At 74.6% G+C, this 222,249-nt stretch carries 210 protein-coding genes, 2 pseudogenes and 3 riboswitches (1 of these 215 cut by a window edge); of the genes and pseudogenes, 101 read left to right on the top strand and 111 right to left on the bottom strand.

What is annotated here, in order from left to right; translation table 11 throughout:
- Positions 1-84: 84 nt before the first annotated feature.
- From BKA00_RS09110 to BKA00_RS09085, 6 genes are all read left to right on the top strand, one after another.
- A complete protein-coding gene (locus BKA00_RS09110; protein ID WP_185024502.1) occupies positions 85-870 on the top strand; it encodes an RNA ligase family protein in 786 nt (261 codons plus the stop codon).
- Complete coding sequence (locus BKA00_RS09105; protein WP_185024501.1) at positions 857-1,981, top strand: AAA family ATPase; 1,125 nt, start codon at positions 857-859, stop codon at positions 1,979-1,981. The genes BKA00_RS09110 and BKA00_RS09105 overlap by 14 nt, the downstream gene beginning before the upstream one ends.
- A gap of 132 nt (positions 1,982-2,113) precedes the next feature.
- Positions 2,114-2,602, top strand: coding sequence for a phage holin family protein (locus BKA00_RS09100; RefSeq protein ID WP_185024500.1), 489 nt, complete (start codon positions 2,114-2,116; stop codon positions 2,600-2,602).
- Positions 2,599-3,012 (top strand): DUF3618 domain-containing protein, encoded by a 414-nt coding sequence (locus tag BKA00_RS09095; protein ID WP_185024499.1) that lies wholly within the window; start codon positions 2,599-2,601, stop codon positions 3,010-3,012. The genes BKA00_RS09100 and BKA00_RS09095 overlap by 4 nt, the downstream gene beginning before the upstream one ends.
- A 19-nt stretch (positions 3,013-3,031) precedes the next feature.
- Positions 3,032-4,036 carry a YihY/virulence factor BrkB family protein gene (locus tag BKA00_RS09090; protein WP_185024498.1) on the top strand — a complete coding sequence of 335 codons (1,005 nt, stop codon included), beginning with the start codon at positions 3,032-3,034 and terminating at the stop codon, positions 4,034-4,036.
- 79 nt (positions 4,037-4,115) lie between these two features.
- Positions 4,116-4,685, top strand: a complete 570-nt coding sequence (locus BKA00_RS09085) for a GNAT family N-acetyltransferase (protein ID WP_185024497.1) — start codon at positions 4,116-4,118, stop codon at positions 4,683-4,685.
- 15 nt (positions 4,686-4,700) lie between these two features.
- On the opposite strand, the gene BKA00_RS09080 is transcribed toward BKA00_RS09085, so the two are convergent.
- On the bottom strand, positions 4,701-5,663 hold the full coding sequence (locus tag BKA00_RS09080) for a helix-turn-helix transcriptional regulator (RefSeq protein WP_230299097.1): 963 nt from the start codon (positions 5,661-5,663) through the stop codon (positions 4,701-4,703).
- Between the two features lie 81 nt (positions 5,664-5,744).
- Here BKA00_RS09080 and BKA00_RS09075 point away from each other — a divergent pair, with 81 nt between their 5' ends.
- Positions 5,745-6,509, top strand: a complete 765-nt coding sequence (locus tag BKA00_RS09075; protein WP_185024496.1) for an alpha/beta fold hydrolase — start codon at positions 5,745-5,747, stop codon at positions 6,507-6,509.
- Between the two features lie 130 nt (positions 6,510-6,639).
- Positions 6,640-7,680: an alpha/beta hydrolase gene (locus BKA00_RS09070; RefSeq protein WP_221493076.1), complete on the top strand. Its 1,041-nt coding sequence runs from the start codon at positions 6,640-6,642 to the stop codon at positions 7,678-7,680.
- Between the two features lie 103 nt (positions 7,681-7,783).
- On the opposite strand, the gene BKA00_RS09065 is transcribed toward BKA00_RS09070, so the two are convergent.
- The 3 genes from BKA00_RS09065 to BKA00_RS09055 all read right to left on the bottom strand — a co-directional run bounded on the left by BKA00_RS09065 (position 7,784) and on the right by BKA00_RS09055 (position 14,284).
- Positions 7,784-9,622 (bottom strand): glycoside hydrolase family 3 protein, encoded by a 1,839-nt coding sequence (locus BKA00_RS09065; RefSeq protein ID WP_185024495.1) that lies wholly within the window; start codon positions 9,620-9,622, stop codon positions 7,784-7,786.
- A gap of 131 nt (positions 9,623-9,753) precedes the next feature.
- Positions 9,754-10,965, bottom strand: coding sequence for an AI-2E family transporter (locus tag BKA00_RS09060; RefSeq protein WP_185024494.1), 1,212 nt, complete (start codon positions 10,963-10,965; stop codon positions 9,754-9,756).
- Between the two features lie 121 nt (positions 10,966-11,086).
- A complete protein-coding gene (locus tag BKA00_RS09055) occupies positions 11,087-14,284 on the bottom strand; it encodes a DUF4132 domain-containing protein (protein WP_185024493.1) in 3,198 nt (1,065 codons plus the stop codon).
- Positions 14,285-14,409: 125 nt separating this feature from the next.
- Here BKA00_RS09055 and BKA00_RS09050 point away from each other — a divergent pair, with 125 nt between their 5' ends.
- Positions 14,410-14,928, top strand: coding sequence for a MarR family winged helix-turn-helix transcriptional regulator (locus BKA00_RS09050; RefSeq protein WP_185024492.1), 519 nt, complete (start codon positions 14,410-14,412; stop codon positions 14,926-14,928).
- A gap of 6 nt (positions 14,929-14,934) precedes the next feature.
- Here the strand turns inward: BKA00_RS09050 and BKA00_RS09045 are convergent, their stop codons facing one another.
- Complete coding sequence (locus tag BKA00_RS09045) at positions 14,935-15,528, bottom strand: TetR/AcrR family transcriptional regulator (protein WP_185024491.1); 594 nt, start codon at positions 15,526-15,528, stop codon at positions 14,935-14,937.
- Between the two features lie 116 nt (positions 15,529-15,644).
- Between BKA00_RS09045 and BKA00_RS09040 the strand changes: the two genes are divergently transcribed.
- Positions 15,645-16,463, top strand: coding sequence for an SDR family NAD(P)-dependent oxidoreductase (locus tag BKA00_RS09040; protein WP_185024490.1), 819 nt, complete (start codon positions 15,645-15,647; stop codon positions 16,461-16,463).
- 39 nt (positions 16,464-16,502) lie between these two features.
- A pseudogene (locus BKA00_RS09035) lies at positions 16,503-18,136 on the top strand (TlrC/CarA/OleB/SrmB family ABC-F type ribosomal protection protein).
- Here BKA00_RS09035 and BKA00_RS09030 read toward each other — a convergent pair.
- Positions 18,122-18,685, bottom strand: coding sequence for a TetR/AcrR family transcriptional regulator (locus BKA00_RS09030; RefSeq protein ID WP_185024489.1), 564 nt, complete (start codon positions 18,683-18,685; stop codon positions 18,122-18,124). The pseudogene BKA00_RS09035 and the gene BKA00_RS09030 sit on opposite strands and share 15 nt — an antisense overlap.
- Before the next feature lie 101 nt (positions 18,686-18,786).
- Between BKA00_RS09030 and BKA00_RS09025 the strand changes: the two genes are divergently transcribed.
- Positions 18,787-19,200: a nuclear transport factor 2 family protein gene (locus BKA00_RS09025; protein ID WP_185024488.1), complete on the top strand. Its 414-nt coding sequence runs from the start codon at positions 18,787-18,789 to the stop codon at positions 19,198-19,200.
- Between the two features lie 122 nt (positions 19,201-19,322).
- Here BKA00_RS09025 and BKA00_RS09020 read toward each other — a convergent pair whose 3' ends face one another.
- On the bottom strand, positions 19,323-20,213 hold the full coding sequence (locus tag BKA00_RS09020; RefSeq protein ID WP_185024487.1) for an aldo/keto reductase family oxidoreductase: 891 nt from the start codon (positions 20,211-20,213) through the stop codon (positions 19,323-19,325).
- Between the two features lie 319 nt (positions 20,214-20,532).
- Between BKA00_RS09020 and BKA00_RS40335 the strand changes: the two genes are divergently transcribed.
- Positions 20,533-20,787, top strand: a complete 255-nt coding sequence (locus BKA00_RS40335; protein ID WP_338072106.1) for a winged helix-turn-helix transcriptional regulator — start codon at positions 20,533-20,535, stop codon at positions 20,785-20,787.
- Positions 20,788-20,945: 158 nt separating this feature from the next.
- A complete protein-coding gene (locus BKA00_RS09010; protein WP_185024485.1) occupies positions 20,946-21,440 on the top strand; it encodes a DinB family protein in 495 nt (164 codons plus the stop codon).
- Positions 21,441-21,561: 121 nt separating this feature from the next.
- Here the strand turns inward: BKA00_RS09010 and BKA00_RS09005 are convergent, their stop codons facing one another.
- A complete protein-coding gene (locus tag BKA00_RS09005) occupies positions 21,562-21,813 on the bottom strand; it encodes a hypothetical protein (protein WP_185024484.1) in 252 nt (83 codons plus the stop codon).
- Between the two features lie 152 nt (positions 21,814-21,965).
- Between BKA00_RS09005 and BKA00_RS09000 the strand changes: the two genes are divergently transcribed.
- Genes BKA00_RS09000 through BKA00_RS08990 form a run of 3 tightly spaced genes read left to right on the top strand, consistent with a single transcriptional unit; the run spans position 21,966 to position 24,135 of the window.
- Positions 21,966-22,559: a TetR/AcrR family transcriptional regulator gene (locus BKA00_RS09000; protein ID WP_185024483.1), complete on the top strand. Its 594-nt coding sequence runs from the start codon at positions 21,966-21,968 to the stop codon at positions 22,557-22,559.
- 16 nt (positions 22,560-22,575) lie between these two features.
- Positions 22,576-23,613 carry an NADP-dependent oxidoreductase gene (locus BKA00_RS08995; RefSeq protein ID WP_185024482.1) on the top strand — a complete coding sequence of 346 codons (1,038 nt, stop codon included), beginning with the start codon at positions 22,576-22,578 and terminating at the stop codon, positions 23,611-23,613.
- Positions 23,614-24,135, top strand: coding sequence for a DinB family protein (locus BKA00_RS08990; protein WP_185024481.1), 522 nt, complete (start codon positions 23,614-23,616; stop codon positions 24,133-24,135).
- A gap of 222 nt (positions 24,136-24,357) precedes the next feature.
- Here the strand turns inward: BKA00_RS08990 and BKA00_RS08985 are convergent, their stop codons facing one another.
- The 4 genes from BKA00_RS08985 to BKA00_RS08970 form a co-directional block, all read right to left on the bottom strand.
- On the bottom strand, positions 24,358-24,597 hold the full coding sequence (locus BKA00_RS08985; protein ID WP_185024480.1) for a hypothetical protein: 240 nt from the start codon (positions 24,595-24,597) through the stop codon (positions 24,358-24,360).
- A 65-nt stretch (positions 24,598-24,662) separates the two neighbouring features.
- On the bottom strand, positions 24,663-25,880 hold the full coding sequence (locus tag BKA00_RS08980) for a helix-turn-helix domain-containing protein (RefSeq protein WP_185024479.1): 1,218 nt from the start codon (positions 25,878-25,880) through the stop codon (positions 24,663-24,665).
- Between the two features lie 66 nt (positions 25,881-25,946).
- Complete coding sequence (locus BKA00_RS08975) at positions 25,947-26,216, bottom strand: helix-hairpin-helix domain-containing protein (RefSeq protein ID WP_185024478.1); 270 nt, start codon at positions 26,214-26,216, stop codon at positions 25,947-25,949.
- 47 nt (positions 26,217-26,263) lie between these two features.
- Positions 26,264-27,124, bottom strand: coding sequence for a sigma-70 family RNA polymerase sigma factor (locus BKA00_RS08970; RefSeq protein WP_185024477.1), 861 nt, complete (start codon positions 27,122-27,124; stop codon positions 26,264-26,266).
- A 69-nt stretch (positions 27,125-27,193) separates the two neighbouring features.
- Here BKA00_RS08970 and BKA00_RS08965 point away from each other — a divergent pair, with 69 nt between their 5' ends.
- On the top strand, positions 27,194-28,336 hold the full coding sequence (locus tag BKA00_RS08965; RefSeq protein WP_185024476.1) for an oxidoreductase: 1,143 nt from the start codon (positions 27,194-27,196) through the stop codon (positions 28,334-28,336).
- Here the strand turns inward: BKA00_RS08965 and BKA00_RS08960 are convergent.
- The 3 genes from BKA00_RS08960 to BKA00_RS08950 all read right to left on the bottom strand — a co-directional run bounded on the left by BKA00_RS08960 (position 28,333) and on the right by BKA00_RS08950 (position 29,966).
- A complete protein-coding gene (locus BKA00_RS08960; RefSeq protein WP_185024475.1) occupies positions 28,333-28,707 on the bottom strand; it encodes a YybH family protein in 375 nt (124 codons plus the stop codon). The two genes, BKA00_RS08965 and BKA00_RS08960, sit on opposite strands and share 4 nt — an antisense overlap.
- Before the next feature lie 102 nt (positions 28,708-28,809).
- Positions 28,810-29,187 carry a VOC family protein gene (locus BKA00_RS08955; RefSeq protein ID WP_185024474.1) on the bottom strand — a complete coding sequence of 126 codons (378 nt, stop codon included), beginning with the start codon at positions 29,185-29,187 and terminating at the stop codon, positions 28,810-28,812.
- Positions 29,184-29,966 (bottom strand): arsenate reductase/protein-tyrosine-phosphatase family protein, encoded by a 783-nt coding sequence (locus BKA00_RS08950; protein WP_185024473.1) that lies wholly within the window; start codon positions 29,964-29,966, stop codon positions 29,184-29,186. The genes BKA00_RS08955 and BKA00_RS08950 overlap by 4 nt, the downstream gene beginning before the upstream one ends.
- A 52-nt stretch (positions 29,967-30,018) precedes the next feature.
- On the opposite strand from BKA00_RS08950, the gene BKA00_RS08945 reads away from it, so the two are divergent.
- Together BKA00_RS08945 and BKA00_RS08940 are read left to right on the top strand one after the other, a co-directional pair.
- Complete coding sequence (locus tag BKA00_RS08945) at positions 30,019-31,371, top strand: APC family permease (protein ID WP_185024472.1); 1,353 nt, start codon at positions 30,019-30,021, stop codon at positions 31,369-31,371.
- Entirely contained in the window at positions 31,368-31,823 is a 456-nt protein-coding gene (locus BKA00_RS08940; protein ID WP_185024471.1) for an acyl-CoA thioesterase, read from the top strand. Before BKA00_RS08945 ends, BKA00_RS08940 begins: the two co-directional genes overlap by 4 nt.
- Positions 31,824-31,969: 146 nt before the next feature.
- Here the strand turns inward: BKA00_RS08940 and BKA00_RS08935 are convergent, their stop codons facing one another.
- From BKA00_RS08935 to BKA00_RS08925, 3 genes are all read right to left on the bottom strand, one after another.
- The gene (locus BKA00_RS08935) at positions 31,970-32,188 is read right to left on the bottom strand and encodes a hypothetical protein (RefSeq protein WP_185024470.1); all 219 of its coding nucleotides are present in this window, start codon (positions 32,186-32,188) and stop codon (positions 31,970-31,972) included.
- A gap of 63 nt (positions 32,189-32,251) precedes the next feature.
- Entirely contained in the window at positions 32,252-33,598 is a 1,347-nt protein-coding gene (locus BKA00_RS08930; RefSeq protein ID WP_185024469.1) for a VWA domain-containing protein, read from the bottom strand.
- A 55-nt stretch (positions 33,599-33,653) separates the two neighbouring features.
- Positions 33,654-34,379 carry a TetR/AcrR family transcriptional regulator gene (locus BKA00_RS08925; RefSeq protein WP_185024468.1) on the bottom strand — a complete coding sequence of 242 codons (726 nt, stop codon included), beginning with the start codon at positions 34,377-34,379 and terminating at the stop codon, positions 33,654-33,656.
- A gap of 94 nt (positions 34,380-34,473) precedes the next feature.
- Between BKA00_RS08925 and BKA00_RS08920 the strand changes: the two genes are divergently transcribed.
- Both BKA00_RS08920 and BKA00_RS08915 read left to right on the top strand, forming a co-directional pair.
- Complete coding sequence (locus tag BKA00_RS08920) at positions 34,474-35,421, top strand: ATP-binding cassette domain-containing protein (RefSeq protein ID WP_185024467.1); 948 nt, start codon at positions 34,474-34,476, stop codon at positions 35,419-35,421.
- Between the two features lie 18 nt (positions 35,422-35,439).
- Positions 35,440-36,264 carry an ABC transporter permease gene (locus BKA00_RS08915; protein ID WP_185024466.1) on the top strand — a complete coding sequence of 275 codons (825 nt, stop codon included), beginning with the start codon at positions 35,440-35,442 and terminating at the stop codon, positions 36,262-36,264.
- A 10-nt stretch (positions 36,265-36,274) separates the two neighbouring features.
- Here the strand turns inward: BKA00_RS08915 and BKA00_RS08910 are convergent, their stop codons facing one another.
- Positions 36,275-37,318 carry an EamA family transporter gene (locus BKA00_RS08910; protein WP_185024465.1) on the bottom strand — a complete coding sequence of 348 codons (1,044 nt, stop codon included), beginning with the start codon at positions 37,316-37,318 and terminating at the stop codon, positions 36,275-36,277.
- A 153-nt stretch (positions 37,319-37,471) separates the two neighbouring features.
- Here BKA00_RS08910 and BKA00_RS08905 point away from each other — a divergent pair, with 153 nt between their 5' ends.
- Both BKA00_RS08905 and BKA00_RS38200 read left to right on the top strand, forming a co-directional pair.
- On the top strand, positions 37,472-40,342 hold the full coding sequence (locus BKA00_RS08905) for a hypothetical protein (RefSeq protein ID WP_185024464.1): 2,871 nt from the start codon (positions 37,472-37,474) through the stop codon (positions 40,340-40,342).
- 140 nt (positions 40,343-40,482) lie between these two features.
- Positions 40,483-41,604, top strand: a complete 1,122-nt coding sequence (locus tag BKA00_RS38200; RefSeq protein ID WP_221493073.1) for a helix-turn-helix transcriptional regulator — start codon at positions 40,483-40,485, stop codon at positions 41,602-41,604.
- Positions 41,605-41,652: 48 nt separating this feature from the next.
- Here BKA00_RS38200 and BKA00_RS08890 read toward each other — a convergent pair whose 3' ends face one another.
- Positions 41,653-42,093: an ATP-binding protein gene (locus BKA00_RS08890; RefSeq protein WP_185024462.1), complete on the bottom strand. Its 441-nt coding sequence runs from the start codon at positions 42,091-42,093 to the stop codon at positions 41,653-41,655.
- A 620-nt stretch (positions 42,094-42,713) separates the two neighbouring features.
- On the opposite strand from BKA00_RS08890, the gene BKA00_RS08885 reads away from it, so the two are divergent.
- Both BKA00_RS08885 and BKA00_RS08880 read left to right on the top strand, forming a co-directional pair.
- Entirely contained in the window at positions 42,714-43,607 is an 894-nt protein-coding gene (locus BKA00_RS08885; protein WP_185024461.1) for a metalloregulator ArsR/SmtB family transcription factor, read from the top strand.
- Complete coding sequence (locus BKA00_RS08880) at positions 43,604-44,203, top strand: dihydrofolate reductase family protein (RefSeq protein WP_185024460.1); 600 nt, start codon at positions 43,604-43,606, stop codon at positions 44,201-44,203. Before BKA00_RS08885 ends, BKA00_RS08880 begins: the two co-directional genes overlap by 4 nt.
- Positions 44,204-44,337: 134 nt before the next feature.
- On the opposite strand, the gene BKA00_RS08875 is transcribed toward BKA00_RS08880, so the two are convergent.
- Together BKA00_RS08875 and BKA00_RS08870 are read right to left on the bottom strand one after the other, a co-directional pair.
- Positions 44,338-44,538 carry a DUF3040 domain-containing protein gene (locus tag BKA00_RS08875; protein WP_185024459.1) on the bottom strand — a complete coding sequence of 67 codons (201 nt, stop codon included), beginning with the start codon at positions 44,536-44,538 and terminating at the stop codon, positions 44,338-44,340.
- Positions 44,539-44,595: 57 nt separating this feature from the next.
- Entirely contained in the window at positions 44,596-46,182 is a 1,587-nt protein-coding gene (locus BKA00_RS08870) for a glycoside hydrolase family 10-like protein (protein ID WP_230299098.1), read from the bottom strand.
- A gap of 193 nt (positions 46,183-46,375) precedes the next feature.
- Here BKA00_RS08870 and BKA00_RS08865 point away from each other — a divergent pair, with 193 nt between their 5' ends.
- On the top strand, positions 46,376-47,365 hold the full coding sequence (locus BKA00_RS08865; protein ID WP_185024457.1) for an LAGLIDADG family homing endonuclease: 990 nt from the start codon (positions 46,376-46,378) through the stop codon (positions 47,363-47,365).
- Here BKA00_RS08865 and BKA00_RS08860 read toward each other — a convergent pair.
- Entirely contained in the window at positions 47,320-48,138 is an 819-nt protein-coding gene (locus tag BKA00_RS08860) for an NAD(P)H-dependent oxidoreductase (protein WP_185024456.1), read from the bottom strand. The two genes, BKA00_RS08865 and BKA00_RS08860, sit on opposite strands and share 46 nt — an antisense overlap.
- Positions 48,139-48,249: 111 nt before the next feature.
- Here BKA00_RS08860 and BKA00_RS08855 point away from each other — a divergent pair, with 111 nt between their 5' ends.
- From BKA00_RS08855 to BKA00_RS08835, 5 genes are all read left to right on the top strand, one after another.
- Complete coding sequence (locus BKA00_RS08855; RefSeq protein WP_221493072.1) at positions 48,250-49,224, top strand: GlxA family transcriptional regulator; 975 nt, start codon at positions 48,250-48,252, stop codon at positions 49,222-49,224.
- A gap of 87 nt (positions 49,225-49,311) precedes the next feature.
- On the top strand, positions 49,312-50,028 hold the full coding sequence (locus tag BKA00_RS08850; RefSeq protein WP_185024454.1) for a spermidine synthase family protein: 717 nt from the start codon (positions 49,312-49,314) through the stop codon (positions 50,026-50,028).
- Between the two features lie 105 nt (positions 50,029-50,133).
- On the top strand, positions 50,134-50,721 hold the full coding sequence (locus BKA00_RS08845) for a biotin transporter BioY (protein ID WP_185024453.1): 588 nt from the start codon (positions 50,134-50,136) through the stop codon (positions 50,719-50,721).
- A gap of 147 nt (positions 50,722-50,868) precedes the next feature.
- A complete protein-coding gene (locus BKA00_RS08840) occupies positions 50,869-52,158 on the top strand; it encodes an isochorismate synthase (protein ID WP_185024452.1) in 1,290 nt (429 codons plus the stop codon).
- A gap of 43 nt (positions 52,159-52,201) precedes the next feature.
- Entirely contained in the window at positions 52,202-53,287 is a 1,086-nt protein-coding gene (locus BKA00_RS08835; protein ID WP_185024451.1) for a helix-turn-helix transcriptional regulator, read from the top strand.
- Positions 53,288-53,782: 495 nt separating this feature from the next.
- Here the strand turns inward: BKA00_RS08835 and BKA00_RS08830 are convergent, their stop codons facing one another.
- From BKA00_RS08830 to BKA00_RS08820, 3 genes are all read right to left on the bottom strand, one after another.
- Positions 53,783-54,958 (bottom strand): serine hydrolase domain-containing protein, encoded by a 1,176-nt coding sequence (locus BKA00_RS08830; protein ID WP_221493070.1) that lies wholly within the window; start codon positions 54,956-54,958, stop codon positions 53,783-53,785.
- Positions 54,959-55,033: 75 nt separating this feature from the next.
- On the bottom strand, positions 55,034-55,849 hold the full coding sequence (locus tag BKA00_RS08825) for an Fpg/Nei family DNA glycosylase (RefSeq protein ID WP_185024450.1): 816 nt from the start codon (positions 55,847-55,849) through the stop codon (positions 55,034-55,036).
- 21 nt (positions 55,850-55,870) lie between these two features.
- Positions 55,871-56,902: a fatty acid desaturase family protein gene (locus BKA00_RS08820; RefSeq protein ID WP_185024449.1), complete on the bottom strand. Its 1,032-nt coding sequence runs from the start codon at positions 56,900-56,902 to the stop codon at positions 55,871-55,873.
- Between the two features lie 230 nt (positions 56,903-57,132).
- On the opposite strand from BKA00_RS08820, the gene BKA00_RS08815 reads away from it, so the two are divergent.
- Positions 57,133-57,921 (top strand): tyrosine-protein phosphatase, encoded by a 789-nt coding sequence (locus BKA00_RS08815; RefSeq protein ID WP_185024448.1) that lies wholly within the window; start codon positions 57,133-57,135, stop codon positions 57,919-57,921.
- A gap of 132 nt (positions 57,922-58,053) precedes the next feature.
- Here BKA00_RS08815 and menD read toward each other — a convergent pair whose 3' ends face one another.
- The 3 genes from menD to BKA00_RS08800 form a co-directional block, all read right to left on the bottom strand.
- Positions 58,054-59,721, bottom strand: a complete 1,668-nt coding sequence (menD, locus tag BKA00_RS08810; RefSeq protein WP_185024447.1) for a 2-succinyl-5-enolpyruvyl-6-hydroxy-3-cyclohexene-1-carboxylic-acid synthase — start codon at positions 59,719-59,721, stop codon at positions 58,054-58,056.
- Positions 59,718-60,647, bottom strand: coding sequence for an o-succinylbenzoate synthase (locus BKA00_RS08805; RefSeq protein ID WP_221493720.1), 930 nt, complete (start codon positions 60,645-60,647; stop codon positions 59,718-59,720). The genes menD and BKA00_RS08805 overlap by 4 nt, the downstream gene beginning before the upstream one ends.
- 86 nt (positions 60,648-60,733) lie before the next feature.
- Entirely contained in the window at positions 60,734-61,633 is a 900-nt protein-coding gene (locus BKA00_RS08800; RefSeq protein WP_185024445.1) for a 1,4-dihydroxy-2-naphthoyl-CoA synthase, read from the bottom strand.
- Between the two features lie 113 nt (positions 61,634-61,746).
- Between BKA00_RS08800 and BKA00_RS08795 the strand changes: the two genes are divergently transcribed.
- From BKA00_RS08795 to BKA00_RS08785, 3 genes are all read left to right on the top strand, one after another.
- Entirely contained in the window at positions 61,747-62,910 is a 1,164-nt protein-coding gene (locus BKA00_RS08795; protein ID WP_185024444.1) for an AMP-binding protein, read from the top strand.
- Between the two features lie 55 nt (positions 62,911-62,965).
- On the top strand, positions 62,966-64,006 hold the full coding sequence (locus BKA00_RS08790; protein WP_185024443.1) for a cation diffusion facilitator family transporter: 1,041 nt from the start codon (positions 62,966-62,968) through the stop codon (positions 64,004-64,006).
- Between the two features lie 254 nt (positions 64,007-64,260).
- A complete protein-coding gene (locus BKA00_RS08785; protein WP_230299099.1) occupies positions 64,261-65,616 on the top strand; it encodes an RNA polymerase sigma factor in 1,356 nt (451 codons plus the stop codon).
- 76 nt (positions 65,617-65,692) lie between these two features.
- Here BKA00_RS08785 and BKA00_RS08780 read toward each other — a convergent pair whose 3' ends face one another.
- From BKA00_RS08780 to BKA00_RS08760, 5 genes are all read right to left on the bottom strand, one after another.
- The gene (locus BKA00_RS08780; RefSeq protein WP_230299100.1) at positions 65,693-66,895 is read right to left on the bottom strand and encodes an esterase-like activity of phytase family protein; all 1,203 of its coding nucleotides are present in this window, start codon (positions 66,893-66,895) and stop codon (positions 65,693-65,695) included.
- Positions 66,896-67,534: 639 nt separating this feature from the next.
- The gene (locus tag BKA00_RS08775; RefSeq protein ID WP_185024441.1) at positions 67,535-68,407 is read right to left on the bottom strand and encodes a sirohydrochlorin chelatase; all 873 of its coding nucleotides are present in this window, start codon (positions 68,405-68,407) and stop codon (positions 67,535-67,537) included.
- Entirely contained in the window at positions 68,400-69,614 is a 1,215-nt protein-coding gene (locus tag BKA00_RS08770) for a uroporphyrinogen-III synthase (protein WP_185024440.1), read from the bottom strand. Before BKA00_RS08770 ends, BKA00_RS08775 begins: the two co-directional genes overlap by 8 nt.
- A complete protein-coding gene (nirD, locus tag BKA00_RS08765) occupies positions 69,598-69,990 on the bottom strand; it encodes a nitrite reductase small subunit NirD (protein ID WP_185024439.1) in 393 nt (130 codons plus the stop codon). Before nirD ends, BKA00_RS08770 begins: the two co-directional genes overlap by 17 nt.
- Positions 69,991-70,091: 101 nt before the next feature.
- Positions 70,092-72,197, bottom strand: a complete 2,106-nt coding sequence (locus tag BKA00_RS08760; protein ID WP_185024438.1) for a molybdopterin oxidoreductase family protein — start codon at positions 72,195-72,197, stop codon at positions 70,092-70,094.
- A gap of 290 nt (positions 72,198-72,487) precedes the next feature.
- On the opposite strand from BKA00_RS08760, the gene BKA00_RS08755 reads away from it, so the two are divergent.
- Positions 72,488-72,982, top strand: a complete 495-nt coding sequence (locus BKA00_RS08755; protein WP_185024437.1) for an NUDIX domain-containing protein — start codon at positions 72,488-72,490, stop codon at positions 72,980-72,982.
- 47 nt (positions 72,983-73,029) lie between these two features.
- Here BKA00_RS08755 and BKA00_RS08750 read toward each other — a convergent pair whose 3' ends face one another.
- Positions 73,030-73,278 carry a hypothetical protein gene (locus BKA00_RS08750; RefSeq protein ID WP_185024436.1) on the bottom strand — a complete coding sequence of 83 codons (249 nt, stop codon included), beginning with the start codon at positions 73,276-73,278 and terminating at the stop codon, positions 73,030-73,032.
- 191 nt (positions 73,279-73,469) lie between these two features.
- On the opposite strand from BKA00_RS08750, the gene BKA00_RS08745 reads away from it, so the two are divergent.
- Positions 73,470-74,843: a nitrate/nitrite transporter gene (locus BKA00_RS08745; RefSeq protein WP_185024435.1), complete on the top strand. Its 1,374-nt coding sequence runs from the start codon at positions 73,470-73,472 to the stop codon at positions 74,841-74,843.
- On the opposite strand, the gene BKA00_RS08740 is transcribed toward BKA00_RS08745, so the two are convergent.
- A complete protein-coding gene (locus BKA00_RS08740) occupies positions 74,791-75,516 on the bottom strand; it encodes a maleylpyruvate isomerase N-terminal domain-containing protein (RefSeq protein ID WP_185024434.1) in 726 nt (241 codons plus the stop codon). The two genes, BKA00_RS08745 and BKA00_RS08740, sit on opposite strands and share 53 nt — an antisense overlap.
- Positions 75,517-75,680: 164 nt before the next feature.
- Entirely contained in the window at positions 75,681-76,097 is a 417-nt protein-coding gene (locus BKA00_RS08735) for a plectin (RefSeq protein ID WP_185024433.1), read from the bottom strand.
- A gap of 117 nt (positions 76,098-76,214) precedes the next feature.
- On the opposite strand from BKA00_RS08735, the gene BKA00_RS08730 reads away from it, so the two are divergent.
- Positions 76,215-76,805, top strand: coding sequence for a TetR/AcrR family transcriptional regulator C-terminal domain-containing protein (locus BKA00_RS08730; RefSeq protein WP_185024432.1), 591 nt, complete (start codon positions 76,215-76,217; stop codon positions 76,803-76,805).
- A 266-nt stretch (positions 76,806-77,071) separates the two neighbouring features.
- Positions 77,072-77,275 (top strand): DUF5999 family protein, encoded by a 204-nt coding sequence (locus BKA00_RS08725; protein WP_141575683.1) that lies wholly within the window; start codon positions 77,072-77,074, stop codon positions 77,273-77,275.
- A gap of 97 nt (positions 77,276-77,372) precedes the next feature.
- Here the strand turns inward: BKA00_RS08725 and BKA00_RS08720 are convergent, their stop codons facing one another.
- Positions 77,373-77,990 carry an alpha/beta hydrolase family protein gene (locus tag BKA00_RS08720; protein ID WP_185024431.1) on the bottom strand — a complete coding sequence of 206 codons (618 nt, stop codon included), beginning with the start codon at positions 77,988-77,990 and terminating at the stop codon, positions 77,373-77,375.
- A 51-nt stretch (positions 77,991-78,041) separates the two neighbouring features.
- Between BKA00_RS08720 and BKA00_RS08715 the strand changes: the two genes are divergently transcribed.
- Complete coding sequence (locus tag BKA00_RS08715) at positions 78,042-78,467, top strand: PPOX class F420-dependent oxidoreductase (protein ID WP_185024430.1); 426 nt, start codon at positions 78,042-78,044, stop codon at positions 78,465-78,467.
- Here the strand turns inward: BKA00_RS08715 and BKA00_RS08710 are convergent.
- Both BKA00_RS08710 and gcvP read right to left on the bottom strand, forming a co-directional pair.
- Positions 78,464-79,573 carry a tetratricopeptide repeat protein gene (locus tag BKA00_RS08710; protein ID WP_185024429.1) on the bottom strand — a complete coding sequence of 370 codons (1,110 nt, stop codon included), beginning with the start codon at positions 79,571-79,573 and terminating at the stop codon, positions 78,464-78,466. The two genes, BKA00_RS08715 and BKA00_RS08710, sit on opposite strands and share 4 nt — an antisense overlap.
- Positions 79,574-80,189: 616 nt before the next feature.
- The gene (gene gcvP, locus BKA00_RS08705) at positions 80,190-83,060 is read right to left on the bottom strand and encodes an aminomethyl-transferring glycine dehydrogenase (protein WP_185024428.1); all 2,871 of its coding nucleotides are present in this window, start codon (positions 83,058-83,060) and stop codon (positions 80,190-80,192) included.
- 57 nt (positions 83,061-83,117) lie between these two features.
- Positions 83,118-83,229: riboswitch (glycine riboswitch) on the bottom strand.
- Positions 83,230-83,324: riboswitch (glycine riboswitch) on the bottom strand.
- A 271-nt stretch (positions 83,325-83,595) separates the two neighbouring features.
- On the opposite strand from gcvP, the gene BKA00_RS08700 reads away from it, so the two are divergent.
- Positions 83,596-86,070 (top strand): lysylphosphatidylglycerol synthase transmembrane domain-containing protein, encoded by a 2,475-nt coding sequence (locus tag BKA00_RS08700; RefSeq protein WP_230299101.1) that lies wholly within the window; start codon positions 83,596-83,598, stop codon positions 86,068-86,070.
- A gap of 9 nt (positions 86,071-86,079) precedes the next feature.
- Here BKA00_RS08700 and BKA00_RS08695 read toward each other — a convergent pair whose 3' ends face one another.
- The 8 genes from BKA00_RS08695 to BKA00_RS08660 form a co-directional block, all read right to left on the bottom strand.
- Positions 86,080-86,685, bottom strand: coding sequence for a MerR family transcriptional regulator (locus BKA00_RS08695; RefSeq protein ID WP_185024426.1), 606 nt, complete (start codon positions 86,683-86,685; stop codon positions 86,080-86,082).
- Positions 86,686-87,002: 317 nt separating this feature from the next.
- Positions 87,003-87,473 (bottom strand): bifunctional nuclease family protein, encoded by a 471-nt coding sequence (locus BKA00_RS08690; protein ID WP_067886188.1) that lies wholly within the window; start codon positions 87,471-87,473, stop codon positions 87,003-87,005.
- 142 nt (positions 87,474-87,615) lie between these two features.
- The gene (gene ftsR / locus BKA00_RS08685) at positions 87,616-88,347 is read right to left on the bottom strand and encodes a transcriptional regulator FtsR (RefSeq protein ID WP_221493069.1); all 732 of its coding nucleotides are present in this window, start codon (positions 88,345-88,347) and stop codon (positions 87,616-87,618) included.
- Positions 88,348-88,384: 37 nt separating this feature from the next.
- A complete protein-coding gene (locus tag BKA00_RS08680) occupies positions 88,385-88,915 on the bottom strand; it encodes an FHA domain-containing protein (protein ID WP_089315636.1) in 531 nt (176 codons plus the stop codon).
- A gap of 306 nt (positions 88,916-89,221) precedes the next feature.
- Positions 89,222-89,893, bottom strand: coding sequence for a DUF881 domain-containing protein (locus tag BKA00_RS08675; RefSeq protein ID WP_185024424.1), 672 nt, complete (start codon positions 89,891-89,893; stop codon positions 89,222-89,224).
- Positions 89,894-90,036: 143 nt separating this feature from the next.
- Positions 90,037-90,369: a small basic family protein gene (locus BKA00_RS08670; RefSeq protein WP_179834833.1), complete on the bottom strand. Its 333-nt coding sequence runs from the start codon at positions 90,367-90,369 to the stop codon at positions 90,037-90,039.
- 22 nt (positions 90,370-90,391) lie between these two features.
- Positions 90,392-91,312 (bottom strand): DUF881 domain-containing protein, encoded by a 921-nt coding sequence (locus BKA00_RS08665; protein ID WP_185024423.1) that lies wholly within the window; start codon positions 91,310-91,312, stop codon positions 90,392-90,394.
- Between the two features lie 72 nt (positions 91,313-91,384).
- Positions 91,385-92,020: a LysE family translocator gene (locus BKA00_RS08660; protein WP_185024422.1), complete on the bottom strand. Its 636-nt coding sequence runs from the start codon at positions 92,018-92,020 to the stop codon at positions 91,385-91,387.
- A gap of 92 nt (positions 92,021-92,112) precedes the next feature.
- On the opposite strand from BKA00_RS08660, the gene BKA00_RS08655 reads away from it, so the two are divergent.
- The 3 genes from BKA00_RS08655 to BKA00_RS08645 all read left to right on the top strand — a co-directional run bounded on the left by BKA00_RS08655 (position 92,113) and on the right by BKA00_RS08645 (position 96,667).
- Positions 92,113-93,453: an aminotransferase-like domain-containing protein gene (locus tag BKA00_RS08655; protein ID WP_185024421.1), complete on the top strand. Its 1,341-nt coding sequence runs from the start codon at positions 92,113-92,115 to the stop codon at positions 93,451-93,453.
- A gap of 72 nt (positions 93,454-93,525) precedes the next feature.
- Positions 93,526-95,145: an ABC transporter ATP-binding protein/permease gene (locus BKA00_RS08650; protein WP_185024420.1), complete on the top strand. Its 1,620-nt coding sequence runs from the start codon at positions 93,526-93,528 to the stop codon at positions 95,143-95,145.
- 109 nt (positions 95,146-95,254) lie between these two features.
- The gene (locus BKA00_RS08645) at positions 95,255-96,667 is read left to right on the top strand and encodes an aminotransferase class V-fold PLP-dependent enzyme (RefSeq protein WP_230299102.1); all 1,413 of its coding nucleotides are present in this window, start codon (positions 95,255-95,257) and stop codon (positions 96,665-96,667) included.
- Between the two features lie 6 nt (positions 96,668-96,673).
- Here BKA00_RS08645 and BKA00_RS08640 read toward each other — a convergent pair whose 3' ends face one another.
- The 3 genes from BKA00_RS08640 to BKA00_RS08630 form a co-directional block, all read right to left on the bottom strand.
- Positions 96,674-99,172 carry a mannose-1-phosphate guanyltransferase gene (locus BKA00_RS08640; RefSeq protein ID WP_185024419.1) on the bottom strand — a complete coding sequence of 833 codons (2,499 nt, stop codon included), beginning with the start codon at positions 99,170-99,172 and terminating at the stop codon, positions 96,674-96,676.
- Positions 99,169-99,873, bottom strand: coding sequence for a cardiolipin synthase ClsA (gene clsA / locus BKA00_RS08635; protein ID WP_185024418.1), 705 nt, complete (start codon positions 99,871-99,873; stop codon positions 99,169-99,171). The genes BKA00_RS08640 and clsA overlap by 4 nt, the downstream gene beginning before the upstream one ends.
- Before the next feature lie 133 nt (positions 99,874-100,006).
- Positions 100,007-101,173 carry a sensor histidine kinase gene (locus BKA00_RS08630; protein ID WP_185024417.1) on the bottom strand — a complete coding sequence of 389 codons (1,167 nt, stop codon included), beginning with the start codon at positions 101,171-101,173 and terminating at the stop codon, positions 100,007-100,009.
- A 218-nt stretch (positions 101,174-101,391) separates the two neighbouring features.
- Between BKA00_RS08630 and BKA00_RS08625 the strand changes: the two genes are divergently transcribed.
- The 3 genes from BKA00_RS08625 to BKA00_RS08615 all read left to right on the top strand — a co-directional run bounded on the left by BKA00_RS08625 (position 101,392) and on the right by BKA00_RS08615 (position 105,072).
- On the top strand, positions 101,392-102,390 hold the full coding sequence (locus BKA00_RS08625) for a hypothetical protein (RefSeq protein ID WP_185024416.1): 999 nt from the start codon (positions 101,392-101,394) through the stop codon (positions 102,388-102,390).
- 49 nt (positions 102,391-102,439) lie between these two features.
- A riboswitch (TPP riboswitch) is annotated at positions 102,440-102,553 on the top strand.
- Positions 102,549-104,291 carry a phosphomethylpyrimidine synthase ThiC gene (thiC, locus tag BKA00_RS08620; RefSeq protein ID WP_185024415.1) on the top strand — a complete coding sequence of 581 codons (1,743 nt, stop codon included), beginning with the start codon at positions 102,549-102,551 and terminating at the stop codon, positions 104,289-104,291. It overlaps the preceding riboswitch by 5 nt.
- 199 nt (positions 104,292-104,490) lie before the next feature.
- Positions 104,491-105,072: a TetR/AcrR family transcriptional regulator gene (locus BKA00_RS08615; RefSeq protein ID WP_230299103.1), complete on the top strand. Its 582-nt coding sequence runs from the start codon at positions 104,491-104,493 to the stop codon at positions 105,070-105,072.
- A gap of 6 nt (positions 105,073-105,078) precedes the next feature.
- Here the strand turns inward: BKA00_RS08615 and BKA00_RS08610 are convergent, their stop codons facing one another.
- The 3 genes from BKA00_RS08610 to BKA00_RS08600 all read right to left on the bottom strand — a co-directional run bounded on the left by BKA00_RS08610 (position 105,079) and on the right by BKA00_RS08600 (position 107,436).
- Entirely contained in the window at positions 105,079-105,915 is an 837-nt protein-coding gene (locus tag BKA00_RS08610; protein ID WP_185024414.1) for a metallophosphoesterase family protein, read from the bottom strand.
- Between the two features lie 150 nt (positions 105,916-106,065).
- On the bottom strand, positions 106,066-106,569 hold the full coding sequence (locus tag BKA00_RS08605) for an anthrone oxygenase family protein (protein ID WP_185024413.1): 504 nt from the start codon (positions 106,567-106,569) through the stop codon (positions 106,066-106,068).
- A gap of 18 nt (positions 106,570-106,587) precedes the next feature.
- Entirely contained in the window at positions 106,588-107,436 is an 849-nt protein-coding gene (locus tag BKA00_RS08600; RefSeq protein ID WP_185024412.1) for an NAD(P)H-binding protein, read from the bottom strand.
- Between the two features lie 82 nt (positions 107,437-107,518).
- Between BKA00_RS08600 and BKA00_RS08595 the strand changes: the two genes are divergently transcribed.
- Entirely contained in the window at positions 107,519-108,460 is a 942-nt protein-coding gene (locus tag BKA00_RS08595; protein ID WP_185024411.1) for an AraC family transcriptional regulator, read from the top strand.
- Between the two features lie 24 nt (positions 108,461-108,484).
- On the opposite strand, the gene BKA00_RS08590 is transcribed toward BKA00_RS08595, so the two are convergent.
- Positions 108,485-109,816: a hypothetical protein gene (locus tag BKA00_RS08590; RefSeq protein ID WP_185024410.1), complete on the bottom strand. Its 1,332-nt coding sequence runs from the start codon at positions 109,814-109,816 to the stop codon at positions 108,485-108,487.
- Between the two features lie 194 nt (positions 109,817-110,010).
- On the opposite strand from BKA00_RS08590, the gene BKA00_RS08585 reads away from it, so the two are divergent.
- From BKA00_RS08585 to BKA00_RS08560, 6 genes are all read left to right on the top strand, one after another.
- The gene (locus BKA00_RS08585; RefSeq protein ID WP_230299104.1) at positions 110,011-110,742 is read left to right on the top strand and encodes a GntR family transcriptional regulator; all 732 of its coding nucleotides are present in this window, start codon (positions 110,011-110,013) and stop codon (positions 110,740-110,742) included.
- Between the two features lie 101 nt (positions 110,743-110,843).
- Positions 110,844-112,277 (top strand): PTS ascorbate transporter subunit IIC, encoded by a 1,434-nt coding sequence (locus BKA00_RS08580; RefSeq protein WP_185024409.1) that lies wholly within the window; start codon positions 110,844-110,846, stop codon positions 112,275-112,277.
- A gap of 68 nt (positions 112,278-112,345) precedes the next feature.
- Entirely contained in the window at positions 112,346-112,648 is a 303-nt protein-coding gene (locus tag BKA00_RS08575) for a PTS sugar transporter subunit IIB (protein ID WP_185024408.1), read from the top strand.
- Positions 112,645-113,127 (top strand): PTS sugar transporter subunit IIA, encoded by a 483-nt coding sequence (locus tag BKA00_RS08570; protein WP_185024407.1) that lies wholly within the window; start codon positions 112,645-112,647, stop codon positions 113,125-113,127. Before BKA00_RS08575 ends, BKA00_RS08570 begins: the two co-directional genes overlap by 4 nt.
- Positions 113,120-113,863: a sugar isomerase domain-containing protein gene (locus BKA00_RS08565; protein ID WP_185024406.1), complete on the top strand. Its 744-nt coding sequence runs from the start codon at positions 113,120-113,122 to the stop codon at positions 113,861-113,863. The genes BKA00_RS08570 and BKA00_RS08565 overlap by 8 nt, the downstream gene beginning before the upstream one ends.
- 109 nt (positions 113,864-113,972) lie before the next feature.
- Entirely contained in the window at positions 113,973-114,230 is a 258-nt protein-coding gene (locus BKA00_RS08560; RefSeq protein WP_185024405.1) for an EF-hand domain-containing protein, read from the top strand.
- Between the two features lie 66 nt (positions 114,231-114,296).
- Here the strand turns inward: BKA00_RS08560 and pgi are convergent, their stop codons facing one another.
- On the bottom strand, positions 114,297-115,925 hold the full coding sequence (gene pgi / locus BKA00_RS08555; protein WP_185024404.1) for a glucose-6-phosphate isomerase: 1,629 nt from the start codon (positions 115,923-115,925) through the stop codon (positions 114,297-114,299).
- A 258-nt stretch (positions 115,926-116,183) separates the two neighbouring features.
- Here pgi and BKA00_RS08550 point away from each other — a divergent pair, with 258 nt between their 5' ends.
- Positions 116,184-117,203: a beta-propeller fold lactonase family protein gene (locus tag BKA00_RS08550; protein WP_230299105.1), complete on the top strand. Its 1,020-nt coding sequence runs from the start codon at positions 116,184-116,186 to the stop codon at positions 117,201-117,203.
- An 84-nt stretch (positions 117,204-117,287) separates the two neighbouring features.
- Positions 117,288-118,667, top strand: a complete 1,380-nt coding sequence (locus BKA00_RS08545; protein WP_185024402.1) for an NADP-dependent succinic semialdehyde dehydrogenase — start codon at positions 117,288-117,290, stop codon at positions 118,665-118,667.
- A gap of 50 nt (positions 118,668-118,717) precedes the next feature.
- On the opposite strand, the gene BKA00_RS08540 is transcribed toward BKA00_RS08545, so the two are convergent.
- The 8 genes from BKA00_RS08540 to BKA00_RS08505 all read right to left on the bottom strand — a co-directional run bounded on the left by BKA00_RS08540 (position 118,718) and on the right by BKA00_RS08505 (position 127,227).
- Complete coding sequence (locus BKA00_RS08540) at positions 118,718-120,118, bottom strand: aldehyde dehydrogenase (NADP(+)) (protein WP_185024401.1); 1,401 nt, start codon at positions 120,116-120,118, stop codon at positions 118,718-118,720.
- Positions 120,115-121,614: an amino acid permease gene (locus tag BKA00_RS08535; protein WP_230299106.1), complete on the bottom strand. Its 1,500-nt coding sequence runs from the start codon at positions 121,612-121,614 to the stop codon at positions 120,115-120,117. The genes BKA00_RS08540 and BKA00_RS08535 overlap by 4 nt, the downstream gene beginning before the upstream one ends.
- A gap of 98 nt (positions 121,615-121,712) precedes the next feature.
- Positions 121,713-122,714 (bottom strand): proline racemase family protein, encoded by a 1,002-nt coding sequence (locus tag BKA00_RS08530; protein ID WP_185024400.1) that lies wholly within the window; start codon positions 122,712-122,714, stop codon positions 121,713-121,715.
- Entirely contained in the window at positions 122,714-123,643 is a 930-nt protein-coding gene (locus BKA00_RS08525; protein ID WP_185024399.1) for a dihydrodipicolinate synthase family protein, read from the bottom strand. Before BKA00_RS08525 ends, BKA00_RS08530 begins: the two co-directional genes overlap by 1 nt.
- Positions 123,640-125,064 (bottom strand): FAD/NAD(P)-dependent oxidoreductase, encoded by a 1,425-nt coding sequence (locus BKA00_RS08520; protein ID WP_185024398.1) that lies wholly within the window; start codon positions 125,062-125,064, stop codon positions 123,640-123,642. Before BKA00_RS08520 ends, BKA00_RS08525 begins: the two co-directional genes overlap by 4 nt.
- A complete protein-coding gene (locus tag BKA00_RS08515; RefSeq protein WP_185024397.1) occupies positions 125,061-125,369 on the bottom strand; it encodes a (2Fe-2S)-binding protein in 309 nt (102 codons plus the stop codon). The genes BKA00_RS08520 and BKA00_RS08515 overlap by 4 nt, the downstream gene beginning before the upstream one ends.
- On the bottom strand, positions 125,366-126,526 hold the full coding sequence (locus BKA00_RS08510) for an NAD(P)/FAD-dependent oxidoreductase (RefSeq protein WP_185024396.1): 1,161 nt from the start codon (positions 126,524-126,526) through the stop codon (positions 125,366-125,368). Before BKA00_RS08510 ends, BKA00_RS08515 begins: the two co-directional genes overlap by 4 nt.
- An 89-nt stretch (positions 126,527-126,615) precedes the next feature.
- Entirely contained in the window at positions 126,616-127,227 is a 612-nt protein-coding gene (locus BKA00_RS08505) for a helix-turn-helix domain-containing protein (protein ID WP_185024395.1), read from the bottom strand.
- A gap of 271 nt (positions 127,228-127,498) precedes the next feature.
- Here BKA00_RS08505 and BKA00_RS08500 point away from each other — a divergent pair, with 271 nt between their 5' ends.
- The 4 genes from BKA00_RS08500 to BKA00_RS08485 are packed head-to-tail and all read left to right on the top strand — an operon-like array spanning position 127,499 to position 132,100.
- Positions 127,499-128,704: a branched-chain amino acid ABC transporter substrate-binding protein gene (locus BKA00_RS08500; protein ID WP_185024394.1), complete on the top strand. Its 1,206-nt coding sequence runs from the start codon at positions 127,499-127,501 to the stop codon at positions 128,702-128,704.
- A gap of 11 nt (positions 128,705-128,715) precedes the next feature.
- On the top strand, positions 128,716-129,615 hold the full coding sequence (locus BKA00_RS08495; protein WP_185024393.1) for a branched-chain amino acid ABC transporter permease: 900 nt from the start codon (positions 128,716-128,718) through the stop codon (positions 129,613-129,615).
- Positions 129,612-131,369 carry a branched-chain amino acid ABC transporter ATP-binding protein/permease gene (locus tag BKA00_RS38725; RefSeq protein WP_185024392.1) on the top strand — a complete coding sequence of 586 codons (1,758 nt, stop codon included), beginning with the start codon at positions 129,612-129,614 and terminating at the stop codon, positions 131,367-131,369. The genes BKA00_RS08495 and BKA00_RS38725 overlap by 4 nt, the downstream gene beginning before the upstream one ends.
- Positions 131,366-132,100 carry an ABC transporter ATP-binding protein gene (locus tag BKA00_RS08485; protein ID WP_185024391.1) on the top strand — a complete coding sequence of 245 codons (735 nt, stop codon included), beginning with the start codon at positions 131,366-131,368 and terminating at the stop codon, positions 132,098-132,100. Before BKA00_RS38725 ends, BKA00_RS08485 begins: the two co-directional genes overlap by 4 nt.
- Here BKA00_RS08485 and BKA00_RS08480 read toward each other — a convergent pair.
- Complete coding sequence (locus BKA00_RS08480; protein ID WP_185024390.1) at positions 132,084-134,216, bottom strand: thiamine pyrophosphate-dependent enzyme; 2,133 nt, start codon at positions 134,214-134,216, stop codon at positions 132,084-132,086. The genes BKA00_RS08485 and BKA00_RS08480 overlap by 17 nt on opposite strands.
- A 213-nt stretch (positions 134,217-134,429) precedes the next feature.
- Here BKA00_RS08480 and BKA00_RS08475 point away from each other — a divergent pair, with 213 nt between their 5' ends.
- From BKA00_RS08475 to BKA00_RS08465, 3 genes and pseudogenes are all read left to right on the top strand, one after another.
- Positions 134,430-135,968 carry an aldehyde dehydrogenase family protein gene (locus tag BKA00_RS08475; RefSeq protein WP_185024389.1) on the top strand — a complete coding sequence of 513 codons (1,539 nt, stop codon included), beginning with the start codon at positions 134,430-134,432 and terminating at the stop codon, positions 135,966-135,968.
- Positions 135,851-137,146: pseudogene (locus BKA00_RS38720) on the top strand (NAD(P)/FAD-dependent oxidoreductase). The gene BKA00_RS08475 and the pseudogene BKA00_RS38720 overlap by 118 nt, the downstream one beginning before the upstream one ends.
- Positions 137,139-138,314, top strand: a complete 1,176-nt coding sequence (locus BKA00_RS08465; RefSeq protein WP_185024388.1) for a Glu/Leu/Phe/Val family dehydrogenase — start codon at positions 137,139-137,141, stop codon at positions 138,312-138,314. Before BKA00_RS38720 ends, BKA00_RS08465 begins: the two are co-directional and overlap by 8 nt.
- On the opposite strand, the gene BKA00_RS08460 is transcribed toward BKA00_RS08465, so the two are convergent.
- Both BKA00_RS08460 and paaZ read right to left on the bottom strand, forming a co-directional pair.
- Complete coding sequence (locus BKA00_RS08460; protein WP_185024387.1) at positions 138,259-139,185, bottom strand: LysR family transcriptional regulator; 927 nt, start codon at positions 139,183-139,185, stop codon at positions 138,259-138,261. The two genes, BKA00_RS08465 and BKA00_RS08460, sit on opposite strands and share 56 nt — an antisense overlap.
- Before the next feature lie 96 nt (positions 139,186-139,281).
- Positions 139,282-141,339, bottom strand: a complete 2,058-nt coding sequence (paaZ, locus tag BKA00_RS08455) for a phenylacetic acid degradation bifunctional protein PaaZ (protein ID WP_185024386.1) — start codon at positions 141,337-141,339, stop codon at positions 139,282-139,284.
- Positions 141,340-141,554: 215 nt separating this feature from the next.
- Here paaZ and BKA00_RS08450 point away from each other — a divergent pair, with 215 nt between their 5' ends.
- From BKA00_RS08450 to BKA00_RS40330, 4 genes are all read left to right on the top strand, one after another.
- Entirely contained in the window at positions 141,555-141,707 is a 153-nt protein-coding gene (locus BKA00_RS08450) for a hypothetical protein (RefSeq protein ID WP_185024385.1), read from the top strand.
- A 196-nt stretch (positions 141,708-141,903) separates the two neighbouring features.
- The gene (gene mgrA / locus BKA00_RS08445) at positions 141,904-142,929 is read left to right on the top strand and encodes an L-glyceraldehyde 3-phosphate reductase (RefSeq protein WP_185024384.1); all 1,026 of its coding nucleotides are present in this window, start codon (positions 141,904-141,906) and stop codon (positions 142,927-142,929) included.
- Between the two features lie 72 nt (positions 142,930-143,001).
- Entirely contained in the window at positions 143,002-143,445 is a 444-nt protein-coding gene (locus BKA00_RS08440) for a YbhB/YbcL family Raf kinase inhibitor-like protein (protein ID WP_230299107.1), read from the top strand.
- Between the two features lie 3 nt (positions 143,446-143,448).
- Positions 143,449-143,814 (top strand): DUF6343 family protein, encoded by a 366-nt coding sequence (locus tag BKA00_RS40330; protein ID WP_221493067.1) that lies wholly within the window; start codon positions 143,449-143,451, stop codon positions 143,812-143,814.
- Positions 143,815-143,874: 60 nt separating this feature from the next.
- Here BKA00_RS40330 and BKA00_RS08430 read toward each other — a convergent pair whose 3' ends face one another.
- Positions 143,875-144,768, bottom strand: a complete 894-nt coding sequence (locus BKA00_RS08430) for a helix-turn-helix transcriptional regulator (RefSeq protein WP_185024382.1) — start codon at positions 144,766-144,768, stop codon at positions 143,875-143,877.
- 108 nt (positions 144,769-144,876) lie between these two features.
- On the opposite strand from BKA00_RS08430, the gene BKA00_RS08425 reads away from it, so the two are divergent.
- Positions 144,877-146,316, top strand: a complete 1,440-nt coding sequence (locus BKA00_RS08425) for an MFS transporter (RefSeq protein WP_185024381.1) — start codon at positions 144,877-144,879, stop codon at positions 146,314-146,316.
- Positions 146,317-146,319: 3 nt separating this feature from the next.
- Here the strand turns inward: BKA00_RS08425 and BKA00_RS08420 are convergent, their stop codons facing one another.
- The 3 genes from BKA00_RS08420 to BKA00_RS08410 form a co-directional block, all read right to left on the bottom strand.
- The gene (locus BKA00_RS08420) at positions 146,320-146,676 is read right to left on the bottom strand and encodes a flavodoxin family protein (protein WP_185024380.1); all 357 of its coding nucleotides are present in this window, start codon (positions 146,674-146,676) and stop codon (positions 146,320-146,322) included.
- Positions 146,677-146,745: 69 nt separating this feature from the next.
- On the bottom strand, positions 146,746-147,573 hold the full coding sequence (locus tag BKA00_RS08415) for a glycosyltransferase family 2 protein (RefSeq protein ID WP_185024379.1): 828 nt from the start codon (positions 147,571-147,573) through the stop codon (positions 146,746-146,748).
- An 11-nt stretch (positions 147,574-147,584) separates the two neighbouring features.
- Positions 147,585-148,472, bottom strand: a complete 888-nt coding sequence (locus BKA00_RS08410) for a glycosyltransferase family 2 protein (RefSeq protein WP_185024378.1) — start codon at positions 148,470-148,472, stop codon at positions 147,585-147,587.
- A gap of 227 nt (positions 148,473-148,699) precedes the next feature.
- Here BKA00_RS08410 and BKA00_RS08405 point away from each other — a divergent pair, with 227 nt between their 5' ends.
- From BKA00_RS08405 to BKA00_RS08360, 10 genes are read left to right on the top strand one after another with little or no spacing between them, the layout of a single operon-like run.
- Positions 148,700-150,340, top strand: a complete 1,641-nt coding sequence (locus BKA00_RS08405) for a carbamoyltransferase family protein (protein ID WP_185024377.1) — start codon at positions 148,700-148,702, stop codon at positions 150,338-150,340.
- Positions 150,337-151,854, top strand: a complete 1,518-nt coding sequence (locus BKA00_RS08400) for an HAD-IIIA family hydrolase (RefSeq protein WP_185024376.1) — start codon at positions 150,337-150,339, stop codon at positions 151,852-151,854. The genes BKA00_RS08405 and BKA00_RS08400 overlap by 4 nt, the downstream gene beginning before the upstream one ends.
- Positions 151,851-152,879, top strand: coding sequence for a glycosyltransferase family 9 protein (locus BKA00_RS08395; RefSeq protein ID WP_185024375.1), 1,029 nt, complete (start codon positions 151,851-151,853; stop codon positions 152,877-152,879). The genes BKA00_RS08400 and BKA00_RS08395 overlap by 4 nt, the downstream gene beginning before the upstream one ends.
- A complete protein-coding gene (locus BKA00_RS08390) occupies positions 152,876-153,871 on the top strand; it encodes a glycosyltransferase (RefSeq protein WP_185024374.1) in 996 nt (331 codons plus the stop codon). The genes BKA00_RS08395 and BKA00_RS08390 overlap by 4 nt, the downstream gene beginning before the upstream one ends.
- Positions 153,868-155,100, top strand: coding sequence for a glycosyltransferase (locus BKA00_RS08385; RefSeq protein ID WP_185024373.1), 1,233 nt, complete (start codon positions 153,868-153,870; stop codon positions 155,098-155,100). The genes BKA00_RS08390 and BKA00_RS08385 overlap by 4 nt, the downstream gene beginning before the upstream one ends.
- Entirely contained in the window at positions 155,100-155,705 is a 606-nt protein-coding gene (locus BKA00_RS08380) for a D-sedoheptulose-7-phosphate isomerase (RefSeq protein WP_185024372.1), read from the top strand. Before BKA00_RS08385 ends, BKA00_RS08380 begins: the two co-directional genes overlap by 1 nt.
- 36 nt (positions 155,706-155,741) lie before the next feature.
- On the top strand, positions 155,742-157,139 hold the full coding sequence (locus BKA00_RS08375; RefSeq protein ID WP_185024371.1) for a PfkB family carbohydrate kinase: 1,398 nt from the start codon (positions 155,742-155,744) through the stop codon (positions 157,137-157,139).
- On the top strand, positions 157,136-157,813 hold the full coding sequence (locus BKA00_RS08370) for an SDR family oxidoreductase (protein WP_185024370.1): 678 nt from the start codon (positions 157,136-157,138) through the stop codon (positions 157,811-157,813). The genes BKA00_RS08375 and BKA00_RS08370 overlap by 4 nt, the downstream gene beginning before the upstream one ends.
- Positions 157,804-158,757, top strand: a complete 954-nt coding sequence (locus BKA00_RS08365; protein ID WP_230299108.1) for a glycosyltransferase family 9 protein — start codon at positions 157,804-157,806, stop codon at positions 158,755-158,757. Before BKA00_RS08370 ends, BKA00_RS08365 begins: the two co-directional genes overlap by 10 nt.
- A 10-nt stretch (positions 158,758-158,767) precedes the next feature.
- The gene (locus tag BKA00_RS08360) at positions 158,768-159,724 is read left to right on the top strand and encodes an NAD-dependent epimerase/dehydratase family protein (RefSeq protein WP_185024369.1); all 957 of its coding nucleotides are present in this window, start codon (positions 158,768-158,770) and stop codon (positions 159,722-159,724) included.
- Between the two features lie 15 nt (positions 159,725-159,739).
- Here the strand turns inward: BKA00_RS08360 and BKA00_RS08355 are convergent, their stop codons facing one another.
- The 3 genes from BKA00_RS08355 to BKA00_RS08345 form a co-directional block, all read right to left on the bottom strand.
- The gene (locus tag BKA00_RS08355) at positions 159,740-160,660 is read right to left on the bottom strand and encodes a polysaccharide pyruvyl transferase family protein (RefSeq protein ID WP_185024368.1); all 921 of its coding nucleotides are present in this window, start codon (positions 160,658-160,660) and stop codon (positions 159,740-159,742) included.
- 265 nt (positions 160,661-160,925) lie between these two features.
- Positions 160,926-161,288 (bottom strand): fluoride efflux transporter FluC, encoded by a 363-nt coding sequence (locus BKA00_RS08350; protein WP_185024367.1) that lies wholly within the window; start codon positions 161,286-161,288, stop codon positions 160,926-160,928.
- A complete protein-coding gene (locus BKA00_RS08345; RefSeq protein WP_185024366.1) occupies positions 161,285-161,800 on the bottom strand; it encodes a fluoride efflux transporter FluC in 516 nt (171 codons plus the stop codon). The genes BKA00_RS08350 and BKA00_RS08345 overlap by 4 nt, the downstream gene beginning before the upstream one ends.
- A gap of 220 nt (positions 161,801-162,020) precedes the next feature.
- On the opposite strand from BKA00_RS08345, the gene BKA00_RS08340 reads away from it, so the two are divergent.
- Complete coding sequence (locus BKA00_RS08340; RefSeq protein WP_185024365.1) at positions 162,021-162,809, top strand: SigB/SigF/SigG family RNA polymerase sigma factor; 789 nt, start codon at positions 162,021-162,023, stop codon at positions 162,807-162,809.
- Between the two features lie 18 nt (positions 162,810-162,827).
- On the opposite strand, the gene BKA00_RS08335 is transcribed toward BKA00_RS08340, so the two are convergent.
- The 5 genes from BKA00_RS08335 to BKA00_RS08315 form a co-directional block, all read right to left on the bottom strand.
- On the bottom strand, positions 162,828-163,691 hold the full coding sequence (locus BKA00_RS08335; protein ID WP_185024364.1) for a S1 family peptidase: 864 nt from the start codon (positions 163,689-163,691) through the stop codon (positions 162,828-162,830).
- Positions 163,692-163,815: 124 nt separating this feature from the next.
- Positions 163,816-165,333 (bottom strand): glycerol kinase GlpK, encoded by a 1,518-nt coding sequence (glpK, locus tag BKA00_RS08330; RefSeq protein WP_185024363.1) that lies wholly within the window; start codon positions 165,331-165,333, stop codon positions 163,816-163,818.
- Between the two features lie 34 nt (positions 165,334-165,367).
- A complete protein-coding gene (locus BKA00_RS08325; protein WP_230299189.1) occupies positions 165,368-166,210 on the bottom strand; it encodes an MIP/aquaporin family protein in 843 nt (280 codons plus the stop codon).
- A gap of 83 nt (positions 166,211-166,293) precedes the next feature.
- On the bottom strand, positions 166,294-167,973 hold the full coding sequence (locus BKA00_RS08320; RefSeq protein WP_185024362.1) for a thiamine pyrophosphate-binding protein: 1,680 nt from the start codon (positions 167,971-167,973) through the stop codon (positions 166,294-166,296).
- Entirely contained in the window at positions 167,970-168,743 is a 774-nt protein-coding gene (locus BKA00_RS08315; protein WP_185024361.1) for a cyclase family protein, read from the bottom strand. Before BKA00_RS08315 ends, BKA00_RS08320 begins: the two co-directional genes overlap by 4 nt.
- A 220-nt stretch (positions 168,744-168,963) precedes the next feature.
- Here BKA00_RS08315 and BKA00_RS08310 point away from each other — a divergent pair, with 220 nt between their 5' ends.
- Together BKA00_RS08310 and BKA00_RS08305 are read left to right on the top strand one after the other, a co-directional pair.
- On the top strand, positions 168,964-170,118 hold the full coding sequence (locus BKA00_RS08310; protein ID WP_185024360.1) for a serine hydrolase domain-containing protein: 1,155 nt from the start codon (positions 168,964-168,966) through the stop codon (positions 170,116-170,118).
- 80 nt (positions 170,119-170,198) lie between these two features.
- Complete coding sequence (locus BKA00_RS08305; RefSeq protein WP_185024359.1) at positions 170,199-171,044, top strand: siderophore-interacting protein; 846 nt, start codon at positions 170,199-170,201, stop codon at positions 171,042-171,044.
- Between the two features lie 25 nt (positions 171,045-171,069).
- Here the strand turns inward: BKA00_RS08305 and BKA00_RS08300 are convergent, their stop codons facing one another.
- Together BKA00_RS08300 and BKA00_RS08295 are read right to left on the bottom strand one after the other, a co-directional pair.
- Positions 171,070-172,428 carry an ABC1 kinase family protein gene (locus tag BKA00_RS08300; protein ID WP_185024358.1) on the bottom strand — a complete coding sequence of 453 codons (1,359 nt, stop codon included), beginning with the start codon at positions 172,426-172,428 and terminating at the stop codon, positions 171,070-171,072.
- Positions 172,429-172,510: 82 nt separating this feature from the next.
- Positions 172,511-173,173: a QsdR family transcriptional regulator gene (locus BKA00_RS08295; RefSeq protein WP_185024357.1), complete on the bottom strand. Its 663-nt coding sequence runs from the start codon at positions 173,171-173,173 to the stop codon at positions 172,511-172,513.
- Positions 173,174-173,263: 90 nt separating this feature from the next.
- Here BKA00_RS08295 and BKA00_RS08290 point away from each other — a divergent pair, with 90 nt between their 5' ends.
- Together BKA00_RS08290 and cphA are read left to right on the top strand one after the other, a co-directional pair.
- A complete protein-coding gene (locus tag BKA00_RS08290; protein ID WP_185024356.1) occupies positions 173,264-174,097 on the top strand; it encodes a cyanophycinase in 834 nt (277 codons plus the stop codon).
- Positions 174,098-174,099: 2 nt separating this feature from the next.
- On the top strand, positions 174,100-176,739 hold the full coding sequence (cphA, locus tag BKA00_RS08285; protein WP_185024355.1) for a cyanophycin synthetase: 2,640 nt from the start codon (positions 174,100-174,102) through the stop codon (positions 176,737-176,739).
- Here cphA and BKA00_RS08280 read toward each other — a convergent pair.
- From BKA00_RS08280 to BKA00_RS08225, 13 genes are all read right to left on the bottom strand, one after another.
- Positions 176,736-177,521: a phosphatase PAP2 family protein gene (locus BKA00_RS08280; protein ID WP_230299188.1), complete on the bottom strand. Its 786-nt coding sequence runs from the start codon at positions 177,519-177,521 to the stop codon at positions 176,736-176,738. The two genes, cphA and BKA00_RS08280, sit on opposite strands and share 4 nt — an antisense overlap.
- A 268-nt stretch (positions 177,522-177,789) precedes the next feature.
- The gene (locus BKA00_RS08275) at positions 177,790-178,947 is read right to left on the bottom strand and encodes a 4-hydroxybenzoate 3-monooxygenase (RefSeq protein ID WP_185024354.1); all 1,158 of its coding nucleotides are present in this window, start codon (positions 178,945-178,947) and stop codon (positions 177,790-177,792) included.
- 54 nt (positions 178,948-179,001) lie between these two features.
- The gene (locus BKA00_RS08270) at positions 179,002-179,814 is read right to left on the bottom strand and encodes an IclR family transcriptional regulator (protein WP_230299187.1); all 813 of its coding nucleotides are present in this window, start codon (positions 179,812-179,814) and stop codon (positions 179,002-179,004) included.
- A 27-nt stretch (positions 179,815-179,841) separates the two neighbouring features.
- Complete coding sequence (pcaC, locus tag BKA00_RS40325) at positions 179,842-180,231, bottom strand: 4-carboxymuconolactone decarboxylase (RefSeq protein WP_221493065.1); 390 nt, start codon at positions 180,229-180,231, stop codon at positions 179,842-179,844.
- Positions 180,228-181,001 carry a 3-oxoadipate enol-lactonase gene (pcaD, locus tag BKA00_RS38710; RefSeq protein ID WP_338072105.1) on the bottom strand — a complete coding sequence of 258 codons (774 nt, stop codon included), beginning with the start codon at positions 180,999-181,001 and terminating at the stop codon, positions 180,228-180,230. Before pcaD ends, pcaC begins: the two co-directional genes overlap by 4 nt.
- Positions 180,998-182,218 carry a 3-carboxy-cis,cis-muconate cycloisomerase gene (gene pcaB, locus BKA00_RS08260; protein WP_185024353.1) on the bottom strand — a complete coding sequence of 407 codons (1,221 nt, stop codon included), beginning with the start codon at positions 182,216-182,218 and terminating at the stop codon, positions 180,998-181,000. The genes pcaD and pcaB overlap by 4 nt, the downstream gene beginning before the upstream one ends.
- Complete coding sequence (gene pcaG, locus BKA00_RS08255) at positions 182,208-182,771, bottom strand: protocatechuate 3,4-dioxygenase subunit alpha (protein ID WP_185024352.1); 564 nt, start codon at positions 182,769-182,771, stop codon at positions 182,208-182,210. Before pcaG ends, pcaB begins: the two co-directional genes overlap by 11 nt.
- Positions 182,768-183,436 carry a protocatechuate 3,4-dioxygenase subunit beta gene (gene pcaH, locus BKA00_RS08250; RefSeq protein ID WP_185024351.1) on the bottom strand — a complete coding sequence of 223 codons (669 nt, stop codon included), beginning with the start codon at positions 183,434-183,436 and terminating at the stop codon, positions 182,768-182,770. Before pcaH ends, pcaG begins: the two co-directional genes overlap by 4 nt.
- Positions 183,433-184,101, bottom strand: coding sequence for a CoA transferase subunit B (locus tag BKA00_RS08245; protein ID WP_185024350.1), 669 nt, complete (start codon positions 184,099-184,101; stop codon positions 183,433-183,435). Before BKA00_RS08245 ends, pcaH begins: the two co-directional genes overlap by 4 nt.
- On the bottom strand, positions 184,101-184,868 hold the full coding sequence (locus BKA00_RS08240; protein WP_185024349.1) for a CoA transferase subunit A: 768 nt from the start codon (positions 184,866-184,868) through the stop codon (positions 184,101-184,103). The genes BKA00_RS08245 and BKA00_RS08240 overlap by 1 nt, the downstream gene beginning before the upstream one ends.
- A gap of 120 nt (positions 184,869-184,988) precedes the next feature.
- Positions 184,989-185,975 carry a sigma-70 family RNA polymerase sigma factor gene (locus tag BKA00_RS08235; protein WP_185024348.1) on the bottom strand — a complete coding sequence of 329 codons (987 nt, stop codon included), beginning with the start codon at positions 185,973-185,975 and terminating at the stop codon, positions 184,989-184,991.
- A 111-nt stretch (positions 185,976-186,086) separates the two neighbouring features.
- A complete protein-coding gene (locus BKA00_RS08230) occupies positions 186,087-187,172 on the bottom strand; it encodes a zinc-dependent alcohol dehydrogenase family protein (protein ID WP_185024347.1) in 1,086 nt (361 codons plus the stop codon).
- Entirely contained in the window at positions 187,172-187,669 is a 498-nt protein-coding gene (locus BKA00_RS08225) for an XdhC family protein (RefSeq protein ID WP_185024346.1), read from the bottom strand. The genes BKA00_RS08230 and BKA00_RS08225 overlap by 1 nt, the downstream gene beginning before the upstream one ends.
- Before the next feature lie 157 nt (positions 187,670-187,826).
- On the opposite strand from BKA00_RS08225, the gene BKA00_RS08220 reads away from it, so the two are divergent.
- Genes BKA00_RS08220 through BKA00_RS08210 form a run of 3 tightly spaced genes read left to right on the top strand, consistent with a single transcriptional unit; the run spans position 187,827 to position 189,904 of the window.
- Positions 187,827-188,381, top strand: a complete 555-nt coding sequence (locus tag BKA00_RS08220) for a universal stress protein (RefSeq protein WP_185024345.1) — start codon at positions 187,827-187,829, stop codon at positions 188,379-188,381.
- A 27-nt stretch (positions 188,382-188,408) separates the two neighbouring features.
- Entirely contained in the window at positions 188,409-189,050 is a 642-nt protein-coding gene (locus tag BKA00_RS08215) for an adenylate kinase family protein (RefSeq protein ID WP_185024344.1), read from the top strand.
- Positions 189,047-189,904, top strand: coding sequence for a 1-aminocyclopropane-1-carboxylate deaminase/D-cysteine desulfhydrase (locus BKA00_RS08210; protein WP_185024343.1), 858 nt, complete (start codon positions 189,047-189,049; stop codon positions 189,902-189,904). Before BKA00_RS08215 ends, BKA00_RS08210 begins: the two co-directional genes overlap by 4 nt.
- A 56-nt stretch (positions 189,905-189,960) precedes the next feature.
- On the opposite strand, the gene BKA00_RS08205 is transcribed toward BKA00_RS08210, so the two are convergent.
- From BKA00_RS08205 to BKA00_RS08195, 3 genes are all read right to left on the bottom strand, one after another.
- On the bottom strand, positions 189,961-191,034 hold the full coding sequence (locus BKA00_RS08205; protein WP_185024342.1) for an acyl-CoA dehydrogenase family protein: 1,074 nt from the start codon (positions 191,032-191,034) through the stop codon (positions 189,961-189,963).
- Positions 191,031-192,224, bottom strand: coding sequence for an acyl-CoA dehydrogenase family protein (locus BKA00_RS08200; protein WP_230299186.1), 1,194 nt, complete (start codon positions 192,222-192,224; stop codon positions 191,031-191,033). Before BKA00_RS08200 ends, BKA00_RS08205 begins: the two co-directional genes overlap by 4 nt.
- 153 nt (positions 192,225-192,377) lie before the next feature.
- Positions 192,378-192,776, bottom strand: coding sequence for a nuclear transport factor 2 family protein (locus tag BKA00_RS08195; protein WP_185024340.1), 399 nt, complete (start codon positions 192,774-192,776; stop codon positions 192,378-192,380).
- Between the two features lie 81 nt (positions 192,777-192,857).
- Here BKA00_RS08195 and BKA00_RS08190 point away from each other — a divergent pair, with 81 nt between their 5' ends.
- Positions 192,858-193,451, top strand: a complete 594-nt coding sequence (locus BKA00_RS08190; RefSeq protein WP_185024339.1) for a TetR/AcrR family transcriptional regulator — start codon at positions 192,858-192,860, stop codon at positions 193,449-193,451.
- Positions 193,452-193,460: 9 nt separating this feature from the next.
- Here the strand turns inward: BKA00_RS08190 and BKA00_RS08185 are convergent, their stop codons facing one another.
- Positions 193,461-195,482 carry a HelD family protein gene (locus tag BKA00_RS08185; RefSeq protein WP_185024338.1) on the bottom strand — a complete coding sequence of 674 codons (2,022 nt, stop codon included), beginning with the start codon at positions 195,480-195,482 and terminating at the stop codon, positions 193,461-193,463.
- Positions 195,483-195,636: 154 nt separating this feature from the next.
- Here BKA00_RS08185 and BKA00_RS08180 point away from each other — a divergent pair, with 154 nt between their 5' ends.
- Positions 195,637-196,440 (top strand): SDR family NAD(P)-dependent oxidoreductase, encoded by an 804-nt coding sequence (locus BKA00_RS08180; RefSeq protein WP_185024337.1) that lies wholly within the window; start codon positions 195,637-195,639, stop codon positions 196,438-196,440.
- A 111-nt stretch (positions 196,441-196,551) separates the two neighbouring features.
- Positions 196,552-197,397: an ATP-binding cassette domain-containing protein gene (locus tag BKA00_RS08175; protein ID WP_185024336.1), complete on the top strand. Its 846-nt coding sequence runs from the start codon at positions 196,552-196,554 to the stop codon at positions 197,395-197,397.
- On the opposite strand, the gene BKA00_RS08170 is transcribed toward BKA00_RS08175, so the two are convergent.
- Complete coding sequence (locus BKA00_RS08170; RefSeq protein WP_221493064.1) at positions 197,330-197,575, bottom strand: hypothetical protein; 246 nt, start codon at positions 197,573-197,575, stop codon at positions 197,330-197,332. The genes BKA00_RS08175 and BKA00_RS08170 overlap by 68 nt on opposite strands.
- A 218-nt stretch (positions 197,576-197,793) precedes the next feature.
- Here BKA00_RS08170 and BKA00_RS08165 point away from each other — a divergent pair, with 218 nt between their 5' ends.
- Both BKA00_RS08165 and BKA00_RS08160 read left to right on the top strand, forming a co-directional pair.
- Complete coding sequence (locus BKA00_RS08165; RefSeq protein WP_185024335.1) at positions 197,794-199,026, top strand: ROK family transcriptional regulator; 1,233 nt, start codon at positions 197,794-197,796, stop codon at positions 199,024-199,026.
- A 25-nt stretch (positions 199,027-199,051) separates the two neighbouring features.
- On the top strand, positions 199,052-199,645 hold the full coding sequence (locus tag BKA00_RS08160) for a TetR/AcrR family transcriptional regulator (RefSeq protein WP_185024334.1): 594 nt from the start codon (positions 199,052-199,054) through the stop codon (positions 199,643-199,645).
- A gap of 3 nt (positions 199,646-199,648) precedes the next feature.
- Here BKA00_RS08160 and BKA00_RS08155 read toward each other — a convergent pair whose 3' ends face one another.
- The gene (locus tag BKA00_RS08155) at positions 199,649-201,079 is read right to left on the bottom strand and encodes an aldehyde dehydrogenase family protein (protein ID WP_221493063.1); all 1,431 of its coding nucleotides are present in this window, start codon (positions 201,077-201,079) and stop codon (positions 199,649-199,651) included.
- Positions 201,080-201,211: 132 nt separating this feature from the next.
- Between BKA00_RS08155 and BKA00_RS08150 the strand changes: the two genes are divergently transcribed.
- Entirely contained in the window at positions 201,212-202,393 is a 1,182-nt protein-coding gene (locus tag BKA00_RS08150) for an acyl-CoA dehydrogenase family protein (protein WP_185024333.1), read from the top strand.
- 34 nt (positions 202,394-202,427) lie between these two features.
- Here the strand turns inward: BKA00_RS08150 and BKA00_RS08145 are convergent, their stop codons facing one another.
- From BKA00_RS08145 to BKA00_RS08135, 3 genes are read right to left on the bottom strand one after another with little or no spacing between them, the layout of a single operon-like run.
- Positions 202,428-203,219 carry an enoyl-CoA hydratase/isomerase family protein gene (locus BKA00_RS08145; RefSeq protein WP_185024332.1) on the bottom strand — a complete coding sequence of 264 codons (792 nt, stop codon included), beginning with the start codon at positions 203,217-203,219 and terminating at the stop codon, positions 202,428-202,430.
- Positions 203,216-204,205 (bottom strand): alpha/beta hydrolase, encoded by a 990-nt coding sequence (locus BKA00_RS08140; protein ID WP_230299185.1) that lies wholly within the window; start codon positions 204,203-204,205, stop codon positions 203,216-203,218. The genes BKA00_RS08145 and BKA00_RS08140 overlap by 4 nt, the downstream gene beginning before the upstream one ends.
- A 54-nt stretch (positions 204,206-204,259) precedes the next feature.
- On the bottom strand, positions 204,260-205,009 hold the full coding sequence (locus BKA00_RS08135; protein ID WP_185024331.1) for a gamma-glutamyl-gamma-aminobutyrate hydrolase family protein: 750 nt from the start codon (positions 205,007-205,009) through the stop codon (positions 204,260-204,262).
- A gap of 609 nt (positions 205,010-205,618) precedes the next feature.
- Here BKA00_RS08135 and BKA00_RS08130 point away from each other — a divergent pair.
- A complete protein-coding gene (locus tag BKA00_RS08130; RefSeq protein WP_230299184.1) occupies positions 205,619-206,674 on the top strand; it encodes a globin domain-containing protein in 1,056 nt (351 codons plus the stop codon).
- A 6-nt stretch (positions 206,675-206,680) separates the two neighbouring features.
- Here the strand turns inward: BKA00_RS08130 and BKA00_RS08125 are convergent, their stop codons facing one another.
- From BKA00_RS08125 to thyX, 3 genes are all read right to left on the bottom strand, one after another.
- Complete coding sequence (locus tag BKA00_RS08125) at positions 206,681-207,481, bottom strand: helix-turn-helix domain-containing protein (RefSeq protein WP_185033895.1); 801 nt, start codon at positions 207,479-207,481, stop codon at positions 206,681-206,683.
- Between the two features lie 85 nt (positions 207,482-207,566).
- The gene (locus BKA00_RS08120; protein WP_185024329.1) at positions 207,567-208,289 is read right to left on the bottom strand and encodes a dienelactone hydrolase family protein; all 723 of its coding nucleotides are present in this window, start codon (positions 208,287-208,289) and stop codon (positions 207,567-207,569) included.
- A 60-nt stretch (positions 208,290-208,349) separates the two neighbouring features.
- Complete coding sequence (gene thyX / locus BKA00_RS08115; protein WP_185024328.1) at positions 208,350-209,147, bottom strand: FAD-dependent thymidylate synthase; 798 nt, start codon at positions 209,145-209,147, stop codon at positions 208,350-208,352.
- Between the two features lie 161 nt (positions 209,148-209,308).
- On the opposite strand from thyX, the gene BKA00_RS08110 reads away from it, so the two are divergent.
- Positions 209,309-211,420 (top strand): molybdopterin-containing oxidoreductase family protein, encoded by a 2,112-nt coding sequence (locus tag BKA00_RS08110; protein WP_185024327.1) that lies wholly within the window; start codon positions 209,309-209,311, stop codon positions 211,418-211,420.
- A gap of 118 nt (positions 211,421-211,538) precedes the next feature.
- A complete protein-coding gene (locus BKA00_RS08105; protein WP_185024326.1) occupies positions 211,539-212,450 on the top strand; it encodes a DUF1266 domain-containing protein in 912 nt (303 codons plus the stop codon).
- Positions 212,451-212,459: 9 nt separating this feature from the next.
- Here the strand turns inward: BKA00_RS08105 and add are convergent, their stop codons facing one another.
- On the bottom strand, positions 212,460-213,485 hold the full coding sequence (gene add / locus BKA00_RS08100) for an adenosine deaminase (protein WP_230299183.1): 1,026 nt from the start codon (positions 213,483-213,485) through the stop codon (positions 212,460-212,462).
- A 100-nt stretch (positions 213,486-213,585) separates the two neighbouring features.
- Between add and BKA00_RS08095 the strand changes: the two genes are divergently transcribed.
- Positions 213,586-214,572 (top strand): helix-turn-helix transcriptional regulator, encoded by a 987-nt coding sequence (locus BKA00_RS08095; RefSeq protein ID WP_230299182.1) that lies wholly within the window; start codon positions 213,586-213,588, stop codon positions 214,570-214,572.
- Here BKA00_RS08095 and BKA00_RS08090 read toward each other — a convergent pair.
- The 4 genes from BKA00_RS08090 to BKA00_RS08075 form a co-directional block, all read right to left on the bottom strand.
- Positions 214,569-214,967: a ChaB family protein gene (locus BKA00_RS08090; protein WP_221493061.1), complete on the bottom strand. Its 399-nt coding sequence runs from the start codon at positions 214,965-214,967 to the stop codon at positions 214,569-214,571. The genes BKA00_RS08095 and BKA00_RS08090 overlap by 4 nt on opposite strands.
- Before the next feature lie 81 nt (positions 214,968-215,048).
- Positions 215,049-215,966: an SDR family oxidoreductase gene (locus tag BKA00_RS08085; RefSeq protein ID WP_185024323.1), complete on the bottom strand. Its 918-nt coding sequence runs from the start codon at positions 215,964-215,966 to the stop codon at positions 215,049-215,051.
- A 69-nt stretch (positions 215,967-216,035) separates the two neighbouring features.
- Positions 216,036-216,182: a GPGG-motif small membrane protein gene (locus tag BKA00_RS08080; RefSeq protein ID WP_165959128.1), complete on the bottom strand. Its 147-nt coding sequence runs from the start codon at positions 216,180-216,182 to the stop codon at positions 216,036-216,038.
- A 147-nt stretch (positions 216,183-216,329) separates the two neighbouring features.
- Positions 216,330-218,492 carry an anthranilate synthase component I gene (locus BKA00_RS08075; RefSeq protein WP_185024322.1) on the bottom strand — a complete coding sequence of 721 codons (2,163 nt, stop codon included), beginning with the start codon at positions 218,490-218,492 and terminating at the stop codon, positions 216,330-216,332.
- A gap of 334 nt (positions 218,493-218,826) precedes the next feature.
- Between BKA00_RS08075 and BKA00_RS08070 the strand changes: the two genes are divergently transcribed.
- The 4 genes from BKA00_RS08070 to BKA00_RS08055 form a co-directional block, all read left to right on the top strand.
- Positions 218,827-219,078 (top strand): DUF3311 domain-containing protein, encoded by a 252-nt coding sequence (locus BKA00_RS08070; RefSeq protein WP_185024321.1) that lies wholly within the window; start codon positions 218,827-218,829, stop codon positions 219,076-219,078.
- 4 nt (positions 219,079-219,082) lie between these two features.
- Positions 219,083-220,693, top strand: a complete 1,611-nt coding sequence (mctP, locus tag BKA00_RS08065; protein ID WP_185024320.1) for a monocarboxylate uptake permease MctP — start codon at positions 219,083-219,085, stop codon at positions 220,691-220,693.
- Between the two features lie 256 nt (positions 220,694-220,949).
- Positions 220,950-222,050, top strand: coding sequence for an exonuclease/endonuclease/phosphatase family protein (locus tag BKA00_RS08060; protein ID WP_185024319.1), 1,101 nt, complete (start codon positions 220,950-220,952; stop codon positions 222,048-222,050).
- On the top strand, positions 222,047-222,249 hold the beginning of the coding sequence (locus BKA00_RS08055; protein WP_185024318.1) for a DUF6772 family protein. 748 nt of this gene lie beyond the right edge of the window; 203 of the gene's 951 nt are visible here — the first part of the coding sequence; the start codon lies at positions 222,047-222,049; its stop codon lies beyond the right edge, outside the window. Before BKA00_RS08060 ends, BKA00_RS08055 begins: the two co-directional genes overlap by 4 nt.

The following is a 222,249-nucleotide window of genomic DNA, read 5'->3' as shown; positions in this document are numbered from 1 at the left end:
GCTCGCCGGGGCGGCCTCGTCCCGGCCCGCTGACCGACCGAAAACCGGTTGGCAGGACCGGCGGTCCGGCCCTAGAACGGTCGCATGCTGCACAAGTACCCCCGGACCCGGCACATCGCGGGCTCCCGGCTCCAACCGGGCGACCACGATCTGGCCGCCGTGCCGTTCCGGGCGATCGCCGGGCGGTACCTGGTGGTGGAGGAGAAGCTCGACGGCGCCAACGCCGGCATCAGCTTCTCCTCTGGCGGCGAGCTGCGGCTGCAGAGCCGCGGCCACTTCCTGACGGGCGGGCCGCGCGAGCGCCAGTTCGGGCCGCTCAAGGCTTGGGCGGCGTCGGTCCAGCACGTCCTGCGCGAGCGCTTGCAGGACCGGTACGTCCTGTACGGGGAATGGCTGTACGCCAAGCACACCGTCTTCTACGACGCGCTCCCCCACTACTTCTGCGAGTTCGACGTCCTCGACCAGACCGACGGGACGTTCCTGTCGACCGAGCGGCGCCGCGAGCTGCTCGCCGGGACGCCTGTGGTGTCGGTGCCCGTCCTGCACGAGGGCCCGCTGCCGGACGTGGCCGCGCTGACGGGGCTGGCCGGCCCTTCCACCTGCCGCACCCCGCGGTGGCGGGACGCGCTGCGCGCGGCGGCCGAGGCCGGAGGCGCCGACCCCGGCCGCGTCGCCGAGGAGACCGACGCCTCCGAGGAGATGGAGGGCCTCTACATCAAGGTGGAGGAGGGTGGGAAGACGGTGGACCGCTACAAGTGGGTCCGGCCGAGCTTCCTGACCGCGATCCTCGATTCGGGCACCCACTGGCAGGAGCGGCCGATCGTCGCCAACGGCCTGGCCGACCCGGAGGTGCTGTATGCAGGTGTTTGAGGAGATGTGCCCGGCGCCGCCGCACTGGACCGTCCCGTGGGAGCGCATCCGGGACGCCTTCGCCTGGGTGCGCTCCATGGCGGGCGTCCCGCAGGACGCCGTCTACCACGGTGAAGGCGACGTCGAGACCCACACCCGGATGGCGTGCGAGGCGCTGGCGGCGCTGCCGCAGTGGCGCGCCCGCCCGCCCCGGGAGAGGGTCCGCCTGTTCACCGCCGTGCTGATGCACGACATCGCCAAACCGCACTGCACCGCCCTGGACGACGACGGCCGCATCACCGCGCGGGGCCACTCCCGCCGCGGCGACCTGATGGTGCGGCGCATCCTGTGGGAACTGGGCGCACCGGTCGCCTGGCGCGAGCACGTGGCGGCGCTGATCCGCCACCACCAGGTGCCGTTCTGGGCCCTGGAGCGCCCCGACCTGCGACAGATCGCGTTCCGCGTCAGCCTGCTGGCCCGCAACGACGACCTGGTCCTGCTGGCCTCGGCCGACATCCTCGGCCGGATCTGCCCGGACACCGAGGAACTGCTGGACAACGTCGCCCTGTACGGGGAGTACTGCGCCGAGCAGGACTGCCTGGACCGGCCGCGCGCCTTCCCCTCCGACCACGCGCGTTTCTGGTACTTCCGCAAGCCCGACCGCGACCCCGGCTACGCCGCCTACGACGACACGCGCTGCACCGTGACCGTCCTGTCGGGGCTGCCCGGGGTCGGCAAGGACCACTGGATCGCCGCGCACCGTCCGGACGTGCCCGTGGTCAGCCTCGACCGGCTCCGCGCCGAGATGCGCGTCGACCCGGCCGGCGACCAGCGCGCCGTGGCGGCCGCGGCCCACGAGCAGGCCCGCGAGCACCTGCGCGCCGGGCGGTCGTTCGTGTGGAACGCGACCAACGTGTCCCGGCAGCAGCGCGACCTGTGCACCGGCCTCGTCGCCGGGTACCGGGGCCGGGTCGAGGTCGTCGCGCTGGAGGCACCGCCGCGGGTGCTGCGCGACCGCAACCGGGCGCGCCCCTCGCCCGTCCCGGACGCGGTGATCGACCGGCTCGTGCGCCGGTGGGAGACCCCCGACCCGACCGAGGCGCACCGGGTCGACTGGCTCAGCACGGCCTGACCCGCCCGGCGGAGGCGCCCGGCCCGCGCGGGCCCCGTCCCGTCACCGAGTGTCGGGCTACCGCCACGTTTAGCCCATGCGCACGGGGAACGCCCTTTTCCAGACTTCGAAACATGGAGGGGGCCTGGAGGCATGAGCATCGTGCGGCAGCAACACGACGGCGACGGCCAGGCCGGGACGACGGGCGTGCACCGGCAGGACGTCGGACGCGCACCGGAGTTCCGCGCCGAGCACCACGAGGCGGGCACGGGCGAGCTGGTCCGGCAGGCCGCACAGCAGGTCTCGGACCTGATGCGCGCCGAGTTGCGCCTGGCCGTCGCCGAGCTGAAGGACAAGGGCCGCCACGCCGGCACCGGCGCCGGCCTGTTCGGCGGTGCCGGGCTGGTGGCGCTCTACGGGGTGGGGGTGCTGCTGGCGGCGGTGGTGGCCGCGATCGCGGTGGCGCTGCCGGTGTGGGCGGCCGCCCTGATCGTCGGCGCGGTCCTGCTGGCGGTGGCGGGCGTGCTGGCGCTGATGGGCCGGGCGCAGACCAGGCGGGCCACTCCGGCCAAGCCCGAGCAGGCCATGGACGAGGCCAAGCTGACCGTGGCCGAACTGAAGGAGAGGGCGACGCACCGATGACGATGCAGGGCAAGCACGGCGCCGAGGCGGGCACCGAGGAACTGCGTCAGGAGGTCGACCGGGCCCGGCACGAGCTCGGTGAGACGGTGGAGCAGCTCGCGGCCAAGGCCGACGTGAAGGCCATGGCGCGGGAGAAGGTCGGGCAGGCGCGCGACAGGGCGCGCGACACGGCGGCGTCCGCGTGGGAGGCCGCGAGCTCGGAGGAGGGCAAGGCGAAGGCGCGCCAGGGCGGCGTCGTCATCGCGTCGGCCGGGGCGGTCGCGCTGGGCGCGGTCTGGCTGCGCCGTCACCGGACGTCGCGGTCCAAGCCCCAGCTGCGGTGGGGACGCGGCCGCAAGGCGCCGGTGCAGGTGCGGATGCGCACCGGGCAGAAGCGCGCCGTCACGGTCCGCCGCACCGGCCGCCGCTGAGCGGCCGGGAGAGGAACACATGAGCAAACGGCCCGAAGCGCCCACCGACCTGCCCGCACGGTCGTGGTGGCAGACGCTCAAGCGCACCCTCGGCGAGTTTCAGAAGGACAACCTCTCTGACTGGGCCGCCGCGCTCACCTACTACTCCATCTTGTCGATCTTCCCGGCGATCCTGGTGGTGGTGTCACTGGTGGGCCTGGCCGGCCAGTCGGCCACCGACAACCTGGTCCAGAACGTCGGGAGCCTGGCGCCGGGCGCCGTCCGTGACCTGCTCGTCAGCTCGATCAGGCAGCTCGAGGGCGGCGCCGGAGGAGCGGGCGTCGTCGCGGTGCTGAGCCTCGCGGCCGCCGTGTGGTCGGCGTCGGGCTACGTCGGGGCGTTCATGCGCGCCTCCAACGCCGTCTACGACGTCCCCGAGGGCCGCCCCTTCTGGAAGACGGTGCCGCTGCGCATCGGGGTCACGCTGCTGACGCTGGTGCTGCTGTCGGCGTCGGTGATCGCGGTGGTGGTGTCCGGGCCGCTGGCGCGCAAGGCCGGCGACATGCTCGGGGTCGGCTCCCAGGCGGTCACCGTCTGGAGCATCGCCAAGTGGCCGATCCTGGTGGTGATGATCGGTTTCCTGTTCTCGCTGCTGTACTGGGCCTCCCCGAACGCCAAGCGCGGTTTCCGCTGGGTCACGCCGGGCAGCGCGCTGGCGATCCTGCTGTGGCTGGCGGCCTCCGGGCTGTTCGCGGTGTACGTGGCGAACTTCGCCTCCTACAACAAGACCTACGGCAGCCTCGCGGCGATCATCATCTTCCTGGTGTGGCTGTGGATCACGAACCTGGCGATCCTGCTGGGCGCCGAACTGGACGCCGAACTCGAACGCAGCCGTGCGATCGCCGCCGGGCGGCCGCCCAAGGAGGAGCCGTACGTGGAGTTCCGCGACACCCGCGCGTTCGACGAGGAGGAGCGCCGCGAGAACGGTGTCGAGGAGGGCTCCCAGGAGGGCGCCGAGGACGAGCACGGGGCGCACCGGTTGTAGACGCGGGGCGGCGGGACGGCGCGTGTTACCGGGGAATTACGGGTCGCACAAGACCGAATCCCCTGAATAGGATCATCGTATGCTCCGTCCCGCCTACCCGATCGAGACCGAGCGGCTGACCCTGCGGCCGTTCCGCGAGGCCGACCTGGAGGGTCTGTACGCCTACCAGTCCCTGCCCGAGGTCGCGCGTTTCCTGTACTGGGAACCCCGCTCCCTGGAGGAGTCGCGGTCGTTCCTGAAGCAGAAGATGAGCGCCTCCACCGTGGAGAAGGAGGGCGACTGGCTGGTCCTGGCGGTGGAGTGGCGCGAGACCGGCGAGCTGATCGGCGAGGTCAACCTCCAGTGGCGCAGCCGGGAGCACCGGCAGGGCGAGATCGGCTACATCTTCAACCCCTCCTACCACGGCAAGGGGTTCGCCACCGAGGCCGCGGAGGTGGTGCTGCGGCTGGGCTTCGAGGGGCTGGACCTGCACCGCGTATGCGGGCGGCTGGACGGCCGCAACGCCGCGTCCGCCCGCGTTCTGGAGCGCCTCGGGATGCGCCGCGAGGCGCACCTGGTGCAGAACGAGATCGTCAAGGGCGAGTGGAGCGACGAGGTCGTCTACGCGATGCTCCGCCACGAGTGGGCCGCCCGCTCCGGCAGGTCCTGACGGCGCGGGCCGCGGTCACCGTTCCGCCTGCTCCCGCAGGGACCGCGCCAGGTCGCGGACGTGGCCGCGCAGCTCGTCGGGCCGCCGGACGGCGAACGGGAAGCCCAGCCCGGCCAGCATCCGCGCCATCCCGTCCAGGCGTTCGGCGCGCGTGGTCATCACCACTCCCCCGGCGGCCTCGGTCAGCGTCGCCGTCGTGGCGGGGATCCGGCGCCGCGCCTCGCCGAGGGTCGTCTCCAGCAGCACCTCGACCTCGTGGGCATAGGGCACGCGCGCCAGTGACCGGGTGACGTGCTGGACGGGGTCTAGGTCGGCGGGGGTCTCGAAGCGGGCGGTGCCGGGCTCGGCGGCGGCGACGCGGTCGACGCGGAAGGTGCGGATCTCCCCGCTGCGGTGGTCGTGGCCCGTGACGTACCAGCGTCCGGAGTGGAAGACCAGGCCGTAGGGGTCCAGGTCGCGCTCGGTCTCGGCGCCCTGCCAGGACCGGTAGCGCATCCGGACGCGGCGCCTCTCCCGCGCCGCCGCCGCGAGGGTCAGGACCGCGCCGGTGTCGGGCGCGGCGGAGTCCCGAGCGGCGAGGGTGAACCCGAGCGTGTCCCGCAGCGCCTGGACGCGGTCGCGCAGAGCGGCGGGCAGGACGCGCTCCACCTTGGCCAGTGCGCTCTCGGTGGCCTGCCCTGGCAGGCCCATCCGCCGTCCGGCCAGCAGCCCCAGCACCACGGCGGTCGCCTCGTCGTCGGTGAGCATCAGCGGCGGCAGCTTGTAGCCGGGCATGAGCCGGTAGCCGCCGTACCGTCCGCGCTCGGCGACGACCGGGACGCCCAGGTCGTCCAGGCGGGCGGCGTAGCGGCGGACGGTCCGCTCGTCCACGCCGAGCCGCCGCGCCAGTTCCGTCCCGCTCATGCGGGGGTTGGCCTGAAGCAGCTCCAGCATGGCCAGGACGCGGGTCGTCGGATGGGACGGCGCGGGATGTGGCACGGGTCACTCGCTTAATCCGGGCGGATCTTGTCCGGTATCGACCCTAGCGTGGGATCACATCCACCGAGAGGACGGCTGAACATGGCAGCTGGCAAGGCGGCGTTCGTACTGGTCCCGGGGCACTGGCTCGGCGCCTGGGCATGGGACGAGGTGGCGGCGGACCTGCGGGCCGCGGGCCACGAGGTGCGCGCGGTGACGCCGGCCGGGCAGGCCGAGCGGGCCGCCGAAGCCGCGCCCGGGACCGACGTCGGCGGGCAGGTCGACGACCTGGTGCGGCTCATCGAGGACGACGACCTGACCGGAGTCGTGCTCGTCGCGCACAGCGGCGCGAACATGGCGGTCACCGGTGCCGCCGACCGGATCCCCGGGCGCATCGCCCGGATCGTCTACGTCGACACCGGCCCCATGCCGTCCGGTCTGGCCGGCATCGACTTCCACGACCCCGCCTCGCGCGCGGAACTGGAGAAGGCCGTCGCCGAGCACGGCGACGGCTGGAAGCTCCCGGTGCCGGCGTTCGACCCGGACCAGGATCCGGCCAACCTCGCGGGCCTGACCGGCGAGCACCTGGCCGCGATGCGCGAGCGCGGGACGCCCCAGCCGTTCGGCACCGTGACGCAGGCGCTCACCCGCCCCGATCCGGTGCCGGCCACGCCCCGCACGCTCATCGCCTCCACGATCCCGCTGGCCGCGGTCAAGCAGATGGGCGAGGGCGGCCACCCGGTCTTCTCCATGATGACCGGGCCCGGCTGGACCTACCACGAGCTGCCGACCGGGCACTGGCCGATGTTCTCCCGGCCCCGCGACCTGGCCGCGCTGCTGGCCGGGGCCGCCGCCGACGGGGCCTGAATCACTCACTTCTCCACAGCCGCGCCGAGAAATCTTGTAACCCGCCCGCGTAGATCATTTCGGCTGCGGCGAGGACACTCTGCGGAAGTCGCGCGGCCGCGGGGGTCGGGCCTGATCCGCGAGGTGAGCCTTGCACACGACACCGACCGTCCGCCGCCGTCCGCACCGGGTGACCTGGCGGCGCTCGCTGGCCTCCGGGGCGATCACCGCCGTCCTGGCGGCCGGCCTCGGCGCGGTCGGCACCGGTCCCGCCCAGGCGCTCGCGGGGCCGGTCAGGGCGGACGACGGGGCGCGCATCACCGCCGAGAAGAAGATCGCCTCCCACGAGGTCGACATCGCCATCGACTCCCCCGCCCTGGGCAAGGCCGTCAAGACCCGCATCCTGCTGCCGAAGAACTGGACGCGGAACGCGACGGCGACGTGGCCGGTGCTGTACGCCTACCACGGCGGCCAGGACGACTACACCTCCTGGACGCGCAACACCGACATCGAGGCGTGGGCGGCCAAGTACAACGTCATCGTCGTCATGCCGGAGGGCGACAACGGCTCCTACACCGACTGGTACAACTACGGCAAGGGCGGGACGCCCAAGTGGGAGACCTTCCACACCGCCGAGGTGCGCCAGCTGATCGAGCGCAACTACCACGCGGGCGCGCTGCGCGCGGTGATCGGCAACTCCTCCGGCGGCGCCGGCGCGATGTCCTACGCGGCCCGGCACCCGGGGATGTTCAAGTACGCGGCGTCGCTGAGCGGGATCCTGTCGATGCGCTCGATCGGGATGCCGGCGCTGCTGATGTTCACCAACGCGGGCAACGGCCAGGACCCGTTCGCGATCTGGGGCGTCCCGTGGTCCGACGACGCCAACTGGGCGGCGCACGACCCGTACTCGCTGGCGCCCAAGCTGCGCGGCACGGGCCTGTTCTTCTCCGCGGGCACGACCGGCCGCCCCGGCCCCGGCGACCCCGACGTGGCGCCGTGGGACATCGGCCTGCTCAGCGAGATCGCGGTCGGCGCGAACAACAAGGACTTCCAGAAGCGCCTGGACCAGCTGAACATCCCCTACACCGCCCACATCTACGGCGACGGCCGGCACAACTGGCCGGCGTGGGTGCGTGAGGCGGGCGCGGTGTGGCCGACGCTGATGAAGTCGATCGGCGCGCGCAGGGTGTGACGCGCGCGGCCGCGTCCCTTCGTACGGGTCCGGCCCGGTTCCGGTGCGGCTGCGGCTGCCGTCCCGGGACCGGGCCGCCGTGCGTGCGGCCCGGTCCGGCGGGTCAGTAGCCCAGGCCGTGCCCGAACGGGTAGAGGACGGTGCCCGGCTCGTCGCGGGCGGGGATGGCGACGGGCAGCCGCCCGCGCGGGTCCAGCTCGCCGAACAGGACCTTGGCGGCCGACTTCAGCGCCTCGGCGGTGTAGGAGTAGGTCGCCAGGTAGGTGGTCGTCTCGGGGAACCAGGCGATGTCGTAGGGGTCGCGGACGGCGACGACGACGACCGGTCTGCCGGTGGCGAGGAGCGCCCTGACGAGGTTCGCCTGCCCGGGCCCGTTGTGGCCGGGCTCCTGCTTGACGTCCCAGGCGCGGTTGGTGACGGCGACGACCAGGTCCTGGTCCCGGGCGGCGGCCACGGCCTCGTCGATCTGGGCCTGGCCGGGGCTGATGCCGGTCTGCCGGATGGTCGTGACGGCGCCGCGGCGGGCGATCTCGGTGCCGAGGGACGCGGTGGTGGACACGCCCCATCCGGTGACCAGGACCTTGCGGGAGCCGGGGCGCAGGGGCAGGGTCCCGGCGCGGTTCTCGACCAGGGTGGTGGTGCGGTCGGCGGCGCGCTGCGCGGCGGCCAGGTGCGCGGGCGTCCCGACGACCTGGCCGATCTTCGACTCGTCGGCGTAGGGGTCGCGGAACAGGCCGCGCCGCTGCTTGAGCTCCAGGACCCGGTAGACCGACTCGTCGATGCGCTCCTCGGTCAGCTCGCCGGACCTGACGGCGTTGACGACGGCGGCGAGCTGGCGGGGGAACACGCCGTTGCCCTGCGCGTCGGCGGGCGGCTTCAGCAGGACGTCCACGCCGGCCTTGAGGGCCAGGACGGGGATGTTCTCGTCGCCGTACTTGTCGCGGACGCCCTGCATGTCCAGTGCGTCGGTCACGACGACGCCGCGGTAGTGGAGGCGGTCGCGCAGGATGCCGGTGAGGATGGGCCGCGAGAGCGTGGCGGGGTCGCCCGAGGGGTCCAGCGACGGCACGACGATGTGCGCGGTCATGATGGAGTCGACACGCTGCCTGATCGCGGCGCGGAACGGGGGCAGGTCCAGGCGCTCCCATTCGGCGCGGGTGTGGTCGATGTGCGGGACGCCGGTGTGGCTGTCGGTGGTGGTGTCGCCGTGCCCCGGGAAGTGCTTGACGGTCGGGGTGACTCCCCCGGCCCGGTAGCCGCCGATCTGCGCGGTCACCATGTCCGACACCAGGGCGGGGTCGGAGCCGAAGGACCGGACGCCGATGACGGGGTTGGCGGGGTTGACGTTGACGTCGGCGTCGGGCGCGTAGTCCTGGTTGACGCCGACGGCGCGCAGTTCGCTCCCGGTGATGCGGGCGAGCGCGCGGGCGTCGCCGGTGCTGCGCCCGGCGGCCAGGGCCATGCTGCCGGGCGACTGCGTCGCGGGCGGCTGGACGCGGGCGACGATGCCGCCCTCCTGGTCGATGGCGATCGTGGCGGGGACGCGCAGCGGCTGCGCCGCCGCGGCGCGCTGGATGCCGTTGGAGAACGCGGCGAGCTGCCGCGGGTCGGTGACGTTGTCGCCGTAGTAGATGAAGCCGCCGGGGTGGTAGCGGGCCATGACCTGCGCGGCGTTGTCGACCCCGTACAGCCTGCGGTTGGCGGCGACGTCGGCCGGTTCGGCCGTGGTGGCGCTCTTGCCGTAGACCTGAAGGACGAACAGCTGCGCGGCCTTGTCCTGCAGCGACATCGACCGCAGGATCCGCATCAGCCGCGGATCCTTGCCGGCGTGCGGCGCGGCCCGCGCGGCGGACGCGTCCACGCCGCCGAGGCCGGTCACCGCGAGTGCCCCGGCCGCGAGGCCGGCGAGCCACCGGCGGCGGCGCGTGCGGGGACGGTACATGACGGCTCCCTCCCGCCCCCGAGCTGGCTGATGATCAAGGTTCCCTCCGGCACGGTAACCGCGGCGGGCGGCTCCCGTCCACGGCAATGCTCGACGATCCGCCCCGGGTCCGTCCCCGATCCGGTAAAGCGTCAGCGCCGCAGCCACCGCCACCAGCGGCCGGGGGGCGGGTCCGGCTTGGTCAGGGGATGCTCCTCCACCTCGTAGCGGCGCACGTACGCACTGGCGAAGGCCTGGAGGCTGGCGCCGAGCGGGATCGCCAGGAGGATCCCGACGGGTCCGGCGACGGCGGCGCCGGCCAGGATGAGCCCGAACGCCACCGCCGGGTGCGTGTCCAGGGTCCGGGCGGTGATGCGCGGCTGCAGCAGGTAGTTCTCCAGTTGCTGGTAGGCGATGATGAACAGCAGGATCCACAGGGCCGTGCTGGGCGACTTGGTCAGGGCGATGAGCACCGGCACGGCGCCGGCCAGGTAGGTGCCGACGGCGGGGATGAACTGCGAGATTACGCCCACCCACAGCGCCAGGGCCGCCGCGTACGGGACGCCCAGCCCGGCCATGGCGGCGTAGTGGGCGATGCCGGAGATGAGGGCGAGCAGTCCCCGGGAGTAGATGTAGCCGCCGGTCTTGTCGACGGCGATCTCCCAGGCGCGCAGGACCTCGTGCTGGCGCCGCGGCGGAAGCAGGGAGCAGACCGTCCGGCGGAACCGGGGGCCCTCGGCGGACAGGTAGAAGGTGAACAGCAGGACGCCGAGGGTGTTGAAGACGACGCCGAACGCGGTCGTGCCGAACCCCCACACGTTCCCGGCGAGGTCCGCCAGGTGCCGTGAAAGCGCGTCGGTGACGGTGGGGAGCCGCTGGAAGACGGTGCGCTGCGACAGGTGGGTCCCGAACGTGGCGTTCACCCATCCGACGAAGCGGCGGACGTACTCGGGGAATCCGCTGATCAGGTGGTTGGCCTGGGCTGCGAGCAGCGACCCGATGCCGCCGAGGAACCCGGCGATGAGCAGCCCCACGATCACGAACATCGCCGCGGTCGCCACGCCGCGCCGCCAGCCGCGCGCGGCGAGCCAGTTCACCGCCGGCTCGATCGCGAAGGCCAGGAACAGCGAGATCAGCAGGAGGAGCAGCAGTCCGCGCAGCCGCTCCAGCAGCCACAGGCACGCCAGGAACGCCAGCACGCTCGCGCCCGCGAGCGCGAACGCCCTGGGCAGCCACGGCGGCATCTGGTGCGGCCGCCGCGCGGCGGGCTCGGCGTCGTGCTCGTCGGCGGGGGCTCTGGGAGGGACGGCGGCCGGTTCGCGGGCGGGCGTGGCGCCGGGCGGCTCGCCGGGCGTCTGCGGCATTCCTGCACGTTAACGGCGTCCGGTCGGGCATTCCGGGTGTCCCGCACCGCGGCAGGGGCAAGCTTTGCCGGGATTTCAGCCCCGCCCCGGCCGGCCCGTGCGCGTTCGACCCGGTGCGACCTCACCCTTCGGTTACCGCGGTCAGTTCGGCGAGCAGTTCGCTCGCCTGGAGGGCGTCGAGGGTGCCGGTCACGTGGGCGCCGATCGTGACGATCTGGTCGGGGTCGCGGTGGCCGATCGCGACCCCGGGCTCGAAGCCGAGCCAGGCGGTGGCGCCGCCGGGCAGCGTGCGCGACATCCCGCCGACGATGCCCGCGTCGGCGGGCATCTCGTGTTCCCAGCCGTCGCTCTCCAGGCGCAGCAGCCGCCCGAGCGGGACCTTGGCGCCGTCGAACCGGGCCAGTCTGCCGGTCCGGCGTTCGTCGTCGGTGAGGGCGTGCACGGGACGGTCCAGCTGCGGGAACGGCTGGGCGATCTCGTAGTCGGCGAACACCTGCGCCCAGGCGGCCAGGCCGCGCGCGTCCAGGTCGAGGCGGTGCGCGACGCGGACCCGGGCGGTTCCGTCCAGGACGAGGGCGTCGTCGGCGGAGTCGGCGAGTGTTCCGTCCTCGGCGACCCGGAAGGCCGTGCCGTCGCCGGTGAGCCACACCAGCCGCCGGACGATGTGGCGCAGCAGCGGGTGGCCGGCGAGGAGCCGCTGGAAGTCGGAGAAGGTCCAGGAGCGCCGCTGGATCATGGCGGCCTCCAGCCTGCGCACCTGCCCGGCCGCCACGGCGCGCGCGTCCTTGCGCAGCGCCGCGAAGCGCTTGTGGGCGGCGGGCGCCAGGTCGGGGTCGTCTTTCGCGCCCGGTCTGGGCAGGGTCTTGCGCGGCCTGCCGGTGCCGTCCAGGACGTAGGGCCGCAGTTGCTCGTCGAAGCCGACGGTGAAGCGGCGGGGGCCGTAGTCCAGGACGAGGGTGCCGGCGGCGTCGAGCCCGAGGTCGGGCGCGAGGCGGTCGGCCAGTTCGTCATCGGTGAGGCCGAGCTCGTCGGCGATCTGGTCGATCTTCTGGCGGGCCCGCTCCTTGAGGGTCTTGAACCGCAGTCTCTGGGAGATGCCGTGCAGGTGCAGGAGGGCGACGTCGGTGCCGATCTCGGCGAGGACGTCCAGGCCCGCGGCGGCGTTCTTGTGGCGGCTCTGGCCGGGCCACGCGCGGATCAGCGGGGTGAGGCGGCGGGCGGCCTCGTCGCCGCCGAGCAGGCCGAGCTGGGTGAGCGCCCAGCCGTCCCTGGGCGGGTGGCCGACCACCTCCCACCGTTCGAACACCGCCCAGGAGAAGGCGGCGAGCGACTCGGGGTCGCAGGCGCGCTCGACCTCGGCGAGGTCGGGGCGCCCGCCGTCGGGGGCCTCCAGCGCGAGCGTGCGCAGCAGGTCGCGGGTCGCGGCGGCCGGCAGCGCCCGGTCGCGCCGGGCGGTCAGGACCTGCGGGAGCAGCGCCGGGTCGGCCCAGCCGCCGATCGCCGGGGGGCGCGGCGGTACGAGGTCGAGCGCGTCGGCGGTCATCAGGTCCGCGATCGCGGCGGCGGCGCGGGCGCCGTGGACGCGGGCCGCCTCGACGACGGCGTCCGCGCCCTCGTTCCCGGCGATGTGCAGGAGCGCCAGCTGCGCCGCGCGGCGCTCCCCTCCGGCCGGGCCGAGCGCCGCGGGGACGAGCTGCAGGGCGGCGGCGATCCGGTGGCGGGCGAACCAGGCGTGCGCGATGGGCCGCGCCGACTTCAGACGCAGCGCCCAGTCCGCCATGAGGGCGGCGATGGCGGGGGTGAGGAAGGGCAGCAGGATCTCGCCGTCGGAGGCGGGGGCGTCCGCGGCGGTCTTGACCAGCAGTGGGGCGGCATCCAGTTCGTAGCGGGCCGCGATCTGCTTCTTGTTCCAGGTGAGGGGCGGGTCGCCGGCGGCCCACTCGGCGAACAGGGGCCGCACCAGTTCCTCGGGGCCCTCGGTGAACAGCTCCAGCGTCTGCCAGTAGGCCAGCCGCCCCGCCTTGTGGTCGTGGATCCTGGCGGCCCACTCGTCCCGGTCCCGCCACCGGCCGGACGCGGACCATGCCTCGCGTTCGCCGCGCGCCCAGCGGACGGCGTCGACGTCGGGCGGCGCCAGCCCGTCGATCACCACGGTCCGGCGTTCGCGGCGAGGGCGGCGCCAGGGCGGGTTCACCAGGCACGCGGGCAGCTCCCGCGCCGGGGCGTCGGGGACGCGCGCCCGGCGCGCCTTCCCTTCGCCCAGCTCGGGATGGGTGAGCAGGTGCTCCTCCAGCAGTCCGGCGGCGACCGCGGCGGCCTTGCCGGTGCCCGCCGCCGCGCCGCTCAGCAGCCGCGCGGCTCGCACGGGGAACCGTTCCGCCGCCGCCGCCAGCGCGGGCCTGACGCGGTCCTGGTGGGCGCGGTCCGCCAGGGCCTGGAACGCCTCGTCGGTGGGCAGGACCGCCAGCGCCTCGGCGGTGTTCTTGCGGGCCTTGGCGTTGGAAGCGGTGTCGTAGGCGTCGGCCAGCAGCGGGGCGAGCGCCGCGCCGACGCCGTCCACGGCGGTGGCCACCAGTTCGTCGCTCGCCGCGAGCCACTCCAGGGGCCCGAGGCGGGGGAGCTGCGCCGGGGAGGCGACGGAGCACCACAACATCCAGGTGAACTCGGACCCCGGCGTCCCGCCGGACTCGGCCAGCGATGCGTCGACCCAGTCCTGGCGGGTGGGCGCGAGGTAGGCGGTGACGCGCCGGAGCAGCGGCGTGCCGCGGCATTCTCCGAGCCGCGCGACGGCCCGCTCGTACTCGTCGTCGTCCGCGGAGGCGAGAACGGCGCGCATCCGCGCCAGCGACTTCCGGATCACCCACCACTGGCCGTAATGCTGCTGCGGGTCCCGCGGCCGGATCCACGCCTCCATCCGAACGCCGTGCTCGACCCACCGCCGGGCGGGCTCGGCCTCGACGATGCCCGCGACGGCGGCGGCGGCGAACGCGGCCCCGCGCCCGGCGCACCACGCGTCCACGAGCCAGGTGTAAGGATCCTCCTGCCAGGATTCCTCGCGGAAGGCGATCTGCCCGACGACCGCGGCGCCGAGCGGGTCGTCCTCGCCGCCCAGATACCGCCGGGCCGCCTGGACGAGGGCCGGGTCGCTCCGGGGGGCGCCGAGCACGTCCTCGACGTCGGCCGATTGCGCGCGGATCTTCTCGGCGAGCGCGTCGCCGGCCGACGGGTCGAGCCTGAGCGCGGTGCCGGGCTCCCCGCCCCGCCGCGGATGCAGCCGGCGCCGCCACGACGCCGGAATGATCATCGTCTCCTCGTCCATGGCGCCTCACCGTAGGACCCGGCTCCGACAGAGCGCCGTGCACGGCCCGGGGCCGCAGGTCCTGGTCGGGCGCCTCACGTGACGGACCGGCACTGCTTCAAACTCGAAGCAACTACGATGGCGCCATGACCGAAGAAGAGCCCCCTCCGCCGCTCGATCCCGCCGAACTCGGCGCCTACTTCGCGCTGATCGAGGTGAGCAGCCTGCTGCGCCACACGGTCGAGCAGCAGCTGCGCGACGCCGGCGACCTCAGCTACGTCCAGTTCCAGCTGCTGGCCACCCTCGGGGACGCGGCGGACGGCAGCCGGCGCATGACCGAGCTGGCGGACGGCGTCGTGTACAGCCGCAGCGGCCTGACCTACCAGGTGGGCCTGCTGGAGAAGGCCGGGCTCGTCACGCGCGGCCCGTCCGAGGAGGACGACCGGGGCGTGACGGTGACCATCACCGACGCGGGACGGGACGTGCTCGCCCAGGTGTTCCCCGGCCACATCGACGTCCTGCGGCGGCTCTTCCTCGAACCGCTCGCTCGCGAGGATGTCGAGGACCTCGCCCGCGTCCTCACCGTCGTCCGCGATCACATGCGCTCCATCCCGCCCCGGTCGGCGAAGCCGCGCCGGAGGAGCACCGCGCGCCGGAGGACCTGACGACGGTCAGGGGGCGAAGGCGCGGAGGGCGGCGTCGACGAGCGCGTCGGCGTACTCGGGGGTGAGCGGCCCCGAGCGGTGCAGCCAGCGCTGGTAGAGCGGGGCGTACAGCACCTCCAGGACCAGGCCGAGGTCGGCGTCCGCGCGCAGCTGGCCCGCCCGCTGGGCGTTGCGCAGCCGTTCCTTCTTGGCCTGGTCGAGGGGGCCGGCCAGCTTCTCGCGGTACAGGGCGGCCAGCTCGGGGTCCTCGATGATCTGCGTGTTGAGCGCCCGGAGGGGCGCCTCGAACGCCGGGTCGCCGAACTCGGCGACCGTCGCCCGCATGACGGTCTTCAGATCGGCCTCGATGTCGCCGGTGTCGGGGAGCCGGACGCCCTCCTCCCCCTCGCTCAGGGCCAGGAACCCGTCGAAGACCACCGCGCCCTTGGACGGCCACCAGCGGTAGATGGTCTGCTTGCCGACGCCCGCCCGCGCGGCGATGGCCTCGATCGTCACCTTGGGGTACCCGACTTCGGAGACGAGCTCGCGCGCGGCGGCCAGAACGGCCTGCCGGGACCGCTCGCTGCGCCGCGCGGGATTCGGTGTTCTGGGGCTGGACACGGCCGGGAGTATACCCGAGACGAGACGAGACGATCCGTCTTGACGAAAGGCCGACGCACCCTCATACTCCCTAAGACGAGACGAACCGTCTCGTCTCTTGTGAGTGAGGAGTGCGCATGACCGCACGCGTATGGTTCATCACCGGTGCGTCGAGGGGCCTGGGCAGGGCCTTCGCCGAGGCGGCGCTCGACGCCGGGGACCGTGTCGTGGCGGCCGCGCGCGACCTCGCCCCCCTCGACGGCCTCGCCGCCCGCCACCCGGGCCGTCTCGAACTGCTGACGCTGGACGTCCGCGACCGCGCCGCCGTCCGGACGGTGGTGGACCAGGCCGCGGCGGCGTTCGGGCGGCTGGACGTCGTGGTGAACAACGCCGGCGCCTTCCTGTACGGCATGGTGGAGGAGGCCACCGAGGAGCAGATCCGCGCCCAGTTCGACGTCAACTTCTTCGGCGCGGTCTGGGTCGCGCAGGCCGTGGTGCCGCACCTGCGCAGGCAGGGCTCCGGCCACATCCTGCAGGTCACCACGATGGGGACGGGCGGCGGGGTCGCGTCCGCCGGGTTCTACGCGGCGAGCAAGAGCGCGCTCGACTCGCTGAGCCAGGCGCTGGCGATGGAGGTGGCGCCCTTCGGGATCAAGGTGACGATCGTGCAGCCCGGCGGGTACGGCACGGAGCTGTTCACGCGGGGCACGACGGCGACCCGGCCGCTCCCGGAGTACGAGCCGCTGCGCGCCCGGCTGGCCGAGATGTGGGGCGAGGACGCCGGCCCCGACCCGAGCACCGCCGCCCCGGTGGTCATGGAGCTCGCCGGCCTGGACGACCCGCCGCTGCGGCTGATCGTCGGCGCCGCCTCCTACGACATGGTCCAGCAGATGGACCGGGCGCGCACCGAGGAGTACCGGGCCTGGGAGCACCTCAGCCGCAAGGCCCCGGGCTGACCCGAGCACACGTCCGACCTGGCAGAAGGAGGTGGCGCTCTGCGCGCCCCTGCCCAACTCGCACTCAACCAGATCACCAAGCGCTACGGAACCCGCGCCGTCCTGGACCGGGTCTCGCTCACCGTCAGGCCGGGCGAGCGGCTCGGCGTGATCGGCGACAACGGGTCCGGGAAGTCCACGCTGCTCAAGCTCATGGCGGGTGCCGAGCTCCCGGACGACGGCGAGGTCGTGGCCGTCGCGCCCGGCGGGGTCGGTTACCTGCCGCAGTCGCTCGCGCTGCCGCCGGACGCCACCGTCGCCGACGCCGTCGACCTGGCGATGGCGGACCTGCGCGACCTCCAAGCCCGGATGCGCGCCGCCGAACGCTCGCTCGGCTCGGCGGGCGCGCCTGACCCGGCGGACCTGGACGCCTATGCGGAACTGGTCGCGGAGTTCGAGGCGCGTGGCGGCTACGAGGCCGACCACCGCGTGGAGCTCGCGCTGCACGGGCTCGGGCTGCCCGGGCTCGACCGGAGCCGCCCGCTGGGCACGCTCTCCGGCGGCGAGCGCTCCAGGCTCGCCCTCGCCGCCACGCTGGCGTCCTCCCCCGAGCTCCTGCTGCTCGACGAGCCGACCAACGACCTGGACGACCAGGCCGTGGACTGGCTCGAACGGCGCCTGCGCGCCCACCGGGGCACGGTCGTGGCGATCACGCACGACCGGACGTTCCTGGACCGGGTGACCACCGCCGTCGTCGAGGTGGACGGCGGGCAGGTGCGCCGCTACGGCGACGGGTACGCCGGCTTCCTCGCAGCCAAGGCCGCCGAACGCGCCGCGCTGGCGAGGGCCCACGAGGAATGGAGGACGGAGCTGGACCGCCATGCCGCGCTGGTGGCCGCCAACGCGGGCCGGCTCGCCACGATCCCGCGCAAGGTGGCCAAGGCGGGCATGGGCACCGGCGCCTGGCGGGCGCGCTCGCGCACCCACGGGGCCGCCGGGCGCGTCCGGCAGTCCCGGCAGCGGCTGCGGTGGCTCCTCGACCACCCCGCGGCCCCGCCCCCCGAGCCGCTGCGCTTCACCGCCGTCCCCGCCGCCGCGGGCGCCGCCGGGGAGGAGGTGGCCGCGCTCGACGGCGTGGTGGTGCCGGGACGGCTCCGCCTGGAGTCCCTGACCGTCCGCGCCGGTGAGCGGCTCCTCGTCACCGGCCCGAACGGAGCCGGCAAGACCACCCTGATGCGGGTCCTCTCCGGAGAACTGCGCCCGGACGCGGGCGAGGTGCGCCGGTCCGGGCGGGTCGGGTTCCTCCGGCAGGACGGACCGGTCGGCGCGGGGCATCGCACCGTGTTGCAGGCCTATGCGCACGGACGTCCGGGCAGTCCCGACGAGACGCGGACGCCCTGCTGTCCTTGGGCCTGTTCCGGTCGTCGGACTTGGGCCTCCGCCTCGGGGAGCTGTCCCCTGGGCAGCGGCGCCGGGTCGAGCTGGCGCGGCTGGTGAGCGAGCCTGTGGACCTGATCCTGCTCGACGAGCCGACCAACCACCTGTCGCCCATGCTCACGGAGCAGCTGGAGGAGGCGCTGGCGTCCTACCAGGGGGCGCTGGTGGTGGTCACGCACGACCGGCGCCTGCGCGCCGCGTTCACCGGTGCCCGCCTCGAACTGGCCGGAGGGCGGAGGGTGTCACCGGCCGGTTAGGCCGTGCCGGACGATCGCGAGCAGGCGGCGGACCCGGGCGGCGTCGGTGCAGGAGGTGGCGATGGCGTGGGCGAGCGTCAGCACCTCGGTCACGGCGAGGTCCCCGCGGACCGCGCCCTCCCGCTGCGCTCGCGTCAGGAGCGTCTCCGCGGCGGAGGTCAGGGCGGCGTGCCAGCGCGCGAACAGCTCGGTGCGCCGCGCGTCGTCGCCGCCCGCGCCGGCGAAGGCCGGGGCCCGTCCGGTCGCGACCTGGACGGCGAAGGCCTCCAGCCAGGTGTGGAGCGCCTCCCCGGCGTCGGCCTCCGCCGACAGCGCGGCCCCCCGGTCGCACAGCGCGGCGACCTCGTCGGCGTAGACGGCGGCGAGCAGGTCGTCGCGCGTCGGGAAGTGCCGGTAGAGGGTCGCGTTGCCGACGCCCGCGCGCTTGGCGATCTCGTCCAGGGGCGCGCCGGGGCCCCGCTCCTCGAACAGCTCCCCGGCGGCCGCGGTGAGCAGCCGCGCGTTGCGCTCGGCGTCGGCGCGGCGCGCCCGGCCGGAGGCGGCGGTCATCGCGGCTCCCTGGTTGTCGAACGGGGATGTCCCCGGTTAGCCTAGCGGGGCCACTAAACGGGGACGTCCCCGTTTTGTCCGGCCGGGACCGAGGAGGAGCGATGGCGTTCACCGCCGACGACCGCACCACGATCACCCAGTTGATCTCCATGCACGGCCACCTGTGCGACAGCGGGGACCTGGACCGGCTGGAGGATCTGTTCACCCCCGACGTCGTCTACGACGTCTCCGACTTCGGGCAGGAGCCCCTGCGCGGGGTGGCGGCCTGCGTAGCCGCCGCGCGTGCGCTGGGCGAGCTCAACCCCGTCGGGCACCACGTCACCAACATCGTCCTCGCCGAGCCGGAGGCCGCGGGCGACCGCGTGCAAGCGCGCTCCAAGGGGCTCGGCGTCAACGCCGACGGCACCGTCGGCAGCGTGACCTACGAGGACACCGTCGTCCGCACGCCGCAGGGCTGGCGGATCAGCCACCGGACGGTCCGCGCGCACCGCACTCCCCTGGGCGGCCGCCTGTGACGCGCCGGCGGGCCACGACCGCCGCGGCGATCGGCCCTCCCGGGGGAACAGGACCTCCACGACGGCAATGGGGATGAGCGCGATCCCCCGCCGTCCTTGCATCGGGTGGGTGACGGTCCGGCTCAGTTGGCGGAAGTCGACCCGACGCCGATGTCGTCCAGCTTGGACAGGTCCTCATCAGAGAGGGAGAGGCCCGCGCCGGCGATGTTCTCGCGCAGGTGTGCCGTCGACGACGTCCCGGGGATGAGCAGGATGTTCGGTGATCGCCGCAGCAGCCAGGCCAGTGCGACGGACATCGGTGTCGTCTCCAGTCGGGCGGCGACCGCCGAGAGCGCCGAGGACTGGAGCGGAGTGAAGCCTCCGAGGGGGAAGAAGGGCACGTACGCGACGCCGTCGGCGGCGAGCCGGTCGATGAGCGTGTCGTCGTGGCGGTGGGCGAGGTTGTACATGTTCTGCACGCACACGATCGGCGCGATGCTCCGCGCCTCGGCGACCTGCTCCTCGGTGGCGTTGCTGACCCCGAGTTGGCGGATGAGGCCCGCCCGCTGGAGTTCGACGAGCGCCCCGAAGGCCTCGGCGAGCGAGCCGGGCCGGGGGCCTTCGGCGTCGCCGAGCCGGAGGTTGACCACGTCGAGTACGTCGAGCCTGAGGGACCTGAGGTTGTCGTGGACCTGGCGGCGCAGCTCTTCGGGCCGCCGGGCGGGAGGCCAGCCGCCCTGCTCGTCGCGGGTCGCGCCCACCTTTGTCACGATGTGCAGCGCCTCGGGATAGGGGTGCAGAGCCTCGCGGATCAACTCGTTGGTGACCCGCGGCCCGTAGGCGTCGCTGGTGTCGATGTGGGTGATCCCGAGGTCGGCCGCTTCACGCAGAACCGCCAGGGCGCCCTCGCGGTCGGTGGGCGGCCCCATGACCCACGGGCCGGCCAGTCGCATGGCGCCGTAACCGAACCGGGTGACGGCCAGGTCACCGAGAGGCCAGGTGCCGCCGGGAAGGGTGAGGGAGGGTGTGCTCATGTCGATGCCTTTCGTGCACGTGGAGCGGCGCCTGCCGCCTCCTCACGACAGCATCGGAGAGGAACTCTCCAGCGGGAAGTAGGTACTTTGAAGTGCGTAACCCACCCATCGGCGAGAAGGGCGATCAGTGACGACGATGAGGGCGGCCCAGAAGAGGGCGCAGGCCAAGGTGGAGTACAACGCGTTCCTGGCGGGGTGCCCCAGCCGGAAGTTGCTCGACCGGATCTCGGACAAGTGGGTCGTCCTGATCCTGTGTGCGCTGGGTGGCGACAGCGGCCCTGGCCGGCCCGACGGAGAACACTCAGACGTTCCGAAAGCGATGCGTTACTCCGAGATCTCTCGTCACGTGGCCGGGGTCAGCCAGAAGATGCTGACCCAGACGCTGCGGTCGCTGGAGCGCGATGGTCTGCTCACCCGTACCGTCACGCCGACCGTCCCCGTCACCGTCTCCTACGAACTGACCGACCTCGGCCTCTCGCTCCACCACATGACGCGCGGGCTCAGAGCATGGGCGCAGACGCACATGACCCAGGTCCTCGCCAACCGCGAGGGCTACGACACTCCCCCATCCTGACGGCCGCCTCTCCTCGTCGGCACCGCACGCGCTCGGCGCGCCGTCCGGTCCTGCTCTTTTGCCGGAACCGCAAGCTTCCGTGCCGTATCGCGGCGCACCTGCCGAAACTGGTGGCAGGCCCACCGCGGGCCTGCCACCCGGCGAAGAGGGAGACCACCGTGCCCAGCACCACGCGCCGCGCCCGCCGCCGCGACACCCCGCCGCCCCGCACCGGAGGCGGCGAGGCCGAGACCCTGCGCGGCTTCCTCGACTACCTGCGGACCTCCGTCGCCGCGAAGGTCGAGGGCGCGCCCGAGCCGCAGGTGCGGGCGGCCGCGGTGCCCTCGGGCACGAACCTGCTCGGCCTGCTCAACCACCTGACCTTCGTCGAACGGTCGATGTTCCTCGGAGAGGAGGTCGCCGACTGGCAGGCGACGTTCCATGCCGCGGCCTCGGACGGCGTGGAGGAGGTCGTGGCCCGCTACCGGGAGGCGGTCGAGCGTGCGAACGAGGTGCTCGACGGCTGCGCCGATCTCGGCGCGCCCGTCCCCCGGCCGGGACGTCCCGCGCCCAGCGTCCGCTGGGCGCTGGCCCACATGATCGAGGAGACCGGCCGGCACGCGGGCCACGCCGACATCCTTCGCGAGCAGATCGACGGCGCGACCGGGCGCTGACGTGCCGCCGGCGTCATCGCGCCAGGGTTCGCCTCACAACGACGGCCCGGAGACGCTCAGCATCCCCGTCCACACGCGGTCTGTTTCGATGCAGCGCCGTGCCGGAGCCGTGGATCGCGACCTACTCGGCCGCTGTCCGCTCCCGAACTGACAGCCACTCACGCCAGCAATCCTCAGGCGAGATGTCGGGGTACCCCCGGGCCCCCTCAAGGCCGCTCGCGATGCTGAGCGGGACGGTCATGCACACCGCGTCGTCGCGGATGGCGAGCACCTCCGCTTCCGTCAGCGGCGCGTTCTTCTCCTGCTCAGCCGCGCGCAGGAGCACCACGAGGGCCGGCATGAAGACGGTGCGAAGAGGTTCGTCGCGGGACATCTGTTCTCCAGATCGGTCAGGTCGCGTCTCAGGCATGCCCCCGGCGCAGCAGCTCGTCTCACGCGCAGCAACGGTAGCCCTGCGGTCGGGGCGGGCACACCGTGAACTCAAATACGGCAATGTATCCGGATACCGTCATGTATCTTGGTGGCATGGCACGGGAGACGCGCGCCGAGCGCCGGCAGCGCACGCGTGAGGAGCTGGTGGCGTCGGCGATGCGGTTGTTCGCCGAGCGCGGCGTCGCCTCGACCTCGGTCGAGGCGATCGCGGAGACGGCCGGGTACAGCCGAGGCGCCTACCACAGCAACTTCGAGACCAGGGAGGAGATCCTCGACGCCGTCGTCGCCCAGGTGGTCGGGACTCTGGGGCCGGAACTGGTCGCCGTGCTGCGCGGTGAGGGCGGTGTCCTGGACCGGCTCGCGGCCTATGTCCGCGAGTTCCTCCAGTACTGCGCGCGGCGGCCGGTGGAGACGCGCGCCCTGGTCGCGGTCGTCGCGCACCGCGCCGCGGCGGCGGCCGACGTCTACGACGAGCTCGTGGCGGCGTCGCTCACCGACGTCGTCGCGCTGCTGGAGGAGGGGCAGCGCACCGGCGAGCTGCGCCGCTTCGACCTCGTCATGATGGCGTCGATGTTCCGCCGCACCCTCGACGCCGAAGGGCTTCGGGTCGCGCACGGCGCTCCCGTGGACGCGGTCAGCGACGAGCTGGTCGCCACGTTCTGCCGAGCGACGCGCTCGGCCCCCTGATCGAGAGGCTGAAGTCATGCCCGTGCGGACATTCCGCGAGATGGTGCTCCGTGAACGTCCCGCCGGTGGCATCACCCCTGGCACGTTCGCTGAGCGGCGCAGCCCCATGCCGGTACTCGACGACGGCGAGGCCCTGGTCGAGGTCGTCTGGCTGGGCATCGACGCCACTCAGCGCACGTGGCTCAACCCTGACGCCACCTATATCGCCCCGGTCGGGATCGGCGAGGTGATGCGCGGCAGCGGCGTCGGGCGTGTGGTGGCCTCCCGGAACCCGGCGCTGCCGGAAGGGCAGTGGGTCTACGGCGTCCTGGGGTGGCGGGAGTACGTCGTGGCGCGCGAGGGGGGCCTGTTCGGGGTCAACCCGGTGCCGGAGGGCATCGATCCGCGCCACATGCTCACCGTCTTCGGCGTGAGCGGGCTGACGGCGTTCGTCGGGATGACCGCTGTCCTGGACGTCACCGAGAAGGACACCGTGCTGGTCACCGGCGCGGCGGGCAGCGTCGGTTCCCTGGCCGGTCAGATGGCGCGGCTTCTCGGCGCGCGGGTGATCGGCACCGCCGGCTCGGCCGAGAAGGTCGCCTGGGTGAGGGACGTCGCGAAGTTCGACGCCTGTGTCGACTACCGCGCCGACAATGTCCCGGACGCGTTGCGCGAGTTCGCGCCCGACGGGCTCACCGCCGTCTTCGACAACGTGGGCGGCACGCTGCTGGAGAACGCGCTCGACCGGCTCGCTCTCCATGCGCGCATCGCGCTGTGCGGGTCGATCTCGTCCGGGTACACGGCCGCGGGTTACGGCGCGGGCCCCGCCAACTACATGCAGCTCGCGTTCCGGCGGGCGCGCATGGAGGGGTTCGTGTTCCTCGACCATCAAGCCCTTTTCCCCCAAGCGCTCTCTCGTCTCGCCGGCTGGGTGTCGGCGGGCGACCTGCGCTGGGCCGAGGACGTCATCGACGGCCTCCCCAATGCCCCCGCCGCGTTGCAGCGCCTCTTCGACGGCGCCAACCTCGGCAAGCAGTTGGTCAGGGTGAACGCGGCCGAACCGAAGGCGGACTGAATGAGCGAAGTCAAGGACGTACTCCAGCAGCAGCTCGCCACCGCGTGGGCACTGCTCGACTACCACGTGCAGCAGTGGCGCGATGACGACCTGTTCTGGGAACCGGCCCCGTCGCACTGGACCATGCACCAGGTCGAGGGCGGCTGGGCTCCGGACTTCGCCGACGTGGAGCCCACTCCCGTCCCGGCCCCCACGGTCGCCTGGCTGACCTGGCACATCGGCTGGTGGTGGTCCACGGCACTCGCTCATCTGCAGCAGACCGACGTCCCCGCGCGCGAAGACGTCGGCTGGCCGGGCACCTGCGCCTCGATCACCGAATGGCTGGGAGAGATCCACGAGGCATGGCGGACGGCGCTGTCGGCCACCGACCGCCTCGACGACCGATCGGCCTTCCCCTGGCCGGAGGAGGCAGGCCGCACCGTCGCCGACATGTGCGCGTGGGTGAACGTCGAGCTCACGAAGAACGTCGCCGAGATCGGCCAGCTCCTGATCCTTCGGCGTGCGGCACCGGCCGGCAGTTGAGGGCCGCGAGGAGGTGGGCGACGTGCTCGTTGAGGGTGGCCTGGTCGGCCGCCTCGATGAGTAAGGCGCCGTGGGGTGCGGAGGGCCAGGGCACCAGGGCCCACCAGCGGCCTGTCGCCCTGCCGTACCAGGTGACGACGCGGGAGCGGCGCGGTGTGGGCAGGGCACTCCCCCGGTGACCGGAGGTCATGCCCGTCCAGTCGAGAGGCCCGGCCGCCGTGTTCATGGCGCGACCGTCCGCAGGACGTGGACGATGCGGTCTGCCGCACCGACGATGTCGTCGGCGGGTCCGGCTTCCTGGCCCCACGTCCACCAGAATGCGCGCCCGTCACAGGTGATGGCGTCGGTGAGGCGGGGCGCGTCCGGGTTGGTGACCGTGAGGGCCCCGGCGCGCAGGGCCGTCCGCCATCCGCGCGCGTCGAGTTCGGCAGCAAGCCACCCAAGTGCGTTCGTCGCATCCATGACCACAGAAAGTAAGTGACATGAAACCCTGTGTGTTCACCCGTGTGAACTCGTCTTGCGGTGGGTCAGTGGAGCAGGCCCATGCGGGCGGCCATGCCGCGCAGTTCGCGCCCCTGGGAAGCGACGCGGGCCTGTTCCAGCATGACGGCGATCGACTCGCGGATCTTGGGGTCGTTGCGGAATCTCTGGGGTGCCGCCTCCTCGCTGCGTTCGAACCATCCGATCGCTTCGTCTCTGTGACGTGGATCGCGCGCCATGCCGCGTCCCACGTCGGCGAGGAAACACGTCTTGCGACCTGGGTGGGCTTCGAGCTTGCGCACGTCGACCGCGCCTGCGAGTTCGGCTATCTCCCGGCCGCCCTTGCCCGCCTCGACACCGACCGTGATGTACCAGATGGCGACGTTGGTGCGGCCGAACGCCTGCCAGTTGCCCTCAAGGTCGTCGGGGACGTGGCCGGACAGGGCGCGCGCCTCCCGTAGCCAGTGCTCGGCGGACTGGAGGTCCCTGCTCGCGGCCGATGCCAGCGCGGCGTTGAGGGTGAGCATGCCGAGCACTTGCCTGCCCGCCTGATCCTTGACGTGGGGTTCGAGGCGGTTCGCCGCGCGCTCGGCCATTCCCTTCACCCGGTGCCAGTTGCTTGCGTTCGGGCGCACGAGTGAGAAGGCGGCCTTGCCGCGCGCGATGGGGTCGTCCAGCAGGACGGCGGTCTCGTCGGCGCGCATCGCCGCGACATGACCCAGGTCGGGGTGCCTCAGGGCCCTGGCCATACCCGCGGCGCACATGTACGCCTCGACGAGCGTCTCCAGAGCAAGGCGCTGCGTGGGTTCGTCGGCCGACTCGCTGACGTGCCAGTGCAGTTCATCGATCAGGTCGGGGAGGGCCTCCCCCACCCCGACGTAGTCGTATCTGCGGCGGTGCTGCTCGATGGGGCCGTTCATCAGCGCAGCGAGGGCGGGGACCGGCCGTGCCCGCTCGACGGCCGGTCCCTGGTGGAAGCCGTTGGTCTCCAGGGCCGTGCGTAGTGCCGGGATGTAGGTGTGCGGCCGGGATTGAACCGGGTCGGGGCCGAGGTGGGGGCCGCCGACGAGGTCGGTTTCGGAGACGCGGAGGGCGTCGGCGAGGGCGGCGATGTGGGAGCGGCGGTCGAGGCTGCGCTGCCCGCGTTCGGCCATGGACAGGAAGGATTTGGATAAGCCCGCCTGCCCGGCGAGCTGGTCGAGGGTCATGCCGCGCCAGCGGCGCAGGGCGCGCAGTCGGGCGCCGATGGTGGTCTCCTGGTGCATCGCCGCACCTCCTCGTGAGGCTCCCGACCTCCAGGCTACGGCCCGCCACCGGCGTGCGGTGGTGTTTCAGGGGCGGGTGCCGGCGAGCAGGCGTTTGCGGTCGGGGGTGTAGTGCCACCAGGGGCGGGCGGGCTTTCCTTCGGCCTGGTCGACGGCGGACATGACGGTGTCGAGCAGGCAGGGGTCGAGGCGGCGGCCGTGGGCGGCCGACATCCGCTCGTAGAGCTCGACGGGGTCCTGGCCTCGGAGTTGGGCGATGGCGGTGACGCCGATGCGGTCGAAGTAGGCGGCGACGGCCGGTCCCACGTTGGCCAGTTCGGACAGTTCGCTGCTCATGGGCCCACCGTAGGCACGGCGGGGCGGGGCGGTCTTGTTGGAATCGGTCAGGGGACGGCGAGGTCGAGGGCGGTGAGCCGGGCGGGGTCGGCGATCATCTCGTAGGCGGTGACGCGGCCGTCGTGGACGGTGACGGCGAGGGCGAGCAGGAGTCGGCCGTGGGGGGCGACGACGGCGCCGAGCGTCCCGTCGACGAGGGCGGGTGCGGCGTATGCGGCGCGGCGGCCGAACAGCCGCATCTCGCGGGCTACGGGGCCGGCGCCGCGCAGGACGGCGGGGCGGCCGGGGGTGAGGGCGGCGTGGTCGGCACGGCGGACGACGTCGGGGGCCAGCACGGCGAGGAGGGCGTCGAGGTCGCCGCTGCGGGCGGCGGCGAGGAACGCCTCGACGACGCGGCGCTGTTCGGCGCGTTCGGGTGACGGTGGGGCGGCGGCGCCGCGGACGCGCTGGCGGGCGCGGCTGGCGAGTTTCTTGGCGGTGGCCGGGGTGCGCTCGACGATGGGGGCGATCTGGTCGAACGGGACGGCGAACACGTCGTGCAGGACGAGGGCGACGCGTTCGGCGGGGCCGAGGGTGTCCAGGACGACGAGCATGGCGCGGCCGACCGATTCGATGAGGACGGTCTCGGTCTCGGGGTCGCCGTCGTCGGGCTGGACGGGCGAGTGCCATCCGTAGGGCTCCTCGCGCCGGGAGGTGCGGGCGCGGAGCATGTCGAGGCAGATGCGGGCCACGACGGTGCGCAGCCAGGCCTCCAGGTCGTCGATCCCGGCGGGGCCGTGGCGGGTGAGCCGCAGCCAGGCCTCCTGGACGGCGTCGTCGGTCTCGCCGGGGTTGCCGAGCATCCGGTAGGCCACCGCGCGCAGGTTCGCGCGGTGCGCCTCGAAATGTTCGGCGAGCTGGTCGTGCATCGGTCACCTTTCCTTGCCGTGGTCCGTCTGCTTCGTGGAATCCGGGAGACGACGACGGCGGGGAGACAGATGATCCGACATGACGAGGGTAGCGAGCCGGGCGGGCAGCCGCTGCTGCGGCCGGTGGCGCTCGGGGACCTGGAGCTGCCGAACCGGGTGGTGATGGCCCCGTTGACGCGGGCGCGGGCGTCGGTGCCCGGTCTCGAGCCGACGGACCTGCACGCCGTCCACTACGGGCAGCGCGCCACGGCCGGGCTGATCGTCGCCGAGGGCGCGTGGGTCGGCGAGGGGGCGATCGGGTTCCCCGGCGTCCCCGGTATCTACCGGGAGCGGCAGGTGGAGGGGTGGCGCCGCGTCACCGGTCTCGTCCACGCGCTGGGCGGGCGGATCGTGCTGCAGTTGTGGCACGCGGGCGCCCATTCCCATCCCGTCCACCGGGGCGGGGCGCGGCCCGCGGGGCCGTCGGCGGTCGATCCGGGCGAGGTGTGCTGGACGGCGGCGGGCCCCAGGGCGACGGTGACGCCCCGGGAGATGTCGCGCGCGGAGATCGAGGAGACGGTCGCCGGGTACGGGGCGGCGTCCGCGCGGGCGCGGCGGGCGGGGTTCGACGGGGTGGAGGTCGCCGCGAACGGCACGTTCCTGATCGCGCAGTTCCTGAACCCGCGCCTGAACCGCCGCGCCGACGGCTACGGCGCCGATCGGGGCCGCCTGCTGCTGGAGGTCGTGGACGCGGTGGCGGCGGAGTGGGACGGCCGCCGCGCCGGGGTGAGGCTGTCGCCGTACTGGACGGTGCGCGACACCTCCCCCGGCGCGCGCCGCGCCGACTATCCCTACACCGCCGGCGAGGCGGCGCTCGCCGCCTACGACGCCGTGGTGGCGGAGCTGAGCACCCGTCCCCTGGCCTACCTGCATCTGCGCGGGCGGGCCCTGCCGGGGCCGGGGGCGGTGCCGGACTTCGACGAGTTCGCCCGCTACCGCAAGCTGTTCGGCGGGGCCCTGGTCGCCAATCACGGGTTCGGGCGGGAGTCGGGGAACGCGGTGGTCGAGGCGGGGATCGCCGACGCGGTGTCGTTCGGGCGGCCGTTCATCGCCAATCCCGATCTGGTCGCCCGGTTCGCGCTGGGCCTCGCCGTGGCGGGCGTTGACGAGAGCACCCGCTACGGCGGCGGCGCGCGCGGCTACGTCGACTATCCGGTCTGGGCGGGGTCCTAGGCGCCGGGTCCGGGGGGTGTGACGAACTCGGGCTGGTCCAGGACGCGCAGCCAGCTGCCGTCGGGCTGGCGGCGGACGACCTGCGCGCGGGCGCCCGCCCCGTCCCTGGGCGGGGTGGAGGTGAGGGCGAGGTCGCCGCTGATCAGGGTGGGCAGCGGCTCCTCGGGCGTGAAGCGGGGGCCCGCGGCCAGGACCTTCTCCCACAGTTCGCGGATGGCCTGGCGCCCCACGGTCTGGGAGCCGGGCGGGTAGGCCAGTACCGCGTCCTCCTCGTAGAGGGCGGCGACGCCGGCCGCGTCGCCGGCGTTGGAGCGTTCGACGAACAGGCGGGTGATGTCCTCCGGCCGCATGGCCTTCGCGTACTGCGTCATGGCTTCCCCCCGGGGTCGCTGGTGCTGTCTGCCACCTCCCATGGTGGTCCCCCATGGGCGAGAAGTCCAAGAGATGCTTCTTCTACGATCTAGAAGTGTCGCTTATGCGGGTTGGAAGAGTTCGACCAGGTTCCCGGCGGGGTCGGCGATCAGGATCTGGCGGCCGCCGGGGCCGGTGACCAGGTCGCTGCGGAAGGTCAGGCCAGCGCCGCGCAGCCGGGAGATCTCGGCGTCGAGGTCATCGACGCGCAGGTGAATGCGGTTGCCTCCGGGGACGGCGGCGTCCGCGGGGGTGGCGCGGGCGCCCGAGCTGGCCGGTCCCGACAGCAGGAGGCGCAGCGGGCCTCGCACGACGTCGGCGAACGCGGGCGCCGCGTCGTGGTTGAGGGTGAAGCCGAGGTGGGCGGTGTAGAAGTCGACGGCGGCCTGGACGTCGTCGACGAGGTAGCGGACGCCTGCGTGCGTTCCGGGTCCGGTCATGGGTTCTCCTCCGTCATCTGCGCGGGCTTCGGTGTCTGGGCGAGGAGGGGCAGCAGGTGGCGCACGCGCGCGTCGAGGTCGGCCGCCACCCGGTGGAAGGCCGCGGGGCCGTCCGGCGCCGCGGCCGGGTCGGGGGTGCTCCAGTGGGCGTGCCGCGCGTCGCCGAGGTCGGGGAAGGTTTCGCGGGCCTTGTCGCAGAGGGTGATGACGCGGTCGAAGCGGCGGCGCAGGGCGTCCAGGGGGCGGGGCCGCCGCGCGGAGATGTCGATGCCGTACCGCTCGCGCAGGACCTGGACGGCGCCGGGGTGCATCTCGGTCTTGGGGCGGGTGCCGGCGCTGGCGGCGGTGACGCGGCCGCCGGTGTGGTGGCGCAGCAGGGCTTCGGCGATCGGTGAGCGCGCGCTGTTGCCCGTGCACACGAACAGCACCGCCGGGGCCGCCGGGTGCTGCGGACCGTCCGGCGGGAGAGGTGGCGCGGGCGTGCACAGCAGTGCGGGGTGCAGGGCGGTTCCGGCTTCGGCGAGGGCGCGGGCGCAGCGATTTAGGTCGAGGCGATAGTAGGTGTCGCGGCCGTCGTGGCTGCTGCGGACGGCGGTGACCAGGCCGCCGTCGCGCAGCAGCCGCAGGTGGTAGGAGACGAGGTTCTGCGGCGCGGCGGACAGCCCGGTGAGCTCGCGGACGCGCAGGTCGCCGTCGGCGAGCGCGGTCAGCAGCCGCCAGCGCAGCGGGTGGGCGGCCAGTCGCACGAACGCCGGGGCGGCTTGACTCGGTGACGCCATGCCCGGACGATACATCAAATGAGTTTGATGGAATAGCGGGTGGGGGTGGGCGATGGCGTTCCGGCGCCGGAACCGGGGCGGGCCTTCGGCGGCCGCGCCCGGGACGGCCGGGCCCGGGGCGGGCGCGGAGCCCGCCGGGGGCGACCGGCTGGCGCGGCGGCTGGGCACCGGGGACGCGGTGCTGATCGGGCTCGGGTCGATGGTCGGGGCGGGGGTGTTCGCCGTGTTCGGGCCCGCGGCGCGGGTGGCGGGCACGGGGCTGCTGGTGGGGCTGGTGGTCGCGGCGGTGGTCGCGTACTGCAACGCGGTCGCCTCGGCGCAGCTGGCGGCGGTGTATCCGACGTCCGGCGGCACCTACGTGTACGGCCGCGAGCGCCTGGGCCCGTGGTGGGGGTTCGCGGCGGGCTGGGGGTTCGTGGTCGGCAAGACGGCCTCGTGCGCGGCGATGGCGCTGACCTTCGCCTCCTATGCGGTGCCGGGTCCGGAGTGGGTCCGCCGCGCGGTCGCGGTGGCGGCGGTGGTGGCGCTGGCGTCGTTGAACTACCGGGGCGTGACCAGGACGGCGCTGCTGACGCGGGTGCTGGTGGTGGCCAGCCTGGCGGCGCTGGCCGTGGTGGTGGCGGGGATAGCGGCGGGCGGGCATGCGAGTACGGCGAACCTGGGCGGGTGGGCGGCGGTGGGCGAGGGCGGCGTGTACGGCGTCCTGCAGGCCGCGGGGCTGCTGTTCTTCGCCTTCGCCGGTTACGCCCGTATCGCGACGATGGGCGAGGAGGTCCGGGACCCGGCGCGCACGATTCCCCGGGCGATCCCGGTGGCGCTGTTCGTCGCGGTGGCGGTGTACCTGGCGGTGGGGGCGGCGGCGCTGCTGGCGGCGGGTCCGGGGGTTCTGGCGAACGCGGCCGCGCCGCTGGCGGCCGCGGTGCGGGCGGCGGGGGCCGGGGGGCTGGCGCCGGTGGTGCGGGCGGGCGCGGCGCTGGCGTCGCTGGGCGCGCTGCTGGCGCTGATCGCGGGGATCGGCCGGACGGCGCTGGCCATGGCGCGCAACCGCGATCTGCCGGGGTGGCTGGCGGCCGTGCATCCCCGGCACCGGGTGCCGCACCACGCCGAGGTCGCGGTGGCGGCCGTGGTGTGCGCCCTGGTGGCGGCGGCGGACCTGCGGGGGGTGATCGGGTTCTCCTCGTTCGGCGTGCTGGTGTACTACGCGGTGGCCAACGCGAGCGCGTTCACCCAGCCGGCGGCCGACCGCCGCTGGCCGCGGGCGCTCAACGTGCTCGGCGCCGCGGGGTGCGTGGTGCTGGTGGCGGCGCTGCCGTGGACGTCGGTGCTGGCGGGGGCGGCGATGTTCGCCGCGGGGCTGGGCGGCCGGTGGCTGGTGCTTCGGCGGCGTGCACAATGCCGGGTATGAGTGAGGTTTTCGCGCATCGGTTGCGGGTCCGGTACAGCGAGTGCGATCAGCAGGGCGTGGTGTTCAACGGCCACTACCTGTTCTTCTACGACGTGGCGCTGACGGAGATGTGGCGGGCGCTGTTCGGCGACTGGGCGCGGATGGTGGAGCAGGGCTACGACCTGGTGGTGGCCGAGGCGCGGATCCGGTTCCGGGAGGGCGCTCGGTTCGACGATGTGCTGGAGGTGTCGATGCCGGTGGCGCGGCTGGGGACGACGAGCATGATCGTGCGGCCGGTGTTCCGGGTGGCGGGGCGGCTCATCGCCGACGGGGAGGTGCGGCACGTGTTCATCGACCCGGCGTCGAAGGCCAAGAAGGAGATGCCGCCGCAGGTGAGGTCGGTTCTGGAGCCTTACCTGGACGGATCGGCGGGACAGGCGGCCGGCGCCTCGTCAGCTCCACAATCGCCTTGACGATGTATCGAGCATCGCGCGTTTTCCCGGATTTGGAATCGGGTTTCGGCCTGACGCGCCCGGCACAGTTCCCGCGGTTCTGATTCAACCGGGCGCCGCGCCCCGGGGGCAACCCCTTTTTCTCAGGAAACGCCCCCTGGAGGGTGTCAGCGGGCGAACAGGGACGCGTAGGCGGTGCGGTCGCCGTCGGTGACGATCTGCCTGGCCAGGTGGGGCCGGTGACGGTGGACAGCCGCAGGTCGAGGGAGCGCTACTCCTCTGTATAGAGGGACGATGGCCACGCCGGTGTCGGCGACGCGGGTCAGTTTGAGGCCGGTGCGGGGCGGCACGAAGCCGGGGCGGGCGGGCCCGGAGATCGGGACCATGGTGAGCGCGCCGGCCCGCTGGGGGGTGCCGAGGCGGTGTCCGGCGAGGCTGAGGTGGCCGGTTCAGGCGGCGATGCGGGCGGTGAGGGTGTCGGCCTGCCGGTCGAGGGCGTCCAGGCGGTCGTGCAGGGCGGCGCGCAGCCAGGGGGCGCCGGCGTCGCAGTGCCCGAACATCCAGGGCAGCAGTTCGGCGAAGTCGTCCTGGTGCCAGAAGCCGCGCTGCGGCAGGGACGGGGCGGGACGGCGCAGGGTCAGGTCGTCGCTGTCGGTGAACTGGGAGTGGCAGAACACCACGGGTGTGGTGACGCCGGCGTGCGGCAGGCTCGTTATGACTCTGGCCAGGTCGCCGGGGAAGACGTTCTCGTAGCCGTCGGAGACGACGGCGACCAGGTCGGGTTCGGTGCCCAGGGCGTCCAGGACGCCGGTGGCGAGGTCGGTGGCGCCGCGCGGGGCGCTTTCGTCGCCGCCGGTCTCGATGACCTCCAGGCGGGCGCACACCTGTGCCAGGACCATGCGCAGCGCGGCGGCCTGGGACAGGACGGCCCATTCGCGGTCGCCGTAGCCGCGCATGGAGGCCGAGGTGTCCAGGACCAGGGCGAGGGTGCCGGTGAAGCGGGGGAACGCCGCGGCGGCGGCGCCGACGTAGCGGCCGAGGGCGGTGTGGAGGTCTTCGGCGGGCCCGCCCCGGTACAGGTGGACGAGGGTGGCGGCGATGTCGCCGCGGTTGGTGGCGGTGATGGTGGCGGGCCGCCGGCGGACGACGTCGACGGGCAGCACGGGCCTGTCCACCGCGGCTGTTCCGTCCGCCGCGTTTCCCCCGGTGGTGTGGCCGGGGTCGTAGAGGGCGCGGACGCGGTCGTGCGCGGCGGCGGGGTCGGTGAGGAAGCGCAGCAGGCGCCGCTGGAGGTACTCCGAGGCGGTGTCGCCGCCGGCGATGCGGCCGGCGCAGCCGCGGGCGGTGGCGGTGCCGAGGGCGTGCTCGAAGCAGTCGCGCAGGGCGGGGCGGCGCGCGGCGATGAGGGCGTCGGCGGCGGGGTGCTCCAGGACGAACCGCAGCGCGGCGCGGGTGGTGTGCTTGTGGTTGGCGCGCAGCCGCCGCAGGGCGAGCAGGACGGTGATGACGTGGGCGGGCGGCAGGCCCAGGGTCAGGACGCGGGCGACGCGGGCCTGCACGGCGCGGGCGCCGTCGTCCAGGCCGGCCTGGGAGGCGGCCAGGATCTGCAGCAGCACGCGGGCGCGCTGCCAGGGCCGCACGCCGGGGGCCAGGCCGAGCAGGGCGTAGCCCTCGGGGTCGCCGGTGTGCGCGGCGCGGTGCAGGTCCGCGTCGTCCCAGCGCAGGTGGGCGCCCCGGGGCAGGGTCAGGGCGGTGTCGTGGTGGTGCAGGTGGGCAAGGAGCGTGGGGGTGTCCATGGTTGTCGGCCTCCGCAACCCTGGAGTCTAGGAATGATCTGCGGTGGGTCGACACTCATTTTCCGGTGGCCGGGGCCTGGCCGCCGGGGCCGGGCGCCGGGTCGGGGGGCGCGGGGGCGGGTGCGGCGGCGTAGCGGCCGAGGCCGTGTTCGAGCAGGTCGAAGGCGCGGGCGGCGGCGGCGTAGACGTCCTCGGCCATCTCCTGCAGGGTCTCCCCCGCGCTCTTGCGGTCGGCGATCTGCTCGACGAGCGTGTTCTGCACGGCGAAGATCATCGCGGCGGCGGCGCGGGGGGCGATGTCGTCGGGGCCGGCGCCGGTGGCCTCGGCGAGCAGGTCGGCGAGGCGGTCCTGGGCCCGGCGGCCGATCTCGCGCTGGCGGGCCATGAGGGCGGGGCTGTCGCGGACGGTGCGGGTCCAGACCTCCGAGCCCTCGTGGAAGGCGGTCTGGTAGGCGCGGGCGTCCAGGCCCTCGAAGAAGCGGCGGCGGAACAGCGCCACGGCGCCCTCGCCGGGGCGGCGGTCGCGGAAGTCGCGCCCGGCGGCCTCGATGACCTCGTCCTGCCGGTCGAAGAACAGGTCTTCCTTGGTCCGGAAGTAGTTGAAGACGGTGTTGACCGACACGTCGGCGGTGCGGGCGACGTCGGCGATGGTGACGTTGTCGAACCCGCGGGTCATGAACAGGCCGGTGGCGATGTCGGCGATGCGGCGCCGCGTCTCGCGCTTCTTGCGTTCCCGCAGCCCCAGTTCCGGCTCGGCGCCGGGGACGTGGTCCTCACCCATGCACGGAAATATACCTTCCCTGGTGTCACTGAAAATTTGGAGTGACTGCAAATTTGGGGTTACGCTAGCGGCCGGCGCTTCCAAGGAGGTCATCGTGATCGAGGCACGCGGGCTCGCCCGCACCTTCACCGGCGGGCACGGGACGGTCGAGGCCGTCCGCGGGGTGGACCTGTCGGTCGCGCCCGGCGAGGTCGTCGGGTTCCTCGGACCCAACGGGGCCGGCAAGACCACCACGCTGCGGATGCTGACGACGCTGCTGGCGCCGTCCGCGGGGACCGCGACCGTCGCGGGGCACGACCTGCGCGCCGACCCGGCGGCGGTGCGGCGCCGCATCGGCCACGTCGCGCAGGGCGGCGGCACCGACCCGGGCGTCCCGGTCGCCGAGGAGCTGGACCTGCAGGCCCGCCTGTACGGGGTGCGCGACCGGTCCGCGCGGACAGCGGAGCTGTGCGCGCACCTGGACCTGAAGGGCCTGGAGCGGCGTCCGGCGGGGTCGCTGTCGGGCGGGCAGCGCCGCCGGCTGGACATCGCGCTCGGGCTGGTGCACCGTCCGCCGCTGCTTTTCCTGGACGAGCCGACCACGGGCCTGGACCCGCAGAGCCGCGGCAACCTGTGGGACCACATCCGCGCGATGCGCGACAGGGACGGCGCGACGGTGTTCCTGACCACGCACTACCTGGACGAGGCCGACGCGCTGTGCGACCGGCTGCTGATCATCGACCGGGGCCGCATCGTCGCCGAGGGCACGCCCGCCGAGCTCAAGCGCCGCGTCGCCGGTGACGTGGTCACGGTGGAGCTGGCCGAGGCCGCCGGCGTCGAGGGCGCCCGCAGGGCGCTGGCGGCGCATCCGGCCGTCCGCGAGGCCGCCGTGTCCGGCGGGACGCTGCGGCTCACCGTCGAGGACGGCGAGAAGGCCCTGATGTCCCTGATCCGCGCGCTGGACGGCGCGGGCGTCGAGCTGGCGGCGCTGAACCTGGCCCGTCCGACGCTGGACGACGTGTTCTTCACCGTCACCGGCCGCTCGCTGCGCGACGCGGCCTGAACCCGAGGAGTCTCCCCCATGCCTGGTGAACAGAGTGCTTCCGCCGGACCGGCCGCGTCGCCGGGGCGGGTCGCGTCCGTCGCGCGGGTCGCGTCCGACACCCGCCTGATCTTCCTGCGGTACATGCGGCAGACGCTGCGCAGCAAGGTCGCGGTGGTGTTCGGCGCGGTGCAGCCGCTGCTGTACCTGGTGCTGTTCGGGCCGCTGCTGTCGGACCTGGTCGACGTGCGCGGGTTCGGCGCGGGCTCCGCCTGGCAGGTGTTCGTGCCGGGGGTGCTGATCCAGCTGGCGCTGTTCGGTGCCGGGTTCGCGGGGTTCGGGCTGATCGCGGACCTGCGGTCGGGAGTGGTGGACCGGCTGCGGGTCACCCCGGCCAGCCGGACCGCGCTGCTGCTGGGGCGGGTCCTGCGCGACACCGTCGTGGTCGCGTTCCAGAGCGCGGTGGTGGTGGCGGTCGGGCTGGCGCTGGGGCTGCGGGCACCGGTGGGCGGGATCGCGGTCGGGCTGGCGCTGGTGGTGGCGCTGGCGGTGAGCGTGGCGTCCCTGTCCTACGTGGTGGCGCTGCGCACGCGCAGCGAGGACGCGTTCGCGCCGATCCTGACGTCGGTGACGCTGCCGCTGATGCTGCTGTCGGGGATCCTGCTGCCGATGAGCCTGGCGCCGGGGTGGCTGGACGCGGTGTCGCGGTTCACGCCGTTCCGGTACATGGTGGACGCGGCGCGGGCGGCGTTCCTGGGCGACTACGCGACGGCGGCGGTCGCGGAGGGGGCGCTGGTGGCGGTCGCGCTGCTGGTGGCGTCGGTGGCGCTGGGCGCCCGCCGGTTCCGCCGCGAGAACGCCTGACCGGGCGCGGTCACCGGGGCAGGGCGGCGGTGCGGTGCCGCGGGCCCGTCCCGCCGCCGGTGCCGCCGCCCGACCCGTTGCCCTGCGCGGCGTCCGGCGGGCGGTCCGCGGGGGCGGCGGCGTGCAGGACCTCGGGGTGGGCGACGGTGGCGCGCTGGGCGATGTAGGCGCCGGCCAGCACGATCACGCCGCCGGTCAGCTGCGCGGCGGTGAGGCGCTCCCCGAGGGCGGCCCAGGCGATGAGGGCGGCGGCGACGGCCTCGGTGTAGCAGATGGCGCCGCCGACCTGCGCCGACAGGCGCTGGAGCCCGGCGACGCCGGTGAGGTAGGCGAGGACGGTGCTGACCAGGCCGATCACGGCGACCAGCACCCATCCGGGCGCGGCGTGCCCGCCGACGGGCACCTCGGCGGGCAGCACCTGCCAGGGCAGCGTCCACGGCGCGGCCAGGGCGGTGAGGGCGACGGCGGCGACGACGCTGCCGGCGGAGGCGATGGCGACGGGGTCGACCTGGCCCGCCAGGCGGTCGACGATGAGGAAGTAGCTGGCCTGGCAGGCGGCGGCGCCGAGCCCGGCGGCCAGGCCGACCGGGTCCAGCGACAGCCCCGTCCACACCTGGACGACCAGGGCGAGGCCGGCCATGGCGATCGCGACGCCGGCGGCGGCGGTGCGGTGGACGGGGGCGCGGCGCACCAGCCGCAGCCACGCCAGCACGATGACCGGGCCGCTGAACTCCAGCAGGATCGCCACCCCGACCGGCAGGCGGGAGGCGGCCACGAAGTAGAACGCCTGGCAGCCGGCGACGCCGGTCAGGCCGTAGAGGGCCAGGGCGGGCAGGTGGGGCCGCAGGCCGCGGACGGCGGCCCGTCCCCGCAGCACGAACGGCAGCGGCGCCAGGACCAGCGCGGCGACCGCGATGCGCAGCCACACCGCCTGCAGGGGGCCGAGCCCGGCCTCGATGAGGGCCTTGCCGAACGGCCCGGACGCGCCGAAGCACACCGAGGACAGCAGCGCCAGGGCCAGGCCCTGGGCGCGGGTCCGCGTGGCGCCGTCCATCCTCACCCCCCGGGGTCGTGCGGTGTGCCGCCGAGCCCGCTCCCGGCGGGCTAATGAGCATCCTGCCATAACGCTCCTTACACGTCGATGGTGGGATACCGGCCAATCCAGGCGATGCCGGACGTGACGCCCGCGGCCACTACTATTCGCCGGATGAGCTGGCAGTCGGCCGGGGCGGGGCCCGGCGGAACCGGAGGCGGCCCGGGCGGCGACCTGTTCGCCTCGGTCGAGGGCAACGTGCGCGAGCTGGTGGCCTCACCGTGGTGGCACAGCGCGCAGCCGGCCGACCGGGCGGCGCAGATCGCCGCGCGGATGCTGTGGGGCGCCGGCGAGTGGTGGCTGTACGGCGCCTGGGGGCGCTGGTACCGCTGCGGCCTGGACGGCACCTGGCACCCCTGCCCGCCCCCCGCGCAGTCCGAGGACCGCCGCGTCGCCGTCCCCGCGCCCCAGGGCGCCGGGACGCCGCCCGTCCCGCCGCAGCTGTTCCCCACCGGCCCGGACCTGTCGGCCGGGCGCGTGGCGCCGCTGGGGTTCCTCGGGCCAGTCCCCGACACCGCCGTCGTCGCCCGCATCTCCCAGGCCCTGACCACCGCGCTGGCGGTGAACCCGCAGCAGTTCGCCCAGCGCGACCCGATGTTCCAGCCGGGCACGCCCAGCACCGTCGCCGCCGCGTGGGGCGCGCTGCTGTGGTGCGCGGGCTCCCCGGTGGTGCTGACCGAGCACCCGCTGATCGAGTCGTTCATCCCGTTCCTGACCACCTCCGCCGACCAGCTGCACTGGATGATGCCGCCGGACTTCGCCACCCTGGCCGGCTACTACGTCCACCGGCTCGGCGCCGGCGACGGCGGCGGCGCCGCGCACATCGCCCGCGTCATGTACGAGGTCGCCGCCGGGCTGCAGGCCGACCCCCGGTTCCGCCCCGGCGCCGACGCGCTGGCCGCGGTGACCGCGGCGTCCCTGCGCATGGTCAACCAGGACATGGCCACCGTCCGGTACGGGCCCGAGGCGATCCTGCAGGAGTGGCGGCGCCGCTGCCCCGCCGAGTTCGCCACCCCGATGGTCCGCGACACCGCGCCCGGGGAGTACCTGCGCCTGGCCCTGTACGACCTGCAGGAGATCGTCGCCGGGCTGAGCGGGCCGCGCCCGGCCGCGGCGGGCCGCAGCCACGACGAGGTCCGCCGCGCCGGGATCGCGGTGCTGGCCGCCGACCTGCAGGCCGCGCCGGGCGCGTTGCCGGCGGTGCAGCACTGGCTGGACGCCGACAGCGCCCGCACGCTGCAGGCGGTGCTGACCGACCCGGCCCACCCGCTGCGGTCGCTGTGGCCGCGCGACGGGCGCCTGCCCGACGCGCTGCGCGGCGAGGACCCCGACGCCCTGGCCGCGCTGCTGGCCACCAGCTACACCCTCGGGTTGACGTGGTGCCGGCTGGCGCAGGTGCCGCCGCCGTCGACGGGGTTCGCGGTGCCGCAGGCGGTCGCGGCGGAGCTGACCTCCCCGGCCATGCACACCCCGCCCTCCACCGACGAGCTGTCGGCGTGGGACATCATCAAGGCCGCCCGCGCCCACATGGCCGCCGAGCGCGCCGCCGCCGGCGCCGACCTGCCGGTCGCGCCGGTGCCCGAGCCGGCGCAGGAGGCCCCGGGCCCGCCGCCGGCGGTGGCGCCCGCCCCGCCCCCGGCCGCCCCGCCGGTCCCGGCGCCCGCCCCGCCCGCCGCGCCCGAACCGCCGGCCCCGTCCTCGCTGGAACCGCCCTTCCGGTACGTGCCGCCGCCCCCGCCCGGGTCGCCGCCGGAGCCGGGCTCCCACGAGCACGGCCTGCCCGAGCAGTCCCACGGCGAGCAGCGCGGCCACGACTCCGTCCCGCCGCCGCCCGTCCCGCCGCCCGTTCCGCCGCCCTCGCCGGACCCGTTCGCGTCCGACGCGCCGCCGCCGCGGATCGCGCCTCCCCCGCCTCCCCCGGCGCCCGCCCCCGCGCGGGAGCAGGCTCCCGAGCCGCCGCCGGAGCGGGAGCCGGTCCCGGAGCCGGTGTGGCCGTCGGAACCGCACCAGACGCAGCTGGACACCGACGCGTTCCGCACCCAGCTCGATCCGGGCCCGGCCTGGCCCGGCGCGGACGCGCCACCGCCACCGCCGCCCCACGCGGACCTGCCGGCCCCCTCCCTGCCGCCTCCCCCGGCGCCGGTCCCCGAGCCGCCGCCCCCGCTGCGGCCCGCGCCCGCCGCCGAGCCGGCCCCGCAGGTCGCCGAGGCCTACGGGATCCGGTTTTTGTGCGGCGCCGACGACATCGAACGCGTCATCACCGAGGTGCGGCGGCGCGGCAAGTGGGCGCGGCGGCTGCGCGGCCAGGAGGTGTCGAGCGCGTCGGCGCCGGCGCTGCTGCTCATCGGCGCGCCCTCCAGCGGGCAGCGGCGGCTGGCGCGGATGACGGCCCGCGCGCTGGCGGAGGTGGAGGCCTCCAGCGGCGAGGTCCACGCCGTCCACGCCGAGGACCTGCGCGAGCACGGCCCCGACGGGCTGCGCGCGGCACTGGAGGAGCACGCCGGGCACGTCCTGCTGCTGGACGGCCTGGACGGGCTGATCCTGGACGAGTCGCAGGGCCCCGCCTACGCCTCGGTGCTGTACCGGACGCGGCTGGAGGGCGTGAACGACACGGCGCTGCTGGGCACCTGCGAGCCCGACCGCGTCGGGGAGCTGTCGGCGGCGTCGCCGGAGCTGGTGACCGACATGCGGGCGGTGCGGCTGCCGGACCTGTCGGGCGCGCAGGCGCGCGCGGCGCTGGTGCGGCTGCTGGCCGAGGAGCGCAGCCTGCGCCTGGGCTCGGACGCGTGGGCGGTGGTGCACCGCGAGGTGGGTTCGCTGCGCCCGCGGGGCCGGCTGACCGGGGCGCGGCTCGTGGAGGCCTACCTGGACCGCGCCGCGACGCGGCATCTGGGCAGCGCGGAGGCCACGCAGGCGATCGGCAGCGCGCTGTCGCTGGCGGCGGCCGACTTCGAGGGCCTGGCGGTGGAGCTGTCGGGCCGCTGACCCCCGCCCCGGGCTCACCGCCCGGCGGCGGGATCCCGCGGCGCCGCGGGTCCGGCGCGGGGCCCGAAACCCCGCGCCGGTAAGGGTTCTCAGCCCCCGTGGAAGGGTGATTCGCGGGCGGGCGCGGTCACGATGGGGGCGTGGATCGCGTAGACCGGCTGCTGGCGCTCGTCGCGGAGCTGCGGGCGGCCTCGCCCGACCCGCTGGACCCGGCGGCGCTGGCGGCGCGTCTGGGGGTCAGCGAGCGGACCGTCCGCCGCGACGTGGAGCTGCTGACGCACGGCGGGCTGCCGGTGCGGGCCCGCAGGGGCCGCGGGTACGCGCTGCCCGCGCCCGCGGCGCGCGAGCCGCTGAGCGAGGTGGGGTCGCTGATGGGCCCGGTGCACGACACGCTCGCCGAGGCGGTCCGCGCCCGGCGGGTCGTGCGGCTGGCCTACACCGACCGGGCGGGCGCGCGCAGCTTCCGGGACGTGGAGGCGCACGGCCTGGTCGTGGCCCCCTACGGGGAGTACCTGGTGGGGTGGTGCCGCATGCGCGACGGGCCGCGGATGTTCCGCCTCGACCGGATCGGTGCGGCGGTGCTGTCGGGGCGGGGCGCCGAGGTGCGGGACCTGGACGACCTGCTGGCGGCTCTGCGGGTGCCGGTGCCGCGCCCGGCGGCCGGGCCGCGGGGCCCGGCGGGCGCGGCGGGCGCGGCCCGGGCGCGGGCGTGGACGCTGGACCGGCTGGAGTTCGTGCGGTCGCGGCTGCGGGACGCGGCCGCGCAGGCCCGCGGCGGCGGCGCGGGCGCGGCGGCGCTGCGGGGCGTGCTGGGGCATCTGGCGGAGTGGACGCGGTGGCAGGCGGCCGCGATCCGGTCGGCGGCGACGGGCGAGGAGCCGGTGCTGGAGGGCCGCCCGCCGCCGTTCCCGCCGGCGTTCGGGCGGGACCTGACCTACGACGCGCGGGAGCGGATGATCCAGGACGCGATGGCGCTGCGGTCGCTGGGCGATCTGGCGCGCGATCTGCGGCAGGTGCTGGAGGCGGTGGCGCACTGGGCGGCCGACTGCGATGACGCGCTGTGGGAGGGCGAGCTGCCCGACCCGCGCCCCTACGGGCCGCCGGGGCCGCCGCGCCCGCTGGCCGACCTGCTGGCGGGCTGGCGGGGCCCGCTCGCCCACATCGAGTGGCATCTGGACCGGCTCACCGACGAGCCGCCACTGCCGCCCGCGGGCCGGGAGGAGGACGTGTGGGTGGTGGACCGCTGCCCCCTGCAGGCCTGATCCCCGCGCGCCGGTGCGGGCCCGCCGGTTTCGGCCGGGCCGGGGGACTCAGCCGGTCGGGGTGTCGGCGGTGAGGGCGGGGGCGTCCAGGGGGTCCAGGTCGCGGGTGAACCAGACGGCCTTGCCCGGCGGCGCGGGCCGGGTCCCGAACTCGGTGGCCAGGGAGGCGACCAGGAGCAGGCCGCGGCCGGCCTCGGACCACTCCAGGACGGGCGGCGGCCCGGCGGGCGCGCCGGGCGCGCGGGGGTCGCCGTCGCCGACCTCGCCGGTGAGGCGGACCCCGGCCCGGGTGGCCTCCAGGCGCAGGGCCAGCCGGACGGGCCCGGTGCCGTGCACGACGGCGTTGGCGACGAGCTCGTCCACGATGAGGACGACGTCGTCGACGTCGGCGGGGCCGGTGACGCGCCAGCGGCGCAGCGACCGGCGGGTGAGCGCGCGGGCCTGCGCGGCGGCGCCGGGGCCGGGGGCCAGATCCCAGGCCGCCTCCACACCGCCGTCCCCGTTTTCGCCGTTCCTGGTTCGGTGGCCCGCAGGCCTGGTGGTGCCCGTCCCCGTGGTGCGCACTGCCGCGTCTCCTCGTCTGTGCCGGTCCGGCCGCCGGTCGGTGTGCGGTCGGTGCGGGCCTTCGGCGCGGCGACCTGCCGGTCTCCCCCTATTCCCCGCATCGACTCATATTCGTGGACGCTTCTCCCGGCGGGGCGGTGCACGGCCGCAGGCGACCCTCACCGCGGGGTGAGGTGAACTTCACGTGCGGGGTGGCGGTGGAGGAGGCACTGACGCGGAGCCGCTAGAGTGGGGGCGTCGGTGTGGCATGTGTCCCCCGGGCTCTACCTGATGCCTTCGGGGAATACCGCCGGTCCCATGCGGTCCGGGCTGGAGCTTCGTTGTGCCTTTCGCCGTGAGGCGACCACCACACCGGCTTGACGCCAAGGCCCCGGCGGGTTGAACCCGCCGGGGCCTTGGCGCTTTCGCGCCTCCCGCCAGCGCCCTCCCCCGGCCCCTTCTGCGAGCCGTCTCAGCGCCCCCTTCTCACCAGCGCCCCCTCCCGGCGTCGTCCGCCTCCAAATATTCCTTGACAAGAATATTCGTTGTGGGGAATTATTCGCGCTATGGAGGACATTCTCAGCGCGCTGGCCGATCCGGTCCGGTGGCGGCTTGTGGCCCTGCTGGCCGAGCGGCCGCGCCCGGTCGGCGTCCTGGCGCAGCTCGCCGGCGCGCGCCAGCCGCAGACGACCAAACACCTGCAGACGCTGGAGCGCGCCGGCGTCGTCACCTCCCAGCGGGCCGGGCAGCGCCGCGTCTACGCGCTGCGGCCCGGTCCCCTGCGGGACCTGGCGGCGGCGCTCGGCGGCCTCGCCGACCACGCGGACCGGGCCGGCGGCGCGCGGGAGACCTTCGACCGCTACGGGGCCGGCCTCGTAGCGGAGCGGCTGGCCGCGCGGGAGGCGGGGTGGGCCGACGGCCGCACGTTCACCTTCGCCCGGTCGCTGCCGCGGGGCACCGAGCAGGTCTGGCGCCACCTCACCGAGCCGTCGCTGCTGGCGGACTGGTGGGCGCCGCAGGACCTGCGGGTGTCCGCGCTGGTCTTCGAGGCGCGGCCGGGCGGCAGGGTCGTGCTGGAGTACCGCGACGCCGAGGACGCCGGCGGGGCGGACGCGGTCGCCGGGCGCGCCGAGGGCGTGGTCGAGGAGGTGCGCCCGGGCGAGCGCCTGTCCTACCGGTCCTCCCCGGTGCTGCCGGACGGGGAGCGGGCCTTCACCGCCCACGTCGATCTCGTTCTGCGCCCCGAGGGCGCCGGCACCGGCCTGGACGCCCGGGTCCGGCTCACCGGCAGCACGGTCGAGTCCGCGGACTTCGTCGCGGGCATCGAGATCGGCTTCGGGCAGAGCCTGGACAAGCTCGCGGCGGTCCTCGCCGCGGACTCCGCGCACGGCGCGGGGCACGACAACGAGCACGACGCGGCAACCGACTCCGAACACGATGATTCAAGGAGCACGAAATGACCGGCACTGCCGACCGCAGGGTGACCGCGAACCTGGCCCTGACCCTGGACGGGCGCTACCACGGCCCCGGCGGCCCCAGCGACTTCGGGATGTTCGTTCCGTATGTGACCAGCGAGGTGGCCCGGGAGCACCTCACCCGCATCCACCAGGGCGCCACGACGGCGCTGCTCGGCAGGGTCAACGCCGAAGGGTTCATGGGCTTCTGGCCGGCGGTCGCCGGGGACGCGGACGCCGACCCGCGTGACCGCGGCTACGCCGAGTGGCTGGTCGACACGGAGAAGGTGGTGCTGTCCACCACTCTGTCCGAGGCGCCGTGGGAACGCACCCGGGTGGTGAACGCGCCCGCCGCGGACGTCGTCGCGGAGCTGCGGTCCGAGGGCGGGGGCGACATCCTGGTCAACAGCAGTCCCAGCGTCATCAAGCCGCTGCTGGCCGCCGACCTGGTCGACCGGCTGTACCTGATGATCCTGCCGGAGATCGCCGGGGGCGGGGGGCGGCTGTTCGAGGACGGCCTGCCGTCCACCAGGTGGGCGCTCGGCCGCCGGGAGACCGGCGAGCTGGGCGAGATGGCCGTGGTCTACGACCGCGTCCGCTGACCCGGCCGTGCCGCCGTCCGGCGGTGCCGGGACGGCCGCGGCGGTGCGCTCGAGGCGCCGCCGCGGCCGTCTCGCGGTCGCCGAGGGCCGGTTCCGGCGGGGAGCGGGAGCAGGCGGGGGCGGGCGGGCTGCGTCTAGAGGATCGCGGCGGCGATTCCGGCGCCGATCGCGGCCAGGACGATGATGACGGCGGCCGCGGCGAGGACGATCGTGCGGGCGCGGCGGGCGCGGGGGGTGCCGAGGCGGGCGAGGCGCTGGGCCAGCCGCGGGTCGTCCTCCTTCAGGCGGACCTCGATCTGGCCGAGGATCCGCTGCTCCTCCATCGACAGCGCCATGCTTCATACCTCCGGGGGGTGGTCAGGTGTGAGTTTCCTCCCCACAGAGCATGATCATTATCCCTCGGGGGCGGTGGCCGTTGCGCCGCGTCCGGGCGGGCTCTCGTGGTGGAGGCGGTCCAGGGCGGTGACGGAGTAGGTGTAGGAGCGTCCGGGCTTGGCGGTGGGGTCGATGATGCCGCCGCCGCGGACGTCGGCGATGAGGCGGCGGGGGTCGACGGGCGCGCAGCCGGGCCTGGCGCCCTCGGCGCGGTAGACGGCGTAGGAGGCGGCGCCCTGCGAGGCGCGCCAGGTGACCTTCACGCCCTTGCCGTCCTTGCCGGCGGCGGGGGCGGCGGCGGTGCCCTGGACGGGCGGGGGCGCCTGCCCGCCGCGCCTGGCGGGGACGGGCGGGACGGCGGGGCGGGTGTAGTGGTCGGCGCGGAGGCGGGCGGCGAATCCGCGCCGGTTGGCGGCGATGTCGGAGGCGCTGAAGAACACGTCGCCGCCGATCTGCGGGTATCTGGCGTTCAGGGTGAGGTGGCGCGACAGTTCGGCGGGTTTGCGCCAGGCGGCGTCCTCGCCGACGCGGTAGGCGGCCTGCCCGATGGTCAGCTGGACGCCGGTGCCCTTGACCTGGCGGGCCCACCAGGGGGCGAGTTCGGCGTAGTCGGCGCGGGCGTCGCCGATGGGCCAGTACAGCTGGGGGGTGACGTAGTCGAGCCATCCCCGTTTGATCCATTTGCGGGTGTCGGCGTAGATGTCGTCGTAGCTCTGCAGGGCGGCGGTGGCCGATCCGTCGGGGTCGCTGCTCTTGTTGCGCCACACGCCGAAGGGGCTGACGCCGAACCGGACCCAGGGTTTGGCGGCGTGGATGCGGCCCGACAGCGACTCCACGAGGGTGTCGACGTTGCGGCGGCGCCAGTCGGCGCGTTTCATGCCGTCGCCGTAGGCCTTGTAGGCGGCGTCGTCGGGGAAGTCGCCGTCCTCGGGGTAGGGGTAGAAGTAGTCGTCGAAGTGGACGGCGTCGATGTCGTACTTGGTGACGACGTCCATGACGGCGTTGGTCGCCAGGTCGCGGACCTGCGGCAGGCCGGGGTCGTACCACAGGCCCTTGCCGTACTTGCGGACCCAGTCGGGGTGCTTGCGGGCGGGGCTCTTGGGCGACAGCTTCTTCAGGTCGTCGTGGCGGGACACGCGGTAGGGGTTGAACCAGGCGTGGAACTCCAGGTTGCGGGCGTGCGCCTCCTTGACCATGAAGGCCAGGACGTCGTAGCCGGGGTCCTTGCCCTGGGTGCCGGTGAGCCACTGCGACCACGGCTCGTAGGGGGAGTCGTAGAACGCGTCGGAGTTCGGGCGGATCTGGACGAACACCGCGTTCATGTTCATCGCGGCGGCGGTGTCGAGGAGGCGGGTGAACTGCTCGCGCTGGTCGGCGGCGGAGGCGCCGGGGTCCCGCGGCCAGTCGGTGTTGCCGACGCTGGCGATCCACATGCCGCGCAGCTGGCGCCCCGCGGCGCCGTCGGGGGCGGGGACGCCGGGGCACTCGGCCTTGGCCCCCGGGGGGACGGGCCCGTCCTCGCGCCCGCTCGTGCCGCCGAAGGCGGTGATGCCGCAGGCGGCGAGCGCGCCCGCCGACGCTCCCGCCGTCAACGCCGCCGCCACTTGCCGGGTCCTGGATCGCCATGCCATAGCGGCCCATTGTTACGCACGCGCCGGGATGCCACGCACGAAACGCCGCCGCCCGTGTGATCCCTCACCGTCCCGTTTCGCCTGATCCCCGCATTGCGATCTTCGAACACGCGTTCCATACTCTGCGTGACGTTACGGCTCACGAGCGTGATGAAGGGGGCATCGCATGCCGGAATCGCCTACCGACAGGACGACATCCCGCGCGGCTGTGCGGGTGAACGCCGGATTCGCCGGGGACACTCCGATCCTGATGGCGGACGGGCGCCTGAAGCGCTTGGGAGAGATCCGCTCCGCGGACCGCGTCTACGGGTCGCACATGGCCGGTCGCTACCGTCGGTACCTTCTCACTCACGTCGTCGAGCATCGGAGAAGAGTCGGGCGCGCGTTCCTGGTGACTCTGGAGGACGGGACCCGGCTTACGGTCGGCATCGACCAGCGCCTGCTCAGCGAGCGGGGCTGGAAGCACGTCACGGGAGCCGAACGGGGATCCCTCAGACGGCCGCACCTCACCGTGAACAACGGCCTGATGGGAATCGGCCGCTTCGCCTCACCTCCCGAGATTGATGAGGATTACCGGCGAGGTTACCTGTGCGGGATGATACGAGGGGACGGACAACTGGGGCATTATCCGCCGGGCGCCCCGGGCCGGCCCTATGCCGTGGTGCATCGCTTTCGCCTTGCATTGGCAGACGGCGAGGCGCTGGAGCGAAGCCGCCGCTACCTCTCCGCTTTCGGAGTCCCCACTCGCGAGTTCGTCTTCTCGGAGGCGACGGAAGCACGGCGGAAGATGCACGCCGTACGCGCTCAGAGCGCCTCGGCGGTCGGGGCTGTCGAGGAGCTCGTCCGGTGGCCGGCGGCGACGCCGTCAGAAGGATGGCGGAAAGGTTTCCTGGCCGGTGTCTTCGATGCAGAGGGGTCCTGCAGCCAGGGCATCTTGAGGATCTCAAACTCCGATCCGGACATCCTGAACATGATTACCGACTGCCTGCTCCATTTCGGTTTCGGGATGGTGCGTGAAGCTCCGCGCACCCATGTACGCGATTGTCACTGCCGCGGGGAATGTGGTGACCGACGGGGTCATATCCGCTGCCTGAACGAGAGGCAGGGCGGTCAGGCTGCGCCGGATGTCGGTTCGTTGTCGCGCCCGATCGCCTGATCGGAAGGGCGGCGGCGGTGGATGGAGAGGTCGGTGCGGCCGGGGGCCAGGGCGGGGCGCAGGGTGAGGTCGTCGGTGTAGTCACCGCCGCGCTCGCTCCGGTAGGCGATGGGATCGGCGGTGGGCAGGGCGCGCAGGCGGGCGTCCAGCGCGGCGGCGGCCGCGGCCTGGTCGGCGGGGGCGGCGCGGTCGGCGCCGGCGACGACCAGGGGCGGCAGGACGTCCATGCCGGTGTAGAACAGCGTGCCGTGCAGGAGGGGGAACAGGAGGTCCTCGGCGGCGCCGTGCACGCCGCGGGGGCCCAGGCTGGAGGAGCGGGCGCCGGCGGTAGTGACGACCAGGGCGCGGCGCCCGGCCAGGCCGCCGTCGCCGTAGCGCAGGGTGCGGCCGTCGCCGTCGGTGACGCCGAACGCGAAGCCCTGGACGAACACGCGGTCGAACCAGCCCTTCAGGATGGCGGGCATCCCGTACCACCACAGGGGGAACTGCACGACCAGCGCGTCCGCCCAGGAGAGCTTGCCGTGTTCGGCGCGGATGTCGGGGGCCAGGGCTCCGGAGGCGTGGGCGCGTTCGGCCGCGGCGCCGACGAGGAGGCGGTCGGCGGGGTCGTGACCGAAGTCGGCGGGGCCGACCAGGGGGTTCCAGCCCATCGCGTACAGGTCGGAGTGGCGGACGCTGTGGCCCTCGCGGCGCAGGGTCGCGGCGCCGTGGTCGTGCAGCGCGCCGTTGAGGGAGCGGCCATCGGGGTGGGCGAAGACCCAGAGGACGTTCACGGAGCTGTCTTCCTTCCCGGTGTGCCGGTGTTGCCGGTCTGGTCCGATGCTGCCGGGTCGGCGCAGGCGGGGGCGAGTGGCCGGTCGGCCATGGTGTGCAAGGATCGGGCCATGGGAGGCGGGGTCCACCGGGTGGCGGTGCTGGTGCGCGAGGGCGTGCTGCCGATGGAGCTGGGCATCGTCCACCAGCTGTTCGGGCAGGCGCGGTCGGCGGACGGCGCGCCGCTGTACGAGGTGGTGTCGTGCGGGGTGGAGCCCGGGGCGGTGCGGGCGGACGCCGACTTCGCGGTGGCGGTGCGGCACGGGCTGGAGGCGCTGGAGGCCGCGGACACGGTGGTCGTGCCGGCGTCGCACCTGCTGGACGAGACCCGTCCCGGGGAGGGGCCGGTGCCCGCGGCGCTGGCGGCGGCCGCGGGGCGGGGCGCGCGGGTGGCGTCGGTGTGCACGGGCGCGTTCGTGCTGGCGGCGGCGGGGCTGCTGGAGGGGCGGCGCGCCACGACGCACTGGCTGTCGTGCGGGCGGCTCGCGGCGATGTTCCCGGCGGTCCGGGTGGACGCGGCGGTGCTGTTCGTCGACGAGGGCGCGGTGCTGACCTCGGCGGGCGAGGCGGCGGGCATCGACCTGTGCCTGCACATGATCCGCGGTGATCACGGTGCGGCGGTGGCGGGGGACGTGGCGCGCCGCACGGTGGTGCCGCCGCACCGCGAGGGCGGGCAGGCGCAGTTCACGGCGCTGCCGGTGCCGCCCGAGGGGACGTCCTCGACGAGCGCGGCGCGGGCGTGGGCGCTGGAGCGGCTGGACCGGCCGGTGACCTTGGCGCAGCTGGCGGCGCGGGCGTCGATGAGCGTGCGGACGTTCACGCGCCGGTTCCGGCAGGAGACGGGGGTGTCGCCGCAGGTGTGGCTGACGGCGCAGCGGGTCCAGGCGGCGCGGCGGCTGCTGGAGGAGACCGACCTGCCGGTGGAGCGGATCGCCGAGCGGGCGGGGTTCGGGACGGCGGCGTCGCTGCGCGCGCACCTGCACGCGGCGATCGGGGTGTCGCCCTCGTCCTACCGCGCGACGTTCCGCGGCCCGGGCGGCGCCTGAGCGGTCAGGCGCGCCCCCCGGCCGCCCCGGCCCCGCGCCGGGCACCGTCCGTCCGGACCCGGCCTCCGCGGCGGCTAGGGTGCGGTCATGGGATCGGCTGCGCACACGCGCGAGGAGCCGGCGCGGGCGCCGGCCGAGGTGGTCGAGCGCGCCGCCGGCCTGGGCGGCGAACTGGTGCTGCGCCGGGCGGGCGGGGACTACGAGATCATCAGCAACGGCGTGTTCCTGATGGACACCCGCAACGGCGAGTCCGAGCGGCTGCTGGTCCGCGCCGCCCTCGACGCGGCCGCGCCGGGCCCCGGCGGGCCGGCGCGGGTCCTCATCGGCGGCCTGGGCGTCGGGTTCTCCCTCGTCGAGGCCCTCACCGGCGGCGGCGTGGAGCACGTCACCGTCGTCGAGCGCGAGCCCGCCGTCATCGCCTGGCACGCCACCGCGCTGCGGCCCTGGTCCCGGGGCGCGCTGGAGGACCCCCGCGTCACCGTCGAACGCGCCGACCTGCTCGACTACGTCACCGCCCCCGGCACGGGCCGCTTCGACGCGGTGTGCCTGGACATCGACAACGGCCCCGACTGGACCGTCACCCCCGGCAACGCCCGCCTGTACGCGGCCACGGGCCTGGACGCCCTCGCGGAACTGCTGACGCCGCGCGGCGTGCTCGCGGTGTGGAGCGCGGGCGCCGCCCCGGCGTTCGAGGCGCTGCTGCGGGACCGGTTCGGCTCCGTGGAGGCCAGGCCCGTCCCGGTGCCGCGCGGCGAGCCCGACGTGGTCTACCTCGCCCGCGGCCCGCGCGCCGCCCTCGGCTGAGGGGCGGCGACAAAGCGGAGGCGCCGGTTTCTGTAGGCCGCGGCGTCCACTCCGGAAAGGCAGTTCGCTAGGTTTCGGCCTGACACAACCGTTTTGGGAGGATCTGTGGCTACTGCCCACGCAACCCGGCGGCGCCCCGCCGTCCTGGGCGACCTGCTGCCCGGCTCACTGGCCCGCGACGCCGCGCTCGTCATCGGCGCCGCCGCCTTCGTCGGCCTCGCCGCGCAGATCGCGGTCCCGCTGCCCGGCACCCCCGTCCCGGTGACCGGGCAGACCTTCGCCGTCCTGCTCACCGGCGCCGCCCTCGGCTTCGGCCGCGCCGGCCTCGGCATGCTGGTCTACCTGCTCGCCGGAATGGCCGGCGTCCCCTGGTTCACCGACGGCACCTCCGGCGCCGGATTCCCCACCCTCGGCTACGTCATCGGATTCGTCGCCGCCGCCGCCGTCGTCGGACGCCTCGCCCAGCTCGGCGGCGACCGCACCCCGCTGCGCACCATCGGCACCATGCTCACCGGAACCGCCATCATGTACGCCGCCGGCGTCCCCTACCTGATGGCCGCCCTGCACGTCGACCTCGCCAAGGCGCTCGACCTGGGCGTCACCCCGTTCCTGGCCGGCGACGCGCTGAAGGTCCTGCTGGCCGCCGGACTGCTGCCCGCCGCCTGGAAGCTCACCGGCGCCGCCCGCCGCTGACCCCCGCGCACCGCCCCGTTCGCCCCCTCCCCGCATGAGGACGGGACGGACGGGGCATACGCGCAACCAGGCCGCTGTGGCGCACACCTCACCCCACCGCCACCCCGCCCGTTTGAACAGGTTCAAATCTGGCGTACAGTGGCTCACGTGAAGCTCGCCGTGACAGCACCGGACCGACTCACCGTCCGCACCGTCCCGATCCCCGACCCGGGCGACCTCATCGCGCGGCTTCCGCACCCCTCCGCGCTCGCCTGGATCCGCCACGGCCAAGGAATCGTCGGCTGGGGCGAAGCCGCCCGCCTCACCCTCCCCGGCGGCCACGACCGCTTCGACGCCGCCGCCCGCATGCTCCGCGACCTGTTCGACGCCGCCGCCGTCGACGACACCGTCAACGTCCCCGGCTCCGGACCCGTCGCCTTCGGCACCTTCGGCTTCGACCCCAAATCCCCCGACTCCACCCTCATCATCCCCCGCCGCGTCCTCGGCCGCCGCGACGGCCACGCCTGGCTCACCACCATCGGCGACGACACCGACCCCCTCACCCTCGCCAACCCGCCCCAGGCACCCACCGGCCTGCGCTGGAGCGACGGCGCCCTCCCCGAACACGCCTGGAAGCACGCCGTCGCCACCGCCGTCGACCGCATCCGCCGCGGCCACCTCCGGCCCGACACCGCCCCACCCCCGCCCCGCCCCGCCGACAACACCGGCCACCTCGGCAAAGTCGTCCTCGCCCGCGACCTCACCGTCCGCGCCGACACCCCCATCGACGCCCGCGTCCTCCTCCAGCGCCTCGCCGCCCGCTACCCCGGCTGCTACACCTTCTCCTGCGCCGGCATGGTCGGCGCCACCCCCGAACTCCTCATCCGCCGCACCGGCGGCGACATCGAATCGCTCGTCCTCGCCGGCACCACCGCCCGCGGCGACACCCCCGCCGACGACCAGGCCCGCGCCGCCCGCCTCTTCACCTCCCCCAAGGACCGCGAAGAGCACCGCTACGCCGCCGAAATGGTCCGCGACGCCCTCACCCCCCTCTGCGCCCACCTCACCGTCCCCGACGAACCCGAACTCCTCACCCTCCCCAACGTCCTGCACCTCGCCTCCCCCCTGCGCGGACGCCTGGCCGCCGACCGCTCCGTCCTCGACGTCGTCGCCGCCCTGCACCCCACCCCCGCCGTCTGCGGCACCCCCACCGACACCGCCATGGACCTCATCCGCGAACTCGAGGGCATGGACCGCGGCCGCTACGCCGGCCCCGTCGGCTGGATCGACGCCCGCGGCGACGGCGAATGGGGCATCGCCCTACGCTGCGCCGAGATCGACGGCACCCGCGCCCGCCTGTTCGCCGGCTGCGGCATCGTCGCCGACTCCGACCCCGACGCCGAACTCGCCGAAGCCCGCGCCAAGTTCCGCCCCATGCAGTACGCCCTGCACGGCTGACCCCCCAGCACCACCGACCGCCCCCCACCGGCACACTGGACCCATGCGCGCGAGCCGGCTGCTGTCCCTCCTGCTGCTCCTGCAGACCAGGGAACGCATGACCGCCCGCCAACTCGCCGCCGAACTGGAAGTGTCCGTCCGCACCGTCTACCGCGACGTCGAATCCCTCAGCGCCGCCGGCGTCCCCGTCTACGCCGACCGCGGCCCCGACGGCGGCTACCGCCTCCTCAACGGCTACCGCACCCGCCTCACCGGCCTCACCGCCACCGAAGCCGAATCCCTCACCCTGTCCGCCCTGCCCGGCCCCGCCTCCCAGCTCGGCCTCGGCGACGTCCTGGCCGCCGAACTCAAACTCATGGCCGCCCTGCCACCCGACCTGCGCACCCGCGCCTCCCGCATCCGCGAACGCTTCCACCTCGACGCCCCCGGCTGGTTCCGCACCCCCGACGACGTCCCCCACCTGCACGCCATCGCCGACGCCGTCTGGAACCAGCACCGCATCGAGGTGCTCTACCGCCGCTGGCGCCGCCCCCAGCAGGTCACCCGCCACCTGGAACCCCTCGGCGTCGTCCTCAAGGCGGGCTCCTGGTACCTCATCGCCCGCCCCGCCCCCAGCGACCCGCCCGACACCGGCACCGCCGACAGCGACACCGCCGGCGACGCACCCGACGGCATCGCGCGCGACCCCCGCACCTACCGCGTCTCACGCGTCCTGACCCTGCGCGCCCTCCCCGGCCACTTCGACCGCCCCCACGGATTCGACCTCGCCGCCTTCTGGGCCGCCTACGCCGAACGCTTCGAAGCCGACGCCTACCGCGAGCACGCCACCGTCAAACTCTCCCCCGACGGCCTCACCCGCTCCCAGATCCTCCTCCCGCCCACCATGGCCCGCGCCGCCCTCGACACCGCCACCCCACCCGGCCCCGACGGCTGGATCCACGCCACCCTCCCCATCGAATCCGTCCGCCACGCCCACGTCGAATTCCTCAAACTCGGCGCCGACGTCGAGGTCATCGACCCCCCGCACCTCCGCGACATGATCGCCGACACCGCCCGCGCCCTCGCCGCCCGCTACACCCCCGACCACACCCGCCCCACCATCGGACGCGAAGACCCGCGAGGAGGCTGAGCGCAGGAACCACCGCCAGCCAGCCGATCCTCGTCTCCTGTTACCTTCTCCCGCCGGCACTCGTCATGGGTGTGACGACCGAACACCAACGGTCGCCGCACCAACGAGTGAATCGAGGACAGGATGCTGACCAACATCATGTACGTGACGGTCCACGTCACCGATCAGGACCGCGCGCTGAGGTTCTCCACCGACGGGCTCGGCCGACGGGCTCGGCCTGCGGAAGCGGATCGACTTCCCGGGGCCCGACGGGCGCTTCCTCACCGTCGGCGTCCCCGACACCCCGGTGCAGATCATCCTGTGGCCGCATCCGGCGGCCGCCGGACAGCCGGGCGAAGCCGCATGTCCTGGCGTCCCGACGGAACACCTCTCTCCGTCATCGCCTTCACCGTCACCCGAGGCCGGATCACCGGCATGTGCGAGTCATCCCGGGCCGACCGACCAAGCTCCGCGAGCGCCTCCGCAAGGTCTCCGCGCACCACCCGCGCGCCACGCTCACGAAGCGCCGGAACCCCCGGCGCACAGCGCATGGTCGATCAGGGCACTGGCCGCGTCCTCCTGCTCCAGGACGTGCTCCAGCGAATCACCCCGCGCCTCCGACATCGACACCACCGCGCTCCGCCGCCCGTCACCCGTCACACCGTTCAACGTGATGTAACCGCCGTCCCCGCCCTCATGCCCCCAGTACGACCCGCCACAGCTCAAAGGACGCTCGACCAGACCCAGCCCGTACCGGCCGCCCGGCCACATCCGCTCAACCTCAGCACTCACCGGAACGGTCCGCTTCATCTCCGCCAACTGCCGCGCCGGCAGCAGACGCCCCGAAAGCAGCGCACGGAACAGACGATTCTCATCCCGCGTCGTCGTCACCCACGAAAGGTTCCCGTAGTCCACCGTCACCTGATCGGTGACATCCACCCGCGAACCCGGACCGAAGAACTGGTAAGCCCTGGCATGCGGCCGGGGCAGCGTCGGCGACGTGCCGAGCCACCGCGTCCGGTCGAGACCCACCGGACGCACAACACGGTCCCTGATCTCCTCGTGAGCGCCCCGCCCCGTCACCTTCTGCACGACCATGCCCAGCAGCACATACCCGGTGTTGGAATACGCCCAGCCCTCCCCAGGCGGGAAGTCCGGCGCATGAGCCATCGCCCGCGCCACCAGTTCCTCAGGCTCGTGGACGTCATAGCGCTGCCGGTAGTACTCCCCCGGCGTGGTGTACCCAGGAAGATCATCGTGGATTCCGCCGGTGTGCTGAAGCAGCTGACGCAGAATGATCCGGCCGCCGTCGTTGCCGTTCCCCCGCACGACCCCCGGCAGCCAGCGCTCGACGCTGTCGTCCAGAGATAGCCTGCCCTCGGCCACCAACTGCAACACCACGACGGCCACCAGCGTCTTGGACGTGCTCGCCATACGGAAAAAGCCCTCAGAAGGAACCGGACGCCCCGTGCCCAGCTCCGCCGTCCCACTGACCACGACCGACCGCCGGCCGTCAGCCGCGACCACCCGGGCCTGCACGCCACTGACCCCCAGAGCGCGGACCGCCTCGACGTCCCGGCGCAAACCCTCCACAGAACCGGCAGGACGCGCCGCGGCCGGAGCCACATCAGCGGCGAGCAGGGCGGCGACACCCATCGCCACAGTGAGGCGCTTTCGCAGAGTCGAAACCATGCCCGAACGCTAGAACCGCCACCCGACCACGCACGATCAGGCGAACCCCAAGATCCAAAGGGGGGCTGTCCCCCCTCACACCGCCGACGGCTGGCACCCCGGACACCAGAACAGATTCCGCCCCGCCACCTCCACCGTCGCCACCGCCGTCCCGCACACCAGACACGGCAGCCCCGCCCGCCGGTACACGTACACCTCCCTGCCATGACCGTCCACCCGCGGCGCACGACCCATCGCCTCCGGCATGTGCTCCGGCCGCACCGTGTCGATCCGCCCCGCACGCACCCCCGCCGCCATCAACCCCACCAGGTCGTCCCACAGCGCCGCCCACTGCCGCGCACCCAGCCGCCGCCCCGGCAACCGCGGATCGATCCCCTGCCGGAACAGCACCTCCGCCCGGTAGATGTTCCCCGGCCCCGCCACCACCGACTGATCCATCAGCAGCACCGCGATCGGCGCCCGCGCCCGGCCGATCCGCCGCCACGCCAACTCCGGATCGGCGTCCCCGCGCAACGGATCCGGCCCCAGCCGATCACGCAGCAGCTTCACCTCACCCGGAGCGAGTAGCTCGCAGGTATTAGGTCCCCGAAGATCCGCGTACCGCCCGCCGCCCTCCAGCCGGAGCCGCACCAACCCCACCGGAGCCGGCGCCGGCCCCTCCCCGAACGCGTAGCGGCCGTAGATGCCCAGATGCACATGCAGCGTCCGATCATCGTCGAACCCCAGAAGCAGATGCTTGCCGTGCGCGTCCGCCACCGACAGCACCCGCCCGTCCAGCCACCGCGCCCCCTCGGCGAACCGCCCCTGCGGACTCGTGGCGGAAACGGCGAGGCCGCCGAACATCCGCTGATGTTCGGCGGCCAGACGGTGGATCGTGTGTCCCTCGGGCATGGCCCGGAGCATAGCCCCGCCCTAGCGCAGCGGCTCCCCGACCTCCCGCATGTGCCCCAGCGCCAACCGGTACGACTCCACCAGCCCCGTCTCCGTGTACGGCAACCCCACCGCCGCGCAGTGCTCGCGCACCAGCGGCCGCAGCCGCCGCAGGCTGCACCGCGGCACCCCCGGGAACAGGTGATGCTCGATCTGGTAGTTCAGACCGCCCATCAGCCAGTCCGTCACCACACCGCCCCGCACGTTCCGCGACGTCAGAACCTGCCGCCGCAGATGCCCCCACCGCTCCCCCGGCTCCGGCATCGCCATCCCCTTGTGGTTCGGCGCGAACACCGCACCCAAGTGCACCCCGAACACCGCGTGCTGAACGGCCACCAACGCCAGCGCCTGCCCCACCGGCAGCAACGCGAACGCCAGCCCCAGGAACGCCACCGCATGGACGACCAGCAGGCCGCCCTCCAGCACCTGGTCCCGCCGCGAACGCCCACGCAAGAACAGCAGGCTCCCCAGCTTCAGGTTCACGCCCTCCAGCGTCAGCAGCGGGAAGAACAACGCGGCCTGGTGCCGCGCCACCCACCGCAGAACGCCCCGCTTGCCTTTTGCCTGCTCACTGGTCCACGCCAGCACACCCTCCCCCACATCGGGGTCCTTGCCGACATGGTTCGGATTGGCGTGATGCCGGTTGTGCTTGTCGCTCCACCACCCGTGCCCCATCCCCAGCAGAAGGTTCCCCAGCAGCAGCCCCAGCCACCGGTTCGCCCGAGCGCTCGACGCGATCTGCCGGTGCCCCGCGTCATGCCCGAGGAACGCGGCCCGCGCCGACAGCACGGCCAGCGGTATCCCCAGCAGGACCGTCCACCAGGCGTCCCCCGCCCACGCGACCGCCCCCCACACCGCCGCGGTCGCCGCCAGGTTCAACCCGATGGCCCGCGCGTAGTAGCCGCGCCGCCGGTCCAGCAGCCCGCTCTCGCGGACGCGCCGTGCCAGCGGCGCGAAATCACTCCCGGCCGACCTTTCGGACGGCCGGGACGGAGCGGACAGGGTCGCGGGCATGGAGACTCCATTCAGCAGGGGACGGAACATCGCGCGGAACGCAGGGAAGAAGACTCCTCGAAAGCTACGCAGCGTGAGGTCGTCCGGTCACCCCGCTGCGGAGCCATTCACCGTCTGGCTCCCAGGTCCCGGTACCCCCCCCGGCGCACTCATTCGACAAGTTGATCACCCGCGGGACGTCGGGCCCTGCCCCCGAGCCCGCCCCTGGTCTCCATATAGGGTCACAAGTCATGGAAGATGACTCCCGGTGGATCGAACTGGACGGTGCCGTCAACGCCCGCGACCTCGGCGGCCTCCCCACGGCCGACGGCCGCACCACCCGGCTCGGGCGCGTCCTGCGCTCCGACAACCTCCAGGACCTCTCGGTCGCCGACCTCCGGATCCTCCTCGACGACTACGCCCTCAAGAACGTCATCGACCTGCGCAGCGACGCCGAAGTGCGCCTCGAAGGGCCCGGCCCGCTCACCCGCGTGCCGTCCGTGACCATCCACCAGCTCTCACTGTTCGCCGAGGGCGGCCGCCACACCGACGTCGCCGCCGACGTCTCCAAAGCCCTCCCCTGGCAGGAGCGCCCGTCCGACGGCCCCGAACAGGACCGCTCGACCGGCCACTACCTCGGCTACCTCGCCGACCGCGGCGACTCCGTCGTCGCCGCCCTGCGCGTCATGACCCGCACCGACGGGGCCGCGCTGGTCCACTGCGCCGCCGGCAAGGACCGCACCGGAGTCGTGTGCGCCCTCGCCCTCGACGTCGCCGGCGTCACCCGCGAGGCGATCGTCGCCGACTACGCCCAGACCGGCGAACGCCTCGAAGCGGTCCTGGCCCGGCTCCGCGCCAGCGACACCTACGCCGCCGACCTCGACTCCCGTCCGGCCGACACCCACCAGCCCCACGCAGCGATCATGGAGAAGTTCCTTGCCCGCGTCGACGAGGAGCACGGCGGAACCATCGGCTGGCTCGCCGGACACGGCTGGACCACCGAAGACACCGACACCCTCCGCGAGCGTCTCCTCGGCTGAGGTCAGTTCTCCGGTCGTGTGCTGTTCCTGTTTCTGAGAAATTGGATGAACGCCACACCCGACGCCTTTACATTGTAATTTTAACATTGAACTAAAGGGGACTGGCGGAGCGCCGTACGGGTGTTGCCCGGGTCAGGCCAGCAGGTCGCGGACGGCCGCCTGGGCGGCCTTGCGGAGGTCGGCGTGCAGGGCCGCGTTCGCTTCCCTGTCGGTGCGGGCCTCGACGATCCGCAGCCCCTCCCCCGCCAGCGTCTTCGGCAGGTCCGCCGCCGCGGCGAGCCGCCGGTACGGGACGCCGTGCGCGGCGGCGACCGCCTCCAGGTCGACCTGGTGCGGGGTCCCGAAGACCCGCTCGAACGGGCCGCGCAGCGCCGCCTGCGGCAGCAGCGAGAAGATCCCGCCGCCCTGGTTGTTCACCACCACGATCGCCAGGTCGGGGCGCCGCTCCCGCGGCCCCAGGATCAGTCCGTTCTGGTCGTGCAGGAACGCCAGGTCGCCGAGCAGGGCGTAGGAGCGGCCGCTGTGCACCAGCGCCGCGCCCATCGCCGTCGACACCAGCCCGTCGATGCCGCTGGCGCCCCGGTTGGCCATGATCCGGATGCCGCGCCGCGGCCGCATCACCTGGTCCAGGTCGCGGATCGGCATGCTCGCCGCCGTGAACAGCAGCGACCCGCCCGGAAGCGCCGCGACCATGTCGCGGGCCAGCCGCGGCTCGCTCACCTCCGGGACGGCGTCCAGGACGGCGTCCACCGCCGCGGCCGCGGCCCGGTCGGCGGCCCGCCACGACTTCAGCCACGCGTCGTCGCCCGACACCACCGGGATCTCGACCTCGGGCGCCACCTGCGTCGCCGAGCGGACCGGGTCCGGCCAGTGCGCCAGGTCCGGCGCCAGGACGATGTGCTCCTCCGCGCGGCGCAGCAGCGACAGCAGCGGACGCGACAGACCCGGCTTGCCGAGCGTCACCACCACCTCGGGACGGTGCCGCTCCACGAACTCCGGGACGCCCAGCAGGAAATGGTGCGCCGACAGCGCGTGGTCGCCGTAGCGGGCGTTGCCGTTCGGCTCGGCCAGCACCGGCCAGCCGGCCATCGACGCCGCCGCCACGTACCGCTTGACGTTCACCGCGCCGTCCCCGACCACCAGGACGCCGCGCCGCGTCGGCGGGACGTGCAGCACCGACCCGGGCGTCGCCGGGCGCACCTTCGTCCACGCGCCGGTCGCGTCCCCGTCCAGGGGCTCGCACCACGTCTCGTCGCCGTCGGGGATCAGCGGCTCCCGGAACGCCGCGTTCAGGTGCACCGGCCCGGGGACGGGCGCCTGCGCCAGCCCCCACGCGCGGCTCACCAGCGACCGCCAGTACGCCACCATGCCCGGACGGTTCTCCGGGACGCCGATCTCGGCGCTCCACCGCACCGCCGTCCCGTACAGCTTCACCTGGTCGATCGTCTGGTTCGCGCCCGTGGCGCGCAGCTCCGGCGGCCGGTCCGCCGTGATCACGATGAGCGGGACGCCGGACTCGTGCGCCTCCACCACCGCAGGGTGGAAGTTCGCCGCCGCCGTGCCCGACGTGCACACCAGCGCGACCGGGCGCCCCGACCGCTTCGCCATGCCCAGCCCGAGGAACGACGCCGACCGCTCGTCGATCCGCACGTGCAGCCTGAGGCCGCCCGCCTCCTCGGCCGCGTGCAGCGCCAGCGCCAGCGGCGCCGACCGCGAGCCCGGCGCCAGCACCACGTCGGTCATCCCGCACCGCTGCAGCTCGTCGACCAGGACGCTCGCCAGCGCGGTCGCGGGGTTCACGGCGCCACCTCCACCACCGCCGGGCCGTCCAGATGGGTCTGCGCCGCCAGCGCCCGTGCCTGCCAGGGCCCCGCGGGCTCCTCCCAGCGGCGCAGCGCCTCCTCGTCCACCGCCGGCCGGCGCACCTCGATCTCCCCCGCGACCGGACGCAGCGGATCGCTCACGACGTCGCCCTCCAGCAGCGACAGCGTCCCCAGCCCGCACGCGTAGCGCAGCTCCGGCAGCGCGGCCGCCAGCGCCACCCCCGCCGCCAGCCCCACCGACGTCTCCACCGCGCTCGACACCACGACCGGCAGCCCGCACGCCTCCGCGACCCGCAGCGACGCAGCGACCCCGCCGAGGGGCTGCGCCTTCAGCACCGCCACGTCGGCGGCGCCCGCCGCGCGCACCTTCAGCGGGTCCTCGGCGCGGCGGATCGACTCGTCGGCCGCGATCGGCACGTCCACGCGCCGGCGCACCGCCGCCAGCTCCTCCAGCGTCGCGCAGGGCTGCTCGGCGTACTCCAGCTCCCACCGGTCCAGCGACCGGATCATCCGGGCGGCGCGGTCGACGTCCCAGCCGCCGTTGGCGTCGATGCGGACCCGGCCCTCCGGGCCGATCGCCGCGCGGACGGCCTCCACCCGGGCCAGGTCGTCGGCGTCGGTCTGCCCGCGCTCGGCGACCTTCACCTTCGCGGTGCGGCAGCCGGCCTCGCGCGTCATCTCGAAGGCCCGCTCCGGGCCGACCGCCGGGATCGTCGCGTTCACCGGGATCCGGTCGCGGACGGGCGCCGGCCAGCCGTCCCACGCGGCCTCGCGGGCCGCGGCCAGCCAGCGGGCGCACTCGGCCGGACCGTACTCGGCGAACGGCGAGAACTCCCCCCAGCCGGCGGGACCCCGCAGCAGGGCGCCCTCCCGCCGCGTCACGCCACGGAACCGCGTCCGCATCGGGATGGAGTACACCCGCACCCGCCGACCCCCTGACCTGCCCGTCGAATCACGGCATTTCCGGATCACACCGTGCGCTCGAACCCCTAGTAGTACCACGGGAAACGCGACCAATCGGGATCGCGCTTCTCCAGGAACGAGTCCCGCCCCTCGGCGGCCTCGTCGGTGCCGTAGGCCAGGCGCGTCGCCTCCCCGGCGAACACCTGCTGCCCCACGAGACCGTCGTCGACGAGGTTGAAGGCGTACTTCAGCATCCGCTGCGCCGTGGGGCTCTTGCCGTTGACCTTCCGCGCCCACTCCAGCGCCGTCGCCTCCAGCTCCGCATGCGGAACGACGGCGTTCACCATGCCCATCCGGTGCGCGGCCTCGGCGTCGTAGGCGTCGCCCAGAAAGAAGATCTCCCGGGCGAACTTCTGCCCCACCTGCCGCGCCAGGTACGCCGACCCGAAGCCGCCGTCGAAGCTCGCCACGTCCGCGTCGGTCTGCTTGAACCGCGCGTGCTCGCGGCTGGCCAGGGTCAGGTCGCACACCACGTGCAGGCTGTGCCCGCCCCCGGCCGCCCAGCCCGGGACCACGCAGATGACGACCTTGCCCATGAACCTGATCAGCCGCTGCACCTCCAGGATGTGCAGCCGCCCCGCCCGCGCCGGGTCGATAGTGTCCGACGTCTCGCCCTCGGCGTACCGGTAGCCGTCCCTGCCGCGGATCCGCTGGTCCCCGCCCGAGCAGAACGCCCAGCCGCCGTCCCGCGGCGACGGCCCGTTGCCCGTCAGCAGCACGCACCCGATGTCGCTGGACATCCGCGCGTGGTCCAGCGCACGGTACAGCTCGTCCACCGTGTGGGGACGGAACGCGTTGCGCACCTCCGGGCGGTTGAACGCCACCCGCACCGTCCCGTGGTCGACGGCCCGGTGGTAGGTGATGTCGGTGAAGCCGAACCCCTCGACCTCTCTCCAGGCGTCCGCGTCGAACAACTCCGAGACCATGTCTTCCTCTCCGTCGGGCGACCGCGCCGCGGCCGGGGGCGCGGCGCTCGGGCACCATTCAACCGGCCCCGCGTTTGAACGCGTTCAGCGGGGTCGTCTACGCTGATGAGATCATGGATCGCCCGCTGCACGCCGTCGTCCTGCCGCCCGGCCCCCGCCTGCTGGACGTCCTCGCCCGCGCCCTCGACGGCGGCCCCGCGATCTGCCCCCTGCCGCCGGACCTGCCCGGTCCCGCGCTGCGCGGCCTCCTGGACGCCCTGGCCCCGGACGCGATCGAGACCGCCGGCGGCGTCGCCGCGCACTCCCCCGGCGGCGGGCACCCGCCCGTCGACGCCGGCACGGCCGTGCTGATCGCCACGTCCGGCTCCACCGGCGCCCCCAAGTTCGTCGAGCTGACGGCCGGCGCGCTGCGCCACTCCGCCGCCGGCACCCTCGCCCGCATCGACGCCGGGCCCGCCGACCGGTGGCTGTGCTGCCTGCCCACCAGCCACATCTCCGGCGTCCAGGTCCTCGTCCGCTCCCTCGTCGCCGGCACCGACCCCGTCATCGCCCCCCGCTTCGACGCCGCCGCCGTCGCGGCCGCCGAGGGGTTCCACGTCTCGCTCGTCCCCACGCAGTTGCGCCGGCTGCTGGACGCCGGCGCCGACCTGTCGCGGCACGGCGCGATCGTGCTCGGCGGCGCCGCCGCCTCCCCCGGCCTGCTGGCCGAGGCGCGCGGCCGCGGCGCCCGCGTGTTCACCACCTACGGGATGAGCGAGACCTGCGGCGGCTGCGTCTACGACGGCACGCCCCTGGACGGCATGCGCGTCGCGCTCGGCGACGACGGCCGGATCCGCCTCGCCGGCCCCGCGCTGTTCACCGGCTACCGGCTGCGGCCCGACCTGACCGCCGCGGCCCGGGACGGCGACTGGTTCCTCACCCAGGACCTCGGCGCGATCGAGGACGGCCGGCTGCGCGTCCGCGGCCGCGTCGACGACGTGATCAACACCGGCGGGGAGAAGGTCGTCGCGGGCGAGATCGCCACCGTGCTGTCGCGGCACCCGAAGGTCCGCGACGTCGTCGTGGTCGGCCGCCCCGACCCCGAGTGGGGCGAGCGGGTCACCGCCGTCGTCGTCCCCGCCGGGTCCGGCCTGCCGGAGCTGACCGAGCTCCGCGCCCTCGTCCGCGAGACCATGCCCGCCTATGCGGCGCCGCGCGAACTGCAACTGGTGGAGGCGATCCCGCTGCTGGCGTCCGGCAAGCCCGACAGGGCCCGCCTGCGCGCCTGCGCGCCCTGACGGCGGCCGCTGTCAGGGCGCATGGCACTGTGGCCCCTGGGGCAGAGGACGGGTCATGGCAGCACGCAGCGGGGGGCAGCGGACCGAGGAGCGGCGGGACGGCGACGGCGCCCACGACGAGAGCCTCCTGACCGTCGCCCTCGCGTTCGCCGCCAACCTCGGCATCGCCGTCGCCAAGGTCGTCGCCGCGCTGATCACCGGGTCGGCGTCGATGGCGGCGGAGGCCGCGCACTCGATCGCCGACACCTTCAACGAGGTGCTGCTGCTGGTGGGGCTGCGCCGCAGCGGACGCCCCGCCGACCGCCGCCACCCGCTCGGCTACGGCAAGGAGCGCTACATCTGGACCCTGCTCGTCGCCGTGGCGATCTTCGGGATGGGTGCGCTGTTCTCCTACTACCAGGGGATCGAGACGCTCACCGGGCACCGTGCGGCCGGCGAGTCCGGCCCGATCGTCGGGTACGCCGTGCTCGCGGTGGCGTTCGTGCTGGAGGCGGTCTCGTGGCAGCAGGCCGTCCGGCAGGTCCGGGCCGCCGCGCGCGAGGAGGACCTGCCGCTGCGCGACTACATCCGCCGCACCGACGAGCCCACCTCGATCAGCGTCCTGCTGGAGGACTCGGCGGCCCTCGTCGGCCTGCTCATCGCGTTCGGCGGGCTGGGCCTGCACCAGCTCACCGGGTCGGCGGCCTGGGACGGCGTGGGCTCCCTGCTCATCGGCGTCCTGCTGACCGCCGTCGCGCTCGTGCTCGGCCGGATCAACCTCAACCTGCTGATCGGCTCGCAGGCCGACCCCCGGATCGTCGCCGACGTGCGCGCGCGCCTCGGCCGGGCGGACGAGGTGGAGTGGGTCGTGTACATCGTCACCGTGACCTTCGGCGCCGACCGCGTGCTGGTCTGCGCCCGCCTCGACTTCCGCGACTCCCTCACCGCCGCCGAGGTCGAGCGCGCCTGCGTCCGGATGGCGCACGAGCTGCGCGGCGCGCACGAGGAGATCGACGAGGTGTTCCTCGAACCGGTCCCCCGCGACGACCCTGAGCTGCGCGAACGCGTCATCGCGCGTTATGGTCGGACATTGAGGCCTAGAGATTCGGGTGCGTAGTGGGCTTTCTCACGTCGCCACCGCCGGGGGCCTTTACGAAGTAAGGTCAAACTGGATCGGTTCGGGCAGTGTGAAACCGCTGGCCGTGGGCACCACGACCGTCTGGATCGCTCCTCCACGATCCCCCGCGGAGCGCCGCCCGGCGACGAGGCCGGGAACAACAGGCCCGTCCTGGGACGTTCCGTTAAGTGCGTGCGCCACGAGCGAACACAATCCGCGCCGCACTCACACACCGAAGGGAGGGGGGTGTCCCCATGCCGCGAAGCGCCGTCGAGACCCCGCTCACGGAGTCGCCGAGCCCCGCGCTCAACGACCTCCTGAAGCGTGGCCGCGCCCACGGGCGCCTCTCGCTCGACGAGGTGAGGGGGGCCTTCGAGACCGCCGGGATCAGCCCGGCCCAGGGCCGCTCCATCCTGCGCGAGCTGTCCGAGGCCGGCATCAGCCTGGCGGGCGAACCCGACGCCGTCCGCACGAGGGCCGCGGCCGCCGACCACGCCGGCGGGGAGACCGCCCAGGACGCCCCCGGCACCGCGGGCCCCGCCAGGAAGCGCGCCGCCCGCAGGGGCACCGCCAAGAGCACCGCGAAGGCGGCCGGCGCGGCGCAGCGGCCCGGCGGCCAGCGCGACGCCTCCGTCGACGAGGGGTTCGACGTCACCGAGGTCGAGGCCGAGGAGACCTCCGCGGACCTGGACGACCAGTCGACCACGATGGGCGACTCCGTCCACACCTACCTCAAGGCCATCGGGCGCCGCCAGCTCCTCACCGCCGAGCAGGAGGTCGACCTCGCCAAGCGCATCGAGGCGGGCCTGTACGCCGAGCACAAGCTGGAGAGCGAGGACCTCTCCCCCGCCATGCGCGCCGACCTGGAGTGGGTCGCCGCCGACGGCCGCCGCGCCAAGGCCCACATGCTGGAGGCCAACCTCCGGCTCGTGGTGTCGGTCGCCAAGAAGTACTCCGACCGCGGCCTGTCGCTGCTGGACGTCGTCCAGGAGGGCAACCTCGGCCTGATCCGCGCCGTGGAGAAGTTCGACTACTCCAAGGGTTACAAGTTCTCCACCTACGCGATGTGGTGGATCCGGCAGGCGATCCAGCGCGGCTTCGCCGACTCGGCCCGCACGATCCGGCTCCCCGTCCACGTCCTGGAGATGCTCAGCAAGCTGAGCCGCGTCGAGCGCGACATGCACCAGCGCCTCGGCCGCGAGCCCACCCCCGAGGAGCTGGCCGCCGAGCTGGACAAGAGCCCCGAGCAGGTCCGCGAGCTGCTGCGCACCAGCCGCCAGCCGATCAGCCTGGACTCCACCATCGGCGAGGACGGCGAGACCCGCATCGGCGACCTCATCGAGGACACCGACAGCCCCGAGGCGTCCGAGCTGGTGGACCGCCAGCTCATGGCCGACCAGCTGCGCCGCACCCTCGACATCCTGTCCCCGCGCGAAGCCAAGATCATGGCGATGCGGTTCGGGCTGTACGACGGGACGCCGCGCACGCTGGACGAGATCGGCAAGGCCCTCGGCCTGACCCGCGAGCGGATCCGGCAGCTGGAGAAGGAGTCGCTGTCCAAGCTGCGGCACCCCAGCAACGCCCGCCCGCTGCTGGACTTCGCCGTCTGACCCGGCGCCCGGCACGGCACGCGATGGGCCCGCGGGACCGGCACGGTCCCGCGGGCCCTCGCGCGTCGAGCGGCGGTCAGCAGCCCCGGACGGCGAACGCCAGGAACTGGGTGGCCTCACGCTGGTCGAAGTTGTCGTCGGAGCCCGCCACCAGCGTGCACTCCCCCGACCTCAGGCGCGGCCCCCACGCCAGCGACTCCAGGTTCTGCACGGGCGCCGCGTAGCGGCCGAGGTCGGCGACGAGGTGCTTGCGCACCGGACGGAACCGGCCGCCCTGGGCGAGCCGGTCGCGGCGCAGCACGTCCGTGGCGCCGCGCAGGTCGAACTCGTACAGTCGGACCTTGTACCCGACGCCCTCCAGCCAGGACCGCTCCAGCGCCAGGAACCGGTGGCCGCCGGCGGCGAGGATCTCCGAGACGCCGCTGTCGGCGTCGCCCGTGGGCGGCTTCGGCGCGGCCGGGAGGCGGTCGACGGGGTAGGCGTACTGGGCCGTCACGCGCCCGGCCCGGTCCCACAGGGTGAGGCGGGCCATGGCGCCGTGCCGGACGGTCGGCGGCTCCCCGTCCTCGTAGCGGGGGCCCTCGGCCATCGCGGCGATGCCGTGCGGGGTGAGCGCCAGCGCCTCGAAGCCCGCGTTGCGGCGCGGCCCCCGGTGCTCGGCGGTCAGCCGCAGCGACGGCGGGAGGGGCAGCTCCCCGGCGTACCGGCCGTCCCGCCCGGCCCACCGCAGCGACATCGGCGCCAGGGGAATCCCCTCGTGCGTCTCGTCCGGGCGGTCTCCCTCGTTGCCCCACAGGACCCGCCGGGACCGGGGGTCGAAGCGGATCGTCTCGGGGTCGACCGACCCGGGCTTGCCGAATCCGGGGTAGGGGCGGCCGTCCCGGTCCCGCAGCGTGGACACCCCGGTGATCCGGACCCCGGTGAACGCGCCGGTGGCGGGGTCGATGTCCACGCGGCCGGTGTAGAACCGGGCCGGGTCGTAGCGCCACCGGTCGTCGGAGACCAGGTACCAGGTCCCCGTGCGCGGGTCGCGGTCGATGCCCGACAGCCCGCCGACCGTCGTCCCCTCGAACTTCGCCATGTGCGGCAGGCGCCGCTCCCCGAGGAACCGCGTGATCCTCAGCCCCGGCGCCGCGGCCGCCGGCCGGGCCCCGTCCGCGGCCTGGGCGCGGACCGGTCCGTCCACGGTCGAGGCGGCCGCCACCGCCGCCAGGACGGCGGCCGTCGCCGCCGTCCCGCGCCATATCGTCCTGTACCCGTTCACTTTGTCCGCCGTCACCCTTCGCATCCGACCGAGTGCGCTGTGTCGCGCACGCGGTCAGTATCCTTCATCACGGCGGGTGACGGCGGCGTTTCTCAGTCGGCGCGGCGGAACTCCAGGATGGCCACGCCCATCAGCCCCGTGCCCATGACCAGCAGCCACACCACCGGCTGGACGAGCCCGGACACCATGACCGGTAGAGCTCGCCGCCACCGGGTGCGAGGAACCGGCCACCAAGCACGGCCTCGATTTTCCTCTCTGCCCGATCCGCAGACCGCCGCGCCTGCTCGATCGAGTCCTTCGACCGGTTGTACGACAGCATCGCGACCACGAGCGCGGCGATACCTGTCACCGCCGCTACCGCCGCGACGCGACCCAATCCGCAGCATCCATGCCGTTCCTCCCCTTGTCGCCTGATGCCGGACGCACCCGTCCACCACCATCCAGTTGATGGACGTGGCGACCATCTTCAGTTCGTTGCTTCCGCAGTTCGCACGAACTGTGCAGCACCTCGCCAACACGCTGGACCGCAAAGCAACTGCCCCCGCATGGCGAGCGCTCAAAATACGTGATTGAGGCAACGACACCGACACCATTCGGGCATCGCCACCTACTTGCCGCTGCACCTAAATACAGGACGGTCTCTACTGTTTCCCGTCATCGCGATGGGAAGTCACCAAAGGAGAGACCATGCACAAGTGTGCTCGCACGGCACTCACCAGCGCTGCCTTCGGCATCGGCGGGGCGCTCTTCGGAGTCCTCGTCATGGCCTCGGCCCTCGGCGCCTGGGCCGCAGACCTGCCGGACCGTGAGCGGCAGCGCGGCCTCGTCGTAGCGGCGCAGCACCAGGCGGGCGGCCGCGCCGTGCGCGCCGAGCGGCGCGGCGACCGCGTCGGCGCCGCAGGCCCGCATCCGGTCGTGGAACCGGCCGGGCGCCAGCAGGTAGGACGCCACGGCGATCCGGCGGGCGCCACCCCGGCGCAGCCCCGCGACGACCTCGTCCAGCGGCGGGCCGCCCGCCGCGACGAAGCCGTGCGGGACGGGCCGCCCGAGCCGCCGCGCCAGCAGCCGGGCGGCCGCGCGCACGTCGGCGGCGCCCGCCGGGTCCGCGGACCCCGCCGCGCCGAGGACGACGGCGTCCCGGCGGTGCGGCGGGATCCCGTCCACCTCCGCCAGCCGGGCGGCCAGCGCCCCGGCCAGCAGCGCGTCCGGGCCGAGCGGCCGGGACGCCACCGACCCCGGCAGCAGGCGCTCCGCCCGGCCGGGGACGTCGACCAGCGCGTGGTACCCGCGCGCCAGCAGCAGCGGGACCACGACCACCGGCCCGCCGCGCAGGGCATCGGCCGCCTCCTCCAGCGACGGCGCGGACAGCTCGCCGTACGCCTCGGCCACCCGCAGGCCCGGGCGCATCGCCCGCACCCGGTCCAGCAGCGCCCGCACAACCGCGGGCCCCGCCGGGTCCCGGGTGCCGTGCGCCACCGCCAGCAGCGCGGGCGCCCCGGCCGGCGGCGCGGCTCCGGTCTCAGCCACCGGCGCCCGCCGGGAGCCGGTCGGCGACCCGCGGGTCGCACGCCAGCCGGTAGCCGCGCTTGACGACGGTCTCGACGATGCCGGGCCGGCCGAGGCCGCGCCGCAGCCGCGCCACCGCCATCTCCACCGCGTGCTCGTCGGCCTGGGGGCGGGCGTCCCGGGGCCGCGCCTCCCGCGCCCACCCGTCCCTGATGCCGGGCGCGACGGCCAGGCGGCCCGGCAGCACCCCGCACAGCTCCGCCCGCGACACCACGTGCCCGGGACGCCGCGCGAGGGCCCGCAGGATCGCCATGGGCGCGGGCGCGATGGGTCTCAGCTGGCCGTCCAGGACGACGGCGTGCCCGCGCAGCTCCAGCGAGAAGCCCCGCACCGACAGCCGCCGGGACCGCCGCCGGGGCAGGTCGGCGACCAGCGCCCGCACCAGCGCGCCGAGCCGGGCGCGTTCGGGCTGGACCGTCGGGACGCCGCGGCCCGTGAGCGCCTGCGCGGTGACCGGCCCGACGCACGCCGCCACGACATGGGTGCGCATGGCCTCCAGCAGGGCCTCCTCCAGGTCGTCCTCGGCGGCGACGGCGAGCGTCGCGGCGACCGCCGGGGCGCTGGTGAACGTGATCGCGTCGATGGTGCCCGCGACCGCCTGCCCGACGAGGCGGCGCAGCTGCGTGGAGTCCTCGGACCGCGACCAGCGGTACACCGGGATCTCGATCACCTCGGCGCCGGCCGCGCGCAGCGCCGCTATCAGCTCCGGCTGGCGCTCCCCGTACAGCTGCACGGCCACGCGCGCCCCGGCCGGCTTCCGGTCCAGCAGGTGCCGGATCACCTCGGCGCACTCCTCCGAGTCCGGCGACCAGCGCTCCTGCAGGCCCTCGGACCGGATCGCGCCGCGCGCCTTCGGGCCCCGCGCCAGGATGTCGGTGTCGGCCAGTCGGGAGATGAGCGCGTCGCGCATGCCGTGCCCGTCGGCCGCCTCCAGCCACGCCCGGAACCCGATCCCGGTCGTGACCACGACGTGGTCGAGGGGCCCGGCGAGGCACGCCCGGGTGGCCGCCAGCAGCTCGGCGTCGTCGGCGAGCGGGACCAGGCGGATGGCGGGCGCCAGCACGACCCTCGCCCCGCGCCGCTCCAGCAGCGTCGCGAGCTCCTCGTGGCGCCGGGCCGCGGTCACGCCGACGGCGAACCCGGCCAGCGGCTCACTGCCGGTGCTCATCGGTGAGCGCCACCTCCACCCGGTCCCCGGAGCGGCGGACCGGGAAGGTCGGCAGCGCCACGCGCGGGTCGTCCAGGCACGCCCCGGTCCGGAGGTCGAACACCTGCTTGTACATGGGGGACGCGACGGTCGGCGCCTCGTCCCGGGTACCGAGGATGCCCCGCGACAGCACGTAGGCGCCGCTGAACGGGTCGAGGTTCGACAGCGCGTACAGGCGGCCGTCGAAGGTCCGGAAGATCGCCACCTGCGTGCCCTCCACCATCGCGCAGGCGCCCCGCTCGGGGGTCAGGCCGGCGTAGGAGCAGATGTCGAACCAGCGGGCCGCGGGCCGGCCCGCCCGCTCCCTGACGATCGTCGCTTCGGGTGTCGTGGTCATCGCGCGGCAACCTCCTGGCGGGGAACTGTCCGATGGTCCGATACTCGGAAGGGGCGGTTTCACGACTGGGTCCCTTTTGTCACCGCCGTGTTAAAAGGGGCTCACCGTGCGCCGGGGGCGCCGTCCCCCTCGGCGGGCAGGGGCCGCAGGCGGACGGCGCACACCTTGAACTCCGGCATCCGCGACACGGGGTCCAGCGCCGGGTTGGTGAGCAGGTTCGCGCGGCCCTCCCCCGCCCAGTGGAACGGAATGAAGACGGTGTCGTCGCGGATCGCGCCGGTCAGGCGCGCGGTCACGGTCGCCGCGCCCCGGCGGCTCTCCACCCGCACGCCGGCGCCGTCCTCGATGCCGAGGCGCCCGGCCAGATCGGGGTGCAGCTCGACGAACGGCCCCGGCGCGGCCTCCGCCAGCGCCCGGACGCGCCGGGTCTGCGCGCCCGACTGGTACTGCGCGAGGACGCGCCCGGTGGTCAGGTAGACGGGGTAGTCGGCGTCGACGTCCTCGGCGGCGCCGCTGTGCTCGACGGGGACGAAGCGGGCCCGCCCGTCCGGGGTGGGGAAGCGGTCCAGGTAGGGCCTCGGCGTGCCGGGGTGGTCCGGCGACGGGCAGGGCCAGAACACCCCGCCCTCGGCCTCGATCCGCTCGTAGGTGATGCCGGAGTAGTCGGCGGCGCCGCCCGCGCTCGCGCGGCGCAGCTCCCCGAACACCGCCCGCGGGTCGGTGCTCCACTCCCCCGGCGCGTCGAGCCGCTCGGCGAGCGCGGCGAGGATCTCCAGGTCGGTGCGCACCCCGTCCGGCGGGCGGACGGCGCGGCGGCGCCGCAGCACCCGGCCCTCCAGGTTCGTCATCGTCCCCGACTCCTCGGCCCACTGCGCGGACGGCAGGACCACGTCGGCGAGCCGCGCGGTCTCCGACGGCACGAAGTCGGCCACCACCAGCAGGTCGAGCGCGCCGAGCCGCTCCTGCACGGCCGCGGCGCGGGGCGCCGACACCACCGGGTTCGATCCGAACAGCAGCAGCGCCTTCGGGCCGTCATCCGTGCCGAGCGCCGTGAGCAGCTCGTAGGCCGACCGCCCCGGCCCCGGAAGGTCGCCGGGGTCGACGCCCCAGACCGCGGCGACGTGCGCGCGGGCCCGCGGGTCGTCGATCCGGCGGTAGCCGGGGAGCTGGTCGGCCTTCTGGCCGTGCTCGCGCCCGCCCTGCCCGTTGCCCTGCCCGGTCAGGCACCCGTACCCGGAGCCCTCGCGCCCCGGCAGCCCGAGCGCGAGGGCCAGGTTGACGAAGGAGCTGACGGTGTCGGTACCGCGCGCGTGCTGCTCCGATCCCCGCGCCGTGAGGACGTGGGCGCGGGCGGCGCGGGCCAGCAGCAGGACGGCCTCGCGCATCAGCGGCACCGGCACCCCGGTGATGCGCTCGGCGCGGTCGGGCCAGTAGGCGTTGGCGACCGTCCGGACGGCGTCGAACCCGGTGGTGCGGGCCGCGATGTACTCCTCGTCGGCCAGGCCCTCGGCGAGCGCCAGGTGCAGCAGCCCGTTGGCGAGCGCGATGTCGGTCCCCGGCGTCGGCTGCAGGTGCAGGTCGGCCTGGCGGGCGGTGGCGGTGCGGCGCGGGTCCACGACGATCAGGGCGCCGCCGCCCTCGCGCATCCGCGCCAGGTGCCGCATGAACGGCGGCATCGTCTCGGCCGGGTTGCCGCCCGCGAGCAGGACCGCGCCGGACGCCGCCAGGTCGGTGACCGGGCCGGGCAGGCCGCGGTCCATCCCGAACGCCCGCCCGGACGCCGCGGCGGCCGACGACATGCAGAACCGCCCGTTGTAGTCGATCTGGGAGGTGCCGAGCGCGATCCGCGCGAACTTTCCGAGCTGGTACGCCTTCTCGTTGGTCAGCCCGCCGCCGCCGAACACCGCGACGGCGTCCGGGCCGTGCAGCCCGCGCAGCCGCCCGAGCTCGGCGGTGATCCGGTCGAGGGCCTCGTCCCAGCCGCACGGCTCCAGCGGCGCGTTCCGGTCCCGGCGCATCAGCGGCGCCGTCAGCCGGTCGGGGACGGTGAGCAGCTCGGCCGCCGTCCAGCCCTTCTGGCAGAGCCCCCCGCCGTTGGCCGGCACGTCGTCGCGCGGCGCCACGCTCAGGGGCTCCGAGCCGCCGTCGCGCAGGGTCATGCCGCACTGCAGGGCGCAGTACGGGCAGTGCGTGGGTGTCTCGGCCATCCGCCGAGACTCGGCGTGCCCGGTTTCACCGCCGAGTCCCGCGCGTGACCTCGGCGTTAAATGCCGTTCACCCCGTGCGCCCGGCGATGTCAAGGAGTCGGGCGCCCGGGACCGCGACACGCCTTGACGAACGCGTGTCAAGCGTTGTCGAACCCTGTCATGGCCTATTCGTTGCCTTTTGCCCGGTTGCCGAACGGATTCGCGGTACCCCGGCGATCTCGCGGACGGATGCGGCCACCGCCCCGCAACGGCCGGAACCGGTCCGGGTTGATCACGCTTAACCTCGGAGCATGCCCGACCTTGCCTACTACGCCTCCCTGCCGCGGGCCCGCGGCGCCGCGGCGGCCCTGCTGCTGGACGACCTGGGGCGGGTGCTGCTGGTCAAGCCCACCTACAGCGAGGGCTGGTTCCTGCCGGGCGGGGTGATCGAGGCCGACGAGTCCCCGCTGTCGGCGTGCGTGCGCGAATGCGAGGAGGAGCTCGGCCTGGTCCCCCGCCTGCACGGCCTGGCCTGCGTCGACTGGGGCTCGCCGCGCGACGACGGCGTCGACGCGGTCAACGTCTTCGTGTTCGGCGGCACCATCACCGGCGCGGAGATCGCGGCGATCCGGCTGCCGGCCGAGGAGCTGTCCGACCACATCCTCGTGGCGCCGGAGAAGGTCCCCGAACTCGCGCCGCCGCACGTGTCGCGCCGGATGGAGCCGAGCCTGCGGGCCATGGCCGCCGGCAGCGCCGTCTACCTGGAGGACGGCCGCGAGCAGGCGTTCGGGACCGCCCGCGCCTGAACCCGGACGGTGCACCGGCGCCGCGCCGCACCCGCCCGCGGCGCGGTCTACACCGACACGGCGTCCTGGATCGTGCGGGCGCGTTCCGGCTCGGCGGCGTGGGCGCAGTGTGCGCAGCAGTAGAAGTGCCCGCCCACGTCCACGCCGTGCCCCATGATGCGGCACTGGCAGTGCTCGCAGATCGGCGCCATCTTGGTGATCGCGCACTCGAACGAGTCGAACGTGTGCACCTGGCCCTGCGCGTGCACCTCGAACGCCATCGCGTAGTCGTTCCCGCAGACCTCGCAGGTTCCCATCGTCGCCTCTCCGTTCCCCCGCCGCCTCGCCCTCGGGTGCCTACCCCGGCGCGCCCGGGTCTACCCCGCACCTCACAGCGGGCGGGACACGCTGTGCAGCGGAGTTATCACTGCCGTATGACCGGTCACACACGCGCGAAACCCCGGATTCCTACGGTCGGGCCGTCCGAACGACCCGAGGAGACCCGCTGATGACCGCCACGACCGAAGCCGCGCGCGCCGAGCGCCCCCATCCGCTGAAGGGCCGGTGGATCGACGACTGGCGCCCCGAGGACCCCGCCTTCTGGGCCGCCGGAGGCTCCCGGACCGCCCGCCGCAACCTCATGTTCTCGATCTTCTCCGAGCACATCGGGTTCTCGGTGTGGACGCTGTGGTCGGTGCTGGTGCTGTTCCTCGGCCCCGCCTACGGCGTCGACCCGGCCGGGAAGTTCACCCTCACCGCCGTCCCGGCGCTCATCGGGTCGGCGCTGCGCATCCCCTACACCCTCGCCGTCGCCCGGTTCGGCGGCCGCAACTGGACGATCTTCAGCGCCGCGCTGCTGCTCGTCCCGGCGGTCCTGGCCGCGGTCCTCATCGAGCCCGGCGTCTCGTTCACCACGCTGCTGGTCCTCGCGGCCGTCGCGGGCGTCGGCGGCGGCAACTTCGCCTCCTCGATGGCCAACATCAACGCGTTCTACCCGCAGCGGCTCAAGGGCTGGGCGCTCGGGATCAACGCGGGCGGCGGCAACCTCGGCGTCGCCGTCGTCCAGCTCGTCGGGCTGGCCGTCCTCGCCACCGCGGGCAAGGACCACCCTGGCCTGGTCGCGGGCGTCTACATCCCCTTCATCGTCCTCGCCGCCCTCGGCGCCGCGCTCGCCATGGACAACCTCGCGCACGCCCGCAACGACGGGCGCGCCATGCGGGACGTCTGCCGGGACGGCCACACCTGGATCATGTCGGTGCTCTACATCGGCACCTTCGGGTCGTTCATCGGGTTCGGCTTCGCGTTCGGGCAGGTCCTGCAGGTGCAGTTCGGGGCCGAGTTCGACACCCCGATCAAGGCCGCCTACCTGACGTTCCTCGGCCCCGCGCTCGGGTCGCTGATCCGCCCCGCCGGCGGGTGGCTCGCCGACCGGCTCGGCGGCGCGAAGGTCACCTTCTGGACCTTCGTGGCGATGGCCGTCTCGGCGGTCCTCGTCCTCACCGCCTCCCGGCTGGGGTCGCTCGCGCTGTTCCTCACCGGATTCGTGCTGCTGTTCGCCTTCAGCGGCCTCGGCAACGGCTCCACCTACAAGATGATCCCGGCGATCTTCAGGGCGAAGGCGCACGCCGGCGCCGCGGGCGGCGGGGACCCGGCCGCCGCCGAGCACGAGGCCCGCCGCCTGTCCGGCGCGCTGATCGGCATCGCGGGCGCCGTCGGCGCGTTCGGCGGCGTCCTGGTCAACATCGCGTTCCGGCAGTCGTTCCTGACCTACGGCACGGGCGACGGCGCCTACGCCGCGTTCATCGCCTTCTACGCCGTGTGCTGCGCGCTCACCTGGCTGGTCTACCTGCGGGCCCGCCCGGGGAGGCCGGCGGGCGTCTGAGGGCGGACTGCCGGCCCGGACGGCGACGCCGCGCCCGGCCGGGCCCCTCCCCGGGGTCCGGCCACCGCGGCGAGCGGCCCGAGGATCGCAGCACCGCCTCCCACGGGTCCCCCGGCTCCAGCGGCAGGTGCGGGACGCCCCAGTGCCACGCCGGCACCAGCAGGTCGGGGTCGCGCGGCCGGTAGTCGGAGCCGGTCGCGCGGGCCATGTCCCAGGCGTGCAGGTGCCACTCCACGCACGCCGCGCCCGCGTGGTCGCCGACCGTGTACTTGGTGCCCCGGTAGATCAGATGCGTCCGGTCCCACATGTCCGGCATCAGGTCGGCGTACGCACCCGCCGACACCCCGAACGCCAGGATCCGCTCAGGGCCGGGCTCGGGCGGCAGCACCGCGAGCTCGGCCGCGTTCTGCCGCGCCTGCTGCCTGATCAGCACCGCCGTGGCCGCGTCCTGCGCGAACAGCTTCGCCAGCCGGCTGTCGGGCGCGTCCTGGAGGTACTCCAGGAAGTTCTCCGCGACGCACCGCAGATGCCCCGCCAGGTCGATCAGCTGCCAGTCGGCGCAGGGAGTCGGCACGTCCCAGTCCGCGACGGTGTCCGCCAGGGCGATGATCGCCTTCACCCCGTCCTGGTAGGACTCCAGTACGCGGCACCGGTCCGGCGGCGTGCGCTCCACGTGACATCCCCCAACGTCCAGAGCACCCTGTGCCCTCCGCGCCGGGACGCGCGAGCGCGATCAGCGGCGCGAGCGCCCCCGGCGTTCCCCGGAGAGGGCAGACTCTCAAAGTTCGGTGGCCCGTGCCACCCGGTGACGCCGTGTCGCCCCGCGTCCGCGACGGCTCACACGCGCGCCGCGGGCCGCGTCCTGAAGCTCAGCCGGTGCGCCTCGCGCGCCGTGCGCAGGCGGTCGACCTCGTCCGTCCACGGGCGGACCGCCGGGCGCGCCTTGGCCTTGCGGTAGGCGATCTCGGCGGCGCGGCGCGTCTTGGCGTCCTGCGCCTCCGTCGAGTACACCTTCGGGCCCATCGCGACCCGCTCGGCCGCCTCGGCGGCGGCGAGCACGGCCGTCATCGCCCGGTCGAACGCCGCCGTCAGCTCCCCCAGCCGCGGCTCGGCGGCGCCGGCCGCCTGCGCGTCCCGCAGCGCCCGCTCCGCGTCGCCCGCCGCCGCGAGCCGGTCGTCGTACTCGGCGGCCAGCCGCTGGTCGGCCTCGTACGGCTCCGCGACTTCCTTGCTCACCCGGCGGCCCAGTGGCATGGCGGTACTCCCTCGACGGTCGTGCAGTGTTCGATCGGGGTAAGCGTACGCGGGGTCCCGGCGTGTTGCGGAGGCGGACACCCAGCTTCGGCCCTTTACGTAGTAAGGTCTGTCCTCATGGTCAGGCAGCCCAGCATCAACGCCCAGAACCGCACCCCGCTGTCCACCGAGCGGATCATCGAGGCGGCCCTGCACATCGTGGACGGTCAGGGACTCGGCCGCCTCACCATGCGCCGGCTCGGCGACGCGCTGGAGGTCGAGGCGATGGCGATCTACCACCACCTCCCCCGCGGCAAGGAGCAGCTGCTGGACGGCCTGGTCGCGCACGTCGCGGCGGCCCCGGCGGACGCGTCGGCCCCCGGACGCTGGCAGGACGTCCTGCGGGCGTGGGCGGACGGCTACCGCGGGCGCCTGCTGGCCCACGCGGGCGTCCTCCCCCTGGTCGTCACGCGCCGCAACCCGGCCGCGCTCGCCGCCACCCTCGCGTCGCTGCGGGAGGTGCTGCGCCGGGGCGGGGTCGCCGAGGACGCCGCGGCCGTCGCCGCCCACACCCTGCTCGGCTACGTGATCGGCCACGCGGCCCTGGAGGTGCGCGGCACCGCCGACGACGGCGCCGCCGCCCGGATCGCCTCCGGCGAGGACGGCGCGGTCGACTGGGACGCCCGCTTCCGCGCGGGCCTCGGGGTCGTCCTCGGCGGCGTGCGCTAGGACCGGCCCGCGGGGCCCGCTCCCCACCGAACATCGGTCCGGTTTCAGGCTCCGGCGGCGTGTCGTTCTTCGTCCGTTATCGCGCGGGAGGCACGCTACTGCGTGGCGCCCCGGGAGTGGGAGGGATCACACCCGTCCGGTACTCCGGTACCAATGGACAACCGTCCCAACGGGCTATGGCCGGTGCGGGCGAACCACTCCACACTTGGGTGCGTCAGAACAGGAAAGCACCACGACCGACCAGTAGTTGAGACCGGAGGCACGCCATGTGCCCGCACCAGCCGCCTTGTCCCTCCCACGACGCACCCGACCGCGACGCCGCCCGCACGCTGGCCTCGCACCCCGAACAGGGGTGGAGCCTGCTGTGCAACGGGGTCGTGCTGTTCGAGGACACCGGTGAGCTGCTGCCCGACGGGGGAGTCATCGCGCCGCACCGGCCGACGGACGCGCAGGCCACGTCCGCCGCTTGAGCGGTCTCCACGGGGGACTAGTTCAAACGGGTGATCATCCTCGGGGGCACGCCCGCCCACCACCGGCCTCTGGGCCCGCACCGGGCCCGGAGCGATCTTACCGCCGGCCCGTCCGCACCGGACGGGCCGCCCACCGCTTCAACCACGGCTCCACCGCCCGGCCGACCGCCGCGGGGTCCCTGCCGAGGTCGTGCCGCTCGCCCGGCAGGACCTCGACCCGCGCCGCGTCCGCCGGGCCGGGCACGCCGAACGGGTCCCGGTCGCCGTTGACGACGACGACCTCGACTCCCGCCGACCGCAACTCCTCCACCCGGGTCTTCTCCGGCCTGCCCGGCGGGTGCAGCGGGAACGCCAGCGCCACCACTCCGGCCGCCCCGGCGGCCGCCGCGGTCCGGCACGCCACCCGCGCCCCGTTGCTGCGGCCGCCCTGAACCAGCGGGACGTCCCCGAACCGCTTGCGCAGGGCCGCGACGACCTCCAGCCACGCCTCGTCCTGCTTGGCCGCCGGACCGGGCGCCCGCCGCCCGGCGAGCCGGAACGGCTGCGTCACCCGCGCGACGGCGCCGCCGAGCCGCAGCGCCTCGGCGCGCACCGCCAGCAGGTCGGCCGCCTCCACTCCCCCGTTCGACCCGTGCGTCAGCACCAGCAGGAACACCGGGTCGTTCACCTCGTCCAGCACCACCTCGGCGGGCCCGTGCGCCGTCACGACCTTCATGTGACTCACCGTAGTGGCAGCCGTGAACCGGCCGTGCGGCAGACTGGCCCCATGGAGACGATGACCGACAGCGAATGGCGCGCGTTCGTCATGGAGGGCACCCGCACCGGCAAGGCCGCCGTCACCCGCAAGGACGGCACGCCGCACGTGACGCCGATCTGGTTCGTCCTCGACGGCGACGACCTGCTGTTCAACACGGGACACCACAGCGTCAAGGGCCGCGTCCTCGCCCGCGATCCGCGCGTCTCGGTCTGCGTCGACGACCAGACGCCGCCGTACTCGTACGTGCTGATCCAGGCCCGGGCCTCCCTCGTCGAGGACCTCGACGAGATCCTGCGCTGGGCGACGGTCATCGGCGGCCGCTACATGGGCGCCGACCGGGCGGAGGAGTTCGGGCGGCGCAACGCCGTCCCCACCGAGTACCTCGTCCGCGCCCGCATCACCAAGGTGATCGCCGAGCGCGCGATCGCCGGCTAGCCCTCGGTCCAGTCCGGGACGGCCGAGCCCGTCGCCAGGCGGAACCGCTCTGCGAAGCTCTCGTGCAGCAGCGGCCCCCACGTGTACCCGCCGGGCACCCGGACCGCCTTGCCGAGGGTCTCGCGGGCGTCGCCCGTCCGGCGTTCGGCGTACCGGACGGCGAGCAGCGCGTACATGTGGTCGAGGGCGCCGAACGCCTCGCCGGCGAGGGCGGGGAGCGTCCCGTCCGACACGGCGTGCTCGACGACCGGCTCCCACCACAGGTCGCCGTCGTCGTCGGCGTCGCCGAAGTCGCGGCGCAGCCGCGCCCGCACCTGCCCCGCGGTGCCGGGCTCGGCGAGCCCCCGCCGCCACACCTCGCCCGCCTCGGCGCCCCGGCCGCGCAGCGGCAGCGTCCGCGCCAGCAGTTCGGTGGCCAGCGGCCCGACCTCCGGGTCGGCCGGCTCCTCCCCCAGCGCCGCGCCGAACGCGCCGATCGCCTGGTCGAGGTAGGAGATGCCGAGCGCGACGGCGAGCCGCCCGTACGCGTAGGGGGCGGCGCCCCGGTCGATCAGCTTGAGCCCGGCGGTCAGGACCCGCTGGGCCCGGGCGGGCTCGTCGCGCTCCAGCAGCCGCTGGGCCAGGTCGTGCGCGGCGGGCGGCCCGTACTCGGCGTCCCCGGTCGCGATCACCGCCTCCCAGTGGTCGCGGGCGGTGTCGAAGTCGCCGGCGTCGTCGGCGATTCGGGCGAGCGCCAGATGGGCGGGCGGCAGGTAGGCGGGGTTGCCGAAGTCGACCACGACCCGCCACGCCGGCGCCGCCCGCTCGTGCTCGCCCGCGCGCTCGTGGGTGAGCGCCAGGTGGTAGGCGGCGCGCGGCCCGTACTCGGGGTCGGCGGTGGCGATCGCCGCCCGGTCGGCCTCCCTGGCGCGCTCCACGTGCCCGGCGTCGTCCAGGACGACCGCCAGCCCCAGCGCCGCCCGCGCCCGGAAGGGGGTGTCGCCCAGCGCGAGCACCTTCTCGAACAGCAGTGCGGCCCTCTCGGCCTCACCGCTCTCGGCGAGGCCGCGGGCCTCCTCGCACAGTCGCGCCGCGTCGTCGGATACCGCGTCCGGAGACTCGATCATCGCTCTTCTGCCCTCTGGGGGTCGGGGTCCGCAAAGAGCGTAGCGATCCACCCCCTCCCCCGTCCCGCGGCGACACCCGGAAACCCCGCCAAGATCACAAATCCACCGCCGGCCCCCGGGCGCGACCGCCCCCGCAGCCACCCCCTGACGCCGAAGGCAGACCCGACCGAAGCAAGACCCGAAGGTGGCCGCCGAAACAACAGCCCGCCGACCCAGCCATCACAGCACGCGACAAGAGGGGCGCGCACAAGGCCGCACGCGAACTCAAGCCGCCAGACTCCGATCGCACAGCAGACCACGGCACCAGACGCGAACGGCGCCCAGCCGACCCCCAGCCACCAGCGACCCCGGCCACCGCGATCGCGTCCAAAGGCAAGCCCGCGCTAGCGAAACCCAACCGCGCAGCGACGCCGGCAACGGACGCGAACGGTGCCCAGCCGACGCCCCAGCCACCAGCGACCCCGGCCACTGCGATCGCGTCCGAAGGCAGGTTCGAGCTTGCGAGAACCTGATCGCGCAGCGAGCCGCAAGGCGAGTCGGAGCGATGCCAGCGATCGCACGTGTGGTTGTGGGTCAGGCGCCCCCGGGCGCCTGACCCACAACCACACAATCCAACTCAGTCCTCGAACGCCTCGGGGGGCGGGCAGGAGCAGACGAGGTTGCGGTCGCCGTAGGCCTGGTCGATGCGGCGGACGGGCGGCCAGTACTTGTTCTCCCGCAGGGACGGGAGGGGGTAGGCGGCCTCCTCGCGGGTGTAGGCGTGCTTCCAGTCGTCGGAGACGAGGCAGGCGGCGGTGTGGGGGGCGTTCTTGAGCGGGTTGTCCTCGGCGTCGTAGCCGCCGTCGGCGACGCGCTGGATCTCCCGGCGGATCTCGATCATGGCGTCGCAGAACCGGTCGAGCTCGGCGAGGTCCTCGGACTCGGTGGGCTCGATCATCAGGGTGCCGGCGACGGGGAACGACAGGGTCGGGGCGTGGAAGCCGTAGTCGATGAGGCGCTTGGCGACGTCCTCGGCGGTGATCCCCGTCTCCTTGGTGATCTTGCGGAGGTCGGCGATGCACTCGTGCGCGACGAGGCCCTCGCGGCCGGTGTAGAGGATCGGGTAGTGCGGGGCGAGGCGGGCGGCGAGGTAGTTCGCGCCGATGATCGCGCCCTCGGTGGCGGCGCGCAGCCCGTCCGGGCCCATCATCGCGATGTAGGCCCAGGAGATCGGCAGGATGCCGGCCGAGCCCCACGGGGCGGCGGAGATGGGGCCGACGCCCGTGCCGGGGCCGGCCTCCTCGCGCATCGGGTGGTTGGGCAGGAACGGCGCCAGGTGCTCGCGGACGCCGATCGGCCCGACGCCGGGGCCGCCGCCGCCGTGCGGGATGCAGAACGTCTTGTGCAGGTTGAGGTGGGAGACGTCCGAGCCGAACTCGCCGGGGCGGGCCAGGCCGACGAGCGCGTTGAGGTTGGCGCCGTCGACGTAGACCTGGCCGCCGGCCTCGTGCACGGCCGCGCACACCTCGGTGATCGTCTCCTCGAAGACACCGTGCGTGGACGGGTAGGTGACCATGATCGCCGCCAGCCGCCCGCCGTGCTGGGCGAGCTTGGCGCGCAGGTCGCCGAGGTCGATGTTGCCGCCCTCGTCGCACGTGACGACGACGACCCGCATCCCGGCCATGACGGCGCTGGCGGCGTTGGTGCCGTGCGCCGAGGAGGGGATCAGGCAGACGTCGCGGTGCTCCTCGCCGCGGGAGGCGTGGTAGCCGCGGATGGCCAGCAGGCCGGCGAGCTCGCCCTGGGAGCCGGCGTTCGGCTGGACGGAGACCTTCGCGTACCCGGTGATCTCGGCGAGGAAGCCCTCCAGCTCGCCGATCAGCTCGACGTAGCCGGCGGCCTGGTCGAGCGGCGCGAACGGGTGGATGTCGGCGAACTGCGGCCAGGTGATCGGCTCCATCTCGGCGGTGGCGTTGAGCTTCATCGTGCAGGAGCCGAGCGGGATCATGGAGCGGTCGAGCGCGATGTCCTTGTCCTGGAGCCTGCGCAGGTAGCGCAGCATCGCGGTCTCGGAGCGGTGCGCGTGGAAGACGGGGTGGGTCAGGTAGGGGCTCTCGCGGCGCAGCGCGTCCGGGAACGCCTCGGGGACCTCGTCGGCCGCGGCCGCGCCGAAGGCCTCCAGCACGGCCGTGACGTGCGCGGGGAGCGTCGTCTCGTCGCAGGCGACCGCGACGCGGTCGGGCCCGTCGGGGCGCAGGTTGATCCCGCGCTCGCGGGCCGCCGCGACGACCTCGGCGGCGCGGCCGGGCACGCGGGCCAGGACGGTGTCGAAGAACGAGCCGTGCACGACCTCGACACCGCCGGCGCGCAGCCCCGCGGCGATCTCGGCGGCCCGGCGGTGGGTCCGCTGCGCGATCGCGGCGAGGCCCTCGGGGCCGTGGTAGACGGCGTACATGCTCGCCATCACGGCGAGCAGGACCTGGGCGGTGCAGATGTTGCTGGTGGCCTTCTCGCGGCGGATGTGCTGCTCGCGGGTCTGCAGCGCCAGCCGGTAGGCGGTGGCGCCGTCCGCGTCGACGGACACGCCGACGAGCCGCCCGGGGAGCTGGCGCTGGATGCCCTCGGCGACCGCCATGTAGCCGGCGTGCGGTCCGCCGAACCCGTAGGGGACGCCGAACCGCTGCGCGGAGCCCACCGCGATGTCGGCGCCGGACTCGCCCGGCGGGCGCAGCAGCGTCAGCGCCAGCAGGTCGGCGGCCACGACGGCCTTGGCGCCGCGCTCGTGGGCCTGCGCGATGACGGGCTCGAGGTCGCGGACGGCGCCGGACGCGCCCGGGTACTGGAGCAGCACGCCGAAGAAGTCGCCGTCGGGCAGGCCGCGGGACAGGTCGGCGATGACGACCTCGATGCCGAGCGGGATCGCGCGGGTCCGGACGACCTCGATCGTCTGCGGGAGGGCGTCGATGTCGATGAGGAACTTCCCGGGCTCCTTGCGCCTGGAGACGCGGTGCGCGAGGGCCATGGCCTCGGCGGCGGCGGTGCCCTCGTCCAGCATGGAGGCGTTCGCGACGGGCAGCCCGGTGAGGTCGCCCACCATCGTCTGGAAGTTCAGCAGGGCTTCGAGGCGTCCCTGCGAGATCTCCGGCTGGTAGGGGGTGTAGGCCGTGTACCAGCCCGGGTTCTCCAGCACGTTCCGCATGACCACGCCGGGGGTGGTCGTCCCGTGGTAGCCGAGCCCGATCATGGACGTCAGGACGGTGTTGCGGGACGCGATCTCGCGGAGCCGGTCCAGCGCGGCGGTCTCGCTCAGCGCGGGCGGCAGGTCCAGCGGCCGGGACGTGCGGATCGCGGCGGGGACCGCGTGGTCGATCAGCGCCTCGGCGCCGGAGTAGCCGATTGCGGCCAGCATCCTCGCCTGGTCGTCCGGTGAGGGGCCGACGTGCCGGTCGGCGAACGCCGACCGGGGATGCTGCGGCGCGGCCACAGGGGCGAAGAACTGGGCGGTCATGGAGGGCCTCCTGGCTGCTGCGGTCGCTCAGGTCCGCCGCCGGCGCGGGCCGGCGGCCTCTCCCCCTCTGTCATCGGCACCTGAGAGCTTCACCCGCGCGGCGGGGTTTCCCCTTCGGTGAGCCGTCCCTCCCCGCGCGCGGGGACCGACGCCTGCTTTCCAGAGGTGCCTCGCCCGTGCGGTCCTTTTGCCTGAGAGGTTCCGGGGAGGTTGCCCCTTCGGCGCCCCACGCTGGCGGCGTGGGGTCTCTCCCGCACAGGGTTGACGGCATGTCCTAGGTCGAACCCTACCCAAAGGCGCGTCCGCGGCGTCGTTCCGGTCCGCCGCAAGGGGCCGCGTCCTCCGGCGCGGGCGCTCTACCGGCGAGTACCATGTGCTGACTCACCTGGGGCGCGACCGTCCCGGGCCGCACGGGGGCGGGGAGATGAGGCTGCGGGATGGACGCGCGTCCCGGCGGCGGCCCCGCGACTCGACGGCGCGCCGCCGGGTCTGGGACGCTGATCACGATGGCGGATGGTCAGGGCGGCGGTACGGCGTGACACAGACCCGCGACGGAGCGGTGCGCCCGGCGCAGGGCGCGGCCGCAGGCGCGCCCGTCGACGAGCCCGCCCAGCCGTACCGGATCCGCCGGCCCTCCGACGCCATCCGGTTCGCGGCCTCGGTGGTGGGACTGGCGGCGGTGATGCTGCTGGTGTCGATCGCGCAGCAGACGACCCACGGCCTGCAGACCGACATCGCGCAGGGCACCGCGCACGCGCCGCGGCTGCTGCTGACGCTGGCGACGCTGGTGTCCAGCTTCGGGGTGCTGGCCGTGCCGATCGCGTTCGCGATCGAGCGGCTGTTCCACAAGGACGGCGTGCGCGTGGCGATCGCGCTGCTGGCCGCGATGATCGCGTTCGGGATCACGGTGGGCCTGGACGACCTGGTGGTGCGGGCCGCGCCGGGCGGCGTGCTCGACTCGCTGATCTGGGGCGGCACCGAGACCGCGCCGGTGCACACCGACATCGCCCCGGTGATCGCGTTCGTCAGCGCGGTCGGGATGGCGGGCCGCGCCCGCTGGCAGGCCGCGACCTGGACCATGATCGGGCTGGCGGCGCTGACGGGGCTGACCGCGTCCTACGCCTCCGTCGCCGCGCTGGCGGCCACCTACCTGCTGGGCCGCGCCATCGGCCACGGCACCCTCTACGCCGTCGGGACGCCGAACCCGCGCCCGTCGGGGACGGCGGTGGTGGCCGCGTTGGAACGCCTGGGGCTGAACCCGCGGCGGGGGGCGCGCCTGGACGGCACGCACGACGCCGACGAGACCCGCCGCTACGGCGTCGCCCTCGCCTCCTGCCCGCAGGACGGGTACGGTGCCCGGCTCCCGGCGGGCCGGGGGCCGCACGGCGACTGGGACGTGGAGGTCCGCGTCCTGGACCGCGACCAGCAGACCGCCGGGCTGCTCTACCGCGTCTGGCGGCTGCTGCGCCTGCGCGGCGCCACGACGGGGCGGACGCTGCGGTCGCTGCGCCGGTCCCTGGAGCTGGAGTCGCTCATGGCGTACGCGGTGGACGCCGCCGGCGCCCGGACGCCTCGGCTCGTCGGCACGTGCGAGGTCGGCACCGAGGCGGCGCTGCTGGCCTACGAGCACGTCCCGGGGCGCAGGCTCGGAGACGTCCCCGACGGGGAGGTCACCGACGAGCTGCTGGCGGACGTGTGGCGGCAGTTCCGGGCCCTTCAGGCGGGGCGGCTCGCGCACCGGCGGCTGGAGGACGAGGCGGTCCTGGTCGGCGACGACGGCCTCGCCTACCTGACCGACCTGCGGTCCGGGGAGACGGCGGCCGGCGACCTGGCGCTGCGCCTGGACCTCGCGCAGCTGCTCACGACGCTGGCGCTGCGCGCGGGGCCGGAGCGGGCGGTGCGGACGGCGGCGCCGGTGCTGGGCGAGGAGGCTCTCGGCGGCGCGGTGCCGCTGCTCCAGCGGGTGGCGCTGTCGCGGGCGACCCGCACCGCGCTGCGGCGCCACAAGGACCTGCTGACCCGCATCCGGGAGCAGATCGTCCGGCTGAAGCCCGAGACGGAGGCGCCTCCGGCCAAGCTGGAGCGGTTCCGGCCCCGGACCATCGTCAGCATCGTGGCGCTGTCGGTCGCGGCGTACATCGTCATCCCGCAGGTGACGAGCCTGGACATCGGCCGCCTGGCGGCCACGGCGAGCTGGCACTGGGTGGCGGCGGCGCTGGGGGCGGCGGCGCTCACCTACGTCGCCGCCGCGTTCATGCTGATGGGGTTCGTCCCCGAGCGGCTGCCGCTGTGGCGGACGGTCCTGGTGCAGCTGGCCGCGTCGTTCGTGAAGCTGGTCGCGCCGGCGGCCGTGGGCGGCGTCGCCGTCAACACGCGCTACCTGCAGCGCTCGGGCGTCCGGCCCGCCCTGGCCGTCGCGAGCGTGGGCGCGTCCCAGCTCGTGGGGATGGTCACCCACATCCTGCTGCTGGTGCTGTTCGGGTTCCTGACCGGCTCGACGGCGAAGGCGACGCAGGATCTGGCCCCGTCCCGGACGATCGTCCTGGCGGTGCTGGGGCTGGGGCTGCTCGCTGCGCTCGCGCTGACGGTGCCGCGGGTGCGGCGGGTGGTCGCCTCGCGGCTCAGGGCCATGTTCTCGGGCGTGGTGCCGCGCCTGGTGGACGTTCTGCAGTCGCCGAGGAAGCTGTCCACCGGGATGGGCGGAACCCTGCTGCTGACGCTGGCGTTCACGCTGTGCCTGGACGCCTCCATCCGGGCGTTCGGCGGGTCGCTGCCGTGGACGACGGTGGTGCTGGTGTTCCTCACCGCGAACGCGGTGGGGTCCGCGGCGCCGACGCCGGGCGGGCTCGGCGCCGTCGAGGGCGCGCTCACGCTGGCGTTGACGATCTCGGGGCTGACGGCCGAGACGGCGACGTCGGCGGTGCTGCTCTACCGGCTCCTGACGCTGTGGCTGCCGGTCCTGCCCGGATGGGGGGCGTTCGCCTTCCTGCAGCGCAAGGAGGCGCTCTGAGGCGCGGCCTCAGCCGGTGCGGCGGGCGCGCCGCCGGTCGGCCAGTTCGTCGTGGTGGTGCCCGGCGGGGTCCTCGTCGCCGGTGGAGGCGCGTTCAGCGGGCAGCTCCGCCAGACTGCCCTCCACCTCCTGCCACACCCGCCCGAGCGCGATGCCGAACACGCCCTGGCCGCCCTGGAGGAGGTCGACGACCTCGTCGGGCGAGGTGCACTCGTAGACGCTGACGCCGTCGCTCATCAGGGTGATCTGGGCGAGGTCCTGGACGCCGCGGTCGCGCAGGTGGGACACGGCCGTGCGTATCTGCTGCAGCGAGACGCCGGTGTCCAGGAGCCGCTTGACGACCTTCAGGACGAGGACGTCGCGGAAGCTGTACAGCCGCTGGCTGCCGGACCCCTGCGCCGACCGCACGCTGGGCTCCACCAGCTTCGTGCGGGCCCAGTAGTCGAGCTGGCGGTAGGTGATCCCCGCCGCGGCGCACGCCGTCGGGCCGCGGTAGCCGACATCCTCCGGCGGCACCGACACCTGGGTGTCGAAGAGCAGGCCCTGCTCTCCGGCACGGCGGGACGCCACGCGCCTGTCGGGGGTCGCCTTGCCCTCGCCGCTGCTCACCGCCACGCGGACCTCCGGCTTCTATCATCCCGCAGCGGTTCGTCAAGGGGGTTTGACGAATTACACCACGGGTGTTCCACCAGCACGGTAGGTGCCGGTCAGGGTGTGGTCAACGTTCATCGTCGGCGCGTCGCATGCCCGGATGAACCGGCTTCACGTGGGCAAACTGCGCACCTTCGCCACCCACGCAGTCCATACCCCGATGGTTCCCCCGCAAAAACCGCCAGGTCCGGCGCAATGGGCGACCATTCGCCCCATGGCATGAACTCGCACTCCAGAGTGACATACGGCACAGCAATCACCCACTCCGGGGTGCGGGAAGGCTATCCGGCGCGGCCGAAGTCCTCCGGGGAGATCGTGTCGAGGAACTCGCGGAACTTCTCGACCTCGTCCTCCTGCTCGTCGGGGATGGCGACGCCGGCCTCCTCCAGGACGTCCTCGCTGGCGAAGATCGTCGCACCCGTGCGCAGGGCGAGGGCGATGGAGTCGGACGGGCGCGCGCTCACCTCGACGCCGTTGGAGAAGACGAGGTCGGCGAAGAAGATCCCTTCGCGCAGCGCCGTGATGTTGACCGTGCGGAGCTGGACGCTCAGGGCGTCCAGCACGTCGCGGAAGAGGTCGTGGGTGAGGGGCCGGGCGGGCAGCACCCCCTGCTGGGCGAAGGCGATCGCGGTCGCCTCCACCGCCCCGATCCAGATGGGCAGGTAGCGATCGCCCTCCGTCTCCTTCAACAGGACGATCGGCTGATTGGAGGGCATCTCGACCCGGACGCCGACGACCTCCATCTGCTTCACTGCGGCTCCCTGCTGGTTCTCGCTGTCTCGATCACCACGTGCAGCGGATCGATTCCTGACCGAACCATGTAGCCAACGTACACCCAGGCTCGGACAGCTCGCGGCGCGCGGGGTACGGCAAAATCCTCCACCGGCCGCGTGATCAGTGGTCGAGGCTCTCGCGCAGACCCGCGCCGACCAGCGCGGCGTGCAGCCGGACCGACAGCGCGGCGATCTCCCGCGCGGTCTCGGCGGCCTGTTCGTGCGCGCCGCTGCTGCGGCGGCGCAGCTGCGGCGCGACCATCTGCTCGATCAGGCCGACCTGCCGGTCGGCGGCGGCCTTGACGGCGCGCAGGTGCCGGACCTCGAAGCCGAACTCTCCGAGCGCGGCGGCCACGCGCGCGATGTTCAGCGCCTCGCCCTCGTAGTGCGCGCCGATCCGGCGGACCAGGCCGTACTCCTCCAGGCGGGCGAGGAGGGCCTCGTCGATCCCGGCGCCGTCCAGCAGCTGGCGGCGGGTGAGCCGCACGGCGGGCTCCGGCGCGGTGGTGTCGGCGGCCACGAGCGTGCGGGGGCGCCGCCGGTCCGGCTCGGCGGGGCCGGGCCGGCGCGCGCCGGGCGGCGGGACGCTCTCGCCGCGGTCGCGCGCCTCCAGGTGCTGCCGGATGACGCGCAGCGGCAGGTAGTGGTCGCGCTGCGCGGTGAGGACGTACCGCAGGCGCTCGACGTCGGCCTCGCCGAACTTGCGGTAGCCGGAGGGGCTGCGCTCCGGCTCGACGAGCCCCTCGGACTCCAGAAAGCGGATCTTGGAGATGGTGATGTCGGGGAACTCAGGTCTGAGCAGCCCGAGGACGTCCCCGATGGTCATCGGGGACCGGGCCGGCTCCGCGCTCAAGGGCCCTCCCATCGTTCGCCGCGACCTCGCCGCTCCGTCAGCCGTGGGCCGGGTTGGTCAGGAACACCAGCCGGAACTTGCCGATCTGGACCTCGTCGCCGCCCGACAGCCCGGCCTGGTCGATCCGCTGCCGGTTGACGTAGGTGCCGTTGAGGCTGCCGGTGTCGCGGACGGAGAACACCCCGCCCTGCCGGGCGAACTCGGCGTGCCGGCGGGAGACGGTGACGTCGTCCAGGAAGATGTCGCTTTCGGGGTGGCGCCCCGCGGACGTGCGGTCCTTGTCGAGCAGGAAGCGGCTGCCGGCGTTGGGCCCCCGCTTGACGACGAGCAGCGCGGTACCCGGCGGGAGCGCCTCCATCGCCATCTGGTCGGGCCCGGCCGGCTCCTCGGCGCCGGCGTCGGTGTCCAGCGCCTCGAATCCCCCGATGGAGATCGTGGACGTGGACTCGCCCGGCGACTCGCGGGGAGGCGGCGGCGCGGAACTCCTCAGCGGAGTGCCGCAGTTCGAGCAGAAGCGGGCATCATCCGGGTTGGCGTGACCGCACTGCGTGCAGTAGACGCTCGGCATCGATCGGCTCGGCCTCCTACCATCGGCGTGCCGCCCGCGCCCGCCCGCCTCAGCGGGGGCCGCCTGCGCCACGCGCATCCATCACCCAACCCACGCCGGGGATCCGCCCCGGCAACGGTCCAACTCACCGCCCGCTCACGCGACGGTCGCCGCAACTTACGCGGGTATCACCCGAGGGGTCAACCGGAACGGTGAACCGGCCGCACCAAACTACATTCGCCGATGATCGCAGGTCCATGACGCCGCGCGGACCGACGCGATCGCGGCGTCCCGGCCCGGTGTCCGGTCTACCGTCCCCCGTCCCCTCTAGGGAGACCGTACCGCGCCGACGGCCACCTTCGCGCGCCGGGTGATCAGTACGCGGGCCCCGGCGCCCTCCAGCGTGCGGACGAGGCCCCCCGGGATGTTGAGCGCCGTCGTCATCGTGTGCGGGTCGCCGATGGCCAGGAACCGGTACGGGGCGGTGAGGAGCCTGCCGTCCGCGCGGACGCCGTCGCGGTCGTCCAGGAAGTGGGTGTCGACGCCGACGCGCACGTCTCCGACCTGGATGACCTCGGCGCCCGCGTCGCGGAGCTCCTCCAGGGCGTCCAGCAGGTTCAGGGCCTTCACGCCGCGGCCGGGGTCGTCGATGCGCAGTTCGATCCCGGGGCCCTCGGCGGGGAGGGTGCCCGCCAGCAGGCCGTAGGTGGTCGCCCGCTCGCGCGCCTCCTCCAGGGCCGTCCCGCCCTCGGCGTCGCGCTCCAGCCCGGCCTTCGTCTCCTCCAGGTCCCGCAGGTCGCCCCTCAGCCGTTCGGAGCGCTGGCCCAGGTCCGCGAGGATGCCGACGAGTTCGTCCTGCCGCGCGGTGGCGAACGTGGTGTCGCGCTCGGTCGAGCGCACCTGGGCGGCGACCGCGAACCCCAGCACGAGGCACAGCAGCCCGCCGACGAGCTGTCCGGGGCTGATCCGCGGGCGCAGCAGCTGGGCGAGGGCGCGCATGCCTCCGGGCGCCGGCGGGACGCGCTCGTCCTCAGCACCCCGTTCTTCCTCAGCACCCCGCTCTTCCCCGGGACCCCGCTCTTCCTCCCGGGCCCGCCCGTCCTCCGGTGCTGCCTCGTCGCGCCGCGTGGCCTCGCCGCCGCTCACGCGCCGAACAGCTTCCGCCGGATGGCCGCCGCGTTGGAGAAGATCCGGATGCCGAGGACGACCACGACGCCGGTGGACAGCTGCGATCCGACGCCGAGCTTGTCCCCGAGGAAGACGATCAGCGCGGCGATGACGGTGTTGCTGACGAAGGAGACCGTGAAGACCTTCTCGTCGAAGATCCCCTCCAGCCGGGCCCGGACGCCGCCGAACATGGCGTCGAGCGCCGCCACGATCGCGATCGGGAGGTAGGGCTGGAGCCAGAGCGGGACGTCCGGCTGGATCAGGAAGCCCAGCGTGACGCCGACCACGAGCCCGATCAGCGCGATCATCCCCGGGCCACCCCTCCCCCGCTCACCGGCCGCCCCCCTCGCCGGGGACGGCGTACCGCAGCCGGGCGGCGCCCCCGGCGGGCAGCCGCACCTCGTCCGAGCGGCGCGTGCCGTACCTGATCCCGAACCGGTCGCGCAGCGCCGCGAGCCGCCGGTCCGCGGGCGAGCCGGCGAAGGCGGCCCGCAGCCGCCCGGGGTCGCCGAGCGCCGTGACCTCGTAGGGCCCGCCGAGCGGCCGGTAGTCGACCATGATCGCCTCGCCGGCGGCGCGGATCGCGGTGGTCGGGGTGAGCCGCCGGCCGTTGACGCCGATGGCCCGCGCGCCCGCCGCCCACAGCCCGTTCACCAGGACCTGGAGATCCTGATCATAGACCCGGGCGTCGGCGGCGCGGCCCGGTGCGCCCCGGGCGCCGCGCGGGGCGTCGTCCAGGGTGACCACGAGGCCCTCGCCCTCGACCGGGACGGCGGCCGCCGCGGCGCCCGCCGCGGCCACCTCCCGCCGGACGCGGCGGCCCTCGGCGCTGCGGGCGAGCGCGCCGGCCCTGCGCCGCTCGGTGTCGGCCCGCAGCCGGTCGAGCCGGTGCTGCAGGGCGTCGGCCTCGGACGTGCGGGCGTGGATCTGGTCGACGAGCCCGGAGTGCCGCTCGGCGGCGACCGGCTCGCTGCGGTGCACCTCGACGCCGGCGACGGCGGCCAGGGCTCCGGTGAGGGCGAGCACGAGCGGCACGCCCGCGCCCCGGAGCCGGCCCGGCCGGCTCCCGGCCCCGCCGGAGGCGGCCCGGCGCGCCGCGGCCTCGGCGTAGCCCGGGTCGAGGCGCCTGCCCGCGAACAGGTCGGCGAGCAGGGACATGGAGGCGTCGGGGCGCCGGCCCGGCGGCCGCTCCCGGCCCTCGGGCCGCCCGTCCGGCTCCCGGCCGGCGGGCTCGTCCTCGCGTGCGGTCACCGGCCCATCATGGCAAGGTCCGGTGCCACGGCGCGGGCCGCGTCCCCGGCGGGCGGCGCTGGGCCGGCCGGGTCAGGCGGTCGCGGGGCGCAGGCCGATGTGGACGGCGAGGGCCGCCAGCACCGAGCCCATCAGGTAGCGCTGGGCGCGCCGCCAGCCGGGCCTGCGCGCGAGGAAGGCCGCGATGGTGCCGGCGCCGAGCACGATGAGGGCGTTGACGGTGACGGCGATCACGATCTGGACGGCGCCCAGCAGCAGGATCTGGCCGGCGACGTGGCCGCGTTCGGGGTCGGCGAACTGCGGGAGCAGCGACACGTACAGGACGGCGATCTTGGGGTTGAGCAGGTTGGTGACCAGCCCCATGGCGAACAGCCGGCGCGGCGGGTCGGCGGGCAGGTCCGCGGGCTCGAAGGCGGTGGCGCCGCCCGGCCGCAGCGTCCGCCACGCCAGCCACAGCAGGTAGCAGGCGCCGGCCAGCTTGATCGCCGTGTAGAGCGGCGGCACGAGCGTGAAGACCGTGGTGAGGCCCGCGGTGGCGGCCGCGACGTAGACGAGGAAGCCCGCGGCGACGCCGCAGAGCGAGATCATCCCGGCGCGGCGGCCCTGCGTCACCGACCGCGACACCAGGTAGATCATGTTGGGCCCCGGGGTGAGGACGAGGCCGAGGGCGAACAGGGCGATGGCCGCGACGGCCCCGTACGAGATCATTGCGCTCCAGACGACTCGAAGTTCTCCAAGAGTAGAAGTCGAGCCTTCTCGGTGCAATAGCAGAATTGCGCTCGGTGCAATATGGTGGACGCATGGACGATTTCCGGCGGGTCGCGGACGAGCTGGCCGCCGACATCGCGGCGGGACGGCTGCGCCCGGGCGAGCGGCTGCCGCCGCAGCGCGCCTTCGCCCGCCGCCGCGGCATCGCGGGCTCCACGGCGAACCGCGTGTACCGGGAGCTGGCCAGGCGCGGCCTGGTGGTGGGCGAGGTCGGACGCGGGACCTTCGTCCGCGCGGCCGAGCGCCCGCCGGGGCCCGCGCTCACCGAGCCCGCCGCGGCGCGCGTCGACCTGGAGCTGAACCATCCCGTGCCCCCCGGGCTGGGCGCCCTGCTCGCCGAGGGGCTGGAGCGCGTGCGCCGCCCGGACGTCCTGGCCGCCGCGCTCGGGCCGGCGGGGGTCGCGGGGACCGCCGCCGCCCGCGAGGCCGCGGCGGAGCTGCTGGCCTCGCCCGGCCTGCGGCCCGACCCCTCCGAGGTGCTGTTCGCCGGGAACGGCCGGCAGGCCGTCGCGGGCGCCGTGGCGGCGCTCGTGCCCGCGGGCGGCCGGCTCGGCGTCGAGGCGCTCACCTATCCGGTGATCAAGGGGATCGCGGCCCGGCTCGGCGTGACGCCGGTCCCGGTCGCGATGGACGGGCACGGGCTGCGCCCGGACGCGCTCGCCGAGGCCCATCGCGCCGCCCCGCTCGCCGCCGTCTACGTCCAGCCGACGCTGCACAACCCCAGCGGGACCACGATGCCGCGGGAGCGCCGCGCCGAGCTGGCCGGCGCGCTGGAGCGCCTCGGCCTGCACGCCGTGGAGGACCGGGTCTGGGCGTTCCTTCCGGGCGGCGGGCCGGAGCCGCTGGCGGCGCACGCCCCGCATCGCACCGTGCTCGTCGACAGCCTCTCCAAGCGCCTCGCGCCCGGCCTGAGCCTCGGCTTCGCCGTGCCGCCCGCCGCGCTCGCCGGGCGCCTCGCCGCCGCGCTGCGCTCCGGCGCCTGGGGCCCGCAGGGGTTCGCGCTGGAGGCGGCGGCGGGCTGGATCGCGGACGGGACGGTCGAGAGGGTCGTGCGCGCCAAGCGCGCCGACGCCGCGTCCCGCCAGCGGATCGCGGCCCGGTGCCTGGAGGGGGCGGCCGTCCGGTCCGACCCCTGCTCGTACTTCTGCTGGTGGGAGCTGCCCCAGCGGTGGCGGGCCGAGACGTTCGTGGCGGCGGCCGCCCGGCGCGGCATCGCCGTCACCCCGGCCGCCGCCTTCGTCGTGGGCGGCGCCGCGGCCCCGCGCGCCGTCCGCCTCGGCCTGGCCTCTCCGCCGCCGGACGTCCTCGCCCGCGCCCTGCGGACGCTCGCCGGGATCGCCGCCGGGGACCCCGACGACGACGCCCCCGACTGACCGGATCCGGCGGCTGGACGCGCACCGGAAGATCGTTCATCGTCGTGGTGGGGTCGCCCGGCGGGAGGACAGATGATCGAGGTCCGCGAGGTGGGGCAGCGAGCGGCCGGGGGACGGCGGACGCTGCGGGAGGTGTCGCTGTCGATCGGCGCCGGGGAGCTGGTGGCGATCATCGGCGGCAGCGGGGCGGGCAAGACCACCCTGCTGGACGCCATCGCGGGCGTCCGGCCGCCCGCCGAGGGCGAGGTCAGGTACGACGGCGGCGCGGCCGCCCCGGCCGCGGGCTCGCTGGGCTACGTCCCGCAGGACGACATCGTCCACCTGGAGATGCCGCTGCGGCGCACCCTGCGGTACGCGGCGGGGCTGAGGCTGCCCGCGGGGACGCCTGCCGAGCACGCCGAGCGAGCCGTGGACGGCGTCCTGGAGTCGCTCGCGCTGACCGATCTGGCCGGGCAGCGCGTCGGGTCGCTGAGCGGCGGCGAGCGCAAGCGGGCCAGCATCGCGGTCGAGATGCTGACGCGGCCGCGCGTGTTCTTCCTGGACGAGCCCACCTCCGGCCTCGACCCGGCGACCTCGGCCGACCTGATGCGGCTGCTGCGCGGGCTCGCGGACTCGGGGACGACGGTGGTCATCACCACGCACCATCCGCCGGACGTCCTGGTGTGCGACCGGGTGGCCGTCCTCGCCCAGGACGGGCGGCTGGTCTTCTACGGCGAACCGGATGAGGCGCGCGAGCGGTTCCGGGCGGACCGGATCGAGGACATCTACCTCCGGCTGGCCGAAGGGGCGCCGCAGGAGTGGACGGGCCGGTTCGGCGCGCGGAGGCGCGGGGCGGCACCGGAGGCGGGGACCGGCTGGGAGACCGGCCCGTCGGTCGGCGCGTTCCGGCAGTGGGCGCTGCTCACCCGGCGCAGCCTGGACCTGCTCACCCGCAACCGGCTCACCCTCGCGGTGCTCGTCGGGTCGCCGCTCATGGTGCTGGCGATGTTCGCCGTCCTGTTCCGCCCGGGGGCGTTCTCGCCGGAGTCCCCCAGCCCCGCGGCGACGGTGATGATCCTGTTCTGGATCGCCTTCGGCGGGTTCTTCTTCGGCCTGACGTACGGGCTGCTGCAGATCTGCAACGAGCTGCCCGTGCTGCGGCGGGAGCGGCTCACCGGGCTGCGGATCGCGCCCTACGTGCTGGCGAAGGCGACCGTCCTGCTGCCGCTGCTGGCCGCGGTGGACGCGCTGATGCTCGGCGTCCTGCGGGCCCTGGACCGGCTGCCCGCGATGGGATGGGGCACGTACGGGGAGCTGTTCACCACGCTGCTGCTGTGCTCGCTGGCGGCGCTGGCGCTGGGCCTGCTCGTGTCGGCGGCGGTCACCGACCCTGCCCAGGCCACGATGGCTCTGCCGATGCTCTGCTTCCCGCAGGTGCTGTTCGTGGGCGCGATCCTGCCCGTCCCGGTGATGGCAGCGCCTGGACGGTGGCTCAGTTGCGCCATGTCCAACCGGTGGGCCTTCGAGGGGCTCGGGCACAGCCTCGGAGTGGAGCGGCTCTGGGCGAGCGGGCGCTCGCCGCTGGGGCCGCCCCTGCTCGCCTCCTACGGCGACACTTTCTCGCGGTCGCCGGCCGTGGACTGGGCACTGCTCGGCGGGTTCACGGTGCTGTTCCTCGCGGGGACCTGCCTGGTCCTCACCCGAAGGACATGAAACCCCTTCCCCATAGGCCATTTAAGGACACCACGGCGCTCTTGCATCACCTCCGGCGATTCCGTGACCGTTTAGTGAGGGATGCGGCTTTTGCACACGGGGGTGCATTTTGAGCGTTTCGCCCGGTTATGACGTCGACCTCATGTCCGGCTACGCGGAGACGCGGCCGCTGGACGAGCTGCGGGCCGCCGAGTACGCCTACCTGGACGGGCAGACGTACCTGGACTACACGGGCTCGGGGGTCGCCGCCGCCGCGCAGATCCGCGCGCACGCCGAGCGACTGGCGGGGCGCTGCTACGGCAACCCGCACTCGGAGAACCCCACCTCCAGCGCCTCCACGGCCCTCGTCGAGCGGGCGCGGCGGGCGGTCCTGGCGTTCTTCAACGCCTCCCCCGAGGAGTACGCGGTGGTGTTCACGCACAACGCCACCGGCGCGTGCCGCCTCGTCGGGGAGGCCTACCCGTTCGAGCGGGGCGGCCGGCTCGTCCTCACCGGCGACAACCACAACTCGGTGAACGGGATCAGGGAGTTCGCCAGAGCGCGCGGCGCCGAGGTCGCCCACGTGCCCGTCCGCGGGCCCGACCTGAGGGTCCGCGAGGCCGACCTCGCCGCGGCGCTGGGTGGCGCCGGCGGCCTGCTGGCCTTTCCCGCGCAGAGCAACTTCAGCGGCGTCCGGCACCCGCTGGGCTGGGTCGACCTCGCCCACGCGCACGGCTTCGACGTGCTGCTGGACGCGGCCGCTTTCGCGCCCTCCGGCCGCCTCGACCTGAGCCGGGTCCGGCCCGACTTCGTCCCCGTGAGCTGGTACAAGGTGTTCGGGTACCCGACCGGCGTGGGCAGCCTGGTCGCCCGCCGGGAGGCGCTGGCCCGGCTGCGCCGCCCGTGGTTCGCCGGCGGGACCATCCGGGCGGTCAGCGCGCTCGGCGGCTGGCACGTGCTCGCGCCCGACGAGACCGCGTTCGAGGACGGCACCCTGAACTTCCTGTCCATCCCGGACGTGGAGTTCGGCATCCGCTGGATCGGCGACATCGGCATGGACCTCGTCCAGCGCCGCGTCGGGTGCCTGACGTCGCTGCTCCTGCGCCGCCTCGCGGACCTGCGCCACGCCGACGGCTCACCGCTGGTCCGGGTGTACGGCCCGGAGGGCGCCGACGGGCGCGGCGGCACCGTCGCGTTCAACGTGCTCGACCGCCGCGGCGCGGTCGTGGACGAGCGGATCGTGGCCCGCGACACCGCCGCCGCGGGCATCTCGATCCGGACCGGCTGCTTCTGCAACCCCGGCGCCGGCGAGGGCGCCTTCGAGATCTCCGAGCAGGCCCTGCGCCGGACCGCCCACCTGCGGATGCGGACCCTCGACGACTACCTGGGCGTGCTCGGGCTGCCGAGCGGCGGCGCGGTCAGGGCGTCCCTCGGCCTCGTGTCGAACATCGCCGACGTGGAGCACCTCATCGCGTTCCTCGGCGCCCGCTACGCCGACCGGGACCCCGACCGGACCGGTCTCAGGCCCCGCGAGCGCTGCTGAGGCCGCTCAGGAGCCCGCGCGCTCGACCACGGCGGCCCACTCCGCCAGCAGCGCCTGGGCGGCGTCGGCGTCCGGCCCCTCGGCCCACAGGTGCGTCACCGCCTCCGCGGGATCGGGCAGCACGAGGACCCAGCGGCCGTCGCCCTCCACCACGCGCACGCCGTCGGTGGTGTCGAGCGTCCGGTTCCCCGCCGCCTCCACGACGCGGCGCATGACGCTGCCCTTGGCCGCCCACGGCGTCGGGACCGAGCGGCGCAGCAGGTGCGCGTCGGGGATGCGGCGGTCGATCTGCGACAGCGTCAGCCGCGTCCGCGCGACCAGGCCGACCAGCCGGACGAACGCCGCGATCCCGTCCACGGTGCCGCTGAACTCGGGCATCAGGAACCCGCCGCGCCCGTCCCCCGCGAAGACCACGCTCGGCTGCGCGGCCGCCTTGGTCAGCACGTCCTGGGACGTGGAGGTCCACTCGACCTGCACGCCGTGGAACCGGCACACTTGCTCGGCGACCCGCGTCGTCGTCACCGGCAGCGCCACCTTGCCGCCCCGCCGCTCGGCCGCGACGAGGTCCAGCATCACCAGCAGGGCGCGGTCGTCGCCGACCAGCTCGCCGTTCTCGTCCACCAGGGAGATCCGCTCCCCGACCGGGTCGAACCGGACGCCGAACGCGGCCCGCGAGGAGGACACCAGCTCGCCGAGCCGCTCCAGGTCGCGCATCCGCTCGGCGAGCGTCTCGGTCGGGTTGGCCTCGTCCAGCCCGGCGTTGCGGGTGAGGACCTCCACGCCGACCTTGCCGAGCAGGTTCGGCAGCACCAGCGAGGCCACCCCGCCCGCGCAGTCCAGGACGATCTTCAGTCCGGCCTCGCGGACGCCGCGGATGTCGACGCGGCGCAACAGGTCGCGGGTGTAGGTCTCCACGACGCGCGGCGGATAGGTCAGCTCGGCGATCTCGCCGGGGAACGCGCGGCGGTACTCCTGCCGGCCGAAGACGCGCTCCAGCTTGCGCTGCGCGCCCTGGGACAGGTCGGCGCCGTCCGCGTCCAGGAAGAGGATGTCGACGCCCTGCGGGTCGCCGAGGGTGGTGCGGATGTAGATCCCGCCGACGCTGTCCTCGCGGCCGGTCTCGAACCGGGCGACGGTCAGCGGCGTCGCCTCCAGGTCCTGGACGTTGATGGCGCTGGCGGTGAGAGCGCTGTTCACCGCGCGTTTCAGGGTGCGGGCCGCGCGGGAGACGTCCCGTCCGGTGACGACGGTCGTGCCCTTCTTCAGGGTCGTCGCGTAGGCGGAGGCGAGCCGCACCGCCAGCTCGGGGGTGATCTCCACGTTGACGAGCCCGGAGATCCCCCGCGGCCCGAACAGGTTGCGCTGCCCCCGCGACTCCCAGATCACGCTGGTGTTGACGACGGCGCCGGCCTCGATGGTCTTGAACGGGTAGACCTTCACGCCGCTGGACACGTACGCCTCGGCCTCGATGACGCACTCGTCCCCGATGACGGCGCCCTCCTCCACGCGGGCGCCCGCCATGATGTCGGTGTTCTTCCCGACGACGCAGCCCCGCAGGTTCGTGGACGGCGCGACGAACACGTTGTCGTGGACTATCGCGCGGTGCAGGAAGGCGCCCTCCTTGACGACGACGTTGCTGCCGAGCACGGTGAACTCGCGCAGCTCGACGCCCGCCTCCACCTTCGCGTAGTCGCCGATGTAGAGGGGACCCTTGAGAACGGCCTCGGCGTCCACCTCCGCGCCCTCGGCGACCCACACTCCCGGCGACATCTCGAAGCCGTCCAGGTCGATGCCGACCTGCCCGGAGAGCATGTCCGCCTGCGCCTTCAGGTAGCTCTCGTGGGTGCCGACGTCCTCCCAGTAGCAGTCGGCCACGTACCCGAACAGGCGGGCGCCCTCGGCGAGCAGCTTCGGGAAGACGTCCCCGGACCAGTCGACCGGCTCGCCCTCCGCGACGTGCTCCAGGACCTCCGGCTCCATCACGTAGATGCCGGTGTTGACGGTGTCGGAGAACACCTGGCCCCAGGTGGGCTTCTCCAGGAACCGCTGCACGCGTCCCGCGTCGTCCACGATGATGATCCCGAACTCCAGGGGGTTCGGGACGCGCTTGAGGCCGATGGTGACGAGGGCGTCGTTCTCCTCGTGGAACCGCACCATGTCGGTCAGGTCGATGTCGGTGAGCGCGTCCCCCGAGATCACCAGGAAGCGGTCGTCGCGCAGCGCCTCCTCCGCGTTCTTGACGCTGCCGGCGGTGCCGAGCGGGACCTCCTCGGTCGCGTAGCTCAGCGACATGCCGAGCTCCTCGCCGTCGCCGAAGTAGTTGCGGATCAGCGCGGCCAGGAACTGGACGGTGACGACGGTCTCGCCGAACCCGTGCCTCTTCAGCAGCCGCAGCACGTGCTCCATGATCGGCCGGTTGACGAGCGGCAGCAGGGGCTTCGGCTGGTTGGCGGTCATCGGACGCAGCCGCGTCCCCTCGCCTCCCGCCATCACGACGGCCTTCATCGGGGGGTCTCAGCTCCCTTCGGGTCGCCGGTCGCCGGCGGTTCCGCGCCCGGATCCTCGGCGGGCCCCGGACCGCCCTCCCCGGGCGCCCCGCCCGGGGAGGAGGGCGGGGACGGTGAGCCGCGGCCGGCCAGCACCAGCTGCCGCGTCTGCACCCAGTAGAGGACGGCCGCCCACCAGTACAGGGCCGTCCCCCAGCCGGCGAAGGCCCATCCGACGACCCGCGCCGCGGTGCCCGCGCCGCCGTCGTGGTCGCCGAGCAGCAGCAGCGGGAACGCGTACAGCAGGCACATCGTCGCCGCCTTGCCGATGAAGTGCACGGGCAGCGTGCCGCCGTAGCCGAGCCGCCGCACGATCGGCGCGATCGGCAGGATCGACACCTCGCGGGCGACGAGCGCGAGCACCAGCCACAGCGGGATGATGTCGCGGATGGTGAGCCCGACGAGCGTGGCGAGGATGTAGAGGCGGTCGGCGGCCGGGTCGAGGACCATGCCGAGCCTGCTCGTCTGGTTGAACGCCCGCGCGAGCTTCCCGTCCAGCCAGTCCGACAGGCCCGCGAACACCAGCAGGCCGAGCGCCCACCAGTCCGCCTCGACGAGGACGAGCCACAGGAACAGCGGGACGCCCAGGAGCCGGGCGAGGCTCAGGATGTTGGGCACCGTGAAGATCCGGTCCTGCGGGGCCTCCTGCAAAGTGCTCACCGACGCGTCGCCTCCCCTGGTCCCCTTGATCCTGACCCTATCCGTAAGGGGAGGAAAGCCCCCCGGCGGCGTCGGGGTCGGAGTCGGGAGGGTCCCGGCGAACGGGCGCTACCGGATGCGGCGGGGGGGCGCGTCACGCCCGGCGCGGCGCGACGGCGTCCTCGAGCGGGAGGACGGCGGTGACGACGAACCCGCCGGACTCGCCCGGCCCCGCGTCGAGCGTCCCGCCCACGCTGCGCGCCCGCTCGATCATTCCGAGGATCCCGAACCCCCCGGGCGGGCCGCCGGACGGGCCCCGGCCGTCGTCGGCGACCCGGACGACGAGCCGCCCGCCGTCGCGCGCCAGGCTCACCGTCGCGCGCTTCGCGGCGGCGTGCTTGACAACGTTGGTCAGGGCCTCCTGGACGATCCGGTACGCGGCGACCCCCGTCTCCGGGGGCGGTGTCCCGACGTCCCCGTCCCGCAGGTCGACGTCGATCCCGCCGCCGCGCGCCGCCCGCACGAGGCCGGCGACGGCGTGCAGTCCCGGCAGCGTCTCGGGGGCGCCGACGTCGGTGCCGCGCAGGACCTGGAGCGTGCCGCGCAGCTCGACGCGCGCGTCCCGGCACGTCGAGGCGATGGAGGCGAGCGCGTCGGCCAGCTCCTCCCGGTCGAGCGGCCGGTCCCCGCGCACGAGGTGGGCCGCGGCGCCGGCCCGCACGCCGATCAGGGTGATGCTGTGCGCGAGCAGGTCGTGCAGGTCGCGGGCGATCCGCAGGCGCTCCTCGGCGACCCGCCGGCGCGCCTCCTCCTCCCGCGTGCGCTCGGCCCGCTCGGCCCGCTCGGTGATCGTCGCGAGCCGCGCCCGGTGCACCCGCCACACCTGGACGGCGATGACGACCGACACCACGGCCTCGATGACCGCGATCTGCTCGCGCAGGGATCCGCCGCCCGCCCGCATCGCCATGCCGACCACGCAGACGGCGAGCAGGGACGCGGCGACGCCGAGCACGATCCGCACCCGGCGCCCGAGCACCGCGTAGGCGAACAGCGCGATCACCTCGGCGGGCACCAGCGCGTGGTGCTGGTACTGCGCCAGGTGGTAGGGCAGCACCAGGGCGACCAGCGCCACCAGGCCGGGGGCCGGCCACCGCCGGATCACCGCGAGCGGGACGTGCGCCGCCACCAGCAGCAGGGCGCCGGGCGCGTCCAGCCCCCGCACGCCCGGCCACAGCACGGCGGCCGCGGCCGCCGCTCCCGCCAGCGCCGACGCCGCCAGGGCGTCCTTCACCGTCGCGTCGACCCGGGGCACCCTCAGCACGCGCCCATTCTCCCCCACTCAGGCGATCTTCGCGCGCCGGCCCGCGCCCCGCGCGCACGCCCCGCACGAATGATCCTTCCGGTGGGCCGTGCGCGGCCGGAGGCCCGCCTTATAGTGCTGCATACCCCGTCACGAAGGGCCGACAGTTGTCCGTCCCCCCGCCTGCTGTCCCCCCGCCTGCCGCCCCTCAGCCCCCCTCCTCCCGGCCCGGACTCCGGATGACGCTCGGGGCGCGGGCCTACCGATGGCCGCTCCGCCTCCTGGCCGCCGCGCCGGCGGCCGCCGCGGTCCTCGTGCTCGCGACCCGCACCCGGACGCTCGACCCGGAGAGCGCCCGCCGGACCCTGCTGCTCTGCGGCGGCGGCTGCCTGGTCGCCGCCCTGGCCGCCGTCCTCTGGGCTGCCCGCCTCCACCGGACCCGCCTCGTCGTGACCATCGGCGAGGACGGGGTGACCCTCCGCCGCGGCGGGCGGGAGGCGGCCGTCCCGGCCGGAGCCGTGGAGGCGGTGGGGATCCGGTGGCCCGTCGACGACCCGGTCTGGACGCTCTGGCTCGACCCGGGGCGGGCGCCGGGCGTCGAGGCCGTCGCCGAGGTCGACGGGAGGGCGGTGACCCTGCTCAGGGGCCGATCGCTGCCGTCCGGATGGCTCCCGGCCGTCCGGACCGCGACCGCGGACCGCCTGGGCGCCGCCTGGCGGGTCGTCGACGACGAGGGACGGGAGGTGCCGCCGCCCGCGGCGGGCGCCCTCGGCCGGGCCCGCCACATCGTCGTGGACGGCAGGGGCCGCTACCGCGACCGGCGCGGCGGCGCCGTCCTCGCCGTGGCGTGCCGCCGGCGCGGCGGGCGGACCACCGTGCTGCGCGACCCCCACGCCGCCGTGCTGCTGACGGTCCGGGGCCCGTCCCGGCTGCCGGGCCGCGACCGCGTGCGCGTCCTCGGCGCGGACGGCAGCCCCCTCGGATTCGTGCGCGGCCTGCGCGAGCCGTCCTTCCACACCGCCGGCGGGATCCTCCTCGGCAGCACCCGCGCGACCGGCGACGGCCGCGTCGTCACCGGCGTCGACGGCCGCCGCTCGGCCGCCCTGCGGGCCGGCGGCGACGACGGGTCCCGGGTGGAATTGGAGCGGTCGCCGTCCGCCCCGGACCCCCTCCGGACCCTGGTCCTGGCGCTGCCCGTCGCGCTCCCCGCGCGGGACCTCCGCGCGGGCGCGTTCTAACCCACGGGCGGCGGTTGCGGCAACCGGGGCCGCCCGGGTTAACGTCGTGGCGACAGATCGCGGGGGCCCGGCGAACCGGGCTGAGATAGCGGCTGGGACGGCCGCTGACCGCATGAACCTGACCGGGTAATGCCGGCGTAGGGAGAGATCGAGTCGTCATGACCGAACCTGTGGTTCCAGCTGCCCGCAAGACCTACCTCCAGGGCTCGCGCCCGGACATCCGGGTCCCGATGCGGGAGGTGCCGCTGACCAACGGCGACGTCGTCGTCCTGTACGACACGTCCGGGCCGTACACCGATCCAGAGCAGGAGACCGACGTGCGCGGGGGGCTGCCGCCCCTGCGGGAGACCTGGATCGCCGAGCGCGGCGACACCGCCCCCTACGAGGGGCGGGCGGTACGCCCAGAGGACGACGGGAGGCGGTCGTCGCCCCCCGCCCTCCCCGGCGCCGGCGGCGTGGGCGCCCTGCCGCGGCGGCCGCGGCGCGCCACCGGCGGCGCGGTGACGCAGCGCGCCTACGCGCGGCGCGGGGAGATCACGCCGGAGATGGAGTTCGCCGCGCTGCGCGAGGGCGTGGCGCCGGAGTTCGTCCGGGACGAGCTGGCCGCCGGGCGCGCGGTGCTGCCCGCCAACGTCAACCATCCCGAGATCGAGCCGATGGTCATCGGACGGAACTTCCTCGTCAAGGTCAACGCCAACATCGGCAACTCGGCCGTCGCGTCCTCGATCGAGGACGAGGTCGAGAAGATGACCTGGGCGACCCGCTGGGGCGCCGACACGATCATGGACCTGTCGACGGGCCGCGACATCCACACCACGCGCGAGTGGATCCTGCGCAACTCGCCCGTGCCGGTCGGGACCGTCCCGCTGTACCAGGCGGTCGAGAAGGTCGGCGGCGACCCGGCGGAGCTCACCTACGAGGTCTTCCGCGACACCGTGATCGAGCAGGCGGAGCAGGGCGTGGACTACATGACCGTCCACGCCGGGGTGCTGCTGTCCTACGTGCCGCTGACGGCGCGGCGCAAGACGGGGATCGTGTCGCGGGGCGGGTCGATCATGGCGGCCTGGTGCCTGGCGCACCACGAGGAGAACTTCCTCTACACCCGCTTCGAGGAGCTGTGCGAGATCTTCGCCGCCTACGACGTGACCTGGTCGCTCGGGGACGGCCTGCGCCCCGGCTCCGTCGCGGACGCCAACGACGAGGCCCAGTTCGCCGAGCTGCGCACCCAGGGAGAGCTGACGCGGATCGCGGCGCGGTTCGGCAACCAGGTGATGAACGAGGGGCCCGGCCACGTCCCGATGCACAAGATCAAGGAGAACGTGGACCTGCAGCAGGAGTGGTGCGACGGGGCGCCCTTCTACACGCTCGGCCCGCTGACCACCGACATCGCGCCCGGCTACGACCACATCACCTCGGCGATCGGCGCCGCGATGATCGGCTGGCACGGCACCGCGATGCTCTGCTACGTCACGCCGAAGGAGCACCTCGGGCTGCCCGACCGCGAGGACGTCAAGGCCGGCATGATCGCCTACAAGATCGCGGCCCACGCCGCGGACCTCGCCAAGGGGCATCCGGGCGCGCAGGCGTGGGACGACGCGCTGTCGGAGGCGCGGTTCGACTTCCGCTGGGAGGACCAGTTCAACCTCTCCCTGGACCCCGGCACCGCCCGCGCCTTCCATGACGCGACGCTCCCGGCGGCGCCGGCCAAGACCGCGCACTTCTGCTCGATGTGCGGCCCGCACTTCTGCTCCATGAAGATCACGCGGGACGTGCGGCGGTTCGCGGCCGAGCGCGGCCTCGCCGACGCGGACGCCCTCTCCGCCGGGATGCGGGAGAAGGCGGAGGAGTTCAGGGCCGGCGGCGGCCGCCTGAACCTCCCGGTGTCGCCCGCCGACGCCTGACCCGCGCCGCCGGGCGGGTCGGCGGGAAACGCGGCCGGGCCCGCCGCGCACGGTGCGCGGCGGGCCCGGCGGCGTCCGGGGGCATCTCGGCGCAGGTCGGGGCATCGGCGCGGATAGGATTGAGGGACCGTTCCAAACGCCGCGGATCCTCCCGATCGCCGCAGGCCCGTTCCACCCCCGGGAAGGATCGACGACCCAGGTGACCAGCGACGACATGGCGAAGACGCGCCCGGTGCGGGCCGACGTGCGGCGCAACCGCGCGCGGCTGCTCGCCGCGGCGCGGGAGACCTTCCAGCGTCAGGGGGCGGGCGCCTCGCTCGAGGGCGTCGCGCGGCTCGCGGGCGTCGGCATCGGCACGCTCTACCGCCACTTCCCCACCCGCCAGGACCTCCTGGAGGCTCTGCTCGCCGACGTGTACGCCGGGCTGGCGGCGGCCGCCCGCGACCTGCTGGACTCCCCGTCGCCCGGCGAGGCCCTGCTGGCGTGGCTGCGGACGTTCGTCTCGGAGATCACCGCCTTCCCGGGCATGGCGGCCTCGGCGATGGTGTCGCTGCGCGACCCCCGCCTCGACCCCTCCGGCTCCCGCGCGGCGATGTCGGAGGCGGGCGAGGCGCTGCTCGTCCGCGCGCAGCGCGCCGGGGAGGCGCCCGCCGGCGCGCCGTTCGCCGACGTGCTGAGGCTGGCGGGCGCGATCGCCACGGTCGCCGAACGGGACCCGGACGCCGCGTCCCGGCTGCTGTCGCTCGCCGCGGCCGGCGTGGCGCCGGGCGCGGCCCGCTAGGGCCGGTCAGTCCGTCTCGGGCGCGGGCAGGACGCGGCGGGGGCCGCGCGGCGCGTCGGCCCGCCGGCGCCACTCGCGCGGGTAGCCGACCGACACCTCGATGTGCGGGACGCCGCCGGTCCAGATCGTCCGGGGAATGTGCAGGTGCCCGTAGACGACGGACACCGCGCCGAACCGGCTGTGCCAGTCGGCGGTGCGCTCGGTGCCGCACCACTGGGCGAACTCGGGGTACCAGAGGACGCGGGTGGGTTCGCGGACGAGCGGCCAGTGGTTCACGAGCACGGTCCGCGTGCCCGGCTCCAGGGCGGACAGGCGCCGCTCGGTGTAGGCGATCCTGGCGTCGCACCAGGCGTCCCGCCCGGGGTACGGGTCGGGATGCAGGTAGACCTCGTCGGTGCACACGACGCCGGCCTCGTGCGCGGCTTCGAGAGCCTCCTCCTTGCTGGACGTGCCGTCCGGGCGGAACGTGTAGTCGTACAGGATGAACAGCGGCGCCACGGTGACGGCGCCGTCCGGACCGTCCCAGGCGGGGTAGGGGTCCTCGGGGGTCAGCACGCCGAGGCCGCGGCACATCTCGACGAGCCGGCGGTAGCGTGCCTCACCGCGCAGTTGCACGGGGTCGCCCTTGACGGTCCACAGCTCGTGGTTGCCGGGCACCCACAGCACGGTGGCGAAGCGTTCGGCGAGCGTGCGCAGCGTCCACTCGACGTCCGCGAAGCGCTCGGCGACGTCGCCCGCGACGATCAGCCAGTCGTCCTCGGACGAGGGCCTCAGGCCCTCGACGAAGGCGCGGTTCTCCGGAAACCCCACATGCAGGTCGCTGATCGCGTAGACGCCGCCCATCCAGCGATCGTAAGCCCCGGCCCCCGCGCGGGCCGCGCCTCCGCGGGCGACCGCGCCCCCGCTTGCGTCTCCATGCGAGAAACCGTCCCCGGAAGCGCGGAAAAGGGTCCGTGCTCCTTTCCGGAGCACGGACCCCGCCGGTCCGCCGGATCAGTTGTTCTTGCCCCAGACGTAGACGCCCAGGCCCATGGCGAGGAGGCTCGCCCAGCTGAACACGGCGCGGACGGTGTTCCACGCCGTCCAGCGGCCGGAGTAGTCCGACCAGATCTTCGCCGCCTCGGCCGCGTCCTTCGGGATCGTGACACCGTCCAGGTCGGTGTTCATCGGGATGTTCACCACGAAGCTCGGCAGGAGCGCGCCCGCGAAGTACAGGGCCGCCGCGGCGAAGAAGAGCAGCGCCGCCGACTTCTGGTCGAGGGTGAGCAGCAGCACCCCCGCCGCGGCCGCCAGCACCGGGACCAGGAGGAACATCGCCACGAAGACCGGGTTCTGGATCCTCTGGTTGATGCCCTGCATGGCATCGATCGCCGAGGCGGGCCGCGCCGCGTTCAGTCCGGGCATGACGCCGGTGGAGAAGCCGAAGAACGTTCCGGCCATCCCGGCCGCCATGATGATGGACAGGGTCGCCGAGACGCCCGCGAGGGAGAATTTCATGTCGTCCAGTCCTCAGTGTCAGTGGTTCCAGATGCCGCTGGCGGCGGCTTCGCGCGCAAACTCGGAGAAGTCGCGCGGGGGGCGGCCGAGGGCCCGCTCGACGCCGTCGGCGGGCCGGGCGTTGCGTCCGTCCAGCACGGTCGTGAACAGGTAGGTCAGCAGGCCGACGACCTCCTCGGGCACGCCGTGCTCCCGCAGGGCCGCGGCGTAGTCGTCCGCGCCCACGGGCACGAAGGCGATCTCGCGTCCGGCGGCGCGGCCGATCTCGGCGACCGCCTCGGCGAACGTGAGCGCCCGGGGCCCGGTGACCTCGTACACCTCGCCGGCGTGGCCGTCCCGGGTGAGCGCCTCGACCGCGACGTCCGCGATGTCGTCGGCGTCCACGAACGGTTCCGGAACCTCGCCCGCCGGGAGGACGACCTCGCCGGCCCGCACGGGGTCGAGCAGGTAGTCCTCGCTGAAGTTCTGCGCGAACCAGCTCGCCCGCACGACCGTCCAGGCCAGGCCCGACGCCTGGACGATCCGCTCGCAGTCCCGCGCCTCGGGCTCGCCCCGCCCCGAGAGCAGGACCACGCGCCGCACGCCCGCGTCCACCGCCGCGTCCGTGAACGCGCGGATGGCGCCGGGAGCGCCGGGCGCGGCCAGGTCCGGGTAGTAGGAGAGGTAGACGTTCTCGACGTTGCGCAGGACGGGCGCCCAGGTGGACTCGTCCTCCCACTCGAAGGGCGGCGAGGCCGACCGCGAGCCCATCCGGACGGGGACGTCCAGGGCCTCCAGCCGCTCGACGACGCGGCGGCCGGTCTTGCCGGTCCCGCCGAGGACGAGGGTGAGGCCGCTTTCGATGATGCCGTGTTCGCTGTTCGTCATGCCCTGAAGTCAACAGGCAGACGGTTCCGGCCACCATCGTTGAGAAGCTCGCCCGCATACGCCAGCGTCTACGCTGGCCTCCATGGACGCTCTGACCGAACTCCTCGACGGTCCGCGCGCGCGGGGGGCGTTCATGCTGCGCTCGACCCTCGCCCCGCCCTGGTCGCTCCGAATCCAGGACGAGGCGCCGCTGACCCTGCTCTCCATGGTCAGGGACGAGGCGTGGCTGATCCCCGACAGGGGCGATCCGCAGCGCGTCGGCCCCGGCGACATGGTCGTCTTCCGCGGCCCGGACGCCTACACCGTCAGCGACGACCCGGCGACCGCGCCGCAGATCGTCATCCATCCCGGGCAGCGCTGCACCACCCCGGACGGCACGAGCCTGTCGGAGGCCATGGACCTCGGCGTCCGCGCCTGGGGCAACGACCCGGACGGGCCGGCGGTCATGCTGGTGGGCACCTACCAGATGCGCGGCGCCGTCACGCGGCGGCTGCTGGCCGCGCTGCCCCCGATGGCGGTCGTCCGCGGCGACACGTGGAGGTCGCCGCTCGTCGACGTGCTCCAGGAGGAGATCGGCAAGGACGAGCCCGGCCAGGACGTCGTCCTCGACCGGCTTCTCGACCTGCTGCTCATCGCGACGCTGCGCGCCTGGTTCTCCCGCCCGGACGCCGCCGCCCCCGGCTGGTACCGGGCCCACGGCGACCCGGTCGTCGGCCCCGCGATGCGGCTCCTGCACGACGACCTGGCGCATCCCTGGACGGTCGCGGACCTCGCGGCCCGGGTCGGGGTGTCGCGCGCGGCGCTCGCGCAGCGGTTCGCGAAGCTGATCGGCGAACCGCCCATGGCCTACCTCACCGGCGTCCGCCTCGCGCAGGCCGCCGACCTGCTGCGCGAGACGGAGGCGACGCTGGATGCCGTGGCCCGCAGGGTCGGCTACGGCAACGCCTTCGCGCTGAGCACGGCCTTCAAGCGCGTGCACGGCGTCAGCCCGCAGGAGTACCGCGCGGGGGCGGCGACCGCCTGACCGGCGGCCACCGGCCCCGGCGGGCTACCGTGGAACGTACAGGCGGATGTCGTCCACCTGCGCCGATCCCTCGTAGAAGTTCATGTGCGGGTCACCGATCATGAACCTGTCCGGGTAGGCGGAGCCGGCCGGCCAGGTGTCGCGGTCGACGAGGGTGCCGCCCGGTCCCGTCCAGGTCCAGTCGGCGTTGAACCGGCCGTCGTACTCGCCCGGCTTCTGGTTGTAGTGCCAGATCGGCTCGCCGTCCTGGACGAACGAGCGCGTGTAGCGCAGGGTCGTCCTGCCCACGTGCGCGAAGACCCCGGACATCTCCATCGTGTAGGCGCCGCCGCGCCGCTCCACGGCGAACGTGTACGGCTCGTCCGGCAGCAGCTCGGGTTTCAGGTCGACGGTCGAGACGATGGCGCCGCCCTTGCGCAGCCCGCACCCGCTCTCCATCAGGTACTCGGTGCCCGGCATGGTCGGGTAGCGGCGGTCGTCGGTCATGAAGATCGCGTTGACGCCGTTGCCCGTCCCGGCGGAGTACGGCTCGTACTGCCCGGTGGCCGGGTTGCAGTACAGCAGGCCCTTCCCGGTGTACTTGTAGCGGTTGTAGCCGTCCATGGCGACCTTGCGATGGCCGTGGACGAACACGTTGTTGTGCGGCGCCACCTGCCGGTAGTCCATGATCGACATGTAGTAGAAGCCGTTGGAGTCGGTGCGGACGTCGGCCCACTCGCACTCGGGCCGCGTGTAGTCGCCGCCGGACGCCCACGGGAAGTTGGTCTTGCAGCCCTCCGGCGAGTAGCCGTTGATCCGGCCGTCCGGATAGTCCCAGGACCCGTTCCTCCGGCCGCCGAAGTCCAGCCCGCGCAGCGTCATCTCCACCCGGTACTCGGCGGGCAGGTCGCGGGTCGAGCGGATGACGACGCCCGCCTGGTGGGCCGGCTCGTCCAGCCGCGCCACGCCCTTGCGGGAGGTGAGCGTGGGCGGCGCGTCCGGCCGGCCGTCGCCGTCGGCGTCGCGGGCGGCCAGCTCGGCGGTGAGCCAGCCGCGCCTCCCGAACGTGAACGACTTGCGGTAGGTCTTCATCTCGGCGAGCCGCGTCCGGAACGCCGGGCCGCCCATCGTGTCGAAGTAGGCGCCGTCGTTGTCGTAGATGTCGACGTTGTACGGGCTGGACGGGCCGTCGCCGTCCGGCCTCCAGGGGGCCTTCGCGTCGTCGATGTGCCGGTCGAACGGCTCGGAGGCCACCAGCCTCCAGCCGTCCCTGGCCCCCGGCCCGCCCGCCTCCGCCTGGGCCGGCGCCGCGCCGAGCGCCGCCGGCATGACCATCGGCAGGGCCAGCGCCACGGCGCCGCGCACGAGCTTCCTCATCTGGCCGCCTTCCTCGCCGCGCGGGCGCGGCGTTGACACGGTCGGGATCGGCACCGTCTGCCGACCTGCCGAGACCGTAGTCCGGGCCCCACGGCCATGACCACGGCAAACATCGCCAAAGTGGTATTGACCAGTCGCCATAATGGGACATACCGTGTGCGACGACAGGAACCGCTTCAAAGGAGGTGACAGGCGTGCCATCCGCCGGTGAGCCCCGATCCGCGAGCACGAAACGGCAGGCGGTGCGCCGGGAGCTGCTCGCGATGCTGGACGGCCTGGACGTCGGGGACGCGCTGCCGTCCGAGCGGCGGCTGGCCGAGGAGCTCGGCGTCTCGCGGCCGACGCTGCGCCAGGCCATCGACGGGCTCGTGACCGAGGGCCTGCTCGACCGGCGGCACGGCAGCGGGACCTACGTGGCCGAACCCCGGATCGCCGTGTCCCTGACCATGACCTCGTTCACCGAGGACATGATCAGGCGCGGGATGAAGCCGGGCGGCAGGGTGCTGTCGTTCCGCACCGAGACCGCGGGGGCGCGGATCGGCCGCCGCCTGGCCCTGTCGCCCGTCGAAGAGGTATTTACCATTCGGCGGCTCCGGCTGGCCGACGAGGCCCCCATGGCCATCGAGACCCTCTACCTGCCGCGGGCGCTGATGCCGGGCCTGCGGCGGAGCGACCTGGAAGGGCGGTCGTTCTACGACCTGCTCCGGGGCAGCGGCGTCGTCATCGCCTCGGGCACCGAGACCATCGAGCCGACCGTCACCACCGCCGAGGAGGCCGCCGAGCTCGGCGTCCCGGTGCACATGCCGGCCTTCCTGTTCGAGCGGATCACCAGGGACGCGGGCGGCCGGCCGCTGGAGTACGTCCGGTCCCTCTACCGGGGCGACCGGTACCGGCTGGAACTGGACCTGCGACCACCGAACCACTGACCGCACGCCCGGGCGCCGCGTCCCGGGCGCACGATCGTCCGTCCGCGCTGACGGGGGCGACAGCGCACCACCCATCCCCCGAGATGTGAGGCGAGTTCACCATGGACGTCATCAAGGACATCCTCACCTTCCTGGCCGACAACGTGTTCGGCCAGGTGCCCATCCTCATCGGGCTCATCACGCTGGCGGGCCTGCTCCTGCAGCGCAAGCGGTTCGAGGACGTCTTCGCCGGGGCGCTGCGCGCCACGATCGGCGTGGTCATCCTGTTCATCGGCATCGAGGTCTTCACCGGCGGGCTCACGAGCTTCCAGACCGTGCTCGCCAGCGCGATGGGGACCACGCCGCCGAAGGCCGACAACACCCTCGCCGACTTCCTCGCCGACCAGGGCGGGACGATCGCGCTGGTGATCACGGTCGCGTTCCTGGCGCACGTGCTGGTCGTGCGGCTCTTCCCCGCGGCCCGCTACCTGTACCTGACCGGCCACCTGATGTTCTGGATCAGCACGGTCACGGTCGCCTCCCTGGTGACGATCGCGCCCGGCGCCGACCAGCTCACGCTCGTGCTCTGCGGGGCCGGGTTCGTCGCCGCGTACTGGACGCTGCAGCCGCTGTGGATGCGGCCGCTGATGCGCCGCGTCATGCCGGACGACCGGTTCGGGTTCGCGCACACCAGCTCGCTCGCCTGCCTGATCACCGGCTACGCGGCCCGCCCGCTCGGCAGCCGCGACAAGCACGACACCGAGAAGCTGAAGCTGCCGCGGCAACTGTCGTTCTTCAAGGACGTCAACGTCAGCACCGCGCTGATCATCACTGTGATCATGCTGGTCGGGGTCGCGTTCGCCGACCACGGCGTGGTGACCAAGGCCGCGGCCGAGATGGACGACAAGCTGTCGCCGTGGGTGTGGGCGGTCCTGGTGGGCCTGCGCTTCGCGGGCGGCATCGCGATCCTGCTGTTCGGCGTCCGGATGTTCCTCGGCGAGATCGTCCCGGCGTTCAAGGGGTTCAGCGACCGCGTCATCCCGGGCACGCGCCCCGCGCTGGACGCGCCCACCGTGTTCCCCGTCGCGCCGACCGCCGTCATGGTCGGGTTCGTCTCGTCGACCGTGGTGTTCCTGGTCTGCCTCGGCGTGTTCGCCGGCGCCGGGTGGTTCACCCTCGCCCCGCCCATGATCATGCTGTTCTTCGTGGGCGGCGCGGCGGCCCTGTTCGGCAACGTCGTGGCGGGCTGGCGCGGCGCCGTCCTCGGCGGCGTCGTCACCGGGCTGACCCTCGCCGTCGGGCAGGCCGTCACCTGGGGCCTGTACGAGCGGACCGCGCCCGAGCTGGCGACGCTCGCCGACCCCGACTGGTACGCGATCGGCTGGCTGCTGAAGGCCGCGGACCCGGTCGTCGGCGGCAACTCGGTCTGGCTCGTCCCCGCCGTCGCGGTCGGCGCGATGATCACTACCCTGCTGCTCCTCGGCCGCGCCGAGAAGCGCCGGGCGGCGGACGAGGAGGAGGCGGCGCCGGAGAGCGCGGCCCCCGCGGAGGCCTGACGGACCACGCAGGGCCCGGCGGAGACCCGCGCGGGCCCGACCCGTCCCTACGAGGAGAGAAGGACGACATGGCACTGGACCGGCAACTGGAGATCCTCGCGGTCTGCGGCGTCGGCATGGGCTCCAGCCTGATGCTCAAGATGACCGCCGAGGACGCGCTGCGCTCGCTCGGCGTGGACGCCCGGGTGGAGAACACCGACGTGTCCACGGCGCGCGGGATGTCGCCCGACGTGGTGATCGGCCAGGGCATGCACACCGGCGAGATCGCCGACCTGGCCCCCGTGGTGATCACCATCAGCGACTTCCTGGACAAGGAGGGCCTGGAGGCCCAGCTCAGGGAGCGCCTCACCGAGCAGGGGTGGCTGTCGTGACGGCCCGCTCCGAGGGGGCGGCCACCGGCGCCGCCGCGCCGGGCGCGATCGTGGCCGCGGCCGACGGGGCGACCGCGGGCGACTGGCGGGACGCCGTCCGCGCGGCGGCCTCCGCGCTGGTCGCCGCGGGCGCGGCGGGCGAGGGCTACCCGGAGGCGTGCGTCCGGGTGGTGGAGGAGAACGGCCCCTACATCGTGCTGACCAAGGGGCTCGCGCTCGTCCACGCCCGCCCCGAGGAGGGCGGCCTGGCCGTCGGCGTCGGCGTGACCCGGCTGGCCGCGCCGGTCGAGTTCGGCCATCCCGACAACGACCCGGTCGACCTGCTGCTGGCGTTCTGCACCCCCGACCCCGACGCGCACGTCGGCACCCTGTCCGGGCTGGCGCGCGCGCTGTCCGGCGGGCTCGCCGACCGCCTGCGCGCCGCGTCCGGCGAGGACGACCTGGCCCGCATCCTGAAGGAGGCTCTGCCGAATGCCTGACGCGGCGCCCCCGGGGTTCCCCGCAAGGGTGCGCACCCTGCTCGACGACCTCGACTCGGCCTCGGGCGGGGCGGCCGGCGACGCGGCCGCCCTGCTCCTCGACGCGATCGAGGCCGGCGGGATCGTGCACGTCGCCGGGGCCGGGCACTCCCTGGCGATGGTGTGCGAGACGTTCTACCGGGCCGGGGGCCTCGCCGCCGTCCGCCCGATCTGGGACCCCGCCGTCTTCCCGCTCGACCACGCGCTGCGCAGCACCCGCGCCGAGCGGCGGGACGGGGTGGGGCGCGCCGTGGTCGAGAAGGCCGCGCCCGCCCCGCCCGACGTGGCGGTGGTGTTCTCCACCAGCGGCCGCAACCCCTATCCCGTGGAGGTCGCGCGGGAGTGCGAGGCGCGGGGCGTGCCGGTCGTCGCGGTGACGTCGGCGCGGGCGGCGCGGGGCGCGGCGGCGCGGACCGACACGACCCTCGCCGACCACGCGGCCATCGTGCTCGACACCTGCGTCCCGCCCGGGGACGTGCTGCATCCGGCGGGCGCGCCGCGCACCGCGGCGGTCTCCACCGTCCTCGCCGCGTACGCGTGGGCGCGGGTGCTCGCCGACCTCGACGACCTGGCGGCGGCGCGCGGCTCGGAGCCGCCGCGCTGGACGAGCGCGAACGTCCCCGGCGGCGACGAGGTGAACGCCGCGCTGCTGGAGCGCTACCGCCACCGCGTCCCCGAACTGACGGGCGAGGGCTGACGGAGGGCTGACGGGAACCGGGAGTCTTCCTGCGGCGTTTCACCTAGGGCCGGCCCACACCCGTTGTGACATGATGCGGGGTTAACTTCGGACCGGAACGAGGAGCGAGATGACGACGAGACCGACCGGGGACGACCTGCTTGCCGTGTTCACGCGCGCGGACCTCGGCGGCGACGAGAAGCTCGACCTGATGGAGTTCACGCTCGTCCTGGAGGAGCTGGGGCTGTCCTGGACGCGGGCCGAGACGCAGGACAGGTTCGAGAGGGCGGACAGCAACCTCGACGGGTTCATCTCCTACGGCGAGTTCCGCGCCGTCCTGGAGTCCCAGGGCTGGGTCGAGGGACCCGTGCCCGGCGCGCGCGCCTGACCGCGAAGAGAAGGGCCCGCCGGGTGACCGGCGGGCCCTTCCGCGCGTCTCAGGCCTGCCGGGACGTCACACGCTCCGGCCGCGCAGCTCGCGGTACCGGCGCACGAGCGCGCCGGTGGAGGGGTCGGGCGCCTCGGACGGCGGCTCCTGCGAGGTGAGCGCCGGGGCGAGGTCCATCGCCATGACCTTGCCGAGCTCGACGCCCCACTGGTCGAAGGAGTCGATGCCCCAGACCGTCCCCTCGACGAAGACGATGTGCTCGTAGAGCGCCACGAGGGAGCCGAGGGTCTTCGGGGTGAGCTTGGGCGCGAGGATGGTGCTGCTCGGCCGGTTGCCCGGCATGACCTTGTGCGGGACGACCGCCGCGGGGGTGCCGTCGGCGGCGATCTCCTCGGCGGTCTTGCCGAACGCGAGCGCCGAGGTCTGCGCGAGCATGTTCGCGGTGAGCAGGTCGTGCATCCCCTCGCGGTCCTCGAACGGCTCGGCGAAGCCGATGAAGTCGGCGGGCACGAGCCGGGTGCCCTGGTGCAGCAGCTGGTAGAAGGCGTGCTGGCCGTTCGTGCCGGGCTCGCCCCAGAAGATCGCGCCGGTCTGCGCGATGACCGGCGCGCCGTCGGCCCGCACCGACTTGCCGTTGGACTCCATCGTGAGCTGCTGCAGGTAGGCGGGGAACCGCGACAGCCGCTGGCTGTAGGGCAGGACGGCCCGCGTCTGCGCGCCGAAGAAGTCGGTGTACCAGACGCCGAGCAGCCCCATCAGCACCGGCATGTTCGCCTCGAAGGGCGCGCTCCGGAAGTGCTCGTCCACCTCCCGGAACCCGGCGAGCATCTCGCGGAACGCCTCGCCGCCGATCGCGATCATCAACGACAGGCCGATGGCGCCGTCGAAGGAGTAGCGCCCGCCCACCCAGTCCCAGAACCCGAACATGTTGGCGGTGTCGATGCCGAAATCGGCGACCCGCTCGGCGTTGGTCGACACGGCGACGAAATGGCGGGAGACGGCGTCGTCGCCGAGCCGCTCGGTGAGCCACCCCCGCGCGACCTTGGCGTTGGTGAGGGTCTCCAGCGTCCCGAACGTCTTGGAGCTGACGACGAACAGCGTCTGCTCGGGGTCGAGGCCGGCGAGCTTGCCGAGGATGTCGGCCGGGTCGATGTTGGAGACGAACCGGCAGGAGACACCCGCGTCGGCGAAGTCGTGCAGCGCCTCGTAGGCCATGGCCGGGCCGAGGTCGGAACCGCCGATGCCGATGTTGACGACGGTCGTGATGCGCTTGCCGGTGGAGCCCGTCCACTCCCCCGACCGGACGCGGCCGGCGAAGTCCGCCATCTTGTCCAGGACGGCGTGCACGTCGGCCGCGACGTCCTGCCCGTCCACCGTCAGGGCCTCTCCGGGAGGCAGCCGCAGCGCGGTGTGGAGGACGGCGCGGTCCTCGCTGACGTTGATGTGCTCCCCGCCGAACATCGCCTCGATCCTGGCGCGCAGGCCCGCCCGCTCGGCGAGCGCCGCGAGCAGCGTCAGGGTCTCGCCGGTGACGCGGTGCTTGGAGTAGTCCAGGAACAGGTCCCCCGCGGTCACGGTCATCCGCTCGGCGCGCCCCGGGTCCTCCGCGAAGAGCTCGCGCAGGTGCCGCCCGGCGATCGCCGCCTGGTGCTCGGCCAGCGCGGTCCATTCGGGCGACTCGGTGATATCTGCCATTGCCTCTCTCATCTCCTCGTGGGGGCGGGGGCTTACCCCCGCGGGCGGGCGCCGAACGTCCCCCGGGCACCGCGCCGCTCCCACGGCGATCATAGATTCGACCGCGCGTGACCGTATCAGGGCCGTCGCCGCGCGCGCAGCGATCCGCGGGCGCGCGGGGCCGCGCCCACCGCACCGGGGCCGGGGGCGATCATGATCGGGTTAGGCTCGCCCTCGGCCGCCGAGGACGGGCGGATCGCGTTTCGAGGGGAGTGCCGGGTGGGCGAGCGGGCGTTCTGGGTGGGCACCTACACCGGCGCGGCCGGCGGGGGCGCCGGGATCTACCGGGTCGCGCGGCGGGCCGACGGGACGCTGCGGGCGGCCGAGCTCGCGGTTGAGGCGGCGTGCCCGTCGTACCTGGCCGTCCATCCCACCAAGGACGTGCTCTACGCGGTCCGGGAGGAGGACCGCGGCGGGATCGCGGCGTATGAGGCCGCCGGTCCGCGGCTGCGGGAGATCGGGGCGCGGGAGGCGGGGGCGCTGCCCTGCCACCTGTCCGTGTCGCCGGACGGCGGGCGCCTCCTCGTCGCCGACTACGGGTCCGGGACGGTCCGGGCGTATCCGCTGGGCCCCGACGGCGGGCTCGCCGGGGATCCGGACGTCGTGGACGGGCACGGCGGCGGGCCTAGGGCCGACCGGCAGGAGGGCCCGCACGCCCACATGACCGTCCACGCCCCCGACGGGACGATCCTGACGACCGACCTGGGCGCGGACCTCGTGCGGTCCTTCCGCATCGAGGGCGGCGGCCTGCGGCTCGCCGGGGAGACGGCCCTTCCGGCCGGGTGCGGGCCGCGGCACCTGGCCGTCCATCCGAGCGGGCACGTGCACGTGCTGGCGGAGCTCGCCGCGTCCGTCCTCGTCCTGAGGCCGGCCGGCGGGTACGCGGGACTGGAGGTCGTGGCGGAGTCGCCCGCGACGGCCGGGCCGGCGGGCGGCTCCGCCCAGGGCGCGGCGATCAAGCTCGGCGACGGCGGCCGGTACGTCTACACCTCCATGCGCGGCACCGACGTGGTGACCGCCCACCGGGTGCTGGACGGCGGCGCGGCGCTGGAGCCGGTCGCCGACGTCCCCTCCGGCGGGCACTGGCCGCGCGACCTGCAGGTGGACGGCGAGTGGATGCACGTGGCGAACGAGCGCAGCGACGCGGTCGCGACCTTCCGGATCGGTCCGGACGGCGTCCCGGCGCCGGCGGGGCCGCCCCTGCGCGTCCCCTCGCCGGTGTGCGTGATCCCCGGCTGAGCACCGGTCCGCGCGGGCGTTTCCTGCGGGCCGCCTCGGGCACGTCCCGGGTGAACGAGCCCGACACCCAGGGAGCATCCGGACATGACGACGATCGCCACGACCAACCCCGCGACGGGCGAGGTCGAGAAGACCTTCGACGCGCTGACGGACGAGGAGGTCGACCGGCGCGTCGCGCGGGCGGCGGACGCGTTCGCCTCCTACCGCACGGTCCCCCTGGAGCGGCGGGCGGAGTGGATGAACGCCGCGGCGGACGTCCTCGACCGGGAGGCCGACCAGATCGGCGCCATGCTCACCACGGAGATGGGCAAGACGCACAAGGCGGCGGTGGCGGAGGCGCGCAAGTGCGCGAAGGCGTGCCGGTACTACGCCGAGCACGCGGCGGAGTTCCTGGCCGACCGGCGCCCCGCCGACCCGGCGGACGTGAACGCGCGGGACGCCTACGTCCGCTACCAGCCGCTCGGGCCCGTGCTGGCGGTCATGCCGTGGAACTTCCCGCTCTGGCAGGTGATCCGCTTCGCGGCCCCCGGCCTGATGGCGGGCAACGTCGGGCTGCTGAAGCACTCCTCGAACGTCCCGCAGACCGCGCTGTTCCTGGAGGACCTGTTCCGCCGCGCCGGGTTCCCCGAGGGCGCGTTCCAGACGCTGCTGATCGGCTCGGCGAAGGTCGAGCGGGTGCTGCGCGACCCGCGGGTGAAGGCCGCGACGCTCACCGGCAGCGAGCCCGCGGGGCGGTCGGTCGCCGCCATCGCCGGGGACGAGATCAAGCCGACCGTGCTGGAGCTCGGCGGCAGCGACCCGTTCGTGGTGATGCCGTCCGCCGACCTCGGGGCCGCGGCGCGCACGGCGGCGGAGTCCCGCTGCCTCAACAACGGGCAGAGCTGCATCTCGGCGAAGCGCTTCATCGTCGACACCGGCTGCGCCGACGAGTTCGAGCGGCTGTTCGTCGAGCGGATGCGCGCGAAGCGGGTGGGCGACCCGATGGACGAGGCCACCGACGTCGGCCCCCTCGTCAGCGAGCAGGGCCGCGCCGAGGTCGAGGAGCTCGTCGCCGACGCGGTCGGCAAGGGCGCGAGCGTGCTGTGCGGCGGCGAACGCCCGGACGGGCCCGGCTGGTACTACCCGCCGACGGTGGTCTCCGGGGTGACGCCCGAGATGCGGATGTACCACGAGGAGGTCTTCGCGCCGGTCGCGTCGCTGCTGCGCGTGCGCGGGGTGTCGGAGGCCGTCGAGGTCGCGAACGCGACGGGCTTCGGGCTCGGCTCGAACGCCTGGACGCGCGACGACGGCGAGCGGGAGCGGTTCGTGAACGAGCTGGACGCCGGGCAGGTCTTCGTCAACGGGATGACGACGTCCTACCCCGAGCTGCCGTTCGGCGGCGTGAAGCGCTCCGGGTACGGGCGCGAGCTGTCGGCGGACGGCATGCGCGCGTTCTGCAACGCCAAGACCGTCTGGGTGGGCTGACCGCCCGCCGCACGCCCCGGTCCGCCGCGCGCGGCGGACCGGGGACGGTCTCACCGGACGGCCTGCGGGACCTTCCACGGGTTGTCGTCGCGCAGCGGCGGCGGAAGCAGGTCCTGCGGCCAGCCCTGGTAGGCGACGGGCCGCAGGAACCGCTCCATCGCGGCCGTGCCGACCGAGGTGGTGGAGGGCGCCGTCGTGGCCGGGTACGGCCCGCCGTGCTGCATCGCGTGCGTGACGGACACGCCGGTGGGCCACTGGTTCCACAGGACGCGGCCGCTGCGGCCCGCGAGCACCGCCGCGAGCGCGGCCAGGTCGCCCGTCTCCTCCGGCTCGGCGTGCAGCGACGCGGTGAGCTGGCCGGGAAGGGCCGCCACGACCCCGGCGAGGTCGGCGAGGCGCTCGTAGGCGACGACGAGGCCGAGGGGACCGAAGCACTCCTGCGACGCGGCGTCGACATCGGCCTGGAACGCCGCCAGGTCCATGGTCAGCAGGCGCGGGGTCAGCGCCTCCGCCCGGTCCGGCCAGACCAGGCGCCGCACTCCCGGCCTGGCGCCCAGCGCGCCCGCCGCCGCCAGGTAACCGGAGCTGATCCGCTCGTTGAGCATCGGCGCGCCGGCGGACCCGCGCAGACGCGCCGCGATGCCCTCCGCGAGCCCGGCGGGCGCGAACAGCAGGCCGGGGTTCGTGCAGAACTGGCCGGCGCCCAGCGTGAGGGACGCCGCGTACCCCTCGGCGATCTCCTCGGCGCGGGCCGCGGCCGCGCCTGGTGTCACCACGGACGGGTTCACGCTGCCCATCTCGCCGTAGAACGGGATCGGGACCGGACGCTCCGCCGCGATCCTCGCGAGGGCGAGGCCGCCCCGCTGGGAGCCGGTGAACGCGGCGGCGGCGACGCCGGGATGCCGCAGGGCCTCGACTCCGGCCTCCTCGCCCTCGATCAGGGCGAACACGCCGTCCGGGAGCCCCGCTCCCGCGACCGCCTCGGCCGTCCGGCGCGAGAGCCGGGGGTGGCCCGGGTGCGCCTTGACCACGACGGGGCAGCCCGCCGCCCACGCCGACGCGGTGTCGCCGCCGGCGACGCTGAAGGCGAAGGGGAAGTTGCTCGCCGCGAACACCAGGACCGGGCCGACGGCCGTCCGGTACCGGCGCAGGTCCGGGCGGGGGCCGGTGGGCCAGCCCGGGTCGGGCCGGTCGATGCGGGCGTCGTGGAAGGCGCCCTCCAGGACCTGCTCGGCGAACAGCCTCAGCTGGAACGTGGTGCGGGTCAGCTCGCCGTTCAGGCGCGTTCCGCCGAGGCGGCTCTCCTCGTCGGCGAGGGCGACCAGCTCGCCGCGGGCGCCCTCCAGCGCGTCCGCGACCGCCTCCAGGTAGGCGGCGCGTTCGGCCGGCGGCGACGCGGCCCAGCCTGGTGCGGCGGCGGCCGCCGCGGACACGGCCTGGTCCGGTGTCATGTGGTGCTCCCTTCGTCCTCGGGGTTCGGGGCGGTGCGGGCGGTCCGCGGCGCCCGGTTCTCCACCGAGTTGCGGTACCCGTACAGCGCGTAGACGACCAGGCCGAGCACCATCCACACCGCGAACCGGACCCAGGTGATCCAGTCGAGGTTGGCGATCAGCCAGATCGAGAAGGCGATGCCGATGAGCGGCACCACCGGCACCCAGGGGGTGCGGAACGAGCGCGGCAGGTCGGGGCGGGTGCGGCGCATCACCATGACGGCGATCGCGACGACGATGAACGCCATCAGGATGCCGATGTTGGTGAGGTCGGCCGCCTCCTTGATGGGCAGCAGGCCCGCGATGACCGCCGAGCCGAGCCCGACGAGCCAGATCACGCGGGTCGGGACCTGCCGCCGCGGGTGGTTGCGGGCGAAGTAGGCGGGCAGCAGGCCGTCCCGGCTCATCGAGAACCAGACGCGGGTCACCGCCAGCATGTTCGCGAGCGCGGAGGTGGTGATGCCGACGACGGCGCCGACCGCGACGACCGTGCCGAGGCCGGTCAGGCCGACCGAGGCGAGCGCGCTGGAGAACGGGCTCTTGACGTCGATGTGCCGGTAGTCCTGCATGCCGAGCAGGACGATGCAGACCAGCAGGTAGATGACCGCGGCGATGGCCAGCGAGATGACGATCGCCTTCGGCAGCACCTTCTTGGCCTCGGCGCTCTCCTCCGCCGCCGCGCTCATGGCGTCGTAACCGTACACGGCGAAGAAGGTGGTGGCGGCCCCGGCGACGGCGCCGCCGATGCCGAACGGCAGGAACGGGCTGAAGTTGCCGGCCGAGATGTGGAACGCTCCCGCGACGATGACCAGCGCGACGATGGCGAGCTTGACCACGACGAGGATCGTCTCGAACCGCGCGGACTCCTTCGTCCCGCGCGACAGCACGAACGCCAGCAGCAGGCACAGCAGCGCCGCGAACAGGTCGACCTTGTGGCCCGCGCCGGTGCCGGGCGCGCCGAGCGCCCAGTCCGGGATGTCGAGGCCGACCTGGTCGAGGATGTAGGACAGGTAGCCGGAGATCGCGATCGCGACGACGGCGACGATCGCGGTGTACTCCAGCAGCAGGTCCCAGCCGATCGCCCAGCCGATCGCCTCGCCGAGCGCGGCGTAGGAGTAGGTGTAGGCGGAGCCGGCCTTCGGGATGGTGCCGGCGAACTCGGCGTAGCAGAGCGCGGCGGCGGCGCTGGCGATGATGGCGATCAGGAAGGAGATCATCACGCCGGGCCCGGCGTCGTCGTGGGCGACGACGCCGGCGAGCGAGAACACGCCCGCGCCGACGAGCCCGCCGAGGCTGAGCGCGACGAGCTGCCACAGCCCCATGGTGCGGCGGAGGCCCCCGGGGGTCTCCTCCTCCGAGGTGTCGACGGGTTTCAGGCGGAAGACGCCGGCCCGGGTGAACAGCGCGGACCCGCCCTGGCCCCGCGGTGGTCGTGTTTTAGGCATGGCTTGGGACATGGAGGTCCCTCCCGACTGGTGCAGGGGAATACCAATGTGGGTGTGATGCGGCGGTCAGGGCCGCCGAGAAGGGCTCGGGAAGAGCCGGCCGGTCCTTCCTAGAGGACGAAGCCCTCGGGGAAGGGATCGGCGGGGTCGAGCAGGTAGGTGGCGGTGCCGGTGATCCAGGCCCGCCCGGTGAACTCGGGGATCACCGCGGGCAGGCCGCCGGCATCGGCGGTGCCGACCAGGCGCCCGGTGAACCGGGTGCCGATGAACGACTCGTTGACGAACTCGGTGTGCAGCGGCAGCTCGCCCCGGGCGTGCAGCTGCGCCATGCGGGCGGAGGTGCCGGTGCCGCACGGCGACCGGTCGAACCAGCCCGGATGGATGGCCATCGCGTTGCGGGAGCGCCCGGCGTCCGACCCGGGCGCGAGGAACTGGACGTGCTTGCAGCCTCCGATCAGCGGGTCGGCCGGGTGGACGGGCCGGTCGGTCTCGTTGATCGCCTCCATGATCGCCAGCCCGGCGCGGAGGATGTCCTGCTTGCGGGCCCGGTCGAACGGCAGCCCGAGCGGTTCGAGCTCGGTGATGGCGTAGAAGTTGCCGCCGTAGGCCATGTCGTAGCGGACGTCCCCGAGCCCCGGCACCGACACCACCGCGTCCCGCCGGAGCGCGAACGAGGCGACGTTGCGGAGCGTGACGTGCTCGGCGGCGCCGTCGCGGACCGCGACGCGGGCCTCGACGAGCCCCGCCGGGGTGTCCAGCCGCACGATCGTCTCCGGCTCGGTCACCTCCACCATCCCGGTCTCGACCAGGACGGTAGCGACGCCGATGGTGCCGTGCCCGCACATCGGCAGGAACCCGCTGACCTCGATGTAGACGACGCCCCAGTCGGCGTCCGGCCGGGTCGGCGGCTGGAGCAGGGCGCCGCTCATCGCGGGGTGGCCGCGCGGCTCGTCCATCAGGAAGCGGCGCAGCCCGTCCAGGTGCCGCACGGCGTGGCGGCGCCGCTCGGCCATCGTCGCGCCCGGGATGGGCGCGACGCCGCCGGTGACGACGCGCGTCGGCATCCCCTCGGTGTGGGAGTCGACCGCGCTGATCGACCGGGCCGAGCGCATCAGGCGGCCCGCCGCCGCGCGAGGGCCTCGATCGCGCGGTCCATGTCGGCGGTGACGGCGGCGCGGTGCCCGGGCACGAGCGGGCCGCGCGGCGGGCGGCAGGGGCCGCCGTACCGGCCGACCTGCTCCATACCGAGCTTGATCGCCTGGACGAACTCGGTGCGCGAGTCCCAGCGGAACGCGGCGACGAGCGGCTCGTACAGGGCGCGGGCCTCCTCCAGCTTCCCGGCGGTGGCCAGCTCGTACAGCAGCGCCGACTCGGCCGGGAAGACGTTGGGGAAGCCCGCGAACCATCCGGTCGCGCCCATCAGCAGCGCCTCGAGGGTGACGTCGTCGGCGCCGGCGACGACCTCCAGGCCCGGGGCCCTCTCCCGGATCTCCAGGACGCGGCGGACGTCGCCGGAGAACTCCTTGACCGCCACGACGCCGTCGATCTGGGCGATCTCGGCGAGCAGGTCCGGGGTGAGGTCGACCTTGGTGTCGATGGGGTTGTTGTAGACCATGACCGGCAGGCCGACGGACGCGACGGCCTCGAAGTGCGCGATGATCTCGCCGCGGTTGGCCCGGTACATCGTGGGCGGCAGGCACAGCACGCCGTCGGCGCCGTCCTCGGCGGCGATCTGCGCCCAGTGCCGGGCCTGGTGGGAGCCGGGGCCGTGCACGCCGACCACGACGACGCCGTCCCGGCCGACCGCCTCCACCGCGGTGCGGGCGACGCGGCGGCGCTCGTCGTCGGTCAGCGAGGAGTACTCGCCGAGGGAGCCGTTCGGGCCGACGCCGCGGCAGCCGCTGTCGACGAGCCAGCGGCAGTGCTCGGCGTAGCGGTCGTGGTCGACGGCGAGCCCGGCGGGGGCGGCGGCGTCCTCGCGGTAGGGCAGGGCCGTCGCCACGATGACGCCGCCGAGGCTCTGGAGCTTGCTGTCGCTCATCGGGCGCTCTCTTTCTTGTCGGGTGTGTCAACTGGAGGGTTCGCGAGCTCGCCGAGCCGGATGGGCTGGGCGACGGGCCGGCGGTGGGGGTCGCCCCCGGCCGCCCGGTCGCGGAGCAGTTCGGCGACCGTGGGGCCGCAGACGCGGGCCTGGCAGGGGCCGAGGCCGGCGCGGGTGCCGAGCCTGACGGCGCGGGCGGAGCCGGCGGCCTCGCCGTCCGCGGCGCGCAGGAGGGTCCCGTAGGCGGTCTCCTCGCACCGGCAGACGATCGTGTCGGGGCGCAGCCAGCCGGGCCACGCGGCGCCGACGGGGTGCGCGGCGGCGAGCCGGTCGGCGAACGCGCGCCCCCGGTCGCGGCGCCGGCGCAGGGCGGCGGCCGCGCGGTCGCCGGGGTCCCCTCCCCCGGCGGCCCAGCCGGCGAGCAGCCCCTCGGTGCGGGCGGCGGGCGCCCCGGCGATGCCGGTGATCTCGCCGGCCGCGTAGACGCCGGGGACGCTGGTGCGCTGGTGCCCGTCGACCTCGGTGAAGGCGCCGCCGCGCAGCCGGCAGCCCGCGGCGACGGGCAGTTCGAGCTGGGGGCTGAAGCCGTGGGTGACGCAGAGCGCGTCCACCGCGACGGTGCGCTCGGTTCCGGGCACGACCGACCAGTCGTGGCGGAGCCGCGCCGTGACCGCCTCTTCGACGCGCCCGTCGCCCCGGGCCTCGATCACGGCGCGGCCCGTCCGGTACGGGACGCGGTGCCGGGCCAGCAGCGCCGCGTACCCCGCCAGCTCCCCGGCCTTGCCCGCCTGCGGCGCCAGCTCCCACGGGCGCGCGGCCCAGCCGCGCGCCACGGTGGCGGCGGGGTTGGCCTCCAGCACCGCGAGGACGGTGCCGCCGGCCTCGATCAGCGACGCGGCGACGGGGAGCAGGAACGGTCCAGAGCCGGCGATCAGGACGGGGTCGCCGATCAGCAGGCGCTCGCCCTTCGCCAGCGCCTGCGCCGCCCCGGCGGTGTGGACGCCGGGCAGGTCCCAGCCCGGGAAGGGCAGGACGCGGTCGTGGGCGCCGGGCGCCAGCACCAGCGCGTCCGGGCGCAGAACGTGCCGTTCCCGTCCGGCGCCGTCGGCCTCGCCTCGCAGCACGTGGACGTGCGGCGGCCCCTGTTCGGCGCGGTCGACGGACCAGACGGCGCTCTCGGGCCACCAGTCGCAGCGCGAATGGCCGAGCACGCGGTCGCGCAGCCGCTCGAAGCCGCTCCACCCGTGGTGCAGGCGGCCGGGGCGGGCGGCGCCGAAGGCGGCGGGCGGCATCCGGTGGTACTGGCCGCCGGGCTCCTCGGCCGCGTCGAGCAGCGTGACCCGCGCCCCGGCGCGCAGGGCGCCCGCCGCCGCGCCGAGCCCCGCCGGCCCGGCGCCGACGACCACGACGTGCCGGCTCACCGGGCCTCCCGGGACTGGGTGGCGACGGCGTCGCCGTCGCGGGCGCGGCGGCGGCACGCCCGCACGTCGCGGACGCCGTTGACGGTGAGGAGGCAGTCGAAGCAGGCGCCGATCCCGCAGAACACGCCGCGCGGCGCGCCGGAGGGCCCGCGCCGCCAGGTGCGGCGGCCCGCCGCCAGCAGCACCCCGGCGATGGTCTGGCCGTCGACGCCGTCGACGGGCTCGCCGTCCACGGTGATCCGCAGCGGGACGTCGGGGCGGCGGCCGGTCCGGTCGGCGCCCGCGGGGACGAGTCGCGCGCTCATCGTGTCTCTCCTTCGCACTGGGCGGCGGGCCGGTCCGCGCGGAACGGCGCCGCGTCGATCGCGGGGGCGCGGCCGAGCATGAGGTCGCGCAGGACGGCGGCCGTCCCGGCGGACAGGCCGATCCCGGCGCCCTCGTGCCCGGTGGCGTGCCACAGGCCCTCCAGGTGCGGATCGGCGCCGATGACGGGCAGGTGGTCGTCGACGTACGGGCGGAACCCCCCGTAGGCGCGCATCACCGGCACCCCGGCCAGGGACGGGAACAGCCGCAGCGCCTTGGCGGCGATGACCGACAGCACCTCGGGGCGGATCCGGTCGTCGAACCCGACCCGGCGGCGCGAGGAGCCGAGGAGGATCGTCCCGGCCCGGGTGGACTCGACGACGGCGGACGCCTGGAGGTCTCCGGCGCCGCTGCCGACCGCGGCCACGTAGTCGGCGTCGTAGACCTTGTGGAAGACCGTCGGCGGCATCGGCGCGGTCACCAGGACCTCGCCTCGGCGGGGCCGGACGCCGAGCCGGACGCCGAGCCGTGCGGCGACCTCACCCGCCCAGGGCCCGGCCGCGTTGACGACGGCGTCGGCCCCGATCGTGCCGCCGGAGGTGCGGACGCCGGTGACGCGGCCGCCGCGCCGGACCGCGCCGAGGACCTCGCATCCGGTGCGCAGGACGGCTCCGGCGCGCACGGCGGCGGCCAGCAGGGCGACGGCGGCACCGGCGGGCTGGACCTGCGCGTCCTCGGGGTAGTGGACGGCCTTGGCGAAGTCGCGCGTCAGGTGGGGTTCGGCGGCGGCGAGGGCGGCGGCGTCCAGGTCCTCGGCGGCGATCCCGGCCTCGCGCTGGGCGCCGGCGAACTCCGTCAGCGCATCGGCGCCCGCGGCGGTGGTGGCGACGACGATGCCGCCCTTGGCGTCCCACTCGACGCCGCCGGCGTTCGGGTCGCCGTCCAGGATGGCGGGCCACAGCTCGCGCGACAGCCGCGCGAGTTCGAGCTCCGGGCCCGGCCCCTTGTCGGAGAGCAGGATGTTGCCCTCGCCGTGGGCGGTGGTCCCGGCGGCGGGGCCGCCCCGGTCGGCGACGATGACCGCGCATCCCGCCAGGGCCAGCTCGCGGGCGCAGGCCGCGCCGATGATCCCGGCGCCCAGCACCACGACCCGCGTCATCGACCCTCCCGTTTGCCGTTCGTTAAACCGAACGATTCCGAGAGTAGGCGCGTCCCTCGCGCGATGTCAACGCGCGGGCGGCCCCGGTTTCAGGGAGTTTCCACCAGATGGGACGGAGTTCCGGGCGAGGCGTGAAGCCGCTGGTCAGCGCTGTACTGCAGCAGCAGGACGGACCGGACGGGCCCGTCGACGGCGGTGTAGCGGTGCGGCAGGCGCGCGTCGAAGCCGACGTAGTCGCCCGGCCCGAGCTCGACGTCCCGGTCGTCCACCCGAACGGCGAGGCGCCCGGACTGCACGATCGTGTGCTCCATCCCCACGTGGCCGAGCGAGTCCTGCCGGCGCCCGGCCCTGACCTGCTGGTCGTACACCTCGAACATGGCGCCGCCGGACTCGATCCCGCGCAGCGGCCGCAGATCCACGCCCTGCCCGCTCAGCACCTCCACCTCCGCCGCCCGCACCACCGTGAGCCCGGACGGCTCCTGGTGGTCGAGCAGGTCGGAGATGGGGACCTCCAGCGCGCGCGACAGGCTGAACACGGTCTCGATCGTCGGGTTCCCGGCGCCCGCCTCCAGCTGGGACAGCGTCGCCTTGCCGATCTTGGAGCGGCGGGACAGCTCCGACAGCGACAGGCCGAGCTCCAGCCGCGCGCGGCGCAGGTTGCCGGCCAGCACGTCCCGCACCGATTCCCCTGACGCGCCCACGCTCCCGCTCCTCGTCCGCTCGCCCGCTCACGTTCGCTCTATCGAACGGCCAGTGTACTCGGCGGGCCGGAGGGGTCAGCGCTCCATCGGCCAGGGGGAGAGCCTTTCCACGCCGCCGCCGCGCTGTCGAGTGGCGAAAGGGCAAGCGGTGCTTACCGATCAGTGCATGAGATCGCATGCTTGGCCGTCTCGACGCCCGTGCCCGGACGTCTCACGCTTTCACCATCCGGACCACGAGGACCTGCCGGCCACGAGCGACGGAGAGCCCCCGATGACCCCACTGACCCCGCGGGACCGCGGACGCCGGTTCCGGACTCTCACCGCGGCGGGCGCCGGCCTGCTGCTCGTCCCGCTCGCCGCGGCCTGCGGGTCGGGCGGCTCCGGCGGCTCGGGCGCCATCAGGATCGGTGTCCCGGCGCCGCTGAGCGGCGACTCGGCCTCGGCGGGGCAGGACATCCTCGCCGCGGCCAAGGTCGCCGCCGACGAGATCAACAAGGCCGGCGGGGTGGACGGCCGCAAGGTCCAGATCGTGGAGGCCGACGACCAGTGCAGCGCCCAGCAGGGCGCGCAGGCCGCGCAGAAGCTCCTCAACAGCGGGGTCGTCGCGGTCGCCGGCGGGTACTGCTCGGGCGCGGCGGTGCCCGCGATCCCGATCTACGGCAGGCGCGGCGTCCCGTTCGTGATGGACGCCTCCACCAACCCCTCCCTCACCGACGGCGGCAAGGGCAAGGTGTTCCGCACCTGCGGGCGCGATGACAACCAGGGCCTGGTCGCGGCGAAGTTCATGACCGGGCCGCTCGGCGCGAAGCGGATCGCGCTGCTGCACGACAACACCACCTACGCCAAGGGGCTCGCGGACGCGGCGGCGAACTCGGCGCGGCAGGCGGGCGGTCAGGTCGTCTACGAGAACGCGCTGCAGCCCGGCCAGTCCGACTACGGTCCCGTCCTCACCAAGATCGCCTCGACGCGGCCGGACGTGCTGTACTTCACCGGCTACTTCGCCGAGGCGGGCCTGCTGATGAAGCAGCGCAGGCAGCTCGGGCTGAGGTTCGCGCTCATGGGCGGGGACGCCACGACCGACTCCACCGTGCTGAAGACCGCGGGCCCGGCGGCCGGCGGCTACATCGCCACCACCGCGCCACTGGCCAAGGACCTGCCGGCCGCCGCGAAGTTCGTCTCCGCGTACAAGGCCGCGAACAACGCCGATCCGGGGCCGTTCTCGGTGTACGAGTACGACGCGGTGAAGGTCGTCGCGAAGGCGATCGACGACGCCGGGTCCACCCGGGGCGCCGCGATCACCGAGGCCCTCCACAAGATCAAGGACTTCCCGGGCATCACCGGGCCGATCACCTTCGACGCCAAGGGCGACCGGACCGACCCCCTCTACATCACCGTCCAGGTCCAGGGCGGCGCGTTCACCGCCTACAAGAAGCTCGACGAGAGCGGCGCCACCTGGGTGGACGCCAAGACCTCCTGATCAGGGGCCCGATGAGCGAATTCGTCCAGTACCTCGTGAACGGCCTGACGATCGGGGCCTTCCTCGCGCTGATCGCGCTGGGCTACTCGATGATCTACGGGGTGGTGCGCCTGATCAACTTCGCGCACGGCGACGTGTTCATGATCGGCGCGTTCGCCGGGTTCGGCACGCTGACCGTGCTCGGCTCGACCGGCGGGATGGCGCTGCCCGCCGTCCTCGCCGCCGTCGTGGTCGGCGCCCTGACCACCGGCCTCGTCGGCACCGGCATCGCCAGGGCCGCCTACGTGCCGCTGCTGTCGTCGCCGCGCCTGGCGCTGCTGATCGCCGCCATCGGGGTGTCGCTGGCGCTGGAGGAGGGCGTCAAGGTCCTCACCGACGCCCGGTTCGAGTCCTACCCGCACGCCCTGGACGGCGGCCGGATCCTCAGCGGCGCCGTCCAGGTCACCTGGGGGCAGCTCGTCCTGGTCGTGCTGTCGGTGGCGCTGATGGCGGCGCTGTGGCTGTTCGTCACCCGCACCGTGACGGGGACCGCGATGCGCGCGCTGGCGATGGACCGCGACGCGGCCCGGCTCCAGGGGATCGACGTGGAGCGGCTGATCCTGGCGACGTTCTTCATCGGGTCGCTGCTCGCGGGCGCGGCCGGCGTCATGTACGGGCTGTACTACGTGCAGATCAGCTTCGGCATGGGCTTCCTCATCGGGCTGCGCGCGTTCACCGCCGCGGTGCTCGGCGGCATCGGCAACCTGCCGGGGACGATGGCCGCGGGCGTGTGCATCGGCCTCGTGCAGTCGTTCTCGGCCGGGTACGTCTCGTCCCGCTGGACGGACGTCGTCATCTTCGGCCTGCTGATCGCGGTGCTGGCGCTGAGACCCACCGGCCTGTTCGGCGAGCGCGTCGTGGAGCGGGCGTGAGGGCGCCGCGGCCCGCGGGCGGGGAGGCGGCCGTCCGGTACGGCGGCTGGCCGCTGCTGGTCGCGCTGGCGCTGGCCGCCGGGCAGACCCTGGACGACTACGCGCTGACCGTCGCCGGGACGATCCTCGTCTACGCGATCCTCGGGCTCGGGATCAACATCGTCGTCGGGTACGCGGGCCTGCTCGATCTCGGGTTCGCCGCCTTCTTCGCGATCGGCGCGTACGCCTCCGGGCTGCTGACGCTGAAGCTGCACTGGGACTTCTGGGCGACGCTGCCGGTCGCGGTCGCCGCCGCGGCGGCGGCCGGGGCGGTGATCGGGTACCCGACGCTGCGGCTGCGCAGCGACTACCTCGCGATCGTCACGCTCGGCTTCGGGGAGATCATCCGGATCACGGTGATCAACCTGGAGGTCACCGGCGGCCCGAACGGGCTGACCGGGATCCCCCCGGTGACGGTCGGCGGCCGCGAGATCGTCACGCCGAGGGACTTCTTCCACCTCGCGCTCGCGTTCTTCGCCGTCGTGCTGGCCGCGACGGCGCTGCTGGCCCGGTCGCGGCTCGCCTACGCGTGGCGCGCCGTCCGGGCCGACGACACCGCCGCCGAGGCGGTCGGCGTCCCGGCGCGGCGGGTGAAGCTGCTGGCGTACGTGCTCGGGGCGATGACCGGGGCCGTCGCCGGCCCGCTCAACGCCGCGCAGCTCGGCACCGTGGACCCCTCCAGCTTCACGTTCCTGACCTCGCTGATGATCCTGCTCGTGGTGATCATCGGCGGGATGGGCAGCCGGCCCGGCGTCGTGGTCGGCGCCGTGGTGATCGTCGCGCTGCCGGAGGCGCTGCGGACCGTGCAGGAGTACCGGGGGCTGTTCTTCGCGCTGCTGCTCATCGCCATCGTCCTCCTGCGGCCGCAGGGCGTGTGGCCGTACCGGCCGCGCCGCCTGCGGCTCCCGGCGGAGGCGGGACCCGCGCCCGGGCCCCCGGCCGAGCGGGGCACGCTGCTGGAGGTGGACGGCCTGACCCGGCGCTTCGGCGGCGTCACGGCCGTGGAGGGGCTCGCCCTGCGCGCGGACGCCGGGCAGGTCGTCAGCGTGATCGGCCCGAACGGCGCGGGCAAGACCACCGCGTTCAACTGCGTCACCGGGATGATCGCGCCGTCGGCCGGGACGGTCGTGCTCGCCGGGCGGAACGTGCGGGGCCTCGCCCCGCACCGGGTCGCCGCCGCCGGCCTCGCGCGCACCTTCCAGAGCATCCGGCTGTTCGAGGAGATGACCGTCGCCGAGAACGTGCTGATCGGCCGGTTCGCCCGCGACCGGGCCCTACTGCGGCCGCTGTCGCGCGCCGACCTCGACGCCGTCCGCCGCTGCCTGGACTTCGTCGGGCTGCTGGAGGCCGCCGACCGCACGGCGGGCGGGCTCGCCTACGGCGACCGGCGCCGGCTGGAGATCGCGCGGGCCCTCGCGGGCGACCCCCGCGTCCTGCTGCTGGACGAGCCCGCCGCGGGCGCGAACCCGACCGAGAAGCGGGCGCTGATGGGACTGATCTCCCGCATCGGCGCGCTCGGCGCCGCCGTGGTGCTGATCGAGCACGACGTCGCGCTGGTCATGTCGGTCTCCGACCGGGTGACGGTGCTGGAGCACGGGCGGACGATCGCGGCGGGGCCGCCGGCGGAGATCCAGGAGGACCAGCGGGTCATCGCCGCCTACCTCGGCGTGCCGGACGACCCGGAGACCGATCTCGCGGCGGAGGTGCTGCGGTGACGCTTCTGCGGGTGAGCGACCTGCGCAGCCGGTACGGCCAGGTCGAGGCGCTGGCCGGGATCTCCTTCGAGGTCGGTGAGGGCGAGATCGTCGCGCTGCTCGGCAGCAACGGCGCGGGCAAGACCACGGCGCTGCGGACCGTCACGGGCCTGCACCGGGCCCGCTCCGGACGGGTCGAGTTCGACGGCCGCGACATCACCCGGCTCGCCGCGCACCGGGTCGTCGCGGCCGGGTTCGGGCACGTCCCGGAGGGGCGGCGCGTGTTCCCCGCGCTGACCGTCGCCGAGAACCTGCTGCTCGGCGGCTACCTGCGGCGCCGCGACCGGGCGCTCGTCGCGTCCCGCCGGGACGAGGTCTACGCGATGTTCCCGCGCCTCGGCGAGCGGCGCGGGCAGCCGGCCGGGCTGCTGTCGGGCGGCGAGCAGCAGATGCTCGCGATCGGCCGGGCGCTGATGCTGCGGCCGCGCCTGCTCGCCCTCGACGAGCCGACGATGGGGCTGGCGCCCCGGACGGCGCAGCAGGTGCTGCGGGTCGTCCGGGAGATCCGCGACCGGGGCGCCGCGATCCTGATCGTCGAGCAGAACGCCCACCAGACGCTCCGCCTCGCCGACCGCGCCTACGTCCTGGAGACCGGCCGGATCGTGCTGGACGGCGCGGCGTCCGCGCTCGCCGGGGACGACCGGGTGAAGGCCGCCTACCTGGGCGGCGACCCGGTCATCGACGCGACGTGAGCAGCCTGCGGGCCGCGTCCTCGATCGCGGCCTCCGACAGCAGGACGTGGTGGGCGGCGTCTCCCAGGGGGATGAAGCTGTCCTCGCTCGTGACCCTGGCCGCCCGCCCCGGGAAGCCGGCGTCGGCGAGCGCGGTCAGGACGCCCTCCGAGACGCCCCCGGTGCGGCGCGTCTCGTCCGCGACCAGGACGGCCCCGGTGGCGCGGGCCTCGCGCAGCAGGTCCTCGACCGGGAGCGGGGCCAGCCAGCGCAGGTCGAGCACCCGGCACCGGACGCCCGCGGCCTCCAGGCGGCGGACCGCCCGCAGGCTCATCCGCAGGCCGTTGGCGAAGGTGACGACGGTGAGGTCGCCGCCGTCCCCGTAGGTGCGGGCGCGGCCGATCGGGACCGTCCCGCCGGCCGGGGCCAGCCACCCGCCGTCGCCGTCCTCGTGCAGGTCGCGGGCGTGGTACAGCGCGATCGGCTCCAGCATCGCGCACACGCGGCCCTCGCGCTCGGCGGCGTCCGCGCAGGCGCGCAGCATCCCCGCGGCGTCGTCGGGCCGGGCCGGTGACGCGATGACGAGCCCCGGGATGTCGCGCAGGGCTGCGACGGCGTTGTCGTTGTGGAAGTGGCCGCCGAACCCCTTCTGGTAGGCGTAGCCCGCGATGCGCACGACCATCGGGTTGCGGTACCGCCCTGAGGAGAAGAACGGCAGCGTCGCCGCCTCGCCGCGGATCTGGTCGGCGGCGTTGTGCAGGTAGGCCAGGTACTGGATCTCCGGGACGGGCAGCATCCCGGCGGTCCCGAACCCGAGCGCGAGTCCGAGGATCGACTGCTCGTCCAGGATCGTGTCGAAGACCCGCGCCGCCCCCGCCCGCCTCATCAGCCCGCGCGTGACCCCGTAGACGCCGCCCTTGCGCGCCACGTCCTCGCCGAAGACGAGCATTCCGGGGCGCTCGTCCAGCAGGTCGCCGAGCGTCCGGTTGACCGCCTGCGCCAGCGTGACCGGCTCACCCTCCGGGGCCCGCGCTCCCCCGCCCGGGCCGGTGCACCGAAACCGGAGCGGCGTCATGACCTGCGCGGCGGACGCCAGGCGCGGGGCGTCCGCGACCTCCTCGGCCAGCGCCGTGACCTCCGCGCGCTTGGCCTCGTAGAGGCGGGCGATGTCCCGCGCGGTCGCGACTCCGAGGTCGACGAGGAGGCGCGCTGTCCGCAGGAGCGGGTCGCGCTCCAGGTCGGAGGCCATCTCGGCGGGGGTCCGGTACGACGACTCGACGTCGGAGCCGGCATGGCCCATCAGGCGGACGGTGCGCAGGTGCAGGAAGGCGGGACGGCGGCGCTCGCGGACCCAGCCGGCCGCCCGCGCCGCCGCGGCGTGGGCGTCGGCGAGGTCGCAGCCGTCCGCGTGGAAGTAGGCGAGGCCGGGGCGCGAGCCGTAGGCGGCGCGGATCCAGCCGGGCGGCGTGCGGACGCTGATGCCGATCCCGTTGTCCTCGCAGACGAGCAGGAGCGGCAGGGGAAGGCCCTGGTAGCCGCAGTTGACGGCGGCGTTGACGGCGCCGGTGGCGGTGGAGTGGTTGGCTGAGGCGTCCCCGAAGCTGCACACGGTGACGGCGTCGCGCGGCCACGGCGATTCCAGGCCGAGCCGGGCGGCGCGTTCGATCGCGAAGGCCACGCCGAGCGCGCGCGGGAGGTGCGAGGCGATGGTGGAGGTCTGCGGGATCACGTTCAGCGGGCGGCTTCCGAACACCTTGTGCCGTCCGCCGGCGATCGGTTCCTCGGCGGCGGCGACCAGCCCGAGCAGGACGTCGCGGAGCGGATCCTGCCCGGGGACCTGGCGCGCCCGCTCCAGGAAGAACGCGCCCGACCGGTAGTGCAGGAGCGCCGGGTCGTCCGGGCGCAGGACGCCCGCGACGGCCGCGTTCCCCTCGTGGCCGGACGAGCCGATCGTGTAGAAGCCGTGGCCCCGCGCCTGGAGGCGGCGGGCGGCGAGGTCCAGGTGCCGGCTGCCGAGCTGCGCGTCGAACAGCTCCAGGCAGCGCTCGCCGGAGAGCCCGCCCGCAGAGGCGGGCGGGCTCGACGGCACCAGGGTCGCGGCCGTCTCGAGGAAGTGGACGTCGGCGGGCTCGGGCATGCGTGCTCCTGCCTGCGGGTCGGGACGCGTGTCGAGCATCGGACGCCGCGCCCGCCGCGGCCAAGCCGCGCGAGGCCGCGAACCGGTTGGGAGTTGGCCAAGGATCGCTTAACGAGGCTCCCCGGAGAGCCTCAGACGGGCTTGGCCTCGCGGTAAGGAAGCCGCGCTCTGCCCGATCTTGGCGCGGGCGGGCGGCCCGTCCAGGCTGGGACCGTGCTCTCCTCCGTCATCGGCGGCGCCCGGATCCCGGCGGGGCCGCGCTCGTACCGTTCCACCGACCCGTCCCGCACGTCCGAGACGGTCGCGGAGGTGTCCCTCGCGGACGCCGGCGACCTGGTGCGCGCCTGCCGGGCCGCCCGCGAGGCGCAGGCCGCCTGGCGCGACGTGCCGGCACCCGTCCGCGGGCAGGCGGTCGCCGCGGTCGGCCGCCTCGTCGAGGCCAACAAGGCGGCCCTCGCCGCGACCGTCACCCGGGAGGTCGGCAAGCCCCGCGCCGAGGCCCTCGGCGAGGTCCAGGAGATCGCCGACACCTGCGCGTTCTTCCTCGGGGAGGGGCGGCGCCTGTACGGGCAGACCGTCCCGTCCGAGATGCCCGACAAGCAGCTGTTCACCTTCCGGGACCCGGTCGGCGTCGTCACCGTCGTCACGGCCGGCAACTTCCCCGTCGCGGTGCCGTCCTGGTACATCGTCCCGGCGCTGCTGTGCGGGAACGCGGTGGTGTGGAAGCCCGCCGAGTACGCGGCGGCCTGCGCCGACGCTCTCTACGAGCTGTTCGCGCACGCGGGGCTGCCGGACGGCGTCCTCAACGTGGTCCACGCCGACGGCGCCGAGACCTTCCGCGGCCTGGAGCGGGCGCTGGACGAGGGGCTCGTCGACAAGGTCGGCTTCACCGGCTCCACGGAGGTCGGGTCGCGCATCGGGGAGCTGTGCGGCCGCCACATCCAGACGCCGTGCCTGGAGCTCGGCGGCAAGAACCCGATGGTCATCGCCGAGGACGCCGACCTGCCGCTCGCCGTCGAGGGCGCCCTGTTCTCGGGGTTCGGGACGGCCGGGCAGCGCTGCACCTCCCTCGGGACCGCGATCGTCCACGAGTCGGTGCACGGCGAGTTCGTGCGGCTGCTGGACGAGGCGGCGCGCGCCGCGCCCGTCGGCGACCCGGCGGGCGACGTGCTGTTCGGGCCGCTGATCAGCGAGCGGTTCGCGGACGGCTTCGAGAAGGTCCTCGGCTGGATCGGGCCGGGACACACCGTGCACGGCTCGTCGGCCACCGGGCGGATCACGGCGGCCGCGCCGCGCGAGGGCTTCGCCGGAGACCCGGAGGCGGGGCTGTTCTACCACCCGGTCATCGTCGACGGGGTGGGGCCCGGCGACGAGCTGTTCATGAACGAGGCGTTCGGGCCGATCGTCGGCGTCGCCGCCTACCGGACCCTGGACGAGGCGATCGCCCTCGCCAACGCCCCCGGCTACGGCCTGTCCGCCTCGATCTACACCGCCGACCCGGCGAAGGTGTTCGCGTTCCGGCGGCATATCTCGGCCGGGATGGTGAGCGTCAACAACTCCACCTCGGGCGCGGAGGCGCACCTGCCGTTCGGCGGGAACGGGCGCTCGGGCAACGGGAGCCGCCAGTCGGGCATGTGGGTGCTCGACCAGTTCACCCGCTGGCAGTCGATGAACTGGGACACCTCCGGGCGGCTGCAGAAGGCGCAGATGGACGTCCTGGAGATCGCCCCCGACCTCGGCTTCCGGCTGTAGGGGCGGCCGTGGGAACCGGGACGGGCGACGAGACGGAGACCGAGGCCGACGTCGTGGTCATCGGCGGCGGCGTGATGGGGACGAGCATCGCCTTCCACCTCGCCGAGGCGGGCGTGCGGCGCGTGGTCCTCGTCGAGCGGGACGCGCTCGGGTCGGGCTCGACGTGCAGGGCGGCGGGCGGCGTGCGCGCCCAGTTCTCCGACGAGGTCAACATCCGGCTCGGCGCCCGCAGCCTGGAGGCGTTCGCCCGGTTCTCCCGCCGCCCCGGCCAGGAGATCGACCTGCACCGGGTCGGGTACCTGTTCCTGCTGTCGCGGCCCGAGGACGTCGCGGCGTTCGAGGCGGGCGTCGCCCTGCAGAACGAGCTGGGCGTCCCGAGCCGGATGGTCTCGGTCGCGGAGGCCCGCCGGCTGTCGCCGCTGATCGTCCCGGACGGGCTGCTGGCCGCCGCGTTCTCCCCCGACGACGGGCACTGAACGCCCGAGTCGGTCGTCCTCGGGTACGCGGCGGGCGCGCGGCGGCACGGCGCGGCGATCCGCACCGGCTGCGAGGTCGTCGGCATCGAGACCGGCGGCGGCGGGATCGCGGCCGTCCGGACCACGCGGGGGCGCATCCGCACGCCCGCCGTCGTCTGCGCCGCCGGGGCCTGGTCGGCGGAGGTCGGGCGGATGGCCGGCGTCGACCTCCCGGTCGAGCCGCTGCGCCGCCAGATCGTCTTCACCGAGCCGCTGCCGGACCTGCCGCGCCCGGTGCCGATGACGATCGACTTCGCGACGTCGTTCTACTTCCACGCCGAGGGCGAGGGCCTGATGCTCGGCATGTCCGACCCCGACGAGCGTCCCGGCTTCCTGCTGAACCGGTCCGACGCGTGGCTCCCCCGGCTCACCGAGGCGATCGGCGCCCGCGCGCCGCGCCTGCTCGACGCCGGGTTCAAGGGCGGCTGGGCCGGCCTCTACGAGATGACACCCGACCACAACGCGCTCATCGGCGAGGACGCGGCGGTGCCGCGGTTCCTCTACGCGGCCGGCTTCTCCGGCCACGGCTTCCTCCAGGGCCCGGCGGTCGGCGAGGTCGTCCGCGACCTCTACCTCGGCCGCGCGCCCTTCGCCGACGTCGCCCCCCTGAACGCCGCGCGCTTCGCCGGCGACGCCCTCCGCCCGGAGACCAACTGTGTCTGACGTGCTCGCGCTGATGGACGAGTGGGGCCCCGAGCGGGTCGTGTGCGTCTCCGACGCCCGGACCGGGATGCGGGGCGTGCTCGTCATCGACAACACCGCCCGCGGCATGGGCAAGGGCGGCATGCGGATGAGCCCGTCGGTGACGGTCGCGGAGGTGGCGCGGCTCGCCCGGGTGATGACCTACAAGTGGGCGGGCGTCGACCTGTTCTTCGGCGGCGCGAAGGCGGGGATCGCCGCGGACCCGGGGTCGCCCGACCGGGAGGCGGTCCTGCGCGCGTTCGTGCGGGCGCTGTCGCAGGAGATCCCCCACCGGTACGTGGCGGGCCTCGACATGGGGCTTTCGGAGCGGGACGCGGCGATCGTCCAGGACGAGCTGGACGACCGCGGCGCGGCCGTCGGCACCCCGCACGTCCTCGGCGGCATGCCCTACGACGAGCTGGGCGTGACCGGCTTCGGGGTCGCGGAGGCGGCCGACGCCGCGGCCCGGCACGCCGGGATGTCCCTGCGGGGAGCGCGCGTCGCGGTGCAGGGGTTCGGGGCGGTCGGGCACGCGGCGGCGCGGCGCCTGCACGAGCTGGGCGCGGCGGTCGTCGCGGTCTCGACCGTGCACGGCGCGCTGCACGACCCGGACGGCCTGGACGTCGGGCGGCTCCTCGCCCTGCGCGCCGAGGCGGGCGACGCGGCGGTGCGGGAGTACGGCGGGCGGCTGCTGGCGCCCGGCGCGGAGCTGTCGGTCCCGGCCGACGTCCTCGTCCCGGCCGCGACGCAGGACGTCATCGACGAGCGGGCGGCCGCGGACGTCCGGGCGGCGATCGTGGTGGAGGGCGCGAACCTGCCCACCGGCAGGGAGGCGCAGCGCGTCCTCGCCGAGCGAGGCGTGACGGTGGTGCCGGACCTCGTCGCCAACGCGGGCGGCGTCGTCGCGGCGGGGTTCGCGATGGACGCCCGCTACTCGGCGTTCCGCCCCGACCCGGACGCGGTGTTCGCCGCGGTCTCGGCGAAGATGCGCGACAACACCGCCCGGGTCCTCGACGCCGCCAGGGCGCAGGGCGCGACGACGCACGAGGCCGCCGTCGCGCTCGCGCAGGAGCGCGTCCGCGCCGCGATGGAGCTCAAGGGCCGGTGGCGCCGCCGACCTCGCTCTGAACGCCCCGGGCCGCCTCGATGAGGCCGCGCATGGCGTCCTTGACGAGCGGGTTGGTGTTGGTGGCGCGGCGCAGCACGGTGACGTGCCGCCGCGGGCTGCGGCGGCTGAGCCGCAGCGTCCTCAGCCCGGGCGCGGGGACGCAGCCGAGCGCCGGGACGAGCGCGATGCCGAGGCCGCATCCGACCAGCCCGCACACCACGGCGTAGTCGTTGCTGCGGAACGCGATGTCGGGGACGAACCCGGCGGTGCCGCACAGCCTCAGCAGCGCCTGCGCGCCGGCGCTCTCGGGGCGGCTCGCGATCCACGTCTCCGACCGCAGGTCCGGCAGCCGGACGGTGCGCCCCCCGGCGAGCGGGTGGTCCCGCGGGACGCACAGCACCAGGTTCTCGTCCATCACCGGCGTCTCCACGATCTGGTCGGGCCAGGTGCGCGGGAACAGGTCGTACCGGTACGCGAGTTGGAGGTCGAGGTCGCCGTCGAGCAGTTCGGGCAGCAGCTCGTCCGGCTCGCCCTCGGCCAGCGTGATGTCGATGCCGGGCCGGACCCGCGACAGCTCCGCCAGCACCCGCGGCAGGATCCGGGCGCTGGCGGTCGGGAAGCTGCCGAGCTGCAGGGCGCCGCGCTCGCCGCTGGCGACCGTGCGCAGCTCCCGCTCCAGCGTGTCGAGGGCCGACAGCACGTCGTTGCCCTTGCTGACCAGCAGGAACGCGGCGCTGGTCGGGCGCACGCTGCGCGCCCGGCGCTCGAACAGCACCAGGCCGCAGGCGCGCTCCAGCGCGGCGATCTGCTGGGAGACGGCGGACGCGGTGTATCCGAGGTTGCGGGCCGCGTCCGCGAACGAGCCGGTGCGGACGACCTCGCGCACGGTCTGGATGTGGAGGGGACTGATCATGGGCGCACCCCGTTCAGCGCTGAACGTGACCGTCTCCCCCGCAGACGCCTCCCCTCATGCGTATCATCCCGCGGGCCGGCTCCCCAGGCCCGGAGATCAGTCGTGCCGCGGGCGCTTGGCCACCAGCGTCAGGACGTCGTACTTGGCGACCGAGGCGCCCTCCTGGTTCGTGACGTCGGTGTCCCAGCGGACCTCGCCGTAGTCGGCGCCCTCGCGCGGCGTGATCTGCTTGGCCGTCAGGGTGACGGTCAGCTCGTCGCCCGGCTTGACGGGCGTGAGGAACCGGAGGTTCTCCAGGCCGTAGTTCGCCAGGACGGGCCCGGGGGCCGGCTCCACGAACAGCCCGGCCGCGAACGACACGACGAGGTAGCCGTGCGCGACGCGCCCGCCGAAGAACGGGTTCGCCCTGGCGGCCTCCTCGTCGGTGTGGGCGTAGAAGGTGTCGCCGGTGAACTCGGCGAAGTGCTCCACGTCGCCGAGGGTGACGACGCGGGGGCCGCCGACGGCGGTGTCGCCGACGCGCAGGTCCTCCAGGTGCTTGCGGAACGGGTGGACGTCGGTGACGGTCCGGTCGGTGCCGGGGACCCAGCGCCCGGTGATCGAGGTGAGCATCGCTGGCCCGGCCTGGACGGCGGTGCGCCGCATGTGGTGCACCACCCCGCGGATCCCGCCCATCTCCTCGCCGCCTCCGGCGCGCCCGGGGCCGCCGTGGACGAGCGCGGGCAGCGGCGAGCCGTGCCCGGTCGACTCCTTGGCGTCCTCGGCGTTCAGCACGAGCAGCCGCCCGTGCCACGGCGCGGCGCCGAGCACGACCTCCCGGGCGAAGTCCGGGTCGCCGGTCACGACCGAGCCGACGAGGCTGCCGCGCCCGCGCGCGGCCAGCTCGACCGCCTGCTCGGCGCCCTCGTACGGCATCAGGGTGCTGACCGGGCCGAACGCCTCGACCTCGTGCGGCTCGGCGCGGCCGGCGTCGTCGGCGCGCAGCAGGACCGGGGAGACGAACGCGCCGCGCTCGGCGTCCGCGCCCACGACCTCGACCCGCTCGGGGTCGCCGAACACGACGCGGCCGGCGTCCATGAGGGCCTTCAGGGAGCGCCGCACCTCCTCGCGCTGGTCGAGCGTGGCGAGGGCGCCCATCCGCACGGACGGGTCGGACGGGTTCCCGACCGTGACCTTCGCCAGCCGCTCCCGGACGGCCTCGGCGACGTCGTCGATCAGCGCGGCGGGGACGAGCGCCCGGCGGATCGCCGTGCACTTCTGGCCCGCCTTCACGGTCATCTCCGTGGCGAGCTGCCGGACGTACAGGTCGAACTCCTTCGTGCCGGGCACCGCGTCCGGCCCGAGGACGGAGCAGTTCAGCGAGTCGGCCTCGGCGTTGAACCGCACCGCGTTCCCCACGATGACGGGGTGGGTGCGCAGGAGCCGGGCCGTGGACGCCGACCCGGTGAACCCGACGATGTCCTGCTCGGTGAGGTGGTCGAGGAGGTCGCGCGGCTCGCCGCAGACCATCTGCACCGAGCCCTCGGGCAGGATCCCGGCCTCGACGACCAGCTCGACCAGCCGGGCGGTCAGGTAGGCGGTCTGGCTCGCCGGCTTGATCAGGCTCGGCACCCCGGCGAGGAACGCGGGCGCGAGCTTCTCCAGCGGGCCCCACACCGGGAAGTTGAACGCGTTGATCTGCACCGCGACGCCGCGCGACGGCGTGCACAGGTGCTGCCCGACGAACGTCCCGCCCTTGCCGAGCGGCTCCACGTCGCCCTCGACCAGCACGGTGTCGTTCGGCAGCTCCCGCTTGCCCTTGCTCGAGTAGGCGAACAGGACGCCGATGCCGCCGTCCACGTCGAACTTCGAATCGTTCAGTGTCGCGCCCGTCCTGGCCGACAGGGCGTACAACTCCTCGCGGTGCTCCCGCAGGTGGGACGCGAGCGCCTTCAGCAGGGCCGCGCGCTGGTGGAACGTCAGTTCCCTCAGCACCGGGCCCCCGACCGACCGCCCGTACTCCAGGGCGGCGCCCATGTCGACCCCCGCGGAGGAGATCCGGGCGACCTCCTCCCCCGTGACGGCGTCGTGCAACGGCGCCCCCTCGTCGTCCGGAGCACGCCAAGAACCCGACACATAACTGCGCAGCACGACCACTGGGACCTCCTTGTCCATACCTCAGACCATTCTTGCCACTTCACAGCCCCCTTCACCCTCGCAGACATGACAGTCGAGGCCCCGATCCTTTGTGTACTCCCGCGCCGCCACCGACGCGGGTCACCTGTCCGCGACGACGTTCCAGGCGCCCTGGCGGACCTCGACGTGGGGACCGGCGCAGCCCGGCCAGAAGGTCCTTCCGTTCGCCGGTCCATCCGGCCGCCAGGCCGCCCATGCGGACGACGCCGACGGAGAGCAGGTGCGAGGCGGCGTCGCCGCGTGCGGTGAGCGGGCAGGAGGCGGCCGGGCTCGCCGCCCCGCGCGCCCAGCGCGTGGTCCAGCCGCCGGTCGGCGATCCTGGCGGCCAGGACGGGACCGAGGAGTGACGGCGGCACCGCGGCGGCGGCCCGTGCCAGCGCCGCGACCGCGACCGCCGATCGCGGTCCCCGGGCATGGCACAGGAGCACCCCGAGGGCCCGGCAGGACGGTCCGAGCCCGCCATCGCCTCCAGAGCGGCCTCGGCGGACGATGGCGAACCGGCGGCGCCCTCGGCGAGCCGTCTGCCCTGAAATACTCCTGACCATGACCTTTGTGGCAGACAGTCAGCGATACGAGCGGCTCCCCTACCGGCGGTGCGGGCGGAGCGGGCTGAAGCTCCCGGCGATCTCGCTGGGCCTGTGGCACAACTTCGGCGACGACCGCCCCCTGGACGTCCAGCGGGCCATCCTGCGGCGCGCGTTCGACCTCGGCGTCACCCACTTCGACCTCGCCAACAACTACGGTCCGCCGTACGGGTCCGCGGAGACCAACTTCGGCCGCGTCCTGCGCGAGGACCTCGCCCCGTACCGGGACGAGATCATCATCTCGACCAAGGCCGGCTACGACATGTGGCCCGGCCCGTACGGCGAGTGGGGGTCGCGCAAGTACCTGCTCGCGAGCCTCGACCAGTCGCTGCGCCGGATGGGCGTCGACTACGTCGACATCTTCTACAGCCACCGCTTCGACCCGGAGACGCCGCTGGAGGAGACGATGGGGGCGCTGGACCGGGCCGTCCGGTCCGGCAAGGCCCTCTACGCCGGGATCTCGTCCTACTCCCCCGAGCGCACCGCCGAGGCGGCCGCGATCCTGCGGGAGATGGGCACCCCCCTGCTGATCCACCAGCCGTCCTACTCGATGCTCAACCGCTGGATCGAGGGCGGGCTGCTCGACACGCTCGACCGGGAGGGCGCCGGCTGCATCGCGTTCTCCCCGCTGGCGCAGGGGATGCTGACCGGCAAGTACCTCGACGGCGTCCCGGAGGGGTCCCGGGCGAGCAGGGGCACGTCGCTGTCCACGAGCCTGCTCACCGAGGACAACCTGCGGCACGTCCGGACGCTGAACCGGATCGCCGAGGGGCGCGGGCAGTCGCTCGCCCAGATGGCGCTGGCCTGGTCGCTGCGGGACGGCCGGGTGACCTCGGCGCTGATCGGCGCGAGCAGCGTCGCGCAGCTGGAGGAGAACCTCGCCGCCCTCGACCGGCTCGACTTCACCCCGGACGAGCTCGCCGCGATCGACCGGGACGCCGTCGAGGCGGGGATCAACATCTGGGCCGCCTCCAGCGCGGCCTGACCTGCCGGAGGACGACCGGGACGGCGCGTGCATCGACCGGGCGTGACGGGGCACGAGCGGCATATGGAAGATATGACGCTGAGGAGCGCCGCGTTCGGCGACCACACGCTCATGCCGTCGGACTACTCCCACGACAGCGGGGACCTCTCGCCCCCGCTGGAGTGGTCGCCCGCGCCCGAGCAGGTCGTGGAGCTGGCGCTGGCGTGCGAGGACCCCGACGCCCCGTCCGGCACGTTCGCGCACTGGCTGCTCGCCGGCATCGACCCGGTGACCACCGGCCTGGACGCCGGGGAGCTGCCGACCGGCGCCGTCCTCGGGCGCAACGACTACGGGTCCGAGGGCTACGGCGGGCCGAAGCCCCCGGCGGGCGACGACCCGCACCGGTACTTCTTCCGGCTGTACGGGCTGGCGGAGCCGTCCGGGCTGCGCGACGGGTTCACCGCCGAGGACCTGCGCGCCGCCGTCGAGGACAAGATCGTCGCGGCGGGGACCCTCGTCGGCACCTACGCCAGGTGAGCCGTGGACGGCGACGAGCCCGAACGGAACGAGCCGGACCGGAGCGAGCCCGACCGGAGCGAGGCCGACCGGAGTGAGCACCGGCGGCCCGACATCGGCCGGGGCGATCCCGGTTGGCACGGTCCCGGGTCGCACGGGCCGTACCCGCACGAGCAGCCGCGCGGGGACGAGCCGCTGACCGCGCGCAGCCCGCTGCTGCTGCGCGCGGTCCTGTCCGCGATCGCGCTGGTCGGCGCGGTGGCCGCCGCGATCGTGTTCGCGGTGAGCGCCTCCGGCGGCGGCTCCTCCACCGCGGCCGGCATCTGCGCGGCGGTCGCCGTCATCGCCGCCGTCGACCTCGTGGTGATCGCGCGGCGCGCCCGCCACTGAGCCCTGCGCCGCCCGGTGCAGGTGCCGCTCAGTGCCGGTGCCGCTCAGTGCCGGTGCCGCTCAGTGCCGGTGGTCGGTGGCCGCCGCCCCGGGGTCGGCGAGCAGCCGGCCGATCCGGTCGCGGCTCTCCTCGTCGGCCGGCGTGTAGACGACGAGCCGCGCGTTCGGGGACGCGGTGATGTCCATGCTCGTGGTGCGGGTGCGGATCTCGCCGACGGCGCGGTGCCGGAAGACCTTGGCGCTCGGCCCCGGCAGCGCCACGTCGTGGGACGCCCACAGCTGGGCGAAGAGGGGACTGGCCTCCTGCAGGCGCCGGACGAGGTCCTTCCAGCCCGGTTCGTCCAGATGCCTGCTGTACCGGTGCCGGAAGACGGCGACGTGGTCGGGCGCCGCCTCCTCCAGGTTCACGACCGGGTTGCAGCACGGCGGCAGCGTGAACATCTTCCACAGCGTGTTGCGGTCGCACGGCCGGGCGCTCACGAGGTGCGGGAAGATCGCGGCGTAGGCGGCGTTCCAGGCCAGGATGTCGGAACGGGCGTTGACCACGGCCGCGGGCAGCGGCACGAGCGCGTCCAGGACCCCCTGGACGTCCTCGGGGAGGGTCTCGGCACTTCCGTCGACCGCGGCGTCCGGGACGTCGGCCAGCCGGTACAGGTGCTCGCGCTCGGCGCCGTCCAGCCGCAGGGTGCGCGCCACCGCGTCCAGCACCTGGGTGCTGGCGTTGATCGGGCGGCCCTGCTCCAGCCACGTGTACCAGGTGACGCCGACCCCGGCGAGCTGGGCGACCTCCTCGCGGCGCAGGCCGGGTGTGCGGCGCCGCGGGCCCGGCGGCATTCCCACGTCCTCGGGGGTGATCCGCTCGCGCCGGCTGCGCAGGAACGCCGCCAGCTCCGTGCGGCGGCGCGGACCCGCACCGCCCCTGCGGGCGGCGGGCGCGGCGGCCGGACTCGTCATCGTCACTCCCCCAGCCTGCCTCGGACGGGCGCGCTCTTCCAGGTGCTGTCAGTACCAGTATCGGCAGGCTCTCGTTACCGGTACCGGTCCGCCCCCACGCTCGTACACATGACACAGACAACCGACCTGCGCGGGACCATTCCCGAACGGGGGTCGCGGAACGGATCCGGCGGGCTCGCGCTCGCCGTCATCCTGCTCGGCCAGTTCATGGCCATCCTCGACGTGAACATCGTCAACGTGGCCCTCCCGACGATGCGCGCGGACCTGCGCGCCTCGGGCGCGGGGCTCCAGCTCGTCGTGGCCGGCTACGTCATCTCCTACGCCGTCCTGCTGATCACGGGTGCGCGGCTCGGCGGCATCGCGGGCCACCGCCGCCTGTACCAGCTCGGCCTCGCGTCCTTCACGCTGGCGTCGCTGGCGTGCGGGCTGGCGCCGTCCACCGGGACGCTGGTGGTGTGCCGCTTCCTGCAGGGCGCGGGCGCGGCGATGCTGACCCCGCAGGTCATGTCGATGATCCAGCGGGACTTCACCGGCGCGGCCCGGGGGCGGGCCCTCGGCTTCTACTCGGCCGTCATCGCGGGCGGCATCGTCGTCGGGCAGGCGGCCGGGGGCCTGCTGGTCGCCGCGGACCTGTTCGGGACGGGCTGGCGGACGGTCTTCCTCGTCAACGTGCCGATCGGCGCCGCGCTGCTGCTGGCGGGACCGCGCGTGCTGCCCCGCGACGAGCCCGCGCCCCGGACGCGCCCGCTGCGGGCCGAGCTGGACCTGCCGGGCGTGCTCACGCTGGCCCCGGCGGTGCTGCTGCTCGTCGTCCCGCTGATCATGGGGCACGAGCTGGGCTGGCCGCTGTGGGGCTGGGCGTCGCTGGGTGCCAGCGCCGCGTTCGCCGCGGCCTTCGTGGCCGTGGAGCGGCGCGTGGCGGCCGCGGGCGGGCGGCCGCTGGTCTCGCCCCGGGTGCTGCGCGCCCCGCTGCTGGTCCCGGCCTGCGTGGCGATCGTGTTCGGCCCGGCGACCTGGTCGTCGTTCCTGTTCACCACCACCCTGCACCTGCAGGGCGACCTGCGGATGTCCCCGCTGGAGTCGGGGCTGGCGTTCGTGCCGTGCGTCACCGCGTTCGGGCTGGTCGGGCTGAACTGGCAGCGGCTGCCGGCCCGCTGGCAGCGGCGCGCCGTCCCGGCCGGGTTCGCCGTGGCGGGGGCGGGCTACCTGTTCGTCGGCCCGCTCGCCGGAGGCGGCCTCGCCTACGAGGCGCTCACCGCGGCCATCGGGTTCGGGCTCGGGGTCATGCCGATCATCATGACGACCGCGCTGCGGCACGTCTCCCCGGGTGACGCCGCCGACGCCAGCGGCCTGCTCCTCACGCTGATGCAGCTCGCGCAGGTGATCGGCATCGCCACCGCCGGGACGCTGTTCCTCTCGCTGGCCGAGTCCGGCGGGTCCACCCGGCACGCCGAGTACGGCACGGGCTGGGCGCTCGCCGGGACGGTGCTGCTCGGCGCCGTGTGCGCACTGTCCCTGGCGCGCGACCGGGCCCCGGCCCGGCCCTGACGGTCAGGACGGAGGGGCGGGGACGGGGTTCTCGGCGAGAGCCGAGGCGACCGCCACCAGGTTGGAGGCCATGGCCCGCCCGGTGCTGTGCGACCAGTCCCGGCCCTCCTCGGTCTCCAGGTAGCTCGGCCCGGGCCCGGTGCCCCGGTTCCAGTACGTCCAGGCCTGGCCGGGGATGGTGTAGCCGAACTCGTTGAGCGCGCCGCTCAGGTTGTTGATCACGTGGTGCGCGCCGTCCTCGTTGCCGGTGACGACGACGCCCCTCTCCCGCAGCGCCTCCTCCACCACGGCGGCGAGCGCCCCGGTGTTGGACGTCTCGGGCGAGCGCTTCAGCGTGCAGTTGATCACGACGGCGCGCATCGGCGCCTCCCTCTGGACGGTCGGATGGGCGGGTCACCGCCGCAGTACCCGGGGCGCGGGCGCGAAACGTCAGTAGCCCGCAAGCCGGGTGCGGGCGGCCTCCACCGCGGGCGGGACCGGCCGCCTGGCGCGGGCGAGGGCGGGCAGCGCGCGGGCCGCGTCGGCGAGCCCGGCGCGGCCCTCCCGGCTGGCGAGTGCGGAGGCGGCGGTGCGCGCGACCGCGGGGAGCGGGCGGCGCAGCCACGCGGTCAGCACCCGGTTGCGGGCCTGCCTGCGGCGGCGTGCCGCGGGGTCGCGGCCGGTCCCGGACGGATGGTGGTGGACGGCCAGTTCCGGCGCGTAGGCGAGCCCCCATCCGGCGGCGGCCAGGTCGAGCGCGAGCAGCTCCTCCTCGCCGCCGAAGTGCAGGACGTCGGAGAAGCCGCCGGCGTCGAGGAAGGCGTCCCTGCGCATGACGACCGAGCAGGCCAGGAAGCCGAGGACGGCCGGTCCCGGCAGGCCCTCGGGGCGTCCGAGCTCGGAGCGCGCCATCCGTTCGGAGACGGGGTCCACCCGCTCCTCCTCCCCCACGAGGACCTTCGCGGCGAGCAGCGCCGTCCCCGGGTGGGCGTCGAGGATCCGGGCCGCCCGCTCCAGCGAGCCCGGGGCCCACCAGGAGTCGTCGTCGGCGAAGGCGATGTAGCGGGTGTCGGCGAGCTGCGCCCCGGCGTTGCGGGCGGCCGCGCCCCGGTTGGACGGCAGCCTCAGCACCGTCGCCCCCGCAGCCTCCGCGACGGCCGCGGTGCCGTCGCCGGAGGCGTTGTCGACCACGATGACCGGGGCCGTGTGGTGGCCCAGGCTGCGGCGCAGTTCGGGTGCGCGGTCGCGGGTGGCGACCACGATCGTCACGTCCGGCATGGGTGGTCTCCCTAGCTCACGTAGCGGCGGGCTCTGGATTCGCGCTGCGACGCCTCCAGGCGGCGCAGCCGGTCCTCGACGTCGCGGGGCAGGGTCCTGCGCTCGCGGGCCACCCAGGCCAGGCCGGCCGCGGCCTCGGCGAGCGCGGCGGCCGTCACGCGGTCGCGCGGCAGGGTGCGCAGCAGGACGGCCGTCCGGCGGACGGCCACGGGCAGCGGGCGGCGCAGCCAGGTGAACCACAGGGTGTTGCGGATCCCGTGCCGGCGCCGCAGGTGCGCCTCGCGGACGCGGGACGGCTCGTGGTGCACGACGACGTCCTCGGCGAAGCACAGCTGCCAGCCGAGCGCCATCAGGTCGGCGCTCAGCAGCTCCTCCTCCCCTCCGAGCCACATCCGGGGGGAGAACCCGCCCGCCTCGCGGAACGCCTCGGCGCGGACCATGGAGGCACCCGCCAGGAACGAGCCGAGCGCCGGTCCCGGCATCCACGGCGGCCCGGGGACGGGCGAGTGCCGCAGTTCCGGCACGATCGGGTCCTCGCGCCCGCCGGGCTCCACCAGGATCCGGCCGGTCACGACGGCGAGCCGCGGATGCGCGTCCAGGAGGGCGGCGGCGCGCGACGGCGCGTCCGGGTCCCACCAGGTGTCGTCGTCCCAGAACGCGACGTAGGGGGTGCGGACGTGGTCGACGGCGAGGTTGCGGGCGACGGCGCCGAGGTTGCGCGGCGAACGGATCAGAGTGACCTCGGGGAAGCCCTCGGCGACGGCGGCGGCGGACCCGTCCCGTGAGGCGTTGTCGACCACGATGACCGGTGCCCGCTCGGTGAGCGCGCGGGCGGCGGCCAGGGTGGCGAGCAGGGACCGCCGCCGGTCCCGGGTGATGACGACGACGGTGAAGCGCATGGACCGGCAAGTACCCCCCACTTTCCCCTCCATGTCCGTAAATGGCGCATCACCTGCAACTTTTATTACTAGCGACTCTTCCGACATCAGCGTTTAGCCACACAGTTCTCGGCAATGTCCCGAATTACCTATAGGGGATTCGCTCCGGCAGATCCGACCGAAGCGCGGTGCCTACGACGAAGGCCACCGGCCCCCTCCCGCCCATGCTGCGCCGAAACGGGGTATCTATGCGCGTGCTCGGAATCAACGCGATCTTCCACGATCCGGCCGCCGCGCTGGTGTCGGACGGCACCGTCGTCGCCGCGGCCGAGGAGGAGCGCTTCAGCCGGCGCAAGCACGGGAAGCGGCCGGTGCCCTTCTCCGCCTGGGAGGTGCCGGAGCAGGCCGCCCGCTGGTGCCTGGAGGAGGCCGGGCTGGAGCCCGGCGACCTCGACGCCGTCGCCTACTCCTACGATCCCGAGCTCGCCGAGCCGGGCCTCGACGGGCACGACGCCCAGTGGGAGCGCCTGCGCACGCTCTACGCGCGGCGCGCCCCGAACTTCCTGGCGACCGCGCTGCCGGGGCTCGACCCCGGGATCGTCCGGTACGTGCCGCACCACGTGGCGCACGCCGCGTCCGCCGCGCTCGCCGCGCCCGGGCCCGGCGAGGGCGACGTGCTGGTCCTGGACGGCCGCGGCGAGTCGCACTCGCACCTGGCCGGGACGTACGAGGGCGGCGAGCTGACACCGCTGCACGCCCAGCGCCTCCCCCACTCGCTCGGCCTCATGTACGAGGACCTCACCGAGCACCTCGGGTTCCTGCGCTCCAGCGACGAGTACAAGGTCATGGCGCTGGCGTCCTACGGCGAGCCGCGCTTCCTGGACGAGCTGCGCGAGCACGTCCGCGCGACCGGGGACGGCGGCTTCGAGGCCGCCCCGGTCGACTGGGGCTCCCTGGCGAAGGCCCGCCGGCCCGGCGGCGAGTGGACCCGCGACCACGCCGACCTCGCCGCCAGCGTCCAGACCCGCCTGGAGGAGGTGCTCCTCGACCTCGCGGCCTGGCTGCACGGCCGGACCGGCGCCCGCCGCCTGATGCTCGCCGGCGGCGTGGCCCTCAACTGCGTCGCCAACTCCCGGCTGGCCGAGGCCGGACCCTACGACGAGGTCTGGGTCCAGCCGGCGGCGGGCGACGCCGGGACGGCGCTCGGCGCCGCCCTGCACGTCGCGCGCTCGGGCGGCGACCCGCTGGCCGCCATGCCGGGCGCCGGCCTCGGCCGCCGATGGGACGAGGGGGAGATCGCCGCCCGGCTCGACACCGCGAGGATCCCCTACGAGCGTCCGGACGACCTGGCGGCCGCCGTCGCCGCGGCTCTGGCCCGCAACGAGATCGTGGCGTGGTTCCAGGGGCGCTCGGAATTCGGGCCGCGCGCGCTCGGGCACCGCTCTCTGCTCGCCCATCCCGGGCATGCCGCCAACATCGAGCGGCTCAACGACGTCAAGGGCCGCGAGCAGTTCCGGCCCATCGCCCCGATGGTGGCGCTCGACCACGCGGCCGACATCTTCGAGGGCCCGCTGCCGAGCCCCTACATGCTGTTCGTGCACCGGGTCAGACCCGAGTGGCGCGAGCGGATCCCCGCCGTCGTGCACGTGGACGGCACCGCCCGCGTGCAGACGGTCGACGCCGCCGACGAGCCGCTCGTGGCGGGCCTGCTGGAGGAGTTCCGCCGCCGCACCGGCCTGCCGGTCCTGGTGAACACCAGCCTGAACACCGCCGGGCGCCCCATGGTGGACGACCCGCGCGACGCGCTGGAGTGCTTCGGCTCGGCGCCGGTCGACCTGCTCGCCATCGGCCCGTTCGTGGTGCGCCGCCGGGAGGTGCACGCCCGATGAGCTGCACCGTCGTCATTCCCACGATCGGCAGGCCGAGCCTGCGCGTCACCCTGCACGCGCTGCTGACCGCGCTGCGGGACGGCGCGGGCCCCGCGCCGCACGAGATCATCGTCGTGGACGACCGCCCGGCGCCCGGCGCGCCGCTGCCGCTGCCGCCGCCCGCCGGGCAGCGCATCCGGGTGATCCGCTCCGGCGGCCGCGGACCCGCCGCCGCGCGCAACGCGGGCTGGCGCGCCGCGACGACCGAGTGGGTCGCCTTCCTGGACGACGACGTCGTCCCCGAGGCCAAGTGGCCCTCCCGGCTGGCGGCCGACCTCGCCGCCCTGCCGCCGGAGGCCGGCGGCTCCCAGGGCCGCGTCAGCGTCCCGCCGCCGGACGGCCGGGCCCCGACCGACTGGGAGCGGGGCACCGCCGGGCTCGCGGACGCCGACTGGATCACCGCGGACATGGCCTACCGCCGCGGCGTGCTGGCCGGACTCGGCGGCTTCGACGAGCGCTTCCGCCGCGCCTACCGCGAGGACGCCGACCTGGCGCTGCGCGCCATGGACGCCGGCCACGGCCTCGTCCTCGGGGAGCGGCGGCTGACGCATCCGGTCCGCCGGGCCGGGTTCTGGGCGTCGGTGCGGGCGCAGGCCGGGAACGCCGACGACGTCCTCATGTGGCGCGTGCACGGCCCGTCCTGGCGCCGCCGCGCCGGTGAGGGCCGCGGCCTTCTCCGCCGCCACGTCCTCACCACCGCGGTGGGCCTGCTCGCCCTCGCCGCCCTTCCCGCGGCGGCGCGCGGCCGCCGCGGCGCGGCCGTCGCGCTCACCGCCGCGGGAACCTGGGCGGCGCTCACCGCGAGATTCGCCCACGAGCGGATACGGCCGGGCCCACGGACGCCGGACGAGGTGACGAAGATGCTGGTCACCAGCGTCGCCATCCCGCCCGCGGCGGTCTGGCACCGTGTGCGGGGCCTGGTCGTCCACCGGCGGGCGCGGGCCTGGGGCGGGACGCGGGCCGTGCTGTTCGACCGCGACGACACCCTGATCAGGGACGTCCCCTACAACGGGGACCCGGCGCGGGTCGAGCCGATGCCGGGCGCCCGCCGCGCCCTGGACCGGCTGCGGCGGCACGGCGTCCGCATCGGCGTCGTGTCCAACCAGTCAGGGGTCGCCAAGGGCCGCATCACCGCCGGGGACGTGCGCCGCGTCAACGCCCGCGCCGAGGAGCTGCTCGGCCCCATCGACGTGTGGGAGTTCTGCCCGCACGACGACGGCGACGGCTGCGGGTGCCGCAAGCCGCGCCCGGGGCTGGTCGAGCGCGCGGCCGAGCGGCTCGGGGTGCCGCCGTCCGAGTGCGCCGTCATCGGCGACATCGGCGGCGACATCGAGGCCGCAGCGGCGGCCGGTGCGCGCGGCATCCTCGTCCCGACCGGCCGGACCCTCCGCACGGAGATCGCGCGGGCGCCGGAGACGGCCCCGACGCTGGACGCCGCCGTCGACCTGGTCCTCGGCGGAAGGCGGCGCCGATGAGAGTGCTCGTCGCACGACAGGACAACATCGGCGACGTCCTGCTCGCCGGCCCCGCCGTGCGGGCGGTCGCCGAGCGCGCCGACGAGCTCGTGCTGCTGTGCGGGCCGCGCGGGCGCGCCGCGGCCGACATGCTGCCCGGCGTCGACCGGGTCATCGAGTGGCGCGCCCCCTGGATCGACCCCGACCACGTCCCCGTCGAACAGGCCGAGATCGACCGCCTCACCGGCATGCTCGAGGGGTTCGACCGGGCGCTGATCCTGACCTCGTTCCACCAGTCGCCGCTGCCGCTCGCGCTGCTGCTGCGGCTGGCCGGGACGCCCTGGATCGGCGGCATCAGCGAGGACTACCCGGGGTCGCTGCTGGACCTGCGGCACCGCCCCGACACCGACGTGCCCGAGCCGCTGCGCATGCTCGCCCTGGTGGAGGACGCCGGTTTCCCCGCCCCCGCCGACACCCGGCTGCGGGTCCGCGGCCCGCTGCCCGACGTCGACCACCTCACCGGCGGACCGGGCTACGTCGTGGTGCACCCGGGGACGTCGGTGCCGGCGCGCGCCTGGCCCCCCGGGCACTGCGCCGAGGCGGTGCGGCTGCTCGTCGCGGCCGGGCGCCGGGTGGTCGTGACCGGCCACAAGGACGAGAAGGACCTGACGGCGCTGGTCGCCGGGGAGGACGGCCTCGACCTCGGCGGCCGCACCAGCCTGCCCGAGCTGGCGTCGGTGCTGCGCGGCGCCTGCGCCGCCGTCGCCGGCAACACCGGGCCCGCGCATCTGGCGGCGGCCGTCGGGACGCCGGTCGTGTCGCTGTTCGCGCCCACCGTCCCGGCCGCCCGGTGGGCGCCCTTCGGGGTGCCGCTGGCGCTGCTCGGCGACCAGGGGGCCCCGTGCAAGGACACCCGCGCCCGCGACTGCCCCGTGGACGGCCACCCCTGCCTGGCGTCGGTCGGCCCGGACGAGGTCGCCGCCGCGGTGGAGATCGTGGCGACGGACGAGGTCGCGGCGGCGGACGAGGAGGTGCACGCCCGATGAGAGTGCTGATGTGGCACGTGCACGGATCGTGGGCGACGTCGTTCGTCCACGGCCCGCAGACCACGCTCGTCCCCGTCACCCCCGACCGGGGCCCGGACGGCAGGGGCCGCCCCGACACCTTCCACTGGCCCGACCGCGCGGTCGAGGTGCCGCCGGAGCGGCTCCGCGACGAGGACGTCGACGCCGTCGTCCTGCAGCGGCCCCACGAACTGCGCCTCGCCGAGGAATGGCTCGGGCGCCGCCCCGGACGCGACCTCCCGGCCGTCTACGTCGAGCACGACACGCCCCGCCGGACCCCGTCCGACGTGGGCATGCCGGAGGAGGTCGTCCCCGACAGCCGCCACTTCCTGCACGACCGCTCCGACATCCCCGTCGTGCACGTCACCCACTTCAACCAGCTGTTCTGGAACTGCGGCCGCGCCCCGACCACGGTCATCGAGCACGGCGTCGTCGACCCCGGCTACCGGTACACCGCCGAACTGCCGCGCGCCGGCGTCGTCATCAACGACCCGCTGCGCCGCGGGCGCGTCGCCGGCGCGGACCTGCTGGCCGAGCTGGCGGCCGCCGTCCCCCTGGACCTGTTCGGGATGAACGTCTCCGGCGCCCCGCGCGAGCTCGGCATCGCGCACGAGGCGCTGTGGACGTTCGAGGACCTGCCGCAGGCGAGGATGCACGACGAGCTCGCCCGCCGCCGCGTCTACGTCCACCCCTACCGGTGGACCTCGCTCGGCCTCGCGCTGATCGAGGCCATGATGCTCGGCCTGCCGGTGGTGGCGCTCGCCACCACCGAGGCGGTCGAGGCGGTGCCGCCGGAGGCCGGGGTCCTGTCCACGCGGGTCGCCACCCTGGCCGACGCCGCGCGGACCCTGGCCGCCGACCCGCCGCGTGCCCGCCAGATGGGGAAGGAGGCGCGGGCCCACGCCGTCGACCGGTACGGGCTCGCGCGGTTCCTGCGCGACTGGCGGCGAACTCTCCAGGAGGTAACGCGATGAAGATAGCCATGATCTCCGAGCACGCCAGCCCCCTCGCCGCCGGGCGCGGCCCCGCCGGGAAGGGGCTGGGCGGAGCGGACGGCGGCGGGCAGAACGTGTTCGTCGCGGAACTGGCCGCCGAACTCGGCGGGCAGGGGCACCTCGTCACCGTGTACACGCGCCGCGACGCGGCCGGCCTGCCCGAGCGGGTGGGGTTCGCGCCCGGCGTGACCGTGGAGCACGTCCCGGCGGGCCCGGCCGAGCACATCGCCAAGGACGGCCTGCTGCCGTGGATGCACGACTTCGGGAGGTACCTGGAGCGGCGCTGGGCCGAGGACCCGCCCGACGTCGCGCACGCCCACTTCTGGATGAGCGGCCTCGCGGCCGTCCAGGCCGCGCAGGCGGCGGGGGCCCGGCGCGTCCCGGTGGTGCAGACCTACCACGCGCTCGGCACCGTCAAGCGGCGCCACCAGGGCGACGGCGACACCAGCCCCGCCTCCCGCATCCGGCTGGAGCGCGCGCTCGGGCGCGCCGCCGACGCCGTCGTCGCCACCTGCTCGGACGAGACCGCCGAGCTCGCCGCGATGGGCGTCCCCCGCGACCGCGTCCGCGTGGTGCCGTGCGGGGTCGACCTGGACCTGTTCTCCCCCGCGGGGCCTGCCCGCGCCGGGCGGGGACGGCACCGGCTCGTGGTGCTCTCGCGGCTCGTCGAGCGCAAGGGCGTCGACACCGCCATCCGCGCGCTGGCGCACCTGCCGGACGCCGAGCTGCTGGTCGCGGGCGGGCCGCCCCGCGAGGGCCTCGACGGCGATCCCGAGGTGCGCAGGCTGCGGCGCGCGGCGGCGGACGCGGGCGTGGCCGGGCGGGTGGAGTTCCTCGGCCGGCTCGGCCGCGACGAGGTCCCGCCGCTGCTGCGCTCGGCGAGCCTCATCGTCTCCCTGCCCTGGTACGAGCCGTTCGGCATGGTGCCCCTGGAGGCCATGGCCTGCGGGGTCCCGGTGGTGGCGACCGCCGTCGGAGGGCACCTGGACACCGTCGTGGACGGCGTCACCGGCGTGGTCGTCCCGCCGCGCGACCCGGAGAGGGCCGCCAGGGCGATCCGGCGGGTGCTGGACGATCCGGCCGGGCGCGACGCGATGGGGCGCGCGGGCGGGGGGCGGGCGCGCGAACACTACTCGTGGGCGCGGGTCGCCGCCGACACCGCCCGCGTCTACCGGGAGGCCGCCGTGCTGAGCGAGGTGGCGGCCTGATGACCGCGCAGCCCGGTATCCGTACCCGCACCGCCACCGTCCACGACCAGCGGCTGGAGGCGCTCGCGGAGGCGGCGCTGCTGTTCCGCGAGCAGGTCCCCATCGTGCAGGCGTGGGGCCTGCGCCTGGCCGGCGTCCTGCGCGCCGGCGGCCGGCTGCTGGCCTGCGGCAACGGCGGCAGCGCCGCGGAGGCGCAGCATCTGACGGCCGAGCTCGTCGGCCGGTTCGAGGACGAGCGCCGGCCGCTGTCGGCGATTCCGCTGCACGGCGACACCTCGTCGGTCACGGCGATCGGGAACGACTACGGCGCGACCACCGTGTTCGAGCGGCAGGTGCAGGCCCACGGCCGTCCCGGGGACGTCCTGGTGTGCCTGTCGACCAGCGGGCGCAGCCCCAACGTGATCGCGGCGGCCCGCCGGGCACGCGGGCTCGGGCTCACGGCCTGGGCGGTCACCGGGCCGGGCCCGAACCCGCTGGCCGAGGCGTGCGACGACGCGCTCACCGTGCGGGCCGCCTCGACCTCGACCGTCCAGGAGATCCACCTCGCCGCGATCCACCTGCTGTGCGGCGCGGTCGACGACGCCCTGGGGGTGCGCCATGCCTGAGCGGAGGCTCCACGCGACTCGCGGAAGGGAGGGACCATGACGGCGCCACTCGTCGTGGTGGGCGACGTCCTGCTCGACATCGACGTCGTCGGCAGCAGCAGCCGGCTCTGCCCGGACGCCCCCGTCCCCGTCGTCGAGCACGCTGAGGAGCGGCCCCGCCCCGGCGGGGCGGGCCTCGCGGCCCTGCTCGCCGCGGCGGGCGGCCGCGAGGTGGTGCTCGTCACCGCGCTCGCCGACGACGACCCGGGCCGGCGCCTGCGCGCGATGCTGGAGCGGCACATGGAGGTCGCGGCGCTCCACCTGCACGGCGGGACGCCCTGCAAGCTGCGCATCCGGTCCGGCGGCCAGTCGGTGGCGCGCCTGGACGCCGGGGACGGGCAGGCCCTCGACGGGCCCGTCGGCCCCCGCGTCGCCGAGGCGATCGCCGGGGCGGGCGCCGTGCTGGTCTCCGACTACGGCCGGGGCGTCTCCCGGCACCGCGCCGTGCGGTCCCTGCTCGGCGGGCTGCCCCCGAGCGTCCCCGTCGTGTGGGACCCGCACCCGCGCGGCGAACCGCCGGTGCCGGGCGTGCGGCTGCTCACCCCGAACGAGGAGGAGGCCGCCCGGCTGGCCGCGGCCGACGGCGCCGACATCACCGGGTTCGGGCTGTCTGCCGCCGGGCGGCGCGGCCGCCACCTCGGCCGCTCCTGGGGCATCGACGGCGTCGCGATCACGCTCGGCGCCGAGGGCGCGCTGCTGTGCGACGGGTCCGAGGCGCCGTTCCTCGCGCCCGCCCGGCCCGCCCGCGGCGACTCGTGCGGCGCGGGCGACAGCTTCGCCGCCGGGGTCGTCGGCGCGCTCGCCGACGGCGCGGACCTGCCCGCGGCCGTCACCGAGGGCGTCGACCGGGCGTCGGAGTTCGTCCGCGCGGGCGCCGCCGCGGCCGTCGCGGCGCAGCTCGCCGAGTCCGGCACCGCCCGGCTCGTCCCCGAGCGCGGCGAGGACGCCTGGGACGTCGTCGAGCGGACGCGGCGGGCGGGCGGCACGGTGGTGGCCACCGGCGGCTGCTTCGACCTGCTGCACGCGGGCCACGTCAGCCTGCTGCAGCAGGCCCGCAGGCTCGGCGACTGCCTGATCGTCTGCGTCAACTCCGACGCGTCGGTCCGGCGCCGCAAGGGGCCGTCCCGCCCGGTGACGCCCGCCGCGGACCGCGTCCGGGTGCTGGAGGCGCTCAGCGACGTCGACGCCGCGCTGGTGTTCGACGACGACACCCCGGCGCCGCTCCTGGAGCGGCTGCGCCCCGACGTGTGGGTCAAGGGCGCCGACTACGCCGGGGCGGCCCTGCCCGAGGCCGAGACGATCCGGGCCCACAACGGCGAGGTGGTCCTGCTGCCCCTCCTGGAAGGGCGCTCCACCACGCGCCTGCTGTCGACCACGAAGGGAAACGCCTCATGAAGGTCCTCATCACCGGCGGCGCCTCCGGACTCGGCGCGGCCGTCGCGCGGAAGGTCGCCGACGACGGCGGGCGGCCCCTCGTCCTCGACCGGCACCCTCCGAAGGAGGACTTCGAGCACATGCAGGCCGACCTGGCCGACCGCCGGTGCGCCGAGCGCGCGGTGCACTGCCTGGCGCGCGCCGCCGGCGGGCTCGACGCCGTCGTCACCGCCGCCGGCATCGACGCCTGCGGGACGCTGTGCGAGGTCCCCGCCGAGGACTGGGAGCGGGTCGTGCAGGTGAACCTGCTCGGCACCGCCGCCGTCGTCCGCGCCGCGCTCCCGTACCTGGAGAACGAGCCGCACGGGCGGGTCGTCACGGTCGCGTCCACCCTGGGGTTCCGCGCGCTGAGCGACGCGACCGCGTACTGCGCGTCCAAGTTCGGCGTCGTCGGCTTCACCCGGGCGCTCGCCGTCGAGACGGCCGGGAAGGTCGCCGTCACCATGATCGTTCCTGGCGGGATGGACACCGCGTTCTTCGACGACCGCCCCGACCGGTACAAGCCCGGGGCGGACGCCAAGCTGAACCGTCCCGAGAACGTGGCCGCGACCATCGCGTTCGCGCTGAACCAGCCGCCCGGCTGCGAGGTGCGCGAGCTGGTCGTGTGCCCCTCCCAAGAGCCGTCGTGGCCGTGACCGCCGCGCCGGCGCGCGGCGCGCTGGTGCTGCGGGCGCTCGGCCTCGGCGACCTGCTGACCGCCGTACCGGCGCTGCGGGCGCTGCGGCGCGGGATGCCCGGGGCGCGGATCACGCTCGCCGCGCCGCCGGTGCTCGCGCCGCTCGCCCGCGCGACCGGCGCGGTCGACGGCGTGCTGCCGGCGGACGGCCTGGAGGCCCCGCTGCCGCGCGCCGGCCCCGTGGACGCCGCCGTCAACCTGCACGGGCGAGGCCCGGAGAGCCACCGGCTCCTCGCCACCCTGGCGCCGGGCCGGCTGCTGGCGTTCGCCTGCCCCGGCGCGGGGCACGCCGACGGCCCCGCCTGGGACCCCGGCGAGCACGAGGTGACCCGCTGGTGCCGGCTGGTCGCGGCCTACGGGTTCGACGCCGACCCCGGAGACCTCGACCTGCCGGTCCCGGCCGCGGCGTCGCCCGCGCCCGGCGCCGTCGTCGTCCACCCGGGGGCGGCGTTCCCGGCGCGCCGCTGGCCTCCCGAGCGGTTCGCGGCCGTCGCGGCGGCGCTGCGCGACGGCGGGGAGCGCGTGGTCGTCACCGGCGGCCCCGGGGAGGCGCGCCTCGCGCGGCGCGTCGTGGAGCTCGCCGGGCTCGACCGGGCCGCCGACCTGTCCGGCCTCACCCCGCTGCCGGAGCTGGCCGCGCTGGTCGCGGGCGCCCGGCTGGTCGTCTGCGGCGACACCGGGGTCGCGCACCTCGCGACCGCCTACCGCACACCGTCGGTGCTGCTGTTCGGCCCGACGCCGCCCGGCCGGTGGGGACCTCCCGACCGCGCCGAGCACCGCGTCCTGTGGGCGGGCCGCCGCGGCGACCCGCACGGACCCGAGACCTGTCCCGGGCTGCTGGAGATCACAGCGGACCAGGCCGTCGAGGCCGCCGGGAAGGCACTGGCCGACCCGAACCCATGAGGGGGACAAGATGAGACATCCACGCGCCGTCGTCACCGGAGGCTCCGGCTTCCTCGGCTCGCACCTGTGCGAGGCGCTGCTCGCCGAGGGCGTCTCGGTGGTGTGCCTGGACAACCTGCTGACCGGGACCTCCCGCAACATCGCCCATCTCACCGAGCGGCGCGACTTCCGCTTCCTCAAGCGCGACCTCACCGAGCCGGTGACCGTCCCCGGCGATGTCGGCTACGTCTTCCACCTGGCGTCGGCGGCCTCCCCCGCCGACTACCTGAGGTACCCCATCCAGACCCTGGAGGTCGGCAGCCAGGGCACCCGCAACGCGCTGGACCTCGCCGAGGCGAAGGGCGCCCGCTTCGTCCTCGCCTCCACCTCCGAGGTGTACGGCGACCCGCTCGTGCACCCGCAACCCGAGTCGTACTGGGGCAACGTCAACCCGGTCGGGCCGCGCAGCGTGTACGACGAGGCGAAGCGGTTCGGGGAGGCGCTGACCTCGGCGTTCCGGCACTCGCGCGGCCTCGACGCCGCCATCGTGCGGATCTTCAACAGCTACGGGCCCCGGATGCGGCCGGACGACGGCCGCGCGATCCCGACGTTCCTGCGGCAGGCGCTGACCGGGGAGGACCTGACGGTCACCGGCGACGGCTCGCAGACGCGGTCGATCTGCCACGTGGACGACACCGTCCGGGGCATCGTCGCGCTGGCCTTCTCCGACCATCCCGGGCCGGTCAACATCGGCAGCCCCTACGAGATATCGATGGCCGACCTCGCGCGCCTGATCATCGACCTGACGGGGTCGTCGTCCCGCGTGCGCTTCATCGACCGCCCGGAGGACGACCCGCGCGTCCGGCGCCCCGACACCGCGCTGGCCGAGGACGCGCTCGGCTGGCGCCCGCGGATCTCCATCGAGGAGGGGCTGCGCACCACGCTCGAATGGTTCGCCAGGGAACTGGTGGTCGCACGGCCCGCGTGACCGGCGGCGCGCACGTCAGGGGCCTGCCGGGGCGCCGGGCCGCCGCCGGACGCCGAGGACGTCCATCAGCTCGCCGATCAGCGCGGCGTCCGCCGGGTGCGCCGGGGCCCGCCCGGCGCCCTCGGGCGACAGGCACCACGTCCACCAGCGGTCGAGTTCCGCCGTGTCCAGGACCCGCTCGCCGGGCGGCGCCTCGAGCGGGGTCACCACGGCGGGCCACGACCAGGCCCGCGCCTGCGCGGTCACCTTCGCGCCGCCGCCGACCGGGTCCACGGCCAGCGCGGGGATCCCGTTCTTCAGCGCCAGGACGAGGCCGTGCAGCCGCGTCGTCACCACCACGTCGAGCCTGCGCAGCACCGACTCCAGCTCGGCCGCCGTCGTGAACAGGCGCCAGTCGCGCGGATCGAGCCGCGTGTCCAGCGGCAGCCGGGCGCACTCGCGGGCGGCGAGCCAGTCGCCCAGTTCCCGCTCGACGCGGTCGTGGCGCCGCCGGTCGCCGTACTCGGCCTGGCCGGGCGCGAGCACGACCCCGGCCACGGGCACCGAGGGCGCCGCTGGCAGCGCCGCGAGGTCCCGCCGCGGCGCCGCGGCCGGCGCGTCCCGCGCGAGGACGGCGTCGAACCCGGTGACCGCGGGGTCGGCCGGATCGATGACCGACACGCCGACGGCGACACGCGCGCAGCCCGCGTACCTGCGGTGGAGGTCCTCGACCTGCCGGCCGTGGAGCGGCCCGCAGGCGAACACCAGGTGGGTGTAGGACGCGGGTTCCGCCCGGTCGAGGTCCAGGCCGCCCGGCCGGAAGACCGGGCTCCACGCCAGGTGGCACTCGACCCCGGCCCCGGTCAGCGCCGCCCGCACGGCCTCCATCGCCAGGACGTCGCCGGCGGTCGCCTCACCGTGCAGGAAGCTCGGCCATCCGGTCACCAGCACGCGCATCCACCAGCCGCCTTCCCCGCCTCGGCCCTCGCCGGGTGCTCCCCCAGGACGTCGAAGGGGCGTCCTGCGACCCTGCTACCCGCCACCGTCCGTCCCATGTCGGGACCCGATCGCACGCCGGCGGAAGAAGGCCGTCTCCCCGCGGTGACAGTCCAGACACCGACCGGTTTACCGAGTTGCCCTCTTGGGCAGAGTCCCCTCGCGGCCCACTCGCGAGCTCGGAGCCAAGTGCCTCGAACTGCGAGCATGGGCCGCGCCAGGTTCCTCACCCGGTGGCGGCCTGCGCGATCGCCATCCCGCAGTAGGCGGCCCCGAGCCCCGCGACGATGCCGGCCCCCGCGTTGACCACGGCGTAGAAGCGCATCCGCTCCTCGGCGAGGCGCAGGGTCTCGTAGCCGAACGTGGAGTACGTGCTCAGGGCACCGCAGAAGCCCGTCCCGGCGAAGGCCATCACGCCTCCGTCCGCGGGCAGCGCCGCCAGGAGGCCCAGCGTGAACGACCCCGCGATATTGACGGTGAACGTCCCCCACGGGAACACCGAGTCGTGACGGGCCTGGACGGCGCGGTCGGTGAGGTAGCGCAGCGGGGCGCCGAGCGCGGCGCCGAGCACGATCAGCACGATGGTCACTCGCCGCCCGCCTCGCTCCGCTCGGCGCACCGGATCCGCGCGGCCGCCTCGCGGCGGCGCGGCCGGGCCAGCAGCCGGGTCGCCCGGACGCCCGCGTAGACGGCCGCGAGCGCGGCCGCGAGCGTCCCGCCGAGGTAGGCCAGCCCGACGAGCGGCGCTCCGTGGTCCACCATCTGCTGGACGTCGACGACATAGGTCGAGAACGTGGTGAACCCGCCGAGCACCCCCACCCCGAGGAACGGGCGCACGAGCCGGTGCGCCCTCCACGTCTCGGTGATGAGGACCATCAGCACCCCGATCAGGAGGCACCCCGAGACGTTCACCCAGAAGACGGACCAGGGGAACTCCCCCGCCCGGTGGGGGAACGCGCTGCCGAGCCCGTACCGGGCCAGCGCCCCCAGGGCCCCGCCGGCCGCGATCGCCGCCAGGACACCCCAGGGCGCCTCACGCAGCTCGGACCGCTGCCTCGGAACATGCAGGTCGACATCGGGATCGACAGGACGGCCGGTCACGGGTGCACACTCCTACCAGTAGCCACGACGCACTCACCGGTAGGGACCGTTGGCGGAACGAGCCGCGGTTCGCCGTCCAGGCACGGCGGGCCCCACCGCCGTTCCCCGTCTCCGGGTCGTTTCGAGCCTACCGGCACCGTGTGACCGGGACTTCCCTGGGTAGTGGGACGTGACCGAACGTTCCTCCTACTCTCACCAGCCCCGCTGGAAGGGAGCGCGTATGCCGTGGGCGGAGTCCACCGGCCGGTTCGACGACGGACAGACCGAGACGCTTCTCAAGGAAATGAACCGGCTCCAGGTGACCGACCCGCGGCGGGAACGGCTGCGCGAGCGCATCGTCGACCTGCACAAGCCCCTCGTCCGCGGTGTCGCGCGCCGCTACGCCAACCGCGGCGAACCGCAGGACGATCTGCAGCAGGTCGCCTACCTGGGCCTGGTCAAGGCCATCAACCGGTTCGATCCCGCGGTCGGGGACCGGTTCGTCACCTACGCCTACCCGGTGGTCACCGGTGAGGTGAAGCGGCACTTCCGCGACAAGACGTGGGGCATCCGCGTGTCGCGCCGCATCCAGGAGCTGCGGCCGGTCCTGCACCGCACCGTCCAGGAGTTCACCCGCGAGCACGGCCGCTCCCCCACGACCGCGGAGACCGCGGCGCTCATGGGCGTCACCGAGGACGAGACGGTCGAGGTCATCATCGCCTGCGACGCCTACCGCCCGCTGTCGCTTGAGGCGCCGGCCGACGGGTCGCCGGACGGGGAGGCCGGCACCGTCGGCGAGTACCTCGGCTCCGAGGACCCGGCGCTGGAGGCCTTCATCGACGGCCACGCCCTCCGGCCCCTGATCGACGACCTGCCCGAACGCGAGCGCACGATCCTGCTGCTGCGGTTCTTCGGCAACAAGACGCAGACGCAGATCGCCGAGCAGATCGGCCTGTCCCAGATGCACGTCTCCCGCCTGATCCGCGCCACCCTCGACCGGCTCCGCACCGGCCTGCTGGCGGAGCGGTGACCTCCCGCCCGCGGCTCGTCAGGGCCTGGGCAGCGCGCACGTCCCGCCCAGCACGACGTCGTTGCCCCGGCCCAGGCAGCGGGCGAGCAGGTACGTCTGCTGCCCGTAGTGGACGCCCTGCCGGACGGTGACGTTCCCGGCGCGGTCGACCTCGCACGGATTGTTGAGCGTGCAGCGTTCGCCGTCGTCGTTGCCGGTGTTGTTGACGCCGACGACCTGGCGCGTCCGGGCGTCGATCACCGGCGACCCGGACGTCCCGTGGACGGTCTGGCATTCCGGCTTGTAGCGGATGGAGTCCTTCCACGTCCAGTCCGCCTCGCGCAGCCGGTAGACGGTCGCGTCCGTGGCGCAGCCGTAGATCGTCCGCCAGTAGCCGGACACGACCCGGATCGGCGTCCCGTCGTGCGGCCTGGCCGTCGACAGGCGCAGCGCGGGGATCCCGTAGCGCTTCTGGATCGCCGCGTAGGTGGTGTCGAGCCGGTACACGGTCACGTCGGTGTCGGTCATCGTGGCGTACTCGACCCTGGTGGCCCGGAGGGTGCCGAGGGTGCGGCCGCCCGTGCGGTCGAGGAGCGTGAACGTCCGGGACGACCTCCGGTCGACGACCACCTCGCCGGCGTCCGGCATACCGGACTCCAGGCAGTGGCCGTTGGTCAGCACCAGCGCGGCGTCGGCGTCCCGCGACCGCGGCCCGCGCACGAGGGAGCCGGAGCAGTTGCTCAGCGCGACGATCCCGGTGAAGTCGACCGCCGCCCGCTGGGCGCGCGGCGCCTGCGGCCCGGCGGGCGCGGCCTGCGCGGGACCGGCGGCGAGCGCCCCGGCGCCCGCCAGGGCGATCGTCCCGGCGGCGGTGAGGGCGGCTGCGGCGATGCGGCTGGGCATGCGGATCCTCTCGGGCGGGCCGGCGGCGGAGACCGCCCCGGCCGGGACGGCGCTGTCTCGGCGAATCTAGATCACGTGATTCCCGCTGAGAAGCACCGCCGCCCTTCCCCGCGAGGCACCCTTCTCAGTCGACCTCCACCCAGCCGTACGTGCGCTCGACGGCCTTCTTCCAGCCTGCGTAGCCCTGGTGGCGTTGGTCGTCGTTCCAGGTGGGCTGCCAGCGTTTGTCCTCGTTCCAGTTCTGGCGGAGTTCGTCGGTGTTGTTCCAGAATCCGACGGCCAGGCCGGCGGCGTAGGCGGCGCCCAGGGCGGTGGTCTCGGCGACGACGGGGCGCGAGACCGGGACGCCGAGGATGTCGGCCTGCAGTTGCATGCACAGTTCGTTGGCGGTGACGCCGCCGTCGACCTTGAGGACGTCCAGGGAGACTCCGGAGTCCTCGCGCATGGCTTCGACGACGTCGCGGGACTGGTAGCAGATGGATTCGAGGGTGGCGCGGGCCAGGTGGGCGTTGGTGTTGTAGCGCGACAGGCCGACGATGGCGCCGCGGGCGTCCGATCTCCAGTAGGGGGCGAACAGGCCGGAGAAGGCCGGGACGAAGTAGACGCCGCCGTTGTCGTCGACCTGCCGGGCCAGCGCCTCGCTCTGCGCGGCGCCGGAGATGATGCCGAGCTGGTCGCGCAGCCACTGCACCGCCGACCCCGTCACCGCGATCGACCCCTCCAGCGCGTAGACGGGCGCGGCGTCGCCGAACTTGTAGCAGACGGTGGTGAGCATCCCCGCCTTGGACCGGACGAGTTCCTCTCCCGTGTTGAGCAGGAGGAAGTTGCCGGTGCCGTAGGTGTTCTTGGCCTCGCCGGGAGAGAAGCACACCTGCCCGACCGTCGCCGCCTGCTGGTCGCCGAGGATGCCGGTGAGCAGTACCTCACCGCCGAGCGGGCCGTTGGCGCGGGACGTGCCGTAGGCGTCGGGCGCCGAGGACGGCTTGATCTCCGGCAGCATCGAGCGCGGGATCCCGAAGAACGACAGGAGCTGGTCGTCCCAGGAGAGGGTCTCCAGGTCCATCAGCATGGTGCGGCTGGCGTTGGTGGGGTCGGTGACGTGCACGCCGCCGTCCGTCCCGCCGGTGAGGTTCCACAGCACCCAGGTGTCGATGTTGCCGAAGACCGCGTCGCCTTTCTCGGCGGCCTCGCGGACGCCGTCGACGTTCTCCAGGATCCACTGGATCTTCCCGCCGGAGAAGTACGTCGCGGGCGGCAGCCCGGCGCGGTGCCGGATCGTCTCGCCCCGGCCGTCGCGTTCGAGCGCGGACGCGATGCGGTCGGTGCGGGTGTCCTGCCAGACGATCGCGTTGTAGTAGGGGCGGCCGGTGCGCCGGTTCCACACCACGGTCGTCTCGCGCTGGTTGGTGATCCCGAACGCGGCCAGATCGCCGTGCGACAGGTTCGCCTTGTTCAGCGTGCTCTCGATGGCCGAGCGGGTGCGCTCCCAGATCTCGGTCGGGTTGTGCTCTACCCATCCGGCCTGGGGCAGGAGCTGCTCGTGCTCGAGCTGGTGGCGGGCGATCTCGTTGCCGCCGTGGTCGAAGATCATGAATCGGGTGCTGGTCGTGCCCTGGTCGAGGGCCCCGACGAAGTCGGCCATGGACTCTTCCTTTCCGCCCGCGGGAACGGGCCCGTCAGGTGACGTCGTATTCCGGCTCCGGCCCCGTGGGCAGGCCGCCCTCCTCTTCTGGAAGGTGGTGCCCGACGAGCAGCAGGTACAGGCCGGCGCCGAGCACGCCGCCGATCAGCGGCGCGGCGATCGGCACCCAGAAGTACAGGTCGCCGTACTGGTCCCGCCAGGCGGTGTCGTAACCGGTGATGTACTGGGCGAGCCGCGGCCCGAAGTCGCGGGCCGGGTTGATCGCGTAGCCGGCGGCGGAGCCGAACGCCATCCCGATCGCCACCACCACGAGGCCGATGATCAGCGGTGCCAGGTTGGCCAGCGGCGGCGCGTTGCGCAGGTCGGTGAGGGCCAGGACGAGGAACAGCAGGATGGCGGTGCCGATCACCTGGTCGCGGAACGCGCCCCAGGTGCCGATCGGCAGTGAGCCGTTGCCCGGCAGGGTGGAGAACACGAACTGGGTCTTCAGGGTGTGGCCGGGGTCGAACTTGGCGAGGATCTCGGTGTAGTCCCACCGGACGATCAGCGCGGCCACGAAGGCGCCGAGCGTCTGCGCGAACCAGAACGGCAGGACCCTGCGCCAGGGGAACCCCTTGAACACCGCCAGCGCGAGGGTCACGGCGGGGTTGAGGTGCCCCCCGCTGGTCCGGGCCGCAACGTACACGCCGAGCGTGACGCCGAAGCCCCAGGCCCAGGCGATGCTGTTGTGGTCGCCGAGGCTCTGCGGATCGCCGAGCCCGCTCGCCGCCACGACCTGGGCGACGACCCCGACGCCGAACAGGATCAGGATCAGCGTGCCGGCGAACTCCGCCGCCATCTGCCTGGCGAGTTCGGGCAGCCTCGGCCCTCGTGTCATGTCTCCTCCTCGGGCGTGGGAAGCAGGCCACAGCGGCCGTGATCGTGATCGTTCCCAAGGAGGGGGAGACTACACAGAGTGAGTTAATGACCGCGGAAAGCCTCGTCCAGCCACCACGACGGGCGGCTGCGGGTGACCTTGGCGTCCACGACCATCGGCCGGTCGCGGGGCCCCGCCAGCCAGGCGGCCACCGCCGCCAGGTCGCCCGGCGCGCGGACGGTCGCCGCCGCGCAGCCGAACCCGCGCCCGATCGCGGCCAGGTCCGCGGGCGGGAACACGACGGTGTCGAGGGAGTGCCCGCCCGGACCGAAGTGGTGCACCTCCGCCCCGTAGGCCTCGTCGTCGTAGACGAGCACGAGCAGGCCGAGCCCGAGCCGGACGGCGGTCTCCAGCTCCGCGACCGACATCAGCGCGCCGCCGTCGCCGAGCGCCGCGACGGTGAGCCGGTCCGGGCGCGCCACGGCCGCGCCGATGGCGGTCGCGAGCCCCAGCCCCACCGACTGGAAGGCCTGCGTGAACACCAGGCCGTCCTCGTCGGGGACGTCCAGGAACATCGCCGGGTAGCCCATGAAGTTGCCGGAGTCGACGGCGACCGTGCGCTCGCGGGGCAGCATCCCGTCCAGGGCGATCGTCAGCGTGCGCGGATCGATGCGGGGGCCGCCCCCGTCGTCCTCGCCGGGATGCTCGTCGTAGGGGACGTCCTGCCAGCGGCCCTCGCGGGCGAGCCGCTCCGCCACCTCGGGCGTGCGGTAGCCCGCGGCCCGGTGCCCGCGGGCGCCGAGCTCCGCCGAGGCTGCGCGCGCGGTCTCGGCGACGTCGCCGATCAGGCCGAGGTCGACGGGGCGGTGCGCGCCGAGCGCGTGCGCGTCCACGTCGACCTGCACGACCGCGGTGTCCCCGCCGATGAGGGCGCCGTGCCGCGTCGTCCACATGTTCAGCGAGCAGCCCCAGGCGACGACCAGGTCGGCGCCGCGGATCAGCTCCGCCGCGGCGGGGGTGGCGAAGCCTCCGCTGACGTCCAGGGCGAACGGGTCGCCGGCGAACAGGCCGCGCGCCACCGCCGACGTCGCGGGCAGCGCCCCGCAGCGCCCGGCGAGTTCGGCCAGGGCGTCGCGGGCGCCCGACAGGCGCGCGCCGCGCCCCGCCACGAACACCGGCCTCCGCGCCGCCTGGAGCGCGTCGGCGAGGCCGGCGATCGCGTCGGGCGGCGGTACCGGCAGCGCCGGCACCCGCCCCGGCCGGGCCCGCGCGAAGGCCCGCGCGGACTGGTCCGGCAGCTCGGCGGCCTGGACGTCCAGCGGCAGTCCGAGCAGCACCGTGCGGCGCTCGGCGACCGCCGTCCGGCACGCGCGCGCCACGTCGGCCAGGGCGGTCCGCGGGGAGTGGACCCGCTCGGGGACGGCGCCGACCGCCGCGGCGATCGCCGCCTGGTCGACGCGGAAGTTGGAGCGGACCGCGGCGGCGGCCACCTCGCCCGCGACCACCAGCAGCGGCGTGCGGCTCTTGGCGGCCTCCGCCATGCCCGTGACCGCGTTGGTGAGACCGGGCCCCTGGTGGACGGTCGCGACGCCGAGGCCGCGGCTCACCCGCGCGTACGCGTCGGCCATCGTCACGGCGCCGCCCTCGTGGCGCGCGGCGACGAACCGGGCGCCGCTCGCCGCGAGCGCGTTCGTGACGTGGAAGTTGCCGCTGCCGACGACTCCGAAGACGGTGCCGGCGCCGAACCGCGCGAGGGCCTCCCCCACGGCCTCGGCGACGATCATCGTTCGATCAGCGCGAGCACGCGGGCGGGGCTGCCCGAGCCGCCGACGATCGGCAGCGGCGAGGCGAGCAGCACGGCGCCGCGGGCCGGGAGCCGGTCGAGGTTGCGCAACTGGGTGAGCCCGTACTTGCCGGCGCCGAGGAAGTAGGAGTGGCACGGGAAGGGCGGGTCGAAGCCGTGGGCGGCGCCCGCGTCGGTGCCGACGGTCTCCACGCCGAGGCCGAGCAGCGGCGTCTCCTCGGCCAGCCACCGGGCGCACTCGGCGGAGATCCCCGGGGTGTGCGGGCCGTTCTCGTCGGCGTTGAGGAAGGCGTCCTGGTCGGCGGCGCGGGCGTCCCAGCCCGTGCGGTACAGGAGCCAGCCGCCGTCCGGGAGCGGCCCGTGCGCCCGCTCCCAGTCGCGGACGTGGTCGATCTCCAGCAGGAAGTCGGGGTCGGCGGCCGCGCGCCCGGAGGCGTCCAGCACCACGGCGGGGGCGACGAGGCGGGCGGGCGGGATCTGCGAGACGTCCTCGCCGCCGCGGCCGGTGGCCCAGTGCACCGGCGCGTCGAAGTGGGTGCCGACGTGCTCGCCGGTCTCGATGTCGTTCCAGTACCAGGCGGGGCCGCGGTCGTCGTAGCGGCTGATCTCTCTCAGCCGGAACGGGACGGTGTTGGCGAACGGCTCCGGCAACCGCAGGATCGGGGTCCGCTCCGACAGCGGCGCGGTCAGGTCGACGATCTCCACGGAGCCGTCGGCGACGGCGGCGAGCAGCTGGGCGAGCACGGACATCGTTCCTCCGGCGGCGCGGGCGGCTGGGCGGGACGCGGGTCCGACGAACGTACCGCAGCCGGCCCCGGCCGCACGGCCGACCGGACGGGAGCCGCGCGCCTTTGTGCGGGGGTGCCACGTCCGCCGCCGGATTTCGTCTCCCCGGACCATGGACGCGGCGCCGCCGTGCGATCACCATCGGTGAGAACCCCCGGCCGATCCCGCCCCCCACGGAGGTCCGATGCGCCGCAGGCCCTGGACGCTCGCACTCGCCGCAGCCGCCGTCACCGCCGCCCTCGCCGCTCCCCCGGCGAACGCCGCTCCACCGGCGCCCTCTCCCCCGTCCGCCCCGCCCGTCCGCGTCACCGAGGCCGCGCGCGGCTTCGACCCCCTGCTCCCCTCGTCCGACCCCGTCGCCCTGCGCGAGGCGTACCGGCCGCTCGCCGTCACCTACACCTACGAAGGCCAGAAGCACAGCCTCGACGACTACCTCGCCCGGACCGGGACGCAGGGGTTCGTCGTCCTGGACCGCAGCGACGTCGTCTTCGAGCGGTACGTCACCACCGATCGCGACACCCTGTTCCAGTCGTGGTCGATGGCGAAGTCGTTCACCTCGGCGGCGGTCGGCATCGCGCTCGGCGAGGGCCTCATCGACTCGATCGACGACCCGGTCACCCGGTACGTCCCGGAGCTGAAGGGGTCGGGATACGACGGCGTCTCGCTGCGGGACCTGCTGCGGATGTCCTCGGGCATCCAGTGGACGGAGACCTACGACGTGCCGTTCGCGCACGTCGCCGCGAGCCTCGGGTATCCGCTGACCGAACTGGCCAAGCAGCGCAAGCGCGGATGGGAGCCGGGGACGAGGTTCGAGTACACGAGCATGAACTCGTTCGTCCTCTCCTGGGTCGTGGCCAAGGCGACCGGGGTCCCGTACCACGCCTACGTCCAGAAGAAGATCTGGGAACCGGCCGGGATGGCCTCCAAGGCGTACCTCGGCAACGACTCCAACGGCAACAGCATGGGGTACTGCTGCTACTACGCGACCGACCGCGACTTCGCCCGGTTCGGCCTCCTCTACCTGAACGGGGGCAGGGCCAACGGGCGTCAAGTGGTCCCCGCCTCGTGGGTGACCGAGTCGACGCGGCCGTCCGCCGCGTTCAACCGGGGGTACGGCCTGCAGTGGTGGCTGGGCGAGAACGGCGACTTCTCGGCCAACGGCCTCGCCGGCCAGCTCATCTGGGTCTCGCCCCGGTACGGCGTCGTCATCGTGAAGTCGACGCTGGCGACCGTCCTCGCCGAGGACGAGACCGACGCCGCCTTCGAGGCGATCGCCGCCGAGGTCGCGCGGACCCGCGCGGCGCGGACCCGCACGGCCCGCCCGGCCCCGGTCCGCTGACCGCCACCGGGGAACATTCCGGATCCGGCAGAGGTTAGGGTTCCCTAAGCACTGTGATCCGGATCATCGAAGGGGACCCTATGGCGACGGAACCGGCACGCAAGGGACGCGGGCTCCACCGGGGGACGGTGCTGCGCACCGAGCGCCTCACACCGCACATGATCCGCGTGGTCCTCGGCGGTGACGGGCTCTCGGACTTCGGCGCGGGCGAGTTCACCGACCACTATGTGAAGCTGCTGTTCCCGCAGCCGGGCGTCGCCTACCCCGAGCCGTTCGACATGGAGCGGGTGCGCGCGGAGCTGCCGCGCGAGCAGTGGCCGAGCACCCGCACCTACACCGTCCGCGCGTGGGACGCCGGGGCGGGCGAGCTGACGATCGACTTCGTCCACCACGGCGACAAGGGCCTCGCCGGCCCCTGGGCGGCGAGGGTCCGGCCGGGCGAGGAGATCTACTTCAACGGCCCCGGCGGCGGCTACGCGCCCCGCGCCGACGCCGGCTGGCACCTGCTCGCCGGCGACGAGAGCGCCCTGCCCGCCATCGCCGCCTCGCTGGAACGCCTGCCGGACGGCGCCCCCGCCCGCGTGTTCGTCGAGGTCGCCGGGCCCGAGGAGGAGCAGGACCTGCGCACGCCCGGCGGCGCGGAGGTCGTCTGGCTGCACCGGGGCGGCGGCCAGGTCGGCGACCTGCTGGTCGAGGCGGTCCAGAAACTCGACTTCCCCGACGGCGAGGTGCACGCCTTCGTGCACGGCGAGGCCAACTTCGTCAAGGCGCTCCGCCGCCACCTGCGCGTCGAGCGCGGCCTGCCCCTGGACCGGCTGTCGATCTCCGGCTACTGGCGGCGCGGCCGCGACGAGGACGGCTGGCAGTCCGGGAAGCGCGAATGGAACCAGCAGGTGGAGCAGGAGGAGGCGCAGGCCCTGGCCTGACCGCGGGCCGGCCCGGGCCGTGCCCCTAGGCGGTGACCTGCTCCTGGTCGTCGAGGTCGGGGTCGGTGCCGGCGGAGAAGCCGGGGAGCCAGCGCACGGCTTCCGCGCGGTACTCGCCCTCGGCCTCCAGCTGGCACAGGACGCCGCCGCAGCCGGACAGGGCTCGGCTGAGGGCGAGGTACTGCGGCGGCAGGCGGAACGCGCGGGCGAGCGCGCCCGGCCGCAGGTCGGAGGCCAGGCCCAGCCCGCGGGAAGTCTGCTCGCGCAGCCATTCGCGGGAGTAGCGGAAGCGCTCCACGGCGAACGGGGCCGCGTGCGGGGCGACGAGCGCGGCCACCTCGTCGGGGTCCACCTCGGCGTCCCCGATCAGGAAGCCCTCCTCGAACAGCGCGTCCACGATGTCGTCGGGGTCGCCGAGGGTGCCGATGCGCAGCAGCCGCCCGATCGACCACTGGAGCTCGGCGGGGACGCGGGCGGCGCCGCCGAAGTCCATGACGCCGAGGCGGCCGTCGTCCAGCATCCGGAAGTTGCCCGGGTGCGGGTCGATGTGGATCATCTCGCAGCGGGCCGGGCCGGACAGCAGGAAGCGGAACAGCAGCAGCCCGGCGCGGTCGCGGGCCTCCTGGTCGCCCTCGGCGATGACCCGGGCGAGCGGGGTGCCCTCCAGCCACTCGGTGACCAGCACGTTGCCCGACTGGGCGACGACGGCGGGGACGGCGAAGTCGGGGTCGCCGTCGTAGGCGTCGTGGAAGGCGGTCTGGGCGCGGGCCTCGTCGACGTAGTCGAGCTCCTTCTCCAGGCGCCGCTTGAGGTCGGCGATGACCGGCTTGACCTCCACGCCGGGGAACAGCGGCGTGACGAGGCGGCTGAGGCGGGAGATCTGGTTGAAGTCGCTCATGAGGGCCCGGGCGGCGCCGGGGTACTGGACCTTGACCGCGACCGTGCGGCCGTCGTGCCAGACGGCCTTGTGGACCTGGCCGATGGACGCGGCGGCGGCCGGGCGGTCGTCGAACTCGGCGAACATCGCGGGCCAGTCCTCGCCGAGGCCCTCGGCGAGGACGCGGTGCGTCGTCGCGGCGGGCATGGGCGGCGCCGCCTCCTGCAGGCGGGTGAGGCTGGCGCGGAACGGGCCGGCGACCTCCTCGGGCAGGCCCGCCTCGAAGATCGACAGCAGCTGGCCGACCTTCATGGCGCCGCCCTTCAGCTCGCCGAGCACGGCGAACAGCTGCTCGGCGGTGCGGCGCTGGACCTCCAGCGCGACGGCCTCGGCGGGACGGCCGACGGACCTCTTGCCGAGACCGAGCGCGGTGCGCCCGGCGAACCCGAGCGGGAGGCTCGCCAGCTTGGCGGTCCGCGTCACCGCGCGGCGGGGGATGTCGCTCACGGCCCCTCTTTCGACGATGCGTCCAATGACTTCAGCCTCTCACGGGGAGCAATGCCGCGAAACGGTCACGCCCCGGTAAGGTTCAGCGTCCGGCCGCGCCCGGTGATTCCCCGCCGCCCGGGCAGGGCCGCAGCAGCAGCTCGACCACTTCCAGCGCCTGGTCGATCTCCGGCCGGTTCCCGCCCAGGTAATGGGCGTACATGAAGGAGTCGGCGACCCGGACGATGGCCTGCGCGAGCGTCCGGGTGGGCAGCCGGGTGCGCAGCGCGCCGCGGTCGATCTCCGCCTGGAGCTCGCGGGTGAGCAGCTCGGTGGCGCGGTCCTCGATGGTGCCGGGCATGGTGGCCAGCCTGATGAACAGCCGGGGCTCGCGCTCGGTGAACGCCTTCAGCGGCCCGGCGTCCACCACCGCGCGCATGAACCGTTCCAGGAGGGCGAGGATCCGCTCGGCGCCGGCGCCGCCGACGCCCCGGGCGGCGACGCGGTAGGTGCGCTCGGTCATCTCCCCGAGCAGGGCGGCCAGGAGCCGCTCGCGGCTGCCGACCCACCGGTAGAGGGTGGCGCGCCCGACGCCGAGCTCGGCGGCGAGGGCGGACATGTCGATCGGCTCGCCCCGCAGGTAGTGGGCGGACGCGGCGGCCAGGGCGGCGGCGGGCCCGCGGTGCCGCGGGTGCGGGAGCGGGGACGAGCGGGCCGCGCCGGACGGCGGCCGGACGGCGTCGTCGGCGGGAACGGGGCCGCTCATCAGCACAGCATGGCACAGCGCGCCGCGCGCCATCCCATGACTTGTCGCGTTCGCGTGACTACCGACGGTTATCGGGGGTAGCTAGCAGAGGTGAACCACAAACACGGGGGCGCCGGACGCAAGGGCCGGCTGCTGATCATCGGTGGCGCGGAGAACCGGATTTGCGGCTCCGGCCCGCTGGAGACGTTCGTCGAGCTCGCGGGCGACGAGGACGCGCGGATCGTCGTCATCACCACGGCGACGGAGGTGCCCGAGGAGGTCGCCGACGAGTACACGGCCGTGTTCGGGCGGCTCGGCGTGTCCTCGGTACGCGAGCTGCGGCTGCTCGGCCGGGCGGCGGCCGACGACGCGGCGACGCTGCGGGCGCTGGAGACCGCGACGGGGGTGCTGTTCAGCGGCGGCGACCAGTCGCGGATCCGCACCCTGGTCGGTTCGAGGACCAACGAGTTGCTCAAGCGCCGGCTCGACCAGGAGGGCCTGGTGATCGCCGGGACGAGCGCGGGCGCCACCGCCATGGGCCACTGGATGATCCTCGGCGGCCGCGGCCACGAGGTCGCCGCCTCCACCGTCAAGGTCGGCCCCGGCCTCGCCCTGCTCGACAACGTGCTGATCGACATGCATTTCAACGAGCGGGGGCGGCTGCCGAGGCTGATGAGCGGGATCGCGCTGGACACCCGGCTGCTCGGCGTCGGCATCGACGAGGACACGGCGATCGTGGTCGGCGACGGGCGGTTCGAGGTCGTCGGGACGGGCGTGGTCACGGTGGTGGACGCCGGGCAGGCGACGGTCGCCTACGCCGCGTCCGACGACGAGCCGATGGCCATGCTCGACGTGTCGCTGCACCTGCTGCCGGCGGGCTGCGCGTTCCAGATGAACGACCGGCTCCCGGCGATCGGCAACATGCGCGGCCCGGAGGAGGGATAGCGGTGCGACTCGACCATGTGCGCCGCCTCGGCGGCCCGAACGTCTACCTGTCCAGGCCCGTCGCGATCGCGCGGCTGGACCTGCAGGGCCTCACCGGCCACGAGACCACCGACCACCCCGGCTTCGCCGAGCGGCTCGTCGACGCCCTGCCCGGGCTCGCCGACCACCACTGCTCGGCGGGCCGCCCGGGCGGGCTGCTGGAGGCGATGGCGCGCGGCACCTACTTCGGCCACGTCACCGAGCACGTCACGCTGGAGCTGTCCGGCCTGATCGGCCGCGAGGTGTTCTTCGGCCGCACGGTGCGCGCGGGCGGGCCCGCCGAGTACGACGTGATCCTGGAGTGCCCGTCCGACGAGCCGTCCGCGAGCCCGGTGGTGGAGCGGCTGATCACCCTGGCGGTGCGGATCGTGAACGGGGCGCTCGCCGGACTCGTCCCCGACACCTCGGCCGACCTGGCCCGCGTCGCCGCCGTCCACGAGCAGGAGCGGCTCGGGGTGAGCACGGCGGCGCTGGCGCGGGCCGCGCGCGAGCGGGGCGTGCCGGTGCGCCGGGTCGGCGGGCTCAACCTGCTGCGCCTCGGGTACGGGCGGTACCGCCGGACGGTGTGGGCGGCCATGACCGACGCCACCTCGGCGATCGGGATGGAGGTCGCGGGCGACAAGCGGCTCGCGCACCGCCTGCTCGCCGACGCGGGCCTGCCCGTGCCGGAGGGGCGGGTCGCGGCGTCCCCGGGCGAGGCGCTGGCGGCGCTGCGCGCCATCGGCGGCCCCGTGGTCGTCAAGCCGCTCGCGGGGCACCAGGGCGAGGGCGTGCACATCGAGCTGACCACTCCGCCGGAGGTGGTGGCCGCGTTCGCGTCGGCGGCCGGCGATGGCGGGGAGGTCCTCGTCGAGAGCTACATCCCGGGCAAGGACTACCGGGTGCTGGTGGTCGGCGGCCGCGTCGCGGCGGCGGCCGAGCTGACCGCCGCGTGCGTGACCGGCGACGGGACGGCCACGGTCGCGGCGCTGGTGGAGCGGGTCAACGCCGACCCGGCGCGCGGCGAGGGCCACGACCGGCCGCTGACCCGGCTCGTCCTCGGCCCCACCGAGCTGGCGCTGCTGGAACGGCAGGGGCACGGCCCGCGGTCGGTGCCCGCCGACGGGGAGCGGGTGTGGCTGCGCCGCAACGCGAACCTGTCCACCGGCGGCACCAGCCGGGACGTGACCGCGGACGTCCACCCGGAGGTCGCCGCGATGTGCGTGCGGGCCGCCGCGGCCGTCGGCATGGACGTGTGCGGCATCGACCTGCGGCTGCCCGACGCCGCCTCGCCGCCGCCCGCCGAGCGGGGCGCCGCCGGGATCCTGGAGGTCAACGCCGCGCCGGGCCTGCGGATGCACCTGGCGCCGCACCAGGGCGCGGGGCGCGACGTCGCCGGCGACATCATCGGGCTGATGTACCCGGAGGGGACGCCGTCGCGGGTGCCGGTCGTGTCGGTCACCGGCACCAACGGCAAGACCACGACCGTCCGGATGATCGCGCACATGCTGGAGCTGGACGGGCGCCGGACCGGCATGACCAGCACCGAGGGCGTGTACGTCGGCGGGCGCCTGGTCCACCGGTCCGACGCGTCCGGCCCGCGCTCGGCGGAGATGGTGCTCGGCGACCGGTCGGTGGAGGCGGCCGTGCTGGAGACCGCGCGGGGCGGCATCGTGCGGCGCGGCCTCGGCTACGACCGCGCCGACGTCGCGGTCGTCACCAACATCACCCGCGACCATCTCGGCGTCGACGGCACCGAGTCCGTCGAGGACCTGGCCGACATCAAGTCGCTGGTCGCCGAGGAGATCCGCCGCGGCGGCCACGTGGTCCTCAACGCCGAGGACGAGGCGTCGGCGGGCCTCGCCGGGCGGCCGGGGGTCCGCGAGCGCGACCCGGTGCTGCGCTACTTCGCCCTGTCCCCCGAGGCGCCCGTCCTCGCCCGCCACCTGAGCGGCGGCGGCGCCGGCTACAGCGTCAGGGACGGGTGGCTGACCGAGGCGCGCGGCGACCGCCGGACCCCGATCCTGCCGGCCGCCGAGGTGGCGGGCTCGTTCGGCGGGCACGCCCGCCACGTGATCGCCAACGCGCTCGCCGCGGCGGCCGCCGCCCGCGCGCTCGGCGTGCCGGTGGAGGTGGTGGCGCGGGCGCTGCGCTCGTTCGACCCGCACACGCGCAACCCCGGCCGGGGCTGCGTGTACCAGGTCGGCGCCAACCCCGTCCTGGTCGACTACGCCCACAACCCGGCGGCGGTCGGGGCGATGGGCGAGTTCGTCGCGCGGCGCTGGGGCGGCGCCGGGGTCGCGGCGGTCACGCTGCCGGGCGACCGCTCGGACGAGCTGGTGAGCGAGACCGCCCGGGCGCTGGCGGCCTCGTTCGGCCGCGTCGTCGTCTACGAGGACGAGGACCTGCGGGGGCGCCACTCGGGCGAGATGACCCGGCTGATCGTCCAGGGGCTCCGGGACGCCCGGCCGGACGTGTGCCACCACCCGGTCGGCGACCTGAAGGGCGCGCTGGCCTCGGCGCTGGACATGGCGGAGCCGGGCGAGCCCGTCCTGCTGCTGTACGAGAAGCTGGAGCCGGTGACCGAGCTGCTGGAGACGCTGGGCGCGGAACCCGCCGGCTAGTCGGCGGGCCCGTCCGCCGGCGGCGGGCGCAGCAGCAGGACGGTGACCGACAGCAGCGCCAGCACCACGATCCCGTCCAGCCAGTAGTGGTTGGCGGTGCCGACGACGACCGCGATCGTCGCGACCGGGTGCAGCAGCCACATCCACCGCCACTGCGTCCGCGACGTGACGATCAGCCCGAGCGCGATGACCGCCGCCCAGCCGATGTGCAGGGACGGCATGGCGGCGTACTGGTTGGCGATCGTGTCCGTCTGCGGCGCCCCGTACACCGAGGGCCCGTACTGGGCCGCGGTGTCGACGAGCCCCGCCGCGGGCAGCATGCGCGGAGGCGCCAGCGGCACGAGCAGGTGCAGGACGAGCGCGGCGGCGGTGAGCGCCACGAGCACCCGGCGCACCCACCGGTAGTGGACGGGCCGCCGCAGATAGATCCACAGCAGGAACAGCACGGCCGCCGGAAAGTGCACGTAGGCGTAGTAGGAGTTGGCCGCGTGCACGAGGAACCCGCTGTGCAGCAGGCCGTTCTGGACCCCCGCCTCGTCCGGCAGGCCGAGGACGCGCTCCAGGCGCAGGACGCGGTGGGCGTTGTCGAACGCCTCGCTCACCCGCCCGTCCGCCAGCAGCCGCCCGAGCTTGTAGGCGGCGAACAGCGCGATGATCAGCAGCAGCTCGCGGACGGGCCGCGGCCGGCCGCCGGGGCGTCCCGCGGCCGCGCCGGCACGTCCGGGCCTGCGCAGTCGTGATAACGCGCCGACCTGGCGGGGCGGCTGGTCGAGGAGGCTCACTGCGCTGTCCTTCGCATCGGTTCTGCGCCGGTCGGGGCCGGTCGGGGGCGGCTCGCGGCCGCCGCCGGGCCGGGCGGGGACGTCGAGCAGATGCCGAAGCCTTTCACCTTCCGCGTCCGCGTGGGGCGCGGCACGCGCCGGAGACCGCCGGGCCGGGGGCCCGGCGGCGCCACGGTCTCACCGTAGACCGAACTTGCGTAGGTGGCAAAATTTCAGGGGCTGCCAATTTCGGTGACGTGCGTCTCACCCGCGCGCCGCGGGCGCCCGGCTAGGCGAGCGGAAGGCCGGTGTAGTTCTCGGCCAGGGAGGTCTGCGCCGCCTCGGAGGAGGCCACGTACTCCAGGTGGGAGCGCTGCAGCCGGTGCTCGAAGCCGGTCGCGGCCGGGTCGGTGTGCAGCAGCGTGGTCATCCAGTAGGAGAAGTGCTCGGCCCGCCACACCCGCCGCAGGCACGCGTCGGAGTAGCCGTCCAGCAGCGTGTGCGATCCGGAGGCGTACCGTTCGGCGAACGCCCGCGCCAGGACGGTCACGTCGGACACCGCCAGGTTGAGGCCCTTCGCCCCGGTCGGGGGGACGATGTGCCCCGCGTCTCCGGCGAGGAAGAGCCGGTCGTGCCGGAGCGGCTCGGCCACGAAGCTGCGCATCGGCGTGATCGACCTGTCGGTGATCGGCCCCTCGCGCAGCTCCCAGCCGTCGTCGGTCGCGAACCGCGCCGCGAGCTCGTCCCAGATCCGGGCGTCGGGCCACGCCGCGAGGTCCTCCTCCGGCGGCACCTGGAGGTAGAGGCGGCTGACGCGCGGGGAGCGCAGGCTGTGCAGCGCGAACCCGCGGTCGTGGTGGGCGTAGATCAGCTCGTCGGTGGACGGCGGGACGTCGGCGAGGATCCCGAGCCAGGCGAACGGGTACTCGCGCTCGAACGTCCGCAGACCCGGCACCGCCGCGCGGCCGACGCCGTGGAACCCGTCGCAGGCGGCGATGTAGTCGCACTCCAGCCTGCGGATCCGGCCGCCGCTGCGGAAGGTCACGCTCGGCGCGGAGGCGTCCAGCGCGACGGCCTCCGCCTCGAACCGCACGTCGCCGCCGTCGGCCAGCCGCCGGGCGACGAGGTCCTTGACGATCTCGGTCTGCGCGTAGACGGTCACGGTCCGCCCGGTGAGGCCGGTCAGCGGGACCCGGTGCCCGGCGCCGCCGAACCGCAGCTCCAGCCCCCGGTGGACCAGTCCCTCCCGGTCCAGCCGCTCGCCCGCGCCGCTCTCGCGCAGGACGTCGGTCGTCCCCTGCTCCAGCATCCCGGCCCGCTGCCGGTGCTCCACGTAGTCGCGGTCGCGGCTCTCCAGGACCACCGAGTCGATCCCCCGGCGGTGGAGCAGATGCGACAGCAGCAGCCCGGCCGGCCCTCCGCCGATGATCGCGACCTGGGTCCGCATCGATCCTCCTCCCGTGGGGTCCGCCCGCCGATGTTCGCGCGCGTCGCCGCAGGCTCAGGCGCCGGTGTTCCGCTCAGCGGAAAACATGTCCGGACCTCCGCGCCAGTGCGCCGCCACGTCCCGGGACAGGGCGCGCACCGCCGTCGTCAGCGGCGGCAGCAGCCGCCTCAGATCGGCGCTGCGGGTGCTCGACACCAGCGACATCGCCGCGACCACGTCGCCCGCGCCGTCGCGCACGGGGGCGCCGACGGACGACGCGCCGAGCGTCATCTCGTCGCGGGTCACCGCGTAGCCGGAGCGGACGACCTGCTCGACGCAGCGCCGGAGCTCGCCGGGGTCGGTGATGGTGCGCGCCGCGTGCCGGGGCAGCTCGCCGGCCAGGACGCCCTCCCGCACCCGCGGCGGCGCGAACGCCAGCAGCACCTTCCCGACGCCGGTGGTGTGCAGCGGCAGCGTCGCGCCGACCTGGGTCACCACCGGCACCGACCGGGTCCCGCGCAGCCGCTCCACGATCAGCACCCGGTCGTCGCGGAGCACGCCGAGCTGGACGTTGTCGTGGGTGGCCTCGTACAGGTCCTCCATGTGCGGCAGCGCCAGTTCCCGCAGCCCGGTGACCGCCGGGGCCTGGCTGCCGATGCGCCACAGCCGGGTGCCGATGCGGTACGTCCCGTCCGGCACCCGCTCCAGGAACCCGCCGCCGACCAGCTCCCCGACGAGCCGGTGGCCGGTCGCCAGCGGCAGGCCGGCGCGGCGGCAGATCTCGCTCAGGTTGAGGCGGACGCCGCCCTGCGCGAAGGCGTTCAGGATGGCCATGACCTTGCCCGCCACGCTGACCGGCCGCGCGCGTTCCGTCCCGTCCCCTCCCACGTGCTCCTCCGCCCGGGCCCGCGCCCGTCACTCCTGTTCGGTCAGTACCCGCTGGGCGACGGCGAACGCCGCGTTCGCGGCGGGGACTCCACAATAGATCGCCGTCTGCAGGAGCACCTCCCCGATCTCGTCGGGGGTCAGGCCGTTGCGGAGCGCCGCGCGCACGTGCATGGCGAGCTCGTCGAGGTGGCCGCCCGCGACCATGGCGGTCAGCGTGATGCAGCTGCGGGTCCTGCGGTCCAGTCCGGGACGGCTCCAGACCTCGCCCCACGCGTAGCGGGTGATCAGGTCCTGGAAGTCGGCGGTGAAGCCGTCCTTGCGGGCCTCGGCGCGGTCGACGTGGGCGTCGCCGAGCACCTCCCGCCGCGTCCTCATCCCCTGTGCGTGCCGTTCCCCGTCGGACATGCGCTCGCTCATCGGCCCGTTCCCCTCCATGTGCGGTCCAGGTGCGCGGTGATCGCCTCGGTGACCTCGGCCGGGCGTTCGGCGTTCGCCAGGTGCCCGGCGCCCTCGACCACCGCGAGGCGGGCGCCCGGGATGCCGGCGGCGAGCCGGTCGGCGTGGCCGCGCGGCGGGGTCGGGCCGTCCTGCGCCCCGGCGACCACCAGGGCCGGCGCGCGGATCTCGGCCAGGCGGGCGGTCGCGTCGAACGCGGCGAGCGCCTCGCAGCAGCCGGCGTAGCCCTCGGCGTCGGTGGCCCGGAGCATCGCCACGTAGGGGTCCGCGCCGGTGAAGGACGGCGTGAACCAGCGTTCCGCGGCGCTGTCCGCGACGGGACCGACCCCCTCGCGGCGGACGAGCGCGGCGCGTTCGCGCCAGAACCGCGGGTCTCCGAAGCGCGGGGACGTGCAGCACAGGACCAGGCTGGCGACGCGCTCCGGGGCGCGCAGCGCGAGGGCCGTCCCGACCGCGCCGCCGAGCGACACCCCGGCGTAGGCGGCCCGCTCGACGCCGAGGCCGTCCAGCAGGGCGAGGACCCCGCCCGCGAGGTCGTCGACGGTGAACGGGCCGGCGGGCGCCGGCGCGCCGCCGTGGCCGGGCAGGTCGTAGCGCAGCACGCGCCAGGCGCGCGTCAGCGCGGGCAGCTGCGGAAGCCACAGGTCCATGGAGGTGCCGAGGGACGGGCCGAGGACGACGAGGGGCGCGCCGTCCGGTCCGTCCAGGCGGTGGTGCGGCGCGGCGCTCACGTGCGGCTCCTGCGGTAGGCGTCGAGGGCCCGGCCCACGAGCGCCGCGGCGGCGCCGGTGCCGGGGTCGTCGCCGAGGACGTCCAGGAGGTCGTCGAGGTCGGCGCGCATCAGCTCGGTGGACACCTCCAGGCCCTCCAGCAGCTCGGCGGCCGTCTCGGCGGCGCCGCCGGTCAGCCGCAGGCACTCGCGCAGCGGCTGCCACTCGGCGTGCCACTCCCCCGCGGGCCGCTCGTGCGGCGCGGCCTGCGCGGCGAGGATCACCTGGACCTGCGCCGGGACCTGCAGGGCGGCGGAGCGGACCAGCGCGGACAGCGCCGGGTTGCGCTTGTGCGGCATCGACGACGAGCCGCCCCGGCCCGCGCCCGCGGCCTCCGCGACCTCGCCGACCTCGCTCTGCGCCAGCAGCCACACATCGGTGGCGATCTTGCCGAGGGCGCCGGCGGCCACCGCCAGCGCCGCCGCGAGACGGGCGACGGGCGCGCGGCGGGTGTGCCACGGCAGGACGGGCGGCGCCAGCCCGGTCTCCTCCGCGTAGGCCTCGACGAGGTCCAGGGCCCGGTCGCCGAAGGCGTCCAGGGTCCCGGCGGGGCCGCCGAGCTGGGCGGGCAGCGCCACGGCGGCGAGCCCCTCCCGCGCCTCCAGGCAGCCCATGAGCCAGCCCGCGGCCTTGGCGCCGAACGTCGTCGGCAGCGCCTGCCGCCCGAGCGTGCGGGCCGGCATGGGGGTGTCGCGGTACCGCGCCGCGAGCCCGGCCAGCGCGTCCAGTGCCCGGTCGAGGTGGGCGAGGACGACGCGCCTGGCACGGGCCGCGACGAGCATGGCGCCGGTGTCGGCGATGTCCTGGCTCGTGGCGCCCCTGTGGACGTGCTCGCCCGCGGCGCCCGCGAGCTCCCGCAGATCGGCGACCAGCGGCACGACGGGGTTGCCGGAGCCGCGCGCCCGGCGGGCGAGGGCGGGCAGGTCGAACCGGTCCGCGACGGCGGCGGCGGTGATCGCCTCCGCGGCGGCGGCGGGGACGAGGCCGAGCCGGGCCTGCGCGCGGGCGAGCGCCGCCTCCGCGTCGAGCATGGCGGTCAGGTAGGCCAGGTCGCTGGTGGCGGCCTCGGCCTCCGTCCCCGCCCGGACGGGCGACAGCAGTCCCGCGTCCGGCGCCGGGGGGCGCTCCCCCGCGGGCCCGTGCCCGGCGGGCGGCGCCCCGTGCTCGTCAGAAGGCAAGGAACACCGTCTCCCCGTCCCCCTGCAGGCGGACGTCGAACCGGTACTCCCGCTCGCCCTCGCGTTCGGCGACCAGGGTCGCGCGCCGCTCCCGCGGGACGGCGCCCAGCAGCGGGTCGGCCGCGTGGGCGGCGGCGTCCTCGGGGAAGTACATCCGGGTGAAGACCGGCTTGAGCAGGCCGCGGGCGAACACCAGCACCGCGATGTAGGGGGCGCTCTCCCCGACCGCGCCGGGCTTGACGGTGCTGAACCAGAAGCCGCCTTCGGCGTCGGTGCCGCACCGGCCGAAGCCGGAGAAGCCGTGCCCGGCGCGCACGATGCCGCCGGGGCACCGCGGGATCTCGCCGTTCCCGTCGGCCTGCCAGGTCTCCAGCAGGGCGTCCGGCACCGGCTGCCCGGCTCCGTCCAGGACGCGCCCGCGCACTTGGATCGCGTCGGGCCGCCATGGCGGGACCACCTGCGGGCCCTCCTCGTACGGCAGCGCGTAACCGAAGAAAGGGCCGACCGTCTGCGACGGCGTCATGGCCGAGGGCGTGGGGGAAGGCGTGCTCATCCGGCCTCCGTCGGGGTGTCGCCGAGGACGATGTCCCACTGGTACCCGAGCGCCCACTCCGGCGTGGTGGTGTCCATGTCGAAGCGGGAGACCAGCTTCTCCCGGTCCCGCTCGTCCGGGATCGACTGGAAGATCGGGTCGTAGGCGAAGAGCGGGTCGCCGGGGAAGTACATCTGGGTGACGAGCCGCTGGGTGAAGGCGGTGCCGAACACCGAGAAGTGGATGTGGGCGGGCCGCCACGCGTTGTGGTGGTTCCCCCACGGGTAGGCGCCCGGCTTGATCGTGACGAACCGGTAGCGGCCGTCGCCGTCGGTCAGGCAGCGCCCGGCGCCGGTGAAGTTGGGGTCGAGCGGCGCCGGGTGGACGTCGCCGAGGTGGTGGTACCGGCCGGCGGCGTTGGCCTGCCAGACCTCCACGAGCGCGCCGCGCACCGGGCGGCCCGCACCGTCGAGCACGCGGCCGGTCACCACGATCCGCTCGCCGAGCGGCTCGCCGGCGTGCTGGACGGTGAGGTCGTGGTCACTTCGCCCCAACTCCTGGTGCCCGAAGACCGGGGAGGTCAGCTCGACGCTGCCCGGGCCCGGCTTCGGCATGACCAGTTCCTCGGACGGGGCGCGGAGCACGGTGCTCCTGTAGCCCGGGTACAGGTACGGCGGGTGCGTCATGCCGTCATCCCTTCCTGCGTGCGTTCCGCCGGGACGCGCTCGATCAGCGGCGGCCCGGTCGCCGCCCGGATCTGGTCGGCGGTGACGCCGGGGGCCGTCTCGACCAGCACGAGGCCGTCGCCGGTGACGTCCACGACGCCGAGGTCGGTGATGATCCGGTCGACGCAGCGCCGGCCGGTGAGCGGCAGCGCGCACTCCTCGACGATCTTGGGTTCGCCCTCGCGAGTGGTGTGGCTCATCACGACGATCAGCCGGCGGGCGCCGTGCACCAGGTCCATCGCCCCGCCCATGCCCTTGATCATCTTGCCGGGGACCGACCAGTTGGCGAGGTCGCCGCGCGCCGAGACCTGCATCGCGCCGAGCACGGCGATGTCGATGTGGCCGCCGCGGATCATGCCGAAGGACAGCGCGGAGTCGAAGCAGGCCGCGCCCGGCAGGACGGTCACCGTCTCCTTGCCCGCGTTGATCAGGTCGGGGTCGACCTCCTCCTCGGCGGGGTAGGGTCCGACGCCGAGCACGCCGTTCTCGGCGTGCAGGGTCACCTGGCGGCCCTCGGGGACGAACCCGGGAATCAGCGTGGGCAGCCCGATGCCGAGGTTGACGTAGGCGCCGTCGGGCAGTTCGGCGGCGGCGCGGGCGGCGATCTCCTTGCGGGACCAGGGCATCAGGCGTCGCCTCCCTCGCGCAGCGTGCGCGTCTCGATCGGCTTGTCGGCGGCCTGCTCCGGGGTCAGCTCCACCACGCGCTGGACGAAGACGCCCGGCAGGTGGACGGCGTCGGGGTCGATCTCGCCGGGCTCCACGAGCCGCTCGACCTCGGCCAGCGTCACCCGCCCGGCCATCGCGGCGAGCGGGTTGAAGTTGCGCGCCGCCCGGTGGAAGACCAGATTGCCGTGCCGGTCGCCGACCGCCGCGCGGACGAGCGCGAAGTCGGTGGTGATGCCCTCCTCCAGCACGTACTCCCGCCCGCCGAACTCGCGGACCTCCTTGGCGGGCGAGGCGACCGCGACCGTGCCGTCGGGCGCGTACCGCCACGGCAGCCCGCCGTCGGCGACCAGCGTGCCGACCCCGGCCGGGGTGAAGAACGCCGCGATCCCGGCGCCGCCGGCGCGCAGCCGCTCGGCGAGGGTGCCCTGCGGCATCAGCTCGACCTCGATCTCGCCGGCGAGGTACTGGCGGGCGAACTCCTTGTTCGCGCCGACGTAGGAGCCCATGGCGCGGGCGATGCGGCCCGCCGCGAGCAGCTGCCCGAGGCCCCGGCCGTCCAGCCCGCAGTTGTTCGACACGACCGTCAGGCCGGCCGCGCCCCGCGCGTGGAGGGCGGAGATCAGGAGGGTCGGCACCCCGCAGAGCCCGAAGCCCCCGACGGCCAGGGACGCTCCGTCACCGATGTCGGCGACGGCGTCCGCCGCCGAGGCCACGACCTTGTCCATAGGCCTCCCATTCCCACTCCGCGGGGGCCGTCGCGGCGCCCCCGCCCGGCCACCACCCTCGCAGCCGGCGCGGCGCGGGCCGGAGCCCGGTTTCCGCCCAGTGGAAAACGGGAGGCGCGATCAGAGCCTTTCGGCCAGGCCGAACACCGGGAACAGGCTCGTGTCGAAGAAGACCGAGACGTGCGCGACGCCGTCGCCGGTGACGCTCAGCACCTGGATCTGGTAGGCGCGGTGCACGCCCTCGCCGTCGCGCATGTAGAGCCCGAAGGCCGGCTGCCCGTTCGCGGCGGCCGGGACCATCCGGATGTCGCCGGGGGTGGGGCCGCACTGGGCCTTGATGAGCCGGATGACGTGGTCGGCGCCGACGAACCACTGCGGGAACGGCGGCATCTCCCAGACGACGTCCTGCTTGAACAGCTCGATCAGGCTCGCGATGTCGGCGGTCTCGAACGCCTTGGCGTAGCGCTCCAGGAGGTCGCGCTGGCCGGGGTCGGTCGGCTCGACCAGCTCGTCGCGCAGGGGGGCGTTCTCCTCCAGCTGCGCGCGCGCCCGCTGCAGCGCGCTGTTGACCGCGGCGGTGGAGGTGTCGAGAAGCTCGGCCACCTCGGCGGCCCGCCACTTCAGCACGTCCCGCAGGATCAGCACGACGCGCTGCTTGGCGGGCAGGTGCTGCAGGGCCGCCACGAACGCCAGGCGGGTGCTCTCGCGCGCGGTGACGATGGTCGCCGGGTCGGCGGAGTCGGCGCCGAGCACGGCGTCGGGGGCGGGCTCCAGCCACGGCACCTCGTCCGAGGCCACCACGGGCCGCTCGGGCTCCTCGCTCGGCGCCCCGAGGCCGGACGGCATGGGCCGGTTGCCGCGCTGGTCGATGGCGGTCAGGCACACGTTCGTCGCGATGCGGTACAGCCAGGTGCGCAGGGAGGAACGGCCCTCGAAGCCGCCGTAGGAGCGCCATGCCCGCAGGTAGGTCTCCTGCACCAGGTCCTCGGCGTCGTGGATGGAGCCGAGCATCCGGTAGCAGTGCGCCAGCAGCTCCCGCCGGTACGGGTCGGCCAGCGACTGGAAGTCACGCTCTGTCTCGACGGTGTTCGGCATGGTGTCGGGCATGGTGGTCGTCACCTCTGCTGGGCGGCATCGCCAGGGCGGCGAGGGCGGCGGGCGCCGTCGCCTCCGACCGTAGACGAGCCCACTGACAGAACACGGGCATCACCTCGGATCCTACGCCCGTGCCCCGTGGACGCGGCCGGCGCCGTCGCCGGGCGGCCGCCGGCGCTGAGGCTCGATCACCGTGATCCCGGCGCCCGGCACCGCGGCGAGGGCCGCCGGGGCGTCGTCCAGGGCCAGGACCCGGCCGACCAGCAGGTCGGGGCGCAGCGTCCCGGCGCGGACCAGCTCCATCATCGGGCCGTAGGCGTGGGCGGCCATCCCGTGGCTGCCGACGATCTCCAGCTCCCAGCCGATCACCCGGTCCATCGGCAGGTCGGCGCGGCCCGCGCCGGGCGGCAGCAGCCCGACCTGGACGTGCCGGCCGCGGCGGCGCAGGGACTCCACCGAGGCGCGGGCGGTGGCCGGGCTGCCGAGCGCGTCCAGCGAGACGTGGGCGCCGCCGCGGGACGCCTCGCGCACGGCCTCGGCCACGTCCTCGTGGGCCGCGGCGTCGACGACGGCGGACGCGCCGCAGCGGCGCGCCAGCTCCAGCGCCTGCGGCGACACGTCGACCGCCACGACCCGCGCGCCGGCCGCCGCGGCGATCATCACCGCGGACAGCCCGACGCCGCCGCAGCCGTGCACCGCCGCCCACTCGCCCGCGCGGACCCGGCCCTGCGCGAGGACGGCGCGGAACGCGGTGGCGAACCGGCAGCCGAGCGCGGCCGCGGTCGTGGAGGCCATCTCGTCGGGCAGCCGCACCAGGTTCACCTCGGCGGCGTCGATCGCGACGAAGTGGGCGAACGATCCCCAGTGCGTGAAGCCGGGCTGGGTCTGGGCCTCGCAGACCTGCTGGTCGCCCGCCCGGCAGGACGCGCAGCGGCCGCAGGCGCACACGAACGGGACGGTCACCCGGTCGCCGGGGCGCAGTCCGGTGACGCCGGCGCCGGTCTCCTCGACCGTGCCCGCCAGCTCGTGCCCGGGGACGTGTGGAAAGACGCGGATGTCCGGATCGTGGCCCTGCCAGCCGTGCCAGTCGCTGCGGCACACGCCCGTGGCCTCGACCCGGATCACCGCGCCGCCGGGCGGCGCCGCCGGGTCGGGCAGCTCCCTAATCTCCAGCGGCCCGGCGAAGGCGTCGTAGGCGACCGCCAGCACTAGAACTCGAAGCCGCCGGGGCGGCCGTTGCGGTCGGCGATCAGGCCGGCGAGGGTCGCGAGGGCGATCTCGGCGGGCGTCCTGGAGCCGATGTTGAGGCCGACCGGGCGGTGCACGCGGGCGATGTCGGCCGCGGGGACGCCTAGTTCGGTGAGGGCCGGGATGTGCGGCGCGGGGTGCCGCGGGTTGCCCATGACGCCGACCCACCGGACGGGCTGCGTCAGCACGTCCCGCAGGACCGGCCCGAGCTCGGGCCGGTGGTGGTCGGTGACGACGACGTCGGCGGTGGCGTCCAGGGGCGGCAGGTCGGCCGTGCCGTCGCGGTCCTTGTCGGGGTCGACGAGGAACGTGCGGTAGCCGAGGTCGGCGCCGTAGCGCAGCAGGTGGTCGGCGACGGGGCCGGCGAACACCGCGACGAGCGTCCGCTCCCCCGTCTCGTGCCGGGCGTCGCCGTGCGCGACGGCGCAGGAGGAGTCGTGCTCGTGGGGTGCGGCCATGCCGGAAAGTCTGCCCCGCGCGGCGCCGGGCGGTCCAGCGGCCACGCCCTCGTCCCGGCATGACGCGAACCCGTGCCCCCGGAACCTGGAACTCTCGCGCCGGAAAGGGTATGCCTTCTGTCTAGACTGCTGTCACCCGGCGGCCACAGGAGGGACCGTGATCGCGAGACCGGACGGCGGGCCCCGCGTCGTGGTGGGGGTGGACGACTCCGCGGGTGCGCGCTGCGCGCTGTCCTGGGCGATCGGCGAGGCGCGGCTGCGCCGGCTGCCGCTGCTGGTCGCGCACGCCGCGCCGCTGCCCCCGCACGTGTCGGCCGCGGGCCAGCTCGGCTGCGGGATCACCGAGGCGCTGCGCGGCTCCGGCGCCGAGCTCATCGCCCGGCTACTGGCGGAGGTGTGCGGCGGCCCGCCCGAGGGCGTGGAGATGACCGCGCTGGCGCTCGTCGGGGAGCCGGGCGCGACGCTGGTGCGCCTGGCGGGGGACGACGACATCCTGGTCGTCGGGCACGGCGCCCGGGGCCCGTTCTCGCGGCTGCTTCGCCCGTCGGTGCGGCTGCACTGCGCCCGCAGGGCCCGCGCGACGCTGGTGTGCGTCCGCCCGCCCACGTTCGACACGCTGCTGGAGAACCTGACGGTGCGGGACGAATCGCCCGAGAGCGTCCCCGACTCCCGCTTCCGGAGGCTGGGCCGCCGCCTGCGCCTCCCGCTCTGACCGGGGCGGCGCGCATAGGCTCTCCCCATGCGCAAGTACGTCATCATCGGCGCTGTCGGCAGCGGCAAGGGCACGCAGTCCGGGCTCCTCGCGCGCGATCTGGACATCGTCCACATCAGCGTCGGCGACATCTTCCGCTGGCACGTCAAGAACCACACCAAGCTGGGGGCCCAGGTGCGGCGCGTCATGGCGTCCGGCGGGCTGGTCGGGGACGACCTCGCGGAGGGCGTCGTGCGGGACCGGCTCGCCCAGCACGACTGGAACTACGGGTTCGTCGTCGACGGGTTCCCGCGCAGCCGGCGGCAGACGGAGTTCTTCCTGGAGAGCTACGACATCGACGGCGTGATCCATCTAGACCTTCCGGACGAGGAGGTCCGCCGCCGGGTGCTGGCCCGCCGGCTGTGCAGCGGGTGCGGGATGGACTACAACCTGATCGAGGACCGCCCGACGCAGGAGGGCCGCTGCGACGTGTGCGGGGGCGAGCTGGTGTCCCGCGAGGACGACACGGAGAAGGCGCTCGCCGAGCGGCTGCGCGACTACCACGAGAAGACCGACCCGATCCTGGAGCTGTTCGGCCGCAAGGAGTACGTGGTCACCGTCGACGCGCGGCCGGGCATCGACGAGGTGCAGCGGACGCTGCGCGAGAGGCTCGGCCTCCCGATGCCATGACGCCTCCTCCCGAGACGCCCTCGCCGGTCGTGGAGCTGGCGGACGGGCGGGCGGCGCGCCGGGGGCTGCGGCTGTTCCTGAAGCGCGACGACCTGGTCCATCCGGAGCTGCCGGGCAACAAGTGGCGCAAGCTCAGGCACAACATCGGCCCCGCCCGGGACCACGGGACGCTCCTGACGTTCGGCGGCGCCTATTCCAACCACATCCGGGCCGTGGCGTCGGCGGGCCGCGTGTACGGCTTCGCGACCATCGGTGTGATCCGCGGCGAGGAGCACCTGCCGCTGAACGCGACGCTCGCGCACGCCCGGCGCATGGGCATGCGCCTCGCCTACATGGACCGCGCGACCTACCGGCGCAAGCACGAGCCCGACGTCGTCGGGGCGCTGCGCGAGCGGTGGGGCGACTTCCACCTCCTGCCGGAGGGCGGGAGCAACGCGCCGGCCGTCCGTGGCTGCGCCGAGCTGGGCGCGGAGGTCCCGGGATTCGACGTGGTGTGCGTCCCCTGCGGGACGGGCGGGACGCTGGCCGGGCTCGCCGCCGGCCTGGCCCCGCGGCAGCGCGCCGTCGGGTTCTCCGTGCTGAAGGGCGGCTTCATGACGGGCGAGGTGGAGCGCCTCCAGCGCGAGACCTACGGCGGGCGGCGCGGGGACTGGAGCGTCGAGGACGGTTTCCACTTCGGCGGCTACGCGAGGTCCACCCCGGAACTGGAGGCGTTCGCCGCCGACTTCGCCGGCCGGCACGGGATCGTCCTCGACCGGATCTACACCGCGAAGATGATGTTCGGCGTCCTCGCGCTGGCCGGGCGCGGCGCGTTCCCCGAGGGCGCCCGGGTCCTGGCGGTCATCACCGGTTAGCCGGACGGCCCCCGCGCTCCGGGCCGGGGCCGTCCGTCCGCCGCCACGCGCGCCGGTCAGGCCGGCGGCAGGTCCACCAGCGCGGCGAGGGCCGCGCGGTGCCGGTCCGGCGTGCCGAGGGCGATGGAGTCGGCCTTGGCGCGCTTGAGGAAGAGGTGCGCCGGGTGCTCCCAGGTGAAGCCGATGCCGCCGTGCATCTGCACGCACTCCTCGGCCGCCTTCAGGGCGACCGCGGAGCAGTGCGCCTGCGCGACGGCGACCGCGATCGGCGTGTCCTCGTCGCCCGCGGCCACGCAGGACGCCGCGTGGCGGGCGACCGCGCGGGCCTGGGTGATCGAGGCCCACAGGTCGGCGAGCCGGTGCTTGAGGCCCTGGTAGGAGCCGATCGGACGGCCGAACTGGTAGCGCGTCTTCACGTAGGCGACGGTGTCGTCCAGGCAGCGCTCGGCGAGCCCGAGCTGCTCGGAGGCCAGCATGGCGGCGCCGGTGCGCAGCGCGGCCCGCACGGCCCCGGCGCCCTCGGCGACGCGCCGGGCCGGGGCGGCGGAGAAGGCGAGGTCGGCGAGCCGGCGGGTCATGTCGAGCGAGGTCACGGCGGTGCGGCGGGCGTCGGTGGCGTCCACCGCGTACAGGCCGTCCCCGGCGGGGACGAGGAGCACGTCGGCGGCCATGCCGTCGGCGACGCCGGCGACCTCGCCGGTCAGCGCCCCGCCGGCGTCCTCGACCGTCACCGGGACGTCGTAGGGGGCGGTGCCGAACGGGACCGCCAGGACCGCGATCCGCTCCCCGGCGGCCAGCCGCGGGAGGAGCTCGCGCTCCCCGGCGGCCAGCAGCGCCGCCGTGGCGATCACGGCGCTGCCGAGGAACGGGACGGGCGCGGCGGACCGGCCGAGCTCCTCCATCACGACGGCGGTCTCGCGCCAGGTGGCGCCGGCGCCGCCGAGCTCCTCGGGGACCGGCAGGCCGGCGCAGCCGAGCTGGGCGGCGACCGCCCGCCACAGCGGCGCGTCGTAGGGCTCGTCCTTCTCGGTGCCCGCGAGGACCGAGGTCCAGGGCGCCTTGTCGGCCAGCACCTCGCGGACGCTCGCCCGCAGGTCGTTCTCGATCTCGCCGTACAGCAGGTCGCTCATCGGGGCAGGTCCTTCCAGGCCACGTCCTTGTCGACGCGGATCTCGCCGGGCAGGCCGAGGACGCGCTCGGCGATGATGTTGCGCAGGATCTCCGAGGTGCCGCCCTCGATGGAGTTGCCCTTGGCGCGCAGGTACCGGTAGCCGGGCGACCGGCGGGTGAAGTCCACCTCGGTGGGGCGGCGCATCGTCCAGTCGTCGTAGCGCAGGCCCTCCTCGCCGAGCAGCTCCAGCTCCAGGCCGGAGACCTCCTGGTTGAGCCTGGCGAAGGCCAGCTTGGCGCCCGACCCCTCGGGGCCGGGCTGCCCCGCGGTGAGCTGCTGGCGCAGCCGCGCCCCGGTCAGCCGGGCCGCCTCGGTCTCCACCCACGCGCGCAGCAGGGCGTCGTGCAGGCCGGGGGTGCGCAGCTCGGGGCGGTCCCGCCAGAGCGCGGCGACGACCCCGATCATGCCGCTCTCGCGCGGCACCGCGCCGCCGCCGATCGCGACGCGCTCGTTCATCAGCGTCGTGGTGGACACCTGCCAGCCCTGCCCGACCGCGCCGAGCCGGTGCTCGTCGGGGATCCGCACGTCGGTGAGGAACACCTCGTTGAACTCGGCCTCGCCGGTCATCTGCCGCAGCGGGCGGACCTCGACGCCCGGCGCGGTCATGTCGCAGACGAAGTAGGTCATGCCGCGGTGCTTGGGGACGTCCGGGTCGGTGCGGGTGACGAGGATCGCCCAGCGCGCCTCGTGCGCCATGGACGTCCACACCTTCTGGCCGTTGACCGTCCAGGCGTCGCCGTCGCGGACGGCGCGGGTGGCGAGCGCGGCCAGGTCGGAGCCGGCGCCGGGCTCGCTGAACAGCTGGCACCACAGCTCCTCGCCGGTCCACAGGGGGCGCAGGAAGCGGCGCTTCTGCTCCTCGGTGCCGAAGGCGAGGATCGTGGGCGCGGCCATGCCGAGCCCGATGCCGTTGCGCTCGGGATGGTTGGTCGAGGCGCCCGCCTCGGCGAACCGGCGGTCGACGGCGGGCTGCAGGTGCCGCGGGGCGCCGAGGCCGCCGAGCCCCTCGGGGTAGTGCACCCAGGCGAGCCCGGCGTCGAACCGGGCCCGCAGGAACTCCTGGGGCGCGGTCTCCGCGGGGTCGTGGGCGGCGAGGAACTCGCCGACCCGCCTGCTCAGCTCGTCGGCGTCGGGCGGTGCTGTACTCACGGGGCCTCCGCGCGGGCGTGGGCGGCGGCGGCCACCCGGAACGGACATACCAACCGGTCGGTATGCCGACGTCCACCCTAGGAACGGCCGGGACGGCCAGTCAACCGCCGCGCCGCGCGAACACCTCGCGCGGGGACGCCGAGCCCGGGGCCGTCACGCCATCGCCTCGTCGAACGCGCGGTGGTGGGCGTAGTCGCGGGACTCCACGATGTGCCCGTCGCGCACCCGCAGGACGAAGATGTTGGGCACGACGAACTCCCGCCCGTTCTCGGTGTTGCGGCCCGCGTACTCGAACTCCGTGATGATCACCTCGGGGTCGGCGGTCTCGTGCACGACGACGTTGCGCGCCTTCAGCTCCACGGGCAGCACCTCCAGCCGGGCGAAGTGCCGCCGCAGCGCCTCGCGGCCCTCCAGGCGCGAGGCCGGGTGGGCGAACGGGTGCACGACCACAGCGTCCTCGGCGTAGAGCTGCGGCAGGCCCTCCGGCCGCAGCGCGGTGATCCCGTCGATCAGCCGCTGGAAGACGGCCCGGGGGCTGGCGAACTCTGACATGCGCTCTCCCCTAGAATCGGAGTATCGGCTCCGAATGAGAAAATACGGAGCCAAGACTCCACTTGTCAACGGAAGGCAGCGATGACCTCACCCGCCTCCGGCAGGCCGCTGCGGGCCGACGCCCTGCGCAACCGCGCCAAGGTCCTCGCCGCGGCCGAGGAGGTCTTCGCCGTCCAGGGGACCTCCGCCTCCACCGAGGAGGTCGCGCGCAAGGCGGGGGTCGGCATCGGGACGGTGTTCCGGCACTTCCCCACCAAGGAGTCGCTGCTGGAGGCCGTGCTCGTCGCCCTGCTGGAGCGGCTGGCGGCCGAGGCGCGCGGCCTCCGGTCCGCGGACGACCCGGGCGCGGCGTTCTTCGGCTTCTTCGGCCGGGTGGTCGCGCAGGCGGCGGCCAAGCAGGCCGTCACCGAGGCGCTGGCCGAGGCCGGCGTCGACGCCCGGCAGGCCACCGGGCGCGCCGGACCGGATCTCAAGGCCGCGCTCGGGGTCCTGCTCGGCCGGGCGCAGGAGGCCGGCGCCGTCCGCGCCGACGTCGGGGCGGGCGAGGTCATGGCGCTCCTGGCCGGCATGTCCTACGCCGCGGGACGCGCCGGGGCCCGCGAGGACGTCCTGCGCATCGCCTTCGACGGCCTGCGCCCGCGGGAGGCCCCGGACCGGCCGGGCGCTCCGGGGTAGCGCGCCCGGCTACGGCGCCGCCAGCTCGGCGGGCAGGTCGTCCTCGTGCAGCACGGTCAGCGTGGTGACGGCGCGGGTCAGCACGACGTACAGGCGGGCGAGGCCGCGGGCCTCGGCGGCGGCGATGGCGGCGGGCTCGACGACGATCACATGGTCGTACTCCAGGCCCTTGGCGAGGGTCGCGGGGACGACGAGCAGCCGCGCGGCGCCGGCCGACTCCGGCCCGAGGACCTCGTGCTCCAGCCCGGCCGCCTCCAGGGCCGCCGCGTGCGCGCCCGCCCGCGCGTCCGGGACGATCAGGCCGACCGAGCCGGGGCGGGCGAGGGCGGCGCGGGCGGCCTCGGCCGCCGCGGCGGCCGGGTCGGCGACGCGCCGCACGGTGAGCGCCCCGGCGCCGGCGCGCAGCGAGCGCGGCCGCTCCAGGCCGGGCGCGACGTGCGGGAGCAGGCGGGCGGCGAAGTCGAGGACGGTGCCCGGGACGCGGAACCCGAGGGTCAGCTCCGTGACCTCCCCGTCCTGCCCGAGGTGGGCGAGGACCTCCTTCCACGTCCGGGCCGACCAGGCGGTCGTGCCCTGCGCGAGGTCGCCGAGGACGGTGGCCGAGCCCGTCGCGCAGCGGCGCCCCAGCGCCCGTAGCTGCATCGCGGACAGGTCCTGCGCCTCGTCCACCACCAGGTGGCCGAGCGAGGCGGTGCGCTCCATGAGGTCGTTCAGCTCGTCCAGCAGGGCCCGGTCGGCGGCGGTCCACCTGGCGGAGCGGTGCGAGCGGGCGGGCCTCGCCGTCAGCAGGACGGCCTGCTCGTCCTCGTCGAGCACGCCCTTGGCGGCGGCGCGCAGCAGGTCGGCGTCCGACAGCAGCCGGTGCAGGACCTGCTCGGCGCTCACCTTCGGCCACACGGCGTCGAGGACCTGCTTGACCGGCCTGCTCCGCGCGACCTGGTCCTGGACGCGGTCGTCGGGGGCCTCGCCGCGCCGCTCCATCCGCACGAGGATCTGGTGCGCGAGCCGCTGCGCGAACGCGGCGCGCCCGCTGCCGTACCGGGTGGTGCCGCGCAGCGCGGCGGCGATCTCGCGGATCTCGTGGTCGGCGAGCCGGTAGCGCGCCGCGCCGCGGGTGACGACGAGCCCCTCCTCCGGCTTGCGGACGTGCAGCCACAGCGCCCTGCGCAGCACGTCGGCCATCCGGGCGTCGCCCTTGAGCGCGGCCGTCGCCGCGGGCTCGTCGCCGAGCGGCGCGCCGAGCAGGTCGTCGATGGTGGCCTGCTCCACCCGGACCTCGCCGAGCGCGGGCAGCACCGCCGAGATGTAGGCGAGGAACGCGCGGTTCGGCCCGACGATGAGCACGCCGGACCGCGACAGCCGCTCCCGGTGCGTGAACAGCAGGTAGGCGGCGCGGTGCAGGCCGACGGCCGTCTTGCCGGTGCCGGGCGCGCCCTGGACGCAGACGCTCCGGGGCAGGTCGGCGCGGACGATCTCGTCCTGCTCGGGCTGGATGGTGGCGACGATGTCGCGCATCGGGCCGGTCCGGGGGCGCTCGATCTCCTCGGTCAGGATCCGGGAGGGGCCGATGTCGCCGCCGTCCAGGGGCTCGTCCTCGAACGCGGTCAGTTCCCCGGCCCGGAACCCGAAGCGCCGCCGCAGCCGCCAGCCCATCGGGTCCGCGGGCCCGGCCTGGTAGAACGCCCGGGAGACGGGAGCGCGCCAGTCGAGCACGAGGGGGCGCCCCTCGTCGCCGTCGTGGACGTGCCGCCGCCCCACGTACATGACGGCGGGCAGGTCGGGGCCGGCCGCGCCGTCGCGGTCCATGCGGCCGAAGAACAGCGGGGTGTCCGGGTGGTCGGCGAGCGCCTCGACCCGCTGGTCGAGCAGCGACTCCAGGAACTGCTTGGAGACCCAGTCGGCGGCGACGTCGGCGGACAGGCTCGCGGCGTGCTCGCGCATCCGGCGCAGGGCGGCGCGGGACTCGGCGAGGTGGGCGCGTTCGGCCGCCAGCACCGCGGGTTCGGACGGGTCGGCGGACTCGGCGGGCATGCGGACAGACCTCCGGCTGCGAGGGTGGCGGGGGCGAAACTCATCACCTTACCGCCACGGCACGGGCGCCGCCGGACATTCCGGCACCCCGCCCTTCCGGGGGCGGCGGCGATGCGCCTTGCCGGTGGCGCCGGGCTGTGTGACGTTGGTCGGCATGGCGACTCTCACCGGACGGTCCGCTCTGGTCACCGGGGCCTCGTCGGGCATCGGCGCCGCGGTGGCGGAGGCGCTCGCCGCCGCCGGAGCGCGCGTCGGCCTGGTGGCGCGGCGCAAGGACAGGCTCTCGGAGGTGCTCTCCCGGTGCCGCGAGCACGCCCCGGACTCGGCGATGTGGGCGGCCGACCTCGCCGACCCCGACGCGGTCGCCGACCTCGCCGCCGAGGCCGAACGCGAACTCGGCGGCGTCGACGTGCTGGTCAACAACGCGGGCATGCCGAAGCGGCGCCGCGTCCAGGACCTGTCCCCCGCCGAGGCCGACGAGGTGATGCGCCTCAACTACCTGTCCCCCGTGCGGCTCACGCTGGCGCTTCTGCCCGGCATGGCCGCGCGCGGGCGCGGGCACCTGGTGGCGGTGGGGTCGGTCGCGGCGCGGCTCGGCCCGCCGCACGAGGCCGCCTACGCCGCGTCCAAGGCGGCGCTCACGGCGTTCTGGGAGAGCATGGCGGTCGATCTGGACGGCACGGGCGTGCGGGTCCACGTGATCCAGCCCGCGCTCGTCGCCGGGACCGAGCTGTTCACCCGTCCCGGCAACGAGCCGCCGCTCAGCGACCTGTCGGACGCCCTGCCGGCGCGGGAGGTGGCGGAGGCGGTCCTGGAGGTCCTGGAGAGCGGGCGGTTCGAGCGGTACGTGCCGGACTGGTTCGGCGAGATGGCCTCTGGAAAGGCCGCCGACGTCGAGGCGTTCGTCGCCGGAGTCAAGGAGTGGACCCGCGACCGGCTGGCGCCCCCGTCGCCCTGACCGTCCCCGGGCCCGTCCCCCGCGGCGGCCCGTTGCCGCCGCCCGCGCGCCTCAGTAGGGTGTGGACCCGCCAGTGATCCACATCACACGAGGCGCGGAGGGGCGGAGGCCATGGCCGCTGCGGAGGGCCTGCGGGTGCGGGACGTGACGGTCCGGTTCGGCCCGCTGACGGCGGTCGACGGGGCCGGGCTGACCGCCCCGCCCGGAACGGTCACCGGGCTGGTCGGCCCGAGCGGCGCCGGGAAGACGACGCTGTGCGACGTGATCACGGGGCTGCGGCGCCCGGCGGCGGGCGCCGTCCTGCTGGACGACGCCGACCTGACGCGCAGCGCGGCGCGGGAGCGGGCCCGGCGCGGCATCGCCCGCACGTTCCAGCGGGCGGGCGCGGCGGGGCCGGCGACCGTCCGGGAGGCCGTCCGGGCCGCCGCCGCCCGGCACGCGATGACGGGCGAGCAGCCGGGCCGCACGGCGCGGGACCGGTGGCGGCGCCGCCTGGAGGCGCGCCGCGACGCGGGCGCCTCCGCCGACGCCCTCCTGGCCAGGGTCGGCATCCAGGAGTACGCCGAGAGGCCGGTCCGGGACGCCCCGCCCGGCGTCGCGGGGCTGATGGACCTGGCGAGGGCCCTGGCCACCGAACCCGCCGTGCTCGTGCTGGACGAGCCGTGGGCGGGCCTGCCGGTGCGGCACGCGCGGGCGCTGGAGGTCCTGCTGCGCGACCTGGCCGGGGAGGGCCTGGCGGTACTGGTCGTCGAGGACGAGATCGAGCCGGTGCTCGGCGTCTGCGACGTCCTGCACGTCCTGGACGACGGCAGGGTGATCGCGGCCGGGCCCCCGGCGGAGGTGCGGGCCGATCCCCGGGTGCGCGACGCCTACCGCGCCGGCCCGCGCGTCACCACGTGTCGATCCACGGGCGGGGCCGGTCGCCGGGTGGCGGGGCGGCGGCCGGCACCGCGGTGATCCAGCGCCGCGTGTCGGCGGGGTCGATGACGTCGTCCAGCTCGAACACGGTGGCCGCGTGGAGCGCCGTGCCGTGCTCGTAGGCCGCGGCGACCATCTGCTCGAACATCGCGCACGGGTCCTCGGCGGCCTCCGGCTCCTGGCGGAACCCGAGCCGCACGGCGCCCTCCAGCCCCATGCCGCCGATCTCGCCGGTGGGCCGGGCGAGGGACGAGTCCCGGTGCGCGCGGCCCGTCTCGGCGCGCCGGCGCCCGCCGTCCCCGGCGCGGCGTTCCCGGGCGGCGAAGCCGGCCGGCCCGTGTCCCGGCCCGTGGTCCGAGCGGTGACATGATGCGGGCCAAGACCTGGAACCCGCGGGGACGCGGCCCGGCCCGGGCCGCGGGATGAGGGGGGCCGATGCCGGAACGGCGCCGGAGGACCGTGCGCGACCTGCGCCGCGCCAACCGGTCGGTGCTGCTGAGGCGGCTGTACTTCGACGGGCCGCTCAGCCGCCAGGACCTGGCCCGCGAGACCGGCCTCAGCCCCGCGTCGGTCAGCAACGTGGTGGGCGAGCTGATCAGGGCCGGGCTCGTCGCGGAGGCGGGCAGCGTCGAGTCCGACGGCGGGCGCCCGCGCGTGCTGCTGAAGACCGCAGCCGGTTACGGCCACCTCGTCGGCGTGGACGTCGGCGAGGGGCGGGTGACGGTCGAGCTGTTCGACCTGGGGCTGACCCGGCTCGCCAGGGCCGACCTGCCCCTCGGCGACGGCGGCCGGGACGCGCGCGCCGTCGTCCGGCGCGTCCTGGACGGCCTGGCCGCGGTCATCGAGGGCGCGTCGGCCGACCCGGCGTCCGTCATCGGCGTCGGCGTCGGCGTCCCCGGCGTGATCGAGCGCGCCCCGGACGCGGTCGTGCACCGCCAGACCGCCGGCTGGGACGGCGTTCCGCTGGAGCGCATGCTGCGCGAGGGCACCCGCCTGCCGCTGTTCGTGGACAACGGCGCGGCGTCGCTCGGCCAGGCGGAGATGTGGTTCGGCGCCGGGCGCGGGCACCGCGACGCCGTCGTCGCCCTTGTCGGATCCGGCGTCGGCGCCGCCGTCATGATCGACGGCGCGCCGTACCGGGGCGCGGCCGGCGGCGCGGGCGAGTGGGGCCACACGACGTCGCGGGTCGGGGGCGCGCCGTGCCGGTGCGGTTCCCGCGGCTGCCTGGAGGCCTATGTCGGCGCCACCGCCCTGCTGGAACGCTACAGGGCCGCGGGGGGCCCGGCCGGGACGGACGAGGAGGCGGCCCTCGCCGGGCTGCTGGCCGACCCGTCGCAGGCGGCGGCCGCGCTGCGCGAAGAGATCGCCGAGCACCTCGGCGCGGGCATCGCCGACCTGGTCAACCTGTTCGGCCCGGAGAAGGTCATCATCGGCGGCTGGGCGGGGCTGCTGATCGGCGGCCGGATGCTGGACCGGGTCACCGCGGCCGCCGCCGCCTACGCTCTGCGGCGGCCGTTCGCGCGGACCTCGATCGAGCTGTGCCGCCTCGGGCCGGAGGCGGTCGCCGTGGGCGCGGCCACCCTCCCGCTGGCGCACCTGCTCGACGGAGGCGACCCGGCGGGCGCGCGATGGCCCGGCGGCGGCACCCGGGGGATAATGGCGTACTGACCAGCACCCTGGAGGGCGACGACACATGGGCACCGCCGGCCGTTCCGTGCGCGAATCCCTGCTGGACGCCGCCGCGGACCTCTTGGTGGAGCGCGGCTACCGGGCCGTGCGGATGCGCGACGTCGCGTCCGCCGCCGGGGTGAGCAGGCAGACCGTCTACAACGAGTTCGGCGACAAGTGGGGGCTCGCGCAGGCGGTCGTGATCCGCGACAACGAGCGCTACCTCGACGGCATCGACGCGGTGCTGTCCCAGCACGCCGACCTGTACTCGGCCGTGGTCGCCGCGGTCACGTTCACGATGGAGACCTCCGCCGACGACCAGCTGAAGAAGGCGGTGCTGACGGGCGCGGGCGGCGACGAGATGCTGCCGCTGCTCACCACGCAGGCCGAGCCGGTGCTGTTCTCCGCCAGCGCCCGCATCGCCGAGCACGCCCTGCGCCAGTGGCCGGATCTGGACCGCGCCGCGCTCACCGAGATCGCCGACGCGGCCGTGCGCCTGACGATGAGCCACATCATGCTCCCGTCCGGGCCCCCGGAGGCCTTCGCCCACTTCGTCGCGCGCATGGTGACCCGCTACCTGGCCGCCTCCGCGGGCGCCCCCGGCCCGGGCGCCGGGTGAGGGTCAGGGGGCGGCCTGGACGTGGACGACCTTGACGGCCGTCATCTCGTCCAGGAGCTCGGGGCCGTAGCCGAATCCGCCGCCGCTGGCGCGGCGCGGGGTCGCGGCGCCTCCCGGGGCGCCGCCGAACACCGCGTTGATCTTCACGGTGCCGGCCTCCAGCGTGCGCCAGGCGGCCTGGGCGTGCGCCATGTCGCGGGTGAGGACGGTCGCGGCGAGGCCGTAGTGGGACCGGTTCGCGGCCTCCAGCGCCTGCTCGAACCCGGCCACGGTGCGGACGGGCGCCACGGGACCGAAGGTCTCCTCCGCCATGATCGCCATGTGGTCGGCGCAGCCGGCCAGGACCGTCGCCGGGTAGAAGCAGCCGGGGCCCTCGGGCAGGCGCGCGCCGGCCAGCGCCCGCGCCCCGTCCGCGAGGGCCTTCTCCACCTGCTGGTGGACCCTGGTGCGGTGGCGCTCGTCGACGAGGGGCCCGAGCTCGGTGGAAGGGCTCGCGCCCGGACCCGTGCGCAGGTTCCGGGCGCGTGCCGCGAGCGCGTCGAGGAACGGCTCGGCGACGGCCTCGTGCACGTAGATCCGCTCGACCGAGGTGCAGATCTGCCCGGCGTTGGCGAAGCACCCGAGCGCGGCCTGCCCGGCCGCCCAGGACGGGTCGACGCCCGCGTCCACGATCAGCGGGTCGGCGCCGCCGTTCTCCAGGAGGGTCCTCGCCCCGGTCCGCGCGGCCAGCTCGGCGATGCGGCGGCCGGCGCGGGTGGAGCCGACGTGCGCGACGACGTCGGCGCCCGCGTGCCCGGCGAGCGCCTCGCCGACCGCGCCGCCGCCGGTGACCATGTTCAGGACTCCGTCGGGCAGGCATCCGGCGACCAGCTCGGCGAGCATCGCGCCGGTGTGGGGGGTGCGCTCGGACGGCTTGTGGACGACGGCGTTGCCCGTCGCCACGGCCGCGCCCACCAGGCCGCAGGCGATCGCGACCGGATCGTTCCACGGAGTGATGGCGGCGACGACGCCCCACGGCTCGCGGACCATGAAGTCGGCGGCGTCCCGTCCGCCCTGGAGGCTGCGCCCGCCGTGCAGCGGGCCCAGCTCGGCGTACTGGCGCAGGGTGCCGATCCCGGCCTCCACGCCGCCGAGCGCGTCACCGGTCGGCTTGCCCATCTCCGCGGTCACCAGGGCGGCGAGCTCGTCCATGCGCTCCTCGACCGCGCGCGCGGCCGCGTGCAGGGCGGCGCCCCGTTCGGCCGCCGGCGTGGCCGCCCAGCCGGGCGCGGCGCCGCGGGCCGCCGCCACGGCCGTGTCCACGTCCGCCGCCGAGGAGGCGGCCACCACCCCCAGCGGCTCGCCGGTCGCCGGATCGGTCACCGTGAACGTCTCGTCCCCGGTGCCCTGGCTCCACCGTCCGCCGGCCAGCATCCACCTGTCACGCGGCCGCATGGCCTCCCCTTCCGTGTCGGCTCCCCGGGTCGCCTACCCGGCGGGGAGCGCTTCAATGACCCGCCCCATCGTCAGTGAGCACTTACTGCGTCGGCTACCGTGAGCCCAGGCGAGAACGTGCGAGGAGGCGCGATGGACTTCGACCTGCCGGAGGGCGCGGCCGCGGTGCGCGAGGGCGTGCTGGCGGTCGCCGGGAAGTACGACCAGGACTACTGGGGGCGGTGCGACGCGGACAAACGCTGGCCGGAGGAGGTCTGGCGGGAGCTGGTCGACGGCGGCTGGCACAGCCTGGCGATCCCCGAGGAGTACGGCGGCGGGGGCCAGGGGCTGCTGGAGCTGGCGGTGGCCCTGGAGGCCCTCGCCGAGGGCGGCGCGGGCGGCGCCGCGTCCTTCATGTACCTGCTGACGCCCGCGTTCGGCGGCCTGACCATCGCCCGGCACGGCACCGCCGAGCAGAAGCGCGAACTGCTGCCGAAGATCGCCTCCGGGGGGATCGAGACGTGCTTCGCCATCACCGAGCCGGACGCGGGCAGCAACGCCATCGAGATCTCCACCCAGGCGCGCCGCGACGGCGACGCCTTCGTCGTCAGCGGCCAGAAGATCTGGATCTCCGGCGTCGAGCGCGCCGACCTCCTCGTCCTGGTCGCCCGGACGACCCCGGCCGCGCAGGCCCGCCCCCGCACCGCGGGCTTCACCGTCCTGCTGGTGGACGTCAAGGAGGCCGTGGCCGAGGGCACGCTGACCTACCGGCCGATCCCGAAGCTCGGCACCAACACCGTCGCCTCCAGCATGGTCTTCCTCGACAATGTGCGCGTGCCCGCCGACCGGGTCCTCGGCGAGCCCGACCAGGGCTTCGCCGTGCTGTGGGACATCCTCAACCCCGAGCGGATCCTGGCCGCCGCGGGCGGCGTCGGGTCCGGCGGCCTGGTGCTGCGGATCGCCTGCGAGTACGCCGGCGAGCGCGCCCCCTTCGGGAAGCCGATCGGGGCGAACCAGGCCGTCGCGTTCCCGCTCGCGCGGATCAAGGCGCAGCTGGAGCTGGCCCGGCTGATGACCTACAAGGCCGCCTGGCTGTGGGACCGCGGCCGGCCCTGCGGCTCGGAGGCCAACATCGCCAAGCTCACCGCGGCGGACGCGGCCTGGCAGGCGGCCGACCGGGCGTTCCAGACCTACGGCGGCATGGCGTACTCCCTGGAGTACCCGGTCGCCCGGATGTTCCGCGACGCCCGCATCGCCAAGAACATCCCGGTAGCCGAGGAGCTCGTCCTCGCCCACATCGCCCAGCACGAGCTGGGACTGCCCAAGTCGTACTGATCCGGGCCGCGCCGGGGCTCGGCCCGGGCGCGGCTCACCCGAACCGGGGCGGGCGCTTCTCCCGGACGGCCGCGACGCCCTCGCGCACGTCCGGGCCGGTGAACCCGAAGAACTCCATCGCCAGGGAGGCGTCGAACGTCGGCCCGGCGAGGCGCAGCCAGTTGTTCAGCGCGTGCTTGGTGAACGACAGCGCCTCGGCGGGCCCGGCGGCGAGCCGGCCGGCGATCTCCAGCGCGCGCTCGTGCACCCGCTCGTCGTCCACGCACAGCGAGACCAGGCCGATCCGCTCGGCCTCCTCACCGGTGAGGACGTCGTTGAGCAGCAGGTAGTACTTGGCCTTCGCGAGCCCGCACAGCAGCGGCCACACGATCGCCGCGTGGTCGCCGGCCGCGACGCCCAGCCGCGTGTGCCCGTCGATGATCTTCGCGGTGCGGCCGGCGACGGAGACGTCGGCCAGCAGCGCGACCGCGAGACCGGCGCCCACCGCCGGGCCCTGCACGGCGCTGACCACCGGCTTGGAGCAGTTCAGCACGTTCATCACGATGTCGCGGGCCTCGCGCATGATCCGGCGGCGGGCGGCGTGGTCGGTCATCATCTCCTCGATCATGGCGAGGTCGCCGCCGGCGGAGAACGCCCTCCCCTCCCCCCGCACGAGCACCACGCGGACCTCGTCGTCGGCGTCGGCGTCCCGCCAGATCTCCGCCAGCTCGCGGTGCCCGGCGGCGTCGACCGCGTTCAGCTTGCCCGGCGTGCTGATCACGACCCGCAGCACCCCGTCCGACGCCCAGTCGATCTTCAGCCGCTCGTACGCCTCGTACCGCGTCATGCCGCACTCCCCTGCCGCGAGTGGTCGTCGAATGCCGCGCGCAATCGTCGCACAGCGAACTCCACCGCCTCGGCACCGGCGTCGAAGATCTCAGGGAGCAGGAAGAAGGAGTGCACGACGCCGTCGTAGCGGCGCAGCTGCACCGGAACGCCGGCCTCGGCGAGCCGGCGCGCGTACGCCTCGGCCTCGTCGCGCAGGATGTCGCACTCGGCGGTGATCACGGTGGCGGGCGCGGCGCCCGCCAGGTCCGGGGAGCGCAGCGGCGCGAGCCGGGGGTCGGACGGGTCGGCGCCGTCGCGGTAGAGGTCCATGAACCGGGCGAGCGACCCGGCGTCCAGCCCGTAGCCCGTCCCGTACTCCCGCCAGCTCGGGGTGTCCCTGGCCGTGTCGGTCACCGGGTAGACGAGCAGTTGGTGGGCGAGGGGGACCCCGGCGTCCCTGGCCAGCAGCGCGGCGGCCGCGGCGAGGTTCCCGCCCGCGCTGTCGCCGGCGACCGCCACGGCACCTCTCAGCACGCCGTACCGGCCGGGCTCGCGCGCCACCGAGGACACCGCGGCCCAGGCGTCGTCCACCGCCGCCGGGAACGGGTGCTCGGGGGCCAGCCGGTACCCGACGTTCAGCACGACGCACTCCGCCGCGGCCGCCAGGTCGCGGCAGAAGGCGTCCACGTTGTCGACGCCGCCGAGCACCCATCCCCCGCCGTGCAGGTACACGACGGCCGGCAGCGGCCCCCGCTCGGGCGGCGCCGGGCGGTACAGGCGCACCGGCACCGGGCCCCCCGGGCCGGGCACCTCGACGTCGCGGACCCGCGGAAGCTCGCGCCGCACGACCGGGAAGTCCGCGCCGATCCGCTCCCGCATCTCCGCGATGGTGGGCTCGGCGGGCCCGTCCCGCCCCGGCGGGACGGCGGTCCACGAGGCGAGCTGCTCCAGGAAGCTCACGGTCTGCGGGTGCAGGGGCATGCGGCGGCCTCCGGTGGGGGGCATCGGCGGAAATCCACCTCTCGGCCTGCCCGATGGCCGGGCCGCCAATCCCCCGCGTCAGCGTCCGGCGGCTTCGGCGACGAGGGCCTCGAAGAGCCGCCGGTCATCGCCCTCCTCGGGGTGCCACTGGACGGCCAGCCCGAAGCGGTGGCCCTGGAGCTCCAGGGCCTCCACCACCTGGTCCTCGGCCCACGCGACGGCGGTCAGGCCCTTGCCGAGCCGGCTCACCGCCTGGTGGTGGTAGGTGGGGACCTCGGACGAGGCCCCGAGGATCAGGCCGATCCGGCTCCCCTCGCCGGTCCGCACCCGGTGGGAGCCGACGACCCCGGCGGCCGGGGCGTGCCCGCGGTGGCCGACCGCGTCCGGCAGGTGCTGGACGAGGGCTCCGCCGCGCGCGACGTTCAGCACCTGCATGCCCCGGCAGATCGCCAGGAACGGCAGGTCGGCGTCGACGGCGGCGCGGACGAGGGCCAGCTCGAACCGGTCGCGCTGCGGCTGCGGCGGCCCGGTCTCGGGATGCCGGGCGGCGCCGTACAGCTCCGGGTCGAGGTCGCAGCCCCCCGCCAGGACGACGCCGTCCAGCCGGGAGATCATGGTGTCCAGCCCGCGCAGGGTCGCGGCCGGGGGCAGCAGGACGGGGACGCCTCCGGCCCGCTCGACCGCGCGCACGTACGGCACGGGCAGGAGCGCGGCCTCGCGCACCCAGAACCCCCAGCGGGCCGGCTCCTGGTAGGTGGTGATGCCGATGAGCGGCGGCCCGCCCTCACCGGCCGCCGGATGCGGCGCTCCGCGCACGGCTCCTGACATACGTGTCTCCCCCCTGTGCTGGACCCCGGCCCCGGGCGGCCGCCGGCACGGGCGATCCGCCTGCCGGCCGCGCGTCACCGCGCGACACCCGCCCCCCGGCGCCGTCCGCCCCGGCCCTCCTCGGGTCAGCTTGCCGCACAGCGCGCGGCTCCGCCGCCGGAAATGGCGAGATCGACCCAACGCGGTGCCGGGGCGGCGCGCCGGCCGGAGGGCTGCCCGCGGCCGGAAACACCGAAGAATTCTGAAATCTTCTTCCCTGATACAGGTTTTTTCTCCCCTTCCGGGTGGTTCTTCCCGAACGTTCGACTCGCGCTCGGATACTGATCAGTATGCATTGACCGCGGCACTTACCGTCCGTCACTCGAAATTGATCTGTAATTACACTAAGTAGCGATCTTGGATAGAGGTCGGAGCAATCTATTGAACACCTGCGGAGATGGGTGAGAGAATCTCACCAACTCGGGCAGCAACTGCGCCCGGATCGTCCGTCAGCCCTGCCGTCCGACCGCCGATAAAAGCCCCCTGGGGAGGCGAGCCGAACGAATGTCATCGGAAACTCGCGTTATCAAAGAATGCTTCGCACGCCTTGAGGCCGACCCCGCCGGCGCCATGAGCTATTTCTACGGCCGCCTCTTCGCGGCGCGGCCGCGGCTGCGGACCCTGTTCCCCCCCGCGATGGGCGGCCAGCACGACCGGTTCTTCCACGCGCTCAGCCGGATCGTGTGGAGCCAGGACAACCCCGAGGAACTCGCCCGCCACCTGGAAGGCCTCGGCCGCGGCCACCGCAAGTACGGGGTCCTGCGCGAGCACTACCCGGCCGTCGAAGAGGCGCTGACCGCGACGCTGCGCGCCTTCGCCGCCGACGTCTGGACGGCCGAGGCCGAGGCCGCCTGGCGCGCCGCCTACCGCTCCGCGGCCGACGCCATGGCCGGCGCGGCGGAGCGCGACGCCGCGAGCGCCCCGCCGTGGTGGGTCGCCGAGGTCGTGCGGCACGAGCGCCGCGCCTTCGACCTCGCCGTCCTCACGCTGCGCCCCGAACGGCCCCTGGCGTTCGCGCCGGGGCAGCACGTGAGCGTTCAGACGGCCCGCTGGCCCCGGGTCTGGCGGCCGTACTCGATCGCGAACGCGCCCCGCCGGGACGGGACGGTCTGCCTGCACGTCCGGGCCCGTCCCGCCGGGTGGGTCAGCGGCGCGCTGGTCCGGCACACCGGTCCGGGCGACAGCGTCCTGCTGGGCCCGCCGGACGGCGCGATGACCCTCGACCCGGCCTCGGGCCGCCCGCTCCTGCTGATCGGCGGCGGCACCGGCCTGGCCCCCGTGAAGGCGCTGGCCGAGCAGGCCCTCGCCTCCGACGCGGGCCGCGACGTCCTGCTCGTCGTCGCGGCCCGCACCGAGGGCGCCCTCTACGACCTCCCGGCGCTGCGGGGGCTGGAGTCCGCCCACTCCCGGCTCCGGGTCGTCCCCGTGGTGTCCCGCGAACCCGCCGCCGGGGCCCTCGCCGGCCGCGTGCCGGACGTCCTCCCCCAGCTCCTGGACGGCGCGGGCGGCCACGATGCCTACGTGGCCGGGCCCGCCCCGCTCGTCCGCGCGGCGGTCGGCGCCCTGCAGCGGCTCGGGGTGCCGCTGACGCGCCTCCACCACGACCTGCTCACGGCCGGCGACTGAGGCGCGTCACCAGCCGGCGCGCTCGCGCAGGAACTCGGTCGTCTTCGCGTCCGCCGGGTAGAACGACTCGATCGCCAGTTCCGCCACCGTGATGTCGACCGGCGTCCCGAAGGTCGCGATCGTGCTGAAGAACGACAGTTCCCGGCCGTCCACCCGCATCCGCAGCGGAACGAAGACCTCGTGGCTCGCGGGCGGGGCGATCGCCTCCCCCACGTCGCCGGGGAAGCTCCGCAGCTCCTTGTGCAGCTGGGCGAGCGCCGCGTCCGCGGTCAGCGCCACATGCCGCCGGACCCGGTCGATCATGTGGGCGCGCCACTCCGCCAGGTTCAGGATGTTCCTGGCCATCCCATCCGGGTGCATGCTGAGCCGCAGCACGTTCAGCGGCGGCTCCAGCAGCTCCGGCGGCGCGCCCTCCATGAAGAACGCCGCCGCGCCGTTGGCATCGATCAGATTCCAGAACCGGTCCACGACCACCGCCGGATAGGGCTCGTGGCCCTCCAGCACCTGCCGGAGCGCCGCGCGGACCGTGTCCATCTTCGGTTCCTCGATCGGCGTCTCGTCGAACACCGGCGCGTACCCGGCCGACACCAGCAGCAGGTTGCGGTCGCGCAGCGGCACGTCCAGGTGCTCGGCGAGCCGCAGCACCATCTCCCGGCTCGGCGCCGAGCGCCCCGTCTCCACGAAGCTGAGGTGCCGCGTCGACACGTCCGCCTCGGACGCCAGCTCCAGCTGGCTCAGCCTGCGCCGCTGCCGCCACGCCCGGAGCTGGTCCCCGATCGGCCGCACGTCGCTCAGTCCCGTCGTCATCGTCGTCACGCAACGACGGTAGCGGCATCCAGGTCAGGGCCACGATTACGTGCGGGGTAATGGACGCGGTGAGGCCCCGGCGCCTTTACGTTGTAGATTTTTTAGCGACGTGCTCGGCGAAGAAGGCGAGGATGCGGCCCCAGCCGTCCGGGGCGTTCTCGCGCCCCTTCCCGAACCCCATGACGATCTTCGCGACCGGGCCGAGCGGGGGCGGCGGCGTGAGCCCGGTGAGGAAACCGTGCCCGGTTCCCGGGTACTCCTTCACGTCGTGCGGCACGCCCGCGGCCGCGAGGGCGCGCTTCAGCCTGCCGGCGGCCCCCCGCAGCGACGGGTCGGCGGCGCCGTAACTGCCGACGACCGGGCACGCGCCCCGCAGGGACTCCTCCGGTCTGCGCGGCAGGATCCCGTAGTTGGCCGCGGCGGCCCTGAAGTCGTACTTCGCCGCCGCGACCAGCGCGAACCCGCCGCCCATGCAGAACCCGCAGATCCCCACGCCGCCGGTGCAGTCGTCCCGGCCCGCGAGCCACGCGCGGGCCGCCTCGATGTGGTCGTAGGTCGGCCCGCGCTGGGCGCGCATGTCGCGCATGGCCTTGGCGACGCAGCGCAGCCAGGGCGCCCCGTCATAGAGGTCGGGCAGGACGGCGAGGTACCCGTGGGCGGCGAACCGGTCGGCCTGGGCGCGCATGTCGTCGTTCGCGCCCATCGCCTCGAACACGATCACGACGCCCGGCCAGGGCCCCTCCCCCTCGGGGACGGCGAGGTAGGCCGGCAGCTCGCGGCCGCCCACCGGAATGGAGATGTCAGACATAACGTCCAATAATTCCCCAGACAGGCCGGGCGCGCCTAGCCCCCTACCGGCCCCGCCGGATCAGACCTTGCGCCACTTCGGCACCCAGGAGCCGTCCTCGACGACGTAGTCGCCGAACAGGTCCGGGGCCTCCGCCAGCATCACCTCGCCGATCTTGCCGAAGAGCAGCCGGATCTCCTCCTCGGCGCCGGGCGCGGTGCGGTTCTCCAGGGTGTGGCGCAGGGTGCGGACGTTGGCCGTCCACACCAGGCCGGTGCCGACGCCCTCGGGGGCGAACCGGCGCATGAACGAGGTCTTGTGCTTCTTCTCCTTGAACGGCACGCCCTCGTCGTCCAGGCCGAAGTGCGCGGCCATCCAGCCCTGGAACTCCTCCATCTGCTCCAGCATGGCGGTGGCCCGCTTCATCAGCTCGGGGTCCTCGCGGGCCCACTCCGGGAACCAGAAGGGGATGTCCTGCAGCCGGACGAACCGCAGCGACTCCTGCGAGATGGCCACGCCGGGGCGGTGCCGGACGAGCTCGTGGGTCAGCACCCGGCTCACGTTGTGCAGGACGAAGCTGAAGCTGACGTGCTCCAGCACCGAACCGTGCAGGCTGCGCAGGATATTCTCCAGGTACTGGCCGGAGTCGGTGCGGATCTTGGTGACGTTGGGGTTCAGGCCCGGCTCCCAGGAGCGGTAGCAGAGCCGGCCCGCGAACTCGGCGAGGTTCTGCGGGTCGTTCAGCTCCTCGTCGAGCTCCCCGCGGTCGAGCCGCTCCAGCCAGCCCTCCCCGCCCACGTCCCGCAGGTACCGGGCGACCTCGTCGTAGTCCAGTTCGGGCCGCGCAACGAGGAACACCTCGGGCTCGACGCTCTTCACTCTCGTTCCCCCTACGGGTCGTTTCCGTCGCCCCTTAGGAAACCACCCCGGCACCCCGGCCGCGACCCGGGGCACGGCCATCGAGGGTAATGAACGTCCTGGATGACGCTCATGGTGTCATGCCGCACACTGGAGAGGTTCGTCCAGCTAGGGGAGGTTCTATGCCATCGGAGCTGACAGTGCTGGGGGCCTGCCCGCTGGACTGCCCCGACGGCTGCTCGTGGGTGGTCACCGTGCGGGACGGGGCGGCGGTCCGGCTGCGCGGCAACCCCGCACACCCGTACACGCGCGGAGCGCTGTGCGCGAAGGTGAACCGTTGGCTGGAGCGCGCCGCCCAGCCGGACCGCATCCAGTACCCGCTGCGCCGGGTGGGGGCCAAGGGGGAGGGACGGTTCGAGCGCGTCGGGTGGGACGAGGCGCTCGACGAGATCGCCGCGCGGCTGGAGGACGTCGTCCGGGAGCATGGCGGCGAGGCGGTCTGGCCCTACTGGGGGACGGGCACGCTCGGCTACCTGCAAGGCCTCGAAGGGTATTCCGGCCGGCGGTTCTTCAACGTGCTGGGCGCCTCGGCGCACGACGCCAACATCTGCTCGGCGGCGGGCAGCGCCGGGATGGCCGAGGCGGTCGGCTCGCCGGGCGGCATGGACCCCGAGGACCTCGCGCACGCCCGGCTCGTCCTGCTGTGGGGCACGAACCCCCTGACCAGCGGCCACCACGTGTGGAAGTTCGTCCAGGACGCGCGGAAGGCGGGCGCGCACCTGGTCGCGATCGACCCGGTGCGGACGCGGACGGCGCGGCAGGCCGACGAGCACCTGGCGCCCCTGCCGGGAACCGACGGGGCGCTCGCGCTCGGCCTGCTCCACGTCATCGTGGGCCTCGGCGCTCAGGACGAGGGCTTCCTCGACCGCGGCACGCTCGGGTGGAGGGAGTTCCGTGACCGGATCGCCGAGTACCCGCCGGACCGGGTCGCGCGGATCACCGGCGTCCCGGCGGACCGGGTCGTGGCGCTCGGCGAGCGGATCGCCCGCACCCGCCCCACCGCGATCCGCGCGACGCAGGGGCTCCAGCGGCACGCCGGCGGCGGGGCCGCCCTGCGCCTGATCGCCGCCATCCCCGCCGTGACCGGCGACTGGGCACGGCGCGGCGGCGGGGTCGCGTTCTCCACATCCGGCCACGTGAAGCTGGACAAGGCCGCGCTGTGGCGCGACGACCTGCGCCCCCGTCCGGTGCGGACGCTGTCGATGAGCCGCCTCGGCGAGGGGCTGCTGGACGTCCAGGACCCGCCGGTCAAGGCCCTGTTCGTCATCGCCGCCAACCCCGCGGGCAGCACCCCGCACCAGAACAAGGTCCGCCGGGGCCTGGCCCGCGAGGACCTGTTCACCGTGGTCCTTGAGCAGTTCCCGACCGACACCGTCGACTACGCCGACATCGTGCTGCCCGCGACGGCGCAGCACGAGCACGCCGACCTGCACGAGGGCTACGGGCACCTGTACCTCACCTGGAACGAGCCGGCGGTGGCGCCGCCCGGAGAGTGCCTGCCGACGACCGAGACCTTCCGCCGCCTGGCGCACCGGATGGGCCTCCAGGAGCCGGCTCTCTACGACTCCGACGAGAGCCTCGCCGAACAACTGCTGGCCTCGGACCACCCCTGGATGGCCGGGGTCACCCTGGACCGGCTCCGCAAGGAGGGGTTCGTGCGCATGTCCGTTCCGGACCCGTTCCTGCCCTACGCCGACGGCTTCCCCACGCCGTCGGGCCGGTTCGAGTTCCGCTCCCCCGCCGCCGGTCTCGCCGGGTACGTTCCGCCCGCTGAGGTCGCCGACGAGGAGCGGGCCGGGAGGTACCCCCTCGCCCTGGTCTCGGCGGCGTCCCACGAGTTCCTCAACACCCAGTTCGCCAACAACCCGGAGCTCCGGCGCCGCTCGGGCGGACTCACCGTCCGCCTCCACGAGGACGACGCGAGGGCGCGGGGCCTGGTCGACGGGCAGCGGGTGGCGGTCGGCAACGACCGGGGCTCCTTCGAGGCCGTCCTGAGGATCACCGACGAGGTCCGGCCGGGCGTCGCGGTGACGACCAAGGGCCACTGGGCCAAGCTCTCCGGCGGCTCCAACGCCAACGCCGTGGTCGACGAGCGCGACACCGACCTCGGCGGCGGCCCCGTCTTCCACGACACCCGCGTGGAGGTCACCGCCCTGCCGGCGCCACCGCGCCCGGCCGGGCCCCTCGCAGACGCGGACCCGGCCGCCGGTGGTTCCGACCTCCCCGGCGGATGAGCAGAACGCCCCGGGTGCACGGTGCCGGAGGTGATATTCCGTCGGGACGGCGATGTCAGTGGAGGCGGAAACGGGATCCACGATCTTGTGGGCGGTACGGTGTGGCCTGGAGGGATCGATGACGTATCAGGCCGATACCGGCGCCGTGCTCGACCGCGCCAGGAGGTACGAGCGGCAGGGGCGGGCAGAGGAGGCCGCGGCCGCCTACGCGAACGCCGCCGAGGCGTTGGAGGCGCGCGGCGACCTGGCGTCCGCCGCCGCGGCGCGGGCGCGGTACGCGCGGGCACTCGCCGCCGCCGGGAGGACCGGCGAGGCGCAGCGCGTCCTCGACGTCCTGGACCGGGGGGCCGCGTGGGGACGGCTCGCAGCGGCCCTCGCCGGCGGCGCCCACCTGGCCGTCGGGAACGGCGTCGCATGGAACAGCCTCGCCGACCACGAGGGCGCCCGCGACGACCGGGTCCTGCTGGAGCGCGACTGGGGCGTCACCGACTCCGAGGGCTGGCGCGAGCAGATGGACGCGCTGCTCGACGCCCGAAACAGCGACCCGGCGATCCAGATGGTGCTCGACCGGCGCGGCAGGGGCACCGGCAGGCGGGCCTGGCAGGACGCGATCGTCGCCTGGTGCGGGGAGCGCGACATCTCCGAGCAGACCGTCCGGGAGGTCGTGGACCTGTCCGAGGCGGTCCTGCGCTACGAGGCGCGGTTCCGGGCGGACGGCCTGCTCCCGCCCGACGGCCGCGTCGAGAGCGTCTTCGGCTACGACTTCGGGCGCGCGGTGAACATGGCCCGCTGGGGCCTGAACGCCGGGTACTGCGACGCCGAGGAGGCCGAGAAGTCCGTCCTCACCGCGGGGCAGCGCGCCCACCAGGTCTACGCGTCGTGGCAGGAGTTCTCGGCCGGGTACGTCCTCGGCCGGATGCTGCGGTTCGACGAGGGCGAGTTCGGCGAATGGTACGAACGCTCCCTCACCGGCCACCGCGTCCTCGCCGAGGACCCGGGCAGCCCGTGGCGGCGCATGGCCTGGGGCTGACCGTCCGGCTCAGCCCAGCGCGTCGATCTCGGCGATGATCGCCTTGCGTCCCTCCTCGTCCAGCGACGAGGCCGTCACGGCGTTGCGGGCCAGGGAGGCCAGCTCGGCGCGGCCGAGCCCGAACGCCTCGGCCGCGACGCGGTACTCGCCGGTGAGGGTCGTGTTGAACATCGGCGGGTCGTCGCTGTTCAGGGTGACGAACAGCCCCTCCTCCAGCATCCGCGGCAGGGGGTGGGCGGCGAGGTCCGCGACCTGGCCCGTGCAGACGTTGGAGGTCGGGCACACCTCCAGCGGCAGCTGCGTCTCGCGCAGGTGGGCGACGAGGCGGGGGTCGCGCAGGCAGTTGGTGCCGTGGCCGATGCGCTCGGCGCCGAGCCCCTCGACGGCCTCCCAGATCGTCTCCGGGCCGGTCATCTCCCCCGCGTGCGGGACGCTGCGCAGGCCGGCGGCGCGGGCGGCGGCGAACGCGTCGCGGAAGGCGTCCCGGAACGGCGCGCGGCTCTGCTCGACGCCGCCGATCCCGAACCCGACGAGCGTCTCCGGCGGGTGCCGCAGCGCGTGGTCGAGGGTGCCGCGGGCGCCCTCGGCGCCGAACTCGCCGGGGATGTCGAAGATGTAGGACAGGCCGAGGCCGAACCCGTCGCGGGCCTCGCGGGCGGCGAGGTCGAGCGCCTCGGTCACCGCGGGCATCGGCATCCCGGCCCGCTGGTGGGTGTAGGGCGTGACGGTCAGCTCGACGTACCGGACGTTCTGCGCGGCGAGGTCGCGGGCGATGCCGGAGACGAGCGTGCCGACGTCCTCCGGGGTGCGGACGAGGCTGGACACCGACTCGTACACCTCGGCGAAGTGCGGGAAGTCGCGGAACTCGTAGAAGGCGCGCAGTTCGCGCTCGTCGACGGGGACGGGGCCGTCCGGGTGGCGGCGGGCGAGTTCGAGGACGGTCGGGACGGAGGCGGAGCCCACGAGGTGGACGTGGAGCTCGACCTTCGGGAGGGCGTCGATGAACGCCGCGATGCTCGTGTTGTCGGTAGGCACGCCGCGAAATTAACAGCCATCCGGCCGACCGGGACAGGCGAACGAGGCGAACCTCCCACGAAATTGTCAGGAACCCTCCCCGTTCGGCAGGATGGGCACCGTGCGCGCCGCCCGACTGATCTCCGCCGTGCTCCTTCTGCAGTCCCGGGAGACGATGACCGCCGCCGAGCTGGCCCGCGAGCTGGAGGTGTCCGAGCGCACCGTCTACCGGGACATGGAGGCGCTGTCGGCTGCCGGGGTGCCGGTCTACGCCGACCAGGGGCGGGGCGGCGGGTACCGGCTGGTCGGCGGCTACCGGACGCGGCTCACCGGGCTCACCCGGGAGGAGGCCGAAGCGCTGTTCCTGTCCGGGCTGCCCGGCCCCGCCGGGGACATGGGGCGCGCCGACGCGCTCGCGGCCGCTGAGTTGAAGGTCCTCGCCGCGCTGCCGAAGGCGCTGCGGGACGCGCCCGCCCGCGCGAACCAGCGGTTCCACCTCGACGCGCCCGGCTGGTTCGGCGAGAGCGGGCCGCCGCCGCTGCTGCGCGACCTCGCCCGCGCGGTGTGGGACGACGAGACCGTGGAGCTGCGCTACCGCCGCAAGGACTCCGAGGTCACCCGGACGGCCGAGCCGTACGGGCTCGTCCTCAAGAACGGCGTCTGGTACCTGGTGGCGCGGACCGGGGGCGGGCCCCGCACGTACCGGGTGGACCGCGTCGCCTCCGTCCGTCCCACCGGGGAGTTCTTCCACCGCGACGAGGACTTCGACCTCGCCGGGCACTGGCGCGGGCAGGCGGCGGCCTTCGTGCGGTCGGTGCTGCGCGAGGAGGCCGTGGTGCGCCTGTCCCCCGCCGGCATGCGGATCCTGCGGTACGCCGTGGAGCCGTACGCGGCCCGCCAGGCGGCGGCCGCCGCGGGCGAGCCCGACGACCGGGGATGGGTGGTGACCACGCTGCCCGTGGAGTCGGCGGCCGTCGCGGCGTCCGAGCTGATGCGGCTCGGAGCCGAGGTCGAGGTCCTCGCCCCGCCGGAGCTGCGGGAGCGCATGGCGGGCAGCGCCGCCCGGCTGGCGGAGCTGTACCGGACGGCGGACCGGCCGCCCGGCTAGTCCTGCTTGCGGGCGATCGCCTCGGCCAGCTCCTCCTTGCTCATCTTCGAGCGGCCCTGGACGTCGAGGGCGGCGGCGCGGTCGTACAGCTCGCGCTTGCTGTTGCCCTCGACGTCCACGCCGCCGAAGCTCCTGCCCTTGCCGCGGCGGGCGTCGGGGTTCTTCGCCCGCGGGTCGGACGGGCCCTTGTGCCCCTTGGGCACCCACCGGTCCCCGCGCTTCTCGAACTTGTGCTTGAGCGCCGAGTACGCGGTGCGGTGCGCCCGCTCGCCCTCGCCGTAGGTCTCGACAGCCGAGTCGTGGGCCTTGGCGAAGGTCTCCTGGGCCTCCTTCGGGGAGCGCTGAAGCGTGCCGGGAAGCTCGTCCTTCCGCGGCTCGCCGCTCTTGTCCGTCATCGGCATGGCTCCTCCTCTCACCAGTCACCACGCCGGATAACCGGTCAGCGCGCGCTCAAACCGGTGCGCCCGGCCCGCCGGCTACCGGTAGCCGTCGACGTCGGCGGGGCGGCCCGGATCCACCACCTCGACGATGTAGCGCCAGGCGTCGGGGCGGCTGCCGTCGGCGTCGGTGAAGCCGTAGACCTGGGCCAGCCCGCCGCTGGACAGCGACGCCCCGTTCCAGCGCGCCCGGTCCGGGTCGGCGGCGAGGGCCGCGACGGCGCGTCCCACGAACGCCGGCGACTCGGAGATCGCGAAGTGCGGCGTCGTCCCGGTGGCGTCGCGCCAGGTCTCCTCGGTGACCCCGTAGTTGTCGAGCATCGCCTCCGAGCGCAGCCATCCCGGCGTCAGCGAGAGGGCCGTGGCGCCGTGGGAGGCGATCTCCTCCGACTGGGCGAGGGCCATCCGGAGGACGGCGTTCTTGGCGAGGTCGTAGAAGTAGCCGCATTCCCTGCGGTACGCCGCGTTGTACTCGGCGGTCCCGTCCGTCACCTCCACGACCAGGCCGCCGGGCTCGCGGATCAGCAGCGGCAGGGCGCAGTGGCTGGTGATGGCGTGGGTGTCGACGGCCAGCCTGAGCATGCGCAGGCCGTCGTCCAGGGACTGCTCCCACAGCGGCCTGCCGAACTCGAAGAGCCGGTCCGCGCCCCAGACGTCGTTGACGAGGACGTCCAGCCGCCCGCGCTCCTCGTCGATGCGGCGTACGAGGGCGGCGACGCGCGCCGGGTCGAGGTGGTCGACCTGGACGGCGACGCCCTCGCCGCCCGCGGCCGTGACCAGCTCGGCGGTCTCCTCGATCGTCTCGGGACGGTCCATCTCCGACCGGTGGGTCCGGGTGGACCGTCCCGTCACGTAGACGGTCGCGCCCGCGGCGCCGAGCTCGACGGCGATTCCCCGTCCCGCTCCGCGCGTGGCGCCCGCGACCAGTGCGATCTTTCCAGTCAGTGCACGACTCATGGGGACGATGCTGGCACCGAAACCTGACAGGTCACGTCAGGGTTTCTCCCCGGTCGGCCGGGTTTTCGGTCAGGTGAATATGCTCACCCCGCCCGGGCCGACGAGGAGGCCGACGACAATGAGGACGATGCCCCAGAGCAGGTCGCGCCGCGCGAGGATCACGTAGATGCCGGCGATCACCAGGATGACCGCGATGAGCCACAGGATTGTCATCATGGCCCCCGGCGTCCCCCCAGGGAAACCCAAGAAACCACAATCTCGTTGCGGATGACCGAATTACCCGTTTTGTTACAGAGGGGGAAGGCCGGGCCTCCCCCCTCCGCCGGAAGACGGCGATCACCCGCGCCCCCGGCCGGGGGGCCGTCAGCCCCCGCCGCGGCACAGCCGCAGGACGTTGGCGACGATGTGGTGCCCGGCGTCCCCGGCCGCGGTGAGGATCGACTCCGGATGGAACTGCACGGCCCAGCGCCGCCGCGCCGGGTCCTCGATCGCCATGACGACGTCCCCGGTCAGCGCCGTGACCTGGAACCCCTTCACCCCTTCGGGCGTGGCGTGCAGCGAGTGGTAGCGGGCGGCGGTGAACTCCTCGGGCAGGCCCTCGAACAGCTCTCCCCCCGTGACCCGCACCCGGCCGGGCTTGCCGTGCGACGGCTCGGGCAGCAGCGACAGTTCGCCGCCGGCGTGCTCCACCATCGCCTGCAGACCGAGGCACACGCCGAAGACCGGCAGTCTCCGGGCGTCCAGCTCGTCCAGAAGCGCGCGGGTGGCGAAGTCCTCCGGGCGACCGGGGCCGGGCGACAGCACGACCAGGTCGGGCGCGTGCTCGTCCAGCAGCCGCACCGGGAACCCGTGCCGCAGGGTCACCACCGAGGCGCCGTGCTGCCGGAAGTAGTCGGCGAGGGTGTTGACGAACGAGTCCTCGTGGTCGACGAGCAGCACCCGGACGCCCTCGCCCGGCTGCGCCGGGAGCGGCGCCTCCTGCGGGACGGCCCCGGCGCCCTTGCGCACGGCGGCGAGCGCGCTCAGCAGGGCGCTGGCCTTGAGGTGCGTCTCGCGCTCCTCCTCGTCGGGGTCGGAGTCGTAGAGCAGCGTCGCGCCGGCCCGCACCGTCGCCACCCCGTCGCGGATCTGCGCGGTCCGCAGCGTCAGGCCGGTGTTCATCGAGCCGTCGAAGCCGACGCAGCCGACCGCGCCGCCGTACCAGCGGCGGGGCGAGTCCTCGTGGTCCTCGATGAACTGCATCGCCCACGCCTTGGGCGCGCCCGTGACGGTCACCGCCCACATGTGGGTGAGGAACGCGTCGAGGGCGTCGAAGCCCGGGCGCAGCCGCCCCTCGATGTGGTCGACGGTGTGGATGAGCCGGGAGTAGATCTCGATCTGCCGGCGGCCGAGGACGCGCACGCTGCCTGGCACGCAGATCCGGGACTTGTCGTTGCGGTCCACGTCGGTGCACATGGTCAGCTCGGACTCGTCCTTCGCCGAGGACAGGATCGTGCGGATCTGCTCGGCGTCCTCCAGCGGATCGGCGCCGCGCCTGATCGTCCCGGCGATCGGGCAGGTCTCGACCCGGTCGCCGCTGACCCGGACGAACATCTCGGGCGAGGCGCCGACCAGGAACTCGCCGTCGCCGAGGTTGAACAGGAACTCGTACGGGGCCGGATTGGACTCCCGCAGCCGCTCGAAGAACGCGGCGGGCGCGTCGCAGCGCCCGTACATCGCGTGCCCCGGCGTCACCTCGAACAGGTCGCCCCTGACGAACTTCTCCTTGGCGTCCCGCACCATCTGCGCGTACACACCGGGGACGGGCTGCGCCGGGACGCCGGCCCGCCGCCGGACCGGCGTCGCCCCGGTGCCGCGCGGCAGCCCCGCGGTCCCCGACCCGTCCACCTCGAACTCGTAGGAGATCCGGTGCGAGGTCTCGCGCTTGCGGTCGACGACGACCATCTCGTCCGCCAGGTGCAGGACGAGGTCGCGCTGGTCGCCGGGCCGCTCCAGCCTGGTCCGCAGCGGCTCGAACTGCAGCGACAGGTCGTACCCGAAGGCCCCGTACAGGCCGAGGTGCGGGTCGTCGCAGCGGAACAGGTCGACGACGGCGCGCAGCGCGGTGAAGACGGTCGGCTGGCGGCTGCGCTCCTCCTCGGCGAAGAAGCCCTCGGCCGCCGGGACGAAGAGCTCGAACAGGCCGGGCTCGTCGGTCCGCACCTCGCCGACGGCGCGCAGCGCGCCCGCCAGCGCGGGCAGGACGACCCGGCCGCGCCCGTTCAGGGAGCGGACGGCGACCGTCCGGCCGCGCGCGACGATCTCCAGGCAGGGATCGACGTAGGCCATGTGCCAGCGGCTGTAGCGGCCCGGGTACTCCATGCCGGAGCTGAGCACGCCGCCGCGCCGCTCCCCCACGGCGGCGACGAGGACGTTCAGCGCGTCGGACTTGCGCTCGGAGTCGACCGGGACGGCGGTACGGGTCACCCGTACGCCCCCGGCCGTGACGAACTCGCTGGTCAGCGGCTGTCGTGAGACGGTCTCCACCGCGGTGGCCCCTCGATGTCGGGCCCCCACCGGGCGTCGCGAACAGGAAACGACCGCCGGTGAGGGCGGTCGCCTGGTCGTGAACACGCGCGAACCGGCACCGCCTCAGCGGCGCCACCACCACCGGGAGGCTGCGGTTCGCATGCGGGGAGATTACCACGGGCGCACCGTTCCCTACCTGGCGCTTCCCGGCGTGGAGCGATCCACCGAAGTCGTGCCGCGGCCGATATCCGCCTGTGACCAGGGCGTGTGTAGGCTCGCCCGGCCGCACCCCCGGCACGGTTCCGTCACACGACCTGGGCGGACCGTGCGCGGGCGAAACGAGGAGGACCCCATGACTCCCGACGACTCCCGGGAACCGACTCCGACCCAGCCCCCGCCGCCGGACGCCGACCGCACCGACCGGAGCCCCTGGAACTGGCTCCTGATCGTTCCCGTCGCGCTCCCGCTGCTCACGCTGCTCTACAACAACGACGAGCCCCGCCTCGCGGGCTTCCCCGCCTTCTACTGGATCCAGCTGGCCTTCATCCCGCTGGGCGTCGCCTGCACCGTCCTCGTGTACCAGATGACGAAGAAGCGGGGCTGAGCCGATGGCACGCGACCACCTCACCGAGATCATCGTCTTCGCGGTCCTGTTCCTGCTGGTCAGCGGGATGGGCTTCGTCGCCGCCCGGTGGCGGCGACCCGACTCCATGCACAGCCTGGACGAGTGGGGCCTCGGCGGCCGGAGCTTCGGCAGCTGGGTCACCTGGTTCCTGATCGGCGGCGACCTCTACACCGCCTACACGTTCGTGGCCGTCCCGGCCCTGGTGTTCGGCGCGGGCGCGGCCGGCTTCTTCGCCGTCCCGTACACGATCGTCGTGTACCCGCTGGTGTTCCTGGTACTGATCAAGCTCTGGTCGGTCTCGCACGTGCACGGCTTCGTGACCCCGGCCGACTTCGTCCGGGCCCGGTTCGGCTCCCCGACGCTGGCGCTCGTCATCGCGGTCACCGGCATCGTCGCCACGATGCCCTACATCGCGCTGCAACTGGTCGGCATCGAGGCGGTGCTGAAGACGATGGGCGTGAACGGGCACTGGCCGATCATCATCGCGTTCGTGATCCTCGCGGCCTACACCTACCAGTCCGGGCTGCGCGCGCCCGCGCTGATCGCCTTCGTCAAGGACGTGCTGATCTACCTGGTCATCATCGTCGCGGTGCTGTACATCCCGGCGAAGCTCGGCGGCTGGGGCGACATCTTCGACGCGGCCAAGGCCAAGTTCGACAAGACCCCCGCGCCCGGCGACGGCATCACCATCGCCGGCAGCGGCCAGCTGAACTACGCGATGCTGGCGCTCGGCTCCGCGATGGCGCTGTTCCTCTACCCGCACAGCATCACGGGCGTGCTGGCCAGCAAGAACCGCAACGTGATCAAGCGGAACATGGCGGCGCTGCCCGCCTACAGCTTCGTGCTCGGCCTCATCGCGCTGCTCGGCTACATGGCCATCGCGGCGGGCGTGAAGCCGGTCAGCACGGACGGCAAGCCCGACACCAACACCGTGGTCCCGATGCTGTTCGACCACATGTTCCCCGACTGGTTCGCCGGCGTGGCGTTCGCCGCCGTCGGCATCGGCGCGCTGGTCCCGGCGGCGATCATGTCGATCGCGGCGGCGAACCTGTTCACCCGCAACATCTACAAGGAGTACATCCGCCGCGACGCCGACGCCAAGGAGGAGGCGACCGTCAGCAAGCTCGTCTCGCTGATCGTCAAGGCCGGCGCGGTCGTGTGCATCCTCGCGCTCGACCCCGAGTTCTCCATCGACCTGCAGCTCATCGGCGGCGTCATCATCCTGCAGACCCTCCCGGCGGTGGGGCTGGGCCTGGTCACGCGCTGGTTCCACCGCGGCGCCCTCATCGGCGGCTGGGCCGCCGGCATGGCGGCCGGCCTGTGGATGCTGTACCGGATCCCGAACCCGGTGAAGGGCAAGGAGCACTTCGGCGGCTCGGCCTACCCGCTGAGCGACCTCGGCCTGGACACCAAGACGACGGTGTACGTCGGCATGCTGGCGCTCGCCGTCAACGTGGTCGTCGCGGTCGCCGGCACCCTGGTCTGCAGGGCCGCCAAGCTCGCGGACGGCAAGGACGCGACGCGCGCGGCGGACTACCTCGCGGACGAGGGCGACCCCCGGGTCAAGGACCTGGAACTGGAGGCGAGCACCTGATCCGGCAGGCCACCGGCGGCGCCGCCGCGTCAAGCTCCCCGGACTGACCGGGAGCGGACGGGCGGCGCCGCCCGCGCCTTCCGCGGTGGCCGCCCGCACCTCCGACCGGCATGGCGACGGCCCGGTCGTCCGCTCACGCGGACGGTCGGGTCGTTTTCTTTTCGGCTCTTGACAGGCGGATAGGTGAACATCCATGGTGTGTGAACGATCACGTTAACGTTAATGTGACGCCCCCGACAACGGAAGGGCTCCTCGTATGAGGCCACCGCGTCCCCCCGCCCGCCCCCTGGCGGCCCTGACCGCCGGCCTCGCCGCCGCGGCGCTGCTCGTCCCCGCCGCGGGCGCGCAGGCCGCGCAGGGCCCGCACCGCAAGATCGACCTGCGGATCGCGACCTACAACACCTGCGGGCACGGATGCCTGCCGACCACGCAGGCCTGCGTGGACACGATCGGGCGCGACTGCGCCACCAAGCTGGAGCCCTGGGCCGACGGGCGCGCCGCGCGGGTCGCCGACGACATCGTCCGGGCGCGCGCCGGGGTCGTCGTCACCCAGGAGATCGGCAACAACCCCACGCCGACGCAGCCCGGCGTGGACGTCGAGTCGTTCCGCGCCCCGCTGACCAAGGCGATGAGCGCCCGCGGGTACGCCGAGGCGCCCGCCGACTACGCCGGGACCAGGCACCCGCAGGCGGGCTACCCGCTGAAGTCCGGCGCCGGGCGCTTCACCTACTACGACGCCCGCAGGTTCTCCCACCTGGACGAGCGCGGCCGCGCGCTCCCCCACGACCTGCTGTGGCTGCCGGACTCCACCGAGATCTACGGCAAGACGATGACCTGGAACACCCTGCGCGACCTGCGCTCCGGGCTGCGGTTCGTGGTCGTCGACATGCACCTGGAGTACCGCAAGAACGGCGCGACCGACCCCAACGGCTGGACCAAGAACTGGGACGAGGTCCGCTACCTCGACGCGCGCCGGACGGCCGAGTACCTCACCCGGGACAACGCCTACACCCGGAAGCTGCCGATCGTGTTCGCCGGGGACATGAACTCGGCGTCCAAGGAGGACGGCCACAGCGCCTACGACGCCTTCTCCGACGTGGGCTACGCCGACTCGTTCGAGTCCGCGCCCGCGAACCGCCGCAGCGGAGCCGAGTACGCCTCGTTCAACGGCGGCAAGATCCCGCTGCCGAGGTCCGAGGACAAGATCGACCACATCTTCGTCCGCAACGGCACGCGCGTCCTGCAGTGGACGCTCGTCCCCCAGACCGCCGCCCAGGCCGGCGAGCCCCGCGACCTGCTGCGGTCCGACCACAACATGGTGCACGCCACCGTGAGGATTCAGGAGCCCACCCGATGAGCACCCCCGCGAGCGAGCGGTCGCTGGCCGCCGAACTGCGCCGGGCCGACCCCGCCCTGTCCCGCTTCAACCCGCTCGACCGGATCCTCGTCCACGACGAGTTCAACACCGGCACGCACGGCTGGATCGAGCTGCTCGGCAACTACGACGGCCACGGGAACCTCGACACCGTGGACGACCACATGCGCGACTTCCGGCC

It is taken from the genome of Actinomadura coerulea, from assembly GCF_014208105.1.
Classification (GTDB): domain Bacteria; phylum Actinomycetota; class Actinomycetes; order Streptosporangiales; family Streptosporangiaceae; genus Spirillospora; species Spirillospora coerulea.
This window is presented reverse-complemented; position numbering and strand designations above follow the sequence as displayed.

Excerpts from the sequence above, each read along its gene's own strand:
- BKA00_RS09110 (WP_185024502.1), top strand. The coding sequence starts at position 85 with ATGCTGCACAAGTACCCCCGGACCCGGCACATCGCGGGCTCCCGGCTC.
- BKA00_RS09105 (WP_185024501.1), top strand. The coding sequence starts at position 857 with ATGCAGGTGTTTGAGGAGATGTGCCCGGCGCCGCCGCACTGGACCGTC.
- BKA00_RS09100 (WP_185024500.1), top strand. The coding sequence starts at position 2,114 with ATGAGCATCGTGCGGCAGCAACACGACGGCGACGGCCAGGCCGGGACG.
- BKA00_RS09095 (WP_185024499.1), top strand. The coding sequence starts at position 2,599 with ATGACGATGCAGGGCAAGCACGGCGCCGAGGCGGGCACCGAGGAACTG.
- BKA00_RS09090 (WP_185024498.1), top strand. The coding sequence starts at position 3,032 with ATGAGCAAACGGCCCGAAGCGCCCACCGACCTGCCCGCACGGTCGTGG.
- BKA00_RS09085 (WP_185024497.1), top strand. The coding sequence starts at position 4,116 with ATGCTCCGTCCCGCCTACCCGATCGAGACCGAGCGGCTGACCCTGCGG.
- BKA00_RS09075 (WP_185024496.1), top strand. The coding sequence starts at position 5,745 with ATGGCAGCTGGCAAGGCGGCGTTCGTACTGGTCCCGGGGCACTGGCTC.
- BKA00_RS09065 (WP_185024495.1), bottom strand. The coding sequence starts at position 9,622 with ATGTACCGTCCCCGCACGCGCCGCCGCCGGTGGCTCGCCGGCCTCGCG.
- BKA00_RS09060 (WP_185024494.1), bottom strand. The coding sequence starts at position 10,965 with ATGCCGCAGACGCCCGGCGAGCCGCCCGGCGCCACGCCCGCCCGCGAA.
- BKA00_RS09055 (WP_185024493.1), bottom strand. The coding sequence starts at position 14,284 with ATGGACGAGGAGACGATGATCATTCCGGCGTCGTGGCGGCGCCGGCTG.
- BKA00_RS09050 (WP_185024492.1), top strand. The coding sequence starts at position 14,410 with ATGACCGAAGAAGAGCCCCCTCCGCCGCTCGATCCCGCCGAACTCGGC.
- BKA00_RS09040 (WP_185024490.1), top strand. The coding sequence starts at position 15,645 with ATGACCGCACGCGTATGGTTCATCACCGGTGCGTCGAGGGGCCTGGGC.
- BKA00_RS09030 (WP_185024489.1), bottom strand. The coding sequence starts at position 18,685 with ATGACCGCCGCCTCCGGCCGGGCGCGCCGCGCCGACGCCGAGCGCAAC.
- BKA00_RS09025 (WP_185024488.1), top strand. The coding sequence starts at position 18,787 with ATGGCGTTCACCGCCGACGACCGCACCACGATCACCCAGTTGATCTCC.
- BKA00_RS09020 (WP_185024487.1), bottom strand. The coding sequence starts at position 20,213 with ATGAGCACACCCTCCCTCACCCTTCCCGGCGGCACCTGGCCTCTCGGT.
- BKA00_RS40335 (WP_338072106.1), top strand. The coding sequence starts at position 20,533 with ATGCGTTACTCCGAGATCTCTCGTCACGTGGCCGGGGTCAGCCAGAAG.
- BKA00_RS09005 (WP_185024484.1), bottom strand. The coding sequence starts at position 21,813 with ATGTCCCGCGACGAACCTCTTCGCACCGTCTTCATGCCGGCCCTCGTG.
- BKA00_RS09000 (WP_185024483.1), top strand. The coding sequence starts at position 21,966 with ATGGCACGGGAGACGCGCGCCGAGCGCCGGCAGCGCACGCGTGAGGAG.
- BKA00_RS08995 (WP_185024482.1), top strand. The coding sequence starts at position 22,576 with ATGCCCGTGCGGACATTCCGCGAGATGGTGCTCCGTGAACGTCCCGCC.
- BKA00_RS08990 (WP_185024481.1), top strand. The coding sequence starts at position 23,614 with ATGAGCGAAGTCAAGGACGTACTCCAGCAGCAGCTCGCCACCGCGTGG.
- BKA00_RS08985 (WP_185024480.1), bottom strand. The coding sequence starts at position 24,597 with ATGGATGCGACGAACGCACTTGGGTGGCTTGCTGCCGAACTCGACGCG.
- BKA00_RS08980 (WP_185024479.1), bottom strand. The coding sequence starts at position 25,880 with ATGCACCAGGAGACCACCATCGGCGCCCGACTGCGCGCCCTGCGCCGC.
- BKA00_RS08975 (WP_185024478.1), bottom strand. The coding sequence starts at position 26,216 with ATGAGCAGCGAACTGTCCGAACTGGCCAACGTGGGACCGGCCGTCGCC.
- BKA00_RS08970 (WP_185024477.1), bottom strand. The coding sequence starts at position 27,124 with ATGCACGACCAGCTCGCCGAACATTTCGAGGCGCACCGCGCGAACCTG.
- BKA00_RS08965 (WP_185024476.1), top strand. The coding sequence starts at position 27,194 with ATGATCCGACATGACGAGGGTAGCGAGCCGGGCGGGCAGCCGCTGCTG.
- BKA00_RS08960 (WP_185024475.1), bottom strand. The coding sequence starts at position 28,707 with ATGACGCAGTACGCGAAGGCCATGCGGCCGGAGGACATCACCCGCCTG.
- BKA00_RS08955 (WP_185024474.1), bottom strand. The coding sequence starts at position 29,187 with ATGACCGGACCCGGAACGCACGCAGGCGTCCGCTACCTCGTCGACGAC.
- BKA00_RS08950 (WP_185024473.1), bottom strand. The coding sequence starts at position 29,966 with ATGGCGTCACCGAGTCAAGCCGCCCCGGCGTTCGTGCGACTGGCCGCC.
- BKA00_RS08945 (WP_185024472.1), top strand. The coding sequence starts at position 30,019 with ATGGCGTTCCGGCGCCGGAACCGGGGCGGGCCTTCGGCGGCCGCGCCC.
- BKA00_RS08940 (WP_185024471.1), top strand. The coding sequence starts at position 31,368 with ATGAGTGAGGTTTTCGCGCATCGGTTGCGGGTCCGGTACAGCGAGTGC.
- BKA00_RS08935 (WP_185024470.1), bottom strand. The coding sequence starts at position 32,188 with ATGGTCCCGATCTCCGGGCCCGCCCGCCCCGGCTTCGTGCCGCCCCGC.
- BKA00_RS08930 (WP_185024469.1), bottom strand. The coding sequence starts at position 33,598 with ATGGACACCCCCACGCTCCTTGCCCACCTGCACCACCACGACACCGCC.
- BKA00_RS08925 (WP_185024468.1), bottom strand. The coding sequence starts at position 34,379 with ATGGGTGAGGACCACGTCCCCGGCGCCGAGCCGGAACTGGGGCTGCGG.
- BKA00_RS08915 (WP_185024466.1), top strand. The coding sequence starts at position 35,440 with ATGCCTGGTGAACAGAGTGCTTCCGCCGGACCGGCCGCGTCGCCGGGG.
- BKA00_RS08910 (WP_185024465.1), bottom strand. The coding sequence starts at position 37,318 with ATGGACGGCGCCACGCGGACCCGCGCCCAGGGCCTGGCCCTGGCGCTG.
- BKA00_RS08905 (WP_185024464.1), top strand. The coding sequence starts at position 37,472 with ATGAGCTGGCAGTCGGCCGGGGCGGGGCCCGGCGGAACCGGAGGCGGC.
- BKA00_RS08885 (WP_185024461.1), top strand. The coding sequence starts at position 42,714 with ATGGAGGACATTCTCAGCGCGCTGGCCGATCCGGTCCGGTGGCGGCTT.
- BKA00_RS08880 (WP_185024460.1), top strand. The coding sequence starts at position 43,604 with ATGACCGGCACTGCCGACCGCAGGGTGACCGCGAACCTGGCCCTGACC.
- BKA00_RS08875 (WP_185024459.1), bottom strand. The coding sequence starts at position 44,538 with ATGGCGCTGTCGATGGAGGAGCAGCGGATCCTCGGCCAGATCGAGGTC.
- BKA00_RS08865 (WP_185024457.1), top strand. The coding sequence starts at position 46,376 with ATGCCGGAATCGCCTACCGACAGGACGACATCCCGCGCGGCTGTGCGG.
- BKA00_RS08855 (WP_221493072.1), top strand. The coding sequence starts at position 48,250 with ATGGGAGGCGGGGTCCACCGGGTGGCGGTGCTGGTGCGCGAGGGCGTG.
- BKA00_RS08850 (WP_185024454.1), top strand. The coding sequence starts at position 49,312 with ATGGGATCGGCTGCGCACACGCGCGAGGAGCCGGCGCGGGCGCCGGCC.
- BKA00_RS08835 (WP_185024451.1), top strand. The coding sequence starts at position 52,202 with ATGCGCGCGAGCCGGCTGCTGTCCCTCCTGCTGCTCCTGCAGACCAGG.
- BKA00_RS08830 (WP_221493070.1), bottom strand. The coding sequence starts at position 54,958 with ATGGTTTCGACTCTGCGAAAGCGCCTCACTGTGGCGATGGGTGTCGCC.
- BKA00_RS08825 (WP_185024450.1), bottom strand. The coding sequence starts at position 55,849 with ATGCCCGAGGGACACACGATCCACCGTCTGGCCGCCGAACATCAGCGG.
- BKA00_RS08820 (WP_185024449.1), bottom strand. The coding sequence starts at position 56,902 with ATGCCCGCGACCCTGTCCGCTCCGTCCCGGCCGTCCGAAAGGTCGGCC.
- BKA00_RS08815 (WP_185024448.1), top strand. The coding sequence starts at position 57,133 with ATGGAAGATGACTCCCGGTGGATCGAACTGGACGGTGCCGTCAACGCC.
- BKA00_RS08805 (WP_221493720.1), bottom strand. The coding sequence starts at position 60,647 with ATGCGGACGCGGTTCCGTGGCGTGACGCGGCGGGAGGGCGCCCTGCTG.
- BKA00_RS08800 (WP_185024445.1), bottom strand. The coding sequence starts at position 61,633 with ATGGTCTCGGAGTTGTTCGACGCGGACGCCTGGAGAGAGGTCGAGGGG.
- BKA00_RS08795 (WP_185024444.1), top strand. The coding sequence starts at position 61,747 with ATGGATCGCCCGCTGCACGCCGTCGTCCTGCCGCCCGGCCCCCGCCTG.
- BKA00_RS08790 (WP_185024443.1), top strand. The coding sequence starts at position 62,966 with ATGGCAGCACGCAGCGGGGGGCAGCGGACCGAGGAGCGGCGGGACGGC.
- BKA00_RS08785 (WP_230299099.1), top strand. The coding sequence starts at position 64,261 with ATGCCGCGAAGCGCCGTCGAGACCCCGCTCACGGAGTCGCCGAGCCCC.
- BKA00_RS08770 (WP_185024440.1), bottom strand. The coding sequence starts at position 69,614 with ATGAGCACCGGCAGTGAGCCGCTGGCCGGGTTCGCCGTCGGCGTGACC.
- nirD (WP_185024439.1), bottom strand. The coding sequence starts at position 69,990 with ATGACCACGACACCCGAAGCGACGATCGTCAGGGAGCGGGCGGGCCGG.
- BKA00_RS08760 (WP_185024438.1), bottom strand. The coding sequence starts at position 72,197 with ATGGCCGAGACACCCACGCACTGCCCGTACTGCGCCCTGCAGTGCGGC.
- BKA00_RS08755 (WP_185024437.1), top strand. The coding sequence starts at position 72,488 with ATGCCCGACCTTGCCTACTACGCCTCCCTGCCGCGGGCCCGCGGCGCC.
- BKA00_RS08750 (WP_185024436.1), bottom strand. The coding sequence starts at position 73,278 with ATGGGAACCTGCGAGGTCTGCGGGAACGACTACGCGATGGCGTTCGAG.
- BKA00_RS08745 (WP_185024435.1), top strand. The coding sequence starts at position 73,470 with ATGACCGCCACGACCGAAGCCGCGCGCGCCGAGCGCCCCCATCCGCTG.
- BKA00_RS08735 (WP_185024433.1), bottom strand. The coding sequence starts at position 76,097 with ATGCCACTGGGCCGCCGGGTGAGCAAGGAAGTCGCGGAGCCGTACGAG.
- BKA00_RS08730 (WP_185024432.1), top strand. The coding sequence starts at position 76,215 with ATGGTCAGGCAGCCCAGCATCAACGCCCAGAACCGCACCCCGCTGTCC.
- BKA00_RS08725 (WP_141575683.1), top strand. The coding sequence starts at position 77,072 with ATGTGCCCGCACCAGCCGCCTTGTCCCTCCCACGACGCACCCGACCGC.
- BKA00_RS08720 (WP_185024431.1), bottom strand. The coding sequence starts at position 77,990 with ATGAAGGTCGTGACGGCGCACGGGCCCGCCGAGGTGGTGCTGGACGAG.
- BKA00_RS08715 (WP_185024430.1), top strand. The coding sequence starts at position 78,042 with ATGGAGACGATGACCGACAGCGAATGGCGCGCGTTCGTCATGGAGGGC.
- BKA00_RS08710 (WP_185024429.1), bottom strand. The coding sequence starts at position 79,573 with ATGATCGAGTCTCCGGACGCGGTATCCGACGACGCGGCGCGACTGTGC.
- gcvP (WP_185024428.1), bottom strand. The coding sequence starts at position 83,060 with ATGACCGCCCAGTTCTTCGCCCCTGTGGCCGCGCCGCAGCATCCCCGG.
- BKA00_RS08680 (WP_089315636.1), bottom strand. The coding sequence starts at position 88,915 with ATGCCGAGCGTCTACTGCACGCAGTGCGGTCACGCCAACCCGGATGAT.
- BKA00_RS08675 (WP_185024424.1), bottom strand. The coding sequence starts at position 89,893 with ATGCGCGCCCTCGCCCAGCTGCTGCGCCCGCGGATCAGCCCCGGACAG.
- BKA00_RS08670 (WP_179834833.1), bottom strand. The coding sequence starts at position 90,369 with ATGATCGCGCTGATCGGGCTCGTGGTCGGCGTCACGCTGGGCTTCCTG.
- BKA00_RS08660 (WP_185024422.1), bottom strand. The coding sequence starts at position 92,020 with ATGATCTCGTACGGGGCCGTCGCGGCCATCGCCCTGTTCGCCCTCGGC.
- BKA00_RS08655 (WP_185024421.1), top strand. The coding sequence starts at position 92,113 with ATGGACGATTTCCGGCGGGTCGCGGACGAGCTGGCCGCCGACATCGCG.
- BKA00_RS08650 (WP_185024420.1), top strand. The coding sequence starts at position 93,526 with ATGATCGAGGTCCGCGAGGTGGGGCAGCGAGCGGCCGGGGGACGGCGG.
- BKA00_RS08640 (WP_185024419.1), bottom strand. The coding sequence starts at position 99,172 with ATGAAGGCCGTCGTGATGGCGGGAGGCGAGGGGACGCGGCTGCGTCCG.
- BKA00_RS08625 (WP_185024416.1), top strand. The coding sequence starts at position 101,392 with ATGACGCTCGGGGCGCGGGCCTACCGATGGCCGCTCCGCCTCCTGGCC.
- thiC (WP_185024415.1), top strand. The coding sequence starts at position 102,549 with ATGACCGAACCTGTGGTTCCAGCTGCCCGCAAGACCTACCTCCAGGGC.
- BKA00_RS08610 (WP_185024414.1), bottom strand. The coding sequence starts at position 105,915 with ATGGGCGGCGTCTACGCGATCAGCGACCTGCATGTGGGGTTTCCGGAG.
- BKA00_RS08605 (WP_185024413.1), bottom strand. The coding sequence starts at position 106,569 with ATGAAATTCTCCCTCGCGGGCGTCTCGGCGACCCTGTCCATCATCATG.
- BKA00_RS08600 (WP_185024412.1), bottom strand. The coding sequence starts at position 107,436 with ATGACGAACAGCGAACACGGCATCATCGAAAGCGGCCTCACCCTCGTC.
- BKA00_RS08595 (WP_185024411.1), top strand. The coding sequence starts at position 107,519 with ATGGACGCTCTGACCGAACTCCTCGACGGTCCGCGCGCGCGGGGGGCG.
- BKA00_RS08590 (WP_185024410.1), bottom strand. The coding sequence starts at position 109,816 with ATGAGGAAGCTCGTGCGCGGCGCCGTGGCGCTGGCCCTGCCGATGGTC.
- BKA00_RS08580 (WP_185024409.1), top strand. The coding sequence starts at position 110,844 with ATGGACGTCATCAAGGACATCCTCACCTTCCTGGCCGACAACGTGTTC.
- BKA00_RS08575 (WP_185024408.1), top strand. The coding sequence starts at position 112,346 with ATGGCACTGGACCGGCAACTGGAGATCCTCGCGGTCTGCGGCGTCGGC.
- BKA00_RS08565 (WP_185024406.1), top strand. The coding sequence starts at position 113,120 with ATGCCTGACGCGGCGCCCCCGGGGTTCCCCGCAAGGGTGCGCACCCTG.
- BKA00_RS08560 (WP_185024405.1), top strand. The coding sequence starts at position 113,973 with ATGACGACGAGACCGACCGGGGACGACCTGCTTGCCGTGTTCACGCGC.
- pgi (WP_185024404.1), bottom strand. The coding sequence starts at position 115,925 with ATGGCAGATATCACCGAGTCGCCCGAATGGACCGCGCTGGCCGAGCAC.
- BKA00_RS08545 (WP_185024402.1), top strand. The coding sequence starts at position 117,288 with ATGACGACGATCGCCACGACCAACCCCGCGACGGGCGAGGTCGAGAAG.
- BKA00_RS08540 (WP_185024401.1), bottom strand. The coding sequence starts at position 120,118 with ATGACACCGGACCAGGCCGTGTCCGCGGCGGCCGCCGCCGCACCAGGC.
- BKA00_RS08535 (WP_230299106.1), bottom strand. The coding sequence starts at position 121,614 with ATGTCCCAAGCCATGCCTAAAACACGACCACCGCGGGGCCAGGGCGGG.
- BKA00_RS08530 (WP_185024400.1), bottom strand. The coding sequence starts at position 122,714 with ATGCGCTCGGCCCGGTCGATCAGCGCGGTCGACTCCCACACCGAGGGG.
- BKA00_RS08525 (WP_185024399.1), bottom strand. The coding sequence starts at position 123,643 with ATGAGCGACAGCAAGCTCCAGAGCCTCGGCGGCGTCATCGTGGCGACG.
- BKA00_RS08515 (WP_185024397.1), bottom strand. The coding sequence starts at position 125,369 with ATGAGCGCGCGACTCGTCCCCGCGGGCGCCGACCGGACCGGCCGCCGC.
- BKA00_RS08510 (WP_185024396.1), bottom strand. The coding sequence starts at position 126,526 with ATGACGCGGGTCGTGGTGCTGGGCGCCGGGATCATCGGCGCGGCCTGC.
- BKA00_RS08500 (WP_185024394.1), top strand. The coding sequence starts at position 127,499 with ATGACCCCACTGACCCCGCGGGACCGCGGACGCCGGTTCCGGACTCTC.
- BKA00_RS08495 (WP_185024393.1), top strand. The coding sequence starts at position 128,716 with ATGAGCGAATTCGTCCAGTACCTCGTGAACGGCCTGACGATCGGGGCC.
- BKA00_RS08480 (WP_185024390.1), bottom strand. The coding sequence starts at position 134,216 with ATGCCCGAGCCCGCCGACGTCCACTTCCTCGAGACGGCCGCGACCCTG.
- BKA00_RS08460 (WP_185024387.1), bottom strand. The coding sequence starts at position 139,185 with ATGATCAGTCCCCTCCACATCCAGACCGTGCGCGAGGTCGTCCGCACC.
- paaZ (WP_185024386.1), bottom strand. The coding sequence starts at position 141,339 with ATGGACAAGGAGGTCCCAGTGGTCGTGCTGCGCAGTTATGTGTCGGGT.
- BKA00_RS08450 (WP_185024385.1), top strand. The coding sequence starts at position 141,555 with ATGCGGACGACGCCGACGGAGAGCAGGTGCGAGGCGGCGTCGCCGCGT.
- mgrA (WP_185024384.1), top strand. The coding sequence starts at position 141,904 with ATGACCTTTGTGGCAGACAGTCAGCGATACGAGCGGCTCCCCTACCGG.
- BKA00_RS08440 (WP_230299107.1), top strand. The coding sequence starts at position 143,002 with ATGACGCTGAGGAGCGCCGCGTTCGGCGACCACACGCTCATGCCGTCG.
- BKA00_RS08430 (WP_185024382.1), bottom strand. The coding sequence starts at position 144,768 with ATGACGAGTCCGGCCGCCGCGCCCGCCGCCCGCAGGGGCGGTGCGGGT.
- BKA00_RS08425 (WP_185024381.1), top strand. The coding sequence starts at position 144,877 with ATGACACAGACAACCGACCTGCGCGGGACCATTCCCGAACGGGGGTCG.
- BKA00_RS08420 (WP_185024380.1), bottom strand. The coding sequence starts at position 146,676 with ATGCGCGCCGTCGTGATCAACTGCACGCTGAAGCGCTCGCCCGAGACG.
- BKA00_RS08415 (WP_185024379.1), bottom strand. The coding sequence starts at position 147,573 with ATGCCGGACGTGACGATCGTGGTCGCCACCCGCGACCGCGCACCCGAA.
- BKA00_RS08410 (WP_185024378.1), bottom strand. The coding sequence starts at position 148,472 with ATGCGCTTCACCGTCGTCGTCATCACCCGGGACCGGCGGCGGTCCCTG.
- BKA00_RS08405 (WP_185024377.1), top strand. The coding sequence starts at position 148,700 with ATGCGCGTGCTCGGAATCAACGCGATCTTCCACGATCCGGCCGCCGCG.
- BKA00_RS08400 (WP_185024376.1), top strand. The coding sequence starts at position 150,337 with ATGAGCTGCACCGTCGTCATTCCCACGATCGGCAGGCCGAGCCTGCGC.
- BKA00_RS08395 (WP_185024375.1), top strand. The coding sequence starts at position 151,851 with ATGAGAGTGCTCGTCGCACGACAGGACAACATCGGCGACGTCCTGCTC.
- BKA00_RS08390 (WP_185024374.1), top strand. The coding sequence starts at position 152,876 with ATGAGAGTGCTGATGTGGCACGTGCACGGATCGTGGGCGACGTCGTTC.
- BKA00_RS08385 (WP_185024373.1), top strand. The coding sequence starts at position 153,868 with ATGAAGATAGCCATGATCTCCGAGCACGCCAGCCCCCTCGCCGCCGGG.
- BKA00_RS08380 (WP_185024372.1), top strand. The coding sequence starts at position 155,100 with ATGACCGCGCAGCCCGGTATCCGTACCCGCACCGCCACCGTCCACGAC.
- BKA00_RS08375 (WP_185024371.1), top strand. The coding sequence starts at position 155,742 with ATGACGGCGCCACTCGTCGTGGTGGGCGACGTCCTGCTCGACATCGAC.
- BKA00_RS08370 (WP_185024370.1), top strand. The coding sequence starts at position 157,136 with ATGAAGGTCCTCATCACCGGCGGCGCCTCCGGACTCGGCGCGGCCGTC.
- BKA00_RS08360 (WP_185024369.1), top strand. The coding sequence starts at position 158,768 with ATGAGACATCCACGCGCCGTCGTCACCGGAGGCTCCGGCTTCCTCGGC.
- BKA00_RS08355 (WP_185024368.1), bottom strand. The coding sequence starts at position 160,660 with ATGCGCGTGCTGGTGACCGGATGGCCGAGCTTCCTGCACGGTGAGGCG.
- BKA00_RS08340 (WP_185024365.1), top strand. The coding sequence starts at position 162,021 with ATGCCGTGGGCGGAGTCCACCGGCCGGTTCGACGACGGACAGACCGAG.
- BKA00_RS08335 (WP_185024364.1), bottom strand. The coding sequence starts at position 163,691 with ATGCCCAGCCGCATCGCCGCAGCCGCCCTCACCGCCGCCGGGACGATC.
- glpK (WP_185024363.1), bottom strand. The coding sequence starts at position 165,333 with ATGGCCGACTTCGTCGGGGCCCTCGACCAGGGCACGACCAGCACCCGA.
- BKA00_RS08325 (WP_230299189.1), bottom strand. The coding sequence starts at position 166,210 with ATGACACGAGGGCCGAGGCTGCCCGAACTCGCCAGGCAGATGGCGGCG.
- BKA00_RS08320 (WP_185024362.1), bottom strand. The coding sequence starts at position 167,973 with ATGATCGTCGCCGAGGCCGTGGGGGAGGCCCTCGCGCGGTTCGGCGCC.
- BKA00_RS08315 (WP_185024361.1), bottom strand. The coding sequence starts at position 168,743 with ATGTCCGTGCTCGCCCAGCTGCTCGCCGCCGTCGCCGACGGCTCCGTG.
- BKA00_RS08310 (WP_185024360.1), top strand. The coding sequence starts at position 168,964 with ATGCGCCGCAGGCCCTGGACGCTCGCACTCGCCGCAGCCGCCGTCACC.
- BKA00_RS08305 (WP_185024359.1), top strand. The coding sequence starts at position 170,199 with ATGGCGACGGAACCGGCACGCAAGGGACGCGGGCTCCACCGGGGGACG.
- BKA00_RS08295 (WP_185024357.1), bottom strand. The coding sequence starts at position 173,173 with ATGAGCGGCCCCGTTCCCGCCGACGACGCCGTCCGGCCGCCGTCCGGC.
- BKA00_RS08275 (WP_185024354.1), bottom strand. The coding sequence starts at position 178,947 with ATGCGGACCCAGGTCGCGATCATCGGCGGAGGGCCGGCCGGGCTGCTG.
- pcaC (WP_221493065.1), bottom strand. The coding sequence starts at position 180,231 with ATGAGCGAGCGCATGTCCGACGGGGAACGGCACGCACAGGGGATGAGG.
- pcaG (WP_185024352.1), bottom strand. The coding sequence starts at position 182,771 with ATGAGCACGCCTTCCCCCACGCCCTCGGCCATGACGCCGTCGCAGACG.
- pcaH (WP_185024351.1), bottom strand. The coding sequence starts at position 183,436 with ATGACGCACCCGCCGTACCTGTACCCGGGCTACAGGAGCACCGTGCTC.
- BKA00_RS08245 (WP_185024350.1), bottom strand. The coding sequence starts at position 184,101 with ATGCCCTGGTCCCGCAAGGAGATCGCCGCCCGCGCCGCCGCCGAACTG.
- BKA00_RS08240 (WP_185024349.1), bottom strand. The coding sequence starts at position 184,868 with ATGGACAAGGTCGTGGCCTCGGCGGCGGACGCCGTCGCCGACATCGGT.
- BKA00_RS08235 (WP_185024348.1), bottom strand. The coding sequence starts at position 185,975 with ATGCCCGACACCATGCCGAACACCGTCGAGACAGAGCGTGACTTCCAG.
- BKA00_RS08225 (WP_185024346.1), bottom strand. The coding sequence starts at position 187,669 with ATGGCCGCACCCCACGAGCACGACTCCTCCTGCGCCGTCGCGCACGGC.
- BKA00_RS08215 (WP_185024344.1), top strand. The coding sequence starts at position 188,409 with ATGCGCAAGTACGTCATCATCGGCGCTGTCGGCAGCGGCAAGGGCACG.
- BKA00_RS08210 (WP_185024343.1), top strand. The coding sequence starts at position 189,047 with ATGACGCCTCCTCCCGAGACGCCCTCGCCGGTCGTGGAGCTGGCGGAC.
- BKA00_RS08205 (WP_185024342.1), bottom strand. The coding sequence starts at position 191,034 with ATGAGCGACCTGCTGTACGGCGAGATCGAGAACGACCTGCGGGCGAGC.
- BKA00_RS08195 (WP_185024340.1), bottom strand. The coding sequence starts at position 192,776 with ATGTCAGAGTTCGCCAGCCCCCGGGCCGTCTTCCAGCGGCTGATCGAC.
- BKA00_RS08190 (WP_185024339.1), top strand. The coding sequence starts at position 192,858 with ATGACCTCACCCGCCTCCGGCAGGCCGCTGCGGGCCGACGCCCTGCGC.
- BKA00_RS08185 (WP_185024338.1), bottom strand. The coding sequence starts at position 195,482 with ATGCCCGCCGAGTCCGCCGACCCGTCCGAACCCGCGGTGCTGGCGGCC.
- BKA00_RS08180 (WP_185024337.1), top strand. The coding sequence starts at position 195,637 with ATGGCGACTCTCACCGGACGGTCCGCTCTGGTCACCGGGGCCTCGTCG.
- BKA00_RS08175 (WP_185024336.1), top strand. The coding sequence starts at position 196,552 with ATGGCCGCTGCGGAGGGCCTGCGGGTGCGGGACGTGACGGTCCGGTTC.
- BKA00_RS08170 (WP_221493064.1), bottom strand. The coding sequence starts at position 197,575 with ATGGGGCTGGAGGGCGCCGTGCGGCTCGGGTTCCGCCAGGAGCCGGAG.
- BKA00_RS08165 (WP_185024335.1), top strand. The coding sequence starts at position 197,794 with ATGCCGGAACGGCGCCGGAGGACCGTGCGCGACCTGCGCCGCGCCAAC.
- BKA00_RS08160 (WP_185024334.1), top strand. The coding sequence starts at position 199,052 with ATGGGCACCGCCGGCCGTTCCGTGCGCGAATCCCTGCTGGACGCCGCC.
- BKA00_RS08155 (WP_221493063.1), bottom strand. The coding sequence starts at position 201,079 with ATGCGGCCGCGTGACAGGTGGATGCTGGCCGGCGGACGGTGGAGCCAG.
- BKA00_RS08150 (WP_185024333.1), top strand. The coding sequence starts at position 201,212 with ATGGACTTCGACCTGCCGGAGGGCGCGGCCGCGGTGCGCGAGGGCGTG.
- BKA00_RS08145 (WP_185024332.1), bottom strand. The coding sequence starts at position 203,219 with ATGACGCGGTACGAGGCGTACGAGCGGCTGAAGATCGACTGGGCGTCG.
- BKA00_RS08140 (WP_230299185.1), bottom strand. The coding sequence starts at position 204,205 with ATGCCCCCCACCGGAGGCCGCCGCATGCCCCTGCACCCGCAGACCGTG.
- BKA00_RS08135 (WP_185024331.1), bottom strand. The coding sequence starts at position 205,009 with ATGTCAGGAGCCGTGCGCGGAGCGCCGCATCCGGCGGCCGGTGAGGGC.
- BKA00_RS08130 (WP_230299184.1), top strand. The coding sequence starts at position 205,619 with ATGAGCTATTTCTACGGCCGCCTCTTCGCGGCGCGGCCGCGGCTGCGG.
- BKA00_RS08125 (WP_185033895.1), bottom strand. The coding sequence starts at position 207,481 with ATGACGACGGGACTGAGCGACGTGCGGCCGATCGGGGACCAGCTCCGG.
- BKA00_RS08120 (WP_185024329.1), bottom strand. The coding sequence starts at position 208,289 with ATGTCTGACATCTCCATTCCGGTGGGCGGCCGCGAGCTGCCGGCCTAC.
- BKA00_RS08110 (WP_185024327.1), top strand. The coding sequence starts at position 209,309 with ATGCCATCGGAGCTGACAGTGCTGGGGGCCTGCCCGCTGGACTGCCCC.
- BKA00_RS08105 (WP_185024326.1), top strand. The coding sequence starts at position 211,539 with ATGACGTATCAGGCCGATACCGGCGCCGTGCTCGACCGCGCCAGGAGG.
- BKA00_RS08090 (WP_221493061.1), bottom strand. The coding sequence starts at position 214,967 with ATGACGGACAAGAGCGGCGAGCCGCGGAAGGACGAGCTTCCCGGCACG.
- BKA00_RS08085 (WP_185024323.1), bottom strand. The coding sequence starts at position 215,966 with ATGAGTCGTGCACTGACTGGAAAGATCGCACTGGTCGCGGGCGCCACG.
- BKA00_RS08080 (WP_165959128.1), bottom strand. The coding sequence starts at position 216,182 with ATGATGACAATCCTGTGGCTCATCGCGGTCATCCTGGTGATCGCCGGC.
- BKA00_RS08070 (WP_185024321.1), top strand. The coding sequence starts at position 218,827 with ATGACTCCCGACGACTCCCGGGAACCGACTCCGACCCAGCCCCCGCCG.
- mctP (WP_185024320.1), top strand. The coding sequence starts at position 219,083 with ATGGCACGCGACCACCTCACCGAGATCATCGTCTTCGCGGTCCTGTTC.
- BKA00_RS08060 (WP_185024319.1), top strand. The coding sequence starts at position 220,950 with ATGAGGCCACCGCGTCCCCCCGCCCGCCCCCTGGCGGCCCTGACCGCC.